This window comes from Kribbella antiqua, from assembly GCF_004345665.1.
GTDB lineage: Bacteria > Actinomycetota > Actinomycetes > Propionibacteriales > Kribbellaceae > Kribbella > Kribbella antiqua.
The window spans coordinates 1-220,700 of the sequence record NZ_SLWR01000004.1 but is presented as its reverse complement, the minus strand read 5'-3'; the positions used below and the strand labels follow the sequence as shown (position 1 = coordinate 220,700).

Annotated in this window: 241 protein-coding genes, 2 tRNA genes and 3 pseudogenes (1 of these 246 running past the window's edge); 123 read left to right on the top strand and 123 right to left on the bottom strand. The window is 67.9% G+C overall.

Annotated elements, in window-relative coordinates; genetic code table 11:
• Both rsmA and EV646_RS13575 read left to right on the top strand, forming a co-directional pair.
• On the top strand, window positions 1-449 hold the 3' portion of the coding sequence (gene rsmA / locus EV646_RS13580; protein WP_132148291.1) for a 16S rRNA (adenine(1518)-N(6)/adenine(1519)-N(6))-dimethyltransferase RsmA. Its footprint begins 430 nt before the window's first position; only the last 449 of its 879 coding nucleotides appear in the window; the start codon falls outside the window, past its left edge; its stop codon occupies window positions 447-449.
• 68 nt (window positions 450-517) lie between these two features.
• Window positions 518-1,456, top strand: coding sequence for a 4-(cytidine 5'-diphospho)-2-C-methyl-D-erythritol kinase (locus tag EV646_RS13575; RefSeq protein ID WP_132148290.1), 939 nt, complete (start codon window positions 518-520; stop codon window positions 1,454-1,456).
• Window positions 1,457-1,675: 219 nt separating this feature from the next.
• Here the strand turns inward: EV646_RS13575 and EV646_RS13570 are convergent, their stop codons facing one another.
• Together EV646_RS13570 and EV646_RS13565 are read right to left on the bottom strand one after the other, a co-directional pair.
• Window positions 1,676-2,041 carry an avidin-fold protein gene (locus EV646_RS13570; RefSeq protein WP_132148288.1) on the bottom strand — a complete coding sequence of 122 codons (366 nt, stop codon included), beginning with the start codon at window positions 2,039-2,041 and terminating at the stop codon, window positions 1,676-1,678.
• A 1-nt stretch (window position 2,042) separates the two neighbouring features.
• Window positions 2,043-3,389 (bottom strand): class I tRNA ligase family protein, encoded by a 1,347-nt coding sequence (locus EV646_RS13565; RefSeq protein WP_132148286.1) that lies wholly within the window; start codon window positions 3,387-3,389, stop codon window positions 2,043-2,045.
• Window positions 3,390-3,755: 366 nt separating this feature from the next.
• Here EV646_RS13565 and EV646_RS13560 point away from each other — a divergent pair, with 366 nt between their 5' ends.
• The gene (locus tag EV646_RS13560; RefSeq protein ID WP_132148284.1) at window positions 3,756-5,660 is read left to right on the top strand and encodes an elongation factor G; all 1,905 of its coding nucleotides are present in this window, start codon (window positions 3,756-3,758) and stop codon (window positions 5,658-5,660) included.
• 28 nt (window positions 5,661-5,688) lie between these two features.
• Here the strand turns inward: EV646_RS13560 and EV646_RS13555 are convergent, their stop codons facing one another.
• The gene (locus tag EV646_RS13555) at window positions 5,689-6,576 is read right to left on the bottom strand and encodes a fructosamine kinase family protein (protein WP_158290956.1); all 888 of its coding nucleotides are present in this window, start codon (window positions 6,574-6,576) and stop codon (window positions 5,689-5,691) included.
• A 49-nt stretch (window positions 6,577-6,625) separates the two neighbouring features.
• Here EV646_RS13555 and EV646_RS13550 point away from each other — a divergent pair, with 49 nt between their 5' ends.
• Window positions 6,626-8,464 (top strand): ABC-F family ATP-binding cassette domain-containing protein, encoded by a 1,839-nt coding sequence (locus EV646_RS13550; RefSeq protein ID WP_132148280.1) that lies wholly within the window; start codon window positions 6,626-6,628, stop codon window positions 8,462-8,464.
• A gap of 479 nt (window positions 8,465-8,943) precedes the next feature.
• Here EV646_RS13550 and EV646_RS13545 read toward each other — a convergent pair whose 3' ends face one another.
• Window positions 8,944-9,441, bottom strand: coding sequence for a MarR family winged helix-turn-helix transcriptional regulator (locus EV646_RS13545; protein WP_132148278.1), 498 nt, complete (start codon window positions 9,439-9,441; stop codon window positions 8,944-8,946).
• 92 nt (window positions 9,442-9,533) lie between these two features.
• On the opposite strand from EV646_RS13545, the gene EV646_RS13540 reads away from it, so the two are divergent.
• Window positions 9,534-10,322: a methyltransferase domain-containing protein gene (locus EV646_RS13540; RefSeq protein ID WP_132148276.1), complete on the top strand. Its 789-nt coding sequence runs from the start codon at window positions 9,534-9,536 to the stop codon at window positions 10,320-10,322.
• Window positions 10,322-10,669, top strand: a complete 348-nt coding sequence (locus EV646_RS13535; RefSeq protein ID WP_132148274.1) for a VOC family protein — start codon at window positions 10,322-10,324, stop codon at window positions 10,667-10,669. Before EV646_RS13540 ends, EV646_RS13535 begins: the two co-directional genes overlap by 1 nt.
• Before the next feature lies 1 nt (window position 10,670).
• Here the strand turns inward: EV646_RS13535 and EV646_RS13530 are convergent, their stop codons facing one another.
• The 6 genes from EV646_RS13530 to EV646_RS13505 all read right to left on the bottom strand — a co-directional run bounded on the left by EV646_RS13530 (window position 10,671) and on the right by EV646_RS13505 (window position 17,859).
• Complete coding sequence (locus EV646_RS13530) at window positions 10,671-13,133, bottom strand: ABC transporter permease (RefSeq protein WP_132148272.1); 2,463 nt, start codon at window positions 13,131-13,133, stop codon at window positions 10,671-10,673.
• Window position 13,134: 1 nt separating this feature from the next.
• Window positions 13,135-13,914: an ABC transporter ATP-binding protein gene (locus EV646_RS13525; RefSeq protein WP_132148270.1), complete on the bottom strand. Its 780-nt coding sequence runs from the start codon at window positions 13,912-13,914 to the stop codon at window positions 13,135-13,137.
• 205 nt (window positions 13,915-14,119) lie between these two features.
• Window positions 14,120-14,788, bottom strand: coding sequence for a response regulator transcription factor (locus tag EV646_RS13520; protein ID WP_132148268.1), 669 nt, complete (start codon window positions 14,786-14,788; stop codon window positions 14,120-14,122).
• Entirely contained in the window at window positions 14,785-15,966 is a 1,182-nt protein-coding gene (locus EV646_RS13515; protein ID WP_241995901.1) for a sensor histidine kinase, read from the bottom strand. Before EV646_RS13515 ends, EV646_RS13520 begins: the two co-directional genes overlap by 4 nt.
• Before the next feature lie 181 nt (window positions 15,967-16,147).
• The gene (locus EV646_RS13510; protein ID WP_241995899.1) at window positions 16,148-16,750 is read right to left on the bottom strand and encodes a TetR/AcrR family transcriptional regulator; all 603 of its coding nucleotides are present in this window, start codon (window positions 16,748-16,750) and stop codon (window positions 16,148-16,150) included.
• 101 nt (window positions 16,751-16,851) lie between these two features.
• Entirely contained in the window at window positions 16,852-17,859 is a 1,008-nt protein-coding gene (locus EV646_RS13505) for an acyl-CoA desaturase (RefSeq protein ID WP_132148262.1), read from the bottom strand.
• Window positions 17,860-17,982: 123 nt separating this feature from the next.
• On the opposite strand from EV646_RS13505, the gene EV646_RS38855 reads away from it, so the two are divergent.
• Window positions 17,983-18,054 (top strand) — tRNA-Gln (locus EV646_RS38855).
• Window positions 18,055-18,120: 66 nt separating this feature from the next.
• On the opposite strand, the gene EV646_RS13500 is transcribed toward EV646_RS38855, so the two are convergent.
• The gene (locus EV646_RS13500; protein ID WP_338419255.1) at window positions 18,121-18,297 is read right to left on the bottom strand and encodes a hypothetical protein; all 177 of its coding nucleotides are present in this window, start codon (window positions 18,295-18,297) and stop codon (window positions 18,121-18,123) included.
• A 66-nt stretch (window positions 18,298-18,363) separates the two neighbouring features.
• Here EV646_RS13500 and EV646_RS13495 point away from each other — a divergent pair, with 66 nt between their 5' ends.
• The 4 genes and pseudogenes from EV646_RS13495 (at window position 18,364) to EV646_RS13485 (ending at window position 20,605) form a co-directional block, all read left to right on the top strand.
• The gene (locus EV646_RS13495) at window positions 18,364-18,657 is read left to right on the top strand and encodes a hypothetical protein (protein ID WP_132148260.1); all 294 of its coding nucleotides are present in this window, start codon (window positions 18,364-18,366) and stop codon (window positions 18,655-18,657) included.
• A gap of 51 nt (window positions 18,658-18,708) precedes the next feature.
• Window positions 18,709-18,843 (top strand): annotated as a pseudogene (locus tag EV646_RS40945) (hypothetical protein); the annotation flags it as partial.
• 282 nt (window positions 18,844-19,125) lie between these two features.
• Window positions 19,126-19,737, top strand: coding sequence for a hypothetical protein (locus tag EV646_RS13490; protein ID WP_132148258.1), 612 nt, complete (start codon window positions 19,126-19,128; stop codon window positions 19,735-19,737).
• A gap of 400 nt (window positions 19,738-20,137) precedes the next feature.
• Window positions 20,138-20,605, top strand: a complete 468-nt coding sequence (locus tag EV646_RS13485; protein ID WP_132148256.1) for a hypothetical protein — start codon at window positions 20,138-20,140, stop codon at window positions 20,603-20,605.
• 243 nt (window positions 20,606-20,848) lie between these two features.
• Here EV646_RS13485 and EV646_RS13480 read toward each other — a convergent pair whose 3' ends face one another.
• The 3 genes from EV646_RS13480 to EV646_RS13470 form a co-directional block, all read right to left on the bottom strand.
• Entirely contained in the window at window positions 20,849-21,214 is a 366-nt protein-coding gene (locus EV646_RS13480) for a VOC family protein (protein ID WP_132148254.1), read from the bottom strand.
• Window positions 21,215-21,319: 105 nt separating this feature from the next.
• On the bottom strand, window positions 21,320-21,799 hold the full coding sequence (locus EV646_RS13475) for a DUF488 domain-containing protein (protein WP_132148252.1): 480 nt from the start codon (window positions 21,797-21,799) through the stop codon (window positions 21,320-21,322).
• 66 nt (window positions 21,800-21,865) lie between these two features.
• Window positions 21,866-22,261: a RidA family protein gene (locus EV646_RS13470; RefSeq protein WP_132148906.1), complete on the bottom strand. Its 396-nt coding sequence runs from the start codon at window positions 22,259-22,261 to the stop codon at window positions 21,866-21,868.
• Between the two features lie 91 nt (window positions 22,262-22,352).
• Between EV646_RS13470 and EV646_RS13465 the strand changes: the two genes are divergently transcribed.
• Window positions 22,353-23,324, top strand: a complete 972-nt coding sequence (locus EV646_RS13465) for a helix-turn-helix transcriptional regulator (RefSeq protein ID WP_132148250.1) — start codon at window positions 22,353-22,355, stop codon at window positions 23,322-23,324.
• Here the strand turns inward: EV646_RS13465 and EV646_RS13460 are convergent.
• Entirely contained in the window at window positions 23,316-23,891 is a 576-nt protein-coding gene (locus tag EV646_RS13460) for a DinB family protein (RefSeq protein ID WP_132148248.1), read from the bottom strand. The two genes, EV646_RS13465 and EV646_RS13460, sit on opposite strands and share 9 nt — an antisense overlap.
• A gap of 76 nt (window positions 23,892-23,967) precedes the next feature.
• Here EV646_RS13460 and EV646_RS13455 point away from each other — a divergent pair, with 76 nt between their 5' ends.
• The 3 genes from EV646_RS13455 (at window position 23,968) to EV646_RS13445 (ending at window position 25,556) form a co-directional block, all read left to right on the top strand.
• Window positions 23,968-24,504, top strand: coding sequence for a mycothiol transferase (locus EV646_RS13455; RefSeq protein ID WP_132148246.1), 537 nt, complete (start codon window positions 23,968-23,970; stop codon window positions 24,502-24,504).
• A 25-nt stretch (window positions 24,505-24,529) separates the two neighbouring features.
• Window positions 24,530-25,024 carry a hypothetical protein gene (locus EV646_RS13450; RefSeq protein ID WP_132148244.1) on the top strand — a complete coding sequence of 165 codons (495 nt, stop codon included), beginning with the start codon at window positions 24,530-24,532 and terminating at the stop codon, window positions 25,022-25,024.
• A gap of 109 nt (window positions 25,025-25,133) precedes the next feature.
• Window positions 25,134-25,556 (top strand): hypothetical protein, encoded by a 423-nt coding sequence (locus tag EV646_RS13445; protein ID WP_132148243.1) that lies wholly within the window; start codon window positions 25,134-25,136, stop codon window positions 25,554-25,556.
• Here EV646_RS13445 and EV646_RS13440 read toward each other — a convergent pair.
• A complete protein-coding gene (locus EV646_RS13440; protein ID WP_132148241.1) occupies window positions 25,546-25,875 on the bottom strand; it encodes a VOC family protein in 330 nt (109 codons plus the stop codon). The genes EV646_RS13445 and EV646_RS13440 overlap by 11 nt on opposite strands.
• A gap of 14 nt (window positions 25,876-25,889) precedes the next feature.
• Window positions 25,890-26,387 carry a DinB family protein gene (locus EV646_RS13435; protein ID WP_132148239.1) on the bottom strand — a complete coding sequence of 166 codons (498 nt, stop codon included), beginning with the start codon at window positions 26,385-26,387 and terminating at the stop codon, window positions 25,890-25,892.
• Between the two features lie 561 nt (window positions 26,388-26,948).
• Here EV646_RS13435 and glmU point away from each other — a divergent pair.
• Both glmU and EV646_RS13420 read left to right on the top strand, forming a co-directional pair.
• The gene (gene glmU, locus EV646_RS13425; RefSeq protein ID WP_132148235.1) at window positions 26,949-28,412 is read left to right on the top strand and encodes a bifunctional UDP-N-acetylglucosamine diphosphorylase/glucosamine-1-phosphate N-acetyltransferase GlmU; all 1,464 of its coding nucleotides are present in this window, start codon (window positions 26,949-26,951) and stop codon (window positions 28,410-28,412) included.
• A 13-nt stretch (window positions 28,413-28,425) separates the two neighbouring features.
• Window positions 28,426-29,406 carry a ribose-phosphate diphosphokinase gene (locus EV646_RS13420; RefSeq protein ID WP_132148233.1) on the top strand — a complete coding sequence of 327 codons (981 nt, stop codon included), beginning with the start codon at window positions 28,426-28,428 and terminating at the stop codon, window positions 29,404-29,406.
• 21 nt (window positions 29,407-29,427) lie between these two features.
• Here EV646_RS13420 and EV646_RS13415 read toward each other — a convergent pair whose 3' ends face one another.
• A complete protein-coding gene (locus EV646_RS13415) occupies window positions 29,428-29,907 on the bottom strand; it encodes a hypothetical protein (RefSeq protein WP_132148231.1) in 480 nt (159 codons plus the stop codon).
• A gap of 122 nt (window positions 29,908-30,029) precedes the next feature.
• Window positions 30,030-30,716: a hypothetical protein gene (locus tag EV646_RS13410; RefSeq protein WP_132148229.1), complete on the bottom strand. Its 687-nt coding sequence runs from the start codon at window positions 30,714-30,716 to the stop codon at window positions 30,030-30,032.
• A 137-nt stretch (window positions 30,717-30,853) separates the two neighbouring features.
• Here EV646_RS13410 and EV646_RS13405 point away from each other — a divergent pair, with 137 nt between their 5' ends.
• Genes EV646_RS13405 through EV646_RS13395 form a run of 3 tightly spaced genes read left to right on the top strand, consistent with a single transcriptional unit; the run spans window position 30,854 to window position 34,226 of the window.
• Window positions 30,854-32,812, top strand: coding sequence for a histidine kinase (locus EV646_RS13405; protein ID WP_132148227.1), 1,959 nt, complete (start codon window positions 30,854-30,856; stop codon window positions 32,810-32,812).
• Window positions 32,800-33,441: a response regulator transcription factor gene (locus EV646_RS13400; protein ID WP_132148225.1), complete on the top strand. Its 642-nt coding sequence runs from the start codon at window positions 32,800-32,802 to the stop codon at window positions 33,439-33,441. Before EV646_RS13405 ends, EV646_RS13400 begins: the two co-directional genes overlap by 13 nt.
• Window positions 33,442-33,464: 23 nt before the next feature.
• Entirely contained in the window at window positions 33,465-34,226 is a 762-nt protein-coding gene (locus EV646_RS13395; protein WP_132148223.1) for an NAD(P)-dependent oxidoreductase, read from the top strand.
• On the opposite strand, the gene EV646_RS13390 is transcribed toward EV646_RS13395, so the two are convergent.
• Window positions 34,223-34,891: a hypothetical protein gene (locus tag EV646_RS13390; RefSeq protein WP_132148221.1), complete on the bottom strand. Its 669-nt coding sequence runs from the start codon at window positions 34,889-34,891 to the stop codon at window positions 34,223-34,225. The two genes, EV646_RS13395 and EV646_RS13390, sit on opposite strands and share 4 nt — an antisense overlap.
• Before the next feature lie 332 nt (window positions 34,892-35,223).
• Between EV646_RS13390 and EV646_RS13385 the strand changes: the two genes are divergently transcribed.
• The 5 genes from EV646_RS13385 to EV646_RS13365 are packed head-to-tail and all read left to right on the top strand — an operon-like array spanning window position 35,224 to window position 41,742.
• Window positions 35,224-35,868, top strand: coding sequence for a 50S ribosomal protein L25/general stress protein Ctc (locus EV646_RS13385; protein WP_132148219.1), 645 nt, complete (start codon window positions 35,224-35,226; stop codon window positions 35,866-35,868).
• A gap of 37 nt (window positions 35,869-35,905) precedes the next feature.
• Window positions 35,906-36,481, top strand: coding sequence for an aminoacyl-tRNA hydrolase (gene pth, locus EV646_RS13380; RefSeq protein WP_132148217.1), 576 nt, complete (start codon window positions 35,906-35,908; stop codon window positions 36,479-36,481).
• Window positions 36,478-40,104, top strand: a complete 3,627-nt coding sequence (gene mfd / locus EV646_RS13375) for a transcription-repair coupling factor (RefSeq protein ID WP_132148215.1) — start codon at window positions 36,478-36,480, stop codon at window positions 40,102-40,104. The genes pth and mfd overlap by 4 nt, the downstream gene beginning before the upstream one ends.
• 23 nt (window positions 40,105-40,127) lie before the next feature.
• Window positions 40,128-40,748 carry a SurA N-terminal domain-containing protein gene (locus EV646_RS13370; protein ID WP_241995897.1) on the top strand — a complete coding sequence of 207 codons (621 nt, stop codon included), beginning with the start codon at window positions 40,128-40,130 and terminating at the stop codon, window positions 40,746-40,748.
• A gap of 10 nt (window positions 40,749-40,758) precedes the next feature.
• Entirely contained in the window at window positions 40,759-41,742 is a 984-nt protein-coding gene (locus EV646_RS13365; RefSeq protein ID WP_132148211.1) for a MazG family protein, read from the top strand.
• Between the two features lie 177 nt (window positions 41,743-41,919).
• On the opposite strand, the gene EV646_RS13360 is transcribed toward EV646_RS13365, so the two are convergent.
• The gene (locus EV646_RS13360) at window positions 41,920-42,108 is read right to left on the bottom strand and encodes a hypothetical protein (protein ID WP_132148209.1); all 189 of its coding nucleotides are present in this window, start codon (window positions 42,106-42,108) and stop codon (window positions 41,920-41,922) included.
• Window positions 42,109-42,401: 293 nt separating this feature from the next.
• On the opposite strand from EV646_RS13360, the gene EV646_RS13355 reads away from it, so the two are divergent.
• From EV646_RS13355 to EV646_RS13330, 6 genes are all read left to right on the top strand, one after another.
• Entirely contained in the window at window positions 42,402-43,439 is a 1,038-nt protein-coding gene (locus EV646_RS13355) for a phosphotransferase enzyme family protein (RefSeq protein ID WP_132148207.1), read from the top strand.
• Between the two features lie 133 nt (window positions 43,440-43,572).
• On the top strand, window positions 43,573-44,112 hold the full coding sequence (locus EV646_RS13350; RefSeq protein WP_241995895.1) for an RNA 2'-phosphotransferase: 540 nt from the start codon (window positions 43,573-43,575) through the stop codon (window positions 44,110-44,112).
• A gap of 80 nt (window positions 44,113-44,192) precedes the next feature.
• Window positions 44,193-45,473: a phosphopyruvate hydratase gene (gene eno, locus EV646_RS13345; protein ID WP_132148205.1), complete on the top strand. Its 1,281-nt coding sequence runs from the start codon at window positions 44,193-44,195 to the stop codon at window positions 45,471-45,473.
• 4 nt (window positions 45,474-45,477) lie between these two features.
• Window positions 45,478-46,086, top strand: coding sequence for an FtsB family cell division protein (locus EV646_RS13340; protein WP_132148203.1), 609 nt, complete (start codon window positions 45,478-45,480; stop codon window positions 46,084-46,086).
• The gene (locus EV646_RS13335) at window positions 46,083-46,559 is read left to right on the top strand and encodes a DUF501 domain-containing protein (RefSeq protein WP_132148201.1); all 477 of its coding nucleotides are present in this window, start codon (window positions 46,083-46,085) and stop codon (window positions 46,557-46,559) included. Before EV646_RS13340 ends, EV646_RS13335 begins: the two co-directional genes overlap by 4 nt.
• Window positions 46,552-47,460, top strand: coding sequence for a Ppx/GppA phosphatase family protein (locus EV646_RS13330; protein ID WP_199236962.1), 909 nt, complete (start codon window positions 46,552-46,554; stop codon window positions 47,458-47,460). The genes EV646_RS13335 and EV646_RS13330 overlap by 8 nt, the downstream gene beginning before the upstream one ends.
• Here EV646_RS13330 and EV646_RS13325 read toward each other — a convergent pair.
• The gene (locus EV646_RS13325; RefSeq protein ID WP_132148199.1) at window positions 47,457-48,026 is read right to left on the bottom strand and encodes a TetR/AcrR family transcriptional regulator; all 570 of its coding nucleotides are present in this window, start codon (window positions 48,024-48,026) and stop codon (window positions 47,457-47,459) included. The two genes, EV646_RS13330 and EV646_RS13325, sit on opposite strands and share 4 nt — an antisense overlap.
• 129 nt (window positions 48,027-48,155) lie before the next feature.
• On the opposite strand from EV646_RS13325, the gene EV646_RS13320 reads away from it, so the two are divergent.
• The 3 genes from EV646_RS13320 (at window position 48,156) to EV646_RS13310 (ending at window position 52,071) form a co-directional block, all read left to right on the top strand.
• On the top strand, window positions 48,156-49,568 hold the full coding sequence (locus EV646_RS13320) for an MFS transporter (RefSeq protein WP_132148197.1): 1,413 nt from the start codon (window positions 48,156-48,158) through the stop codon (window positions 49,566-49,568).
• Between the two features lie 105 nt (window positions 49,569-49,673).
• Window positions 49,674-50,492 carry a uracil-DNA glycosylase gene (locus EV646_RS13315; protein WP_132148195.1) on the top strand — a complete coding sequence of 273 codons (819 nt, stop codon included), beginning with the start codon at window positions 49,674-49,676 and terminating at the stop codon, window positions 50,490-50,492.
• Window positions 50,493-50,763: 271 nt separating this feature from the next.
• Window positions 50,764-52,071, top strand: coding sequence for an NAD(P)/FAD-dependent oxidoreductase (locus EV646_RS13310; RefSeq protein ID WP_132148193.1), 1,308 nt, complete (start codon window positions 50,764-50,766; stop codon window positions 52,069-52,071).
• Here the strand turns inward: EV646_RS13310 and EV646_RS40615 are convergent.
• From EV646_RS40615 to EV646_RS13295, 4 genes are all read right to left on the bottom strand, one after another.
• Window positions 52,068-53,108 (bottom strand): glycoside hydrolase family 92 protein, encoded by a 1,041-nt coding sequence (locus EV646_RS40615; protein ID WP_277875107.1) that lies wholly within the window; start codon window positions 53,106-53,108, stop codon window positions 52,068-52,070. The two genes, EV646_RS13310 and EV646_RS40615, sit on opposite strands and share 4 nt — an antisense overlap.
• The gene (locus tag EV646_RS40610; protein WP_277875106.1) at window positions 53,108-54,433 is read right to left on the bottom strand and encodes a glycoside hydrolase domain-containing protein; all 1,326 of its coding nucleotides are present in this window, start codon (window positions 54,431-54,433) and stop codon (window positions 53,108-53,110) included. The genes EV646_RS40615 and EV646_RS40610 overlap by 1 nt, the downstream gene beginning before the upstream one ends.
• A 125-nt stretch (window positions 54,434-54,558) precedes the next feature.
• Window positions 54,559-55,215, bottom strand: a complete 657-nt coding sequence (locus tag EV646_RS13300) for a response regulator (protein ID WP_132148191.1) — start codon at window positions 55,213-55,215, stop codon at window positions 54,559-54,561.
• Window positions 55,212-56,318 carry a sensor histidine kinase gene (locus tag EV646_RS13295; protein WP_132148189.1) on the bottom strand — a complete coding sequence of 369 codons (1,107 nt, stop codon included), beginning with the start codon at window positions 56,316-56,318 and terminating at the stop codon, window positions 55,212-55,214. Before EV646_RS13295 ends, EV646_RS13300 begins: the two co-directional genes overlap by 4 nt.
• Before the next feature lie 104 nt (window positions 56,319-56,422).
• On the opposite strand from EV646_RS13295, the gene EV646_RS13290 reads away from it, so the two are divergent.
• The 3 genes from EV646_RS13290 (at window position 56,423) to EV646_RS13280 (ending at window position 57,568) form a co-directional block, all read left to right on the top strand.
• A complete protein-coding gene (locus EV646_RS13290) occupies window positions 56,423-56,929 on the top strand; it encodes a glycine cleavage system transcriptional repressor (RefSeq protein WP_132148187.1) in 507 nt (168 codons plus the stop codon).
• On the top strand, window positions 56,926-57,459 hold the full coding sequence (gene def, locus EV646_RS13285; RefSeq protein WP_132148185.1) for a peptide deformylase: 534 nt from the start codon (window positions 56,926-56,928) through the stop codon (window positions 57,457-57,459). The genes EV646_RS13290 and def overlap by 4 nt, the downstream gene beginning before the upstream one ends.
• Before the next feature lie 26 nt (window positions 57,460-57,485).
• Window positions 57,486-57,568 (top strand) — tRNA-Leu (locus tag EV646_RS13280).
• A gap of 164 nt (window positions 57,569-57,732) precedes the next feature.
• Here the strand turns inward: EV646_RS13280 and EV646_RS40825 are convergent.
• Together EV646_RS40825 and EV646_RS13270 are read right to left on the bottom strand one after the other, a co-directional pair.
• A pseudogene (locus EV646_RS40825) lies at window positions 57,733-57,885 on the bottom strand (tyrosine-type recombinase/integrase); the annotation flags it as partial.
• A 246-nt stretch (window positions 57,886-58,131) separates the two neighbouring features.
• The gene (locus EV646_RS13270; protein WP_199236961.1) at window positions 58,132-58,533 is read right to left on the bottom strand and encodes a hypothetical protein; all 402 of its coding nucleotides are present in this window, start codon (window positions 58,531-58,533) and stop codon (window positions 58,132-58,134) included.
• 447 nt (window positions 58,534-58,980) lie between these two features.
• Between EV646_RS13270 and EV646_RS13265 the strand changes: the two genes are divergently transcribed.
• Window positions 58,981-59,568 carry a GNAT family N-acetyltransferase gene (locus EV646_RS13265; protein WP_132148183.1) on the top strand — a complete coding sequence of 196 codons (588 nt, stop codon included), beginning with the start codon at window positions 58,981-58,983 and terminating at the stop codon, window positions 59,566-59,568.
• A 39-nt stretch (window positions 59,569-59,607) separates the two neighbouring features.
• Window positions 59,608-59,847 (top strand): hypothetical protein, encoded by a 240-nt coding sequence (locus EV646_RS13260; protein WP_132148181.1) that lies wholly within the window; start codon window positions 59,608-59,610, stop codon window positions 59,845-59,847.
• Window positions 59,848-59,865: 18 nt separating this feature from the next.
• Here the strand turns inward: EV646_RS13260 and EV646_RS13255 are convergent, their stop codons facing one another.
• Genes EV646_RS13255 through EV646_RS13245 form a run of 3 tightly spaced genes read right to left on the bottom strand, consistent with a single transcriptional unit; the run spans window position 59,866 to window position 61,600 of the window.
• Window positions 59,866-60,600 carry a class I SAM-dependent methyltransferase gene (locus EV646_RS13255; protein WP_132148179.1) on the bottom strand — a complete coding sequence of 245 codons (735 nt, stop codon included), beginning with the start codon at window positions 60,598-60,600 and terminating at the stop codon, window positions 59,866-59,868.
• 42 nt (window positions 60,601-60,642) lie between these two features.
• Window positions 60,643-61,092: a GNAT family N-acetyltransferase gene (locus tag EV646_RS13250; protein ID WP_132148177.1), complete on the bottom strand. Its 450-nt coding sequence runs from the start codon at window positions 61,090-61,092 to the stop codon at window positions 60,643-60,645.
• 7 nt (window positions 61,093-61,099) lie between these two features.
• Complete coding sequence (locus EV646_RS13245) at window positions 61,100-61,600, bottom strand: DinB family protein (protein ID WP_132148175.1); 501 nt, start codon at window positions 61,598-61,600, stop codon at window positions 61,100-61,102.
• Window positions 61,601-61,673: 73 nt separating this feature from the next.
• Between EV646_RS13245 and EV646_RS13240 the strand changes: the two genes are divergently transcribed.
• From EV646_RS13240 to EV646_RS13220, 5 genes are all read left to right on the top strand, one after another.
• A complete protein-coding gene (locus EV646_RS13240) occupies window positions 61,674-62,423 on the top strand; it encodes a DUF4118 domain-containing protein (RefSeq protein ID WP_132148173.1) in 750 nt (249 codons plus the stop codon).
• A 177-nt stretch (window positions 62,424-62,600) separates the two neighbouring features.
• Window positions 62,601-63,173 carry a hypothetical protein gene (locus tag EV646_RS13235; protein WP_132148171.1) on the top strand — a complete coding sequence of 191 codons (573 nt, stop codon included), beginning with the start codon at window positions 62,601-62,603 and terminating at the stop codon, window positions 63,171-63,173.
• 168 nt (window positions 63,174-63,341) lie between these two features.
• Window positions 63,342-64,220, top strand: a complete 879-nt coding sequence (locus EV646_RS13230) for a Bax inhibitor-1/YccA family protein (RefSeq protein WP_241995891.1) — start codon at window positions 63,342-63,344, stop codon at window positions 64,218-64,220.
• A 97-nt stretch (window positions 64,221-64,317) separates the two neighbouring features.
• On the top strand, window positions 64,318-64,644 hold the full coding sequence (locus EV646_RS13225; RefSeq protein ID WP_132148169.1) for a hypothetical protein: 327 nt from the start codon (window positions 64,318-64,320) through the stop codon (window positions 64,642-64,644).
• A 10-nt stretch (window positions 64,645-64,654) separates the two neighbouring features.
• On the top strand, window positions 64,655-65,917 hold the full coding sequence (locus EV646_RS13220) for a VOC family protein (protein WP_132148167.1): 1,263 nt from the start codon (window positions 64,655-64,657) through the stop codon (window positions 65,915-65,917).
• A gap of 66 nt (window positions 65,918-65,983) precedes the next feature.
• On the opposite strand, the gene EV646_RS13215 is transcribed toward EV646_RS13220, so the two are convergent.
• Together EV646_RS13215 and EV646_RS13210 are read right to left on the bottom strand one after the other, a co-directional pair.
• Entirely contained in the window at window positions 65,984-66,214 is a 231-nt protein-coding gene (locus tag EV646_RS13215; protein ID WP_132148165.1) for a DUF4287 domain-containing protein, read from the bottom strand.
• Between the two features lie 103 nt (window positions 66,215-66,317).
• Window positions 66,318-67,337 (bottom strand): SGNH/GDSL hydrolase family protein, encoded by a 1,020-nt coding sequence (locus EV646_RS13210; RefSeq protein ID WP_132148163.1) that lies wholly within the window; start codon window positions 67,335-67,337, stop codon window positions 66,318-66,320.
• Between the two features lie 76 nt (window positions 67,338-67,413).
• On the opposite strand from EV646_RS13210, the gene EV646_RS13205 reads away from it, so the two are divergent.
• Window positions 67,414-68,787 carry a cystathionine beta-synthase gene (locus tag EV646_RS13205; protein WP_132148161.1) on the top strand — a complete coding sequence of 458 codons (1,374 nt, stop codon included), beginning with the start codon at window positions 67,414-67,416 and terminating at the stop codon, window positions 68,785-68,787.
• 216 nt (window positions 68,788-69,003) lie between these two features.
• Here EV646_RS13205 and EV646_RS13200 read toward each other — a convergent pair whose 3' ends face one another.
• Together EV646_RS13200 and EV646_RS13195 are read right to left on the bottom strand one after the other, a co-directional pair.
• Window positions 69,004-70,620 (bottom strand): flavin-containing monooxygenase, encoded by a 1,617-nt coding sequence (locus tag EV646_RS13200; RefSeq protein WP_132148159.1) that lies wholly within the window; start codon window positions 70,618-70,620, stop codon window positions 69,004-69,006.
• Between the two features lie 35 nt (window positions 70,621-70,655).
• Window positions 70,656-71,903: a lactate racemase domain-containing protein gene (locus EV646_RS13195; RefSeq protein WP_199236960.1), complete on the bottom strand. Its 1,248-nt coding sequence runs from the start codon at window positions 71,901-71,903 to the stop codon at window positions 70,656-70,658.
• A 193-nt stretch (window positions 71,904-72,096) separates the two neighbouring features.
• On the opposite strand from EV646_RS13195, the gene EV646_RS13190 reads away from it, so the two are divergent.
• Window positions 72,097-73,491 carry an FAD-binding oxidoreductase gene (locus tag EV646_RS13190; protein ID WP_132148157.1) on the top strand — a complete coding sequence of 465 codons (1,395 nt, stop codon included), beginning with the start codon at window positions 72,097-72,099 and terminating at the stop codon, window positions 73,489-73,491.
• Here EV646_RS13190 and EV646_RS13185 read toward each other — a convergent pair.
• Window positions 73,480-74,244 carry a hypothetical protein gene (locus EV646_RS13185; RefSeq protein ID WP_132148155.1) on the bottom strand — a complete coding sequence of 255 codons (765 nt, stop codon included), beginning with the start codon at window positions 74,242-74,244 and terminating at the stop codon, window positions 73,480-73,482. The genes EV646_RS13190 and EV646_RS13185 overlap by 12 nt on opposite strands.
• 86 nt (window positions 74,245-74,330) lie before the next feature.
• Between EV646_RS13185 and EV646_RS13180 the strand changes: the two genes are divergently transcribed.
• On the top strand, window positions 74,331-74,819 hold the full coding sequence (locus EV646_RS13180) for an NUDIX domain-containing protein (protein ID WP_277875105.1): 489 nt from the start codon (window positions 74,331-74,333) through the stop codon (window positions 74,817-74,819).
• Here EV646_RS13180 and EV646_RS13175 read toward each other — a convergent pair.
• On the bottom strand, window positions 74,807-75,553 hold the full coding sequence (locus EV646_RS13175) for a GNAT family N-acetyltransferase (RefSeq protein ID WP_132148153.1): 747 nt from the start codon (window positions 75,551-75,553) through the stop codon (window positions 74,807-74,809). The two genes, EV646_RS13180 and EV646_RS13175, sit on opposite strands and share 13 nt — an antisense overlap.
• A 111-nt stretch (window positions 75,554-75,664) precedes the next feature.
• On the opposite strand from EV646_RS13175, the gene EV646_RS13170 reads away from it, so the two are divergent.
• Complete coding sequence (locus tag EV646_RS13170) at window positions 75,665-76,072, top strand: nuclear transport factor 2 family protein (protein WP_132148151.1); 408 nt, start codon at window positions 75,665-75,667, stop codon at window positions 76,070-76,072.
• A gap of 300 nt (window positions 76,073-76,372) precedes the next feature.
• Here the strand turns inward: EV646_RS13170 and EV646_RS13165 are convergent, their stop codons facing one another.
• The 3 genes from EV646_RS13165 to EV646_RS13155 all read right to left on the bottom strand — a co-directional run bounded on the left by EV646_RS13165 (window position 76,373) and on the right by EV646_RS13155 (window position 78,403).
• Complete coding sequence (locus EV646_RS13165) at window positions 76,373-77,266, bottom strand: SDR family oxidoreductase (protein ID WP_132148149.1); 894 nt, start codon at window positions 77,264-77,266, stop codon at window positions 76,373-76,375.
• A 283-nt stretch (window positions 77,267-77,549) separates the two neighbouring features.
• A complete protein-coding gene (locus EV646_RS13160) occupies window positions 77,550-77,729 on the bottom strand; it encodes a hypothetical protein (RefSeq protein WP_132148147.1) in 180 nt (59 codons plus the stop codon).
• A 155-nt stretch (window positions 77,730-77,884) separates the two neighbouring features.
• On the bottom strand, window positions 77,885-78,403 hold the full coding sequence (locus EV646_RS13155; RefSeq protein WP_132148145.1) for a DinB family protein: 519 nt from the start codon (window positions 78,401-78,403) through the stop codon (window positions 77,885-77,887).
• A gap of 212 nt (window positions 78,404-78,615) precedes the next feature.
• Between EV646_RS13155 and EV646_RS13150 the strand changes: the two genes are divergently transcribed.
• Window positions 78,616-79,440, top strand: a complete 825-nt coding sequence (locus tag EV646_RS13150; protein ID WP_132148143.1) for an alpha/beta fold hydrolase — start codon at window positions 78,616-78,618, stop codon at window positions 79,438-79,440.
• Window positions 79,441-79,521: 81 nt separating this feature from the next.
• On the opposite strand, the gene EV646_RS13145 is transcribed toward EV646_RS13150, so the two are convergent.
• From EV646_RS13145 to EV646_RS40940, 4 genes are all read right to left on the bottom strand, one after another.
• Entirely contained in the window at window positions 79,522-81,366 is a 1,845-nt protein-coding gene (locus EV646_RS13145) for a sialidase family protein (protein WP_132148141.1), read from the bottom strand.
• Between the two features lie 74 nt (window positions 81,367-81,440).
• Complete coding sequence (locus EV646_RS13140; protein WP_132148139.1) at window positions 81,441-82,616, bottom strand: hypothetical protein; 1,176 nt, start codon at window positions 82,614-82,616, stop codon at window positions 81,441-81,443.
• A gap of 66 nt (window positions 82,617-82,682) precedes the next feature.
• On the bottom strand, window positions 82,683-83,423 hold the full coding sequence (locus EV646_RS13135; RefSeq protein ID WP_132148137.1) for an ATP-binding protein: 741 nt from the start codon (window positions 83,421-83,423) through the stop codon (window positions 82,683-82,685).
• Window positions 83,424-83,580: 157 nt separating this feature from the next.
• Entirely contained in the window at window positions 83,581-83,856 is a 276-nt protein-coding gene (locus EV646_RS40940) for a response regulator transcription factor (protein WP_132148135.1), read from the bottom strand.
• On the opposite strand from EV646_RS40940, the gene EV646_RS13125 reads away from it, so the two are divergent.
• The 3 genes from EV646_RS13125 (at window position 83,783) to bfr (ending at window position 84,815) form a co-directional block, all read left to right on the top strand.
• The gene (locus EV646_RS13125; RefSeq protein ID WP_132148133.1) at window positions 83,783-84,007 is read left to right on the top strand and encodes a mycothiol transferase; all 225 of its coding nucleotides are present in this window, start codon (window positions 83,783-83,785) and stop codon (window positions 84,005-84,007) included. The genes EV646_RS40940 and EV646_RS13125 overlap by 74 nt on opposite strands.
• A 123-nt stretch (window positions 84,008-84,130) precedes the next feature.
• A complete protein-coding gene (locus tag EV646_RS13120) occupies window positions 84,131-84,340 on the top strand; it encodes a (2Fe-2S)-binding protein (protein WP_132148131.1) in 210 nt (69 codons plus the stop codon).
• Window positions 84,327-84,815, top strand: coding sequence for a bacterioferritin (gene bfr, locus EV646_RS13115; RefSeq protein ID WP_132148129.1), 489 nt, complete (start codon window positions 84,327-84,329; stop codon window positions 84,813-84,815). Before EV646_RS13120 ends, bfr begins: the two co-directional genes overlap by 14 nt.
• A gap of 233 nt (window positions 84,816-85,048) precedes the next feature.
• On the opposite strand, the gene EV646_RS13105 is transcribed toward bfr, so the two are convergent.
• The 3 genes from EV646_RS13105 to yczR all read right to left on the bottom strand — a co-directional run bounded on the left by EV646_RS13105 (window position 85,049) and on the right by yczR (window position 87,676).
• On the bottom strand, window positions 85,049-85,423 hold the full coding sequence (locus EV646_RS13105; protein WP_132148127.1) for a YciI family protein: 375 nt from the start codon (window positions 85,421-85,423) through the stop codon (window positions 85,049-85,051).
• A gap of 87 nt (window positions 85,424-85,510) precedes the next feature.
• Window positions 85,511-86,149 carry a peptide-methionine (S)-S-oxide reductase MsrA gene (gene msrA / locus EV646_RS13100; RefSeq protein WP_132148125.1) on the bottom strand — a complete coding sequence of 213 codons (639 nt, stop codon included), beginning with the start codon at window positions 86,147-86,149 and terminating at the stop codon, window positions 85,511-85,513.
• 87 nt (window positions 86,150-86,236) lie between these two features.
• Complete coding sequence (gene yczR, locus EV646_RS13095) at window positions 86,237-87,676, bottom strand: MocR-like transcription factor YczR (protein ID WP_132148123.1); 1,440 nt, start codon at window positions 87,674-87,676, stop codon at window positions 86,237-86,239.
• Window positions 87,677-87,738: 62 nt separating this feature from the next.
• On the opposite strand from yczR, the gene yczE reads away from it, so the two are divergent.
• The 3 genes from yczE (at window position 87,739) to EV646_RS39270 (ending at window position 89,208) form a co-directional block, all read left to right on the top strand.
• Window positions 87,739-88,416 (top strand): membrane protein YczE, encoded by a 678-nt coding sequence (gene yczE / locus EV646_RS13090; protein ID WP_132148121.1) that lies wholly within the window; start codon window positions 87,739-87,741, stop codon window positions 88,414-88,416.
• Window positions 88,416-88,889, top strand: coding sequence for a YbjN domain-containing protein (locus tag EV646_RS13085; protein WP_132148119.1), 474 nt, complete (start codon window positions 88,416-88,418; stop codon window positions 88,887-88,889). Before yczE ends, EV646_RS13085 begins: the two co-directional genes overlap by 1 nt.
• Before the next feature lie 172 nt (window positions 88,890-89,061).
• Entirely contained in the window at window positions 89,062-89,208 is a 147-nt protein-coding gene (locus EV646_RS39270; protein ID WP_199236958.1) for a hypothetical protein, read from the top strand.
• On the opposite strand, the gene EV646_RS13075 is transcribed toward EV646_RS39270, so the two are convergent.
• From EV646_RS13075 to EV646_RS13060, 4 genes are read right to left on the bottom strand one after another with little or no spacing between them, the layout of a single operon-like run.
• Window positions 89,198-90,274 (bottom strand): hypothetical protein, encoded by a 1,077-nt coding sequence (locus tag EV646_RS13075; protein ID WP_132148117.1) that lies wholly within the window; start codon window positions 90,272-90,274, stop codon window positions 89,198-89,200. The two genes, EV646_RS39270 and EV646_RS13075, sit on opposite strands and share 11 nt — an antisense overlap.
• Before the next feature lie 11 nt (window positions 90,275-90,285).
• On the bottom strand, window positions 90,286-90,867 hold the full coding sequence (locus EV646_RS13070; RefSeq protein ID WP_132148115.1) for a hypothetical protein: 582 nt from the start codon (window positions 90,865-90,867) through the stop codon (window positions 90,286-90,288).
• Between the two features lie 55 nt (window positions 90,868-90,922).
• Window positions 90,923-92,491 (bottom strand): hypothetical protein, encoded by a 1,569-nt coding sequence (locus EV646_RS13065; protein WP_132148113.1) that lies wholly within the window; start codon window positions 92,489-92,491, stop codon window positions 90,923-90,925.
• Window positions 92,492-92,501: 10 nt separating this feature from the next.
• A complete protein-coding gene (locus EV646_RS13060; protein ID WP_132148111.1) occupies window positions 92,502-93,083 on the bottom strand; it encodes a hypothetical protein in 582 nt (193 codons plus the stop codon).
• A gap of 249 nt (window positions 93,084-93,332) precedes the next feature.
• Between EV646_RS13060 and EV646_RS13055 the strand changes: the two genes are divergently transcribed.
• From EV646_RS13055 to EV646_RS13045, 3 genes are read left to right on the top strand one after another with little or no spacing between them, the layout of a single operon-like run.
• The gene (locus EV646_RS13055; RefSeq protein ID WP_132148109.1) at window positions 93,333-94,487 is read left to right on the top strand and encodes a cystathionine gamma-synthase; all 1,155 of its coding nucleotides are present in this window, start codon (window positions 93,333-93,335) and stop codon (window positions 94,485-94,487) included.
• A 41-nt stretch (window positions 94,488-94,528) separates the two neighbouring features.
• Entirely contained in the window at window positions 94,529-95,899 is a 1,371-nt protein-coding gene (locus EV646_RS13050; RefSeq protein WP_132148107.1) for a glutamate mutase L, read from the top strand.
• Window positions 95,900-95,931: 32 nt separating this feature from the next.
• On the top strand, window positions 95,932-97,194 hold the full coding sequence (locus EV646_RS13045) for an AI-2E family transporter (protein ID WP_132148105.1): 1,263 nt from the start codon (window positions 95,932-95,934) through the stop codon (window positions 97,192-97,194).
• A 52-nt stretch (window positions 97,195-97,246) separates the two neighbouring features.
• On the opposite strand, the gene EV646_RS13040 is transcribed toward EV646_RS13045, so the two are convergent.
• The 6 genes from EV646_RS13040 to EV646_RS13015 all read right to left on the bottom strand — a co-directional run bounded on the left by EV646_RS13040 (window position 97,247) and on the right by EV646_RS13015 (window position 102,373).
• A complete protein-coding gene (locus tag EV646_RS13040; protein ID WP_132148103.1) occupies window positions 97,247-98,401 on the bottom strand; it encodes a hypothetical protein in 1,155 nt (384 codons plus the stop codon).
• 8 nt (window positions 98,402-98,409) lie between these two features.
• Window positions 98,410-98,991 carry a hypothetical protein gene (locus EV646_RS13035; protein WP_132148101.1) on the bottom strand — a complete coding sequence of 194 codons (582 nt, stop codon included), beginning with the start codon at window positions 98,989-98,991 and terminating at the stop codon, window positions 98,410-98,412.
• A gap of 142 nt (window positions 98,992-99,133) precedes the next feature.
• Window positions 99,134-99,451 (bottom strand): hypothetical protein, encoded by a 318-nt coding sequence (locus tag EV646_RS13030; RefSeq protein WP_132148099.1) that lies wholly within the window; start codon window positions 99,449-99,451, stop codon window positions 99,134-99,136.
• Window positions 99,448-100,041, bottom strand: coding sequence for a hypothetical protein (locus EV646_RS13025; protein ID WP_132148097.1), 594 nt, complete (start codon window positions 100,039-100,041; stop codon window positions 99,448-99,450). The genes EV646_RS13030 and EV646_RS13025 overlap by 4 nt, the downstream gene beginning before the upstream one ends.
• A gap of 143 nt (window positions 100,042-100,184) precedes the next feature.
• Entirely contained in the window at window positions 100,185-101,792 is a 1,608-nt protein-coding gene (locus tag EV646_RS13020) for an MDR family MFS transporter (protein WP_132148095.1), read from the bottom strand.
• Entirely contained in the window at window positions 101,789-102,373 is a 585-nt protein-coding gene (locus EV646_RS13015) for a MarR family winged helix-turn-helix transcriptional regulator (protein ID WP_132148093.1), read from the bottom strand. The genes EV646_RS13020 and EV646_RS13015 overlap by 4 nt, the downstream gene beginning before the upstream one ends.
• 155 nt (window positions 102,374-102,528) lie before the next feature.
• On the opposite strand from EV646_RS13015, the gene EV646_RS13010 reads away from it, so the two are divergent.
• Window positions 102,529-103,257, top strand: a complete 729-nt coding sequence (locus EV646_RS13010) for an SDR family oxidoreductase (RefSeq protein WP_132148091.1) — start codon at window positions 102,529-102,531, stop codon at window positions 103,255-103,257.
• 10 nt (window positions 103,258-103,267) lie between these two features.
• Here EV646_RS13010 and EV646_RS13005 read toward each other — a convergent pair whose 3' ends face one another.
• Window positions 103,268-104,878, bottom strand: a complete 1,611-nt coding sequence (locus EV646_RS13005; RefSeq protein ID WP_132148089.1) for an amidohydrolase family protein — start codon at window positions 104,876-104,878, stop codon at window positions 103,268-103,270.
• A 54-nt stretch (window positions 104,879-104,932) separates the two neighbouring features.
• Here EV646_RS13005 and EV646_RS13000 point away from each other — a divergent pair, with 54 nt between their 5' ends.
• The 5 genes from EV646_RS13000 to EV646_RS12980 all read left to right on the top strand — a co-directional run bounded on the left by EV646_RS13000 (window position 104,933) and on the right by EV646_RS12980 (window position 109,095).
• Window positions 104,933-105,700: a MerR family transcriptional regulator gene (locus EV646_RS13000; RefSeq protein WP_132148087.1), complete on the top strand. Its 768-nt coding sequence runs from the start codon at window positions 104,933-104,935 to the stop codon at window positions 105,698-105,700.
• Window positions 105,701-105,791: 91 nt separating this feature from the next.
• Window positions 105,792-106,739: an ABC transporter ATP-binding protein gene (locus EV646_RS12995; protein WP_132148085.1), complete on the top strand. Its 948-nt coding sequence runs from the start codon at window positions 105,792-105,794 to the stop codon at window positions 106,737-106,739.
• Window positions 106,739-107,521, top strand: coding sequence for an ABC transporter permease (locus tag EV646_RS12990; protein ID WP_132148083.1), 783 nt, complete (start codon window positions 106,739-106,741; stop codon window positions 107,519-107,521). Before EV646_RS12995 ends, EV646_RS12990 begins: the two co-directional genes overlap by 1 nt.
• A complete protein-coding gene (locus EV646_RS12985; RefSeq protein WP_132148081.1) occupies window positions 107,521-108,324 on the top strand; it encodes an ABC transporter permease in 804 nt (267 codons plus the stop codon). The genes EV646_RS12990 and EV646_RS12985 overlap by 1 nt, the downstream gene beginning before the upstream one ends.
• A 39-nt stretch (window positions 108,325-108,363) precedes the next feature.
• Window positions 108,364-109,095 carry a hypothetical protein gene (locus tag EV646_RS12980; protein WP_132148079.1) on the top strand — a complete coding sequence of 244 codons (732 nt, stop codon included), beginning with the start codon at window positions 108,364-108,366 and terminating at the stop codon, window positions 109,093-109,095.
• Here the strand turns inward: EV646_RS12980 and EV646_RS12975 are convergent.
• Window positions 109,061-110,317 (bottom strand): aminoglycoside phosphotransferase family protein, encoded by a 1,257-nt coding sequence (locus EV646_RS12975; RefSeq protein ID WP_206752040.1) that lies wholly within the window; start codon window positions 110,315-110,317, stop codon window positions 109,061-109,063. The genes EV646_RS12980 and EV646_RS12975 overlap by 35 nt on opposite strands.
• Before the next feature lie 103 nt (window positions 110,318-110,420).
• Between EV646_RS12975 and ilvA the strand changes: the two genes are divergently transcribed.
• On the top strand, window positions 110,421-111,623 hold the full coding sequence (ilvA, locus tag EV646_RS12970) for a threonine ammonia-lyase (RefSeq protein WP_132148075.1): 1,203 nt from the start codon (window positions 110,421-110,423) through the stop codon (window positions 111,621-111,623).
• On the opposite strand, the gene EV646_RS12965 is transcribed toward ilvA, so the two are convergent.
• Complete coding sequence (locus tag EV646_RS12965; protein WP_241995888.1) at window positions 111,620-112,048, bottom strand: MarR family winged helix-turn-helix transcriptional regulator; 429 nt, start codon at window positions 112,046-112,048, stop codon at window positions 111,620-111,622. The two genes, ilvA and EV646_RS12965, sit on opposite strands and share 4 nt — an antisense overlap.
• A gap of 118 nt (window positions 112,049-112,166) precedes the next feature.
• Between EV646_RS12965 and EV646_RS12960 the strand changes: the two genes are divergently transcribed.
• Window positions 112,167-113,630, top strand: a complete 1,464-nt coding sequence (locus EV646_RS12960) for an MFS transporter (RefSeq protein ID WP_241995875.1) — start codon at window positions 112,167-112,169, stop codon at window positions 113,628-113,630.
• A gap of 79 nt (window positions 113,631-113,709) precedes the next feature.
• Here EV646_RS12960 and EV646_RS12955 read toward each other — a convergent pair whose 3' ends face one another.
• The 3 genes from EV646_RS12955 to EV646_RS12945 form a co-directional block, all read right to left on the bottom strand.
• Window positions 113,710-114,720, bottom strand: a complete 1,011-nt coding sequence (locus tag EV646_RS12955) for a copper resistance D family protein (RefSeq protein WP_132148069.1) — start codon at window positions 114,718-114,720, stop codon at window positions 113,710-113,712.
• A gap of 3 nt (window positions 114,721-114,723) precedes the next feature.
• Window positions 114,724-115,311 carry a copper resistance CopC family protein gene (locus EV646_RS12950; RefSeq protein ID WP_132148067.1) on the bottom strand — a complete coding sequence of 196 codons (588 nt, stop codon included), beginning with the start codon at window positions 115,309-115,311 and terminating at the stop codon, window positions 114,724-114,726.
• Window positions 115,312-115,637: 326 nt separating this feature from the next.
• Window positions 115,638-115,961, bottom strand: a complete 324-nt coding sequence (locus EV646_RS12945) for a hypothetical protein (RefSeq protein ID WP_132148065.1) — start codon at window positions 115,959-115,961, stop codon at window positions 115,638-115,640.
• 442 nt (window positions 115,962-116,403) lie between these two features.
• Here EV646_RS12945 and EV646_RS12940 point away from each other — a divergent pair, with 442 nt between their 5' ends.
• Window positions 116,404-117,564: a hypothetical protein gene (locus EV646_RS12940; protein WP_132148063.1), complete on the top strand. Its 1,161-nt coding sequence runs from the start codon at window positions 116,404-116,406 to the stop codon at window positions 117,562-117,564.
• Window positions 117,565-117,594: 30 nt separating this feature from the next.
• Here EV646_RS12940 and EV646_RS12935 read toward each other — a convergent pair whose 3' ends face one another.
• Window positions 117,595-118,824: an MFS transporter gene (locus tag EV646_RS12935; RefSeq protein ID WP_132148061.1), complete on the bottom strand. Its 1,230-nt coding sequence runs from the start codon at window positions 118,822-118,824 to the stop codon at window positions 117,595-117,597.
• A 160-nt stretch (window positions 118,825-118,984) separates the two neighbouring features.
• On the opposite strand from EV646_RS12935, the gene EV646_RS12930 reads away from it, so the two are divergent.
• The 4 genes from EV646_RS12930 to EV646_RS12915 all read left to right on the top strand — a co-directional run bounded on the left by EV646_RS12930 (window position 118,985) and on the right by EV646_RS12915 (window position 122,056).
• A complete protein-coding gene (locus EV646_RS12930; protein WP_132148059.1) occupies window positions 118,985-119,971 on the top strand; it encodes an ATP-binding cassette domain-containing protein in 987 nt (328 codons plus the stop codon).
• A gap of 76 nt (window positions 119,972-120,047) precedes the next feature.
• A complete protein-coding gene (locus EV646_RS12925; protein WP_132148057.1) occupies window positions 120,048-120,890 on the top strand; it encodes an ABC transporter permease in 843 nt (280 codons plus the stop codon).
• Between the two features lie 123 nt (window positions 120,891-121,013).
• On the top strand, window positions 121,014-121,610 hold the full coding sequence (locus EV646_RS12920; protein ID WP_132148055.1) for a TetR/AcrR family transcriptional regulator: 597 nt from the start codon (window positions 121,014-121,016) through the stop codon (window positions 121,608-121,610).
• 14 nt (window positions 121,611-121,624) lie between these two features.
• Entirely contained in the window at window positions 121,625-122,056 is a 432-nt protein-coding gene (locus tag EV646_RS12915) for a VOC family protein (RefSeq protein WP_132148053.1), read from the top strand.
• Window positions 122,057-122,320: 264 nt separating this feature from the next.
• Here EV646_RS12915 and greA read toward each other — a convergent pair whose 3' ends face one another.
• Both greA and EV646_RS12905 read right to left on the bottom strand, forming a co-directional pair.
• Entirely contained in the window at window positions 122,321-122,833 is a 513-nt protein-coding gene (gene greA / locus EV646_RS12910) for a transcription elongation factor GreA (RefSeq protein WP_132148051.1), read from the bottom strand.
• Between the two features lie 540 nt (window positions 122,834-123,373).
• The gene (locus EV646_RS12905) at window positions 123,374-123,724 is read right to left on the bottom strand and encodes a DUF4307 domain-containing protein (RefSeq protein ID WP_277875104.1); all 351 of its coding nucleotides are present in this window, start codon (window positions 123,722-123,724) and stop codon (window positions 123,374-123,376) included.
• A 368-nt stretch (window positions 123,725-124,092) separates the two neighbouring features.
• Here EV646_RS12905 and mca point away from each other — a divergent pair, with 368 nt between their 5' ends.
• From mca to EV646_RS40030, 8 genes and pseudogenes are all read left to right on the top strand, one after another.
• Complete coding sequence (gene mca, locus EV646_RS12900; RefSeq protein WP_132148049.1) at window positions 124,093-124,956, top strand: mycothiol conjugate amidase Mca; 864 nt, start codon at window positions 124,093-124,095, stop codon at window positions 124,954-124,956.
• Between the two features lie 74 nt (window positions 124,957-125,030).
• Entirely contained in the window at window positions 125,031-125,351 is a 321-nt protein-coding gene (locus EV646_RS12895) for a hypothetical protein (protein WP_132148047.1), read from the top strand.
• 204 nt (window positions 125,352-125,555) lie between these two features.
• Window positions 125,556-126,581, top strand: a complete 1,026-nt coding sequence (locus tag EV646_RS12890; RefSeq protein WP_132148045.1) for a copper resistance D family protein — start codon at window positions 125,556-125,558, stop codon at window positions 126,579-126,581.
• Window positions 126,582-126,629: 48 nt separating this feature from the next.
• Window positions 126,630-128,600 (top strand): thioredoxin domain-containing protein, encoded by a 1,971-nt coding sequence (locus EV646_RS12885; protein ID WP_132148043.1) that lies wholly within the window; start codon window positions 126,630-126,632, stop codon window positions 128,598-128,600.
• Between the two features lie 252 nt (window positions 128,601-128,852).
• On the top strand, window positions 128,853-130,898 hold the full coding sequence (locus EV646_RS12880; protein WP_132148041.1) for a M4 family metallopeptidase: 2,046 nt from the start codon (window positions 128,853-128,855) through the stop codon (window positions 130,896-130,898).
• A gap of 96 nt (window positions 130,899-130,994) precedes the next feature.
• Window positions 130,995-131,189, top strand: a complete 195-nt coding sequence (locus EV646_RS40040) for a M28 family peptidase (RefSeq protein WP_241995871.1) — start codon at window positions 130,995-130,997, stop codon at window positions 131,187-131,189.
• A gap of 8 nt (window positions 131,190-131,197) precedes the next feature.
• Window positions 131,198-131,470 (top strand): annotated as a pseudogene (locus EV646_RS40035) (hydrolase); the annotation flags it as partial.
• 94 nt (window positions 131,471-131,564) lie between these two features.
• On the top strand, window positions 131,565-131,828 hold the full coding sequence (locus tag EV646_RS40030; RefSeq protein WP_241995868.1) for a hypothetical protein: 264 nt from the start codon (window positions 131,565-131,567) through the stop codon (window positions 131,826-131,828).
• On the opposite strand, the gene EV646_RS12865 is transcribed toward EV646_RS40030, so the two are convergent.
• The 3 genes from EV646_RS12865 to trhA form a co-directional block, all read right to left on the bottom strand.
• Window positions 131,825-132,343 carry a hypothetical protein gene (locus tag EV646_RS12865; protein WP_241995867.1) on the bottom strand — a complete coding sequence of 173 codons (519 nt, stop codon included), beginning with the start codon at window positions 132,341-132,343 and terminating at the stop codon, window positions 131,825-131,827. The two genes, EV646_RS40030 and EV646_RS12865, sit on opposite strands and share 4 nt — an antisense overlap.
• A gap of 62 nt (window positions 132,344-132,405) precedes the next feature.
• Window positions 132,406-133,590 carry a phosphotransferase gene (locus tag EV646_RS12860; RefSeq protein WP_132148037.1) on the bottom strand — a complete coding sequence of 395 codons (1,185 nt, stop codon included), beginning with the start codon at window positions 133,588-133,590 and terminating at the stop codon, window positions 132,406-132,408.
• Window positions 133,591-133,690: 100 nt separating this feature from the next.
• Entirely contained in the window at window positions 133,691-134,386 is a 696-nt protein-coding gene (gene trhA / locus EV646_RS12855; protein ID WP_132148035.1) for a PAQR family membrane homeostasis protein TrhA, read from the bottom strand.
• A 274-nt stretch (window positions 134,387-134,660) separates the two neighbouring features.
• Here trhA and EV646_RS12850 point away from each other — a divergent pair, with 274 nt between their 5' ends.
• From EV646_RS12850 to EV646_RS12835, 3 genes are all read left to right on the top strand, one after another.
• Window positions 134,661-135,440: an isoprenyl transferase gene (locus EV646_RS12850; RefSeq protein WP_132148033.1), complete on the top strand. Its 780-nt coding sequence runs from the start codon at window positions 134,661-134,663 to the stop codon at window positions 135,438-135,440.
• 1,434 nt (window positions 135,441-136,874) lie between these two features.
• Window positions 136,875-138,209 carry a PhoH family protein gene (locus tag EV646_RS12840; protein WP_132148031.1) on the top strand — a complete coding sequence of 445 codons (1,335 nt, stop codon included), beginning with the start codon at window positions 136,875-136,877 and terminating at the stop codon, window positions 138,207-138,209.
• A 184-nt stretch (window positions 138,210-138,393) separates the two neighbouring features.
• Window positions 138,394-139,092, top strand: coding sequence for an aggregation-promoting factor C-terminal-like domain-containing protein (locus tag EV646_RS12835; RefSeq protein WP_132148029.1), 699 nt, complete (start codon window positions 138,394-138,396; stop codon window positions 139,090-139,092).
• Window positions 139,093-139,163: 71 nt separating this feature from the next.
• On the opposite strand, the gene EV646_RS12830 is transcribed toward EV646_RS12835, so the two are convergent.
• On the bottom strand, window positions 139,164-139,994 hold the full coding sequence (locus EV646_RS12830) for a hypothetical protein (protein ID WP_132148027.1): 831 nt from the start codon (window positions 139,992-139,994) through the stop codon (window positions 139,164-139,166).
• A gap of 285 nt (window positions 139,995-140,279) precedes the next feature.
• Between EV646_RS12830 and EV646_RS12825 the strand changes: the two genes are divergently transcribed.
• From EV646_RS12825 to EV646_RS38850, 5 genes are all read left to right on the top strand, one after another.
• On the top strand, window positions 140,280-140,936 hold the full coding sequence (locus tag EV646_RS12825) for a spermine/spermidine synthase domain-containing protein (RefSeq protein WP_132148025.1): 657 nt from the start codon (window positions 140,280-140,282) through the stop codon (window positions 140,934-140,936).
• Between the two features lie 45 nt (window positions 140,937-140,981).
• Window positions 140,982-142,385, top strand: a complete 1,404-nt coding sequence (locus EV646_RS12820; protein WP_132148023.1) for a class II fumarate hydratase — start codon at window positions 140,982-140,984, stop codon at window positions 142,383-142,385.
• 152 nt (window positions 142,386-142,537) lie between these two features.
• The gene (locus EV646_RS12815; protein WP_241995865.1) at window positions 142,538-143,116 is read left to right on the top strand and encodes a ribonuclease FAU-1 family protein; all 579 of its coding nucleotides are present in this window, start codon (window positions 142,538-142,540) and stop codon (window positions 143,114-143,116) included.
• Window positions 143,113-143,625, top strand: a complete 513-nt coding sequence (locus EV646_RS12810; RefSeq protein ID WP_132148019.1) for a hypothetical protein — start codon at window positions 143,113-143,115, stop codon at window positions 143,623-143,625. The genes EV646_RS12815 and EV646_RS12810 overlap by 4 nt, the downstream gene beginning before the upstream one ends.
• Window positions 143,626-143,682: 57 nt before the next feature.
• On the top strand, window positions 143,683-143,841 hold the full coding sequence (locus tag EV646_RS38850; protein ID WP_158290955.1) for a hypothetical protein: 159 nt from the start codon (window positions 143,683-143,685) through the stop codon (window positions 143,839-143,841).
• A 12-nt stretch (window positions 143,842-143,853) separates the two neighbouring features.
• Here EV646_RS38850 and EV646_RS12805 read toward each other — a convergent pair whose 3' ends face one another.
• The 3 genes from EV646_RS12805 to EV646_RS12795 form a co-directional block, all read right to left on the bottom strand.
• Window positions 143,854-144,282 (bottom strand): nitroreductase/quinone reductase family protein, encoded by a 429-nt coding sequence (locus EV646_RS12805; protein WP_132148017.1) that lies wholly within the window; start codon window positions 144,280-144,282, stop codon window positions 143,854-143,856.
• 115 nt (window positions 144,283-144,397) lie between these two features.
• On the bottom strand, window positions 144,398-146,062 hold the full coding sequence (locus tag EV646_RS12800; RefSeq protein WP_132148015.1) for a fumarate hydratase: 1,665 nt from the start codon (window positions 146,060-146,062) through the stop codon (window positions 144,398-144,400).
• A gap of 99 nt (window positions 146,063-146,161) precedes the next feature.
• The gene (locus EV646_RS12795) at window positions 146,162-146,449 is read right to left on the bottom strand and encodes a hypothetical protein (protein WP_132148013.1); all 288 of its coding nucleotides are present in this window, start codon (window positions 146,447-146,449) and stop codon (window positions 146,162-146,164) included.
• Window positions 146,450-146,576: 127 nt separating this feature from the next.
• Here EV646_RS12795 and EV646_RS12790 point away from each other — a divergent pair, with 127 nt between their 5' ends.
• On the top strand, window positions 146,577-147,194 hold the full coding sequence (locus EV646_RS12790; protein ID WP_241995864.1) for a DUF1707 SHOCT-like domain-containing protein: 618 nt from the start codon (window positions 146,577-146,579) through the stop codon (window positions 147,192-147,194).
• A gap of 578 nt (window positions 147,195-147,772) precedes the next feature.
• Here the strand turns inward: EV646_RS12790 and EV646_RS12785 are convergent.
• Together EV646_RS12785 and EV646_RS12780 are read right to left on the bottom strand one after the other, a co-directional pair.
• Window positions 147,773-148,615 (bottom strand): ABC transporter ATP-binding protein, encoded by an 843-nt coding sequence (locus tag EV646_RS12785; RefSeq protein WP_132148009.1) that lies wholly within the window; start codon window positions 148,613-148,615, stop codon window positions 147,773-147,775.
• Window positions 148,603-149,931: a 2-isopropylmalate synthase gene (locus EV646_RS12780; RefSeq protein ID WP_241995862.1), complete on the bottom strand. Its 1,329-nt coding sequence runs from the start codon at window positions 149,929-149,931 to the stop codon at window positions 148,603-148,605. The genes EV646_RS12785 and EV646_RS12780 overlap by 13 nt, the downstream gene beginning before the upstream one ends.
• A 187-nt stretch (window positions 149,932-150,118) precedes the next feature.
• On the opposite strand from EV646_RS12780, the gene EV646_RS12775 reads away from it, so the two are divergent.
• A complete protein-coding gene (locus tag EV646_RS12775) occupies window positions 150,119-150,787 on the top strand; it encodes a FadR/GntR family transcriptional regulator (RefSeq protein WP_199236957.1) in 669 nt (222 codons plus the stop codon).
• A 36-nt stretch (window positions 150,788-150,823) separates the two neighbouring features.
• On the opposite strand, the gene EV646_RS12770 is transcribed toward EV646_RS12775, so the two are convergent.
• Genes EV646_RS12770 through glpX form a run of 3 tightly spaced genes read right to left on the bottom strand, consistent with a single transcriptional unit; the run spans window position 150,824 to window position 153,266 of the window.
• Window positions 150,824-151,294: a hypothetical protein gene (locus EV646_RS12770; protein ID WP_132148007.1), complete on the bottom strand. Its 471-nt coding sequence runs from the start codon at window positions 151,292-151,294 to the stop codon at window positions 150,824-150,826.
• Window positions 151,294-152,235 carry a carbohydrate kinase family protein gene (locus EV646_RS12765; RefSeq protein WP_132148005.1) on the bottom strand — a complete coding sequence of 314 codons (942 nt, stop codon included), beginning with the start codon at window positions 152,233-152,235 and terminating at the stop codon, window positions 151,294-151,296. Before EV646_RS12765 ends, EV646_RS12770 begins: the two co-directional genes overlap by 1 nt.
• Window positions 152,232-153,266 (bottom strand): class II fructose-bisphosphatase, encoded by a 1,035-nt coding sequence (glpX, locus tag EV646_RS12760; protein ID WP_132148002.1) that lies wholly within the window; start codon window positions 153,264-153,266, stop codon window positions 152,232-152,234. The genes EV646_RS12765 and glpX overlap by 4 nt, the downstream gene beginning before the upstream one ends.
• A gap of 68 nt (window positions 153,267-153,334) precedes the next feature.
• Here glpX and EV646_RS12755 point away from each other — a divergent pair, with 68 nt between their 5' ends.
• Complete coding sequence (locus tag EV646_RS12755) at window positions 153,335-153,973, top strand: DUF4245 domain-containing protein (protein ID WP_132148000.1); 639 nt, start codon at window positions 153,335-153,337, stop codon at window positions 153,971-153,973.
• A gap of 182 nt (window positions 153,974-154,155) precedes the next feature.
• On the top strand, window positions 154,156-154,839 hold the full coding sequence (locus EV646_RS12750) for a nucleotidyltransferase family protein (RefSeq protein ID WP_132147998.1): 684 nt from the start codon (window positions 154,156-154,158) through the stop codon (window positions 154,837-154,839).
• 4 nt (window positions 154,840-154,843) lie between these two features.
• Here the strand turns inward: EV646_RS12750 and EV646_RS12745 are convergent, their stop codons facing one another.
• Both EV646_RS12745 and EV646_RS12740 read right to left on the bottom strand, forming a co-directional pair.
• Complete coding sequence (locus tag EV646_RS12745) at window positions 154,844-155,164, bottom strand: DMT family transporter (protein WP_132147996.1); 321 nt, start codon at window positions 155,162-155,164, stop codon at window positions 154,844-154,846.
• Window positions 155,164-155,763, bottom strand: coding sequence for a flavodoxin family protein (locus EV646_RS12740; RefSeq protein ID WP_132147994.1), 600 nt, complete (start codon window positions 155,761-155,763; stop codon window positions 155,164-155,166). The genes EV646_RS12745 and EV646_RS12740 overlap by 1 nt, the downstream gene beginning before the upstream one ends.
• A gap of 40 nt (window positions 155,764-155,803) precedes the next feature.
• Here EV646_RS12740 and EV646_RS12735 point away from each other — a divergent pair, with 40 nt between their 5' ends.
• Window positions 155,804-156,430, top strand: a complete 627-nt coding sequence (locus EV646_RS12735; protein ID WP_132147992.1) for a TetR/AcrR family transcriptional regulator — start codon at window positions 155,804-155,806, stop codon at window positions 156,428-156,430.
• 80 nt (window positions 156,431-156,510) lie between these two features.
• On the opposite strand, the gene EV646_RS12730 is transcribed toward EV646_RS12735, so the two are convergent.
• The 3 genes from EV646_RS12730 to EV646_RS38845 are packed head-to-tail and all read right to left on the bottom strand — an operon-like array spanning window position 156,511 to window position 158,114.
• Entirely contained in the window at window positions 156,511-156,726 is a 216-nt protein-coding gene (locus EV646_RS12730; RefSeq protein WP_132147990.1) for an exodeoxyribonuclease VII small subunit, read from the bottom strand.
• A complete protein-coding gene (gene xseA, locus EV646_RS12725; protein WP_132147988.1) occupies window positions 156,723-157,943 on the bottom strand; it encodes an exodeoxyribonuclease VII large subunit in 1,221 nt (406 codons plus the stop codon). Before xseA ends, EV646_RS12730 begins: the two co-directional genes overlap by 4 nt.
• Before the next feature lie 9 nt (window positions 157,944-157,952).
• A complete protein-coding gene (locus tag EV646_RS38845) occupies window positions 157,953-158,114 on the bottom strand; it encodes a hypothetical protein (RefSeq protein ID WP_158290954.1) in 162 nt (53 codons plus the stop codon).
• 26 nt (window positions 158,115-158,140) lie between these two features.
• Between EV646_RS38845 and EV646_RS12720 the strand changes: the two genes are divergently transcribed.
• Both EV646_RS12720 and EV646_RS12715 read left to right on the top strand, forming a co-directional pair.
• Entirely contained in the window at window positions 158,141-158,329 is a 189-nt protein-coding gene (locus tag EV646_RS12720; protein ID WP_132147987.1) for a hypothetical protein, read from the top strand.
• A gap of 141 nt (window positions 158,330-158,470) precedes the next feature.
• Window positions 158,471-159,502 (top strand): 4-hydroxy-3-methylbut-2-enyl diphosphate reductase, encoded by a 1,032-nt coding sequence (locus tag EV646_RS12715; protein WP_132147985.1) that lies wholly within the window; start codon window positions 158,471-158,473, stop codon window positions 159,500-159,502.
• Here the strand turns inward: EV646_RS12715 and EV646_RS12710 are convergent.
• From EV646_RS12710 to EV646_RS12700, 3 genes are all read right to left on the bottom strand, one after another.
• Window positions 159,495-160,127 (bottom strand): hypothetical protein, encoded by a 633-nt coding sequence (locus EV646_RS12710; protein WP_132147983.1) that lies wholly within the window; start codon window positions 160,125-160,127, stop codon window positions 159,495-159,497. The genes EV646_RS12715 and EV646_RS12710 overlap by 8 nt on opposite strands.
• Window positions 160,128-160,130: 3 nt before the next feature.
• The gene (locus EV646_RS12705; protein WP_132147981.1) at window positions 160,131-160,703 is read right to left on the bottom strand and encodes a SigE family RNA polymerase sigma factor; all 573 of its coding nucleotides are present in this window, start codon (window positions 160,701-160,703) and stop codon (window positions 160,131-160,133) included.
• Window positions 160,704-161,021: 318 nt separating this feature from the next.
• Window positions 161,022-161,402 carry a winged helix-turn-helix transcriptional regulator gene (locus EV646_RS12700; protein ID WP_241995860.1) on the bottom strand — a complete coding sequence of 127 codons (381 nt, stop codon included), beginning with the start codon at window positions 161,400-161,402 and terminating at the stop codon, window positions 161,022-161,024.
• A gap of 89 nt (window positions 161,403-161,491) precedes the next feature.
• Between EV646_RS12700 and EV646_RS12695 the strand changes: the two genes are divergently transcribed.
• Window positions 161,492-162,106, top strand: a complete 615-nt coding sequence (locus EV646_RS12695) for an NAD(P)-dependent oxidoreductase (RefSeq protein WP_132147977.1) — start codon at window positions 161,492-161,494, stop codon at window positions 162,104-162,106.
• Window positions 162,107-162,180: 74 nt separating this feature from the next.
• Here the strand turns inward: EV646_RS12695 and EV646_RS12690 are convergent, their stop codons facing one another.
• From EV646_RS12690 to EV646_RS12655, 8 genes are all read right to left on the bottom strand, one after another.
• Window positions 162,181-163,230 carry an aromatic ring-hydroxylating oxygenase subunit alpha gene (locus EV646_RS12690; RefSeq protein ID WP_199236956.1) on the bottom strand — a complete coding sequence of 350 codons (1,050 nt, stop codon included), beginning with the start codon at window positions 163,228-163,230 and terminating at the stop codon, window positions 162,181-162,183.
• Between the two features lie 108 nt (window positions 163,231-163,338).
• Entirely contained in the window at window positions 163,339-163,674 is a 336-nt protein-coding gene (locus tag EV646_RS12685; RefSeq protein ID WP_132147973.1) for an alpha/beta fold hydrolase, read from the bottom strand.
• A gap of 38 nt (window positions 163,675-163,712) precedes the next feature.
• Window positions 163,713-164,162 (bottom strand): SRPBCC domain-containing protein, encoded by a 450-nt coding sequence (locus EV646_RS12680; protein WP_132147972.1) that lies wholly within the window; start codon window positions 164,160-164,162, stop codon window positions 163,713-163,715.
• 104 nt (window positions 164,163-164,266) lie between these two features.
• A complete protein-coding gene (locus tag EV646_RS12675) occupies window positions 164,267-164,776 on the bottom strand; it encodes an ArsR/SmtB family transcription factor (RefSeq protein WP_241995849.1) in 510 nt (169 codons plus the stop codon).
• A gap of 379 nt (window positions 164,777-165,155) precedes the next feature.
• Window positions 165,156-166,358, bottom strand: a complete 1,203-nt coding sequence (locus tag EV646_RS12670) for a glycoside hydrolase family 64 protein (protein ID WP_132147970.1) — start codon at window positions 166,356-166,358, stop codon at window positions 165,156-165,158.
• A gap of 181 nt (window positions 166,359-166,539) precedes the next feature.
• Window positions 166,540-167,709 carry a DNA recombination protein RmuC gene (locus EV646_RS12665; RefSeq protein WP_132147968.1) on the bottom strand — a complete coding sequence of 390 codons (1,170 nt, stop codon included), beginning with the start codon at window positions 167,707-167,709 and terminating at the stop codon, window positions 166,540-166,542.
• Window positions 167,710-167,843: 134 nt separating this feature from the next.
• Window positions 167,844-168,611 (bottom strand): polysaccharide deacetylase family protein, encoded by a 768-nt coding sequence (locus EV646_RS12660; protein ID WP_132147966.1) that lies wholly within the window; start codon window positions 168,609-168,611, stop codon window positions 167,844-167,846.
• A gap of 136 nt (window positions 168,612-168,747) precedes the next feature.
• Window positions 168,748-169,605 (bottom strand): DUF817 domain-containing protein, encoded by an 858-nt coding sequence (locus tag EV646_RS12655; protein WP_132147964.1) that lies wholly within the window; start codon window positions 169,603-169,605, stop codon window positions 168,748-168,750.
• Window positions 169,606-169,723: 118 nt separating this feature from the next.
• Here EV646_RS12655 and EV646_RS12650 point away from each other — a divergent pair, with 118 nt between their 5' ends.
• On the top strand, window positions 169,724-170,254 hold the full coding sequence (locus EV646_RS12650; RefSeq protein WP_132147962.1) for a GNAT family N-acetyltransferase: 531 nt from the start codon (window positions 169,724-169,726) through the stop codon (window positions 170,252-170,254).
• Between the two features lie 104 nt (window positions 170,255-170,358).
• The gene (gene ychF, locus EV646_RS12645; RefSeq protein WP_132147960.1) at window positions 170,359-171,435 is read left to right on the top strand and encodes a redox-regulated ATPase YchF; all 1,077 of its coding nucleotides are present in this window, start codon (window positions 170,359-170,361) and stop codon (window positions 171,433-171,435) included.
• Between the two features lie 57 nt (window positions 171,436-171,492).
• On the opposite strand, the gene EV646_RS12640 is transcribed toward ychF, so the two are convergent.
• Window positions 171,493-172,437, bottom strand: coding sequence for an AraC family transcriptional regulator (locus EV646_RS12640; RefSeq protein ID WP_158290952.1), 945 nt, complete (start codon window positions 172,435-172,437; stop codon window positions 171,493-171,495).
• Window positions 172,438-172,529: 92 nt separating this feature from the next.
• Between EV646_RS12640 and EV646_RS12635 the strand changes: the two genes are divergently transcribed.
• Entirely contained in the window at window positions 172,530-172,844 is a 315-nt protein-coding gene (locus EV646_RS12635) for a YciI family protein (protein ID WP_132147956.1), read from the top strand.
• A 172-nt stretch (window positions 172,845-173,016) separates the two neighbouring features.
• Window positions 173,017-174,180: a phosphotransferase family protein gene (locus EV646_RS12630; protein ID WP_132147954.1), complete on the top strand. Its 1,164-nt coding sequence runs from the start codon at window positions 173,017-173,019 to the stop codon at window positions 174,178-174,180.
• Here the strand turns inward: EV646_RS12630 and EV646_RS12625 are convergent.
• Together EV646_RS12625 and EV646_RS12620 are read right to left on the bottom strand one after the other, a co-directional pair.
• On the bottom strand, window positions 174,177-175,475 hold the full coding sequence (locus EV646_RS12625; protein WP_132147952.1) for a type II toxin-antitoxin system HipA family toxin: 1,299 nt from the start codon (window positions 175,473-175,475) through the stop codon (window positions 174,177-174,179). The two genes, EV646_RS12630 and EV646_RS12625, sit on opposite strands and share 4 nt — an antisense overlap.
• Window positions 175,462-175,749 (bottom strand): helix-turn-helix domain-containing protein, encoded by a 288-nt coding sequence (locus EV646_RS12620; RefSeq protein ID WP_132147950.1) that lies wholly within the window; start codon window positions 175,747-175,749, stop codon window positions 175,462-175,464. Before EV646_RS12620 ends, EV646_RS12625 begins: the two co-directional genes overlap by 14 nt.
• Window positions 175,750-175,953: 204 nt before the next feature.
• Between EV646_RS12620 and EV646_RS12615 the strand changes: the two genes are divergently transcribed.
• Window positions 175,954-176,628 (top strand): class I SAM-dependent methyltransferase, encoded by a 675-nt coding sequence (locus tag EV646_RS12615; protein ID WP_241995847.1) that lies wholly within the window; start codon window positions 175,954-175,956, stop codon window positions 176,626-176,628.
• On the opposite strand, the gene EV646_RS12610 is transcribed toward EV646_RS12615, so the two are convergent.
• From EV646_RS12610 to EV646_RS12600, 3 genes are read right to left on the bottom strand one after another with little or no spacing between them, the layout of a single operon-like run.
• Window positions 176,615-177,502: an aminoglycoside phosphotransferase family protein gene (locus EV646_RS12610; RefSeq protein ID WP_132148885.1), complete on the bottom strand. Its 888-nt coding sequence runs from the start codon at window positions 177,500-177,502 to the stop codon at window positions 176,615-176,617. The genes EV646_RS12615 and EV646_RS12610 overlap by 14 nt on opposite strands.
• Window positions 177,503-177,546: 44 nt before the next feature.
• Complete coding sequence (locus EV646_RS12605; protein WP_132147946.1) at window positions 177,547-178,236, bottom strand: hypothetical protein; 690 nt, start codon at window positions 178,234-178,236, stop codon at window positions 177,547-177,549.
• Window positions 178,237-178,255: 19 nt separating this feature from the next.
• Complete coding sequence (locus tag EV646_RS12600; protein WP_199236954.1) at window positions 178,256-178,906, bottom strand: LysE family translocator; 651 nt, start codon at window positions 178,904-178,906, stop codon at window positions 178,256-178,258.
• 258 nt (window positions 178,907-179,164) lie between these two features.
• Here EV646_RS12600 and EV646_RS12595 point away from each other — a divergent pair, with 258 nt between their 5' ends.
• Both EV646_RS12595 and EV646_RS12590 read left to right on the top strand, forming a co-directional pair.
• Window positions 179,165-179,359, top strand: coding sequence for a P-loop NTPase family protein (locus tag EV646_RS12595; RefSeq protein ID WP_132147944.1), 195 nt, complete (start codon window positions 179,165-179,167; stop codon window positions 179,357-179,359).
• A 98-nt stretch (window positions 179,360-179,457) separates the two neighbouring features.
• Window positions 179,458-179,637, top strand: coding sequence for a DUF5302 domain-containing protein (locus EV646_RS12590; RefSeq protein ID WP_132147942.1), 180 nt, complete (start codon window positions 179,458-179,460; stop codon window positions 179,635-179,637).
• An 85-nt stretch (window positions 179,638-179,722) separates the two neighbouring features.
• Here EV646_RS12590 and EV646_RS12585 read toward each other — a convergent pair whose 3' ends face one another.
• Both EV646_RS12585 and EV646_RS12580 read right to left on the bottom strand, forming a co-directional pair.
• The gene (locus EV646_RS12585) at window positions 179,723-180,157 is read right to left on the bottom strand and encodes an SRPBCC family protein (RefSeq protein ID WP_132147940.1); all 435 of its coding nucleotides are present in this window, start codon (window positions 180,155-180,157) and stop codon (window positions 179,723-179,725) included.
• Window positions 180,135-180,464 (bottom strand): ArsR/SmtB family transcription factor, encoded by a 330-nt coding sequence (locus tag EV646_RS12580; protein WP_132147938.1) that lies wholly within the window; start codon window positions 180,462-180,464, stop codon window positions 180,135-180,137. Before EV646_RS12580 ends, EV646_RS12585 begins: the two co-directional genes overlap by 23 nt.
• A 116-nt stretch (window positions 180,465-180,580) precedes the next feature.
• Between EV646_RS12580 and EV646_RS12575 the strand changes: the two genes are divergently transcribed.
• Entirely contained in the window at window positions 180,581-181,210 is a 630-nt protein-coding gene (locus EV646_RS12575; protein ID WP_132147936.1) for a DedA family protein, read from the top strand.
• Window positions 181,211-181,539: 329 nt separating this feature from the next.
• Window positions 181,540-182,478, top strand: a complete 939-nt coding sequence (locus EV646_RS12570; RefSeq protein ID WP_132147934.1) for a polysaccharide deacetylase family protein — start codon at window positions 181,540-181,542, stop codon at window positions 182,476-182,478.
• Here EV646_RS12570 and EV646_RS12565 read toward each other — a convergent pair.
• From EV646_RS12565 to EV646_RS12520, 10 genes are all read right to left on the bottom strand, one after another.
• Window positions 182,447-183,127 carry an SDR family oxidoreductase gene (locus tag EV646_RS12565; protein WP_132147932.1) on the bottom strand — a complete coding sequence of 227 codons (681 nt, stop codon included), beginning with the start codon at window positions 183,125-183,127 and terminating at the stop codon, window positions 182,447-182,449. The two genes, EV646_RS12570 and EV646_RS12565, sit on opposite strands and share 32 nt — an antisense overlap.
• 34 nt (window positions 183,128-183,161) lie before the next feature.
• Window positions 183,162-183,986 (bottom strand): acyltransferase domain-containing protein, encoded by an 825-nt coding sequence (locus tag EV646_RS12560; RefSeq protein ID WP_132147930.1) that lies wholly within the window; start codon window positions 183,984-183,986, stop codon window positions 183,162-183,164.
• 36 nt (window positions 183,987-184,022) lie between these two features.
• Window positions 184,023-185,054: a WD40/YVTN/BNR-like repeat-containing protein gene (locus EV646_RS12555; protein WP_132147928.1), complete on the bottom strand. Its 1,032-nt coding sequence runs from the start codon at window positions 185,052-185,054 to the stop codon at window positions 184,023-184,025.
• 75 nt (window positions 185,055-185,129) lie between these two features.
• Entirely contained in the window at window positions 185,130-185,417 is a 288-nt protein-coding gene (locus EV646_RS12550) for a 4a-hydroxytetrahydrobiopterin dehydratase (RefSeq protein ID WP_132147926.1), read from the bottom strand.
• A 55-nt stretch (window positions 185,418-185,472) separates the two neighbouring features.
• Window positions 185,473-186,891, bottom strand: coding sequence for an MFS transporter (locus EV646_RS12545; protein ID WP_132147924.1), 1,419 nt, complete (start codon window positions 186,889-186,891; stop codon window positions 185,473-185,475).
• 269 nt (window positions 186,892-187,160) lie between these two features.
• Complete coding sequence (locus EV646_RS12540) at window positions 187,161-187,913, bottom strand: succinate dehydrogenase/fumarate reductase iron-sulfur subunit (RefSeq protein WP_132147922.1); 753 nt, start codon at window positions 187,911-187,913, stop codon at window positions 187,161-187,163.
• Window positions 187,910-189,790 (bottom strand): fumarate reductase/succinate dehydrogenase flavoprotein subunit, encoded by a 1,881-nt coding sequence (locus tag EV646_RS12535; protein WP_132147915.1) that lies wholly within the window; start codon window positions 189,788-189,790, stop codon window positions 187,910-187,912. The genes EV646_RS12540 and EV646_RS12535 overlap by 4 nt, the downstream gene beginning before the upstream one ends.
• Window positions 189,791-189,808: 18 nt before the next feature.
• Window positions 189,809-190,609 carry a hypothetical protein gene (locus EV646_RS12530; protein ID WP_132147913.1) on the bottom strand — a complete coding sequence of 267 codons (801 nt, stop codon included), beginning with the start codon at window positions 190,607-190,609 and terminating at the stop codon, window positions 189,809-189,811.
• The gene (locus EV646_RS12525) at window positions 190,609-190,902 is read right to left on the bottom strand and encodes a hypothetical protein (protein WP_132147911.1); all 294 of its coding nucleotides are present in this window, start codon (window positions 190,900-190,902) and stop codon (window positions 190,609-190,611) included. The genes EV646_RS12530 and EV646_RS12525 overlap by 1 nt, the downstream gene beginning before the upstream one ends.
• A 107-nt stretch (window positions 190,903-191,009) precedes the next feature.
• The gene (locus tag EV646_RS12520; protein WP_132147909.1) at window positions 191,010-191,636 is read right to left on the bottom strand and encodes a hypothetical protein; all 627 of its coding nucleotides are present in this window, start codon (window positions 191,634-191,636) and stop codon (window positions 191,010-191,012) included.
• Window positions 191,637-191,697: 61 nt separating this feature from the next.
• On the opposite strand from EV646_RS12520, the gene EV646_RS12515 reads away from it, so the two are divergent.
• The 5 genes from EV646_RS12515 (at window position 191,698) to EV646_RS12495 (ending at window position 195,939) form a co-directional block, all read left to right on the top strand.
• Complete coding sequence (locus EV646_RS12515) at window positions 191,698-192,066, top strand: (deoxy)nucleoside triphosphate pyrophosphohydrolase (RefSeq protein ID WP_132147907.1); 369 nt, start codon at window positions 191,698-191,700, stop codon at window positions 192,064-192,066.
• Between the two features lie 151 nt (window positions 192,067-192,217).
• Complete coding sequence (locus EV646_RS12510) at window positions 192,218-192,529, top strand: response regulator transcription factor (protein ID WP_132147905.1); 312 nt, start codon at window positions 192,218-192,220, stop codon at window positions 192,527-192,529.
• A 44-nt stretch (window positions 192,530-192,573) separates the two neighbouring features.
• Complete coding sequence (mshB, locus tag EV646_RS12505; RefSeq protein WP_132147903.1) at window positions 192,574-193,485, top strand: N-acetyl-1-D-myo-inositol-2-amino-2-deoxy-alpha-D-glucopyranoside deacetylase; 912 nt, start codon at window positions 192,574-192,576, stop codon at window positions 193,483-193,485.
• A 69-nt stretch (window positions 193,486-193,554) separates the two neighbouring features.
• A complete protein-coding gene (locus tag EV646_RS12500) occupies window positions 193,555-194,061 on the top strand; it encodes a flavin reductase family protein (RefSeq protein ID WP_132147901.1) in 507 nt (168 codons plus the stop codon).
• Between the two features lie 105 nt (window positions 194,062-194,166).
• The gene (locus EV646_RS12495; RefSeq protein ID WP_132147899.1) at window positions 194,167-195,939 is read left to right on the top strand and encodes a VanW family protein; all 1,773 of its coding nucleotides are present in this window, start codon (window positions 194,167-194,169) and stop codon (window positions 195,937-195,939) included.
• 36 nt (window positions 195,940-195,975) lie between these two features.
• On the opposite strand, the gene EV646_RS12490 is transcribed toward EV646_RS12495, so the two are convergent.
• Window positions 195,976-196,410 carry a type II toxin-antitoxin system PemK/MazF family toxin gene (locus EV646_RS12490; RefSeq protein WP_132147897.1) on the bottom strand — a complete coding sequence of 145 codons (435 nt, stop codon included), beginning with the start codon at window positions 196,408-196,410 and terminating at the stop codon, window positions 195,976-195,978.
• A gap of 20 nt (window positions 196,411-196,430) precedes the next feature.
• Window positions 196,431-197,369 carry a GNAT family N-acetyltransferase gene (locus EV646_RS12485; RefSeq protein WP_422386710.1) on the bottom strand — a complete coding sequence of 313 codons (939 nt, stop codon included), beginning with the start codon at window positions 197,367-197,369 and terminating at the stop codon, window positions 196,431-196,433.
• 115 nt (window positions 197,370-197,484) lie between these two features.
• Here EV646_RS12485 and fdxA point away from each other — a divergent pair, with 115 nt between their 5' ends.
• Window positions 197,485-197,811: a ferredoxin gene (gene fdxA / locus EV646_RS12480; RefSeq protein WP_012923087.1), complete on the top strand. Its 327-nt coding sequence runs from the start codon at window positions 197,485-197,487 to the stop codon at window positions 197,809-197,811.
• Window positions 197,812-197,847: 36 nt separating this feature from the next.
• Here fdxA and EV646_RS12475 read toward each other — a convergent pair whose 3' ends face one another.
• From EV646_RS12475 to dapD, 3 genes are all read right to left on the bottom strand, one after another.
• Window positions 197,848-198,345 carry a hypothetical protein gene (locus tag EV646_RS12475; protein WP_132147895.1) on the bottom strand — a complete coding sequence of 166 codons (498 nt, stop codon included), beginning with the start codon at window positions 198,343-198,345 and terminating at the stop codon, window positions 197,848-197,850.
• A gap of 48 nt (window positions 198,346-198,393) precedes the next feature.
• Entirely contained in the window at window positions 198,394-199,371 is a 978-nt protein-coding gene (locus tag EV646_RS12470; protein ID WP_132147893.1) for a VldE C-terminal domain-containing protein, read from the bottom strand.
• Between the two features lie 103 nt (window positions 199,372-199,474).
• Entirely contained in the window at window positions 199,475-200,404 is a 930-nt protein-coding gene (dapD, locus tag EV646_RS12465; RefSeq protein WP_132147891.1) for a 2,3,4,5-tetrahydropyridine-2,6-dicarboxylate N-succinyltransferase, read from the bottom strand.
• A gap of 78 nt (window positions 200,405-200,482) precedes the next feature.
• On the opposite strand from dapD, the gene EV646_RS12460 reads away from it, so the two are divergent.
• Both EV646_RS12460 and EV646_RS12455 read left to right on the top strand, forming a co-directional pair.
• Window positions 200,483-201,319 carry a phosphotransferase family protein gene (locus EV646_RS12460; protein ID WP_132147889.1) on the top strand — a complete coding sequence of 279 codons (837 nt, stop codon included), beginning with the start codon at window positions 200,483-200,485 and terminating at the stop codon, window positions 201,317-201,319.
• A complete protein-coding gene (locus EV646_RS12455; RefSeq protein WP_132147887.1) occupies window positions 201,316-202,197 on the top strand; it encodes a Rossmann-fold NAD(P)-binding domain-containing protein in 882 nt (293 codons plus the stop codon). The genes EV646_RS12460 and EV646_RS12455 overlap by 4 nt, the downstream gene beginning before the upstream one ends.
• A gap of 226 nt (window positions 202,198-202,423) precedes the next feature.
• Here the strand turns inward: EV646_RS12455 and EV646_RS12450 are convergent, their stop codons facing one another.
• Window positions 202,424-203,422 (bottom strand): LacI family DNA-binding transcriptional regulator, encoded by a 999-nt coding sequence (locus tag EV646_RS12450; protein ID WP_132147885.1) that lies wholly within the window; start codon window positions 203,420-203,422, stop codon window positions 202,424-202,426.
• Window positions 203,423-203,816: 394 nt separating this feature from the next.
• A complete protein-coding gene (locus EV646_RS12445) occupies window positions 203,817-204,491 on the bottom strand; it encodes a maleylpyruvate isomerase family mycothiol-dependent enzyme (RefSeq protein ID WP_132147883.1) in 675 nt (224 codons plus the stop codon).
• A 65-nt stretch (window positions 204,492-204,556) separates the two neighbouring features.
• Here EV646_RS12445 and EV646_RS12440 point away from each other — a divergent pair, with 65 nt between their 5' ends.
• From EV646_RS12440 to EV646_RS12405, 8 genes are all read left to right on the top strand, one after another.
• Window positions 204,557-205,132 carry a TetR/AcrR family transcriptional regulator gene (locus tag EV646_RS12440; RefSeq protein ID WP_132147881.1) on the top strand — a complete coding sequence of 192 codons (576 nt, stop codon included), beginning with the start codon at window positions 204,557-204,559 and terminating at the stop codon, window positions 205,130-205,132.
• A gap of 70 nt (window positions 205,133-205,202) precedes the next feature.
• Window positions 205,203-205,991: an SDR family oxidoreductase gene (locus EV646_RS12435; RefSeq protein ID WP_132147879.1), complete on the top strand. Its 789-nt coding sequence runs from the start codon at window positions 205,203-205,205 to the stop codon at window positions 205,989-205,991.
• Between the two features lie 38 nt (window positions 205,992-206,029).
• Window positions 206,030-206,719, top strand: a complete 690-nt coding sequence (locus EV646_RS12430) for a VOC family protein (RefSeq protein WP_132147877.1) — start codon at window positions 206,030-206,032, stop codon at window positions 206,717-206,719.
• Complete coding sequence (gene dapE / locus EV646_RS12425; protein ID WP_132148879.1) at window positions 206,719-207,798, top strand: succinyl-diaminopimelate desuccinylase; 1,080 nt, start codon at window positions 206,719-206,721, stop codon at window positions 207,796-207,798. Before EV646_RS12430 ends, dapE begins: the two co-directional genes overlap by 1 nt.
• Before the next feature lie 25 nt (window positions 207,799-207,823).
• On the top strand, window positions 207,824-208,693 hold the full coding sequence (locus EV646_RS12420; protein ID WP_132147874.1) for an LOG family protein: 870 nt from the start codon (window positions 207,824-207,826) through the stop codon (window positions 208,691-208,693).
• A 100-nt stretch (window positions 208,694-208,793) separates the two neighbouring features.
• Entirely contained in the window at window positions 208,794-211,208 is a 2,415-nt protein-coding gene (locus EV646_RS12415; RefSeq protein ID WP_277875113.1) for a DivIVA domain-containing protein, read from the top strand.
• A gap of 54 nt (window positions 211,209-211,262) precedes the next feature.
• Window positions 211,263-211,709, top strand: coding sequence for an SRPBCC family protein (locus EV646_RS12410; RefSeq protein WP_132147870.1), 447 nt, complete (start codon window positions 211,263-211,265; stop codon window positions 211,707-211,709).
• Window positions 211,706-212,266, top strand: a complete 561-nt coding sequence (locus EV646_RS12405; protein WP_132147868.1) for a DNA-3-methyladenine glycosylase I — start codon at window positions 211,706-211,708, stop codon at window positions 212,264-212,266. The genes EV646_RS12410 and EV646_RS12405 overlap by 4 nt, the downstream gene beginning before the upstream one ends.
• Window positions 212,267-212,493: 227 nt before the next feature.
• Here EV646_RS12405 and EV646_RS12400 read toward each other — a convergent pair whose 3' ends face one another.
• From EV646_RS12400 to EV646_RS12390, 3 genes are all read right to left on the bottom strand, one after another.
• Window positions 212,494-214,608, bottom strand: a complete 2,115-nt coding sequence (locus EV646_RS12400) for an alpha/beta hydrolase-fold protein (RefSeq protein WP_132147866.1) — start codon at window positions 214,606-214,608, stop codon at window positions 212,494-212,496.
• Between the two features lie 195 nt (window positions 214,609-214,803).
• Window positions 214,804-215,595 (bottom strand): enoyl-CoA hydratase/isomerase family protein, encoded by a 792-nt coding sequence (locus tag EV646_RS12395; protein WP_132147864.1) that lies wholly within the window; start codon window positions 215,593-215,595, stop codon window positions 214,804-214,806.
• 33 nt (window positions 215,596-215,628) lie between these two features.
• A complete protein-coding gene (locus EV646_RS12390) occupies window positions 215,629-216,423 on the bottom strand; it encodes a PaaX family transcriptional regulator (RefSeq protein ID WP_132147862.1) in 795 nt (264 codons plus the stop codon).
• A 166-nt stretch (window positions 216,424-216,589) separates the two neighbouring features.
• Between EV646_RS12390 and EV646_RS12385 the strand changes: the two genes are divergently transcribed.
• From EV646_RS12385 to EV646_RS12375, 3 genes are all read left to right on the top strand, one after another.
• Complete coding sequence (locus EV646_RS12385) at window positions 216,590-216,757, top strand: DUF3117 domain-containing protein (RefSeq protein WP_012923066.1); 168 nt, start codon at window positions 216,590-216,592, stop codon at window positions 216,755-216,757.
• Between the two features lie 130 nt (window positions 216,758-216,887).
• Window positions 216,888-218,405 carry a leucyl aminopeptidase family protein gene (locus tag EV646_RS12380; RefSeq protein ID WP_132147860.1) on the top strand — a complete coding sequence of 506 codons (1,518 nt, stop codon included), beginning with the start codon at window positions 216,888-216,890 and terminating at the stop codon, window positions 218,403-218,405.
• Window positions 218,406-218,614: 209 nt separating this feature from the next.
• Complete coding sequence (locus EV646_RS12375) at window positions 218,615-219,568, top strand: type IV toxin-antitoxin system AbiEi family antitoxin domain-containing protein (protein WP_158290950.1); 954 nt, start codon at window positions 218,615-218,617, stop codon at window positions 219,566-219,568.
• A gap of 81 nt (window positions 219,569-219,649) precedes the next feature.
• On the opposite strand, the gene EV646_RS12370 is transcribed toward EV646_RS12375, so the two are convergent.
• The gene (locus EV646_RS12370; protein WP_132147856.1) at window positions 219,650-220,504 is read right to left on the bottom strand and encodes an oxidoreductase; all 855 of its coding nucleotides are present in this window, start codon (window positions 220,502-220,504) and stop codon (window positions 219,650-219,652) included.
• Between the last annotated feature and the right edge of the window lie 196 nt (window positions 220,505-220,700).

Genomic DNA, 220,700 nt, shown 5'->3' with positions numbered 1-220,700 from the left:
TGCTGCATCTGCTCGAGGTGTGCGACTCGCTGCGGCACGGGCTGGTGATGGTCCAGTCCGAGGTCGCTGACCGGCTTGCGGCCCCGCCGGGTTCGCGGACGTACGGCGTACCGTCCGCGAAGGCTGCCTGGTACGCCGAGGTCCGCCGGGCCGGACCGATCGGGCGGAACGTGTTCTGGCCCGCGCCCAACGTCGACTCGGGGCTGGTCGCCTTCGAACGGCGTGAACCACCGGCCACGCCGGCTTCGCGGGAAGAGGTGTTCGCGGTGATCGAGGCCGCCTTCTCGCAGCGGCGCAAGACCGTCCGCTCGGCGCTCGCCCGGTGGATGCCCGACCGCGACCGGCTGGACGAGGTCTTCCGGCTTACGGGCATCGACTCCGGCCTGCGCGGCGAGATGCTGGGCATCACCGAGTTCGCAGCCCTCGCAGGTGCAGCGAAGGCTCTCTGAGGCACCTGGGGTATCTCCGCCGAGCACCTGCTCGTGACTGCACGGGAGAGACGGACATGCCCTAGCCTGTGCGAGTGCCACCATCCTCTGAGGTCACGGTGCGGTCGCCGGCCAAGATCAATCTCGGTCTGTCGGTCGGTCCGCCGCGTCCGGACGGGTTCCACCCGCTCGCCACGATCTACCAGGCCGTCGCGCTGTACGACGACGTGACCGCGGTGGTTCGTGACGACGACTCCTCGGTCTCGGTTGAGGTGGTCGGGGACTTCGCCAACGACGTACCGACCGACGAGACGAATCTCGCCGTCCGCGCGGCGCAGTTGCTGCAGGCCGAGTACGACGTCGAGGAAGGCGTCGACCTGACGATCCGGAAGACGATTCCGGTCGCGGGTGGGATGGCGGGCGGTTCCACTGACGCGGCAGCGACTTTGGTGGCGTGCAACCGGTTGTGGGGACTGCAGCTGTCGCAATCCGAGTTGCAGCACATCGCGGCTGAGCTGGGCAGCGACGTACCGTTCTGCCTCGTCGGTCATACGGCGCTCGGCCGGGGGCGTGGCGAGCAGGTCACCGAGGTGATGTCGCGCGGCACCTTCCACTGGGTCTTCGCCATCGCCGACGGCGGGCTGTCCACGCCGTCCGTCTACCGCGAACTGGACCGCCTACGTCCTCTCCGCCGCGTCGAGACGCCCCAAGTGCGGCCCGAGTTGTTGTCCGCCTTGCTGTCCGGCCAGCCTGGCGCACTCGCGGTTGCCCTCAGCAACGACCTGCAGAAGGCCGCGCTGTCGTTGCGCCCCGAGCTGGGTGACACTCTCCAGTTCGGCCTGGACAAGGGCGCCCTCGCCGCCCAGGTCTCCGGCTCCGGCCCGACCTGCCTCTTCCTCGCCGCCGACAGCCGCAGCGCCGTCGACCTCGCCGTAGAACTCGCCGAATCCGGCCTCTGCCGCATGGTCCGCCAAGCCGAAGGCCCCGTCCCCGGCGCCCGAATCCTCCCCGCCCCCGTCAACCGCTGACTCGCGCCGGCCGGGACTTCGGACTCTCTGCGGACCTGCAGGCCATCGCAATTGCGGCTCGCTGGGTGTCTTGAGCGTCTGGTGTCCGGGTAACCGTCGATTGTGATGGCCTGGCGGTCCGCCCGCACTCATCAACCTCGGCGGGCGGGCAGGAGAGCGGTTGAGTTCAGCGTGGGCAGAGGGGAGCCGCGGCCGTTGGTGAGTGCGGGGCGCCCGCCGTCAGCCAGACAGTGACTCCGGGCAGGGTGGAGCCAGGGACGGGTCGACTTCTTCTATGACCGAGATGCCGGAGGTGCCGTCCAGGCGGTGGTAGTGCTCGGTGAGGGTTAGGGTGCCGTCGGCTGTGAGGCCGGGGGTGCTGGTGACGCGGCCGGCGGTGGTGGTGCCGTCGGTGGCTAGTTGGCAGTAGGTGGCGGTGATGGTGCCGTCGTCGTCGCAGGTGCCGACGAGGCGGCCGAAGTAGAGGCGGCCGCCGCCGAACTCGGCCCAGATCAGCTTCCCGTTCTGGTGGTAGCGCCCGGTCGGCGCGTCCGGCGGGTTGCCGACCGGGCGGAAGATCCGGCCGTCGTAGTTCGGGGCGTCCATCTCACCGCCCCGTCAGGATCGACAGCAGCAACTCGGCTCCCGGCGCACTCGCCGCCAGCCCGGTCAGCACCGACCGTACGGCGAGCGCCGGATCGAACCCGCGCGGCCGCAACGCCGCCGTACCCCGCTTCACATCAGCCTCAGCCAGTACGACGGGCAGCACGTCGCGACGGACGGCACCGTCGAGCAACGGCCGGACATACGCCTCGAACTCCCGGTACGACGACAACGTGAAGTCGCTGGCATACCGATCCGGCCGGTCCCACGCGAGGTACAGCCGGACGATGTCGACATCCTCGTCGTGCAGGAACTCGTTCGCCCAGATCGCATGGTTCCGGCTGGTCGAGAACTTCGCGCCGTCCAGCGTGTAGAACTCGTTGACCTGCGCGCCACCGATTGCCTCCGGCGGCACCCCGCAGGCCAGATAGACCGCGGGCCAGAACAGTGCGAAGTAGAAACCGTTGTCTATCCCGTTGAAATGCCACAACGAAGCGACCTCGGACCACGCCTTCGCGGTCTCCTCCAGCCCGATCGCACCCGGCCGGATTGACCGCGCAACGCCGTACACGGTGGAAAGGGCGACTTCGGCGTACACCTCGAGGCGCAGTCCCTCGTGCGGTCCTGCGCCTTTGAGGCCCCAGTTCGTCGGATAGGCGATCGGTACGTCGGGCAGCCGGCGCTCGAGGTAGTGGGTGACGATCTGCCGGGCGCGGTCCGGGAGTTCGGCGCGCAGCCAGATCTCGGTCAGCTCCTGGCGGTAGTCCTCCATCGACAGCACAGGAACCGTTATCTGGAACGGCCGCGGCTTGCCACCACACCGGTTGCACCTAGGATCCACGAGGTTCTCGGCCGAGGTATAGCCGCCACACCCTTCGCAACCACCGCCGGCCGCCTCGGAGCCACACCACGCGCACGTCCCGACGACGTACGACTGATGCAAGGTACGACGGCAGTCGGCGCAGGCCAGCAAGGTCAACCTGCGCAGGGGAAAGCGCCCGGCTTCGGTGAGGTCGGCGGCGAGGGTGGTGACGCCGCGCTGGTACTCCGTGCTCTGCGGGTCGAGGAAGACGTCGTACTGGATTCTGGCGGCATCCAGTGCGCCCACGATCTCGTCCCGGTAGGCAGCGGCCAGCTTCTCGACGTCGACGCCCTCGTTCTCGGCGCGGGTCAGCACCCAGTTCTGATGGACGTCGAAACCGGCGGTCGTCACCACCCTTTCACCCCGCGCCCGCGCCGCCCGGGCCGCGATGTCCGCGGCCAGGTACGGCCCGGACAGGTGCCCCACATGCAACGGTCCGTTGGCAGTCGCTGGAGGGACGACGACGACGGTCACATCAGACGTGGTCATGAAGGCTCCTACCGTGGGCGGCGGTCGGTGTGGCGCGGGACCCGGTGACTCTCGTCGCTGGGCCGGTCGCAGTCCGCGACCTTACCCTCCGATCCGTCGCCCCACCAGCCTGAAAACCCTTGAAAACAAGGCGACCCACGCATCCCGCAATCGAACGTTTGACAGCTCGGGGCGGCGGTCCGTATGATGCGCGCCCGGGCCGAGCCGGAAAATCGGTCGCGGCTGCCCGGGGGCAGCGTTAGCATCCGAAGCGTTTGCCATCGGTTTCATTGAGTGAGTAGGAGAACGGGATGCGCCGCAGCGTGATCGACCTCAGCAGGACTGATCACTTCGACGCATTCGCGAGGATCCTTGAACTCTTTGACGATGGGCATTGTGGCGCATGTCGACGCCGGTAAGACGAGCCTGACCGAGCGGCTGCTGCACGCGGCCGGCGTCATCGACCGGATCGGCCGGGTCGACGACGGGAACACGCAGACCGACTCGATGGACCTCGAGCGGCGGCGCGGGATCACCATCCGTTCGGCGGTGGTGTCGTTCGAGCTGGGCGACCTGACCGTCAACCTGATCGACACTCCCGGGCACGCCGACTTCATCGCCGAGGTCGAGCGCGCGCTGTCCGTCCTGGACGGCGCCGTACTGGTGATCTCCGCGGTCGAGGGCGTCCAGGTCCAGACCCGGCTGCTGATGCGTACGCTCAAGCGGCTGAACATCCCGACCTTGCTGTTCGTGAACAAGATCGACCGCCTGGGAGCCCGGTACGACGAACTCCTGGCCGACATCGCGCGGTTGCTGACCCCGGCGGCCGTGCCGATGGGTTCGGTCGCCTGTCTCGGCGAGCGGCCGGCGCGGTTCGAGCCGTTTGCCCTGAGCAACAAGGCGCTCGGCGAGTTGCTTGCCGAACACAACGATGGCTTCCTGGCCCGCTATCTGGACGAAACGTTATCGGTCGAAGACAACGTTTTCGAGCTGCGCCGGCAGGTCGGCGAATCGCTCGTCCATCCGGTCTACTTCGGCTCCGCGATGACCGGCGCCGGACTGCCCGAGCTGATCGCCGGAATCCGCTCGTGGTTGCCGCGAGCCACCGGATCGCCGTCCGATCCCTTGCAGGCCAGGGTTTTCAAGGTTGAGCGCGGTTCAGCCGGCCAAAAGATCGCCTCCGCCCGGCTGTTCGCGGGCTCGCTCCCAGCCCGTTCGTACGTCGACGTGCATCCGGCCGAAGGTCCGTCGTACGAGGTCCGGCCGAGTGCGGTCGAGGTCTTCGAGCGCGGATCCCGTCGTACGGTCGATCACGCCGTGGCCGGCCAGATCGTCGCCTTGCGCGGCCTGAAGGACGTTCGCATCGGCGACCAACTCGGCGTCCCGACGGTCAACGTTGGCCGGCTCTTCGCCCCGCCCACCCTGGAAACCGCCGTCAGCGCACGCGATCGCGTCAAGCTCTACCAAGCACTGACTCAGCTCGCCGAGCAAGATCCGCTGATCCGCGTCCGCAAGGCCGACGACATCACCGTCAGCCTCTACGGCGAAGTGCAGAAGGAGGTCATCGCCGCACTCCTGGAGAGCGAGTACGACCTTGACGTCGACTTCAGCGAGACCAGCCCGATCCACATCGAGCGGCCGAACGGCATCGGTACGGCGTTCCGGGAAATGGGTGCCCCCGACAACCATTGGGCCGCGGCCGTCGGCTTCCGCGTCGAACCCGCACCGGCGGGGAGTGGCGTCGACTACCGCATCGAGTCCGAGCTCGGCGCGCTCCCGCGGGCGTTTCACACCGCCATCGAGGAGAGCGCCCGCCTGACCTTGCAGCAAGGCTTGTACGGCTGGGAAATCCCGGACTGCCTACTCCTTGTGACGAACACCGGCTACAGTTCGCCCGTCACCGTGGCCTCCGACTTCCGTCGCCTGGTCCCGCTGGTCCTCATGCAGGCGCTGAAGGCAGCCGGCACCACGGTGCTCGAACCCGTCAACCACTTCGAACTCGACGTCCCACCCGAGTCCGTCTCGCGGGTTCTGTCCCTCCTCAGCGCGGCCCGCGCTGTCGTAGACCAGACCACGCTCCACCCCACCCACGCCCGTCTCGAAGGCACGATCCCAGCCGCGACCACTCACCTCTTCGAGACCCAACTCCCCGCCCAAACCCACGGCGAAGGCATCCTCACCCCCATCTCGACGACCTACACCCCGGTCCCCGGCCCACCGCCGTACCGCACCCGGACCGACGGCAACCCCCTCAACCAGAAGGAGTACCTCCTCCACCTCAACCAGGCATGAGCTCACCTGAAGGAAACCAGGTATGAGCTCAGCTGAAGGTGTCGAGGGTGGCGTGGAGCTTGGTGAGGGTTTCGGGGACCTCGCCGAAGTGGGCCAGGACGGCCAGGTGCTCGCGGAGGTGGAGGATCCGAAGGCGGGCTTGCCAGCCTGCTTCCAAGGGGTGGAGCTCTTCGTAGGCGGTGAAGAAGGTGTCGGGGATGTTGCCGCACCCGTCGAGCATGGAGAGTTCGGCCTCGGGCCAGCCGTAGTAGACGGCGGGGTCGATGGCGGCGGGCGTGGTTCCCTTCGCCGCCAGGAGATTGCCGTGCCAGAGGTCGCCGTGGACGAGGGCCGGGGACTGGGGTGGAATCAGGTCGGGGAGGCGGCTCGCTACGCGTTCCAGACGGCGGCGGTCCTCGGCCGGGAGGGCGTGGTAGCAAAGCGGGACTTCGAGGAAGCGGAGCAGGCGATATTCGGCGAAGAAAGCGTGGCCGTCGTCGGTCCAGGGGTTTCGTTGCCGGAGCAGGCCGAGGTAGTTGTCGTGGTGGTAGCCGAACTTGTCCGAAACCTGCTGGTGCTGGATCGCAAGCCGGTGGCCGGCGTCACGCCAGAACTCGGCCGGGCGATTCGCGATACTGGCGTCGTACGACGGAGGCTCGGCCAGGTCGGCGAGAACGAGGAAGTCGTCGGTCGCCCGCAGTACCTCCGGTACGACGAACGCGCCGGGGATCCGGAGCGCGTTGAGGCCGTCCGCTTCGCGCGCATACAAGTCGACCGGCGGGTTGTCGTGGGTCTTCACGATCACCGAGCGGCCGAGCGTCGTACGGACGCGGTAGGTCTTGTTGGCGACGCCGCCGGGCAACTCGTCGGACGCTACGGCGTCGCCGAGGTTCAAGTCGCCGAGGTTCAGGCCGTCGAGCCAGGAAGGAGTCAGCACGTGGACGATCGTGGCACGCGGACGGCGGTCGGCTACCCTGGGGCCCGTTATGGCTGGTTCCCCCGCACCTAATCTGGTCAATCTGGAAGCTGTTTCCAAAGGCTTCGGGACTCGGACACTGCTCGACTCGGTGAGCCTCGGCGTCGGCCGGGGCGAGCGCGTCGGCGTGGTCGGGCGCAACGGCGACGGCAAGTCGACACTCTTGCAACTCCTCGCCCGCCGGGAGGAACCGGACAGCGGGCGGATCACGCAGAACCGCGATCTCCGGTTCGGGTACCTCGGCCAGAGCGACGACCTCGATCCGGAGCACACCGTCCTGCACGCGGTGCTCGGTGATGTCGAGACCTACACGTGGGCGGCGGATCCCAGGACTCGCTCCGTGATGGAGCACTTGCTCGGCGGAGTGGATCACCAAGCCTTGGTCGGCACCCTGAGCGGTGGCGAACGCCGGCGGGCGTCGCTGGCCAGACTCCTGCTCACCGAGGTCGACCTGCTGATCCTCGACGAGCCCACGAACCACCTCGACATCGAAGCGGTCAGCTGGCTGGCCGAGCACGTGGTCGATCGCGCCTCGGCGCTGGTCGTCGTCACCCACGACCGCTGGTTCCTCGACGCGGTGTGCACCAATACCTGGGAGGTGCAGGGTGGCAGCGTCACGTCGTACGACGGTGGGTACGCCGCCTACGTGCTGGCCAAGGCAGAGCGGGCTCGTACGGCGCAGGTCACCGAGGCCAAGCGGCAGAACCTCCTGAAGAAGGAGCTGGCCTGGCTCCGACGAGGCGCACCCGCGCGGACATCCAAGCCGAAGTTCCGCATCGACGCCGCGAACGCGCTGATCGAGAACGAGCCGCCGCCGCGCGACAAGCTCGCCTTGTCGCAGCTCGCGACCGCGCGACTCGGCAAGGATGTGTTCGACGCGGAGGACGTGAGCCTCAGCTTCGGCGAGCGCCTGATGCTGAACCACGTCACGTTCCGGCTTGGCCCAGCCGACCGGATCGGGTTGCTCGGCCCGAACGGCGCCGGCAAGACCACGTTCCTCAAGGTCCTCACCGGTCAGCTCACTCCGGACCGCGGCCGCGTGAAACAAGGCAAAACCGTCCGCGTCGCCAACCTGTCGCAGAACCTCGAAGAGATCGACGATACGGCGACTGTGCTGCAGCACATCACCGAGATTCGCCGTACGGCGGCACTCGCCGGGCGCGGTGGTGAGTTGACCTCGTCGCAGTTGCTGGAGCGGTTCGGGTTCACCGGCGACAAGCTGACCACGCGGATCTCCGATCTGTCCGGCGGTGAGCGCCGGCGCCTTCAGTTGTTGCGGATTCTGCTCGACGAGCCGAACGTCTTGATCCTCGACGAGCCCACCAACGACCTCGACGTCGAGACGCTCACGGTGCTGGAGGACTTCCTCGACAGCTGGCCGGGTGTCGTCGTCACCGTCACTCACGACCGCTATTTCCTCGAGCGGGTGAGCGACATGGTCTACGCGATCATGGGCGACGGTCAGGTCCGGCACCTGCCCCGCGGCGTCGATCAATACCTCGACGAGCTCGAGAACCCGGTGGTACGTCGTACGACGTCGAATAGTTCGACATCAGAAGCTTCGACGTCGAACGGTTCGGCGTCTGATATTTCGGCGGCATCGGCTTCGGAGGCGGAGTCGCCGGTGGTGGACGCGGCCGCGGCTCGGGCGGCGAAGAAGGAGCTGAACCGGATCGAGCGTCAGCTGGCCAAGCTCGCCGAGACCGAGGCGAAACTGCACGACCAGCTGGCCGCGAGCGCCAGCGATTACGAACGCCTGGCGGAACTGGATGCCGAGCTGCGCAAACTCGCCGACGAACGCGGTGAACTGGAAACCGCGTGGTTCGACGCGGCTGAACGCGCCGAATGAAGACAGCGGCAGGAAGGTGAAGACCGCAGTCTGACGGCTGAATCGGCGCCGAATGAAGGCGGCAGCCTGAACGCTGAAACTGAGCCGCGGCGGCCCTCCGATCCCCTGTGATTCGGAGGGCTCGCCGCGCCTACCGGGTGAGCGGGCCCCGTGCCGGCCGGCGTTGTTCGGGCCCCGAGCCCCGGACACCGCGCGGCCGCTTTCGGCGGACCACCTCTTGCCGCCGAAGTCACCGTAGATCTGTACGTTTCGTGGTCGGTCAGCCACCGACAGTGAGGACCCTAGTGCGCCCTCTCACTCAGTGTCGATAGTCGTCCGCTACAGCAGTCTCTCGATCTCGTTGCAACTAGCAACGATCGGAACCGGGCTCAAGTGACGGGTCACCTTTTCGGATTATTCCGGCACAATTCAAGGGGGTTTCTTCACCACCAGCAGAAACCGCGGGGCATGTTGGCCGGCAATGAAGCGCTTGACGAAGGTCAGTGCTTTTCGAGGTCGAAGGGGCGGACGAGTTCGCGCAGTACGCGGGCGATCTTCGCCTGGTCGCGGTCGCTGATCGAGCCGAGGAGCTTGCGTTCGTGCGCAAGCAGGTCGGCCATCGCGGCATCGACGGCATCGCGGCCCGCGTCGGTGAGCTGGACGAGCACGCCGCGCCGGTCGGCCGGATCGGGCAGCCGCTCGACCAGACCGCGAGCCGTCAACCGGTCGACGCGGTTCGTCATTGTGCCGGAGGTGACCAGGGTTTCCTTGAGCAGCCTGCCGGGTGACAGCTGGTACGGCGCTCCGGCTCGGCGAAGAGCCGCGAGTACGTCGAACTCCCACGACTCCAGGCCGTGGGTTTCAAACGCCTGACTGCGGGCGCGATCCAGGTGCCGCGCGAGCCGGCTGACGCGGGACAGCACCTCCATCGGCGCGACGTCGAGGTCGGGTCGCTCCCTGCGCCAGGCCTCGAGCAGCCGGTCGACCTCGTCTTCCATGCTGTCGAGGTTACGTCATCAAGACTCTTGACATCAAGACAACTCGCGTGCCTACAGTTATCTCGACATCAAGATAAATCCTTGGGAGCGTCATGCGAACCTCACCAGTCTGGAACCCGGTGCAGTACGGCACCTACGCAGAGGAACGCGGCCGCCCGTTCGCGGACCTGGTCGGCCGGATCCGGGTGGACGACGTACGTACGGTGGCCGACCTCGGCTGCGGACCGGGCAGCCTGACCGCGACGCTGCGGGAGCTCTGGCCGGAGGCAACCATCCGCGGTATCGACAGTTCGCCGCAGATGATCGAGGCGGCGCAGGAGTACGCCGACGAGCGGTTGACCTTCGAGGTCGGCGATCTGCTGGAGTGGAGCGCCGAGCCAGGGTCGCTCGACGTGATCGTCACGAACGCGGTGCTGCAATGGATCCCGGAGCAGCTCGACCTGCTGCCCGGATTCGTCGAGGCGCTGCGACCGGGCGGGTGGTTGGCGATCCAGATCCCCGGCAACGGCAACGCGCCGTCGCACGCGATCCTGCGCGAGTTGTCTCGGACCGAGCCCTATGCGGAGTACGCGAAGGACGCGTCGCTTCGTGCTGAGGTCCCGGGGCCGGATACGTATGTCGATGCTCTCAGTGCTTTGGGTTGCCTGGTGGATGCGTGGGAGACGACGTACTTCCACTTGCTGCAAGGGGACAACGCCGTACTGGAGTGGGTGAAGGGTACGTGTGCTCGGCCGGTGCTGCAGTCGCTGCCGGAGGAGTTGCGGGTGCGGTTCGAGGCGGAGTACGGCGCCAGGTTGGCGGAGGCTTATCCGCAACGCGAGTACGGGACGCTGCTGCCGTTCCGGCGGATCTTCGCGGTGGCTCAGAAGAAGGTGAGCTGATGAGGCTGGACCACGTGCAGGTTTCGTGCCCGCCGGGTGGGGAGGAGGTCGCCCGCGCGTTCTACCGGGACGCGCTCGGCATGACGGAGCTCGAGAAGCCGCCGCTGCTGAAGGCTCGCGGTGGGTGCTGGTTCCGGGCTGGTACGGCGGAAGTCCACGTCGGCGTCGAGCAAGACTTCCAGCCGGCAAAGAAGGCTCATCCAGCACTCGCGGTCGACGACCTGGACGCCTTGGCCGAAAAGCTTGAGAAGCGCGGCTGCCCCGTCACCTGGGACAACGAAACCATCCCGGGCCGCCGGCGATTCCACACCACCGACGGCCACGGAAACAGAGTCGAGATCCTCTGAGTTACTCGTTTGCCAGGGCGCCGGCGGGGGAGACTTTGGCGGCTCGGCGGGCGGGGAGGACTGAGGCCAGGAGGCCGGCGATCGCGGCGACTGCGGCGATTGTCGCGAGCAGGCCGAGTGGTACGGCGTATTCGACGCCGCCGTCGGAGGTTTGCCCGGCCATCAGGGCGCTGGTACCGGTCCAGCCGTAGATGAGGCCGAGGGCGATTCCGAGGCCGGCGGCAACTAGTGCCATCAGCAACGATTCGACGGCGAGCATGCCACGGAGCTGACGGCGGGTCAGACCCATTGCCCTGAGCAACGCGTTCTCCCGGGTCCGCTCCAGCACCGACAGGCTGAGGGTGTTGCCGACGCCAACCAAAGCGATCAGCACCGACACCCCGAGCAGCCCGATCCCGACGATCAGCAGCACGTCGAAGATCTTCGTGTAGCTGCTTCGCTCCGCCAGTCCACCTTCGACCGACAGCTCCTTCACCGTAGGTATCGATTGCTGCACCGCGTCGATCACCTCCGCGCCGTCCGCCTTCGGATCGGACGCCAGCCAGAAACCGCTAACTGCAGTACCGGGAGCGAGCCGATGCAGATCGGCTGCGGTGATGGTGATCGCGTCGAGACCGGTCGCTCCCTGCGCCGTCAAGGTGAGCTTCCGCGCACCTGAAACGACCGTGAGCTTCCCGCCGTCCTCGACCCCGAGCATGTGCATCGTCGAGTGGTCCAGCAAGGCGGTGCCGGGTTTCAACTGCGCGACCAGCTCAGGATTGTGGATAACGCTCCCTGCCGAGGACTGGTCGATCCCGGTCACCGGCAGCTCCTGACCACCGGTCTTCACGTCCACCCTGCTGACCGGAACGACCTGCGTCACACCCTTGATGTCCCGCAGTTGTTGCTCAGCCCCGGCCGGCATCTTCTCGTTGTACGCGGCAACCATGATGTCGACCGGATACTGCCCGTCCATCGACACGTCGAACGTCTTCCGCACCGACGCGATCCCGACGCAGGTGAGACTGATCAGCGTCACCCCGATCAGCAGCGCCGAGGTGGTAGCCGCCGTGCGCTTCGGATTCCGTACGGCGTTCGCGACCGCGATCCGCGACGGAACCCCACCGGTCCGAGCCGGCAGCGCCCCGAGCAAACGAATCAACGCCGGCACGAGCAGCGAGCCGATCGCTAGGACGCCGAGGAACGAGACAACGCCGCCTGCGACACCGATCAGCACCTGATGCCCGCGAGCCCCACCGGCCAGCAACGACCCGCCACTCGTCAACAGCAGGAAGCCAACGATCAAACGTAGTACGCCGGCTTTGGACGCAGCCGCCGGAGCAGCCTCCGGCCGAAGCGCCGCCAGCGGAGCCACCTTGGTCGCACGACGAGCCGGAACGACGGCAGCCGCGATGGTGGCAAACGTTCCCAGCAGGAGTGGCAGGAACACCGACCACAGGTCGAGGTGCAGCGGAACCGGCGGGATACCCCAATCGAACTCGCGGGACAGTGCCAGTCCCAGTGCCGACAGCGCGATACCGAAGACGACACCGATTGTCGACGCGATCACCCCGACCACGGATGCTTCCGCGAGTACGGACGAGAACACCTGGCGACGGGATGCGCCTACGCACCGCAGCAGCGCCATCTCGCGCGTGCGCTGGGCGATCACGATAGTGAACGTGTTCCCGATGACGAGGCACGCGACGAACAACGCGATCACGGCGAACATGCCGAAGACCCCGCCGAGTACGTCGATGCCGTGCGTGTAGCTCTCGACTTCGTGCTGGATCCACTCCTCGCCGGTGTACACCTTGAGGTCACCGGAGAGAGCGCCTTGGACCGCGCTAGCCAACGTTTGCTGATCGACGCCCGGTTTGGCGGCGATCCCGACCGCGCTGATGAAGGCGTCTGGTTCGAATCTCTTCACCGCGGCCGGGGTGGCGACGGCTGACGACGAGCCGACGGACTTGGAGTCGTCGAGCAGGCCGACGATGGTGACGTTCCAGGACTTGCCGTCGTACGAGTTGAGCCGCAAAGTCTGGCCGATCGCGACCTTGTACTTCGCGGCCAGCTTGGCCGGCAGGGCGATCTCGTTCGTTGCGGTCGGCAACCGGCCGGACGACGTACCAGGACCGGCGATCCGGGTGGTGTCGTAGAGCGCGTCGACGCCGAGGCCTGCCGGGCGGACCAGGCCGGGGAACGCGGCGGTCAGGTAGGCGGTAGTGAGCGTTACCACCGAGTCTGCCTGCGGAAGCTTCTTGAGTTTGGCGACATCGGTTGCGGTGATGGATGCGTTTTCTGGGGAGACGACGGTGTCGACACCGCGGTACTTGGCGCCGATGGTCTCGTCGATGCCGTTCGACGCGGACGCGTGTGCGGTCATCGCGAGAGTGCCGAAGCCGACGCCGAGAACGATTGCCAGGCAAGCGGCGATCAGGCGGCCCAGGTGGGCGCGCAGCGAGGAGAGGATGGAACGTCGCACCTCAGGCCCCCAGCTGCCGCAGCGCGTCGAGCACCGTCTCCGGAGTCGGGTCGTAGAGCTCGCCGGCAAGTTTGCCATCGGCAAGCATCACGACGCGGTCGGCGTACGACGCGGCGAGCGGATCGTGCGTCACCATGACGACCGTTTGGCCGAACTCGCGGACCGAACGGCGGAGGAAGCCAAGCACCTCGGCACCGGCGCGGGAGTCCAGGTTTCCGGTCGGCTCATCGGCGAACACGACCTCCGGGCGTCCCACCAGCGCGCGGGCGACGGCGACGCGTTGCTGCTGACCACCGGACAATTCCGACGGCCGGTGGGTCAGGCGATCGCCCAGCCCGAGTACGTCGATCAGCGTAGAAAACCATTGCTGGTCGGGCTTGCGGTTGCCGAGCTCGAGCGGCAGCAGGATGTTGTCCTTGGCCGTCAGCATCGGGAGCAGGTTGAACGACTGGAAAACGAAACCTACCCGGTCCCGCCGGATCTTCGTCAGCTCGGCGTCCGGAAGGTGGGTCAGCTCGGTCTCGCCCAGCAGGACCTGACCGCTGGTCGGAGTGTCGAGACCGGCGAGGCAGTGCATCAGAGTGGACTTGCCCGAGCCCGACGGGCCCATGATCGCGGTGAAGTGGCCGACGGCGAAGTCGACCGAGATGCCGTCGAGCGCGGCGACGGCGGTGTCACCCTGTCCGTACACCTTGCGCAACTCGTGCGCCCGGATCGCCGCCCGCGGCATCCCGTCCTGCGCCAACCGCCCGACCGCAAGCTCCCCGGTCTGCAAACTCATCTCACTCCTCGGTTCCACCGACAGGCCGTCCCTGTCGCTGCCCAAGAAGTTAGTGATCAGGCGTGTGGATTCCGTCGGACCGCGGGCTGCACTCCTCGTACGACCTGAGTCGTACGGACGCCCAGGCCATCACAACCGCGGTCGAAAGGCGCCGCCAGGCGGCGGTGCCGGCCAATGCCGTGGATTGTGATGGCCTGGGCGTCCGCTACTTGTTCGGCTTGACCAGGCCGGTTTCGTAGCCGAGGACGACGAGGGCGACGCGGTCGCGGAGGCCGGTTTTGGCCAAGATGCGGCCGATGTGGGTCTTGACCGTTGCCTCGGACAACGTGAAGAGCTTGGCGATCTCGGTGTTGGACAGACCGCGGGCGACCTCGACCAGGACCTCACGTTCGCGGGCGGTGAGATCGGCGAGGTCCGGGCGCTCCACCTCGGCATCGGGTAGTGCGCCGGCGAAGTGCTCCAGCAGCCGTTTCGTCGTACTGGGAGAGACCACGGCATCACCGGAGTGCACCTGACGGATCGCGGACAGCAGGTCCGCCGGCGGCGTGTTCTTCAGCAGGAACCCGGCCGCGCCGGCCTTGATCGCGGCGAACGCGTACTCGTCCAGGTCGAAGGTCGTCAGCACGATCACCTTGGGTGCCTGCGGCAACGACTGCAGTCGCCGGGTCGCCTCGACGCCGTCCAGCCGCGGCATCCGCACATCCATCAGTACGACGTCGCTCGCGGTCACCTGGATCTTCTCCAGCGCCTCGCCGCCGTCGCCCGCCTGGCCGACCACCCGCATGTCCGCCTGCGAATCCACCAGCATCGTGAACCCGGCCCGGACCAGCTCCTGGTCATCCACCAGGAACACCCGGATCACGTCGTCCGTCACTGCTCTCCTCCAGTCAGGTGGTACGGGAGCCTGGCGATCACCTCGTAACCGCCGCCCGGCTTCGGTCCGGCGCTCACCGTACCGCCCGAGATCGAGGCGCGCTGCCGCATCCCCACCAGGCCGTGACCCGGATCCGAGCTCGGCGCGACCCCGGCACCCCGGCCGTCGTCGCTGACCACCACGGTCAGCATCTCGCGGCCGAAGTCCAGCCGGACTGAGGTACGCGCTCCCGGCCCGGCGTGTTTCAGCGTGTTGGTCAGACCTTCCTGCACGATCCGGTACGCCGTGAGCCCGAGGAGGGCAGGCAGATCGCGCGGCCGGCCGGTCACCTCGTAATCCACGGCCAGCCCGGCTTGGCGAACGTTTTCTACCAGCTCAGGCAGCGAGGAGACGCCGGGTTGCGGGCGGGGCTGGTCCGGGTCGAGCTCGAGCTGCTCGTCCTGCTTGAGCAGGCCGAGCATTTTGCGCATCTCGGTCAGCGAGGCCCGGCCGGTGTCGCCGATGGTGGCGAGCGCCTTCTTCGCCTGCTCGGGTGAGGCGTCGGCGGCGTACAGTCCGCCGTCGGCCTGGACGATCATGATGGACAGGCCGTGCGCGACCACGTCGTGGATCTCGCGGGCGATCCGGGTCCGCTCGTTGGACACGGCGAGCTTGGATTCGCGGTCGCGATCCCGTTCCAACTGGGCCGCCCGCTCCTCGAGTTGGGCGACGTACAGACCCCTGGTACGGCGTCGCTCGCCGATCGCCCAGACGCCGAACACGAGGGCGCCGAGGGCAACCATCATGGTCACCTGCTGGCGCCAGTCGCTGTTGCCGTAGTACCGCGCCGTCGCCATCAGGACGCCGAGGCCGCCGACGCCCAGGGCGATGCGGCTGTAGCGGACTTCGCCGTACACGGAGATCGCGTAGAGCGCGATGAGCAGGCCGACGTTGCCGGCCATCAGCTGGGTGTCGGACAGCCACTGCAGGACGGCGACCGACGAGACGGCGAAGAAGGTGAGCTCGGGGCGGGTCCGGCGCCAGATCAGCGGGACGAGCATGCCGAACGCGAGGACGCCGGCGAGCCGGACCTGCGCGAGCGACAGGAAGCCGGCGGTCATGCACAACGTGCCGGCGAGCAGCAGGTCGAACGCCTGGCTGCGGGCAGGCAGAGGTCGCGCGGCGAGGATCCCCGTCATGCGGGCCAGGGTACGGGGATCCGCAGGCGGCGGGGTCATGCCACAGGCGGATGTCGCGTACGACCGCGGTCGCGGATTGCGGATCTCCGCCACTCACCAACCACCGCGGACGTGCGCTACTCACGCTCAACTGCCGGGCGACGCTCGCCGTTGGTCGAGGTTGGCGAGTGCTGCAGGTCCGCTATTTGTGCGGACGCGTCGAGAGGGTGGGCTTGGCTTCGAGGCCGGAGAGGCCGTTCCAGGCGAGGTTGACCAGGTGAGCGGCGACGTCGGGCTTCTTCGGCTTGCGGGCGTCGAGCCACCACTGGCCGGTGAGCGCGACCATGCCGACCAGCATCTGCGCGTACATCGGCGCGTTCTTCGGGTCCAGCCCGCGGCGTTTGAACTCCTCGGCCAGGATGTGCTCGACGCGCGTACCGACGTCGCTGAGGATCGAGACGAACGAGCCGCTGGCCGACCCGACCGGTGAGTCGCGGACCAGGATGCGGAAGCCGTCGGAGTTGTTCTCGATGTAGTCGAGCAACGCGAGTGCCGCCTGCTCGACCAGCTCGTGCGCGCGTCCGGCTGTGAGTGACTGGGTGACGCCGTCGAGCAGCGCGCGTACCTCGCGGTCGACGACGACGGCGTACAGGCCCTCTTTGCCGCCGAAGTGCTCGTACACGACCGGCTTGGAGACCTCGGCCCGGGCCGCGATCTCCTCCACCGACGTCGCCTCGTACCCCTTGAGCGCGAACAGGCCGCGGGCAATGGTGATGAGTTGTTCGCGACGCTCGGCACTGGTCATCCGGACTCGGCCGGACCGCCGCGGTTTGGGTTCCGTCACGTCGAGATCACGTCAGCATCATGCCGTACTTCGGTGTTGCCGGTGGAAGTTTTACGGCTCCTTCAGGCAGCGGCTTTCAGGCGAGTCTTCGCATCGGCGTCGACCCGGCGTGCCTCCAGGCGCTCCCGGACCGGCCAGCGTACGTCGCTCACCCAGCCCATCTTCTCGAAGAACCAGATGGTGCGCGCGGACGTGTCGAGCTGGCCCTTCAGTACGCCGTGCCGCGCGCAGGTCGGGTCCGAGTGGTGCAGGTTGTGCCACGACTCGCCCTGGCTGAGGATCGCCAGCCACCACACGTTGCCGGATTTGTCACGGCTCTTGAACGGCCGGTCGCCGATGGTGTGGCAGATCGAGTTGATCGACCAGGTGACGTGGTGCAGCAGTGCGATCCGGACCAGGCTGGCCCAGAAGAACGCGGTCAGCGCGCCGCCGATGGACCAGGACCAGAGGCCGCCGATGACGGCCGGCATCAGCACGGAGATCGTCACCAGCAGCGGGAACATCCGGGACACCTTGATGATGTCCTTGTCCTTCAGCAGATCCGGCGCGTACTGGCGCTGCGGGGTCTGCTCGGTGTCGAACAGCCAGCCGACATGCGCGTGCACGAAACCCTTGGTCAGCGCGCCGAGGCTGGTGCCGTACTTCCACGGGCTGTGCGGGTCACCGTCGCGGTCGGAGAACTTGTGGTGCTTGCGGTGGTCGGCGACCCAGCGGATCACCGGACCCTCGATCGCCAGCGAGCCGGCGATGGCGAGGGCGTATTTCATCGGCCGGTTCGGCTTGAACGACTTGTGCGTGAACAGCCGGTGGAAGCCGATCGAGATGCCGTGCCCGGCGACCGTGTAGAACACGACCGCGAGGATCACGTCGCGCCAGCCGAGGAAACCGCCCCACGCGATCGGTACGGCGGCCAGCACGGCGAGGAACGGGATCCCGATGAACAACGCCAGCGCGAGCTGCTCCCAGGGCTTCTTCTGCTCACCACCGAGCGTCCCGGTGTCGACGTCGAACTCGTCGGCCTGCTGGGCGCGGACGGGCGCCTCCGGTGCGGCAGTGGCAGGTGGAGTCATTGGCGTTTCCCTCGGGCTGGAGTGCTGCTTACCTACGCTACCGTAACCTACGGAGCCGTAGGTAAGGAACCCCTCAGCGTGTCGAGTACCCCACTCCATGGCAAACTGTCCCGGCGACCACGATCCCCCGTGGGGTAATCGGCAGCCCGCGAGACTTTGAATCTCGAAGACCAGGATCGAAACCTGGCGGGGGAGCAGCGCAAAACCCCGGCTCGGAGCCCTCTGAGCCGGGGTTCTGCTAACGGATTTGCTAACAGGGTCCTACTCGGTTGCTCCACGGTGACTCTCCGAAATGTCGGTCTGGTCGTTCCCGTCGCCGGCAGCGGCGAAGGTGTTAGCAGCCTCGTCCGCGTGCTGGCGGATGACGTGCGCATAGACCCGGAGGGTGATGGCGGGGTCGGCATGGCCGAGGCGTTCCGCGACGACATGGACCGGCACCCCGGCGATCAGGAGCAGGATGACATGTACGTGTCGCAGATCGTGTAGCCGAGCAGGCGGCAGCGGATGGGCTGCCTGGCCGCCATCCTGCGCCGCAGCCCAGTCATCCTGCTCGACTTCGACGGACGGATCTCTTCCGTCTTCGCCGGGTACCCGGCGTCACAGATAACAGAGGAACTTCGGGGCCTTGTCGTCGACCAGGTCGGCGAGCTGCCGCCAGCTCTCGACGCGGTCACCAGCCCGCACGAGTTCCTGAGTGTCGCCGCCGATGTGTCGCCCGAGCTGGCACAGCAGGTGGAGACGGCACTTCAGACGGCCGAGATCAAGGCTGTCGAGAGCGCGATCCAACACCGGGCGTAGACGAGTTCCTGGCAGCCTGCCGGGAAGTCGGCCGAGCGCTCGCGATCGTCAGCAACAACACCGGCGCATCCGTCAGGGCCTACCGTGCACCTGATCGGTGACCAGACGACCGATGTTCGAGCCGCCCAGGCCATCGGAGCGGGGAGCATCGGTACGCGAATAAGCCAGGCAAGGCCGACGGCCTGACCGCAGCCGGAGCCGACGCCATCATCGAGTACATCAGTGAGTTGACTCAGGCGATTCGCCAGGACTAGCCGGTCGCGGTGAAGGTGTCGACCGCGCCTTCGTGCGGGTGGAGCATCTGGTGACGAGACAGTGCAGCGGTCCGCGTGCGATTGTCATTCCATGATTGAGCCTCTGTCCGGACCGATGTATGTGACGGTCGGGCACTCTGAAGGCCCACGTGGGTTCACGTGGCGCATCTGGTCACACAGAACCTCGTTCTACCTCGCGTCACGAGTTCCGAACATGAGTCACCTCAAGCTGAGCTTCCATGGCGATGACCCGAGGCATCCGGTGGGCGGTGGATTCAAGATCGCGATCGATGACGAGGGGTACCGGCGCGCGATCGCCGAGGGCGAGCTCCTGTCCACCCGCAGCGGAATATGGCCGATCTGGTTCCCCGGGCAAGAGGTCGCCGAAGACGCGGTGTTGGTCACCCGGATGCGATGGACTTGGGACGCCTGCACCCGGCTCGGTCCGGCGCTGTCGCCGGGCGAGCTTCGGAGAGATGCGACAGGAATGTACGCGCCAGTTCCGCCGAAGCCGGGTGATGCCGTCGACGTTGACCTCATCGTGTCAGCAGGCCGACCGTACTGGCCGCAGGAGACGAAGGCTCGCCGGGACAATGCGTGCCTCGGCCCCCTGAAGAACGAAGCCGACCAGTGGCTGACCGGGACCGTGGTGAAGCGGACAGCGAGTCACCGTCCTCCGCCAGACAACGCGATCGGGCCTCGCCCCACGAGCTCGACTGACGAAGTCCGCGCAGTGGGCGCGGCGGTGGACTCTGAGGGGTTCCTGTGGATGGTCGAACAGCGGATGTCGCGTTCAGCCTTGGAAGCCGCCTCCGCCCTAGAGTAGGTGGCTCTTTGCTGAATTTGGCTCCTATGGATCAAGGCGCGCCTTCGGCGCGCGCCCCGGCCGTCCGCATGCGGCCTCCGGCCGTTCACCGGCCGGGGCCGCCCTTGGGTTCTTTCCTGAGATAGAGCAATGCCCTCCGGCGAGGGCCTCACGACTCCGGGATGACGGGTCCGAATCGGCCGGTACTTTGGTCGGGGGCGGGGTGCGTCTTCCCGCCTGCCGTTCAGCCCAGTCAGGCTCCTATCTCGCTACGCGTGGGCTGAACGGCAGACGGGAAGACGCTGGACCTGTCACATGCGGGAGCGCGCCCTGCGCCCTGACGCGACGTAGGAGCGGTCTCTGTCGGATCTAGGATCCGGTCTGGGCGACGGAGATTCCTTCGACCGAGAGCAAGGCACGCATGCCGCATATCGACCAGACCACTGTCAACGTCATCATCGGGGCACTGATCCCCACCGTCGCGGCTCTATTCGCCACCCGGACTGCGCTCCGAGATGTCGGGCTACGACGTGATCTTGAAGTCACCAGACGCTTCGTCGAGCTGGTTGGCGTGGTCGATGGGAGGCCGATCGATCGAGACCGGAAAGACGTGGGTGTGGTCGACCAGGTCGCTTCGATCTTTCTGCTGGTGGGCCTTGCCAATCGATACAGGTGGCTCAAGCCCGCGACGCTCTCCGTGCTCGATCAGTTCGGGCATCGGCCACACCTGCGCGAGGCTGCGCAGGTCGCACGCGACAGGATCTCCTGGACGCCGCTTGACCGGCTCACTCTTGGCAAGCGGTCCGCAACCCTCGCTCTGATCCAGATTCAAGTCTCCGAAGAGCCCCCAGGCGAACCGGCGCTGCCCTCTACATCTTCCGATCACTGACTATGTCTCAGGCCCGGACTTGCTAACGGATTTGCTAACAAACGGTGTGGATCGGGGTGGACGACCAGGCGCGAGGTTGGCCGGGGGCAGGCTCAGGTCGGACGGGGGATGCCTCGTGTGGACCGGTGGGGACGGGCTTGCGGCAACTTTTGAATCTCGAAGACCAGGATCGAAACCTGGCGGGGGAGCAACACAAACCCCGGTTCGGCAGACCGAGCCGGGGTTTTGCCAACCTCAGACCGGCTACTCCTCTGGGGAACCTGAAAATACTCGGAGCACGTGTCCGTCTGGGTCGGCGACACGGAACTCGCCGTCGTCGCCCGCGTACGGCATCAGGATCTTGGCTTCGTTGGTGACGAGTCGCTGGTACAGCGCGGCCGGTTCGCTGACGAATAGCGCGAGCCACGTGCCGGGCTGTCCCTGGCCGTTCACGCTGAGATAGATCTCGTGCCGGTCCCACCGGAGGATGCCGTAGTCGGCTGGATCTCCGAAGGTGCCAAGGAGTTCGAAGTCGAGGACCTCTGTGTAGAACTTGATGCTGGACCGTAGATCGGAGACGTTCAGGATCGGGTTGATGTGGACAAGGACCCCGCCTGTCGAACCCGGCATGATCTGCTCCTCGAGGGTCGCACTTTGCCAACAGAAACTGTGGATCGATGTGCACGAGTATGGACTAGACCGGTCCGATGCGGCCTGGCATCCGCTCGTCGATCATCACGGGCGGAGGTGCTCGATCGTGACGCCGTACTGTTCGGCTAGTCGCTGGGTGATTAGTGAGCGGTGGCACGCCTCGGGGTCGCGTTCGACGCAGAGCAGCGCTGCGACTCCACTTGACAGTGCCGACACGATCGGTGCGAGGTCGGCGTTGTCGAGGATCTGGGTGGTGTAGCGGCGGGTGTACTCGGGGGCGAGCTCGTGGCGCGTGCGTTTGCCGACCCCTTGGCCGTCGTCTTCGGCGTACTGGAGCTGGCGTAGCTCAGTGGTTGGGGCGAGCTCGAGGTGATGCTCGGAGGCGATCCCGGCATCGGCGAGGGCGGGCTGCAGCCGGAGTGAGTTCGCCCAGGCGTATTCGGGTCCGCGGACACCGCGCCGCTGGCGAACGTCGAGCAATAGGCGGACGTCGGCGGACCGCAGTCGTTGCATGAAGGACTCGGCGCCGAAACCGTAGACGCCGATTGTCAACATTCGGAGCATCGGAAGGCCTCCATCTGCCCCGCTACTCGTGCCGGCGCCCCGACCGGCACGAATAGCGAGTTGCCATCACGCGACGGCGGTTCCCTCGAGTTCGACCAGCTGGCCGGGGATCGCCAGTCGTGTTACTCCAAGCATCGTGGTGGTCGGCGCCACCCCGGCGGTGCCCAGCCGCGACGCGAGTACGCCGTACTGCTGGAAAAGCAGATCGACGTCGGTCGTGTAGACGTTGAGCCGGACGAGGTTGGTCAGCGACATGCCGGCCTCGCCGAGTACGGCCTCCAGGTTGTCGAGGCTCAGCGCCAACTGTGCCGCCATGTCGCCGTCATGCTGGGGCTTGCCGTCGCTGCTCATCGCGGTTTGGCCGGAGCAGTACAGGGTCCGGGTGTGCCCGGAGACGAGCTCACCCTGGTTGAACCCCAGCTCCACAGACCACTTGACCGGGTTGACTGCCGTTCGTTCCAGTGCCACATCAGCTCCATTCGATTGGTTGGGAGTACGGAGCCTGCCGGGAAATCACGACACCATTGGTCGTGTATTCGGATAAAGTTCGCGGATGCGCGCCGACCGGTTGGTCTCGCTGGTGCTGCTGCTGCGTCAGCGCGGTCGGCTGACCGCGGACACGCTGGCCCGCGAGCTCGAGGTGTCCACTCGTACCGTGCTGCGAGATATCGAGGCGCTGTCCGCGGCCGGCGTACCGGTTTACGCCGAACGCGGCCGGCATGGTGGGTTCGCGTTGTTGGCTGGTTTCCGGACCGAGCTCACTGGCCTGAACCACGACGAGGCCCTGGCCGTGCTGACCGCCGGATCGAAGCGTGGCGAGCAGGTTTTCGGTCTGGGTGCGGCGCTCGCTTCGGCCATGCGCAAGGTGGTCGACGCGCTGCCCGAAAGCCACCGCGCTACCGCGAGCGACGCGGCCCAGCGATTTCTCGTCGACCCGGAAACCGACCTGCTCTCACGCCGGCTGGTCACTGAGGAGGTGCCTGGCAGCACCATGATCGAGGTACGGCGCGCGGTCCTCGCGGGACACAAGTTGCGCATCCACTACGCGGCCACAGGTCAGACACCACGGTGGCGCACGGTGGACCCAATCGGCCTGGTCACCGTACGCGGCCGGGGCTACTTGCTGGCCACAAGATCCGGCGCAGAGCGCGCGTACCGGCTGTCGCGGATGCTGGCCGCCGAGGAGCTCCCCGAACCGGCACAGCGACCACACCAGGTCGACCTGGACCGGATCTGGCGGGAACGCGCGGCGCAGTTTCTGTCCGATGGGCATATCACCGTCTTGGTACGGGTGAACCCGGCGCGGCGGGAGGACCTGCTGGATGCCGCGGTGGCCGTCCGCGCAGAAGAGCCTGACGCAGACGGCTGGCTGCGGCTGGACCTGACCTTCCAAGACTCACGCCACGCCGAATGGGCCCTGTGGCAACTCAGCACCGACGCCGAAGCCCTCACCCCACAGTCCCTACGCACCGCCCTACACAACCGAGCCACCGCGCTCGCCACCCGCTACGCAGACTCACCCTGAGACTTGCCGGTAGTGGTTGGCGGCCTCTTGGATTTCGGTACGGTGGTTGCGCCAGAAGGCTGCGTCGGCGGTCGCGTCGGCGGCGGTGACTTGGCCGTCGGTCAGTTCGCGGATGATGTCGGCGTGGCCGGCGTGCTGGGCGGTTTCGGCGACCATCCTGATCAGCAGGACTCCTAGCGTTGTCTCACGGTGGCCGTCGGGCCAATGGGCGACGTGGCCTGGGCTGTTCAGGTCGAGCTCGGCGACGGTGAGATCGGAATGAGCGCAGGCTTGGCGGTAGACGCCGGTGATGTAGTCGCTCGATTCGTCGGGCGTGGCCCACATGTCGATCTCGTCGTACGGGTCGTCCCGGAACCAGGACGGGCGCTCGATGGGCGGGCGGCCGAACGACTCGCCGAGATAGCCGTACTCCAGGCCGGCCAGATGCTTGACCAGGCCGAGCAGATTCGTGCCAGTCGGGGTTGCCGGACGACGGCGCTCGTACTCCGGCAACCCGTCCAGCTTCGCGAGCATCACCGCCCGACTGCCCTGCAGAACCTTCAACAGTTCACCCTTGAGATCAACCATCACCGGACCTTACCGGCCGGAGTTGGACGGCGCTACGGTGTTGCGTTGGGTTGCCCGGCGACTGGGGAGGGGCTCTATGGACTGGAGCGAGCTGCCGCTGCGTGAGTGCCTGCGGGGTGGCGAGGCGGAGATGTTGGGGTTTGCTCTGGACCGGGTACGGCGGCAGTTTGCCTGGAAGACCGGGGGATTGGATGCCGAGCAGTTGCGGCGGCTGCATTCGCCGTCGTCGATGACGTTGGCCGGGTTGATCAAGCACATGGCGTTTGTCGAGGAGGGGTTCACGGCTCGGGCTGCCGGTCGGGCGCTTGGCGCGCCATGGGATGTCCGGGGGTGGGTCGAGAACGACGAGTGGGGGTGGCAGTCGGCGGTTACCGATGAGCCGCAGGAGTTGTATGCGTTGTGGTACGGCGCCGCGGCGCGGTCGCGGGCCGAATGGGCGGAGCTGAGTGCGGACGGCGGTCTCGATGTGGCGGTCGATGAAGGGGACCCGGACTGGGTGGTCAATCGCCGACGGATCCTGATCGACCTGCTGGAGGAGTACCTGAAGCACACCGGCCATGCCGACGTACTTCGGGAAGCGGTCGACGGGCTGCGGGGGAACGACCCGGAATGACCAGCGGCTCACGGATACTGGCTTGGTGATTTCTCTGCCGCATGGTCCGTCGGGGCTGACCAAAGCGACCTGGACGGATGCCGACTTCGAGGACATGGGGTGGCACGACTGCCGCATCCATGCGGTCAGCATCGGCGAGTACGACGACGACACGTTGCCGCCGGCAAGGTTGTTGCTCGACCTCGACTACATCGTGCAGTGGGTGGATCCGGCACCTTTCCGGCAGCACTTCACCTTCTGGATCGCACCCGCGACGCTGGTGTTCGAACAGGCGTGGGACATCTCCGGCGAACTCGGACCGCTGCACGAATTGATGGAGATCGCCGACCTCCACCGGCTCGATCCGCCGGACGGCAAGCCTGATCCGTTGTGGCACCTCGAGGGCCAGAACTTCGAGATCCGCCTCCGGGCGCCGGGATACACGCAGTACCTGCGCCGACCCCCGCACCACGTGCCCCGCCAGATCCTCACCTCATCCGAACGCGACGGCCTCAGCTTCGCCGAACGCTCCTTCACCTGATCGGCGCGCCGGACGCCTCGTCGCCCTGGGCGGCGCGCCGGACGCTTCGTCGCCCTGATTGGCGCGCCGGATGCGGAACGCACGGTCGCCTGCTGGTTAGCTCGGTTGGATGAGTCAGGCTCGGGTGCCGTTTCCGTTGCTGGCGGTCGTACCGGCGGAGTTGCGCGGGATCATCCTCGACTTTCATTGGGATACAGAGCTGCTGCATGGGCTGGAGCTGCCCGTGAGTCGTGTCGATGTGGCTGAGCTGGAGTGGCACTTGGAGTTGCCGTTCTGGGCTCATGCGGAGCGGCCGTTTCAGGTGAGTCCGCTGCAGGTGACCGCGCGTCCGGAGGTCTATCCGGAGCAGTACGCGCGGACGATGGCGGCTGATCTGCGGTATCCGCTGGATGCCGTACGGCGGCCGGACGGGCGCGTGACGATCCTCGACGGCGTGCACCGGCTGCTGCGGGCGTGGATGAGTCGGCAGGCGGTGGTGCGAGTGCGGGTGCTCGAGTGGGATGAGCTGGATGCGATCGCGGTTACTCGATGACGCAGAAGACGGTGCCGTCCGGATCCGCGAGTACGACGAAATCGGCGTCTGGCGGGTAGGTCCACTCGACCCGGCGCGCGCCGAGGGCAATCAGCCGCTCGACCTCGGTCTCGAGGTCGGAGTCGGTGCGGTCGACCCAGAGGTCGAGATGCGTGCGGTCGGTCTCGTCGAGGTGGAGGCGCGTGCCGCTGCCGTCCTTCGAGCCGAGAAACGCCGGGTTGCCGGGCTGAGCGTCGTACCCGAGCGCCTTGCTCCAGAACGCCGCCGAGCGGCCGATGTCCGACACCTGCAACACAACCGCGCCGAGTGAGACTGCCATCGGTACTCCTTCCGTCATTCGCCGGTCTGGCCGTCGATGCTTTCGCGAATCAGGTCGGCGTGGCCGTTGTGGCGCGCGTACTCGCCGATGAGTTTCTGCAGGTTCCAGCGCACGCTCATGCCGCTGCCGCCGCCGATCGAGTCGAGTGTTGGGTGCTGGCTGATCAGGTCGTCCGTGGCTCGGCGCTCGCGCTCCCACGCCGCCATCGAGTCCTGCACCATCGAGGTGTCGACGTCGAAATCCCACTCCCGGCCGTTGTCGGCGTACTCGCCCCAGACGTATTCCAACTCGATCCTCGGGCCGAGCGCCCAGGCGCCGTACGCGCGTTCCATCTCGGTCAGGTGGCGGACGAGTCCCAGCAACGACAACCTCGACGGCGGCACCGCGCGCCGCACCAGCTGCTCCGCGTCGAGGCCGGCGCACTTGGCCGCCAGCGCATCCCGCTGAAACGCAAGCCACCCAAGCAGAATGCTCCGCTCATCCCCATCCGCCGGCTGCGTCACCCGTCCCATACCCCCATCCTCCCGCCCGCCGCCGACATTTCTCAGCCGGCCCTCCGCACCGCCCCCAACCCACCTTTCCGGAGCCTTTTCGTCACTGGGCGCAGATTAGTTTCCGGAAATCACACGTCCTGATCCGTCAATTGCTCCGCCCGTACGACGAACTCCGCCAGCCCGTCGACCTGGGTGGTGGGACGAGTTGGTGATCGTGCGGCCGATCGGCGTCCGGCGGGTGGCACGCGGCGAGGTGGTGTCAGCGGAGTTCCTGTGGTCGGGCGGCTTGCGGATCAGGCTGCGGGACGGCTCGCGCTTGCGAGCCAATCTGTCTCCGAAATGGTCGTCCACCGAGTTGAGTGGGGATCCGCCTCCGCCGGACAGTGCGGCGTACGTGATCACGCGGTGGGCGCAAGGGGCGGATGGGTAGGCGGGTAGGTGCGGAGAGTTACGGGGGCCGCTGGGTTGCCCGGGGGAGCGGGGGGTGTGGGGGAGCAAGTAGGCTTGCGCGGGCGCCGTTTCGGGTGCCTGTGCTGATACTTGTTGCAGAACTCGCAGGGAACTCGAGGAGAAGACCGCGTGACTTCCCATCGTCCCGCGGCGGTCGTGATCATGGCCGCCGGTCTGGGAACCCGGATGAAATCGGCGACCCCGAAGGTGTTGCACGAGATCGGCGGGCGCAGTCTCGTCGGGCACGCCGTGGTCACCGCCCGTGCGCTCGACCCCGAGCACCTGGTGGTCGTGGTCGGCAACGGCCGCGAGCTGGTCGAGGCTCACCTGAAACAGATCGACCCCGAGGCGAAAGCCGCCGTCCAGGAGCAGCAGCTCGGGACCGGCGATGCCGTTCGCGCCGGGCTGAGCGCCGTACCGGAGGACTTCGAAGGGTCGGTCGTCGTCACGTCGGGTGATGTTCCGCTGCTCGAGGCCGAGACACTGCAGGAACTGGTCGCGGAGCACGACAAGCAGGGCAACGCGGTGACCGTCCTGACCGCGCGGGTGGCCGACCCGACCGGGTACGGGCGGATCATCCCGGGCGAGGACGGGTCCGTCGCCGGGATCGTGGAGCACAAGGACGCGACGCCCGAGCAGCGGCAGATCGACGAGATCAACGCCGGGATCTACGTCTTCGACGCAGCCACGCTGCGCGACGGGCTGAGCCGGATCACCACCGACAACGCCCAGGGCGAGCTCTATCTGACCGACGTCCTGGCGATCGCGCGAGACGACGGCAAGCGCGTCGGCGCGTTCGTCACCGAGGACGCGATGCAGACCGAAGGCGTCAACGACCGGGTCCAGCTGGCGACGCTCCGGGCAGAGCTGAACCGCCGTACGCTCGACAAGCTCATGCGCGACGGCGTCACGATCGTCGACCCGAACACGACCTGGGTGGACCAGACGGTCCAGCTGGCGCGCGACGTCACGCTGCTGCCGAACACCCAGCTGCACGGCGCGACCACGGTGGAAACCGGAGCGACGATCGGGCCGGACACCACGCTGACCGACGTACAGGTCGGCGAAGGCGCCACGATCATCCGGGCGCACGCATCGCAGTCCGTGATCGGCCCCCGAGCGGATGTCGGCCCGTACGCCTACCTCCGGCCCGGCACGAGCGTCGGTGTGGCGGGCAAGATCGGGACTTTCGTCGAGACCAAGAACACCAGCATTGGCGACGGCGCGAAGGTGCCGCACCTCACGTACGCCGGGGATGCGACCATCGACGAGGGTGCGAACATCGGCGCGGGCACCATCTTCGCCAACTACGACGGCATCGCGAAGCACCGGACCCACATCGGCAAGCACTCCTTCATCGGCAGCAACTCGGTGCTGGTCGCGCCGCGGGACGTCGCGGACGGTGCGTACCTGGCCGCCGGTACGGCGCTGACCGAGGACGTCGGGCCGGGTGAGATCGCGGTGGCGCGGTCGCGGCAGCGCAACATCAAGGGCTGGGTGGCCCGTAAGCGTGCGGGTACGAAGACCGCGAAGGCAGCCGAAGAAGCGTGTGCGGACCAAGGCGCCGTGAGCGACACTGACGAGAAGGCGTAACGGGAGGCCGGCCATGAGCGGGATGAAGCGAACCACCGAGAAGAACCTGATGGTGTTCTCCGGCCGGGCTCACCCCGGTCTGGCCGAGGAGGTCGCCGAGCAGCTCGGCGCCGGCCTGGTCCCGACCTCGGCGTACGACTTCGCCAACGGCGAGATCTATGTCCGGTTCGAGGAGTCGGTCCGGGGCAGCGACGCGTTCGTGATCCAGAGCCACACCTCGCCGATCAACGAGTGGATCATGGAGCAGCTGATCATGGTCGATGCGCTGAAGCGGGCGTCGGCCAAGCGGATCACCGTCGTGCTCCCGTTCTACGGGTACGCGCGGCAGGACAAGAAGCACCGCGGTCGCGAACCGATCTCGGCGCGGCTGATGGCGGACCTGTTCAAGACCGCCGGCGCGAACCGGCTGATCTGCGTCGACCTGCACACGTCCCAGATCCAGGGCTTCTTCGACGGCCCGGTGGACCACCTGATGGCGCTGCCGATCCTGAGCGAGTACGTGCAGCAGAAGTACGGCGATCAGCAGCTCGCGGTGGTCTCGCCGGACGCCGGCCGGATCAAGGTCGCCGAGCAGTGGTCGGCCCGGCTGAACGGCGCACCGCTGGCCTTCATCCACAAGACGCGCGACATCGAGCGGCCGAACGAGACGGTCGCCAACCGCGTCGTCGGTGAGGTGAAGGGCCGGGTCTGCATCCTGGTCGACGACATGATCGACACCGCCGGCACCATCACCAAGGCGGCCGACGCGCTGTACGCCGACGGCGCGGCCGGCGTGGTGATCGCGGCCACGCACGCGATCCTGTCCGGCCCGGCGGTGGACCGGCTGAAGAACTGCCAGGCCAGCGAGGTGATCGTCACCAATACGCTGCCGATCGCCGAGGACCGCCGCTTCGACAAGCTGACCGAGCTGTCCATCGCACCACTGATCAGCCGGGCCATCCGCGAGGTCTTCGAGGACGGCTCGGTCACCAGCCTGTTCGACGGCCGCGCTTGAGCAGTCGAAAGGCGTTGGCTGTCAGGCGCTGATCCGGCGGCCGGTCACCGTCCCGGTGCCGGAGTCCACGACCTGGGTCTCGCTGCCCGGCGCGAACACGGTGAACCGGTAGGTGGCGGTGATCTTGCCGTCGGACAGCTTGCCCCGGAGCCGCACTCGGACCGTCGGCCCCACCGACTCCGGTCCCTGCTCGCCCGGGAACCCGGTCCAGAAGGTCGCCTGGAACCACTTGCCCTTCCGCGCCCAAGTACCGGTGAACGGCGGCCCGGCCGGACTGATGTCGTGCGAGACGATCACGCCACCTCCGGCAAAGCTCAGCACCAGCCGTACCTTGTCCGGCGAGCCGTCGTCCTGCCGCACGCACATCCAGCTGCCGAGCAACCCGTGGTCGCCGTCCGCCGCTGCCGGCGTAGCAGTCGCCAGCCCAGCGATCGCCACACCACCTGCCGCGATGCCTGCACCCCTCAGCGCCTGACGGCGCCCCAATGCGTTCTCACTCATGGAGTCCCTCCCCAGAGATCCGCTGTTTCCTCCAAGCTGCACCCGGTACGACGCCATGGCAACGGCTCGGTCCGTCCGACGACGAGGCGTAACGCCCTGCCTCCTCGCTGTACCGAGACGTCCTACTCGACGGCAGTCCCGGTACGACGCCACGCGTAGTACGCGAGGCCGACCGCGCCGGCCGTCATGGGTACTGCGGTGATCAGCCCGATCCACCCGCTGCCCGGGATCACGAAGGTGACCACGATGACCAGCAGGAGCACTGGGATCCAGCGTGGCACGGCGTGCGACCGCCACAAGCCGATCACCTGGATCACGGTGCCGACGGCAACCATCAGCGCGCCGGCCATCACCGTGCCGAGCAAGTGCGGCGTGTCGTCCGCGACGTGGTCCATCACCGCGCCGCCGGTCGCTGCGTCGACTCCCGTGGCGAAGTAATACGTCGCCGCCCATCCCGCCACGCCAACCGCGTACAGCGCCGTACCGATCCACATCACCAGTCCGCCGATCGTTGCCCAAGGCGCGCCCCGGTGGCAGACGAGGAAGACGGTCAGTAGCGCCTGAGCCGGGACGTTCAGCACCAGATTCGCGCTCAGGACGACGAGCAGCCCCCACCAGCGATCCCGGAGCGGCTGGATGTCGGCGTACGTGTAGGTCTCGCCACCGCCCGACGGCTCAGGCCAGAGCAGCCCGCCCGGCACGGCCGCGACGGACGTGATGACGAAGATCAGGCTGACGAGTCCGATGCGCTTGCGGGTGACGGGATCGGACGCCGGTACGGCGGACCGACGCGCGGTTTCGGTGGACATGAGTGGGACCTCCCCTGGTGACAACTGACACTTCAGGAAACGTCGCGGCCGGTGCCCGGCACATCGGAGCGGGTACGGAGGCCGATGCCCGTGCTGGCTCGGAGCCGTACGGCGGTGTGCGGCCTTACCCTGACGACATGCGGTGGCCGCGGTGGGTCGCGCTCGGTACCTTCCTGCTCGTCCTGGTGATGGTGGCAGGGAGCTCCTGGCTGCTGATCGCGTACCGCACCGGCCCGCACACGCTCAGGAACTTCATCGGCCTGGCAGCGATCGGGACCGTCATCACACTGCTCGGGCTCGCCGTCAGCCGGCGTGAATCGACCAACCCCGTCGGCGCGATCCTGGGCTGGATGGGCGCCATCGCGCTGTTCCTCACCGGACGCGATGTCTACTACAACGCCGTGGTCCACGATGGCCTGCCGTTGGACAGCCGAGTAGTGGCCTGGTTCGAGGAGTCAGGCTGGTGGTTGCTGGTTGCCGTCGCGTTCCTGCTGCTCTACTTCCCCGATGGCCGCTTGGTGAGCCGTCGCTGGAGAGCAGTCCCGCCGGCGTTGCTCCTGCTCGGTGTGGCGCAACAGGTCTTCGGTGCCTTCGCCTCGGAACCCTTCCTGCAGCCGCTGCAGGTCATGCCGAGGCCGTATGAGCCGCTGTCGGGAGCGCTGCGGGTCGTGAGCGACGTCGAGTTCTTCGGCTTCCTGGCGCTGTGCTTGACCGCGGTTGTTCCCGTCTTCATCCGGTACCGCAGCTCGACCGGCAAGGTCCGCGCCCAGGTCAAGTGGCTGACCCTCGCCGGCCTCGCAGCCGTCCTCTACCCCTTCGTCTGCGGGGCCGAGATCATCGTCACCGGCGACACCGGCATAGTGGCGACCGTCTTCGGCATCGTCGCTCTGGTGTCCCTCCCGGCGTCCGTTGGCGTGGCAATGCTCCGGCACGACCTGTACGACGTCGACCGCGTGCTGGCCGACACAGTCACCTACGGCATCGTCATGGTGGTCCTACTCGGCACCTACGCCGTAGCGGCCGTCTCACTCGGGCTGGTCCTCAGCGACTCCGCAGCCGTGGCCGCTGCTGCCACGGCCGTCTGTGCGCTGGTCCTGACCCCGCTGCGGTCCCGACTGCAGCGTTCAGTCGACCGTCGGCTCTACCCGCCACGCCGTGCCGCCCTGCTGGCGATCGAGGACCTGCAGCGGCGTATCCACACCGAGCAGGCGCAGCCGGAGGAGCTGGAGTCCGCTCTGCGTACCGCACTGCGCGATCCGGGCCTCCGCGTCGGTCTACTCGTCCCTGGCGCGTCTGGCTTCGTAGATGCCTCCGGTACGCCGGTGAGCGGGCCTCAGCTGGTTCCGGTGATGCTGGGTGGTGCGCAGATCGGCGTACTCGCGTCGCAGCAGACCAGTCCCGCCGTACTGAAGGCAGTGGCGGCTGGGGCGGCCAGTCTGGTTGAGGTTACGCGGCTACGGGCGGAGCTGGCTGGTGCGTTGCGTGAGGTCGAGGCGAGCCGGGCGCGGCTGGTGCAGGCGGGTGATGCGGAGCGGCGACGGCTGGAGCGGGATCTGCACGACGGGGCGCAGCAGCGGCTGGTCTCGCTGGGAATGGCGATGCGGTTGGCGCAGCGGCATCTGGGCGACGGGAGCGTCGACGTCGACGGGCTGCTCGACCAGGGCGTCGCGGAGCTGGCCACGGCGGTCGCCGAGCTGCGGCAGATCGCGCACGGGTTGCGGCCGACCAGTCTGGACGACGGGTTGCATGCGGCGCTGAGCGCGATCACGCAGTCGCTGCCGATCCCGGTCCGGCTGCAGATCCCGCCTGACCTGCCCGAGGAGCTGGCCACCACGGCGTACTTCGTAGCAGCCGAGGCGGTGACCAACGCGGCGAAGTACGCGAACGCGACGTCGATCGCGGTGCGCGTCGCGCGGTCGGCCGACGAGGTGACTGTGCTGATCGAGGACGACGGGTGCGGTGGCGCGGCACCGCGTCCAGGGTCGGGCCTGAGTGGACTACTGGACCGCGTGGCCGCCGTCGGCGGTTCTCTGCAGCTGCGCAGCCCAGCCGGGAGCGGTACGACGGTCGAGGCGGTGCTCCCGTGCGGATCGTGATCGGGGAGGACTCTGCGCTGTTCCGGGAAGGGCTAGCGCGGTTGCTGGCCGACGCCGGGCACGAGATCGTCGGCCTCGCGCCCGACGCCCCGACCCTGATCACTGTGGTCGCGCAGACTTCACCCGATCTGGCGGTGATCGACATCCGGATGCCGCCCGACCAGACCGACGACGGAGCCCGCGCGGCCCGACGGCTCCGGATGCTGCACCCTGACCTGGCCATCGTGCTGCTGTCCCAGCACATCGAGACCCGGCATTCGGTCGAGCTGGTGGCGACGGGAGCCTTCGGCTACCTGCTGAAGGATCGCGTACTCGCGGTCGACCAGTTCCTGGACGCACTGGACCGGGTCGCGGCGGGCGGATCGGCGCTCGATCCCGAGGTGGTCGCGCGGTTGCTCGGTCGCCAGCGCGACGATGATCGGCTGGCGCCACTGACGCCGCGGGAGCGTGAGGTACTCGCGTTGATGGCCGAGGGCTGCACCAACGTCGGGATCGGCCGCCGGCTGTTCCTGACCGAACGGACCGTGGAGACGCATGTCGGCAGCATCCTGGCGAAGCTCGGGCTGCTCACGAACGACGAACAGCACCGCCGGGTGCTCGCCGTACTGGCATATCTTGGGGAGCACTGACCGCTCTTCCTGAGGATGTTGCCATGCGGATCGCCGTGTTCCACCCCGGCGCGATGGGATCGAAGCTCGCCGCGCAACTGGTTGCCGCGGGCCACGAAGTGCACTGGGTGCCGGACGGGCGGAGTGAAGCTTCCGTTGCGCGTGCGGCGGAGGCCGGCCTGATCGGGACGCCGTTCGCCGAGGCGGTCGACGCGGCCGAGGTGGTGTTGTGTTCGTGTGCGCCGCAGGGTGCGGTCGACATCGCCGTACAGGTGGGGAAGGCCGGGTTCGGCGGGCTCTACATCGAGGCGAATCCGTTGTCGCCGGCATCGTTGCGCGAGGCACAGGCCGCGGTGCCGCAAGCAACCTTCGTGGACGCGGGCGTGGTCGGTCCACCGCCGACCGGCGGGTCTAGCCCCACTCACCTGATGCTGTCGGGCAGCGCCGCTCAGCAGGCCGCTTCGCTGTGGGCCGGCACGGCGGTGACGCCGATGGTGGTCGGTGACGAACCAGGTGCCGCGAGCGCGGCGAAGTCGTCGTACGCCCTCTACAACAAGGGGAAGGCGGCGCTCGCCGTACTCGCGTTCCAATTGGCGGAGAAGCACGGCGTCACGGAAGCGCTGACGGCACAGCAGGTCCGCGCGGACGCCGGCTCGCTGCAGGATCCGTCGCTGCCCGACCAGCTCCGCCGCGTCGCCTGGCGCTGGGGCCCAGAGTTCGACGAGCTCGCGGCGACCTTGGACGACGCAGGCCTGGAAGGCGACGCAGCCCGAGCGCTGCGCCAGGTCTGGACGAAGCTCACCTAGTACGTCGGCTGGCCGTAGTCGCGGAGCACGAACGGCGGGATGAGGTCGATCAGCCGGGCCATCGCCTCGAGGCGGGCGAGGACGTCGGGGATCTCGAAGATGCCGGTGCCCCAGGAGACCAGTGCGTTTCCGGCGATCTGCCACTCCAGGCCCGGGTTGTGGAGCTGCCACTCCATCATCCGGGGGTGGAGTACGGCGGACGCGTAGCGGTCGTCCGCGCAGGCGATCCGGAATGCGTCGTTGAACGCCTGGCTCTCCAGTTCGAGGTCGCGGCCCGCGAAGGTGCGCTTCAGGCCGGAGTCCTTGGTGAGGGTGATCGGCGGCAGGGCGACGGGCAGGTTGAGCGCGACCACGTGCACCGGATGCGACTGCTGTGTCTTGCCGTTGCTGGTGGTGTACGTGTAGTCGAGCGCACACATGCCCCGGCCGCGGAAGTCACCGGCGATCATCTCGCCCGGGCGGCCGGGCTGGAACAGGTTCGCGGTCACGTTCACCAGCCAGGGGTTCGGCGGGACCGGAAACCAGCCGAACTGAGCCGCGGCGATCGCCCGCTGCCGCAGACGCTTCTGCCGCTGTTTCACCAGTACGACGATCAGCACGACCAACGCCAGGATCGGGACAGCGACGATCAAGAGCGTCAGGAAGCTGAAACTGTAGGCGGCCACCGGAGGAACCCTACGGAGCCAGTGGTCCTTCGGTGGCCGGGGCCTTCTGGATCAGGCCGGAATTGGGTGGGAAAGTCGTCGCCGTGGGCGCCGGTCAGGCTGGGTGGAAACTGCCTTGAAGGACGGATTTCACACCGGTGCCGAGTGGTGGGTAGACTGTTTTGGTTGCCTCGGCGAGGGACGCCCCCCGAGAACTGTTGGGCGCGGCTCCGTGATCGACGCGGTGGTTCGTTGCCTGACGCCTTCTCCGGGGTCAAGAAGCGCCCGCTGAGGCCGCAGCCGAGCACCACCTAGACAACTGATCACCGCAACGCACTTGAGGAGTTCATCTCGTGGCCGAGGTCAAGATCCAAGCCGAATCGCGCACGGAGTTCGGCAAGGGTGCTGCCCGCCGAATCCGCCGGGACAACAAGGTTCCCGCAGTCCTGTACGGCCACGGCAGTGACCCGGTGCACATCACCCTGCCCGGTCACGACACCATGCTGGCCCTGAAGACCGCCAACGCCCTGCTGCTGATCGAGGTCGCCGGTGGCGAATCCCACCTGGCGCTGCCGAAGCAGGTGCAGCGTGACCCGCTGAAGGGCTTCATCGAGCACGTCGACCTGGTCATCGTGAAGCGCGGCGAGAAGGTCCAGGTGGACATCGCCGTCCACCTCGAGGGCGAGGCCGTCAGCGACACCCTGGTCGTGCTGGAGCACCCGAGCATCCTGGTCGAGGCCGAGGCGACCCACATTCCGGACGGCGTCACCGTCTCCGTCGAGGGTCTCGAGGTCGGCGCCCAGCTGCACGCGTCCGACATCAAGCTGCCGGCCGGTACGACGCTGGCGATCGAGCCGGACACCCTGATCGTGAACGTGACGGCCCAGCAGACCGCCGAGCAGCTCGAGGCCGAGCTGTCCGACGCCGAGGCCGAGGCGGGCATCGAGCGCGACGAGCCGGCCCCCGCCGAGGAGCCCGTCGCCGCCGCCGCGGAGTAGTCTCACCGCGACAGAACTTTCAGGAGGGCCGGGATCCGTGGCGGACGACGTGTGGTTGGTCGTCGGACTGGGGAATCCCGGCCCTTCCTATGCCCGCACCCGGCACAACGTCGGGCACCTGGTGGCCGACGAGCTCGCCGCCCGGACCGGCGGCAAGTGGAAGCAGCACAAGCAGGTCCGGGCCGAGGTGATCGAGACCCGGATCAGCGGGATCCGGACCGTGCTGGCCAAGCCCCGCTCGTACATGAACGAGTCCGGCGGGCCCGTGTCCGGGCTGCTGAAGTTCTTCAAGCTCGAGCCGGCCGCGCTGGTGGTGGTGCACGACGAGCTGGACATCGACTTCGGCGTACTGCGGGCGAAGTACGGCGGTGGCGACAACGGCCACAACGGACTGAAGTCGATCCGGAAATCGCTTGGCACCGGTGAGTATTATCGAGTCCGGTTCGGTGTGGGTCGTCCACCGGGCCGGCAGAACCCCGCCGACTTCGTCCTGAACGAGTTCTCCTCGACCGAACGCAAGGACCTTCCTTTCGCCGTCGACCGGACCGCGGACGCGGTCGAATCGCTGCTCACCGACGGCCTGGAATCAACCCAAGGGAAGTACAACTCGTGAAACTGGGCGGCCTGGTCGACACCCTGGTCACCGATCCGGTGGTGGCCGAGGCCGTTCGCGACGCCAAGTCCGACGGCGTCACCACACTCGACCTGAGCACGCCAGGCCCGGTGCGCCCGGTCCTGCTCGCCGCGCTCGCCTCCGAGCAGATCGGCGCGGACCGGCCCGTACTCGCGGTCACCGCGACCTTCCGCGAGGCCGAGGAGCTGACCGAGGCCCTGCAGTGCCTGGTCGAGCCGTCGACGGTCGCGTACTACCCGGCCTGGGAAACCCTGCCGCACGAGCGCCTCTCGCCCCGTTCCGACACCGTCGGCCGGCGTCTCGCCGTACTGCGCCGGCTGGTTCATCCGGATCCGTCGGACGAGACGACCGGGCCGATCAAGATCCTGGTCGCGCCGGTGCGGTCCGTGCTGCAGCCGCAGGTCGCCGGGCTCGCGGATCTGAAGCCGGTGCAGCTGCATGTCGGCGACACGGTCGAGCTCGAGGACGTCGTCGAGCAGCTGGCCGGGGCCGCGTATCACCGGGTCGACCTGGTCGAGCGGCGTGGCGAGTTCGCCGTACGCGGGGGCATCATCGACGTGTTCCCGCCGACCGAGGAGCACCCACTGCGGGTCGACTTCTTCGGCGACGACGTCGAGGAGATCCGGTACTTCGCGGTGGCCGACCAGCGATCGCTGGACATCGCCGAGCACGGGTTGTGGGCGCCGCCGTGTCGTGAGCTGCTGCTGACCGACGAGGTGCGGTCGCGAGCCGCCGTACTGGCGAAGGAGCATCCGGAGCTCTCGGAGCTGTTCGAGAAGCTGGCCGAAGGGCATGCCGTCGAGGGCATGGAGTCGCTGGCGCCGGTGCTGGTCGACGAGATGGAGCTGCTGGTCGACCTGATGCCGTCCGGTACGCACGTCGTCGTCAGCGATCCCGAGCGAGTACGGGCGCGGGCGCACGACCTGGTCGCGACGAGCCAGGAGTTCCTGGAAGCGTCGTGGGCGGCCGCTGCCGGTGGTGGCGAGGCGCCGATCGACTTGGGCGCGGCGGCGTACATGTCGCTGGCCGACGTACGGTCGCATGCGCTGAGCAAGGGTCTCGCCTGGTGGAGCATGTCGCCGTTCGCCGCGGCGCCGACCGATGCGCCTGAGCTGCGTGACTCGATGGGCGAGCGGGTCTCGTTCGACATCGACACCGACGCGGGCGCGGTCCGTTCGCGGTCGATCGCGGCGCGCGAAGTCGATCCGTATCGTGGTGAGACGGCGGCCGCGGTGGAGGACATCCGCCGGTGGCTGCGAGACGGCTGGCGTGTTGTCTGCGTGACCGAAGGCCATGGTCCCGCGCAGCGCCTCGCCGAGGTGTTCTCCGAGGCCGAGCTTCCGGCCCGCGCGGTCGACGGTATCGAGACCGTGCCCGAGCCAGGCGTCGTACTGATCTCACAAGGTCAGCTCGACCACGGATTCATTGCCGAGGGCATCAAGTTCGCGGTGCTCACCGAGAACGACCTGGCCGGTCAGCGGTCGATGGCCGAACGGCGTTCCCAGCAACGGATGCCGTCGCGCCGGAAGAAGACGATCGATCCGCTCGAGCTGCAGCCGGGCGACTACGTCGTGCACGAGCAGCACGGCGTCGGCCGGTACGTCGAGATGATGCAGCGGACCGTCGGCACCGGCGCGCAGAGGGCCACCCGCGAGTACGTCGTCATCGAGTTCGCGCCGAGCAAGCGCGGCCAGCCCGGCGACCGGCTGTACGTGCCGACCGACCAGCTCGACCAGGTCACCCGGTACGTCGGCGGCGAGCAGCCGAGCCTGGACAAGATGGGCGGCGCCGACTGGGCCAAGCGCAAGGGCCGCGCCCGCAAGGCGGTCCGCCAGATCGCCGGCGAGCTGATCAAGCTGTACGCCGCCCGCCAGGCGACCAAGGGCCACGCGTTCGCCAAGGACACCCCGTGGCAGCGTGAGCTGGAGGACGCGTTCCCGTTCGTGGAGACGCCGGACCAGCTGGCCACCATCGACGACGTGAAGCGCGACATGGAGCGCGTCATGCCGATGGACCGGATCGTCTGCGGCGACGTCGGCTACGGCAAGACCGAGATCGCCGTACGGGCCGCGTTCAAGGCGGTGCAGGACGGGAAGCAGGTCGCCGTACTGGTGCCGACGACGCTGCTGGTGCAGCAGCACTACGCGACCTTCGCCGAGCGGTACGCCGCTTTCCCGGTGAATGTGGCGCCGCTGTCGCGGTTCCAGACCGACAAAGAGGCCAAGGCCGCCATGGACGGGCTGGCCGACGGGTCGGTGGACGTCGTGATCGGCACGCACCGGCTGCTGTCCGGTGAGGTGCAGTTCAAGGACCTCGGGCTCGTGATCGTCGACGAGGAGCAGCGGTTCGGCGTCGAGCACAAGGAGCAGCTCAAGCGGCTGCGGACCGCGGTCGACGTACTGACGATGTCGGCGACCCCGATCCCGCGGACGCTGGAGATGTCGATCACCGGCATCCGGGAGATGTCGACGATCGCGACACCGCCGGAGGAGCGGCACCCGGTGCTGACCTTCGTCGGCGCCTACGAGGAAGGCCAGATCACCGCCGCGATCCGGCGCGAGCTGCTCCGCGAGGGCCAGGTCTTCGTCGTCCACAACCGGGTGAACACGATCGAGAAGGCGGCCGCCCGGATCCGGCAACTCGTGCCCGAGGCGCGGGTGTCGGTCGCGCACGGCCAGATGCCGGAGCACCACCTCGAGCAGGTGATCCAGGGCTTCTGGGAGAAGCAGTCCGACGTCATCGTGTGTACGACGATCGTCGAGTCCGGGATCGACATCTCGAACGCGAACACGATGATCGTCGAGCGGTCGGACCTGCTCGGCCTGTCGCAGCTGCACCAGCTCCGCGGCCGGGTCGGGCGCGGCCGGGAGCGCGCGTACGCGTACTTCTTCTTCCCGCCCGAGAAGCCGCTGACCGAGACCGCACACGACCGGCTGGCCACGATCGCGCAGCACGCCGATCTGGGTGGCGGCATGGCCGTCGCGATGAAGGACCTGGAGATCCGCGGCGCCGGCAACCTGCTCGGCGGCGAGCAGTCCGGGCACATCGCGGACGTCGGCTTCGACCTGTACGTCCGGCTGGTCGGCGAGGCGGTCGCGGAGTACCGCGGCGACACCCAGGCCGAGGAGCCCGAGGTCAAGATCGAGCTGCCGATCGACGCGCACCTGCCGCACGACTACATCCCGTCGCAGCGGCTGCGACTCGAGATGTACCAGCGACTGGCCGCCGTACGGGACGCGGACGGCATCGCCGAACTGGTCGAGGAGTTGCACGACCGGTACGGCGACATCCCGCAGCCGGTGCTGAACCTGATCGAGGTGGCGAAGTTCCGCAACCACGCCCGCCGGGCCGGGCTGCACGACGTCACCTTGCAGGGCAATCTGATCCGGTTCGGGCCGGTCGAGCTGCCCGATTCGAAGGTGCTCAGACTCAACAGGCTGTACCCGAAGAGTCTGGTGAAGCCGCAACTGCGTACGATCCTGGTGCCGAGACCTGCCACCCGGCCGGTCGCCGGTCAGCCGCTCCGCGACCAGGAGCTGCTGCAGTGGTGCACCCGGCTGATCGACGACGTGATCGCCGAGCCGGTGGCGGTTGGTTCATGATTGACGATACGAGGAGATTTCGGGTGAGCACATCTCGACGGCTTCGGGCCCTCGGTGCGGCGGTGGCGTCGGTGCTGCTGGTCGGCGGTTGCGCGGCCGGGACGCACCCGGGGGCGGCGGCCGTGGTCGGCAAGACCGAGATCAGCGTCGGTGACGTCGACAAGACCTCCCGCGCGGTCACCGCGGCCCTCGGTCAGCCGTTCGAGACCAGCGTCGCGCTCAACGAGCTGGTGAACAACGCGCTGGTCGCGCAGGTCCGCGAAGAGAAGTCGGTGTCGGTCAGCGACGCGGAGACCGCCGAGGCGATGCGGCTGGTGGTCCGCGACCAGGCGGCGTACGCGAAGTTCGAGGCGGACCCGGTGGCTCGCGACTTCCTTCAGCAGGTCGCCGCGGCTGCGGTCGCCACGATCAAGCTCGGCGGCGGCACCGGCGTGAACGACCCGAAGCTGCAGCAGGCCCAGCAGGCCGGTACGGCGGTGGTCAAGGACGCGTCGAAGAACATCAAGATCTCCATCGCGCCCCGCTTCGGCCAGTGGACCGACGGCGCCATCGACAGCAAGATCTCCGGCTCGCTGTCCTCGGAATCCGCGCAGGCAAAGGCAGCCCGTGAAGCCGCCGAAGCCGCCCAGCAGGGCCAGGGCTGAGGTCCCCTGAATGCCTGGTGACGCCGTCAAGGTCGTCCTGACGAGCCCTCGGGTGGCACCAGGCCTTCTCACCCGTGCGGCCTGGCAAGCCTTCACCGACGCCGACGAGATCGGTGCCGCCGGCGGTCCGATGCGGCCGGACGTGCAGGCGCTGGTCGGGTCCGGGCTGGTCGTCACCCAGGTCGAGGGTGGGCCTGCCGAGCATTGGGCGTGGCTTTCCGCCGCGGCTGCTGACGGGCGTCGGGTTGCCTGGCTGGTGGGTGAGGACGGCGAGCCTGGGTTGTTGCGGATCGTCGCGGATCAGCTCAGCCGCGAGCCGCGACCGCCGTACGAGGTGGAGATTCTGCACGGCTCGTACGACGTACCGGGCGCGCGGCTGATCGATTTGGTGCGGGTGATGGACCGGCTTCGGCGGAACTGCCCGTGGGACCAGGAACAGACGCACGAGAGTCTCGCGAAGTACTTGCTCGAGGAGACCTACGAGACCCTCGAAGCCATCGACACCGGCGACCGCGCCCATCTCCGCGAGGAACTCGGCGATCTGCTGTTGCAGGTGGCCTTCCACTCCCGGATCGCCTCCGAGGATCTTGACGACGGCTTTTCGGTTGACGATGTGGCCGGCGACATCGTCGAGAAGCTGATCCGCCGCCACCCCCACGTCTTCGGCACCGTCGCCGCAGCCGACGCCGCCGCCGTCGAAGCCAACTGGGAAACCATCAAGGCAGCCGAAAAACAACGCACCTCGGTCCTCGAAGGCATCCCCCTGGCCCTCCCCGCCCTGGCCCTCGCCGACAAGGTCCTGGCCCGAGCCGCCAGACAACTCCCCGCAGACCACCAACTCCCACCCCCGGTCTCCGACACGGACCGCATCGGCGCCGAGCTCCTGGCCCTAGTCCGCGAGGCCCGCACCCTAGGCATCGACCCCGAACAAGCCCTCCGCACCACCACCCACCACCTAGCCGACGAAATCCGCACCAACGAATCCGCCGGCTGACTCACCGAGTCGTGGCTTTCTGTCGCCGCTCCCCGCGTGTCGCCAGCCAAAATCCACGACTCGCCGCACGGCCGGCGTGACCTGCACGCTCACCGGACGTACAAGCTATGGGTCAACGACTTCGGTACACCGGCGCCGATGGTCGGTGCCGTGACTGGGACCCCCGCGGCCGAGAGGCTAGCCGCCCGACTCGTCGACCGGAACGCCAGCGAGGTCCAACGCAGCACGGCCGGGGCGAGTGCGGTCAGGGCTGACCGGCCACTCCGCCCGGGCCCGGGCTAGCTCGTCCTCGGTCACCGATCCGTGGATCTCCGTCAGTTCAGCGACCAGCTCGCCGAGTCGCTCAAGATCCCCCCGTCCGCTCATGCGGGGAACCTACCGGGCTACGACCCGCCCGGCCCAGGAGATTTCCGCGGCCCCGCCCGCGCCCGCCCGCCCCGCCCGCGCCCGGCCCGCCCGCGCCCGCCCCGGCCCGCCCGCGCCCGGCCCCGCGCCCCGCCCGCGCCCGGCCCCGCGCCCCGCCTGGCCCCGCCCGGCTCGCGCCCGCCCGGCGCCGGCCCCGCCCGGACTGGGCGCGGACCTGTGCCACTCATGAACCTCGGCCGTTCGCGGTCGGCGGCGCGCGGCTGAGCGTGGCGGTGCAGGTGGTGGGTCGGTTGGTGAGTGCTGCAGGTCCGCTTTCGGCATCGGAGCTCGGCGCCGACCTCGGCATGGCGGACGGCCAGGCCATCACAATCGCCGACGGTCGGGCACCTGCCCGCGGGAGTGGCTCGTGGTCGCGTGGTTGTGATGGCCTGGCGGTCCGCGGAAATCGGGTGCTCGGGGCAACTGTGCGCTGGCAGGGTGGTGGGGTGGATGTGGCGGCGGTGGTGGAGGAGAAGTGGGGGCTGGGGGTTCAGGGGGTCGAAGAGTTGACGGGTGGGATGAATTCGGCTGCTTGGCTCGTGGTGGGGGACGGCGGTCCGGTGGTGGCGAAGGTGGTTGAAGCCGGGGACTTGGCGTTTGGGGCTGGGTTGGAGTTGGCGGGGCGGTTGGGGGATGCCGGGCTGGTCACTGGGCGGCCGGTGTTGAGCCGGGCCGGGCGGGTGGTTGAGCGGGTCGGCGGGCGGCAGGTTGGGGTGCTGGAGTTTGTCGAGGGCGTGCCGCTGGAGGGCGCCGCTGCGGATCAGGTGGCGATTGGTACGACGCTGGGCCGGGTGCATGAGGTGTCGTCGACCGCGCCGGGCGGGTTGGAGGACTGGCTCCAGTTGGTGACGCAGTTCGACGAGTGGCTGGATCTGGAGGAGTGGATTCGACCAGCCGTCGCCACCGCGCTGGACGGCGTACGAGAGCTCAACGGGCTGAGCTGGGCTTGGCTGCATGGGGATCCGGCGGCCGAAGCATTCCTCCGGCAGCGTGACGGCACGATCGCGCTGATCGACTGGGGCAGCGCCATGCGAGGTCCGATTTTGTACGACGTGGCGTCCGCGGTGATGTACGCCGGTACGGCGGAGCACGTGGTACGCGCATACGTCGAGAAGCAGCAGCAAGCGGCGGATGAGATCGAGTCCGGCCTCGAGGCCTTCCTCAACCTCAGGTACGCGGTCCAGGCCGGCTACTTCGCCTGGCGTTGCTCAACGGATGTCCGCACCGGCCTCACCGACCCGGCCGAGAACCGCAAAGGCCTCGCCGACGCCAGACCCGCCTTCGGCTTCTGACCCCGGCCTCGTCTCGCCCGAGCCTTGCCCGGCCGATCTGGGGAGTGCTGCTGGTCGGTTCAGGTGCGCGATGCTCCCCGGACCCGGCTGGGAGGATGATTGCCTCCGCTGTGTAGGGAGAGGGGATGTTGTTGTGAGTAGAGACAGCCGGATGATCTCCAGGTTGCTCCGGCACACGGTAGGTAAGCGTGGGCTCACGATGAGTGCGGACGGCTGGGCGGAAATCGCTGACGTGCTGAAGGTGCTCGACCTCGACCGTACGGCGCTCGACGTCGCGGTCGAGCACAACGACAAGCAGCGGCTGCAGGTGGACGGGGAGCGGATCCGGGCTTGCCAGGGGCATTCCCGCGACGGGATGCCGGTGACACGTGAAGCCTTGGAGAGCAGTTGGGAACGGGTGTATCCCGATCACCTGCTCTGGCATGGGACCAATCGGGAAGCTCTGAGCGCGATCCAGCGCGACGGTCTGCTGCCGGGACGGCGTACGCACGTTCATTTGGCCCCGGAGAAGGACAGCCGGGTGGGTCGGCGATCGGCCGTAGATGTCTTACTGGCAGTGGATCCAGCGAATCTCGCCGTCTATCGGGCGCCCAACGGAGTGTTACTGACGCGCGAGGTACCGGCTGATGCGATCGTTAGGGTCGACCCTGACCGGGGCGGTGGGGTGGGCTGAGCAGGGGTCCAGCCCACTAGGCGTGGTGGTCTGGAGGCTAGGCTCAGGACCGATTCGTCATCGAGAACTTGGGAGTCAATGTGGCCACCATCGAGGCCGTCGGCGCCCGCGAGATCCTCGACTCGCGCGGCAACCCCACTGTCGAGGTCGAGGTTCTCCTCGACGACGACACCGTCGCCCGGGCCGCAGTGCCGTCGGGCGCGTCCACCGGTCAGTTCGAGGCCGTCGAGCTGCGTGACGGCGACAAGGGCCGGTACGGCGGCAAGGGTGTCCAGAAGGCCGTCACGGCCATCCTGGAGGACATCGACAAGGAGATCGTCGGGTACGACGTTCACGAGCAGCGGCTGATCGACCACGCCCTGCTCGACCTGGACGGCACTCCGAACAAGGCCAAGCTGGGCGCGAACGCCATCCTCGGCGTCAGCCTCGCCGTCGCCAAGGCGGCCGCGGACTCCGCTGGCCTGCCGCTGTTCCGCTACGTCGGCGGCCCGAACGCGCACGTCCTGCCGGTGCCGATGATGAACATCCTGAACGGCGGCGCGCACGCGGACAGCAACGTCGACGTGCAGGAGTTCATGATCGCCCCGATCGGCGCGGCCACCTACGGCGAGGCGCTGATGCAGGGTGCGGGCGTCTACCACGCACTGAAGGCGGTGCTGAAGGAGCGCGGCCTGTCCACCGGCCTCGGCGACGAGGGCGGCTTCGCGCCGAACCTGGCCAGCAACCGCGAGGCGCTCGACCTGATCGCGGTCGCGGTCGAGAAGGCCGGCCTGCAGCTCGGCAAGGACATCGCGCTGGCCATGGACGTGGCCGCGAGCGAGTTCCACACCGACGGCGTCTACGCGTTCGAGGGCGGCAAGAAGTCGGCCGACGAGATGATCGCGTACTACGCCGACCTGGTGTCGTCGTACCCGATCGTCTCGATCGAGGACCCGCTGAACGAAGAGGACTGGGACGGCTGGATCAACCTGTCGACCCAGCTCGGCGACAAGATCCAGATCGTCGGCGACGACCTGTTCGTCACCAACGTCGAGCGGCTGCAGCGCGGCATCACCGAGAAGGCGGCGAACAGCCTGCTGGTGAAGGTTAACCAGATCGGCTCGCTGACCGAGACCCTGGACGCGGTCGACCTGGCCCACCGCAGCGGCTTCACCTGCATGATGAGCCACCGCTCCGGCGAGACCGAGGACACCACCATCGCCGACCTCGCGGTGGCGACGAACTGCGGCCAGATCAAGTCCGGCGCTCCGGCCCGGTCCGACCGTACGGCGAAGTACAACCAGCTGCTCCGGATCGAGGAGGAGCTCGACGACGCGGCGACGTACGCCGGCCGCTCGGCCTTCCCGCGGTTCAAGGGCTGATTGGATGGCATCGTCCCGTCGGGAATCCGGTGCACGCCCCGGCTCGCGTCCGTCGAGCCGGACCCAGTCGCGTCCACCGGCCCGGCGGGGCGACCAGCCCAAACGCCGTACGACGGGAACTCCGGCGGGCCCGGCCCGGACCCGGGGCTCGCGCAACCTCACCGGCCGGGCAGCCGTCGTGCTGCTGGTGCTCGGCGCGCTGATCGTCTCGTACGCGCAGAGCCTGCGGGTGTGGTTCGACCAGCATCAGCAGATCACCGCCCTGCAGCAAGAGATCCGCGATCGGGAGAAGCGCGTCGGCGAGCTGAATGACGAGATCACCCGCTGGGACGACGACGCGTACGTCAAGGCCCAGGCGCGGCAGCGGCTCGGCTGGGTGATGCCCGGCGAGGTCGGGTACCGCGTGATCGGCGCGGACGGCAAGCCGGTCGGCGCCCCACCGGAACCCAGTACGACGCCCGGCGCCGGCGCGAACGCGCAGAAACCGACCTGGTACACGAAGCTGTGGGGGAGTGTCGAAGGCGCGGGTCAGCCCGCGGTCGCGACGACACCGACTCCGGCCAAGCCGACCCCGAAGCCGATCCTGACTCCTTCGCCGAAGGCGACCCGGTGACCTCCGAAGACATCGAGGCTGTGAGCAAGCAGCTCGGGCGGACCGCGCGCGGGATCCGGTCCATCGCGCACCGGTGCAGCTGCGGCCTGCCCGACGTGGTCGAGACCGAGCCCCGGCTTCCGGACGGTACGCCGTTCCCCACCACGTACTACGTCACTTGCCCACGCCTGGCCTCCGCGATCGGCACCCTCGAAGCCGAGGGCATGATGAAGGAGATGACCGAGCGCCTCGGCGACGACCCAGAGCTTGCGAAGGCCTACCAAGCCGCACACGAGTCGTACCTGGCGCACCGCGAGTCGATCGAGCACGTCGAGGAGATCGCGGGGATCAGCGCCGGCGGCATGCCGACGCGGGTGAAGTGCCTGCACGTCCTGGTCGGTCACTCGCTGGCCGTCGGCCGCGGCGTCAATCCCCTTGGCGACGAGGCCCTGGACGCACTCGAAGACTGGGGCCGCCGGGGGCCGTGTGTCTGAGCGCGTCGCGGCGGTCGACTGTGGCACGAACTCCATCCGCCTGCTGATCGCCGAGCTCGTCGACGGTGGATTGCGCGAGATCGATCGGCGGATGACGATTGTGCGGCTCGGTCAAGGAGTGGACGCGACCGGAGCGTTTGCGCCGGAGGCTCTGGAGCGGGTGTTCGCGGCCTCGGATGACTTCGCCGGTCTGATTCGCGCGGCCGGCGCAACCCGGAGCAGATTCGTCGCGACCTCGGCGGCTCGGGACGTGCGTAACCGGGACGAGTTCTTCGCTGGGATCTCACAGCGCTTCGGCGTGGAGCCGGAGATCATCTCCGGTGCCGAGGAGGCCGAGCTCAGCTTCCGTGGTGCGACCGAAGCCCTCGACCTGCCCGAGCCCTACCTGGTGGCCGACATCGGCGGCGGATCCACCGAGCTCGTCCTAGGCGACCGTCGTGGGGTGATCGCGGCGGAGTCGCTCGACATCGGCTCGGTCCGGTTGACCGAGCGACACGTCACGTCGGACCCCACGACACAGGATGAGCTCGCCGCCATCACGAAGGACGTGGACGCGCTCCTGGACTCCACCAAGGTGCCGGTCGCTCAGGCCCGCGCGCTGGTTGGCGTCGCCGGAACTGTCACCACAGTCGCCGCGGTCGCGCTGGACCTCCCGGAGTACGACCGGGCGCAGGTTCATCAGTCACGCATCCAAGGCCCGCTTCTACGCAGTACGACGAACTGGCTGACGAACTCCAGTCGCGCCGAGCGTTCCGCCGTACCGACGATTCATCCCGGGCGGGTGGACGTGATCGGAGCCGGCGCGCTGATTCTGCAGCGGTTGTACGACCGGATGGCCGTCGACGAGGTGCTGGTGTCCGAGCACGACATCCTGGACGGCGTCGCGCTCTCGCTCGGCTAACGCGCGCGGATGCCGTCCAGCGCGATCGCCAGGACCCGGTCGCGCTGTGCGTCGTCGACGTACCCGGCCGCGGTCAGTCCGCTGACCATCCGCAGTACGTCGTCGAAGTCCACGTCCGACCTGGCGTCGCCGGACTTCTGCGCCTGCTCGAAGAGCGGACGGCCGGCGGCGAACATCGCCTCCCGGGCTGCCTGGAAGGCCGGCGCCTCCCGGTTCAGCGACTCGAAGATCGCTCGCTTGGTCGCGGCGTAGCGGACGAACTGCTGCAGCCAGGTGGTCAGCGCCTCCCATGGCGGCTGATCCGCGACCTTCTCCGCCGCGACGCAGAGCTCCTCGATCTCGCCGAGGTAGACCGCGTTCAGCAGGTCCTGCCGGGTCGGGAAGTTCCGGTAGAGCGTGCCGATGCCGACACCGGCCTGCCGGGCGATGTCCTCCAGCGACGCCTCGACTCCCTTGGCGGCGAACGCGTCCCGGGCGGCGGCGAGCAACGCATCGAAGTTCCGCCGGGCGTCCGCACGCTGCGGCCGCCGTACATCGACGTGCAGCACCGGCCTGCTCTGATCCACGCTTCACCCTAACGACTTGGAACCGGAGGCATACCTCCGTTATAGTGGAGGCATACCTCGACTTTACCAGGCCGGGGAATTCGGACGCCGCCGTCGCGGCGATCACACACCCTTTCGAAGGACTTTCGCATGCCTGGAAGCAGGACTTCTCCGCGGTTGACGCTGGCGGTACTCGCCACGGTCGTCGCCGCGTTCGCGATGCTGCAGTCGCTGGTCAGCCCGGCCCTGCCGGTGATCCAGCGTGAACTCGGTACGACGCCGGGCGCCGTCACCTGGGTGTTCACCGCATTGCTGCTCTCGGTCTCGGTATCGACCCCATTGCTCGGCCGGATCGGCGACATGGTCGGCAAGGAGCGCACGCTGCTGGTCGCGCTCGCAGCCCTGGCCGTTGGTTGCCTGATCGCCGCGCTTGCCCCGAATGTCGGCGTACTGATTGGAGCTCGCGTGCTTCAGGGGCTCGGCGGTGCGGTGTTCCCGCTTGCGTTCGGGATCATTCGCGACGAGTTCCCGGCTGACCGGGTGCCGTCGCTGGTCGGAGTGATGTCCGCTGTTATCGCGGCCGGTGGTGGGCTCGGGATCGTGCTGGCCGGGCCGATCGTGGAGTCGCTGGGCTGGCGCTGGCTGTTCTGGATCCCGCTCGCCGTGATCGTCGTGGCGGGGCTGATGGCTCGCCGGTACGTGCCCGAGTCGCCCAACCGCGTGCCCGGACGGATCGACTGGCTGGCCGCTGCGTTGCTGTCCGGTTGGCTCGTGGCGTTGTTGCTGCCGTTGAGTGCGGGCCGGTCGTGGGGCTGGGGTTCCGCGCGGACGATCGGGCTGTTCGCGGCTGCCGTCGTACTGCTTGCTTGCTGGATCGCGGTCGAGTTGCGGTCGCGCAACCCGTTGATCGACATGCGCATGATGCGGCTGCCGGCGGTGTGGACGACGAACCTGGTGGCGCTGCTGTTCGGTGCGGCGATGTTCGCGGTGTACGCGTTCGTGCCGCAGTTCATGCAGATCCCGACGGTTGCCGGATTCGGGTTCGGGTCGAGTGTCAGTCAGGCCGGGCTGCTGATGCTGCCGATGCTGGTGACGATGGCGGTGAGCGGTTCGCTGAGCGGGCCGATCGCGCCGTGGTTCAGCGTCAAGTCGCAGGTGGTGTGGGGCTCGGCTCTCAGCCTGGTCGCGTCCATCGCGTTCGCGGAGTTCCACGACGAGCCGTGGCAGGTGGCGATCTCGACCGCCGTGTTCGGCCTCGGACTCGGACTGGCCTACGCGTCGATGACGAGCCTGATCGTGCAGAGCGTGCCGCGGGAACAGACCGGTGTCGCGACCGGCATGAACGCCAACATCCGCACCATCGGCGGCTCCATCGGTACGGCGCTCGCCAGTTCCATCATCACCGGCCACCTCCAACCCACCGGCCTCCCCGCCGAAGCCGGCTTCACCGACACCTTCCTCCTCCTAGCCGCCTTCAGCGCAGCAGCCGTCCTCCTAGCCCTAGCCATCCCAACAGCCCGCCGCACAAGGGCCTTGCAACCCACGGAGGAACTGGTCGCCTGATCTCACCTCACGCCGGCACCTCGGACACCTTCTCGGGACCTCGGACATCTGATCAGGTGTCCGAGGTTCCCATGTGGTGTCCGAGGTGGTGTCTAGTCTGAGGGGATGAAGCTGCCGCATCCGTTGACGGGGGAGTTGTTTGAGAGTCCGGTGCCGGCGGGGAGTGGGTGGCCGGAGGATCCGGCGGTACGGCGTACTCCGGTGGCTCGGGACGCGGACGGCGTACTGCGGCTTGCGGGGACTGGGGAGTTGGGGGAGCTGGAGGCCCGGGTGTCGGTGTGCCGGGCTTGCCCGCGGTTGGTGGAGTGGCGGGAAGAAGTTGCTGTGGGCAAGCGAAAGTCGTTCGCCGATCAGCCGTACTGGGGCCGGCCGATCCCCGGATGGGGTGATCCGGAGCCTAGGATCCTGATCGCCGGCTTGGCGCCGGCGGCGCACGGCGGCAATCGGACCGGCCGCGTGTTCACCGGCGATCGGTCGGGCGACTGGTTGTTCGCCTCGCTCTATCGTGTTGGGCTCGCGAACCAGCCGACCAGTGAACATGCCGGCGACGGACTCCGCCTGACCGGCGCCCGGATGATCGCCGCCGTCCGCTGCGCCCCACCCGCGAACGCGCCGACCCCGGCCGAGCGCGACACCTGCGCTCCGTGGTTCCGGCGCGAGCTCGAACTCGTCCTCCCCACCACCCGCGCGATCGTCTGCCTCGGCAAGTTCGGGTACGACGTACTCCTCAACGCCCTCGCCGCCGTCGGAGCCGCCGTACCCAAACCCCGCCCCAAGTTCGGCCACGCAGTGGAGCACCGCATCGGCGATCTCACCGTCCTGGGCTGCTTCCACCCCAGCCAGCAAAACACCTTCACCGGCAGACTCACCGAACCCATGCTCGACGCCGTCCTGGCCCGGGCCAAGGCCCTCTCCGGCCTCTGACGACCGCAGCTTTCCGGAAGATTGCTGCCAACCCGTGCAGATTTCTTTCCGGAAAGCGCGGCCACTGGCCGGCTTGCGGTTGTGTGTCGGGTGGGGGTGGGGGCCGCAGAGGAGGGGGTGTGGGGGCAGCATGGGCTACATGAAAATTCCCGCTGCGGAGGGAGTATTCCGGTAGGTGAGATCACACCCGAAACGCTTTGTGAAAGTTTTCACGAGCGAGTAACCTGAAGTTGACATGAAGTCGGAGAACCACTCAGGGAGAGTGAACCGCATGACAGCCCAGGTGCCGCACATCCTCGTCGTCGGAGGCGGTTACGTCGGGATGTACACCGCGTACGGACTACGTCGCGCGGCCAGGAAAGGCAAGATCCGGGTCACCGTGGTGGACCCCCGCTCGGTGATGACCTACCAGCCGTTCCTGCCCGAGGCGGCGGCCGGCTCGGTGGAACCGCGGCACGTGGTCGTGCCGCTGCGCAAGACCCTCAAGGGCTGCCGCGTGGTGACCGGCCGAGTGACTGGGATCGACCACGCGAACAAGGTCGCCAAGGTGCTGCCCGAGGAAGGCCCGGAGTACGAGCTGGCCTACGACCAGGTCGTGGTCGCGCTCGGCTCGATCGCCCGGACGCTGCCGATCCCCGGCCTCGCCGAGGAGGCGACCGGGTTCAAGAACGTCGAGGAAGCCATCGCGCTGCGCAACAAGGTCCTCGACCGGCTCGACGTCGCGTCGTCCCAGCCGGACCCGGCGCTGCGCAAGTCCGCGCTGACCTTCGTCTTTGTCGGTGGTGGGTACGCCGGTGTCGAGGCGTTCGCGGAGCTGGAGGACATGGCCCGCTACGCCACCCGGTACTACGACAACATCAACCCCGAAGACATGCGCTGGGTGCTGGTCGAGGCCACCGGCCGGATCCTGCCGGAGGTCGGGGAGGAGCTCGGCAAGTACACCGTGGACCAGCTCCGCAAGCGCAACATGGACATCAAGCTGGAGACCCGGCTCGAGTCCTGCGAGAAGGGCCACGTGATCCTCAGCGACGACGACGAGTTCGACGCCGACACGATCGTCTGGACCGCCGGCGTGAAGGCGAACCCGGCGCTGGCGTCCACCGACTTCCCGCTGGACGAGCGTGGCCGGGTGAAGTGCCTGGCGAACCTGCGGATCGAGGGCGTGAACGATGCCTGGTCCGCCGGTGACAACGCCGCCGTACCGGACCTTACGTCGGACACCGGTGCGTACACCGCGCCGAACGCGCAGCACGCCGTACGCCAGGCGCGCCGACTGGCCGAGAACATCCTGCTGGTGGTCGACGGCAAGGCGCCGGAGGACTACAAGCACAAGTACGTCGGTTCGGTCGCAAGCCTCGGCCTGCACAAGGGCGTCGCTCAGCTGTACGGCGTGAAGGTCAAGGGCTGGCCGGCCTGGTTCCTTCACCGGACCTACCACGTGTCCCGCGTGCCCACCTTCAACCGCAAGGCCCGCGTCATCCTCGACTGGACCCTGGCGCTGTTCTTCCGCCGCGAGGTCACCTCGCTCGGCAGTCTCCAGATGCCTCGCGAGGAGTTCCGCCGCGCGACTGAGTCCTAGTAGTCGATGGGAGCGGTGCCCCAATTGGTGGGCGCCGCTCCCATCTGTACGACGATCCGCCCGCCACGCGTGATGAAGGACTCGGGCAGCCAAGACTCAGCCCGATCGCGACCGTCCAGCGACAGCGATTGCACGTACTGGTTGGCATCCGAGGTCGCCGGAGCCTCGACCGTCAGGTGTACGCCGTTGCTCCGCCGTACGTCGACCTTCGGGAACAGCGGGCTTCCGACCAGGAGCTCCGCCCGGCCCGGCGTCTGTGGGAAGAGTCCAATCGCGGCGAACACGTACCACGCGGACAGCGTGCCAAGGTCGTCGTTGCCTGGCAGGCCTGCCGGACCGACGCCGTACACGGTGTCGACGATCTCGCGGGTCGTCGCCTGGGTCTTCCAGGCGCTTCCTAGTCCGTTGTAGAGCCAAGGTGTGTGCAGGCCGGGCTCGTTGGTCGGGTCGTAGCGGAGGGCGCTGCCGCCCTTCACGGCCCAGTTACCGTTTTCATCGTGGAAGAACGCATCCAGCCGCTGCACCGCCGCGCCGTTCATCAGTGAAGCCAGCCTGGAGACGTCCTGCGGCACCATCCAGGTGTACGTCGCGCTTGAGCCTTGGGCGAACCCGACGTCGGTGGACGGGGTGAAGCCGGGCTGCCAGGTGCCGTCGGCCTTCCGCGCGCGTTGGTAACCGACGGCCGGGTCGAACGTGTTCTTCCACCAGCCGCCGCGGTCCTTCAAAGAGTTGACGTTTGCCCCGAGCCGTGTGCCCCATTGGGCGAGAGCGAAGTCGGCGAGCGAGTTCTCCAGCGTTTCAGCCGTACCGCCCCAGCAGTGGCAGGCGTCTTGTGGTGCGTAGTGCTTGGCCAGGTAGGTGTCCAGCGCAGGTCGTTGCCCAGTGCATTGCCCGGGGCAACCGCCGTCGTTCTCGGCGTCGGTGTTCTGCACTGTTGCCTGGTGCACCAATGACTCAAAGGATCCAAAGGCATCGAAGTTGCGGACGCCCATCGCCGCGAAGGTCGCGAGCGTCGGCGCGGCCGGGTCGCCGGTCATCACGTGCGTCGCCCCGTTGTTGTGCAGCCAGCGGTCCCAAATTCCCTTGTCTGCTGGGCGAACTGGTACATCGATTGCGCGAAGTCGCCGGCGATCTCCGGCTTCAACAGGGCGAGCAGTCGGATGTGAGCGCGGTACTGATCCCAGCCCGAGAATGTCCCGTACTGCGCTCGTTGGCCGGGCGCCAGCCGATGGATCTGCCAGTCGCTGCCGAGGTAGCGGCCGTCGACGTCGTTGAAGACGTTCGGTTGCAGCATCGCGTGATAGAGCGCTGTGTAGAACGTTGTCCGTTGGTTGTCGGTACCGCCGGTGATGCGAACGTTTTCCAGTTCGCTCCGCCAGTCGCGATAGCCGTCTGCCGCAACCCCGTCGACGGTCGTCTGCGGCCGGAGCTCGGCGCGGAGATTCTGCTCGGCGCCGGCGAGACTGACGTAGGAGATGCCGATCCGCATCCGGACTTCGGTGCCGGGGGCAAACGTCATATAGCCGCCGGAGCCGCGGCCGAGCCGGTCGCGGCCGGTCTTGTAGCCTTCGCCGCCGGTGGTCTGCGTGCTGCCCGGCGTGAGGGTGCTGTCCTTCCAGGTGCCGTTGGCAACGATCGGCTGGTCGAAGGAGGCGGTGAAGTACAGCCGGTAGTACGACTTGCGGTTGTTCACACCGCCGTTGGCGCGTCGGCCGCAGAACGCGCCGGTCAGCACGGATCCGGTCACCTTCCGGCCGGCCGGGTCGATGGTGATCTCGGCGTCTTCGCTGCCGTTCAGGGAGTTCGATGTACGGAAGAGAAGGTTCGCGGGCTGGTCGGTGGGGAAGGTGAACTCGCCGACGCCGGCGCGGGTCGTCACAGCCAGGTCGGTCTTCACACCGGAGTCGAGGGTGACGGTGTAGCGGCCGGGCTTGGCTGATTCGTTCGCGTGGCTGAAGTTGCTTGCGTACTTGGCGTCGGTTGTGTCGGCTGTGGGCGAGGAGTCGACGGTTCCGACGTACGGCATGATCGGGACGTCGCCTGCGGCGCCGGGGTTGCAGCCGGCGCCGTTCACGTGCGTGAGGCTGAATCCGCGGACCCGCGTGACGTCGTACTGGTAGCCGTTCGCCGCTCCGGTGCTGGTCTGGTCGCCGCGAGTGGTGGTCGGGCTCCACGAGATCATCCCGAACGGGCGGACCGCACCCGGCCAGGTGTTCCCGTCCCGTTGAGACCCGATCAGCGGATCGACGTACGACGCTGGGTCGAGTGAAGCCTCAGTTGGTACGGCGGGGAGCGCCGAAGCCTCAGCTGGTACGGCGGGGGCGAGCAAGGCGACAGCGAGACCGGCAGCGAGCCAGCGCATGAGGAAACCTCCCGGGGGCGGACGGACGGTTCAACGTTAGAACCCGAAGGTGACCGCCGGGTGATCCGCGCATGTCGCCCCGCCGACGGCTACCCGTGCAGCAGCGGCTGGTCCTGCACGAGCGGCTACTCGTGGAGGAGGCCGGCGTCGTGGACGAGGAGGGCGATCTGGACGCGGTTGTTCAGATCCAGCTTGGTCAGGATCCGCGACACATGCGTCTTCACCGTCGGCACGCTCAGGTAGAGCGTCGCGCTGATCTCCGCGTTCGACTTCCCTTCGCCGACTGCGACGGCTATCTCGCGCTCGCGGTCGTTCAGCCCAGCCAGCCTCGCGGCGGCCTTGGTCTTGCGCTGATCCTGACCAGAGGCCGCGACCCGCGTGATCAGCCTCTTCGTCACTGCTGGCGACAACACCGGCTGCCCACCGGCCACCCGCCGTACCGAATCGACGATCTCCGCCGGAGGGGTGTCCTTCAGCACGAACCCGGCCGCACCGGCCCGCAGCGCCCGCAGTACGTGCTCGTCGGCGTCGAACGTGGTCAGGATGACGACCTCAGGAGCGCCCGGACGCCGCCGTACCGCCTCCGTCGCCGTCAGACCGTCGGTGCCGGGCATGCGGATGTCCATCAGTACGACGTCCGGAGCCAGCCGGTCGATCAGTCCCTGCACGCCCCCACCGTCGTCCGCCTCGCCGACGACGCGGATGTCCGGCGCGCCGCCCAGCACCAGCTTCAGCCCGGCACGCAGCAGCGGATCGTCGTCGACGATGAGCACCCGAATCATGCCGGCCACGGTAACCAGGCGAAGAGGCGGAACTCGCCGTCGGGGGTGCGACCGTGTTCGAGCCGTCCCTCGACCAGCGCCGCGCGTTCGGTCAGTCCGAGCAGACCTTGTCCGTCTCCTGTTCTGCGCTGCGGTGCCGGGTTGCACAGTTCCACTTCGAGACCGTTGCCTGGGGCACCGGTCACGCTGATCCGGATCGGTTCGCCGGGCGCGTGCTTCAGCGCGTTCGTCAAACCTTCCTGCACGATCCGGTACGCCGTACGCCCGACATGGTCCGGCAACGCCCCGGGAGCGTCCAGGTGCAAGTCCACTGGGAGACCGGCTTCGCGGGACCCTTCGACGAGCGCGGGGAGGTCGGCGAAGGTCGGCTGTGGGAGCTCGCCGACGGGGGCACGCAGTACGCCGATCACCTCGCGGAGATCCTGGAGCGCTTGGTGTGCGCTGGCCCGGATGATCTCGGCGGCTCCGGCGACCTCCTCGGTGGACGCGTCGGGACGGTAGGCGAGCGCACCGGCATGCACACTCAGGAGCGACAGTCGGTGGCCGAGCACGTCGTGCATCTCGCGGGCGATCTCTTCGCGGGCACGCAGTTGACCCTGCTCCGCTTGCAGCTTGGCCACCGCTTCGGCGCGGTCGGCCCGGTCGCGGAGGGTCTGGACCAGCTGACGGCGGGACCGGATGTAGAGCCCCCAGCCGGCCACGGCCAGGTAGATTGCGACCGCCGCGATGAGTACGGCCGCGGGGTCGTCCGGCTTGTCCCGTACGGCGATGTAGATCAGCAGACTCGCCGCGTTGACCGCGAAGACCAGCAGCGTGGTCCGCAACCGGCAGTAGACGGCCACGGTCATGATGAGGATCAGGCCGGCGCCACCGGCCATGTCCGAGAAGATGCCGATGGCCGCCGAGATCAGGGCGAGCTGGACCGGCCAGCGGCGCCGGAACCACAGCGAGAGGCAGAGCGCCGAGCCGGCGTAGAAGTCCAGCGCGAGCAGGTCTGCGCTGATCGGGTCGTTCTTTCCGGCGTCGTACAGGAGAAAGCCGGAGAAAACGGCCGCGAGGAAGACGAGCGAGTCCACGACCCAATCGCGTGCACTCCGTCTCATGGCAACGAATGTAGCGGTGCGTGAGCGGTTTCCGCCCGGTTCGCGGCGGTCCGGATACCGAAGTCGGTTCAGTGCAGACTTTGGTCGGCGGTAGGTTGCCGGACATGACTCAGCTCGCCATCACCGTCATCGGCCCCGACCGCCCGGGCATCATCGCGGACGTCACCGAGGCGCTGGCCGGGACCGGGGTCAACCTCGAGGACTCGACCATGACGCTGCTGCGCGGGCACTTCGCCATGGTCATCGTGTGCTCCGGGCCGTTCGAGGAGGTCAAGGCCGCGCTCGAGCCGCTGCGCGGGGAGCTGGTCATCACCGTCCGGCAGGTCGGTCCCGAACATGAGCACGCACCGATCGGACCGTCGTACCTGCTGAGCGTGCACGGCGCCGACCGACCGGGGATCGTCGCCGCGGTGACCCGGATGGTCGCCAGCGCCGGTGGAACGATCACCGACCTGAGCACGCGGCTCAGCGGGGAGCTGTACGTCCTGACGGCGGAGGTCGAGCTGCCGCCGTCCGCCGAGCTCGAGATGCTCAACCGCGCCCTCGAGATCACCGCCGAGGAGCTCGGCGTCGGCGTCTCGCTGAGTCCGGCGGAGAGCGACGACCTGTGATTGCCAAGTGGACTCCGGATGTCACAGGCAATGTTCTGGAGGTTGTACGGGCGCCGCACCCAGTACTCGCGGTTGAGGGCGCGACCGTGGACCCGCTCGACTCGGCGATGATCCAGCTCGCTGCGGACTTGGTCGCCACGATGCGGGTGTCGCCTGGTTGCGTCGGACTGGCGGCGCCGCAGGTCGGCGTGGCGGCGCAGATGTTCGCGTTGGACGTCACGGATCACCCGAAGACGCGGACCTGCCACGGGGTCTTCGTGCTGTGCAACGCGGTTGTGGTCGAGGCATCGCGGCAGGAGAAGGGGCGCGAGGGCTGCATGTCGGTCCCCGACTTCACGGGCGACGTCAAACGCGCAACCCGACTGACGGTCTCAGGCATCCTTCCCGGTACGACGGACGTCGTCACCCTCACCACCGACGCCTTCGAGGCCCGCGCCGTACAACACGAAATCGACCACTGCAACGGCAAACTCTTCCTCGACCGAGTAGCCGGCGCCCATGCCGTCTATCCCCGCAAGGTCTACAAGTAAGTTGTAACCTCAGTCCGCGCGCTCTTGCCCGGGTGGCGGAACGGCAGACGCAGCGAGCTTAAACCTCGCGGCCTTCACAGGCATACGGGTTCGAATCCCGTCCCGGGCACTCTCCGCTCTGACCTGCGCAGATGCGGTACAAGAACTATTAGCCAGGCTGGAAGAAGAGCCGCCATGGTTGCAACGGCGGTTGCAATTGTCATCGCGGTCATGCCCACAGCGCCGTCCCATCTTGGCCGCCGCATCCTCGGCGAGCTTGCTCGTCACGTGGGTATAGCGCTTGGTCACCGCCAAGGACGAGTGTCCGAGAATCTCCTGCACAACCCGAATGTCCACGCCCTGTTCGAGCAACGGCGTGGCAGCCGTGTGCCGCGCATCGCGCGGTCGAGCCTCCCGGAGGCCGGCTACCCGAGGCCGGTGGTTCACGCGGTCTGCCGACCGACCCTGGACCTGGGGCTCCGCATCGCGCCGCCAGCAATCATGGGAGGCAGTGCGGTCCGCCCGGCAGCTCCAAGGGCAAGTCGCTTCGCGAGCGAGCACGCTCGCCCCTTGCCCCGCACCGACCCGAACGTCACGGCGGCGGCTCTCGGAGCGATCTGGAGGGACTGCCTGCGCCTTGACACGTAACCATCAATCGTGGCTGAGGCTGGTCGCGCTCGATCCGCGAACAGATCACCGCGTGGCGGCTCGAATGCCTGCGACGAGCGCGGCAACCAGTAGCCCGAGCACGAGCACAAGCAGCACAACAGGACCCAGCAATAGCGTCAGTATCAAGATCAACACCACAGCCAGTTTCAGCTCGGTGCTTGCCCCCGACCAAGCACCATTGATCGCAGCCCAGACAGGGTTCTTTCCCAGCAGCATGGCTTTCAGCCCCCCGGCGACCGCCTGCGTGGTGGGCCCTCCGCTTGCCACAAAATCGTTCAGATCGTCGACCCAGTCCTCCACCTTCCGCGACGCCTTCGCAGTGGCGTACAGCAGGGCCGCTTCTCCCAGGTCACTCAGCGCAGGTGCGAGGCTCGTCGCCACGGGGGCGCCCTTGGTCGCGGGGCTGGCGGTGTTCGATGTTGTCATGTCGTGGCCTCCTCAGCGAGAGTACCTCCGCGGTGGCACGGTGCTGACGCAGCCGGTCAGGACTACCCCACTACAAGCGGCACACGGAGACGTGGCTTGACATGTAACCGTCAGTCGCTCAGACCGCCAACGTTCGGGAGAGGCGGTTCAGGCGATCGACTCGGCCTGGTAGTGCGGCGAGGTCGTCGGCTGTGCTTGCGTCGAGGTCTTCGCCTTCCATCCAGCCAGGGGGTATGTCGCCCTCGGTCATCACACCGATTCGCTCGGCGAGGTGGCACAGCTTGAAGGAAACGCTGCGTAGGAAGAGATCCTCGCCGATTGGAGCGAGTTGACCGCCGCTGTCGACGTACGCCTGGAGGATGCGGCTGATCTGTTCGCCGCGTACGCCGCCCTGGCAGCGTGAGCTACCGGACGCAGAACGTCCGCAATCGGGGGTACGTTGCCGGTATGTCCGACTTCACGATCAAGGCGCTCACGCCGGAGACGTTCGACGACTTCGCCGCTCTCGTCGAGCGGAACAAGGGCATGTTCGCCAGCTGCTGGTGCACGCATTTCCATCCCGACTGCGCGGAGAAGGGCCAGAGCGCCGAGGGGAACCGGGCGCTCAAGCAACGTCTGGTGGCCGACGGGATCGCGCACGCGGCGCTGGTCTACGACGGCGACCGGGCCGTCGCCTGGGCGGAGTACGGATCACCCGAGGAGCTGCCCAACATCCAGCACCGCAAGGAGTACGTGGCCACCGCTGAGCGAATGCCCGACTACCGGGTCACCTGCATCCTGGTCGAGCGCGGCCTTCGCGGTCAGGGCCTGGCGGCGATCGCGCTGCGCGGAGCCGTCGAGCTGATCGCGCAGGCCGGCGGCGGCCTGGTCGAGGGCTACCCGCACGACACCGGCGGGGTGCGGAAGAAGAACTCATCGTTCCTCTACAACGGCACCCGCACGATGTACGAGCGCGAGGGCTTCACCTACGACCGGCCCAAGGGCCTGGGCAACTGCGTGATGGTGCGCGAGGTCGCGCCGAGCACGCGCAACTGAGCCGGTCGAGTGCACTTCGGTTCAAGGGGTTGAGCAACCATGGCTGACACCAGATACCGCGTCACCGCGGCATCCATCACCCTTCACCCGCGTCAGCTCCTGATGCCCGAGGCGGACGAACGGCACAACCGGCCGGCATGGTTCTTGAGCCCCGAGGCCGAGTGGCGCCTGATCGAGGTGACCCTCACCGAGGGGATGCTGCTGCCCGCCGCCGTAAACCCTCCCGACGTGGCACAACTCCTGCAGGCGGGCCTGATCGAACCTGTCCAACCGGACTAACAGGTCTGTGCCAGACGATTAGTCGGCCCGGCGGTAAACGGAGACGTGGGAGTAGGAGTCGGCGGTGAAGTCCGAGCCGTGCCAGTCGGCGTGGCGGGATTCGAGGGTGAAGCCGGATAGTTGGGCCATGAGGTCTAGTTCGGCGGGCCAGATGTAGCGGTGTGGGGTGCGGTAGAGCTGGGCTTGTCTGGTGTCGTCGAAGTGGAAGTGATGAGAGACGACGTGCTGGTTGAGTACGTCGTACGTGTCCAGGAGGATGTAGCCGGGTTCGGAAACGCCGACTGTGGCTGGGGTGCCGGGTGGGAGCCTGCGGAGCTCGGGGACCCAGAGCTCGATGACGAATCGGCCGCCTGGTTGGAGATGGCGGGCGGCGTTGCGGACGCAGGCGACCTGCTCGGCTTGGGTGAGCAGGTTGGAGATCGTGTTGAAGACCAGGTAGACGAGCGTGAACTCGCCCTGGACTTCAGCGGTTGCCATGTCGCCGATGACAACGGGGATTGTTGCTTCATCGACCTTGGTTCGCAGCTGTTCGACCATTGCCGTCGACAACTCCACGCCGGCGACCGGTACGCCGTACTCGGACAGCGGTACGGCGACGCGGCCAGTGCCGATGGCGAACTCGAGCGCACGGCCGCCATCAGCGAGTTCGGCCAGCCGCTCAACGGTCGGCGCCAGTACCTCTGGAGCGAACATCCCGATGCCCGGCGTGTCGTATCGGCCCGCCACATCCGCATCCCATAGCTCTTCCTGCATGCCAGCCACCCTGGCAGTGAACTGTCCCGCCGTGCCAACGATTTATGGCTGCCAGCGGAGCTTGTCCTCGCGCTCGTCCTCGCCGATCTTCGTGAATCCGAGGCGGTCATACAGCCTGCGAGCGTTCAGGTTGTCCTTCTCGACGCCAAGATCCAAAGGGATCCCGGCGCCCGCGGCCTCGGACTGCAATGCGGTGATGATCGCCGTGCCTATACCGCGATTCTGTACGCGCGAGAGGAGTTGGATGCCGCACAACTCGATCGACTCGACGGTGCGGCTGACTCGGAGGCGGCCCACGGGGCGGTCGTCGAGCTCGACGACGCTGGTTTCCTGGAGTACCTCGGTGCTCCACTCCGCGAAGCCAGCCCGCCACTCGACCTCGTCGAAGTCCGCGGGCAGCTGTCCCTGCGCCCGCGTCGCCTCGATCGACACCTCGGTGAGAAACCCGACGTCCTCCAGCTCAGCGGGCCGGATCGAATAAGACGCTGCCATGACTGAGCTACTCGCCTACCTCGCCGTCGGTTGCCTCGCGGAGGAGGTCCAGGTGGCCGAGGTGGCGGGCTGTTTCCTCGATCAGGTGGGCCAGGGCGTAGCGGAGTACGAACGTCATGCCGTCGGACTTGGCGCGGTCGTCGAGGGAGGCGGCGGCGGTTATGTCGCGGGAGCGTGCGCACTCGGCCCGGTACGACGCGAGCAGGCCCTCGACGGTGTCGTCGGGGGCGAGCGGGAAGGCGCCGTGCGGGCCTTCCTCGGTCCACGGCCACTCGACGTCGAGACCGGCGAAGTCGATCGCGAACCAGAATCGCTCGACCCCGGTGAGGTGCTTGACGATGCCGGCCGGGGTGAGCGCCGACGGATGGACCGGCTGGGCGAAGGCCTGCGCCTCGGTCAGGCCGGAGACTTTCAGTTCGACCGTGGCGCGGAGGAAGTCCAGCAGGCCGGTGAGCGTGCTGCGTTCGTCACCGTCCTCGGCGGGCCGGACGCGGGTGATTTCGGGCATGCGATCACGGTAGGCCCGATAGACCTTTGTGAGAAACGTTGAATGGCGGGCGTTCGCGAGGGTCAATAGGGTCGTGGAGACTTACCGCAATCCGGTGCTGGCCGCGTCGGTGGTCGTGCCGCTGGTGGTGTGTGCGTTGCTGATCCCGTTCCGGGACAACTTCGACAATGCGAACCTGGCGCTGCTGCTCGTGCTGGTGGTCGTGGCGATCGCGGCCTTCGGGGTACGGCTGGCCGGCGTTTTTGCGGCGGTGTCGAGTGCGGTGTGGTTCGACTTCTTCCTGACCATGCCGTACAACCGGTTCGAGATCCAGCACCGCGACGACATCGAAACCACCCTGCTGCTGGTGCTGATCGGGGTCGGGGTGACCGAGATCGCGATCTGGGGCCGTCGGCAACAAGCCCGGGCGTCGCGGCAGCGCGGCTACCTCGATGGCGTGATCACCACCTCGCAGGCGGTCGCCGCGGGCGGTTCCACCGACGAGCTGATCGATCAGGTGCGGGCCCAGCTGACCGCCGTACTGCGGATCGACGGGGTCAAGTTCGTTGCCGGGGACAAGCAAACGACGGCACCGCGGTTGAACCCGGACGGGACCGTGACGCGGGCCGGGCAGGTTGTGAAAGTCGAACGCGACGGCCTGCCGACCAACACCGAGATCGAGCTCCCGGTCCAGCACGCCGGCGCCGTCCGCGGCCGCTTCCTGCTCACCGCCGCGGCCCGCATCGCCCGCCCGGACCTCGAACAACGCAAGGTCGCCGTCGCCCTGGCCGACCAGGTAGGCGCAGCCCTGTCCTCCCAGGAAGCAGCCCACGCCCACCTCTGAGCCGGACTGCCTTGAGCTGGCCCGCGGGAGCATCACGTCCTGGGTGGCCACCGGTCCCGGCGCCGTACCCGCTTCCACGAGTACGGCGCCGCCAGATCGCGCCCGCCTACGACCTGTAAATCCGTAGGCGCGCCGCGCCCGCTCGCGAGAGCGGCCGGGCTGGGGCAAGATCCGCAGGTGGACCAGGAAAAGTTGCTCGTCACGGCCGGCACGCTCGCCAACCGCACCGGGTATCCCGTGCCGTCGATCATCAACGCCCAGGCGTCGACCGACGGCCGGTACGTCGTACTGGAGCCTGGCGCGACGGGTCCGGTCCTCTACGTGACGGAGGACGCGGGGGAGTTCTCCGACCCGCTGCTGCACCTGGTGATCGCGCAGGAGTTCGTGATGGTCGGGGCCGGGCTGAATCGGCATCGGCAGATGCTTCCGGTGATCATCGGGGCGCCGCTCTTCGTGCTCGGGATCGTGCTGTCACTCGTCATCGGCTGGGCCTGGGCGCTGGGCATCGTCCTGGTCGCGATCCCGGTCGTCTGGGCGTCGTACGAGGCGTTCTGGAATCGCCGCTTCATGCGTCAGGTGGACGCTCGCCTGGCGGAGGTGCTGGGAATCGAGCCGCTGGCCGAGGGCCTCCGCCAATTGGCCGAAGCGCGCCGGTGGAGAAAGACCTTCTCCTGGCTCTACCTCGGCGCATTCCCGCTGCCACCAGAACGCCTCACCTGGCTGAACAACGACCAATCGAAGACCACCTGAGATCCCCCGAGCGACTGGGCTGGCTGAAAGCCGCGGGAACCTCTTCGTGAGTGGGAATTGATCGGATACCAATTGGGTTCTACAACCGCTTTCCGTGTGTGGCTTTCGGTTGGGGAACGCTGGGTTGATCCTCAGGTGTTGTTAAGGGTGGGACCGTAGTATCGGGGCATGGCCCCGGATGTGGGTCGCCAGGAGGATGACATGCAGAGCAGTAACCCGGTCCTGAACCGGTCGAGTGCGTTTGCGCCTGGCCAAGGCCAGGCATACCCGGGGGCCGCTCCGTACGGCCAGCCTGGTCCGTATGGCTATGGTCAGCCCGGTCAGTACGGCGGACCCGGTGGGCCGGGCCAGCAGTACCAGGGGGCACCGGCCGACAGCCGCCCCATGACGTTGGACGACGTCATCGTCAAGACCAGCCTGACCCTTGGTGTAGTCGTTCTGACCGCCGCGCTCGCGTGGTGGTGGACGCCGGACAACCTGGTCACCCCGGTGTTCCTGGCCGGTGCGTTGCTCGGCTTCGCGATGGCGATGGTGCTGAGCTTCTCCCGCCGGGTCAACCCCGTGCTGGTGATGGTGTACGCCGCGGCCGAGGGTGCGTTCCTCGGAATCGGCAGCAAGTTCATCGCGGCGTGGGTCGGTGATTCCGGCATCATCGTTCAGGCCGTGCTGGCCACGATGGTGACGGCCGGGCTGACGCTGGCGACGTACAAGTACTTCAACATCAAGGTGACGCCGCGCTTCACCCGGATGGTCATCGTCGCGACGATGGGCTTCGCGGGCGTGCTGCTGATCAACCTGGTGCTGAGCCTGTTCGGTGTCGGCACCGGCATCTCCGGCATGGGCCCGATGGGGCTGCTGTTCGCCGCGATCGGCGCCGGCCTGGCGGTGTTCAACCTGATCCTCGACTTCGACATGATCGAGCAGGGGGTCCGGCACGGCGCCCCGCAGAACGAGGCCTGGCGGGCCGCCTTCGGCCTGACCGTCACCCTGGTCTGGCTGTACTGGAACCTGCTCCGCATCCTCGCCATCCTTCGCGGCGGCGACTGATCATCAACCAACCGAAGCGCCGGCCCAGGTGGGCCGGCCCTTCGGCTTTTCTGGCATCCGGAAGGGGATTGTCCGGATTGCGGTTTACCGTGAGGGAATGAGCACGGTTGTGGGAGGGCTGACGGTACGGGCGCTTGGGCCTGAGACCTGGGGTGCCTACGCGGAGCTGGCGGAGCGGCATAACGGGGTGTGGGGTGGGCGCTGGTGCACGTGGTTCCACACGGTGCATGGCGAGAAGACGTTCGAGGCTAACAGCAATCGCGAGCTCAAGCAGCGGCTGGTTGCGGAGGGGCGGGCGCATGCGGCGGTCGTCTTTGACGGGGTGGCCGTGGCCTGTCTGTTCGAGCAGGCCGAGTTCACGTATGTGCGGGCCAAAGGCAAGAACCATTGCGTGATGCGCACGAAGATTTCGCCGGCTGGTTGAGGAGACTGGCATGGATCGACTGACAGCGGTTGAGCTCCAGCAGGAGGACTGGCGGGTCGTCGACGGCGACGCGTGCGCATGGTTCGAGGCGCCGTCACACGCTGCCGGAGCGGCCCTGGTCGCCCGCATCGCCGAGCTGCCGGATGGCGGCGGCCAGGCGGGTGGCAGCCGCATCGCGGAGCGGGCTGACGGCAACGGCATGCCGGACGTGGATCTGCGGGCCAGCGGGGTACGCATCCGGATCCGCGCAGTCAGCTCTTCAGGGCTGAGCGCGGATGTGGCGCAGGCTCAAGCGATTTCGGCCGCCGCCCGGGAGCTGGGCCTGGTCCCGGATCCGGCGGTGCTGCAGAGCGTGCGGGTAGCGATCGATGCCGTTGACAAGGCTTCGGTGAGGTCGTTCTGGCGGACTGTCCTCGGCTACGAACCGCTTGGCACGGACGGCCTCGGGGATCCACAACGCCGAGATCCGGCGATCTCGTTCCACCCCCAGGATCCGCCGCGACCGCTGCGCAACCGCCTCCACGTCGACGTCGTCCGGCCTCCCGCCGCGGTAGAGGCGGCCAAGGCCGCGATCGGCCGCGAGGCGTACGGCGCCTACCAGCTCACCGTCGCCGACGACGAAGGAAACGAGGTCGACCTCGTCCCAGGCGGTCAGCTCTCCGAGGACAGCGACTGGCACACGCTGTTCGGCGCGATGACCTTCTATCCGACGACATCGCCCGTACAGGCGAGTCATCTGGCAACCGCAGTCGCGGAGCTGGCCGACGATCTCGGGGTACCCATGCTGGTGGATCTGCGGCCAGACGGCGTCACGATCGACGGCGGGAAGGACCAGTGGGAGGACAGCGAGGGCCAGCCCGAGCCCCGCTTCGTGGAGCTGGCCGGCCGCATCCAGGCCGCGGCGCGCGACCTAGCGCTCGTACCGGATCCGACCAACCTGCGGTTCGTCCAATTCGGCATCGACGCCCTCGATGTTCCGGCGGTACGCGCGTTCTGGACGACCCTGCTCGGCTACCAGCACGACCCGCGGACGGAACTCACCGACATCTACGATCCGCGCCGGCTCAACCCCGTGCTCTTCTTCCAGCAGCTGGACGGAGCCGACGAAGGCCGGCGCCGTCAGCGCAACCGCATCCACCTCGCCGTATGCGTCCCGAGCGACCAGGCTCAGGCCTGCGTCGACGCAGCTCTCGCGACCGGCGGCCGGGTGGTGAACGACACAACCCTCGCCGACCCAGAAGGCAACGAAGTCATCCTGAGCACCCAGCCGTAACGGCGAAGACCCGCCCTTCCACCTGAAAGGGCAGGTCTTCGGGTGTTCAGACTCCTGTTCGGCGTGTCAGCCCATTCGCCGGTGCGCTCTGACCAGGTCGTATTCGTGGACGATGGCGGTTGCGTGCCCGTGCGCGAGGGCGTACTCGCTGGAAAGCCATCTCACTCTGTCGTCGAAGCGCAGGAACGACGGTCCGTCGTTCATCAGCTGGAACCACTCGGTCATCTCGCGTCCGGTGCACCTGGGCACCTTCTCCACCAAACGCTGGTGCGTCTCCTCGGAGTGGTTCAAGCCCATGTTCGCCTCCCGTCATCGGGGTACCGCGTAGTTATCGACTGTGCACCACGTTGCCACCCGGAGGCAAGACTCCCGACATGAAAGTCCCCGCTCAGCGGACGCGCTATTGCCCAACCGGAACGGCGTCGGTGGAGGGCTCGTCGACGCGTTCCACGTCGGCCTTCGGGTGACGTCGGCGGTGGCGCAGGGCTGCCCAGCGGCCCCGCGGTCCGCGTTCGCGGCCGGCGACCTCGGTGGCCGCGACCTCCGTACCCGCCGTACGAGCGGCCTGTGCGGCGGCCTCGGCGATCGGCAGGATCGCCTCGCCACGGAAGGGCTCTGGGTGCACGAACGACTCCGGCCCGACACCCATTGCCGCCGCTACAGACGGCAGCAGCGCGGCCGACGCCGCGGCGTACCCGGTGGCCGACGGGTGGAAGTTGTCGCGCCCCCACATCGTCGGGTTGGTCCGGAACACCTCGCCGAGCAGCGACCCGAGAGACACAGTTCGGCCGCCTGCTTCGACCACTGCGATGGTCTGAGCGGCGGCCAGCCGGCGGCTCCAGGCCCGGGCGACCTGCCGCAGCGGCGGCATGATCGGCGGAACCACGCCGAGGTCCGGGCAGGTACCCACCACCACCTCACAGTTCGCAGCCCGCAACCTGCGGACCGCGGTCGACAGCAGCCTGACCGAGGTCGACGGTGGCATCTGCTCCTTCACGTCGTTGACGCCGATCAGGATGACGGCCACGTGCGGCCCCGCCTGCAGGGCGGCATCCACCTGCCCGGCCAGATCGGTCGACTTCGCTCCGGTCTTCGCTACGTCGACCAGGCGCACCGGGCGCTTGGCCAGCTCGGCGAGACCGGACGCCAGCAGGACGCCAGGTGTCTCCTCCGGTGACTCGGTGCCGTAGCCGGCAGCGCTGGAGTCGCCGAGGATGGCGAACGTGATCGGATGTCCTGGAAACCGGCCGAACAGGCCGTCGCCCGGAGTGGGGTAGTACCGCATCGGGCCGATCACGCGCTTCGCATACTCGGCCTCAGCGGTCAGTACGCCGTACAACGTGGCACCGATGAGTCCGAGTCCCCCGCCCCCCAAGGCTGCGGCCTGGGCCAGTCGCTTGGCGGCCCGGGCTCTACTCATGAGTCAAGGATTACACGCTGTGACACCCGCGCAAGTGAAAATAGGGGAAAGCCGTACGTATCACTACAGTAAAGATGTGCGTTACGCAGAATCTCTCCTGGACCTGGTCGGCAACACCCCGCTGGTGCGGCTGTCGAAGACGACCGACGGTGCCAAACCGCTGGTGCTCGCGAAGGTCGAGTACTTCAACCCGGGCGGCTCGGTGAAGGACCGCATCGCGGTCCGGATGATCGAGGCGGCCGAGGCGTCCGGCGAGCTCAAGCCGGGCGGCACGATCGTCGAGCCGACCTCCGGCAACACCGGGGTCGGGCTGGCGATGGTGGCCCAGCAGAAGGGCTACAAGTGCGTCTTCGTCTGCCCGGACAAGGTGAGTGAGGACAAGCGCAACGTCCTCAAGGCGTACGGCGCCGAGGTCGTCGTCTGCCCGACGGCGGTCGCCCCGGAGCACCCGGACTCGTACTACAACGTCTCCGACCGCCTGGTCCGGGAGATCGACGGTGCCTGGAAGCCGAACCAGTACGCCAACCAGAACAACCCGCGCTCGCACTACGAGACCACCGGCCCGGAGCTCTGGGAACAGACCGAGGGCCGGATCACGCACTTCGTCGCGGGCGTCGGCACCGGCGGCACGATCAGCGGCACCGGCAAGTACCTGAAGGAGATCTCGGGCGGCAAGGTGCAGATCATCGGCGCTGACCCGGAGGGTTCGGTCTACTCCGGCGGCACCGGCCGGCCGTATCTGGTCGAGGGCGTCGGCGAGGACTTCTGGCCGGACACGTACGACCGGAACATCTGCGACCGCATCATCGAGGTGTCGGACGCGGACTCGTTCGCGCTGACCCGGCGGCTGGCCCGCGAAGAGGCCATGCTCGTCGGCGGTTCCGCCGGGATGGCGGCCGCGGCGGCGATCCGCCTGGCGCACGAGCTCGACGACCCCGACGCGGTGATCGTCGTACTGTTGCCGGACGGCGGTCGCGGTTACCTGACGAAGGTCTTCAACGACGATTGGCTCGCGCAGTACGGCTTCCTGGCGCACGCGCGGCAGGGCGCGACGCTCGGCGACATCCTCGCCCGCAAGGACGGCAGCATGCCGCCGCTGGTGCACACGCACCCGCACGAGACCGTCGCCGAGGCAATCGCGATCCTGCGCGAGTACGGCGTATCGCAGATGCCCGTGGTCCGGGCCGAACCGCCGGTGATGGCGGCCGAGGTGGCCGGCGCGGTGTCGGAGCGGACGCTGATGGACGCTCTCTACACCAGCAAGGCGCGGCTGGCCGACATGGTCGAGCAGCACATGGACCCGGCGCTGCCGTCGCTCGGCGCCGGCGAACCGGTCGCGAAGGCGGTCGAGCTGCTCGAGGGTAGGGACGCCCTGATGGTGCTGGACGACGGCAAGCCGGTGGGCGTGCTGACCCGGCAGGACCTGCTGGTCCATCTCGCCGTCGACTGACTTTACCGGTCTACGACCGAGGGAATGATGGCGAGCAGGATCGTGACCACGATGCCGATCACGACGGCCGCTGCTCCGGCGATCTGAAGGATTTCCATACCTCAAGAATCCTTCACCACGGCCGTCCGGACATCGGCCTTCGGACCGGTCTTGCCCTCATGCCATGGTCGTACGGCGAACCCCGACGCCTCCTCCTGAAGGAGTCCGGGCAATCCCCTAATGGACCAGCACGAAGTCGCTCGGGTCGAGCCTGCGCGTGCGGCGCCAGTACGACACCGTGAACTCCGGCCAGATGACCGAGTTCCGCCCCTGCGCGTCCAGGTACCAACTGTTGCACCCCGACTGCCAGACCGTGTCGCCGAGCTCGTTCTGGATCCCGCCGACGAACCGCTCCTGCGCCTCCTCGCGCACCTCGACGTACGACGCCCCGCGCCGCCGGAGCAGGTCCAGCGCCTGCATCACGTAGCGCACCTGGGCCTCGATCATGAACACCATCGAGGAATGGCCGAGCACGGTGTTCGGACCGACCAGCAGGAACAGGTTCGGGTAGCCGGCGACGGTGATGCCGAGATGGGCGCCGATGCCGTCGCGCTTCCAGTGCTCGGCCAGGTCGATGTCGTCCTTGCCGAGGATCCGCATCCGGGTCAGGTTGCCGGACACCTCGAAGCCGGTGCCGAGCACGATCGTGTCGCACCGGTGCTCGACCCCGTCCGCGGTGACGACGCCGGTCGGGGTGATGCGCGCGATCGAGTCGGTGACGACGGCAACGTTGGGCCGCGCGAGGGCCGGGTAGTAGTCATTCGAAATGAGGATGCGCTTGCAGCCGATCTGGTAGTTCGGCGTCAGCTTGGCGCGTAGCGCCGGATCGGTCACCTGCTTGCGAAGATGACGTTTTGCTTGGATTTCCAAGGCTTTCATCAGCTTCGGGTTGCCGGCGAAGCCGAGACCGCGACCCTCCAGACCCCAGTAGATCGCGTTCCGGATCGCGCGTTGGCCGGCCGGGAAGCGGGCGTGCAGAGCGCGTTCGCGCGGGCCGATCGCCCGGTCCGGCTTGGGCGTGATCCACGGTGGCGTCCGCTGGAACAGGTCCAGGTGCGCGGCCTGTTCGGCGACCTTCGGGACGAACTGGATCGCCGAAGCGCCGGTGCCGATCACCGCGACGTTGCGGCCGCGCAGGTCGTGTTCGTGGTTCCACTGCGCCGAGTGGAACGTCGTACCGGCGAAGGAATCCAGGCCGGGGATGTCCGGCAGCTTGGGCTGGTGCAGGCTGCCGACGCCCGCGACCAGAGCCTGGGTCTCGATGGTCTCGTCGCCGTTCACCGTCACGGTCCAGCGCCCGGTCTCCTCGTCGAACGCCGCCTCGGTGACCTCGGCGCCGTACCGGATCTTGTCGCTGATCCCGTACTTGTCCGCGCAGTGCCTGAGGTAGGCGAGGATCTCGTCCCAGGGCGCGAACATGCGGGTCCAGTGCGGGTTCTGCTCGAACGAGAACGAGTAGAGGTACGACGGGATGTCGCAGGCGCAGCCGGGATAGGTGTTGTCCCGCCAGGTGCCGCCCAGGTCGCCGGCCTTCTCCAGGATGACGAAGTCCTCGCATCCGGCCTGCCGCAACTTGATCCCCATACACAACCCGGCGAACCCGGACCCGACGATGACCACCTGAGCCTCGATCCGTGGATCCTGGCGGGGCTGCGCGGCACTCGGCGGGCACAACGCGGCGTTGGAGGGCGAGGCACGGAGAACCCCACTCCGAGCCTCGCCCTCCGCCTTGCGCTGCACTCCGCCGAGCACCTGCTCGCTCCCGCCATCATCCACGGATTGAGGCTCTGCCATAGCAGCGAAGGTTACCGGCGAGTCACTCAGTGCGGCTAGTGCTTGAGGCGGTGCAGGATCTCGCCGGCGTTGGGGATGACGAGGGTGTCGGGGTCGTTCTCGTACGCCGCGAGGTCGAAGTCGGCCGGATCCAGGTAGGCGAGGTTCGCCCGCCGTACGACGTCCTCCGGGATGCCGGTGGCGAGGGTGACGTGGACGCGGAGGTGCTCGCCGGTCGCCGGGTCCCAGGTGCCGGCGCCGCGGAGGTGGGTCGAGTGCGCGAGTACGCCCCAATGCAGGTCGCGGAATCGCTCCCACTGGCCGAGGAAGTAGTCGCGGCAGTGGTAGCCGATCTCCTCGATCTCCGGGTGCATGGCGGCCAGTTGGGTCACGTGCGGCGCGTAGAGGATGACCTCACCGCCGTCGGCGACGATCGGCTCGACCTTGTAGAAGCCCTTGGCCGCGGTCCAGATGTCCTGGTACTTGGTCGGCATCAGCGATACGACCCGCCGGACCGGATGATCCAGGTAGCGGACGTGGGTCTGGGCGGAGATCTCGGCGGCGGCGCGCCAGGAGGAGCTGGTGTCGCCGAACGCGATCGCGTGCAGGGCTTCGGTGCCCGACTGCGCGACGACGGACAGGGCGAGCTTCTCCGCGGGGATCATCGCGGCGGCTTCGTCGATCAACGCGCGTACCGGCGTGATGCCCGGCATCCCGATGATGTTGCCGCTGGTGATCAGGGCGCCGAGCCAGTGCGAGAAGTCGATCACCTCCTGGCCGGCGACACCGGGGAAGAAGTACTTGTTGCCGCCGGAGAAGCCGACCACCTCGTGCGGGAACACCGGCCCGACCACCAGCGCGACGTCATGCTCGACGACGGCACGGTTGAGCCGGACCGGGACCTCGTCGCGGAGCATCTCGTCGGTGATCTCGCCGACCCGGTCCGCGTGGATGGTGCCGAGGTCGGCGAAGGTGTCAGGCTTCCACCACTCGTGGTTCAGCACGTTCGGATAGTCGCCTCCGAGGTGACCGCGCAACTGCTCTTCGGTCATCTCCGCGTGGGTGCCCAGGGCAACCAAAATGGTGAGCTTGGCGACCCTGCCGTCGAGGGCTTGATGAACCGCCTTCAGCAGCAGCGGAAGCGGGCAGCTCCGGGTCGCGTCGGGGACGATCACGCAAACACTGCGTCCCTCCAGCCCGGCGCCGGCCAGCGAATCGCCGACGAACGCCATCACCTCGTCCTCGGTCAGGACCTGATCCGGTCCACCGATCACCGCCGCCGGTCGCACCTCCGTAGTACTCACAATCCTCGACCCTACCCAGCTCCCGCCCGCCGGGGAATGGCTCCCGGCTGTGATCGATCCGGAACCTCTTGTGAGCAAAGGGAAATTCTCTTCATCGTCAGGTAAGGGAGCGAACCGTTGACCGGTTCGCGGGGCGGGCGCAGGATCGGCATGTCAGCAGGGGAGCGGGCGACAAGCAAGGGGGAGTTCGACCATGTCGGACACGATCGAACGGCCGGCCGGGGCGCGACCCGAGGGATTCGGGGGAGTGGTCCTGCAGGACGGAGATCCGGCGTACGACGAAGGCCGGGCGGTCTTCAACGCGATGATCGACAAACGGCCGTCGATGATCGCGCAATGCGAGTCGGCCGCCGATGTGGTTGCGGCGGTCAACTATGGCGTCGCGCAGGAGCTGGAGATCGCCGTACGAGGCGGGGGCCACGGGGTGGCGGGGACCGCGCTGACCGACGGCGGACTCGTTGTCGATCTGCGGCGGATGAACAGCGTCCAGGTCGACCCGGAGGCGCGAATCGCGCGGGTCGGCGGCGGTGCGACCTGGGGCGATTTCGACCGCGCGTGCCAGCCGTATGGGCTGGCGACGACCGGCGGCCGGGTGTCGACGACCGGGGTCGCGGGCCTCACCCTCGGCGGCGGGTCTGGCTGGCTGGAGCGGAAGTTCGGGCTGGCCTGCGACAACCTGGTGTCGGTCGAGGTCGTCACCGCGGACGGCCGGCTGCTGATCGCCGACGAGACCAAAAACACCGAGCTGTTCTGGGCGCTGCACGGAGGCGGCGGGAACTTCGGCGTCGCGACCTCACTGACCTTCCGGTTGGAGTCCGTGCCGACGACCACGCTCGCGATGCTGCTGTGGCCGGCCGAGGCCGGTCCTGCGGTGGTACGTGCATACCGGGACATGATCGAGCGCGGCGTGTCCGAGAACCTTGGGGGCGGCGTGCTGTTCCTGACTGGCCCGCCGGAGCCGTTCGTGCCGGAGCATCTCCAGGGGCAGCAGGTGGTCGCGGCCGGGGCGATCTACGCCGGGCCCGAGGCGGAGGCGCGCGAGGCGTTCGCGCCGATGTTCGCGCTCGGGCCGGTCGGCGAACTGGTCGCGGAGATGCCGTACGCCGATCTGAACTCGGCGCTCGACGATCCGCCGGGCTTCCGCAACTACTGGTCCGCCGAACACTTGGCCTCGTTCCCCGACCCCGCCGTGCAGGTGTTCTGCGACCGGGCGGAGGACATGGTGATGCCGTCACCGTCGCAGCAGATCTGTCTCCCGTGGGGTGGGGCAGTGTTGCGGGGCGCTGACAAGTGGCCGCTGCCGCACCGCCGGGCCGCGTGGGTCGTGCACCCGTTCGGGCTGTGGGCCGATGCGGCGGACGACGTCCGCGGGCGGCAGTGGGCGCGCGATCTCTGCTCGGACCTGCACGAGTGGTCGACGGGGTACGTGTACCTGAACTTCATCGGCAACGAAGGACAGGACCGCGTCATCGCGGGCTTCGGACAGGACAACTACGACCGGCTCGCCCGGGTCAAGTGCGAGTTCGATCCCGAGAACGTCTTCCACCTCAACCAGAACATCCTCCCCAGCTGGCCTTCAGCCAGCTAGTCGTTCGGCGGTCCGGTGGCCTTCCTTGTGGAGGGGTAGGCGGGACCACTGGACCGCCGCGACGACTGCGTAGGCGACGGCGCCGAGCGGTGCCGCCCAGAGCCGGAAGAATGGCAGCTGCCCGCTGACCGCGGTCGCGGCGAAGATCACGCCGAAGACGATCAGTCCGGCGACCGTGCCTCGCCGCCGGCTGTCGAGCGCCGTACCGGGAAGTGGGCCCAGGTGCCGATCCAGTACGACGCCCAGCGCGCTGAGCCCGGCGACTGCCGTGACTGCGAAGACCAGGCCGCCGGGGATGCCGCCGAGGACGATCGCGAATGCGTTGAGGCCTGTCAAGACCGCGACGGCGACGGCCATGTCCAATGCGCCGAAGGTCAGCTGGCCCATCCGGCGCTTGCCCAGGTCGACACCGTTGGCGGTTCGGGACGGCCCTGGGTCGCCTGTGAAGCGTCGTACGGTCTGGATGATGCCGGTCAGCAGGACGATCAGGATCAGGACGCCGAGGACGGACAGGACCAGGGAGCGTGTCGGGGACATGTACGCGCGGACGTCGCCACCGCCGTAATCACAGGTCGCCGAGGGTGGGAACCAGCTTGTGTGCACAGTCACGCCGGCGCTGTTGTCGCTGCCCAGCTGCCGTGCGCAGTCCTCGCTCGGCTCCCACCAGCCTGGCATCGACGTGGTCACCGCCACTGTCCACGCCATCGCCAGCAGCAGGCCAGCCGTCAGCAGAATCCCCGCCCATCGCTTCACCGCTCTACCCTCTCAGGTGCCCAGTGCGCGTAGCTCTGCCCGGTACTCCGCCCGCCGCCCCATGCGACCAACGGTAGCGTCCACGTGTGACGGCGTACGAAGGTTCTTATCTGTGGGAGCTTCGGCAACAGGTCGGGTCGCGACTGTTGCTGATGCCAGGAGCGCAGGTGCTGGTGGTGGATGCCGGCCGGATCTTGTTTCAGCGCAGCCGGGACACCGGGCTGTGGGAGTTGCCTGCGGGAGCGGCGGAGCCGGGTGGGAGTTTTCGCGCGACGGCCGCCCGGGAGCTGTTCGAGGAGACCGGGCTGGAGGTGGCTTTGGAGGATCTCGTTCCGTTCGCGAGCTTGTCGGAGGCGGAGCTCCACACGCTCACCTACCCCAACGGCGACGTACTCCACTGTTTCGCGTTGTGCTTCGAGGCGCGGCGGTTTCGTGGTTCGCTGAGGCCGGCGGCCGACGAGGTGTTGGAGCTGGGTTTCTTCGACGAGCCGCCGGGGGAGTTGCATCCGCCGACTCAGGTGGTGTTGAGGTTGTACGACGCTTATCGGGCGACTGGGGTGTTTCAGGCCTGGTAGCAGTGTTGGGTGCCGTAGGCGGTGAAGCCGGCCTGGCGGAGGATGGGGGCTGAGGTGGTGGTGCGGCCCTTGACGAGCGCGAGTGTGGCGCCTGCGGCGGCACCGGCTTGGCAGCGGGACGCGAGGAGCGCGCGGTAGGCGCCGCGGCCGCGGGCCTTCTCGAGCACACAACCTCCCCAGAGGCGCACGACGTCGCCCGCCAGCGTATAGCCGGCCGAGCCGGCGATCTCGCCGTCCACTTCCACGACGAACCTGAGGCTCGACCGGTCCCCATCGGCGATCTTCTGAGCCTCGGCGTCGAGGTGCTCCCGCGGTGGACCGGGCCAGCCGAAGACCTCGGAGTCGACCTCCGCGGCCCGATAGATGCTCTCGGCATCCAACGCCGGCCGCACCTCGACATCCTCCGGCACGCCGAGATCCATTCGGTCGATGTTTGCCAGATCACGTGCCAGGATCTCGACGACTTCGACCTCCTCGAAGCCGTGCTGCCGTAGTACCTCGGCGGTGTTCAATGGCGTCGTACGCCCGTCCACCCACCAGCGCACCACCGGCCGGACCGCGCCACGCGCCCGGACCTCGGCGATCACCTCCTCCAGGGGCCGCTCGGTCGCCGACCACTGGACCGAGGCCCGGTCCGCGTACAGCGTCAGCCGATAGTCCGGCCCGATGAAGTCCTCCGCGTCCGGCGGGACGAACACCCAGTCCGCCGCGGCCTCCAGCACTCGTCGCTCCACCCACCGATGTCTACCAGGGGACCGGCCCACCGCGGTTCCCTGGAGGGGGGAGTCCGATCCCTGGTGGTTCCCGGAGTGGAGAGCTTCAATCGGAGCAGGAGAGGGGACATCATGAGCGAGCGAGAGGACTTCCTGGAGTGGGTGGGGGCGCGGCTCCGGGAGGCGGAAGTGGCGCTTCACAACGGAGACGCCGGCCCACGGCGGGCGATCTGGTCCACGTCGGATCCGGTCACCGTCTTCGGGGCGTGGATGGATGCCAACGGCGCGGCGGAGGCGTTCCAGCTGTTCGGGCGACTCGAGGACAGCTTCAGCGACTGCACGTCGTACATGCATGAGGTGATCTCGGCCGACGTGAGCGGCGATCTCGCCTACACGGTCGGCTACGAACACACGGCCGCCAGCGTGCAGGGGGAGCCGCGCAAGTACACGCTGCGCGTCACCCAGATCTACCGTCGCGAAAACGGCGAATGGAAGGTCTTCCACCGCCACGCGGACACCGTCCAAACCACAGCCGACTAGCGGAACGCCAGACCACAACACGCTGCGCAGGGGCCGTGCACCGGACCGCCAGGCCAACACGCTGCGCAGGGTCCGCCCACCGGACCGCCAGGCCATCACAATGCTGCCGGCGCGGGGCACATCCCGCTTGAGGCCGAGCTGGTGCTGCGATTGTGATGGCCTGGGCGTCCGGACCTGAGCCACTCACCAACGGCGCGATGCGGCCCCGGACCACGCTCGAACCTCGGGCGGGCGGCGCGCGATGGCCGGGTTGGTGAGTGCGGCAGGTCCGCAGTTGCCGGGGCGGCCGGGCGGCAGTTGTCAGGGCAGGCGGGCGGCTTCGGTGCGGAGGTAGTCGGTGGTGGAGCGTGGGGTGATGCCGCGTTCGCGGAGTGGTTCGTCGGTCCAGTCGGCGGCGCTGAGGTCCTGGAGCAGACCGCCACCGAGGGCCGAGGCGAGCCCGTCGTTGGTCCGGTTGAGCAGGCGGATCGCGAGCCGGGCGGCGAACCGTGGCATCCGCTGGACCTTCATTTTGCGATGGGTGAGGTCCTCCGCGATGGCGATCGCCTCGTTCCGGCTGAGCGCCTCGGGGCCGCCGAACTCGACCACCGCGGGCGGATCGGGTTCGACCGTGACCGTCGCGACCAGGGCCGCGACGTCGTCGGTGCTCACCCACCGGTGCTTGGTGTCGCCCTTGCCGATCACCGACACCTTGCCCGCGCCGATGTCGAACCGCCCGAGCGGCCCGAGATGAATCTCCTGGAACGCATCCGGCCGCACGATCACACTCCGCAGGCCTGACATCCAGAGGCGCTTCTCGTTCGCCAGTTTCGCGTTCTCCAGCGTCGTACCGATCCCGGAGTCGACACCGGCGAAGGAGAGGTAGACAAACCGCCGTACGCCGGCTCCCTCGGCCGCCTCGATCAACGACGCCATACCGTCCCGATCGACCTCGCGAATCGACGGCCCGGGCTGACCGGCCAGCCGGCGACCGATGACCGTCGCGGTCGCGATCACGGTCTCCACTCCCTGACACGCGGCGACCAGGCTGTCCGGATCGACCAGATCGCCCCGGACAACCTTCGCCCCCAACCCACTCAGCCGATCCCCGTCCGTCCCCGGCCGAACCAGGCACCGCACGTCGTGCCCATCCGCCAGCAACAACCGGACAACCCGCCCGCCCAACTCCCCAGTCCCACCCACCGCAAGCAACATCACAACCCCCTAAAACAACCCCCACCCCGACCGTGACCCCACCACCCCACGTCTGGCAACCCTTTCCGGAACATTTTCGTCACCTGGTGCCAATTTGTTTCCGAAGATCAGCTGCCGGAGGTGGGCGAGGAGGTTGCTGGTGGCAACTAATCAGCTGGGGGTGCGGCCGGGCTTTTCGGTCGGGCCGGCGGGGTTGCCGCCGGCGACGCAGCCGACGTACAGCTCGATCTGGGTGCGGAAGCGCTCCACGGCGGCCCGGTCGTGGTGTACGACGCCAGCGGCTTCAACCCGCTGGGTGCGGCGATGTTCGAGGGTGCCGTTTCGGCCGCGGGTCGCCCGCGGCCGCCGGCGTCGCAAGGTACTTGCCGTCGGCAACACCTGCCGCGGATTCCGGTACGCCGCGCAGGAACGTCGGGTTCTGCGCGACCAGCTTCTCCAGCCAGCGGTCGAAGTCCTGTGCCATCTGCAGGATCGCGGCGTCGGCGACCAGATCGCGCCAGCCGAGCTGGTTGTCGATGCGCCCGTCGTGGTACTTGCTCAGGTCAACGATCAGCCGTCAACCGTCGTCTCCAGCACCGTCCACGGTCCGCAGGCTAGCTCTCCCGCATCCCCAGGTTTTCAGCCCATGCTTTTCTGGCCGTCGATCGTTTCGCGGATGATGTCCGCGTGGCCGGCGTGCTGGGCGGTTTCGGCGGCGATGTGGAGGAAGACGCGGCGGACCGACCAGAAGACGCCCGGTGGCTGCCACGGAGCGGCCGGGAGTTCGTAGCTGGTGTTGAGGTCTAGGGTGCGGACCAGGTCGTCGGTGGCGGCCGCGACCTTCTCGTACTCGGCCAGTACGTCGGCCAGCGTCTCACCTTCGACCAGGCGGAAGTTGCTCTCCCACTCGGCGATCATCTCCGGGGTGAACTCGGTCTCCTCAGGTGTGTCCTGACCGCCACCGTTCTGCGCGAACTCGGCCCACTGCCGCTCGACCGCGGTGACGTGCTTGATCAGACCGCCGACCGTCAACGCGCTGACGGTGCTCCGGGTGTTCGCCTGCTCGTCGGTGAGCCCCTGCGCGGTGTACCGGAGGAAGTACCGGTGCTTCCCCAGGAAGTCGAGGATGTCTGCCCGCTCACTCTGCTCGATCGTCATACGACGAGCCTAAGAGCCATAGCGGCCAGTTGGTGTCCTCTACTTTTCACCAATCACAACCTGGCACAGAGCTGCTGCGCGGGGCTAAGGTGCCTAGGGGGTGGTGTGGGGGCCGAACCCGTTGCGGACAAGGGATTTCGAAGACCTCGGGCAGTTCTGCCCGGGGCCCGTTGTTGTCATGCCTGGATCACATGCTCCGAGGGGGCGCCACAGTGGGAACGATCACGACCAGCGATGGCATCGAGATTTTCTACAAGGACTGGGGTGACGGTCAGCCGATCGTCTTCAGTCACGGGTGGCCGCTGTCAGCCGACGACTGGGACAACCAGCTGCTGTTCTTCCTGCAGCAGGGGTACCGCGTCATCGCGCACGACCGCCGCGGTCACGGCCGCTCCACCCAGACGGGTGAGGGCCACGACATGGACCACTACGCCGACGACCTTGCCGCGGTCGTCGAACACCTCGACCTGCACGACGCCATCCACGTCGGTCACTCGACCGGCGGCGGCGAAGTCGTGCACTACCTGGCTCGGCACGGTGAGAGCCGGGCCGCCAAGGCCGCGCTGCTCTGTGCGGTACCACCGCTGATGGTGAAGACCGACGCCAACCCCGAAGGCCTGCCCAAGGAGGTCTTCGACGACCTCCAGGCCCAGTTGGCCTCCAACCGCTCGGAGTTCTACCGGGCTCTGCCGACGGGGCCGTTCTACGGCTTCAACCGCCCCGGCGCCGAGTCCTCCGAGGCGATCATCGCGAACTGGTGGCGCCAGGGCATGATGGGCGGCGCCAAGGCCCACTACGACGGCATCGTCGCGTTCTCCCAGACCGACTTCACCCAGGACCTGCAGCAGATCACCATCCCGGTCCTAGTCGTCCACAGCGAAGACGACCAGATCGTCCCGTACGCCGCATCCGGCCCGAAGTCAGCCGATTTGCTCAAGAACGGCATCCTCAAGACCTATCAGGACCTCCCGCACGGCCTACCCACCACGCACGCCGACGTAGTCAACGCCGACCTCCTCGAGTTCTTCCGTTCCTAGCGACACCAACCTCCAGTCGACGCCGTACGGCGTACGAGTCAGCGGAGGGCGCCACGTGTGACGTGGCGCCCTCCGGATCGGTTACGGGGTCGGGTCGGCGTAGGTGCCGCCGAAGATGTCGGAGTTGCCGAAGGCGCCCGGGCACACCTGCTGCACGGGTGGGGCTACGGCGTCAGGCTCTTGCGTCTTGGACAACTGATGGACGATGTCCTCCTCACCGCGTGGCTCCTCGGGGTCGGCCACCGGTCCGCCGGCTGCCACTGCCTCGTTGTGCAGTGCGAGGCGGTAGGCGTCGATCGGCGGGCAGTCCGCGGCCCGTCGTACGTCGTTCCAGACGGCCGCGCCATAGGTGCGCGTGGCCGCCGCATAGACGTAGTCACCCAGGAACTCAGCTGCCAGGTTGTTCTGACTGCTGCCCCTCGGGTCGCCGCCGGGGCTTCGGTGCACCGCGGTGAAGGCGCCCACCGTGCCACCCGAAACGTCGGCGTGCTTGACCACGGCGAGCAGGTTGCGCGGCGACGACGTGTCGTTGCGGAACGGTGTGGTGAAGGCGTTGTAGACCACCCAGACGTCGGTCCCGTTCGGTGAGATCGCCGGGGCGGCGTAGTAGCCGCGATCGCCGCCTGTCTCGATGGTCCTCGTGCTCCAGGACGAGCCACCGTTGGTCGAGGTGGCGAACATCACGTGCTCGTTGTTGAGGCCGTCACGGCCGTCGGCCCACGCGTTGACGATCCGGTTCGTCGCGTCGGCGCCGGTCGGCGCGCCGTTGGCGATGTCCACGCTCGGAGCCGGGCCGAGGTCGTCGCGGGCTCCCGCGATACCGTCTTCGACACACCGCCCGATGGACGGCTCGAAGGCGTTGCACAGGTCGGTCGCGGGGATGATCGGCCGGGCTTTGGTCCAGTGAGCACCGCCGTCGAAGGACTTGGCCATGATCTGGAAACCGTTACCAGGCAGGCCGAACGCGCCTTGGTAGGCGAACACGTACGCCACACCGTGGCTGTCGGTCCGGACGCTGCACCCGGACCTGCCGAATCCCTGCCGGGTGTTGGGGTTCGCGGCCGCCGGTGTGACCTGGTGCGTGGTCCAGCTGTCACCACCGTTGGTGGATGTCGCCACCACCAGCGGCTCCGACCGGCCCGGCACACCGCGGTAGGCCGCGTAGCAGATGTAGGCGTGACCGAAGAACGGGCTCGACGAGGCGTTGTCGGCCCAGACCTGCTCCTTGTCGGAGAACAGCGCCGCGTTCTGCTTGCTGACGATCACCGGCCTCTTCCAGTTGGCCTTGTTCGTCACGATGCTCTCGGTCAGCCCCGTCGAGGCCGGTGCGTCGATCCGCGACACCGCGATCGCCTCGAAACCAGCGAACGTCCTGCGTCCTGGGAAGTTCGACGCCAGGTTCGCGTAGTACAGCCGGGAACCATTCGCCCAGGAGAAGCCGCCGTTGCGGTACACCGGACCGAACGCGACCGCGGGATCACCGTCGGACACCAAGCCTGATTCGTAGTACCAGGGCAGGGTGCCGATCGGGCCGAACTGCGGTGCGCACAGCGGATCGGTGTTGCCGGGAACGCCGAGGCAGTTCCGGGCAGTCCAGCCTGTGTACGTCGGCTGGATCCACGTCGTACCGCTGTTGAACGAGAAGTAGACCCCCGATCCGCCGACCCCGTCGGTGAACGGGCAGTCGTTGTCGGGCCCCGCGTTGCATGCCTCCATGTCGATGTTGTCGTTCGCGCCCGCCGCCAGCACGGCCGGGTGGTTGGCGTCGATCGCCACCGCCGGCTCGTTCTGCTTGTTCTGCGAGAACGGCCCGGTCGGGCTGCCCACGGTGATGAGAGTGTCCGGATTCAGCGCACTCGCAGTCCCCGCCGGCACCACCAGTAGTGCCGCCGCTCCGATGATCCCCACCCATAAACGCTTGCGCATGGGCCCCTCCTTTCGCCCAAGAGCGAGGAGCCGAGGTGTGGTCCCCGCTCACGAGGAAACCTCTCGGCCCGAAGCTACGCCGCAATCGAACCCTGCGCGAGACCTGAGAGCCGCTCCTCCCGTGCCGGGCACGGACGCGAAGTTCCGTACGGCGCACGGATGACCGGGGTCCGGATCGCTCGCAGCCTGGCGGCAGGTCTTTCCAAGGAGCTGATCGAGATGTTGATCCCGTCCGAAATGGCAGCCGCCGTGGCCGCCGAGCGCCGCCGTAAGCTACTCACCGCAGCCGAAACGCACCGCAGAGTACACGGATCCGATCCCGTACCACGCCCGAAGTTCAACGTCAGCCGAGGTCTGGCGACGGTCCTGGCCGGTTTGGTACGGCGCGGTGCAGTGCCTCTGTCGCAGACAGCCGCTGTCCCTCGTCGTCCCTGGGCGAACAGTACGGCGGCCAAGGCCTCGAGCGCCCGTACGAGGACGAACGACTGACCGGCCAGGACAACTGCCTCGACGCAGCTGGCCATGAGCCTCTCGGCCTGGGCGAGATCCCCTTGCTCATAAGCCCGTTCGCCCAGCACGTAGAGCGCTCGAGCGGCGCATCGTTGATCGCCGAGGCGGCGCAACGTCGGTAAAGTCCCGGCGACCAAAAGCGCAGCCTCGTCGTGGTCGCCGCGCAACCAGGCCAGTTGGCCGAACGCAAGGGTGGCGTGGACCTGGTCCTCCTCACTGCCGGCCGCTTCCGCCAAAGCCCTGCTCTCGGTGAGCCACTCGTGCACCTCGTCGTCGGCGATACCGGCGTACATCGCCCGTTGCGCCATCAGGACAGTCAGCGCGCGGTCCCATGGGTGATCATCGCCGAGCAACGCCAATGCCTCGTGCAGTTTGGGCAGCATCAGTTCGGGCTCGATCCACATCGCCGCCGTTCCGACCGCCAGGGCTGCCGTGGACTTGGTGACGTCGTCCAGACCGGTGGCAAGCCGAGCTGCCTCGGCGGCGAGGTCGTAGGCGTCGCGAGCGTCCGAGTTGTGCAGGATCGCGCTGGCGGCGGCGAGGCCGGCGGCGACGCCGGGCGTGGCGGGCGGATCGCCGAGGCCGCGCACCCTGCCGATCCAGTCGCGCGCCTCGAGATGCTGGCCGGTGACGTCCCAGAACCGTTGCAACGCAGCGATCCAGTGCCAGGCGGACTCGACCTCGCATCCGGCGATGCTCTCCGCCAGACCGGCCCGGAGGTTGGGCTGCTCGGCTGTCAATCGGTCGACCCAGCTCCGTTGATCCTTGCCGCGCAGCCCGTCCGCGCCCTCTTCGGCGAGTCCCAGCTAGTAGTCGGCATGCAGACGCCTGACGGCGGATTCGACTCCGGACTGGGTCGATCGCTCGGCGGCGTACGCGCGAATGGTCTCCAGTAGCCGGTAGCGGCGGCTGATCCGGCCAACGGTCGAGACGAGCGACTTGTCGACCAGCCTCGGCAGCAAGGTGATCACCGACGCGTCCGCCGGGCATACCGCCCGGGCGGCCTGGTAGTCGAAGTCGGCGGGGAACACACCGAGGCGATCGAGCAGCATCCGCTCGTCGTCGTCCAGCAGTTCGTAGCTCCAATCGATTGCCCCGCGCAACGTTTGCTGTCGCGCCGGCGCCGTACGCGCACCTGCTGACAGCAACTCGAAACGTTGGTCCAGGTGCTCGACCAGGCCGGCGGTCTCGGCGGAGGCGGGGGCGATCATCGGCGGCACCGGCAGCGGCCGTACCCCGTAGGTCACCTCGGCCGGTACGCCGAGCGGCTCACGGCTGGTGGCGAGGACGCGAATCCGGCCACCCGCGGTCAGCAGGTCGGCCACGATCTCAGCGGCTTCCGCAACCACATGCTCGCAGTTGTCGACAACCAGCAGGCACCGCAGTCCGCCGGCCACCTCGCGGAGAGTGTCACGCAGCGACCATCCCGCCTGCGGTACGACGCCCAGTGCCCGGGCCAACGTGTCGCCGACCAGATCAGCGTCGACAGGCGCCAGGTCCGCGAACCGAGCACCATCCGGCAACGAGCCCGCACCGACCGCCGCCATCCGGAGAGCGAGCCTCGTTTTGCCGACTCCTGCAGGGCCGACGAGCGTGACGAGACGGTGCGCATCGATCAGCGCAGCCAGCTCGGTTACGTCGTGTTCCCGGCCGATCAGGCTTGTCAGCGGTGTAGGAAGCGGCGATTCGGTGCTGCGGCGCAGTTCAGTGCCGAACTCGACCAGCGCCGCCCGGTCTGTGGCGCCGAGCTTGCGCAGCAGGGCCGCGATGTGACTCGACGGTCCGGACCGAGACGTGCAGCCGCTCGGCGATCTCGCGGTTGCGAAGCCGCTCCGCTATCGCCGACAAGACCTCGAGCTCCCGCTCGGTGACTCCGGCGCGAGCCAGCTGCCCGTACTGGCCTGTAATGACCCGTCGGATAGGCGATGCCGAACCCAACGCCGACGCGTGGGCGACCGAGGACGAGACACGCGCCGACATCGTCGGCTGCTACCAGCGTGTCTGGGACAACGCAGACGCGACGATCGACGCACTCGCCCTCGACGCACCCGGCCGAGTGCCCTGGTGGACAACCGGCGACGTCACCCTGCACCGGATCGCAATCAGTGCGCGCACCAGCCTGCCCAGATGAGGTCCTCACTTTCGTACCTGCGTGATCAACCAGTCGATTGAAGCAGGCAGTTCAAGCGGAGTGGATGTTCTTGTTGAGACGGCGGGTGTTATCCGGAGGTGTGGTTAGGGTAGCCTCACCTGCGTGATCGTTTGCCACTGCGAGGTCGTCAGCGACCGCGACGTCCGCGAGAGCATCGCCGACGGCGCTCGTACGCTCGCGCAGGTGTGCGGGGCGACCGGGGCGGGCCGGAACTGTGGCGGTTGCGTCTTCTCGTTGAAGCGGTTGTTGTGCCAGCATGGGAGGTCGGTCTCGGCAACCTCGTTCACGGAGGTGGCAAGTGCAACCGGTTGACCCACGCGTCGTCGTACTGCTCAACGAGGCGCTGACACTCGAGTTGACGGTCATCAACGGGTACTTCCTGGAAGCCCGGATGCTCGACAACTGGGGATTCGGCCGGCTCGGCAAGGTCTTCTACGACCTGTCCATCGACGAGATGAAGGACGCCGACGCGCTGATCAACCGCATCCTGCTGTTCGACGGTCACCCGAACCTGCAGAAGCTCGGCGCGGTGACGGTCGGTGAGAACGCCGAGGAAATGCTCCGGCTCGGGCTCGAGAGCGAGCACTCCGCGGTGGCGAAGTTCAACGCCTCCGCGCAGGAGTGCCACACCCTCGGCGACCACGGCACCGCCGCCGTCTTCGAGGAAATGGTCCGCGACGAGGAAACCCACGTCGACTGGTTCGAAACCCAACTCGACGCGATCGAACGCGTCGGCCTCCAGCAATACCTCGCCCAGCAAATTGAGCCTGGAAAGTCCCCTGGCTGAGCGAACGCCTCGGCTGAGCAGGACCTGCTGAACCGAAGAGGGCGCCACCGCAACGGGTGGCGCCCTCGGTTATCTGATCAGGCCGGGAAAGGAACCCCGGTGTTGCTGTGGCAGCGGTAGCCGTTGGGGTGCTTGTGTAGGTACTGCTGGTGGTAGCAATACCGCGTGGGTGACAGAAGCGGCCAGCGTCGACGACTACGTGGAAGTCGCTGGCCAACTGATGGCCAGGGACTTCAGAAGACGTGGATCGGGCGGAGTTCGATGGTTTCGCCGGGGCCTGCGAAGGTTTGGGCTACGGCGTCGGCGCGTTCCGGGGTGTCGACGTCGATGAGGAAGAAACCGGCCAGGTGTTCCTTCGACTCCGAGTACGGGCCGTCGGTGACGACCGGGCGGCCGGAGTAGCGGTAGAGGCGGGACGTGGCCGGGTCGCCCAGGGCCTCGCCGCCGAGCAGTTCGCCGTTGGCCTGGAGCTCGCTCAAGAGCTTCTCGAAGTCCGAGTTCAGCCGGTCGCGTTCGGCCTTGGGGAGGGCCTGGTGCTCGGCCACGGTGTCGCCGGTCGGGTGGCCCCACGGCTGCGGGCTGGAGTGGATCAGTACGACGTACTTCATCAGAGATCCCTAACGTCGGAGCAGCCGCTGGTCGGCCCTCTCGAAGCTACATCGGGGCCGACCCACGACTCTCGACATTTCAGCCGTTCACTCGGGGAATGGGACTCCGGTGTTGCTGTGGCAGCGGTAGCCGTTGGGGTTCTTGTGTAGGTACTGCTGGTGGTAGGGCTCGGCGTAGTAGAAGGTTGTGGCGGGGGCTATCTCGGTGGTGATGTCGCCGTAGCCGAGGGGCTTGATGACCGGGGCGTAGAGGTCACGGGTGCGTTCGGCTTCGGCTCGCTGGGCGTCGGTGGTGTAGTAGACGGCCGAGCGGTACTGGGAGCCGAGGTCGTTGCCCTGGCGCATGCCCTGGGTCGGGTCGTGGGTTTCCCAGAAGACCTTCAGCAGGTCGGTGAAGGTCGTCTTCGACGGGTCGTAGACGATACGGACGGCCTCGGTGTGACCCGTGCGGCCGGTGCAGACTTCCTCGTACGTCGGGTTGGGCGTATAGCCACCGGCGTAGCCGACGGCCGTGGTGTAGACCCCCGGCTGCTGCCAGAAGATCTCCTCGGTGCCCCAGAAGCACCCGGTGCCGAACCAGACCTCCTCGAACCCCTCGGGCGCGGCGGCGGTCTGCGGCGTACCGAGAACGATGTTCTCGTCCGGTACGGCGAAACCGGGTGACGGCCGGCCGGGCAGCGCGGCCTCGGGCTCGACCAGGGCTGTGTTGCGCTTGAAGAACGACATCTCACGCCTCTCGCAGAATGACTCTCATAGTCTCCCAACGCCGCCCCCGGGGCGAACCTTCCCGGCCGCGATTACGGCGGGCTAACGTCACGCGATCATCGCCGCGGTCCGTCGTACGGGCGGTCCGGTGGTCAGGGACGCGTAGGACATCGCCAGGCGTTCCACGCCGTCACGCAGTGCATCCGGCTCCAGCGTGAACGGCAGCCGGATGAACGACTCCAGGCCGCCGTCGGGGGAGAAGCGCGATCCAGCTACCAGCAGTACGCCGTTCCGCTGCGCCACGCCGACCAGCGAAGATCCGACTGGCTCCGGCAGTTCGCACCACAGCGACAACCCGCCCGCCGGAACCCGGAACCGCCACGACGGCAGATGCTCCCGCAGCGCCTCCGCCAGCGCATCGCGACGGAGAGCCAGCGAAGCCCGGCGCTCGGGCAGGATCGTCGACCGCCGGCGCAACAACCCGGCGACGACGAGCTGATCCAGCACCGGCGCACCCAGGTCCATCGAGGCACGCGCATCGAGCACGCGCGCCACCAACGTCTCCGGCACCCGCATCCACCCGATCCGCAGACCACCCCAGAACGACTTGCTCACAGAGCCGACTGTGATCACTCCGGCCGGATCGTACGACGCGAACGGCGGCGGCATCTCCTGCCCGTCCAGCGACAGCTCGAACAGCGTCTCGTCGACGATCGCCGTCGTCCGGCTCCGGGCGAACGCGATCGCCAGCCGCTGCCGGTCGGTTGCCGACATCAACCATCCGGTCGGGTTCTGGAAATCCACGACCAGCCAGGCGGCGCGCGGTGACGACTGCCTGATCGTTGCCTCCAGCAAGGGAAGGTCCCAGCCGTCGGGGCTGATCGGCGTGGCCACCACGCGGCAGCCGCTGCGCCGGATCGCGTCCACCGAGTTCGGGTGCGTCGGGCTCTCGGTCAGCACCCGGTCGCCGATCTGCGTGACCGCCCGGACCGCGGTCGCCGTCGCCGCCAGCGCGCCCGCGGTGACGATGATCTGCTCCGGCGACGTCGGCAGCCCGCGCTCTTCATAGGCGGCCGCGATCTCCTCCCGCAGCACGGGCAGGCCCATCGGGTGATAGCCGGGCGTCGCCAGGTGTGGTGGGAGATCCTCGGCCGCTTCGGCGACCGCCGTACTGATTCCCGGTACGGCGGTCGGCGCGGCGCAGGTGAAGTCGTACAGGCCGTCGGTGTCGATGCCCGGGGCGTGGTGCCGGCCGAGCTCGGGCTCGATCCGGGACGGGAGTGCCGTGACACTGCCGGATCCGCGCCGGCTGATCAGGTAGCCGCTGTCGCGGAGCTCCCGGTACGCCGAGGCGACCGTCGTACGGCTGACTCCGAGTGCGTCGGTCAGTTCGCGCTCGCTCGGGAGGCGCGAGCCGGGCATGATCCGCCCGTCCGCGATCAGCAGCCGGAGCCGCCCGGCCAGGATCCGGTACGCCGGACCGGTCCCGTCGGACCACGCACCGAGCAGGCCAGAGAGCGTACTGGCGGGAAGATATTGACTCTTCACGCAGTCCACTATCGCAGAATTGGCTATCGATCACCAGGCCACTTGCTCGCAGACTAGACAATGTGACCGCCACTTCCGAAGCCCCGCCACGCCAGCTCGCCGCCCTGAACCCGATCCAGCAGCTGAAGGCAGGCCACCTTCCGCGCCGCCTCGTCCAGTTGTACGTCGGCCTGACCCTGTACGGAGCCTCGATGGGCCTGATGATCCAGGGCAACCTCGGCCTGGACCCGTGGGACGTTTTCCACTCGGGCATCACCAAGCACATCCCGCTGAGCTTCGGCACGATCGTGATCGCGATGAGCTTCGTCGTACTGCTCGCCTGGATCCCGCTGCGGCAGTGGCCCGGCCTCGGCACGATCAGCAACGCCATCGTGATCGGGCTGGTGACGGACCTGACCCTGGCGACGGTCGACCGGCCGGACGAACTCTGGCTGCGGATCGTCTTCATGCTCGCCGGCGTCGTGGTGAACGCGCTCGCCGGTGCGCTCTACATCGGCGCGCAGTTCGGTCCCGGTCCGCGCGACGGCCTGATGACCGGGCTGGTACGTCGTACCGGCCTCAGCGTCCGGCTGGTGCGTACGACGATCGAGGTGACGGTACTCGCGGTCGGCTTCCTGCTCGGTGGAGTCATCGGCATAGGAACCGTCGTCTACGCGCTGTCCATAGGCCCGCTCGTGCACTTCCTGCTGCCGATCCTCACGGTCCGGCTGAAGAGCCGTTCGAGCCATACGATGGGCTGATGCCGGATGCGATTGTCCCCGACCAGGACCTGATCAAGCAGCTCCTCGAGCAGATGGAGCTCAAGTACGTCGTCGACGACGAGGGCGACCTCGCGGCTCCGTGGGAGGAGTTCCGCACGTACTTCATGTTCCGCGGCGAAGGGGATCAGGAGATCTTCTCGGTACGCACGTTCTACGACCGGCAGTACGGCATCGACGAGCGGGCGCAACTGCTCGAGTCGATCGACGACTGGAACCGCCGGACCCTGTGGCCGAAGGTCTACAGCTACACCCATGACGACGGCACGGTCCGCCTGATCGGCGAGAGCCAGATGATGATCGGCGGGGGTGTCTTCCTGGAGCACTTCGTATCGTCGGTGGTCAGCTGGACCCGCGCCGCCGTCGACTTCGACCCCTGGTTGATCGAGCGGCTCGGCCTGGAGGCCGACGTCGCCTCCGCCATCGAGGACGACGAGCCGGACGACTCCCAGTAGACGAACGGGCCCCAGACCACCACTTTCCGGAACATAGTTTGCGTTCGGCAGCGAGAACGTCACCCCGGCATGCCTGGTCGAAGAGCTGCCGTGGTCACCGGAATCCGAGCGTGAGCTGCTCGGCGCGTATGTCGACGTCGTCATCACCCACCGGGCGACCGGACCCACGTTGATGCGCGACATCGCCGGCGTACTGGCTGCTTTCGGCGACGACCTGGACAAGCTGATCGCCGACAGCCGCCGCTTCCAGACCTGGCTGGCGTCGTTCGCGCCGAGCGACTCGACCGTGAGCGTTCGGGGCGCGTTGTCTACTTGGTGAAGCCTTGGCCCTGTCCGGGGGCTTGTTGCTGGCCGCCGGTCTTCGGGGCCGCGCCTTGGGCGTTGGTCTGCTCGGGCCGCGGAGAGCCGGCCGGAGGCTGGACCCCCGTGGTCCAGGTGGCGAGGTTCTGGGCGTCGGGGCCGCGGCGGTGGCTGCCGTTGCCTGGCGGGGCAATCACGTTTGCTGCGGCGTCGTACAGGTGGTCGAGGGCTTCGGTCCGTGCCTCTGGAGTCTGAGCACTTTCCACCGCGATGACTCGGGCCCTCAAGCCGGCGGCCTCGCTGGGGCTCAGGTCGCCGCTACCGCGGTGGCGGCCGGCGCCTTCCTCGAGCGGCAGACTCTTTACGGTCTGGTACAGCCGCTCCAGAGCTTCCGAACGTTCCTCGGGGCTCTGCGCGTACTCCACATCGAAGGCCCGGCCGGCCAGGCTGTTGACGTCCTTGCCGTGCAGGTTGGTCTGCGCTACCCCGGGATCCTTCCGGAACAGCGCGAAGGCGGAGCGCGTGCTCTCGGCTCGGTGCGCGCCGGTGCTCCGCATTCCGCGGGCCCAGCGGGACACTCCGTCGTACATCTGCCGACCGGTCTGCAGAGCAGCCTGCCCCATGTTGGCCATGCCGTTGAGGACGGCGCGGCCGTTCTCGGCAGCTGTCCGCTTGGACGCCGTCACGGCTGCCGTCCGCGTAGCGGTCACAGCTCGCCGGGAGGCGTCCACGACGGTCTCGCGAGCCTGCTGGAGGACCGGGCGCAGCAGCTCCCTGGTCTCGGCGGCGAGCTCACGGGCCCGCCTCACCACGTCGAAGACCGGGCCAAGCGCCTCGAACACCTTGATGGCCCGCTCGGCAGCCACTAGTTCACTCTGTGTGAATTGGCCCTGTGAAGCCGCGCCCAGCCGCGAGAGCAGGTCAGGCGCCCCCTGCACCTGCTGCGGCACCGCCAGCCCCCACTGCGGATCCGGTGCCTGCTGCGGCATCGGTGGGATGGCCTGCGCATACGAGTTGTCCGGTACGGCGAACTGCGGCGGCGGCGGGCCAAACGTGCCGTACTGCTCGGGTGGGGGTGTGGTCATGTGCCGATCTCCTAGTCGAGGTAGACCGCGTAGTTGACACCCACCGCGGTGGTCAGCGGGTCGCTCGTCGGTTTGTCGCTGAACAGCTGGATCTGAGCGCCCGGGCGCCGCCAGACGGCAAGGTGCCGACGGTCAGCTCCGGCCCGCTGCGCCCACTCGTCGCGGAACGTCGGGCTGCTCTCGTCACCCACGTAGTCCGGCTCACCGAAATGCTTGCGAGCCAGGGCGAGGTGATCCGGCCAGTGCGCGTCCAGGCCGGCTTCGGCCTCGGCCATGTCGTCGGGCCCGAGCCCGTACGCCGACCAGCCGCTGTTCCGGGCGTCGGCGAACACCAGCCCATCGAACACCACCATCGTGATACCGCGCCGGGTGGTGAATCCCCACGACGCCGTCGTCGGCTCGATCTCCTCACCCGGCTCGAGCGGCCATGGCTGCCAGTCGGTGGCCGCAGTCACTCGCTCGACAATCGCCCGTACGACGGCCGGCCCGGCGGCGGCGCTGTCGGGACCGGCCAGCTGGGTCCAGTCCGCGACCTCGGCGAGATCGGCCATCGCCAGGTCATCCTCATCAAGCGGCCTGTCCTGCGTCTTCATCCGGCCTAGTTCCTTCCGTCCGTGGCCCAACGATCAGAGGTCGGCTTGCAAATGCTCAGACCTCTGCAGTCGGTCCCTTCCGCCCCGGCACGGCCCGGTGGCGTCCTCCTTGATCCCTCCGAGGTGCAGCAGCCGCGGGGCCGTTCTGCCCGGCGCCGGCCCCCGCCCCGGCCTTCCCAGCGTCTCCTCTGACCGCACGGGAGGCGTCGGGCATGCCCTCAAGCGCCGTGTGGTGGGTGAGGGACACGTCGGCTTTCAGTCTGGATGGGTCCGAGGCACGCCCTGCGGCAGCCTGGCCGTCTGGTGTCTGGTGTCCCGGCACGGCAGCCTGTGGCGATTCGTGCAGCGGCACAACCGGCACCGGGCCGGCATCTTGGTTCTGCGCGGTGGCGACCCAATTACCCGCCACTGCCGGGTCCTCACGACCTGGGACCGGTGCCGGAGCCGGCCCGCGGCCAGCGGGCTGCGCATGTGCCGCAGGTGCCTGTTGCGCGGGTCCCTGGGTGGGCTGTGCGTCTCCCGGCTGGGCGTACGGGTTGTTCGGCACGGGGACCTGAGGCTGCGGCTGGGTGTATGGGCCAGGTTGGGCCTGCCCCTGTGCCGCAGGTGCCTGCGGCACGGTTCCATAAGCGGGTTGGGCCTGTCCTGGTGCCACAGGTGTCTGCTGCGCGGTCCCCTGCGCCTGTGCCACGGGCACGGCGACAGGTACGACTACGGGTGCGGGCTGCGCGGGTCCTTGGCCGGCGGCTGGTGCCGGGGGTGCGGGCAGTGGGGCCTGGGGCACCCCGTTCTGAGCCGGTCCCGCCTGCTGCGCGGGCTGGGGCGCTGGGGCCGGCCCTGTCTGCTGCGCGCCCTGGCCGGTCGGAACCACCGCGGGGCCGAATTGCTGCGAGTTGGCAGCCATCGCCTGCAGGACCTGGGTTTGTGCCGCCGTTTGTTGCCGCAGGTCGCGCAACTCGGTCAGCAGCTTGTTCTGGACGAGCGCCATCTGACTGACGGCCTGCGTGAGCCGGTCCTGCGGGGTCATCGGCGCGCCCTGCGCCGGGGCCTGGGGTTGTGCTCCCTGCCCAGCCTGCTGCTGGGCCTGTGCCCCCTGAGCGGCCTGCGGTTGGGCTGGTGCGGCGATCCCGGCTCCGGAGCGGATGGACTCCTCCATCGCGACCTGAGCGAGGACCCCCAGCTCCTCGGGGGTCATCTTGGATTTGCCGACGGCTCTTCGCGTCTCGGGATCCAGCTTCTTCATGTCCCGGGCCTGCTGGGCAAAAGCGGCTTTGATCCGCTTTCTCCCCATCCTGCGGTTCAGCCAGCGGGAAAGCTTCTTCAGCGGGTTCTTGCTCCGCGCGGCCTCCCGCTGGCGGTCGGCGCCCTCCCGCAGCTTGTTGTTGATGTGCTGCAGGGCCTCCGGCGACGGCCGGCGACCGCCGTGCTCCGCGGCGAGCTTGTCCCGGGCCAGGAGCTGCAGCTCGGCCTTGGACAGCTTGGCGTAGCCGACGGCCTCGGCCAACTCCGGGTCGAACCGCTTCGCTTCGGCGCCGGCCTGGATGAAGCCGGCCTTGAGGTTCTTGGTGCCCAACCGCTTGTTCTTCCAGCGGGAAATCCGGCCTTCGGGTGCTTGCGTGGTCATCGGCTCTCTCCTAGTCGATGTAGACCGCGTAGTTGACCCCGACAGCCGTCGTCAGCGGGTCCTTCGTGGGCTTGTTGCTGTACAGGTGGATCTGAGCTCCCGGCCGCAGCCAAACCGCCAGATGCCGCCGGCCGGAGCCGGCGCCGGGCTCCCATTCATCGGCGAAGTCGGGGCTGCTGTCGTTGCCGACGTAGTCCGGCGGGCCCCAGTGCCGCTGGGCCATCGCGAGGTGCTCGGGCCAGTGCGCATCCAGCCCGGCCTCGGCGGCCGCGACGTCGTCAGGGCCGAGGTCGTACGCCGACCAGCCGCTCTCGGGGCAGTCGGAGAACGCGAGCCCGTCGAAGACGATCATCGTGGTGCCGCGCCGGGTGGTGAATCCCCAGGACACCATCTCGTCGGCGATCACCTCACCGGGCTCCAGCGGCCACGGCTGCCAGGACGTGTGCTTCATCACCCGTTGGACGAGCGCATGGACGACTTGCGGGCCGGAGTCGTCGTCATCCGGACCGGCGATAACGCTCCAGTCCTGGATCTCGGCGAGGTCCGCCATCGCCAGGTCGTCCTGATCGAGCGGCCTGTCCTGCGTCTTCATCGGCGCCCTCGTCCCTTCCGTCTCGTTCTGCCCCAGTCATTCCGGTCCGGTCCGGTACGTTGACCCCGGCAACCACTGGCGCGTCGGCAGTGGTTAACCACCGACCGCAACCGTAAGTCGCCGTACGGGTCAGTATCCAGTGGGTTCGACGTTGCTGTGGACAATCTGGATCCCAGTTCGGACACGGCGCTTCGTCTCATCGGGGGACGGCTGTCCCGGCTTCAGCAGACCAGGCCGTACGCTGGTCCGGTGAACTCCGAACACCACTACGGCTTCGAGACGCTCGCCATCCACGCCGGAAACGAGCCCGACCCCACCACCGGTTCGGTGGTGCCGCCGATCTACGCGACCAGCACCTACAAGCAGGACGGCGTCGGCGGGCTGCGCAACGGCTACGAGTACTCCCGGTCGGCGAACCCGACCCGGACGGCGCTGGAAGAGTGTCTGGCCGCCATCGAGGTCGGCAACCGCGGCTTCGCGTTCGCCAGCGGCCTGGCCGCCGAGGACACCCTGATCCGCTCGCTCTGCGTGCCGGGTGACCACGTGGTGTTCCCCGACGACGCGTACGGCGGCACGTTCCGACTGTTCGCGCGCGTACTGGGCAACTGGGGCGTCGAGATGACCCCGGCCGCGGTCACCCACCCCGACGCGATCCGGGCCGCGATCCGCCCGGGCAAGACCAAGGTGGTCTGGCTGGAGACGCCGACCAACCCGCTGCTGAACGTCGCCGACATCGCCATCGTCGCGCAGATCGCCCACGACGCCGGCGCCCTGCTGGTCGTCGACAACACCTTCGCGTCCCCGTACCTGCAGCAGCCGCTGGAGCTCGGCGCGGATGTGGTCGTCCACTCCACCACGAAGTACATGGGCGGTCACTCCGACGTGGTCGGCGGCGCGCTGATCGTCCGCGACGCCGGGCTGGCCGAGAAGATCGCCTTCCATCAGAACGCGATCGGCGCGGTCGCCGGGCCGTTCGACTCGTGGCTGGTGCTGCGCGGGATCAAGACCCTCGGCGTCCGGATGGACCGGCACAGCGACAACGCCGAGAAGGTGGTCGAGTTCCTGCAGCGGCACCAGTCCGTCACCCAGGTGCTCTACCCGGGGATCGACGGCCACCCCGGTAGCGAGACCGCCGCGAAGCAGATGAAGCGGTACGGCGGCATCGTCTCCTTCCGGGTCGCCGGGGGAGAGCAGCAGGCGATTGACATCTGCAACAAGGCCGAGGTCTTCACCCTGGGCGAGTCGCTCGGCGGGGTCGAGTCGCTGATCGAGCACCCGGGCAAGATGACCCACGCCTCGGTCGCCGGTACGCCGCTCGAGGTGCCGGCCGACCTGATCCGCCTCAGCGTAGGCATCGAAACCATCGACGACCTCCTCCTCGACCTCGATCGGGCCATGTCGTAAGTGGTTCCGCACGTACGACGTCCGTCGGCAGGCGGGAGCTGATGAGCCTCGTGGTGGCGGTTGACTTCGGGTCAACGTTTACCAAGGCGATCGCGGTGGATATCGGGTCGGGCGAGTTGGTTGCGCGGGCTGAGCATCGGACCACCATCGACACGGATGTGATGGACGGCTGGCTCGCCTGCCGGGCCGCGCTGATCGAGGCGGATCGTGGGGTTGCGAACGCCGAGGTGCTGGCGTGCTCGAGTGCTGGCGGTGGGCTGCGAATCGGTGTTGTGGGCAACGAAGAGTTGGTGACCGCCGAAGCCGGTCGTCGGGTCGCGTTGTCCAGTGGTGGCCGGGTGGTTGCCGTTGTCAACGGTGGGCTCACGGCAACGACTCTGAAGAGCCTGCGCAAGGACCGCCCCGATGTCGTCCTCCTGCTCGGCGGCACCGATGGCGGCAACGCAGCAGTCCTGCTGAAGGCAGCTGAAACCCTGGCGAAGTACAGCTGGCGTCGCCCGGTAGTTGTCGCAGGCAACATCGAGGCTCAGGACGAAGTCGCCGCCCTGCTCAAAACCGCTGACGTGCCGCACGTTCTGGCGAGCAACGTCGTACCGGAGATCGGAGTATTCGCGCCGGACGGTGCGCGGGCCGCGATCCGGGAGATGTTCCTCGCACACGTCATCGGCGGGAAGAACCTGTCCCGGGATCCCGGCTTCGCCGCCATGATCAAGGCCGCGACTCCAGACGTCGTACTGCGCGGAGTCGAAGTGCTGGCCGGGTTGCACGGCGACGTCGCGGTCGTGGACATCGGCGGCGCGACCACGGACGTCCACTCGGTCATCGAACTCGACCCCGAGGACGCGAACCTAGGCCGCGAGGTCGTCGCGACCCACCCCGTCACCCGCACGGTCGAGGGCGACCTCGGCATGCGCTGGAGCGCCGTACCCACGGTCGCCGCCGGCGTCGAGGCCGAGCTCATCCCCGACGACGAACCATTGCGTACGGCGGCGATCGCACGGCACCGGGACCCGTCGTACCTGCCGGACTCCGCGATCGAGACGTCGTATGACGAAATGCTCGCCAGGGTGGCGGCGACGGTCGCACTCAGGAGGCACGCGGGACGTCAACGGGTGGTGTTCGGACCGGGTGGGCGCGTGATCGAGCGGTCCGGGAAGGATCTGCGCGAGGTGGATCTGCTGGTCGGGTCCGGGGGAGTGCTGCGGCACAACGCTCCTGGGACAGCGGAGCGGATCCTAGGATCCGTCGCGGCCAACGCGCAGGAGGAAGGCTGGCTGGTTCCGGAGCGAGCTGAGGTCTGCGTGGACAAGGACTATGTACTCGCGGGCGTAGGCCTGCTGGCCGACCGCGAACCCCAAGCCGCCAGAGGCCTGGCCGCCCACATTCATAGAACGGCCCGAGCCGGGCACTAGTCTCAGCAGCAAGCGAGTGCTGCGGAGGTGTGATGAGCGAGGCGGGGCGGGAAGAGGACGACGCGGCTGGCGAGGGGCGGGAGAAGCCGAGTCCGGTCGCGGACAACGAGGTGCTGGATGAGTCCGCCGAGACTGTGACGCGGGGCGATCACCTGATTGCGGCTTCGAGTCAGGGGCGCGTCGACACCGGGGTGACGCCGGGGATGCAGATCGCGAGTGCCTGGGCCTGGCGGTTCCTCGTCATCGTCGCGGCCGTGGTGGTGATTGGCTACGGGATGCGTTACCTGTCCGAGGTCGTCGTGCCGGTCACGGTCGGCGTGCTGCTCACCGCGCTGCTGGTGCCGGTGACGAACGGCCTGCAACGGCTGCGGCTGCCGCGTGGACCGGCGGCTGGTATCACCGTGCTCGCCACGATTGTGCTGGTGGCAGGGTTGCTGACGCTGGTCGGGACGCAGATCGCGAGCCAGTTCGAGAGCCTGTCGACCCAGGTTGGCGAGGGCGTCCAGAAGCTGCGTGACCTGGCCCGGATCAACTTCGGCCTGACCGACGCCGATATCACCAATGCCTTCAACTCGCTACGGGACGAGATCACTTCCGGTGGCGCGCTCGGCCAGCGGGCAGCGGAGGTCGGCAGCACGGCCACGCATGTGCTGGCCGGTCTGGCCATCTCGCTGTTCTGCCTGTTCTTCTTCCTGTACCAGGGCGACAAGATCTGGGCCTGGCTGGTGCGGCTGTTCCCGCGGCAGGCCCGGGAGAAGGCCGATTCGTCCGGGCGGAAGGCGTGGGTCTCACTGACCGCGTTCGTCCGGGCCACCATCATCGTCGCCGGGGTGGACGCGATCGGCATCTCGCTGGGTGCGGCCATCCTCGGCCTGCCGCTGGTGAGCGCGATCGGAATCCTGGTCTTCGTCGGTTCGTTCGTGCCGGTGGTCGGTGCGCTGATCAGTGGAGCGGTCGCCGTCCTGGTCGCGCTCGTTGCCAAGGGCCCGCTTGTCGCGATCATCATGCTGGGCGTGGTGATCGGCGTACAGCAGCTCGAGGCGCACGTACTGCAGCCGTTCCTGCTCGGCCGCGCGGTCTCTGTGCACCCGCTCGCGATCATCCTCGCGATCGCGACCGGCGTCGTCGTCGCCGGGATCGTCGGCGCGCTGGTCGCCGTACCGACGGCCGCCGTACTCAACACCATCGTCAATCATCTGGCCGGCAACGACGTCGACCCCGAACCCCCGAGACCGTTGCCTCGACGCCCTTTGCCGCGCCGCAAGCAACCCTCACCAGAGGTCGCGGACGGATAAGCGAAAGGCGCCGCCGGGAAGCTCCCGGCGGCGCCTTTCCACAACTCGTCGGTCAGCCCCCGATGCTCGGGCCATCCTTGGTGTTCTTGGTGAGGTTGATATTGGCCTGCGCGCCTTGGTCGTTGCCCTGCTGCGGACCAGTGGCCTGGGCTGGGACCGCACCACCGGCCTGTGCCATGCCACCAAGCGCGTGTGCCATGGTGGCGTCCTGCCCCGCGGCCGCACCCTGGGTGCCCTGCGCGGCGGCGAACTTGGCCTCGATCGTCTCTCGGATCGAGGCCCACGCGCGGTCCCTACCCTCGACGGTCGACTCCGCAGCGATCTCGTTCAGTCGCTGGGTCAAGTCCACGGTGTCACGCGTTGTGATGGCCGGCTGTGACGCGTCGTACCGGAACATGGCTACGGCGGCGCGAGCGGACTCGGACCGTCTCTGCGCGAAGTTCTGGCCGCCCTCGATCCAGCGGGACACCCGGGCGGCTGCCCGCTGTCCGGCCCCAACGACTGCCTCGCCGGCGGCTACGGCGCCTCCCGCAACGGCCTGGGCGCCTCCTGCGACAGCTCTGCCTGCGGCAACCGCGCCAGTCTGGGCACCTCCTGCGACAGCTCTGCCTGCGGCAACCGCGCCTCCCGCGACGGCCTGGGCGCCTTCTGCGACGCCACGGCCCACGGCCTGGGCACGTTGCCCGACCGCGCGGCCGGCCTCCACGGTGCCGTCAACGACCGCCTGGCCGGCGGCGGTGATGCCCTCGCCCACTCGATGCGCGGTGCGGTTTGCGGCGATCGCACCACGGTCGACCAGGTCCGCTACCTGCTCGCTGGCCCGGTTGTAGGTGGCAACGACGGGATCCCGGACATCCCTGTAGGCTTGCGCGGCGCCGGCGGCTGCCAGAGTCGCCCCTCCGACCACGGCCTGCCGCATATCGCGGGCCTGACTGGCAAGCTGCTGGGCGGCCTCGCTCAGCCGTGTGGTCTGCTGGTCGTAAACCTCATTGACCCGGCTGACCACGCCGGCGATCGTGGCGGTGATCTTGGCCCGTAGCGGCTGCTTGTTCAGCACCTTGTCGAGCTTCGCCTCCTGGTCGGGCGTCATGCTCATCCATTTGTTGAAGAGCCGCTGCTGGCTTTCGTCCATGTCCGCAAATACGCCCATGGCCTGGCCGAAGTTGCCCTGCTCCCAGCGTCCGGGACCTGCGTTCGGTGTGGACATTCGATCTCCTAGTCGATGTAGACCGCGTAGGTGACACCAACTGCTGGGGTCAGTGGGTCCTTGGTCGGCTTGTTGCTGAAGAGGTGGAACTGCGCGCCGGGGCGGACCCAGACGGCCAAGTGACGCCGGTCGGCTCCCGCGGCCGGCCTCCACTCGTCGAGGAAGGTGGGGCTGCTGTCGTTACCCACGTAGTCGGGTTCGCCCAGGTGCTTCCGGGCGAGCTCGAGGTGCTCCGGCCAGTGCGCGTCGAGCCCGGCTTCGGCCAGGGCGATGTCGTCCGGCCCGATCTCGTACGCCGACCATCCGCTGTTGCGGACGTCCGCGAAGGCGAGCCCGTCGAACATGACGATCGTGCTGCCGCGCTTGGTGGTGAATCCCCATGAGGCCAGCACCGGGTCGATCTGCTCACCCGGCTTGAGTGGCCACGGCTCCCAGTCGGTCGCACTGGTGACCCGCTGGACCAATGCACGGACCACGGCGGGTCCGGAGTCGTCGCTGTTGGGGCCTGCCAGCGGCGTCCAGTCCGTGACCTCGGCGAGGTCGGCGATCGCCAGGTCGTCCTCGTCGAGCGGCCTGTCCTGCGTCTTCATCCGGGCTTGTTCCTTCCGTCCGTGACTCAAGCCATCCTCGGCAACGGTAAGCGTGATCAGGGTCACCCGACCGCGCCGGACGCCGAGCCGGCAGATCTCTGCACCCGGGGACGTGTGCCACCGGGTTGGTCTAGATCGGAGCTTAGAGGTCGCGGCCCTGCCGGCCGTTCTCGCGGCCCGTAGTGGTCTGTCCGCGTTCGCCGGTGCCGGCGGCGTTGTGCTGCTGACCCGGCGCCACTTGCGGCACCGCCGCGGCGTTGACGCTGGCCGCCAGGTCACCGGACAGACCGGACTGTTGCCCTAGGCCCCCAGAGGCTCCCCTCGTCGCGTACGCGCTCTCGGTCATCCCTCGCAGCGAGACGCCGTCGTTTCTGGCCGGCGGCTCATCCAGGTTGCCCCTCGCGTCCCGGAGAACTTGCCTGGCCCGTTGGGTGTCGCTGATGACGACTGGTGGCGTCATGTCCCCTCCTCGGTGAGGTAGACCGCGTAGTGGATTCCGACCGAGACCGACAACGGGTACTTGGTCGGCTTGTTGCTGTACAGGTGGAGCTCAGCACCCGGCGGTGCCCAGACCGCGAGATGACGACGGTCCCGGCCGGCGCCGGGCGACCATTCGTCGACGAACTCGGGACTGCTGTCGGATCCGACGTACGCCGGTTCGCCCCAGTGCCGGAGGGCCAGGTCGAACTTGGCCGGCCAGTGCTCGTCCAGGCCCGCCTCGGCGGCGCGGATGTCGTATCTCTCGATCGCGAACGCGACCCACCCGCTGAACGGGCTGTGCGGCAGGATCTGGTCGTCGTACACGGCCATCTCGGTACCGCGTTTGGTCAGGAAGCCCCAGCCGTCGAGTTGGTCGTCGATCACCGTCTTGCGGTCGAGCGGCCACGGGCGCCAGCCGGTGGCGGACTTGACCCGCTTGATGAGTTTGCGCACCGGAACCGGGCCCGTCTCGCCCGTATGCGGGCCGCCGACCCGGCGCCAGTCGCCGACCTCGGCGAGATCGGCCATCGCGCGGTCGTCGTCGTCCAACGGCCGACCCAGTGTCTTCATCCCCAGGCTGTTCCTGTCACTCCGGTGATCTTGCCAGTGCAACCTAAAGCCCGCCGGGGTCAGCGCGCCAGCTTTGCTCACCCAGCAGAACGGCCGCCCCGGAGAGCTCCGGGACGGCCGTTCCAGTCTGTTCCAGTACGCCGTCAGTGCATCGCGGCGGCCGCGGAGGACTCGATCTCGCCCTCCTGCTTCGGCGCGCCGTCGGAACGGCCGGCCAGCCGCTGCTCCGGCGTGATCACGGCGATGATCAACGCGATCGCCAGGAACGGCAGCGAGACGAGGAAGACGTCGTCCATCGCGTCGACCAGACCGTGCAGCGCCCAGCCCTTCATCGGCTCCTGCAGCCCGTGCAGCGCCTGGACGCTGTTCGCCGCCTTGGCGATTCCGTCGACCATGGTCTGCGTCGCGTTCGGGATGATGTCGGTCAGGTGGTCCTTCAGCCGGCTGGTCAGCACCGCGCCGTAGACCGCCGTACCGATCGCGCCACCCATCGAGCGGAAGAAGGTCATCGTCGAGGTCGCGCTGCCCATGTGCTGCCGGGGCACGCTGTTCTGCGCGGCAGTGACAGTGATCTGCATCGACAGGCCCAGGCCGGCGCCCATCACGAACATGTAGATCGCGAGCTGCCAGTACGGCGTGGTCAGGCTCAGCGTGGACAGCAGCACCATCGCACCGCCGACCAGGACCGCGGAGATGATCGGGTAGATCTTGTAGCGCCCCGTCTTGCTCATCAGCTGACCGCTTGGGATCGAGGCGGAGAAGATACCGACGATCATCGGCAGCAGCGCCAGGCCGGACCGGGTCGGCGACAGGTCCTTCACCGCCTGCAGGTACAGAGGCAGGAAGATCAGCGCACCGAACATCGCGAACCCGAGCAGGAAGGCGTATCCGGCGTACCCGGAGAAGATCCGGCCCTTGAACAGGTCCATCGGGATGATCGGCTCGGACACCTTCAGCTCGACGAAGACGAAGCCGACGGCGAGTACGGCGGCGGCGGCCAGCAGGGCGATCGTCGTACCGGTGCCCCAGCCGTTGGTCGGACCGCTCCAGGAGATGGCCAGCAGCAGTGAGGTGACGGCTCCGGTGATCACGGCGGCGCCGAGGTAGTCGATCTTGTGCGACCGCTTCACGTGCGGCAGCTTCAGTACGGCGGCGACGATGCCCAGGGCAACCAAACCGATCGGCAGGTTGATCCAGAAGATCCAGCGCCAGCCCGGACCGTCGGTGAGCAGACCGCCAAGCAGCGGGCCGGCCACCGAGGACAGGCCGAAGACGGCACCGAAGTACCCCATGTACTTACCGCGCTCGCGCGGCGGGATCACGTCGCCGATGGTGGCGAAGGCCAGCGACATCAGACCGCCGGCGCCGAGGCCCTGGACGGCCCGGAAGCCGATCAGTTCCTCGATGTTCTGCGCCAGCGCGGACAGCACCGAGCCGGCCAGGAAGGTGAGGATCGCCGCGATGAACAGCGGGCGGCGGCCGTAGAGGTCGGAGATCTTGCCCCACAGCGGCGTGGAGGCGGTCGAGGTCAGCAGGTACGCCGTGACCACCCAGGACAGCTTGTCCAGGCTGTTGAACTCGCTGACGATCCGCGGCAGCGCCGTACCGACGATGCTCTGGTCGAGCGCGGCCAGGAACATGCCGGCCATCAGGCCGCCGAGGACGACCAGGATCTGCTTGTGGGACAGGTAGTTCGGGGCGTTCCCGTCGGATGCGGCGCCGCCGGTGGTGGCGGGCTCGGTGGTGCTCATCTGGTGCTCTCCAGGTTCTTGTCGGTGTTCTCGCGGGCGGCGGGGTCCCCACCGGGCGCGAAGTCGGTGTTGTCGGCGCGCAGTCTCGGCGCGACGGCCGCCCAGCCCCGGTCCGCCCAGCCCCGGTCGGTGATGGGGTCGGTCAGGGTGGCGACGCCGTCGGCGAACCGCGACATCAATCGCTCGAAGGTGTGGATGTCGTCCTCGGACCAGCCGTCCATCGCCGCGCTGAGCAGCTCCATCCGGCGGCGGGCGCTGGACTCCCACTCCTCGATGCCCTGCTCGGTCAGCTCGACGCGGAAGGCGCGGCCGTCGTCGGGGTCGGGGGAGCGGCGGACCAGGCCCAGCTGCTCCAGCGACCGGACATGCCGGCTGGCGGTCGAGGCGTCGAGCTCCATCCGGCCGGCGAGGTCGGACAGCCGCAGTGCGCCGCTGCACCGCAGCACGAACAGCACCAGGTGGGCGCTGTGGTCGATCGTGTCGCCGGGCTGCTTGGTCTTCAGCCGGCGGCCGATCCGGGTAAACGCGTGCAGAACGCCCTCGATCGGGGTCTGCGGAGAGTACGCGTCGTTTACTTGCATGCTGCAAGCATATACATGCTTGCGTGATACACGCAAATGAGTTTCCGAGATCTCTGACTGAGTCGCCACTCATTTGCTCTCCGTCGCCGGTTGGTCACACTGCGCAGTAGAGGAGAATCTGTGCACATGTACTCGACGGCGGAAGGGTGCCTTTTGTGACGCAGGTAGCGGTGGTGACCGGCGGCGGTTCGGGGCTGGGGCGGGAGATGGCGCTGGCTCTGGCGGCGGCCGGGTTCCGGGTGATCGTGACCGGGCGGACCGAGGCGAAGCTCCGGGAGACGGCTGAAGCCTCCCTCGATCAGATCGACTTCGCCGTACTGGATGTCGCGGACGGGTCCGCCGTACGGGCGTTCTTCGGGGAGCTGGAGCGGGTCGACGTACTGGTGAACAACGCCGGGACCGGGGCGCCGGCGTCGCCGGTGCAAGACGTCGCCGAGGAGGACTGGCGGCGGGTGGTGGACATCAACCTGACCGGGTCGTTCCTGTGTGCGCAGGCGGCGTTCGCGCTGATGCTCAAGCAGAACCCGAAGGGCGGCCGGATCATCAACAATGGCTCGATCTCGGCGCACGTACCGCGGCCGCAAGGTATCGCCTACACCGCCAGCAAGCACGCGATCACCGGGCTGACCAAAGGCCTGGAGTTGGAGGGCCGACCCCACGGGATCACGGCGTGCCAGATCGACATCGGGAACGCCGCGACGCAGATGACCGAGCGGATGGCCCAGGGTGTGCTGCAGCCGGACGGCTCGGTCGCGGTGGAGCCGACGTTCGATCCTTCGATCGTGGCCGATTTCGTGGTGAAGATCGCCCAGTTGCCGACGACTGTCGCCGTACCCACGCTGACCGTGATGGCGGCCGGGATGCCGTACGTCGGGCGAGGTTGACCGCTCCCGGTCAGAGCGGCCGGGTCCGAGACAGGTCCACGTCGATCACGTCGTACCACTGGCCGGCCGGTGGTTGCGCGACCAGTGGGTCCTTCCAGCGCAGCCGGATCCGATCCGGCTGCGCCTCGACCAGCACCGCCTCCTGCCAGTCCGGTCCGTCGGCTCGCGCCCACCACGTCTCACCAAGACTCGCCAGGCCTTCGGATTCGACAGTCGAGACTGCCGTATCCCGATCGGTCACCGGACCGAGCGCAGCGCCGAAGACGGTGACCGGCATCCACCCGCCGGTCAACGGCACGACGCGGCCGAGCAGTTCCCCGTCCTCCCGGCGTACGTCCTCCGGTGCCGGGAACCCAGGCCACTTCTCCCGCAGTGCCGCGACGATCCGGGCCGTCGTCTCTCCGAGATACCGCACCCCGGCGAGCTCCGCCGTACTCCCGGCATATGCCGCAGGTTCGACGGCTCTCCCCGCGACCCAGGTACGACGGATCCGCTGGGTGGCCGCGATGTCGGAGAGCGGATCCCCGTCCACCAGCACCAGGTCGGCCCGCGCCCCGATCATGAGCCGCCCTCGATCGGTCAGGCCGAACACCTCGGCGGGGGCATTGGTCGCGGCCACGAGTGCCTCGGCCGGTGTGAGTCCGGCCCGCACCAGATAGGCCAGTTCGCGATGCAGCGAGGCCCCGAAGACCAAACCCGGATTCGGCGCGTCCGTCCCAGCCAGGATGCGTACGCCGGCCCGCAGCAGAGCCACCGTGTTCGCGCGAGCCGCCGCACAGTCGGGCGGCTGAGGCGGCATCCACCGACGCGACTGCCGGTCGAGCACCCGCCGCCACCGCCCCGGCATCCGCGCGATCAGCTCGGGCTCGTCCAGCAAGGGCAGACCTCCGGCCGGCCCGTTGAATCCGTCGACGATGTCCAGCGTCGCGATCACGGCCACCCCGGCCGCCGCCACGGCCTCGATGTCGCTGGGCGACATCGGGTCGGACGGCGCATGCGCGAGTACGTCGACGCCACACGAGACGACCTTGACCGCACCAGCCGTGGTCGAGACATGTGCGACCACGGTGAGGTTGCGAGCATGCGCCTCCTGAGTGAGAGCCCGCAGAGTGGGATCGTCCAGGGTAGGGATGTTCATCATCGCTCCCGACCCGTCGTCGTAGATGACCTTCAGATGGTCGGCGCCTTCGGCGATCCGGTCCGCGACGAACTGCTTCGCGTCTTCAGGGCCGGTGACGTAGGGAATCGGTGCGTAGGCCATCGTCGGGTGCCCGCCTGGTGCGGTCGCGCCGACGCCGGAGCTGCGGAAGTCCGCGCACACCGGTCCTTCGACGGAGCGCTCGTGGGCGATCACCTCGGGCTTGCTGAACAGGTCGATCAGGGTCGTGACGCCAAAGGTCGCCGCGAGCTGCGCACAGCCCGGTGCCAGGTGGACGTGCGCGTCGATCAGACCGGGGAACGCGGTCAGCCCGCGCCCGTCCACGAGCTCGTCGCCCGGCTGCGCGATCTCGGATCCGCCGATGGCGGCGATCCGGCCGTCGACCACTCGAAGGCAGTCGCCGGGCAGGACCTCACTCCGGTCGACGAGCCGTGCGTGCAGGAGGGTGAATGGTGTCGCCATGCCGCGGACGCTAAAGGGTGACGTAACGTCATACTCCAACTCGGAAGGGGTCTCGTGGAGCGCACGGTCAGTGAGGTGGCCCGGCTGGCCGGCGTCTCGGTGCGGACCCTACGGCACTACGACGCTATCGGCCTGCTGCCGCCGGGCCGGGTCGCGCCGAACGGCTACCGCTACTACGGCCGCCCCGAACTGCTCCGGCTCCAGCGCATCCTGCTGCTGCGTGAGCTCGACGTATCGCTGCCGGAGATCGGCAGGATTCTGGATCAGGGGCACGATGAAGTGGCCGCCCTGCGGGACCATCGTGCCCAGTTGCTGCGGGAGCGAAAGCGGCTGGAGGATGTGATCAGCGCGGTCGATCGGACTATCGCGGGGCTGTCCGGCGACGAGACGGTCACCGACGACCAGTTCTTCGCCGGGCTGTCGGCCGGGCGGGCCCGCTTGCGCCGCGACCTGACCGAGCGCTTCGGAGCGGCCGTCGGCGAGCACTTCGAGACCGCGGTCAGGGCGACCGACGGGTGGTCCCGGGAGGAGTACGAGGACCTTGCCGACGAGGGCCGGCGGCTGTTGCTACGGATGGCGGCCGCTCGCGACCGCGGCGTTCCTGCGGACTCGGCCGAGGCATTGGAACTGATGGAGCAGCATTACCAGGGCGTACTGGCACTGTGGCCGGCCGATGCGTCGTCGTACCACGCGCTTGGCGATCTGATCCTCGACAACGCGGACCAGCGAGCCATCATCGAGACAGTGGACCTGGACCTGCCGCCCTGGCTGTCACGGGCGATCAAAGCGTACGCCGTCCGCCGGCTTGGCTACCGAGGTTGACCTCCAGTCGTCTTGAGGTTCTACCGTCGCGGATGTGGAGCCGCTCAAAACGACAAGAAAAGTGTCGGCAGGCCCGTCTAGGGTCGGGGCCGTGAGTGAGCAGCGGGAGTCTCTGGTCCAGTTGCGCGGGCTGAAGAAGGCGTACGGCGCCTTCGAGGCGGTGCGCGGGATCGACCTGGATGTGTGGCGGGGTGAGGCGTTCGGGTTCCTCGGGCCGAACGGCGCGGGCAAGTCGTCGACGATGCGGATGATCGGTGCGGTCTCGCCGGCCAGCGGCGGCACGCTGCGGATCCTCGGCATGGACCCGGCGACCGACGGGCCGGCGATCCGGGCCCGGCTGGGTGTCTGTCCACAGGACGACACCCTCGACACCGAGCTGTCCGTCCACGAGAACCTGACGGTGTACGGGCGGTACTTCGGGCTGAGCCGGGCCGAGTGCCGCAGCCGCGCGGACGAGTTGCTCGAGTTCGTCTCGCTGACCGACAAGGCGAAGGTCAAGGTCGACGAGCTGTCCGGCGGGATGAAGCGGCGGCTGACGATCGCCCGGTCGCTGGTCAGCAAGCCGGATCTGCTGCTGCTCGACGAGCCGACGACCGGCCTCGACCCGCAGGCGCGGCACCTGTTGTGGGACAAGCTGTTCCGGCTGAAGCAGGCCGGCGTGACGCTGATCATCACGACGCACTACATGGATGAGGCCGAGCAGCTGTGCGACCGGCTGGTCGTGATGGACGGCGGCCTGATCGCGGCCGAGGGTTCGCCGGCCGAGCTGATCCGGGACTACTCGACCCGTGAAGTGACCGAGCTGCGCTTCGGGCCTGACGTGATGCTGGCCGACCACGACGCCCTGGCCGGGAAGGTGTCCGACCTGGCCCAGCGGATCGAGGTGCTGCCGGACCGGTTGCTCCTCTACACCGACGACGGTGAGCGCGCGGTCGCCGCCGTACATGAGCGTGGTCTGGAGCCCGCAGCGGTCCTGGTACGACGCTCGACTCTGGAGGACGTGTTCCTGCGACTGACCGGCCGGACGCTGGTGGACTGATGACGCTCGCATTGGAGAACGGACGTCGCCAGTTCGACTACTGGCTGACGGTCTACAAGCGGACCTGGAAGGGCACGTTGATCAGCAGCTTCCTGCTGCCGCTGCTCTACCTGGCCGCGATGGGGATCGGGCTCGGGTCGTTCGTGGACGGCAATGGGACTGACGCGCTGGGCGGCGTGAGCTACCTGCAGTTCATCGCGCCGGGGCTGCTGGCGGCGACCGGGTTGCAGATCGCTGTGGGTGAGGCGACGTACCCGGTGATGAGTGGGCTGAAGTGGCAGAAGTTCTACTTCTCGATGATCGCGACGCCGTTGCGTCCGGCGGATGTCGTCTTCGGCCAGTTCGGGTTCATAGCTTTCCGGGTGGCAAGCACGTGCGCGGTGTTCCTGGTGGTGATCGCCGCTTTCGGTGGGCTTGATTCGCCACTTGGCCTGCTCGGGCTGCCGGTCGCCCTGCTGGTCGGGATGGCCGCGGCGGCGCCGGTCGCGGCGTACGCGACGAAGCTGGACAACGACGCGGGCTTCGCGATGGTCTTCCGGTTCGGGGTGGTGCCGGCGTTCCTGTTCTCCGGGGCCTTCTTCCCGGTCTCGCAGCTGCCCAACTGGATCGAGTGGCTCGCCTACGTCAGCCCGCTGTGGCACGGCGTCGAGCTCTGCCGCGACCTGAGTCTAGGCACAGTCGAGCCGTGGCTCGCGCTCGTCAACGTCCTGTATCTGCTGGCCTGGTTCCTGGTCGGCACCTGGCTTGCCATTCGTGGCTTCAACCGGAGGTTGATCCGCTGATGGCAACTCTCACCGCACGCGTCGTACCGGTTCCTGTCCGCGCCGGGAACGGCAGGCAGATCGTGGAGCGCAACTTCCTGGTCTATCGCCGGTCCTGGGTGGTGTTCGTGTCCGGCTTCTTCGAGCCGGTGTTCTACCTGCTGTCGATCGGCATCGGCGTGGCTCAGCTGGTCGGCGACTTCACGCTGGCCGACGGGACCGTGATCGGGTACGCCGCCTTTGTCGCGCCGGCGATGCTGGCCAGCTCGGCGATGAACGGTGCGATCTTCGACTCGACGTACAACATCTTCTTCCGGATGAAGTACGCGAAGCTCTACGACTCGATGCTGGCGACGCCGTTGCGGCCGTGGGACGTCGCGACCGGCGAGGTGACGTGGGCGCTGCTCCGCGGCGCCTGCTACTCGGCGATGTTCCTGCTGGTGATGCTGGCCATGGGGCTGGTCGAGTCGTGGTGGGCGATCGTCGCGCTGCCGGCGTCGGTGCTGATCGGGATGGCGTTCGCCGGTGCGGGGATGGCTCTGACGACGTTCATGCGCAGCTGGCAGGACTTCGAGTTCGTGCAGCTCGCGATCATGCCGATGTTCCTGTTCTCGGCCACCTTCTACCCGGTCGAGACCTACCCGGCCGCGATCCGCTGGCTGGTCGAGATCACCCCGCTCTACCAGGGCGTCGTCCTCGAACGCGCCTTCACCACCGGCACCGTCTCCTGGTCCCTCCTCGCCAACGCCCTCTACCTCGCCGCCATGGGCACCCTCGGCATGTACATAGCCTCCCGCCGCCTCGGCAAGCTCCTGCTCAAGTAGACACGTTTAGGGAGCCGCCGGGCAGGGATGATTCGGCGGGTGAGGAATCCGATCGGGGCGATGCGGCGGCGGGCGGAGTTGAAGGCGCCTCGGGAGCGGTTGGCGGGTGGGAGCCGGCGCTGGATCCGGGCGTCGATGAACTGGCTGGTCAACGAATTCGGGCGTGAGGTCCTGCTCCGGCCGATCGTGGTGCCTGGCGAGTTCGTGCCGGCTGGGTACGACGGCAGTCTCGCAGCGGCTGAGGAGTTGTGTGCACGGGTCGCGGGGCGGATGGATTTGCCGCCCGGGCAGTGCGCGCTCAGCTTCGGGCTTGTTGCCGAAGGCATCCGGCCTTATCGCGGGATCCTGAAGGAGCAGAGCGGCCGGTGGATCCGCGGTGCCGACGGCAACGAGATCCAGCTCGCGCCCGCACTGGCCGCCGACCCGGTCGCCTTGGTCGCGATCTACGCGCATGAGCTCGGGCACGAGTTGCTGCTCGGCGATGCCCGGATCTTCGCGCACCGGCCCGACCACGAGTCGCTGACCGATCTGCTCACCGTGTTCTACGGACTCGGGATCTTCACCGCCAATGCGGCGTACGAGCGTCGTCCGCGACCGAACGGCCGGGGTAAGCAGTCGGTGGCCCGCGGGTACCTGCGGGAGGCGGCGCTGTCCGAGGCGCTCGCGTACTACGCCCTGCTCCGCGGCGAGCGCCGCCCGGACTGGGACCGCCACCTGGATCCGCCGGTCCGTCGCGTCATGCGGAATCAGTTGGCGATCCTGCACAAGTGATGACTTGACGCAGCCACCAGACAGCGCCGCGGAACATGCTTTCGTTGCTCGGCCCGGAGACGTGGTCCAGCAGATGCATCGACGTCATCGTCTGATGCAGCGCGCCCAGCTCCTCCGCCAGCTCGAGCGCCCGGCGCAACTCCGTGGAGGACGCATACTCCTCCCACTCGGCCAGATAGGCGTCCTTCAGCCGAGGATCCATCGAGATCGGTGAGCGGTCGTCGAAGAATGTCACCAGGTCCAGGAACGGGTGCGACACCGCCGCGTCGGTCCAGTCGAACACCAGTACCCGCCCATCCCGTACGGCGAGATTCCGCGGATGCAGGTCCCCGTGCAGCAGCGTCTCCGGTACGCCGATCGCCGCCAGCTCGTTGATTGCCTCTCGCAACTGCGCGGCCCGTCGCGGCAGCAGCTCGCGTTCGTCCGCGTCGAGCCGGTCGGTCACCGGGTTCGGGCCGAGCAGCCGGTCGAGCTCGGCATCCAGTACGGCGAGCCGCCGGTCGACACAGCTGAACTCCAGCAGTCGATCCGTCTGATCCACATAGCTGCGCTGCAATCTCGCATGCCCTCGCAGCGCTTCGATCCACACCGAGACGTCGGACGAGTCAGCCAACGGATGGCCGACGTCCGGCAACAGCATCCAGACCCGCTTCTCGTCCACGGCCAGGGGCGCCGGCACGGCACCAGGTCGCTCGTCCGAGAGGTGCTTCAGCAACCTCGGCTCATGCGCGAACAACAACGGCAGCGCATCCATCCGGGCCGGACGGATGGTGCTGGAGTGAGCGAGCGCCTTGAAGTACACGTCCCCCTTGGCTGTCGGACAGCGCAGTACGTTCGACAATCCCCACGACCGAACCTGAGCCACTGGGCCGGTCAGCTGGAGCTGCTCCCCGATCCACGAAAGCGCCTCGGCGTACCAGCCTGGCATCGTCCAAGCCGGCGTCACGGGGGAGCCTGCCGGCAGGGCGAGGTGTTTCCGCGCGGCGACGACCGCCGGATCGTCGAGATCCGGCACCCACTCGGAGTTCGGTGGCGTCGCGCCGGCCGAGACCATCAGGTACGTCGTCGAATCCGGTTCGTCGTCGAGGCACGCGAGTACATAGGCCTCGATCTCCAGTTGCTGCAGCACCGCCTCGACGTCCGGGAACCAGAGCTTCCCGGTGACCTCGAGCTGCGGAAGACCCGACGGCAGCAGCAGAACAGCCTCGTCAGATGCGCGCACGACTACAGCCGTGACGATCACGTAGCCCCCTCGGTCAAGTTCCTTGAGCGTATTCGGTCGGCGTTGCCGTCGCACCGGGTTTGTGCGGCCGTAGGGTGAGAGCGTGATCGATGCCAGGGAGGTTGCCCGGGCCGCGGATCTGCTGCATGACGTGGTGGCGCCGACGCCGTTGGAGTACTCGCGGTGGCTGAGTGAGCTGGTCGGCGGCGACGTGTTCCTCAAGTGCGAGAACCTGCAGCGGACCGGGTCGTTCAAGCTGCGCGGCGCGTATGTGCGGATGGCGCGGCTGTCGAAGAAGGAGCGAGCGCGCGGCGTGGTAGCGGCGAGCGCCGGAAACCATGCGCAGGGCGTCGCGCTCGCAGCGCAGCTGCTCGGCATCAAGGCGACCGTGTTCATGCCGCACGGCGCGCCGATCCCTAAGGAGAAGGCGACCCGCGCGTACGGCGCCGAGATCCGCTTCGCCGGTACGTCGATCGACGACTGCCTGCGGGAGGCTCGTGCGTTCGAAGCCGAGACCGGCGCGGTGCTGATCCACCCGTTCGACCACCCGGACATCGTGGCCGGTCAGGCGACCACCGGTCTGGAGATCGTCGAGCAATGCCCGCAGGTGCGGACGGTCGTCGTACCGACGGGTGGTGGCGGGCTGATCGCCGGGATCGCGGCGGCGATGCAGCGTGACGGGCTGCCGATCGAGGTGGTTGGTGTGCAGGCCGCGGGCGCCGCGGCGTACCCCGCCTCGCTCGCGGCCGGCGAACCGATCCAGCTGACCGGCATGTCCACGATGGCGGACGGGATCGCGGTCGGGCTGCCGGGCAAGGTCCCGTTCGAGACGATCCGGCAGTACGTCGGTGAGATGCGCACGGTCAGCGAGAACTCGTTGTCCAAGGCCCTCTTACTGGTGCTCGAACGCGCGAAGCTCGTGGTCGAACCGGCCGGTGCCGCCGCGGTGGCCGCCGTACTGGACGAACCCAAGCGGTTCAAGCCGCCGGTCGTGGTGGTTCTGTCCGGTGGGAACATCGACCCGATCCTGCTGATGCGGGTCATCCAGCACGGTATGGCCGCGGCCAGCCGGTACCTGTCGTTGCGGGTGCGGATCCCGGACACGCCGGGCGGCCTGGCGACGTTGCTGACCCAGCTCGCGGCCCTGGACGCGAACATCATCGAGGTCCTGCACGAGCGCATCTCGGAAACGTTGAACCTGGACGAGGTCGAGGTCGCGCTACAGCTCGAACTGCGGGGTGAGGAACACCGCGAGCGGGTCTTGGCAGGCCTGATCGGCAACGGCTACACGTACACGCTGAACTAGAGCGGGTCGCAGGACTTGATCAAGGGAGCGTGCAGGCGCTCGGCGAGGACTCGGCGCTGGGTGGGCTGAGCCTCGGTCTGGAGCGCCAGGCCTGTCTCGGTGAGCCGGACGTTGACCGCGCGGCGGTCCTCCGGGCACATGTGCCGCTCGACCAGGCCGGCGGTCTCCAGCCGGCCGATCACGCGGGACAGCGCGCTCTGGCTCAGGTGCACCGACTTGGCGATCTGCTGCACCTTCGCGGACTGCTCGGGCAGCTCGGCGAGGCGCTCGAGCACCTCGTACTCACTCATGCCGAGCGAGTGACCAGCCTGCAAGGCCCGGTCGAGGGCGCAGGTCAGGTCGGCGTGGCGGGCCAGCAGCTCGCGCCATTCCCGTACGTCGGCGCTGGTCTCACCAGTCCCAACGCTGACCTCTGTGGCGGTCATGGAGGCGACGTTATCATGCAGACGCATTCTATGCAACCGCATTTAATGCCTTGACATTAGATGCACGTGCATGGAATTGTCTCTCCTCGTGACTACGCAAACCACATCACCGGCTCGCATGACCTGGGACGCGCGCCTCTGGGGCGCCCTTCTGGTGGTCTGCGGCGTGATCTTCCTCGACGGCCTGGACGTGTCGATGGTCGGCATGTCCCTGCCCTCCATCGGCGCCGACCTGGGCGTCTCCCTTTCTTCTCTGCAGTGGGTCGTGACCGGCTACGTGCTCGGGTACGGCGGCCTGCTGCTGCTCGGCGGCCGGACCGCCGACCTGCTCGGCCGCCGCCGCGTGTTCCTGGTCGCGCTGGCCGTGTTCGCCGTGGTCTCGATGCTGAGCTCATTGGCCACCAACCCCGAACTGCTCATCGCCGCGCGGTTCGTCAAGGGCGTCGCCGCCGCGTTCACCGCGCCGGCCGCGCTCTCCATCATCACCACGACCTTCCACGAGGGCCCGGACCGTAACCGTGCCCTCAGCATCTTCACCACCTGCGCCGCCAGCGGCTTCTCGATGGGCCTGATCCTGGGCGGCGCGCTGACCGAGGTCGGCTGGCGCTGGACCTTCCTGATGCCCGGCCCGGTCGCCCTGATCGTGCTGCTGTTCGCGCTCAAGCTGATCCCGGACAGCCCGCGGGACGACGTCGCGGGCGGGTACGACGTACCCGGCGCGATCACCGTCACGGGCGGCATGCTGTCTCTGGTGTACGCCGTCGTCGGCGCCGAACACGCCGGCTGGGTGTCGGTCCAGACGTTCGGGATGTTCGCGCTCGCGATCGTCCTGCTGGGCGCCTTCATCGCGATCGAGCTGCGGTCGAAGCACCCGCTGGTCCGGCTCTCCATCCTGCGCAACGCGAACCTGCGCCGGGCGAACCTGGCCATCCTGACGGTCTTCGGTTCGTACGTCGCCTTCCAGCTGATCGGCACGCTGTACCTGCAGAACCTGCTCGGCTGGTCATCGTTCGAGACCGCGCTCGCCTTCCTGCCCGCCGGCCTGCTGGTCGCCACGCTGTCGCCGAACGCCGGCAAGCTGGCCGACCGGATCGGCACCGAGGCGATGATCATCAGCGCGATGGTGCTGTTCGTGGTCGGGTACGCCCTGTCGCTGCGGATCGGCCCGGAGTCTGCGTACTTCTCGACCGTCTTCCCGACCATCATGCTGATCGGCCTCGGGTTCGCGATCGGGTTCCCGGCGCTGAACATCCAGGCGGTGTCCGGTGTCCCGGACAACGAGCAGGGCCTGGCGTCCGGGCTGTTCAACACGGCCAGCCAGGTCGGTGGCGCGGTGGTCCTCGCGATCGTCACCGCGGTGATCAGCAGCCAGTCGGTGGGGGTGACCACTCCGGCCGGGATGCTGTCGGCGTTCAAGCCGGGGCTTGCTGTGGTGACCGGCATCTCCACTCTGGGTCTGCTGGTGGCGCTGACCGCGCTGCGCGGGCTGCGAAGCCGGCGTGCCGCTGAAGAGGCCGAGGCTGCCGAACTGGCCGCCGTACAGAAGGAACTGGCCGAGGAGGAGATGTCCCCGGCCGCGTGACAACTACCAGCTCTGCCGAGGGCTGTGAAGTCATAGAGAAGCAGTGCGGGTCACGAGCGTGACCCGCACTGCTGTTGTTTTACAGGGGTCTGGCCAGGGCTGTGGCGATGGCGATGGTCACTGCCATCACGGTGAGCTCGACCGTGGCCAGTGTGGCGAGTGCGACGGTCTCCTGTCGGCGGACGGCCGGTAGGAGGAACTGTCTGATGAAGCCGCCCGTCGCTGCCAGGATGCCGAGCCCTACGAGCTTGCCGATGACCAGCCAGCCCGCAGGCGTCTCGAGCAGGGCGTGAAGCAGCACCGACGGGTGGGGTGTGATGTCCTTCGTCAGTCGTGGTCCAGCGAGCAGCACGCCGGTGACCGCGACAGTGGCGATCGCACCGCCTGCCACGGTTGAGAAGCGCGGCAGGACGAGTGAGAGTGCGGAACGGTTGCGAGCGACCAGCACTGTGACCAGTGCGAGGCCGCCTACCCACAGGCTGACCGCACACATGTGCAGACAGATGGCGGGTGTCGTAAGCCAGGCTGCGTTGGTCTGCGACGCGTGACCAGTCGCTGGTACGGCGACCAGGCCGACGAGCGCGCAGGCCATCGGCCAGTAGCTGGAGGTGCGTCTGAGCACCAGCACCGTGTAGGCGGTTGCGGCGACAACCGTCAGAGCCAGTGCGGTGCCTGAGGTGACCTCCACGGCGTACGACGCCATCCCCGCGAACGGCATCTTCGGCCCGGACCCGGAGATTGCCGCGGCCTGGAGCCACCACGTCGTCGTGGTGGCTGTGACCCAGGCGATACCGACCGCGATAGCGATCACCCGGGCCCTTGCGGCGACCGCGTCGTACTTCTGCCGCCCTGCCGCTCCTAGGAGGAGCAAGAAGAGTACGGCGCCGGTCGCGGTGATCGCGGCGCCGTTGGTGACGAACCGGGCGAACGGAGTGGTGTAGAGGATGCCGGGGCTGGTGGTGTTGATGGCCGGCTCGGGCGCTGGGCGGGTGATGACGATGGCCCACACCAGGGCAGCCACGCTGAGCCCGGCTATGACCGACAGCACGACTGGGCGTCGTACTTTCAGAGCTGGGGCGGTGAGGTCCATCTGCTAGTCCCTCGTCGCGGAGTCGAGCAGGACCGGCGCCGGCTGGCTTTGCTCAGAGCGCCAGCGCAGGAACCCGTGCAGCAGGAACAGAGCGGTGGCGAGCTCGAGGATCCAGATCCAGGCCGGTACGCCGCCGGCGGGCAGACTGATGGCGGTCATCACCGAGGAGCCGACGTCTGCCTTGTCGAGGGTGACGGTGATGTGGCCGGCGATCGGGTGGCCGTCGCCAGAGATGACCCGGTAGCTCACCGTGTAGGTGCCGGACTGGCCGAGCCGGTCGCAGCTGGCGTGGACGGTGTTGCCGTCGACCCGCACGGACTTGGCAGGGTGGCGGAACCCGTCCGGACCGGTGACCAGGACGGCGTCCCAGCCCTGCACCGGCTGGAGGGTCTGGTCGAAGGTGAAGCTGAGGGCGGAGGGGCTGGCGGACAGCCGGGCACCGTTGGCCGGAGTGCTGGTGGTCAGTTTGGAGTGCGCGCTCGCCGGGACGGCCGGCGCGAAGATCAGGGCGGCGGTGATGGTGAGAACCGCCAGGATCGGTGGGCAGCTCCGCCGCAGCGAGCGGAACCATGACGTCGTGGGCTTCGACATCCGGATCCTCCTGTCAGGAAATATCGGCCGATAATGGAATTCGCCGCGGCGCGAGCGCGTTGTCCGGTATGAAGTCGGAATTGAATGTCATTCGGACATTTGCTCGTAACACATTTCCCGGCCGCGGAAATATTCCGGAAACCTCTCAGAGGTAATCTGCTGTTGTGAGGATTAACGCGGTGGGTGCCGTCGTCACCTGGTCCGGCAATTTCGCCGGACCAGGTGTTACGCCCCAGATGCGGATCACCCGTGGCCGCGGATCGGTCTCCGCGGCCACGGGTGATCGAGGTGACCTGGCGCTGTTCAGCGCGTGGGTCGGTGGAACCTCAGTGGTCGTGCCCGTGACCGGTGCCGTCGTCGACCGCCTTGTGACCAGACAGCGTCAGCGTCACGATGTTGACGCCGACCGGAACGACGTGGCTGGTGGTGTAGCCGAACGGGTTCTCGATGGCCGGGTAGAGACCCAGTGCCTCGTCGTCGACGTGCAGTTGGACCTGTTCGGTGCCGTACTGCACCGCGTCGCCGACGTTGGCGATCGGGGTCGGGTGGTCGTGGGCCGAGGCCGTAGTGGCCGCCAGGGCGACGCCGCCGACGCCCAGGGCGAGGCTGGCCAGTGGGACGGTGATCAGGCGGGTCCTGAGGTTGGGCATGTCGATCTCCTTTGAGGAGTACGTCGTGCGCCCCGGGAGGGTGGGGCGCACGAAAAGGGGAGGGATGAAAGGGTGGGGCAATAGATGGCCCGCGAATGGGCATGCCAGACAGGTCGACCAGCCTGACCCCAAAAGCCGGCCGCCGGTCGCCGTTGACCGGCCGCAAATGTGGTGCCGCGATCGCTTGATGGCCACTCAATACGTCGCTTGAAGTGAATGTATTCAGTTCGTCCGCAGGACCGCAAGCAATTGTAGTTATTTGACCACGGAATGGTACGAATCCTGCCGCGTCAACCTCACACTTGTGGTCGCATTTCTGCAATTGGTGAGAGAATTCCGGGTGGTGGAATGCGGCCGCTGCGGTGGCGAGTCAGGGTGGGCCGGGCGAGGTTGGGGGCGATCCCGGATTGGTTTCGACCTCTGCGGGTGCTGGACTGGGGGCATGAGCAACCAGAGCGACTACGACCGGCGGGTCAAGGACATCCTGGACCGGGTCGCCAACGGCCACCTGTCCACCGAGGAGGGTGCCACCCTCATCGCCGCCATCCAGCCGGCCGCTGCCCCCGCAGACTCGGCAGGTCCGGCTGAAGCGGCGGAGAAGCAGGCGCCGGTTGCCGATGTGCCTTCCCCATCGGTGTGGGCCGAGGTGGTGGACGCCGTACCGGGGCCTTCGGGTGCTGTGTCGGAACCCCCTGCTGCCGACGGCGACGCCGTACCGTCCACCAACGGGCTCCAGGACAGCGTGGTCGACGATGCTCCCGCCGGCGCGGCTCCTGGTGGGCCCGCGACCGGTGGGCCCGGGACCGGTGGGCCCGCGACCGGTGGGCCCGCGACCGGTGGGCCCGCGACCGCGGCTCCGACCGACGCGACGCTGTCGGGCGACGAGCCCGAGGAGCCGGTCGAGCCCGGGGAGCCGGTCGAGCCCGTGGAGGCTGAGGAAGAGGTCGAGGAGGAGCACAGTCATGTGCCGATCCCGGCCGGGGTGCAGCGGGTGACGGTACGGGCGATCGGCCGGCGGGTGCGGCTGATCGGTGAGCCCGCGATCAACGGCGTCGCGGTGGACGGGCCGCACGTGATCAAGCGCGACGGCGAGACGCTCGCGATCAGCAGCGAGGGCGACATGGGCGTCTCCATCGACGGCTTCAGCATGCTGCGCAACCCGACCAACCTGAAGTCGCACGTGAACGGCCTGGCCAAGGAGCTCTCCATCCGGGTCAACCCGACGCTCCAGGTCGAGGTGGAGGTGACCGGCGGCAGTGTTGCAGCCGAACGCCTGCCCGGCCTGACCCGCGTCCGTGTCACCGCCGGTACGGCGAAGGTGTCCGACGTCGACGGTCCGATCGACCTGCTCGTCCAGGCGGGCACTGCCACCCTCGACGCCCAGATCACCAAGGGCCGCTCCCGGGTTCGCGTCGAGTCCGGCGCCGCCAACGTGACGCTGCGCCGTGGCTCCGACGTCCGCGTCCACACCGAGTCCCAGCTCGGCCGCGTCAGCTGGACGGGCGCCGTCACCGGCCAGTCCAAGGACGTGGAGATCGGCCGTGGCCGAGCCAGCCTCGACGTCGAGGTCCTCGTCGGAACCGCCCAGATCACCTCCGACTAGCTCTTTCACTCCCCACTCGGCACGGTGGCTCTAGTGGGATGCGGTGGCGGGGACGGTGTGGAGAGTGCGGAAGGGGGAGAAGTAGAGGAAGGCCGTGCCGGCCAGGCTGGCGAGGCCGGCGATCCAGAGGGTGGCGTGGAGGCCGAAGACCGTGCCGAGGGTGCCGCCGAGGAGGCTGCCTAGTGGGGTGACGCCCCAGCTGACGAAGCTCATGGTGGCGCTGACGCGGCCCTGTAGCTCGGGTGGGCAGACGCGCTGGCGGGTGCTCACCAGCACGATGTAGCTGACGATGATGCAGAAGCCGGCGAGCAGAGTGCTGACGACGTACCAGCTCAACCGCCAGCCCGGTGCCGTCAGTGCTTGCAGGGTGAACGCCACGCCGATGCCGGTCGACGACACCAGCAGCGTGCGAGCGTCGCCGTACCGGTTGCTGATGCGCTCGGTGACGGCGGAGGCGACGATGGCGCCGCCCAGGCCGATCATGCTCAGGACGCCGATGGTGCTCGGCTGCAGGTGGACCTTACGCACCAGGAACACGATCACCACCGCACCGTTGGCCGACTGGAACAGCATCGTCGTCGCCGTGTTCAACGCGATCGGCCGCAGCAGTGGGTGCTGGAACACGTACCGCATGCCCTCTGCGATCTCCCGCTTCAAGTCAGGCCGCTCCGCCTTGGCAGGCCGTGGCTCCGGCGTACGGATGGAGCGGAGCCACAGTGCTGACCAGAGGAAGCTGAGAGCGTCCACGCCGATGGTGACTGCGGCGCCGAGTCCTTGAACCAGTACGCCGCCCGCGCCCGCTCCGACGACTGCTCCGACAGAGTGGTTGGCAGCCAGCCTGGCGTTGCTCGGCAGGAGCTGGTCCGGCTGCAGCAGCCGCGGCGGGTACGAGCTATGCGCCACGTCGAACAGCACCGTGAGTACCCCAGCCAGCACAAGTACGACGTACAGCTGCGTCAGAGTCAGTACGCCGAACCACGCGGTCACCGGGATCGTTGCGAAGAGCATTGCGCGACCCAGATCGGCGTACACCAGGACAGGGAGGCAACGGACCCTGTCTACCCACGCACCGGCGAACAGGCCGAGGCCCAGCCAGGCAGCTGTCTCGCAGGTCCGGAGAAGCGAGACCTGGAATGTGGAGGCGTCCAGCGTGAGTACGGCGAGCAGCGGGACGGCCATCATGCTCAGGCGGCTGCCGAGCTGGCTGAGTAGGTCCGCGATCCAGAGGCGGCGGAAGTCGGGGTGCTTGAGGATGCCCATACCCGGACGCTAAACGCCTACCTGAGCGCTGTCGACTCAACTATCAACAAAGTTGAGTCAGTCAGACTCAAGTTTCGCCTCTGAGTTAAAGGTGTCGAAACTGTCGGCGGCCTCGGCAAGGATGATGGCCCGCGTCACATCCAGAAGGGGGACGAGCGGCATGGCTGCAATCGAGGCGACAGGCCTCGTGAAGACGTTCAGGACCAGGAAGAACACCGTGAAGGCGCTCGACGGGATCGATCTCGACGTGCCGGAGGGGAGTGTGCTCGGCCTGCTCGGGCCCAACGGCGCGGGCAAGACGACCACAGTCCGGGTGCTCACCACCCTGATGGCGCCGGACGCCGGCTCGGCTCGCGTGCTCGGGCACGACGTGGTGAAGGAAGCGGACACGGTCCGTTCGCTGGTCGGCCTGTCGGGTCAGTACGCCGCCGTCGACGAACTGCTCACCGGCCGGGAGAACCTGTGGATGTTCGGCCGGCTCTACCGCCTGAGCAGCCAGCAGGCGAAGCAGCGGGCGGAGGAGTTGCTCGAGGTCTTCGACCTGACCGACGCCGCGGACCGGATCCTGAAGACGTACTCGGGCGGCATGCGCCGCCGGCTGGACCTGGCCGGCTCGCTGATCGCGCACCCGAAGGTGCTGTTCCTGGACGAGCCGACCACCGGGCTGGACCCACGCAGCCGACTCGACCTGTGGCAGATCATCCGCGACCGGGTCAGCGAAGGTGTGACCATCCTGCTGACGACGCAGTACCTGGAAGAGGCCGACGAGCTCGCGGACAGCATCGCGGTGGTCGACCACGGCTCGGTGATCGCCCGCGGTACGGCGGACGAGCTCAAGGCGAAGGTCGGCGGCGAGCGGATCGAGGTCGTCGTACACGAACCGGACGACACGGACCGGGCGCTCGAGTTGCTCGTCGGTGCGCTCGGCATCACCGACCTGGATGCGACGACGACTGATCACCACAGCCGCCGGATCACGCTGCCGGCGCCAGGCGGATCGAGTGCGCTGGTCGACGTGATCCGCACCCTCGACGGCGGCGGGATCCGGATCGCCGACATCGGCCTGCGGCGGCCGACGCTGGACGACGTGTTCCTCACGCTGACCGGCCACGAAGCCGTCGTCGACGAGACCAAGGAGAAAGCATGAACGAGCGGAGCGAGTTCATCGTCGAACACAGCGTGCCTTGCGCCTCATCGGCGCCCGGAGCGAAGCGAGGACGTCGATGAGTGCGACGGTTGAGCGGCCGGGCCGGGTGAATCCGCTGAGCCGGGCGCTGTCCGATGCCGGGGTGCTGGCGTGGCGGAGCCTGAAGCGGATCCCGCGGACGCCGGACATGCTGATCTACGCGACCATCCAGCCGATCATGTTCGTGCTGCTGTTCGCGTACGTGTTCGGCAACGCGATCCCGATCCCCGGGTTCCCCGGTGCCCGCGCGTACCGGGAGTTCCTGATGTCCGGGATCTTCGCTCAGACGATGGCGTTCGCGGTCGCGTCGGCGAGCGTCGGGCTGGCCGACGACATGTCGAAGGGCCTGATCGACCGGTTCCGTTCGTTGCCGATGGCAAGGTCCGGGGTGATCGCCGGGCGGGTGGTCGGCGACCTGGTGTTCAACGCGTTCGTGATGCTGGTGATGGTGATCTGCGGGTTCATCGTCGGCTGGCGGTGGCACAACGGATTCGGGCAGGCGCTGGCGGCGTTCGCGATCCTGCTGCTGTTCGCCTTCGCGATGCTCTGGGTCGGAGCGCTGATCGGTTTGTCCGTCGGCGGCCCCGAGGTGGCGTCGTCGGCGGGGCTGATCTGGCTGTTCCCACTCACGTTCCTGTCCAACGCGTTCGTCCCGACGCCGAACCTGCCGAGCGGCCTGCAGCCGGTGGCGGAGTGGAACCCGATCTCCTCCATCGTCGCCGCCTGCCGCCACCTCTTCGGCAACCCATCGCCGTTCGCGAGTCCAGACGGCTTCCCAGCCCAGCACCCGGTGTGGCTCTCCCTCATCTGGTGCGCCCTGATCATCGCCGTCTTCGCCCCGCTGGCCGTCCGCAAGTACCGCAGCGCCACCAGTCACTGAGTCGAACAGCCGTCGGCCGGACCTCCCTGCGGGGGTCCGGCCGCCCCTTCACCACCCGGCGAGCGAAGCGGGCGGTTGCTGGGCCATTGACAACATTTATACGGTGTGCAAATACTTCGAACTATGTTAAAGAAACCGGCGGCGAACTGGCGCGAGGCGCGGCGGGAGAACGCGCGGGCAGCGGTGCTGACCGCCGCCTGGGAGCTGGCGCGAGCCGACGGGCTGGCCGCGTTGTCATTGCGCGAGCTGGCTCGGCGGGCCGGTATCACCACGCCGACGGTGTACGCGTACTTCGAGTCCAAGAACGCCATCCTGGACGCGATGTTCGCGCAGGCGGCACAGGAGTTCGTCGAGCTGAAGGCCTCGCTGCCCCAGACCGACGATCCGGAACAAGACCTGCTGAGGGAGGCCCGGGCGTTCGTCACGTTCTGCGTGTCCGACGTACCGCGGTATCAACTGCTGTTCCAGCACGCGGTGCCCGGCTTCACGCCGTCGGCGGAGTCCTATGAGTTGGCGGTGAAGGCGCTCGACGTCACCCGCGAACTCCTCGCACGCAACGGCGTGCACGATCCGCGGCACCTCGACATCTTGACGGCCGTCACCACCGGCCTCGTCGACCAGCAGATCTCCAACGACCCTGGCGGCGACCGGTGGACCCGGCTCGTCGAGGACGTCGTCCGGATGCTCCTCGCTCAGTTCGCGAGCGAGAAAGCCCAGTAATACAAGGGGGAATCATGACCGTTACCCAGCCCAAGCTCCACCACCTCGCCCTGACCGTGACGGACCTGGAGGCCAGCGTCCAGTGGTACGGCGAAGTGTTCGGCGTGCAGCCGGTGCTCGACGTACCGCACCCGGGCGGCGTCGGGCGCATCCTCGCCGACGCCGACCATCAGCTGATGATCGCGCTGCACCACCACGACACCAACGACGGTGCCTTGTGCAAGGAAACCGTCACCGGCCTCGACCACGCCGGCTTCGCGGTCGGCTCCCGCGCCGACCTCGAACAATGGCAGGACCACCTGGAGGCCCACGGCGTCGTCCGCGCCGACACCGCCGACAAGCCCCTCACCCAGTCACCCATCGCCGACGAGCCCTACGCCTCAGTCCTGGTCTTCCGCGACCAGGACAACATCCAACTAGAACTCTTCGCCCCAGCCAGCCACTGACCACCACCACAGCCCAGCCGCACCCCCGGCCGCACCCAAGGCGCCCGCCTAACCCAGCCGCCGGCCTCAACGCAGCCGCCCGGCGCGGGGACGGGCGGGCCTGTAGGCGCCGCCGGGCAGCACCGGAGCGGCCGCTCGGCGCCCGGGGGACGGGCAGGTGGGTAGGCGTCGCCGTACGACGGGCCGGCTGTCGGCGCACCACGTCGTACGGCAGAAATGACAAGCGCCCCGGTGGAGGTCCACCAGGGCGCTGAGCTGGTGGGGTCAGCCGGTGAAGGGTTCGGCGGCGACGATCTCGACCGTCACGTCCTTGCCGTTCGGCGCCTCGTAAGTCGCCTTGTCGCCCTTCTTCTTGCCGAGGATCGCGGATCCCAGCGGGGACTGCGGCGAGTACACGTCGATGTCGACCGACGCGTCCAGGGCGAGGAGCTCGCGGGAGCCGAGCAGGAACGTCTCGACATCGTTGTCACCGGCGAACTTGATCGACACCTTCATCCCCGGCCCGATCTTCGCGCCGGCCTTCGGGGTCTCGCCGACCCGGGCGCGCCGCAGCATGTCCTCCAGCTGCCGGATCCGCGCCTCGATCTTGCCCTGCTCGTCCTTGGCGGCGTGGTACCCGCCGTTCTCCTTGAGGTCGCCCTCGTCCCTGGCCTCGCTGATGCGCTGGGTGATCTCGGCACGGGCAGGGCCCTTGAGGTGCTCGAGCTCGGACTTCAGCTGGTCGTAACCGTCCTGCGTCAGCCAGACAACGCTGTCCTCTTCGATCCTCTGCGTCACGGGCTGCTCCTTGTGTCGGTGGGATGGGCAGAAAATGCTTCTGGCCGCCGTCGTCGACGGCGACCAATCCAACGAGCGTACCAAGATCCAGTCCGGAACCCCACAGTTCTTTGACCCCTCAACCGCTGGGAAACCGCTTGCCCGGTGCTTTTTCCCACATCCTGAGCACCTTCCGGCAATCGGTTGCCCCCACCCTGGCCGACCACGCTCGCACCGGCTCCTCCCGCCCGTACGGGCGCCTCACAACACCGACCCGCGACGGTCGATGTCACCGCGCCTCGGCGCATCCGCCCGCTGTACGCCAACCCCTTCCCGTACGACGCCTCGCCCGGCACCGGCGGTCGATACCACCCACCCCGACGGCTGGTGCATGTGCCCGGCGGTCGACCAACCGCGGCTTTCCGGAACATCGCTGCCAGCAGGCGCAAATTATGTTCCGAAAAGTGGCCTTCGGATCCTATGCGTGGGTTGTCTTGGCAAGCCTGTACGACGCCCTGCCCGGCTCGGTGCATAGCAATCGATGGCACGCGGCCGGCTGGGTCAGCGGGGGTGGGGGTCCGAGGGGGTGGTGCAGCCGATGAGGACCACGGCCGTGGCCGCTCGTTGGGTGGTGAGGGTGGCGGGGAGGGTTTGGTGGCGGGGGGAGTCGGCGGGGACGGTCACGGTGATCTCGCCGACGATGGAGAAGTCGGCGGCCTTGGCCTGCAGGCGACAGTTCGCCACGGTGGACTTGGTGCGGTCGACCTGGATCGTCGCCTTGGCGGTGGTCGGCGAGGTGATCTCATAGCCGAGCAGGCGGGATGTCACCGGTGGGTTCGACTGGATGAACGCGACCCACACCAGCCAGGTCAGCCCCGTCAGCACCACCACTCCCAGCACCCCAATCACCACAGGCCGCCGCCCCCGCCGCCTCCCATACCTGGCATCCAGGTCTGCCTGGTCGCTCAGCTGATCTCCGGCTGGCGTGGGTGCCGGTGCGGCCGACTCTGTTTGTGCCTGGTTGTTCGCCGCTGCAGCCGGGGAGGAGGTCAAGTCGGGCGCCTTCCCTCGGGCGGGGCTGGGGGTCGCGTGGGGCGTGCTGCCTGGGGTCGGCGGTGGCGCCGCGCCGGGCACGGGTCCGGGGGTTGGGGGTGATGCTTGGGGTGAGTCCGGCCTGGGGGCCGGGGTGGGGGTGGTGGGGTCGGTCACGGGGGTCCAGGTGGGTGTGGGGACGGGGCCGGTTCTTGGGATGGGCCGGGGTTGGAGGACCATTGTGTCTTGTGAGTGGAGATCTTCGGTTGTTGCATGTGCATGCCCACCCTGATGACGAGTCCAGTAAGGGGGCCGCGTCGACGGCCCGGTACGTGGACGAAGGTGTTCAGGTGCTGGTGGCGACGTGTACGGGTGGAGAGCGCGGGTCGATCCTGAATCCCAAGATGGACCGGCCGGAGGTGCTGGAGAACATCACCGAGATCCGCCGCAAGGAGATGGACGCGGCCCGGGAGATCCTCGGCATCCGGCAGGAGTGGCTGGGCTGGATCGACTCCGGGTTCCCGGAGGGTGACCCGCTGCCGCCGCTGCCGGAGGGCTGCTTCGCCGCGCAAAAGGTGGAGGACGCGGCCGCCCCGCTGGTGAAGCTGATCCGCGAGTTCCGTCCGCAGGTCGTCACGACGTACGACGAGAACGGCGGCTACCCGCACCCGGACCACGTGATGTGCCACACCATCACCGTGGCCGCGTTCGAGGCGGCCGGGGACAAGGACGCGTACCCGGAGCTCGGCGAGCCGTGGCAGCCGCTCAAGCTCTACTACCACCACACGTTCCACTACGAGCGGATGAAGGCGCTGCACGACGGAATGGTCGCGCGCGGGCTGGAGTCGCCGTACGCCGAACGGCTGCAGGACTGGAAGCCGGATCCGGAGAACGAGCGCCGGATCACCACCCGGGTCGAGTGCGCGCAGTACTTCGCCGTCCGGGACAAGGCGCTGCTCGCGCATGCCACTCAGATCGACCCGGACGGGGCGTGGTTCGCCGTACCGCTGGAAGTGCACCAGGAGGCGTGGCCGACCGAGGACTATGAGCTGGCCCGGAGTCTGGTCGAGTCGGAATTGCCCGAGGACGATCTGTTTGCGGGGCTGCGCTGACCGCGGGCAGCCAGACCGGGGCGGTGGGGTGGGGAAGGAATCCAGCACAGTGAGAGACTGGTGGGGTGACAGCGATGACGTTCCTTCCGGCGGCCGAGATCGACCCGAACTCGGTGCGCCCCGGCTGGGTCGCGCTGCTGATCGTGCTCGCTCTCGGTGCCGCCACGGTGCTGCTGTGGCGCAACATGGGCAAGCAGTTGAAGAAGATCGACTTCGACGTCGAGAACGGCAGTGCGGACGACCCAGCACAGTCCGCCGTCCCGCCGACGGCGGACAGCTCACCGGCCCCGGCTGGCGATGCCGCGCCGCCGGAAACCCCGAAGACGACTGACGCAGCCCCGAAGCCGACTGACTCCAAGACCAACGGCGACACCCCGGCACACTCGCCGAGCTGAGCCGGCACCCCGGCGCACTCCGAGCCGGGTAAGGTCCGAAGCCGGTCGATGCCAATGGCAACGGCTCCGGAAGTTGCCGTACGTCACAATCGCACGACCGTTCGCGACGGCGTGATCACGAGATGGTGTCGGACTGGGCAGCCCACTGCCGGCTGACCCTATAGTGAGCCGCGTGTTGAATCGTGCCGAGGGCGGGGACGCTCTGTGACCGGAACCCGCGCCGCCCGGCATCGCATGCCCGGGCGTCTGGTCGCGGGTGGCGCAAGTGCGGTGCTGATCGCCCTGGTGGCGCTGGTGGTGGCACTGTTCGCGGCCAACAGCGAACCGCATGACACCGGCGGGATCGGCGGGCCGAGCCTCTTCATCGCCTGGCTGCTGCCCTTCTTCCGGCTGATCTCGAACTTCGCGACCGTCGGCTGTGCGGGTGCCCTGCTCGCCGCGGTCGTCCTGCTGCGGATCGAAGGCGGCCCGCTGGGCGTCCAGGGCCGCCGGGCGGTCCGCGACGCGAGCAACTCCGCGATCGTCTGGGCGGTGGCCGCCTTCGCCGGCGCGATCGTCACCGCTGCGGTCCTGCTCGACACCCCGGTCAACCTGCTGTACCTCCGGCTGGACGACGCTCTCGGCGTACCGGAGGTCAAGGCGCTGCTGATCACCGGCATCCTGGTCGTCGCGCTGGCGATTGGCATCCGCCGCGTCCAGACGTCGTCGGCGGCCGGGCTCGGCGTACTGGTCGCGATCGCGGCGCTCATCCCGCCCGCGGTCACGGCGTACCCGCGGAATGAGTCGTACGTCGTCCTCGCCGGTGCCTTCCTGGTCATTCACGTCATCGCGGCGACCACCTGGATCGGCGGACTCGCGGGCCTGGTCCGGTACGGACGGGCCAGCCGCGGCGGCCTGGCGATCGTGCTCGAGCGGTTCAACCAGGTCGCCGTCATCTCGTCGATCGCCCTCCTCGTCAGCGGCCTGATCAGCGCCGCCGGCCGGCTCGCCGCCAAGGGTGGTGGCTGGGGTTCGATCTTCGACGTACTCACGTCCGACGCGTACGGCGTGCTCCTCCTGGCCAAGACAGCCGCGTTCCTGCTCTTGATCATCGGCGGCTGGTTGCACCGCCGCCACGCGATCGGCGACTTGGTTGAAGGTGGCAACCGATTCTGGCAGCTCGTCGGCACCGAACTCTTCATCATGGCCCTCACCCTGGGCCTGTCGGTCGCCCTCTCACAGACCGTCTGACCACGGGGGCGGAGCGTAGTTCGGCGGGACTCCGCTTACGGTGGAGTCATGGCGAACGAGCTTGGCCGGAGCACCAGCCCCTACCTGCGGCAGCATGCGGACAACCCGGTGGCGTGGCGCGAGTGGTCGGAGGCCGCGTTCGCGGAGGCGCGGGAGCGGGACGTGCCGGTGTTCCTGTCGGTCGGGTACTCGGCGTGTCACTGGTGTCACGTGATGGCGCACGAGTCGTTCGAGGACGAGCGTACGGCGGCCTACCTCAACGAGCACTTCGTCAGTATCAAGGTGGATCGCGAGGAGCGCCCGGACGTGGACGCGATCTACATGTCCGCGACGGTCGCGATGACCGGTCAGGGCGGCTGGCCGATGTCGGTGTTCCTGACCCCGGACGCCGAGCCGTTCTTCTGCGGCACGTACTTCCCGGCCGAGCCGCGCGCCGGGATGGCGTCGTTTCAGCAGGTACTCGCGTCCTTGGTCGACACGTGGCGGACCAAGCGCGACCAGATCGACGGCATCGGCCGGCGCGTGGTCGAGCAACTCGGAGCACAGCAACCGCCCCAAAGCGCCACCGTCGACCTGGAGAAAGCAGCCGCCTTGCTCAAGGTGGACTTCGACCCGGTGGACGCCGGCTTCGGGTCCGCCCCCAAGTTCCCGCCGTCGATGGTGCTCGACTTCCTCCTGCGCCACCATCGCCGCACCGGTTCCGAAGATGCCCTCGACATGGTCGCGAAGACGTGCGAGCGGATGGCCCGCGGCGGCATGTACGACCAGTTGGCCGGCGGCTTCGCGCGCTACTCGGTCGACGGCCAGTGGATCGTCCCGCACTTCGAGAAGATGCTGTACGACAACGCCCTCCTGCTCGACGTCTACACCCACTGGTGGACCGTCAGCGGGGACCCGCTCGCCCGAAGGATCGCCGAGGAGACCGCCGACTTCCTCCTCACCGAGCTCTGCACCGACGAAGGCGGCTTCGCCTCGGCCCTCGACGCGGACACCGAGGGCGAGGAGGGCAAGTACTACGTCTGGACGCCGGAGCAACTCCACGAAGCGCTCAACCCCGACGACGCCAAGTGGGTCATCGACCTGTGTGACGTCACCGGCACCTTCGAGCACGGCTCAAGCGTCCTGCAGCTTCGCCAAGACCCGGACGATCCCGAGCGGTGGCAGCAGATCCGGGCGACGCTGAAGCAAGTCAGGAGCCGGCGCACCTACCCCGGCCGCGACGACAAAGTGGTCGCAGCCTGGAACGGACTCGCCATCACCGCCCTGACCAGAGCCGGCGTCATTCTGGACCGGCCCGAGTACGTCGAAGCCGCCGAAGCCGCGGCCAGGTTGGTCCGGGACGTCCACATCGACACCAGCAACAAGCTCCACCGGACCTCACGGGACGGCGCGGTCGGTACTGCCCACGGTGTGCTCGAGGACTACGCGTCGTACGCCCAAGCTTGCCTCACGCTGTTAGGTGCTACCGGCAACATCGAGTGGTTCAAGACCGCAGAAGGCCTTCTGGACCGGGTGATTGAGCAGTTTGTTGCCGACGGCTCATATTTCGACACGGCCGCCGATGCCGAGGAGCTGGTCTGGCGACCGCAGGATCCCACCGACAACGCCAGCCCGTCCGGCGTGAGCCTGGCCGCCGAGGCCTTCACGACCTTGGCCAGCCTGACCGGATCAGTCCGGTACGAGACCGCCGCCAAGCAGGCCCTCAAGGCCTCGGCCGCCATCGCAGCCCGTGCACCCCGCTTCGCCGGCCGGGCCCTCGCGGTGGCCGAGACGATCGCCTCCGGCCCGCTCGAGATCGCGATCGTCGGAGAATCCGCAGAGCTGCGACGGACGGCGTTCAGCTCCGCTCCTTGGGGTACGGCGATCGTCCACGGCGCCCCCGGCCTCGACGTACCGCTGATGGCCGGCCGGGACCTGGTCAACGACCGCCCGGCGGCGTACGTGTGTCAGAAGTTCACCTGCCAGCTGCCTGTCGTGTTGCCGGAAGACCTTCGACGGACGCTGAAACCCGCGGACTGACAACGGCGGGCAGTGCGGGTTTTCCCTGTCGTTTCGCGAGAATCCCTTGACGCGGCGCCCGGTGAGGGCAAGAGTCCTCCCACACAGTCGGATGTAACAGATCTCGCATGTCTCGACACAGAGTGTCACAACTGAGTAATGGCACTTTTGCGTCAGCATCCGGCGTCCCCAACTGAATTCGGTCGCTGAGCCCAAACAGCGACCACACCGTGAGGAGATGTTGTCTTGAAACGACTGACATCAGCAGGGGCGGTGGCAATTGTCGCGGCAGCAGGTCTCGCCGGGGCGTTCACCAGCTCGCCCGCGGGAGCCGCGGATCGTACGGCTCCGCTCCCAGCGTCCGGCTTCAACTGGCAGGCCGCTGTCCAGGCCGAACAAGCGCTGACCGCGCAAACGGCCGCCGCCCTCGGGCTCGCAGGTGGCGAGGTGCTCAAGGTCCGTGACGTGGTCAAGGATGCCGACGGCACCGAGTTCGTCCGCTACGACCGCACCTACAACGGTCTCAAGGTCGTCGGTGGTGACATGATCGTGAAGCGCAACGGCCAATCGATCAGCCACGTGACCTACAACCGCGGCGCCAAGGCCGTTGGGGTCTCGACCAAGCCGACGCTGTCCGAGGCTGCCGCCCTGGCCACGGGCGCGAAGACGGCGAAGTTCAAGGCCACCAGTAACAAGGGGACGCTGGTCGTCTTCGTCACTCCGACCAAGCCGGTGCTCGCGTACGAGGTCGTCACCACCGGCGTCAAGCCCGACCAGACCCCGTCGGTACTGCACTCCTACATCGATGCGAAGTCCGGCGCCTTGCTCGACCAGAACGACGAGATCGAGACCGGTACCGGTAACTCGATGTACTCCGGCACCGTGTCGATCGGCACCTCGGGCAGCTACTCCCTGAGCGACCCGAGTCGCGGTGGCAACAACACTACCGACCTCAACGGTGCGACGTCCGGCAACGGCACACTCTTCACCGACTCGGACGACACCTGGGGCGACGGCACAGCGTCGAACCGGCAGACAGCCGGCGTTGACGCGCACTACGGCTCGCAGCTCACCTGGGACTACTACAAGAACGCCCACGGCCGGAACGGCATCTTCAACAACGGCCAGGGCGCCCGCTCCCGGGTGCACTACGGCAACGCGTACGTGAACGCGTTCTGGGACGGCACCCAGATGACGTACGGCGACGGATCGGGCAACACGCACCCACTGACGTCCATCGACGTGGCCGGCCACGAGATGAGCCACGGCGTCAACCAGGCCACTGCCAACCTGAACTACTCGGGTGACGCAGGCGGCCTGAACGAGGCGAACTCCGACATCTTCGGCACCATGGTCGAGTTCTCGGCGAACAACTCGTCCGACCCGGGTGACTACCTGATCGGCGAGAAGATCAACATCAACGGGAACGGCACCCCGCTGCGCTACATGGACAAGCCGTCGAAGGACGGCCGCAGCGTGGACTGCTGGTCGACCAGCACCGGCGGCCTAGACCCGCACTACTCGTCCGGCGCGCTGAACCACTGGTTCTACCTGGCCTCCGAGGGCACCGGCAGCAAGGTCATCGGCGGCGTGACGCACAGCAGCACCGCCTGCAACGGCGCCACCATCGCCGGTGTCGGCCGCGATGTAGCCGCCAAGGTCTGGTACCGCACGCTGAGCACCAAGCTCAGCTCGGGCAGCACCTACCGCGACGCCCGTGAAGGCGCGATCAACTCGGCCAAGGAGCTGTACGGCGCCGACTCCGCCCAGTGCAAGGGCATCGAGGCCGCGTTCAGCGGCATCTCCGTCCCGGCCGGAGCGGCGGCCTGCGGTGGTGGCACCGAGCCGCCGCCCACCGGTAGCAACCTGCTGCTGAACCCGGGCTTCGAGTCCGGCGCGGTGAACTGGACCGGCACCTCCGGCCCGATCACCAACAACACCGGCCGTCCGGCCCGCACCGGCAGCTGGAAGATGTGGCTCGGCGGCAACGGCACCACGTCGACCGAGAACGAGGCCCAGTCCGTCGCCATCCCGGCGTCGGCGACCAGCGCGACTCTGTCGTTCTGGATCCGGATCGACACCGCCGAGACGACCACCTCGACCGTGTACGACACCGCCAAGATCCAGATCGTCGACGGTTCCACCACGACGACGCTGGCGACGTACTCGAACCTGAACAAGAACACCACCTACACGCAGAAGACCTTCAACGTGACCGCCTACAAGGGCAAGACGATCTCGGTGAAGTTCCTGATGAACGAGGACTCGTCACTGCAGACCAGCTTCGTGGTCGATGACACCTCGCTGACCGCGGGCTGACCCACCCGCGGTAACCCACCGTCCGGGGCGCGTGGCCTCCGCCCAGGCCCGCGCCCCGGATTTTCCTTTGATTGAGGCCAAAGGAGTCCCCGCCCCATGCGTAAATTCCTGTACCCCGGACGCAGCGCCGGCGTACTCGAAACCGCCCTCGCCTACGCCGCCAGTGGCCAAACCCCCAGGAATCGTTTGCGATTCGGCTTCTGGGGTGCCGAGGAGCTCGGCCTGCTCGGCTCGAAGTACTACGTCAACAACCTGCCCACCGCCAGCGCGAGAAGGTCGAGCTCTACCTGAACTTCGACATGATCGCGTCGCCGAACCCGGGCTACTTCGTGTACGACGACAATCCGGCGGGCAACGGCGCCCGTGACGATCTGGTCGCGTACTTCACCAGCAAAAGCATCCAGACCGAGTTCATCGACGTCCAGGGTCGCTCTGACCACGCCGCCTTCAGGTCGCTCGGCATCCCCACCGCGGGAACGTTTTCCGGTGCCGAGGGGACAAAGACGTCCGCTCAAGCCGCGAAGTGGGGCGGAACTGCAGGAAGCGCTTTCGACTCCTGCTACCACCGGTCCTGCGACAACATCAACAACCTGAACCTGACGTCGCTGGACCGCCAGATCGACGCCATCGGCCACATGATCTGGAACGACAGCGACAGCCGCTGCGTTGTCGCTGTGGATCCGGATCGACACGGCCGAGACGACTTCGTCGACGGTCTACGACACGGTCAAGGTGCAGATCGTCGACGGTGCCACGACCACCACACTGGCGACGTACTCGAACCTCGACCGCAACTCGTCGTACGTGCAGAAGACGTTCAACGTCCTTGCCTACAAGGGGAAAACCGTCACCGTGCGGTTCCTCGGCCAGGAAGACTCGTCCCTGCAGACCAGCTTCGTCATCGACGACGTTGCCCTGACGGCTGGCTAAACCGGCTTGCAGAGTTTGCCTGGCGGGATGGCGGCTTCGGTGAGCAGCTTGCTCACCGGGGCCGTCATCGGCTTGAGCTTCGGGTCCTCCAGCCGGGCGGTCTTTCCGCTCACCGTGACCGCGACGATCATGTCGTCGGGGTGCTTGGTGGTCGGCTTCGTCGACTGCAGGGCGGCCCAGTCGACCTGCTGAGCGGCCGTGGTGACGCTCGCGAGCAGGCTCGGGTCGAGCTTGCAGCGGACCGGGTCCTTGCCCCGTGAGCTCACTGTGGCGATGCCGTCCGCATCGATCACCACCTGGTCGTCGAAGCCGGCGAAGCCGCCGGTCCTGGTGACCGTCAGTGGCAGGCCCGCGCTCACCGGCGTCGACTGCGTCACCGTCGGTGTCGTCGGCGTAGGAGTCGTGGTAGGGGTGGTGCTGGACGGCGTACTGCCGGCACCACCGGACTCGTCACCGCAGCCGGTCAGGACGAGTCCCGCGACTGCTGCCAGCACTACGAAGCGTTGGTTCCTCACGCCCCATGGATACACGCAGGGACCCGATTCGTTGCAGCTGTGACACGGCTGAAATGTTGTTGTTAGACCACAGTCGAGACCAGATCCACCAGAGTGCGCGTGAGTACGACGCGGTCCTCGAACATCGCCAGCGTCGCCGCGTCGCCGGGCTGGCTGATCTGCTCGAGCGGGAGCGCGGTGAAGGTGGCTCGAGCCGCCAGCGAACCCAGGTAGCCGTACAGCACCTGCTCCTCGGTCACATGCATCCCGTCCTCGGCCAGCCCCTTCATGAAGGCCTTGAGGATCAGCTTGTGGATCATCGGCAATGCCTCGGGCGCCAGTTCCCCGGCATGTGCGAGCCCGATCAGCAACTGACCGAGGTCGAAGCCGACCGCCTGCAGACAGTCGAAGCCCCAGTCGATCACCACGAACTCGTCCGGATTCTCCTTCGGGACAAGGAGATTCTGCGGACTCGCGTCCCCGTGCTGATAACACTGCGGCAGCGCGTCCAGCCCATCCAGTACGGCGGGCAGCCGCGCCCCCAACTCGAGCAGATCGTCACGCAGTCTGTGGTCGCCGACATTGCAGATCGCGGTCGCCAGCAGCGGGTTCCGCCAGGTCTCCGGGTCGGCGATGGCCGGCAGCGCGGCCCGCATGACCCGGCCGTTCGTGTAGTACCGCAGAGCCACACCAGGAGCCGCCATGCCGTCGCGGGGGAGCAGCGGCTCGACCATGTGCGGCTGGCGACGGGCGGACAGCCGGCCGAGCAGGTAGGCCGCGCGCTCGAAGCGCTCGATCGGCCACGGACCCGGCTCCTGGTCAACGTTTTCCATCCACAGCGTGCCACGATCGTCGTCGTACAGGTCGATCCGGTAAGCCCTGGGCAAACGCATCCCATCGGGAAGCAGGCCGGCGATGCCGCTGCGGTGTACGGCGATCTCGAGCTGCCAGGGCACGTTCTGGATGAAGGACTCGCGGAGCGGCTCGGGCACCATTTCGAGGAACGCCCAGTGCCGGACGGACTGGAACTTCTTCACGAAGCACGACCAGGCGATGGTGTCCGTTTCCGGTGCTCCAGTGGGCAGCGTCGCCGTACCGAAGAGACGGAGCAGGGCCTCGGTGCTCGGCGTGCCGATCGGGTAGTCGACCGGCTCGACCCGGACCTCGCCCGGATCGGCCTCCGGATGACCGGTGATGGTCCGGACCAGTGCGGCGAAGTCGTCCTCGGACAGCGCGTCGCGGCCGAGTGGTTCCAGAGCGGTGATCATGGCTGTGTTCCCCCCAAACGATGTCTACTGCCCATCGTGCGGGAAGATCTTCAGCCAGTCTTCAGTATTGGCACGGAGGTGCCGGAAAGTCAGCCCGCCCTCAACCGGCGCGGTACGTCGCGATGCTCACCGCGATGTAGTGGCAGATGAAGGCGGCCACCGTGAACGCGTGGAAGATCTCGTGGAAGCCGAACCAGAGCGGTGACGGGTTCGGCCGCTTGGTGCCGTAGACGACGGCGCCGATCGAGTAGAGCCCGCCGCCGACCGCGATCAGGGTGACGACCGCGGCGCCGCCCTGGTGGTAGAAGTCGCCCATCCAGAAGATCGCCACCCAGCCCAGCGCCAGATAGATCGGGGTGTAGAGCCAGCGCGGCGCGTGCACCCAGAAGATCCGGAACAGGATGCCCAGCAGGGCGCCACCCCAGACCATGCTGAGCAGCAGGATCCGGTCCTTGCCGTGCAGCAGGACCATGCCGAGCGGCGTGTAGGTGCCGGCGATCAGCAGGAAGATGTTGCTGTGGTCGAGCCGGCGCAGGATCGCCTCACCAGCCGGTCCCCAGTAGAACCGGTGGTACAGCGCGGAGATGCCGAACAGCAGCATCGCGCCCAGCGTGTAGACCGCGGCCGCCCAGCGCGCGCTCGCACCGGGGGCCAGGCAGATCAGCACGATGCCGGCGGCGGTGGCGAACGGAAAGGTGCCGGCATGCAGCCAGCCGCGCAGCTTGGGCTTGAGCGGCCCGAGCCGGCCGGACAGCCGGTGACCGAGTTCCTGTGGCTGGCGGCTGGTAGCGGTCATCGCCGTCCTTTCGAGGGGTGCCGGAGCGGTGGTGCCTCTGCCGTGCGTACCTACGAAACCGTAACCTACGGACGCGTAGGTTCAATGGTCCATAAGAATGAAATGTAGGCGAGATCACCCGTTGGCACACCTCCCCTCGCGTGTCCGACGAACGAACTCTGGCAAAAGTTCGATGTCCTGGTGAGTTCGCTGTGAGCTCGCTGAAGGCCTCACGTGAGGCGCCGATTCTGGGCTAGCCTCGGGACCGAGAGTCTTTGAGGAGAGCACCCTGCCCATGCGGACACCAGGCAAGCAGAAGCTGCGCGATGCCTTGTACACGCTGTACGAGCGTCGAGTGCGCCGGTCCCTGTCACCGGACCGGATCCCGCGGCACATCGGCGTCATCATCGACGGCAACCGGCGCTGGGCCCGCGCGGCCGGCGACCCGGTGTCGCGCGGCCACGAGGCCGGGGCGAACAAGATCACCGAGTTCCTCGACTGGTGCGACGACGTCGGGGTCAAGGTCGTCACGGTCTGGATGCTCTCCACCGACAACCTGAGCCGCCCGGCCGACGAACTCGAGCCGCTGCTGCGGATCATCGAGCAGACGGTCGAGGAGCTGACCGCGATCGGCCGCTGGCGGATCCACCCGGTCGGCGCGCTCGACCTGCTCCCCGGCGCCACTGCCGAGACGCTCAAGGCGGCCGAGACGGCGACCCAGGGCGTCGAGGGAATGCTCGTGAACGTGGCTGTCGGGTACGGCGGCCGCCGCGAGCTGGCCGATGCTGTCCGGTCGTTGCTCCTCGAGGAGGCGGCGAAGGGCATCTCGATCGAGGAGCTCGCCGAGCACGTCGACGTCGAGCACATCGCCCGCCACCTGTACACCAAGGGCCAGCCGGACCCGGATCTCGTCATTCGTACCTCGGGTGAGCAGCGGCTGGGCGGCTTCCTGCTGTGGCAGAGCGCGCTGAGCGAGTTCTACTTCTGCGAGGCGCTCTGGCCGGACTTCCGGCACGTCGACTTCCTCCGCGCGATCCGGAGCTACGCGCAACGAGAGCGCCGCTTCGGGACGTGACACCCCGCCCGCACCGGGAGCACGTCGTACGGCGCCTCAGATAGTAGGCGTACGTCGCCGTACCGAGTGCGGCTCCCCAGACGATCCAGAGGATGCCTGGTCCGTTCACGGCCCAGTTGTCGCCGTCGAGGGGGAGCTGGGCGTTCATCAGACCGGCCGGAATCAGTACGACGGCCACCAGCGACGCCGGCACGATCGCCAGCCGGGGTGGCACCCGCTTGCCCGCCTTGAACCAGATCCACCGCGGGTAGACCTCGCCCCACCGGTGGACCAGGCCGTGGGTGAGGATCCCGCCGCCGACCCCCATCACGGCCAGCGCCAAGCCCATCTCGAGCATGCCCGGGGTCTCGGCCATCATCCGGTGGAAGTCGTCACTGATGCCCAGCGGCCAGCCGAAGTACCAGGCCACTCGGGTGAACTCGTAGGGAAGGTTGGCCACCACCGCGACGGCGACGGCCCAGCGCCCCCAGCGGAGTGCTTCTGTTGGTGTCGTCCAGACTGGCGCGGACCGATCGCTGCGCCCGCAGGAGACGCAGGCGTCGCGGCTGCGGCGGTGGTATGCGATCGCGGTCGCCGCCCAGAGCAGGCCGCCGACGAAAACGATCACCAGGTTGACGCGGTGCCAGTACAGGATGTCGCCGACACTGCCCTGATCACCTGGTACGCCGGTGAACGCGAAGACGATCAGCGCGGGGGACAGGGCAACGATCGCGATCAGCGTGTAGTCGGGAATCACCAGCGCCAGACCGATGGCGAGGACCCCGGCGATCGCCTGCAGCGCCCAGCCGCGTGGCCGGCGCGTCCTCGTCATCACGATCGCGAGCACCGCGCCGCCGACCCCGAGCGCGGCCATGATCGGCGCCACGACGTCCACGGGCGTGCCCTCCAGGATCGAGCCGGACGCACGATCATCGGTCACTTCGGCGAACGGATAGCCGGCTCCACCAAGTGACCAGTAGAGGCCGAGTACGCCGTACGTCAGCGACCAGAGCGCGGTCGCGTAGCCGGTCAGCTGTGGCCAGTTTCTTCGCATGGCAGCAGCCTGTCGCGGCGTACGTCGTACCGGATCACTCCGGAGAGTGATTGGGCTCCCTCGGAGGTGTGGACAAGGTGTAACGAGCCGTTAACCCCGCGGACGGGCGTGTCGGGCTGCGCCAGTTGTGCGGCCGACCTACCCTCGTCAGTGACGGTCGGAGGGGAAGCCGGCTGTCCGGGAGGCCCGATCAGCTTGAGAATCGTTCGCCAGCCGGTTGCCCCATGAGGGGCAGAACGGAGTGCCCGAGACGTACCGTCTCGATCTCACTGGTTCCCGTTGTCGCTCGTGCGGCGCAACGGACGGGGTCTGCACCAGACCCCGGGGCCAGCTCCCGGTCCATCACTTAACCACTGGTGGGCCGGGCGTGGTGCACGTCGCGGCCCGAGAGGACGTGCGACATGGCTGCCACCCACGCCAAGGCGTCAAGTACCTCATCCACACCGGCCCAGCGCACTTTCGTGCTGGACACCTCCGTGCTCCTGAGCGACCCGCACGCGATGCTGCGGTTCGACGAGCACGAGGTGGTCGTCCCGGTGGTCGTCGTCACCGAATTGGAGGGCAAACGGCATCACCCGGAACTCGGCTACTTCGCCCGCACCGCGCTGCGACTGCTCGACGAGCTCCGGATATTGCACGGACGTCTGGACGCACCCCTGCCAGTGGGGGAGAAGGGTGGAACCCTCCGGGTCGAACTGAACCATACCGACCCGGAGACCTTGCCGGCCGGCTTCCGGCTCGGCGACAACGACAGCCGCATCCTGGCCGTGGCCTGCAACTTCAAGGCCGAGGGCAAGGACGTCACGCTGGTCTCGAAGGACCTGCCGATGCGGGTCAAGGCGTCGGCCTGCGGCCTGATGGCCGAGGAGTACCGCGCGGAGCTCACCCTGGAGTCCGGCTGGACCGGGATGAGCGAGCTCGAGGTCAGTACGGCGGACGTCGACGACCTGTACGAGAACGGCGTACTGGAGCTCCCACAGGCGGGAGAGTTCCCGACTCACACCGGGCTGGTGATGCTGTCGGACCGCGGCAGCGCGCTCGGCCGGGTGATGCCGGACAAGCGGATCCGGCTGGTCCGCGGCGATCGTGAGGCGTTCGGGATCCGCGGCCGGTCGGCCGAGCAGCGGGTCGCGCTCGACCTGCTGCTGGACCCTGACGTCGGGATCATCTCGCTCGGCGGCCGGGCCGGAACCGGCAAGTCGGCGCTCGCGCTGTGCGCCGGGCTCGAGGCGGTGATGGAGCGGCGGCAGCACAAGAAGGTGGTCGTGTTCCGGCCGCTGTTCGCGGTCGGCGGCCAGGAGCTCGGGTACCTGCCCGGCTCGGAGTCGGAGAAGATGCAGCCGTGGGCGCAGGCCGTCTTCGACACGCTGGGCGCGCTGACCAGCGGTGACGTGATCGACGAGGTGATGGACCGCGGCATGCTCGAGGTGCTGCCGCTGACCCACATCCGCGGCCGGTCGCTGCACGACGCCTTCGTGATCGTGGACGAGGCCCAGTCGCTGGAGCGCAACGTGCTGCTCACCGTGCTGTCCCGGGTCGGCGCGAACTCGCGGGTGGTGCTCACCCACGACGTCGCCCAGCGGGACAACCTGCGGGTCGGCCGGCACGACGGCGTGGTCGCGGTGGTCGAGCAACTGAAGGGCCACCCGCTGTTCGCGCACGTGACCCTGACTCGCTCGGAGCGGTCCCCGATCGCCGCGCTGGTCACCGAGATGCTGGACGACGTCCAGCTGTAAGGAGCGTACTTACTGAACGGTATTTGCAGTCTGTAAAGCTCAGGTAAGACTTCTGCACTACCCGGTGCGGCCGCCACGCAGGCGGCCGCACCGTTCATTGTGACCTGCTTGTGATCACGGTCCGTTTAGGCCAGAGTATGTTCTCGTTGCAGCCGACGGGGGTCGGGTTTTCTCGGAAGGACAGATGAAAGCGAAGCGCTCCGTCGCGGCTCTCTCGGTTACTGGGATCGCCGTCGTCTCCGTTGTCGCCGGTATCGACCTCTTCAGCTCCCCCGGGAGCAGCGTGGCCTCCGACCAGGTGTCAGGGCGGGCCGAGATGGCCGTGCTGAACAGCGAGAAGGCCCGCGCCGCCAAGACCCCGTCGCCGAAGCCGCTGACCGTCGAGCAGCAGGCCCAGGAGGTCATCCGGCTGCGGAACCAGATCGAGGCCGTCGAGGCGGCCCGGAAGACGATGCAGGACCAGGCCGCGGTGAAGCGGGCCGCCAAGAACGCGGCGCTCAGGCGGTACAAGGCACTGCAGAAGGCCGACGAGAACTCCCGCGAGGAGCGCGCCAGCCGGGACGCGGAGCGGAAGAAGCTCGAGGGCACGCCCAAGGAGGTCGCGATGAACCTCCTGCCCGACCACGGCTGGGGCGAGAGCCAGTTCAGCTGCCTGGACAAGCTGTGGACCAAGGAGTCCCGTTGGCGCGTCAACGCCGACAACCCGACCTCCTCGGCGTACGGCATCCCGCAGGCGCTCCCCGGCGTCCGGATGGCGGCGTACGGCTCGGACTGGCGCACCAACCCGGTCACCCAGATCAAGTGGGGCCTGGACTACATCGAGGACGCCTACGGCTCGCCCTGCGACGCCTGGGCCCACAGCCAGGCCAAGGGCTGGTACTGACGCCCTACCACCCCTTGCTTACGTCCGAAGATCTGTGGCCTATAGCCCTCGGATCTTCGGACGTTATGTCGTCAGCCGTGCCATCCTCCGGCGCGGAGGAGGCGGGCAACCTGGGCCATGTAGTGGTCGGGGGAGATGCGGAGTCCGAGGACTGGAATCCGCAGGACCCGGTCGTTGTCCAGAGTCAGCTCGTTCTGCCGACTGGCGTCGGCGAGAGCTTGTGCCGCTTCCAGGTGGTGGAGACCTTCGATTTCCACGACGGCGCCATACGGCGACCAGGATGAATCCAGGTGGATCACCCCATCGGACCCGCGCCGCCGGGTCTGCCGGTCGGGCTCCGGAAGGCCGTACATCCGGCAGAGGCGTGCGAACTCCAGCTCGCCGATCGACTGTGCGCCGTTCGCCAGATCATCCAGGATCTGGCGGATGAACGTCCGGCGACGATGCCGTCGTACGGCGGAGAACGCCTCGGCCAGGGCGACGGGGGTCGTGATGCGCTGCTGTACCGACATCGCAAGGACGAGTGCGGCCTGTCGATCCGAGCGTGCCCACAGCGCGGCCCTGACGGCAGCAATCGCGGGGCGGACCCGCGGCAGACCCACCTCGATCACATCGCCGGGCTGCCGGCGGCGGGTCTCGTGGACGACGACGTCTCGTGGTCGTCTAGGACGCGAGGACTTGGGCGTCGACACGTGCAACACATCCTCGAATCCTCGGAGACCTGCCGCGCTGAGGGCCGTCGACCCGTCGAGTGCGGCACCTGGACCGACCTCGAAGATCGCTGACCACCATGTCCCCGCGGCGGTCAATTCACCGGTATGCGTCGCCACGGTCTGCTTCTGGTGTGCAGCCCAACGCCCGGCCCTCAGTTCGGCGACGATCTGCCATCGGGTGATTCCCAACCTGACGAGTTGAGAGCGCGAGACGACACCGCCCTGCCGAGCGGCAAGATCGCCGACCAGCTCCCGCCGTCGCGCACGCTCCGTCCGCGCGACGCAGTTCGCGCATCGCCCACATCGCTCCTGTCCGATACATCTGCTGTCTGCCACGCCGACAACGTGCCGTGAGTCTCGCCCTACTCGCCCGACAACTTCGCCGCCTGTGGAGAACCTTGTCGCTTACGTCCGAAGATGTGTGGGCTATAGCCCTCGAATCTTCGGACGTAAGCGCTGGGGGAGGATGTGCCGGTGGCAGAAGTGGCGCGGGCGGTTGGTGAGCGGGGTGAGCTCGTACTGCGGCGGCGGGAGGACGACGGGGCGCTTGAGCTCCGGGTGAACGGCGTGTTCGTGATGGACGACCGGGAGACCTCGAGCGAGGAGCTGCTGGCGTCGGCGGCGCTGGAGTCGGTACGGCGGCCTGATCGTGTGCTGGTGGGCGGACTCGGGCTCGGCTACACCGTGCGGGCGCTACTGGACGACTCACGGGTGGGTCAGGTGGTGGTCGCCGAGATCGAGCCTGAGTTGGTGTCGTGGATGCGGACCGGCCTGGTGCCGTCCGTGCTGGACTCACCGCGCGTGAGTGTTGTTGTTGGCGACGTACAGGCGGTGGTGGCTGCGGAGCCGGATGTTTCGTTGGACGCGGTATTGCTGGACGTCGACAACGGCCCGGACTTCCTTGTCTACAACGAGAACTCGGCCATCTACACCTCCTCGTTCCTGGAAGTCTGCTCCTCGAAGCTTCGACCCGGCGGCGTACTGACCGTCTGGTCGTCGTCTTCCTCTGCCGCTTTGGAAGCCGCCGTCTTGGGTGTGTTCGGCGCCTGCCAGGTGAAGCCCGTCCCGGTCGACCTGCAGGGACGCGCCGAGACCTACTACGTCTATCAGGGCTCGATTTCCACAGACTGAGGATCGGGATCCGGTCGAGGGCACCGGGAGACGTATTTTGTAGGTATGGGTGACAACGTGGAGTACAGGATCGAGCACGACACGATGGGCGAGGTGAAGGTGCCTCGGGACGCGTTGTGGCGGGCGCAGACCCAGCGTGCGGTGGAGAACTTCCCGATCTCCGGCCGGCCGCTGGCGCCGGCGCTCGTGCACGCGCTGGCGCAGATCAAGGCGTCGGCGGCCGTGGTGAACGCCGAGCTGGGCGTGCTGGACGGTCAGCAGGCCGCGGCGATCGTGGCCGCCGCGGACAAGGTGGCCGCAGGGGAGTACGACGCCGAGTTCCCGATCGACGTGTTCCAGACCGGCTCGGGCACGTCGACGAACATGAACGCCAACGAGGTGCTCGCCACCCTCGCCACCCGTGAGCTGGGTGCCGAGGTGCATCCGAACGACCACGTGAACGCCTCCCAGTCCAGCAACGACACCTTCCCGTCGGCGATCCACGTCGCGGCCACCGCGGGCGTCGTACGGGATCTGCTGCCGGCGCTCGAGCAGTTGGCGCAATCCCTGTCCGACAAGGGATCCGAGTTCGCCGAGGTGGTGAAGTCAGGGCGCACGCACCTGATGGACGCGACGCCGGTGACGCTCGGGCAGGAGTTCGACGGGTATGCGATGCAGATCCGTCGCGGTGCGGATCGGGTCCGCGCGACGCTGCCCCGGGTGGCGGAGCTGCCACTGGGTGGTACGGCGGTCGGCACGGGGATCAACACGCCACCAGGGTTCGCGGCCAAGGTGATCGAGGAGCTGAACCGTCGTACCGGCTTGGAGCTGACCGAGGCGGCGGATCACTTCGAGGCGCAGGGGGCGCGGGACGGCCTGGTCGAGCTGTCCGGGCAGCTGAAGACGATCGCGGTCAGCCTGACCAAGATCTGCAACGACCTGCGCTGGATGGGGTCGGGGCCACGGGCCGGGCTGGGCGAGATCGCGCTGCCGGACCTGCAGCCAGGGTCGAGCATCATGCCGGGCAAGGTGAACCCGGTGATCTGCGAGGCGACGCTGATGGTCGCCGCGCAGGTGATCGGCAACGACACGACCATCACCGTGGCCGGTGCCGGAGGCAACTTCGAGCTGAACGTGATGCTGCCGGTGATCGCGCGCAACCTGCTGGAGTCGATCACGCTGCTGACCAACTCCTCCCGGCTGCTGGCCGAGCGCTGCGTCGACGGGATCACTGCGAACGTCGAGCACGCGCGCGCTCTGGCCGAGTCGTCGCCCTCGATCGTGACGCCGCTGAACCGCTACATCGGGTACGAGAACGCGGCCGCGGTGGCGAAGAGCGCGCTCAAGCAGGGCAAGACGATCCGCGAGGTCGTGATCGAGAACGGCCATGTCGAGAAGGGCGATCTGACCGAGGAGCAGCTGGACGCGGCGCTCGACGTGTTGTCCATGACCAGGCCGGCTTCCTCGTGACGGCGGCGGCGCGGCCTGAGCCGGGGTCGCCTGAGCCGGGGTCGCCTGAGGCGGGGGCGCCTGGGCCGGAGCGGTTCTGGGAGCCTGGGACGACGATCGAATGGGTCTATCAGGGGACCGGGCGGCATGCGGACAAGCCGAACGTGCGGCCGATGACGGTGGTGCGTGACGACGAGGACGGACTGGTCGCTTGGCTCGCGCCCGGTACGCCGCTGATCAAACCAGTGCTGACCGACGGCCGGGAGACCCGGTACGCCGGTCCGGTCGCGATGTTCACCGAGGAGCGGGTGCTGAAACTCGACATCTGGCGCGGCACCGGCATCCTGAAAGTTCTGCCACCGGGGAAGCCTTGGTCGGTGTGGCATTTCTGGGCGGAGGACGGTACGTTCCGCGGCTGGTACGTGAACCTGGAGGCTCCACATGAGCGTGACGTGGCAGGCCGCCGTACCAGCACGGTCGATCACGTCCTCGACCTGTGGATCCGCCCGGACCGCACGATCGAGTGGAAGGACGAGGACGAGCTGGAAGGCGCGGTGACCGCGGGTCGCTTCACGTCTGCCGAGGCTGCGGGGATCATTGCGGACGCACACGCGGCGGTTCGCGAGATCGAGGCCTGGAGCTCACCGTTCTCCGACGGCTGGCAGTCTTGGAAGCCGCCGGCCGACTGGCGCCTTCCGGCCGCACCGACGACTCATCAGCCGACTCTGATCGCCGAGGAGCTCCACAGTTGACGGTGCCTCAAGCTCTCCTGCTCAGCGGCGGTGGTGGGGTCGGGAAGACCACCATCGCGCAGGCCATCGGCCGCTTGCTCACCTCACGGCGCCAGCTGACCGGCGTACTCGATCTGGATGCCGTCGCACAGTTCGGGCCACCGCAACCTGCTGATGGGTTCCGCTTTCACGACCGGCTCAAGATCCGCAACCTTGCTGCTGTGTGGACGACGTACCGAGAGGCCGGCGCCCAGTTTATGGTGGTGAGCGGACATGTGGAGTCGCCCGAGCTCCGGGCGGCGTACACCTCGGCTTTGACGGACTGCGACGTACAGATGGTCCGGCTGCTCACGCCGGCGGACCTGATCGCCGAGCGGACCCGCACGACCCGCGGTCCGGACTGGTCCCTCGAAGCCGCCCTCGCCGAGGCCGCCAACCACCAGCCGATTCAGGACTTCACTGTCACCAACGATCGCGTGCCTGCGGAGGTGGCCGGCGACATCGTCCGTACGGCGGGCTGGAGCGACTGACACAACGTGTGGGTCACGAGGGGTTCCAACCGCGGGGTTCGGTCTTACCGTGGAGATATGTACACGATCGAGCTGCAAGCTGAGGAGCTGCGACTACTGCGATCCGCCCTCGGGTCGTACCTCCAGGCCTTCGGCCACAACGAAGCCGAACTCCTCCAAGCCGCCAAATCCCTGCTCCACAAACTCCCCGACCCAGTCCCAGCCCAGTCCAGCTGAGGTGCTGACGGGTCAGCCTTCGACGGGTTCGAGCATGGCTACTGGGATGGGGCGGCCGGCTTTGGTGGCGTAGCGGCCGATGCGGGGGTCCTCGGCGAGGATCACCTCGGTCCACGCCTTCTGGCGTTCGTCGCCGGTCAGCTCGCGTGGGTGCATCTGGTAGTGCCTGGCGCCGATCTGCACCTCCGTGCTCGGCGTGGCCCGCAGGTTGCGGAACCAGTCCGGATCGTCCGGCGACCCCGACCCGGTACCCCACACCAGCAACCCGTCGACCGTCTCCAGGTAGCGCACACAGGTAGACCGCGGTAAGCCGGTCGAGCGCCCAGGCGTGGTCAGCATCAGCACGTGCACGTCCTTGCTGCCACTGGCGAACCGCCCGTCGAGCGCGCGGTACATCCACACACCGATCTTGTTCCCGATCCGCGTCATCGTCCGGTTCATCCAGACCACCCCCGCTTCAGAGCGTGCTGCGATCCCCCAACCCCGTCAAGCACCAACCCCACAACGGAGTGTCGCCACCCCAAAACCCACCGTGCTCTCCGAGTCGCGAGGTGGTTCAGCTGCGGGGGCGGACGGTGAGGGGGACTGGTTTCTTGGTGTCGGTGAAGAAGTCGTTGCCTTTGTCGTCTACCACGACGAAGGCGGGGAAGTCTTCGACCTCGATCTTCCAGACGGCTTCCATGCCGAGTTCGGCGTACTCGAGGACATCGACGGACTTGATGCAGTCCTGCGCCAGCCGTGCGGCGGGCCCGCCGATCGAGCCGAGGTAGAAGCCGCCGTGCTCCTTGCACGCCGCCGTCACCTTCGCCGAGCGATTGCCCTTGGCAAGCATCACGAACGATCCGCCGGCCGCCTGGAACTGGTCGACGTACGCGTCCATCCGGCCCGCCGTCGTCGGCCCGAAGGAGCCGGACGCGTACCCCTCGGGCGTCTTCGCCGGACCGGCGTAGTACACGGCGTGATCGCGGAGGTAGGACGGCATCGGCTCGCCCGCGTCCAGCCGCTCCTTGATCTTCGCGTGCGCGATGTCGCGGGCCACGACCAGCGGGCCGTTCAGCGACAGGCGCGTCTTCACCGGCAGCTTGGACAGCTCGGCGCGGATCTCGCTCATCGGCCGGTTCAGATCGATCCGTACGACGTCCGCGTCGTCGGCGAGGTGCTCGTCGGTGGTGTCCGGCAGGAAGCGCGCCGGGTCGCGCTCGAGTTGCTCCAGGAACACGCCCTCCGGCGTGATCTTGGCCAGCGCCTGCCGGTCCGCCGAGCAGGACACCGCGATCGCGACCGGGCAGGACGCGCCGTGCCGCGGCAGGCGGATCACCCGCACGTCGTGGCAGAAGTACTTGCCGCCGAACTGCGCGCCGATCCCGAAGTCCTGCGTCAGCTTGAAGACTTCCTCTTCCAGCTCGAGATCGCGGAACCCATGCCCGACCGGCGATCCCGAGGTCGGCAGCGAGTCGAGGTAGTGAGCGGAGGCGTACTTCGCGGTCTTCAGCGCGTACTCCGCGGAGGTGCCGCCGACGACGACGGCCAGGTGGTACGGCGGGCAGGCGGCGGTCCCGAGCGAGCGGATCTTCTCGTCCAGGAACTTCATCATCCCGTCCGGGTTGAGCACCGCCTTGGTCTCCTGGAACAGGAAGGACTTGTTCGCCGAGCCGCCGCCCTTGGCCATGAAGAGGAACTTGTACGACGGGTCGCCGTGCACCGGCGTCGAGTACAGCTCGATCTGGGCCGGCAGGTTGGAGCCGGTGTTCTTCTCGTCCCACATGTTCAGCGGCGCCATCTGGGAGTAGCGCAGGTTCAGCTTGGTGTAGGCGTCGTACACGCCGCGGCTGATCCACTCCTCGTCGACCGCACCTGTGAGTACACCCTCGGATTTCTTGCCCATCACGATCGCCGTACCGGTGTCCTGGCACATCGGGAGGACGCCGCCGGCCGAGATGTTCGCGTTCTTCAGCAGGTCCAGCGCGACGAACCGGTCGTTGCCGGAGGCCTCCGGGTCGTCGATGATCCGCCGCAGCTGGGCGAGGTGCGCCGTACGGAGGTAGTGCGAGATGTCGTGCATCGCCTCGGCCGTCAGCGCCTGCAGCACGTCGGGCTCGATCTGCAGGAACGTCCGGTCGCCGGCGGTGAATGTACTGACGCCCTCGGTCGTCAGCAGCCGGTACTCCGTCTCGTCGGCTCCGAGCGGCAACAAGTCGGAGTAGCTGAAGTCGGCGGACACCGTCGTACCTCCAAAGCAAGTGGTCTGAGCCCCCAAGCCTAGATCGCCCCGCCGACCCCCCGAACGCGAGCTCCGTCTCACCCCGAACTCAGGTAATCCTTAGTTCCTCAACGCCCGCCACGCCCCCACCAGCTCGCGGCCCAGGACCAGCCGATTCCAAAGCCTCCCGGCGTCTCTCCGACCGCCCGGTTGCATGAGCCCGCGCACCAGCCCGTAGATCACCAGTTGGCCACCGACGAACAGGACGCCTCCCACCACCTCTTGCGACCCACCTCCGCCGGTCAGCTGGTTCACCAGTGTCCACACCAGGCCGATCAGGCTGGCGGTGAAGCCGGCGAGGTAAACACCGGCCAGCACCCGTCCATTGCGTCCCGCACTCCAGTCCATGGTGGACAGTATTAGGTCTGAGTCAGGGTTTGGATCAGGGGGAAACCTGTCTGCGGGCGGCCTGGGGCGCGCGTATGGTTTTGGGGTGGCTCAGGATGAGGTTCCTCAGGACAGGGTGCCGGCGCCGGTGAGTGGTGACGAGCTGGCGATGCGGCGGCGGGTGTCGGACCTGGAGCGGGAGGAGGTCGCCGACGTACTGCGGGAGGCCGCGGGCGAGGGGCGGCTGACGTACACCGAGCTCGAGGACCGGCTGGACACGCTCTACGCCTCCAAGACGTACGGCGAACTCGTCGAACTCACCGCCGACCTGCCGAACGGCCCACGTCCGCCGGCCGTGCAGCCGCAGTACAGCGGCGCCATGGTCGAGACGGGGCCGGTGATCAGCGCGTTCATGTCGGAGACCAAGCGCACCGGGGCCTGGCTCGCGCCGCAGCGGCAAGAGGTCAACGCCGTACTGGGTGACGTCACGCTCGACTACACCGAGGCTCAGCTCCCGTACGACGACGTGTACGTCGACGTGAAGAGCATCCTCGCCGACGTGAAGATCCGCGTCCCGCAGAACGCGGTCGTCCACCTCGACAGCAACCCCATCCTCGGCTCCGTCTCCGAACAGTCCGCCCCGCTCGCCGCCGCCCCCGACCCCAACACCCGCCCCAAAACGTTCCATATCCGCGGCACCGCCATCCTCGGCGAAATCAAAGTCAAACGAGGCCCCCGCCTAACCAAACGCCTCGGCCTCAGCTGACCTCCACGCGCCGATAACCTCAGCACGTGAGCACACACCTCCTGGGCCGCCCTGCGGCACACCCGCCTGCAGGAACCCGGAGCGGCTGACGCGTACGACGCCACCCGTCCAACCTTCGCCACCGACGCGCCACCGCCTTCGCCGCAGGTGCAGGGAGCAGAGGTCCCGCCGTCAGGCCAGGACGAGGACGCTCACCCGACGAGCCGTCGTACCTGCTGAACCCGGCTGGTGACTGCGGTTTCCGGAACATAGTCGGCGCATCGCGGCAGTAATCATCCGGAAAGGGACCTGTCGCGCGGGCTAGCCCGCGTCGGAGGTGCCGTCCGCCCCGCGCGTGGCGCCCCGGCGCGCCGTCCCCCGGAGCCGTCGAGCCGTACGACGCCGCCCGTGAAACCTTCGACACCGACGCGTTCACCGCACCCGCAGGGAGCAGAGGCCTCGCGTCCCCAATGACCACCCTCACCCGACAAGCCGTCGTACCTGCTGAACCCAGCTGGTGACTGCGGTTTCCGGAACATAAGTTGCGCCTGGTGGCAGTGATCATCCGGAAAGCTCCTGTGCGTTGTGGTCCGCCACGCCTAGCTCGCGTCCGAGGCTCCGTGGACCGCCCGATGTGTCGCCGGCGGAATGGGTTGTCTGGTTGGTCGGCGGTTCAGGGCTCGGGCGGTCCAGCGGCCCTCCTCCTGAGTGATCGCGATGGGGTGGGCGAAGGTCTGCGATACCCAAGCACTGACCAAGACATCCTGAGCCTCGCCCAAGGCGACTACGCGGCCGGCGCGGAGGAGCAGAGCGTGGGTGGTCGACGTGGGGAGTTCTTCGAGGTGGTGGGTCACCAGGACGGACGCCAGCTCGGGATGGGTGCTGTGGACGACGTCCAGGGTTTCGAGGAGTTGTTCGCGGGCGGCGACGTCCAGGCCGGTGGATGGCTCGTCCAGCAACAGCAGAGCAGGATCGCTGATCAACGCGCGGGCGATGAGGGCTCGGCCGCGTTCGCCTTGGGAGAGGGTGGTCCACGCGTCACCCGCGCGTGGACCGATTCTCAGGAGGTCGATCAGTTCGAGAGCTCGCGTCCGCTGCGCTGGAGTCGGCTGCCAGCGCAGCATCAGCTCGGTGGTCCCAGTGAGGCCGGTCAACACCACCTGCAACAGAGTCAGTGGTGAGCGCAGCGGATGCCGCGGATTCACATGACCGATGGATTCGCGCAACACCCGGATGTCGACGCTGCCGAGGCGGCGGCCGAGGATTTCCACGGTGCCGCGGGTGGGATGCGTGATCGCGCCGCACAGACCGAGCAGCGTGCTCTTGCCAGCGCCGTTCGGCCCGAGCAATGCCCAGCGCTCAGCCGCACCGACCGTCCACGACACCCCATCGAGGAGCAGCTTGCCGTCCCGGACGAAGTCGACGTCCTTCACTGAGAGCACGCGTCGTACAACTCCTTCAGCTCCGCCGGAGTCGCCTCGCGACCCGTCTCATCCGTGTGCCGTTGCACCCGCCGCGCGAACGCTACCTCCTCCTCGGCCGTCAGCCGCACGCCGTACGTCGACTCGAGCACATGCGCGATCCCGCCCTTCCCCGATTGACTGTTCACCCGTACGACGGCCTCGTACCCACGCCCCACATCGGCCGGATCGATCGGCAGATAAGGCACCTCCCACAACTCAGCCTCCCCACGAGAAGCGAACCCCTTCCGGATCGCATCCTGATGAGTGCCCGAAAACGCCGTGTACACAAGCTCCCCGACGTATGGATGCCGCGGGTGGATCGGCATCCGCGTGCAGTGCTCGACCACTTCGCGGATCCGGTCGATGTCGGAGAAGTCGATCATCGGGTCGACGCCTTGCGCGTGCAGGTTCAGCGCCAATGTCGCCAGGTCGACGTTCCCTGTCCGTTCGCCGTTGCCGAAGATGCAACCCTCGACCCGCTCGGCACCGGCGAGTACGGCGAGCTCCGCGCAAGCGACCCCGGTCCCGCGATCGTTGTGCGGGTGCACGGACAGGATCACGCTGTCGCGCCGCGGCAGGTTCTTGTGCATGTACTCGATCTGGTCGGCGTACACGTTCGGCGTCGCCGCCTCGATGGTCGCCGGCAGGTTGAGGATCACCGGCCGCGCCGGCGTCGCGTCCCACAGCTTCGTCAGCCCGTCACTCAACTCGAGCACGAAGTCCGGCTCGGTCAGGTTGAACACCTCAGGCGAGAACTGGAACCGCACATTCGCCGGAGCCAACCGCAAGATCTCCTCGGCTCCGGCGTACACCAACGACGCCAGTTCTTCCCGGGTACGACGCAGTACGACGTCCCGCCACACCGGCGCGGTCGCCGTGTACATGTGGATGACGACGTCACCCTGCATCCCGGCGATCGACTCGATCGTACGCGCGATCAGCTCGGGCCGGGCCGGCGTGAAGACCACGATCGTGACATCCGGCGGCACCAGCTCGGAGGTCGCCAGCAGCCGGACGAAGTCGAAGTCGGTCTGCGAGGCGGACGGGTAGCCGACCTCGATCTCTTTGTAGCCCATGGCAACCATCAGCTCGAAGAACTGGCGTTTGCGCAACGGATCCATCGGGTCGGCCAGCGCCTGATTGCCGTCGCGCAGGTCGACCGGCACCCAGAGCGGCGCGGTCGTGATCCGGCGGTCCGGCCACACGCGGTCGATCGGCTCGACCGGCACCTTCGCGAAGATGTCGCGGTAGCGGTGGCTGGGCATGGGGGAGTGCTGCTGGCGGTTCCAGTCCATCTGGGGTCTCCAAGGAAAGGCGAGAGCGAGACCGGCGTACGACGGCACTCCACGGTCGGGGCGCCGGTCGAATCAGCTCCCGCCGTGGCGGCCAAGAAGGGAGAAGGCGCCAGGACATGCCGCCACGCTAACCCGAATCAGCTCCTCAGACAAGCTGAGGACCTGAGAACTCGATTAGACTGAGTCCGTGATTCGCCGTCATCCACTCGCCGAGCAGGCCGCCGAGGAGTTGCTGCGCCGGATCGGCAGCGGCGAGTGGCCGATCGGCCAGAAGCTGCCGGGGGAGACGACCCTGGCCGCGCAGCTGGGCGTCGGCCGGTCGACCATCCGTGAGGCTGTTCGTGAACTCGCCGGCCGCCGGGTGCTCGAGAGCCGCCAGGGTGCCGGGGTGTTCGTCATCGCGCAGCAGGCGTCGGAGGACTGGGATCAGGTGCTCCGCCGGGCCGACATCACCGACGTACTGGAAGGGCGGCTGGCGATCGAGACGGAGGCGGCCCGGCTGGCCGCGTCTCGTCGTACGCCGGCGGATCTGAAGACCTTCCGGTACACGCTCGCGGACCGGGAGAAGGCGGCCGGGAAGCTACCGGACGACTGGTATGTCGAGGCCGATCTGGCCTTTCATCGGGCAGTGATCACGGCGGCGCACAACGCCGTACTGACGGAGCTGTTCGACACCTTCGTGCCGCGGATCCGGCGGGCGATGCTCGACATGCTGAAGCTCGACCAGGACCATCGGCACCGGCACGATCAGGCTGCGCACCAGGCGATCGCCGACGCGATCCGCGACCGCGACCCAGAGCTGGCGACGGCCCGCACCCGTGAACATCTCAGCGCCGTCCGGGCAACGGTGTCCTAGGATGCGCGACCGGATCCTAGGATGCGCAGCTGTGTCTTAGGCGCGGTGCGAGTTGTGGAGTGAGCGCAGCCAGGGCGTGAAAGCGTCGAGATCCTCGACGTTGTCCTGACCGATGGTCAGCGGTCGCGTCCGTCGATCCACCGGACGGATCTGCACAGTGCGGATGCCAGGCAGACCGGCCGGGTCGTCGATGGCAGTGATCCCGGACCAGCGCAGGCTGCGGCCGCGCGTGATGCCCTCGGCGTCGACGGTGACCGCCGGCTTGCGTGCGATGAGCTGCCACAGCGTGAGACCCGTGCCGTAGACGAAGGCGGCGAGCGCGGTCAGCCGCAGTACGCCGAGTGCGCCGGAGATGTCGTCGTTGCGCAAATGATCGAGGTTTGTCCAGGCGGACAGCACCATCAGCAGTCCGAAGCCGGTCAACCTGATCACGAGTCGCCCGCGTCGCGGCGGGAAGACGACACTGCCCTTGCTCTCCAGTTCGGCCGTCCAGGTGTCGGCCGACATCACGCGCCCCAGGTCGCCGTGTGCTCGGCAGCCGTGGGCGGGTCCGCGCCGTGCCGCGTGCAGGTGATCGCCGCAGCCTTCACCGCGTAGTCGACGACGTCATGCAGGTCTCCCGAGGTCAACCCTTCCAGCCGTTGAGCGCCTAGCAGCTCGCGGGAGTGCAGCCCGGCGATCAGCGCCGACATGAACGAATCACCCGCGCCCACGGTGTCGACCACCTGGATGGAAGGCGCGGAAACCTCGACCCGCGCATCCCGGCTGACCCCGATCGCGCCCTCGCCGCCCCGCGTGATCACCACACACTGCGTCCGATCGACGGTCAGCAACTCCGCCGCGATGTGGTCCGGCGACAATCCAGGCCGCAGGAACTCGCAGTCCTCGTCACTCAGCTTCACCAGGTCGGACAGCCCCGCCAGCTCCCGTACGGCGGACCACGTCGACACCGGATCCGGCGTGATCGTCGGCCGCGCGTTCGGGTCGAGCGTCACCGTCACCGGCTGGTCCGCCACCGACTTCAGGAAGGCGTGGATCGCCTCCGCGCCCGGCTCCAGAACTGTCGCGATCGACCCGGTGTGGACCGCCGGACAGCCGCGCGTCAGTGACAGCGTCGGCGGTTCCCAGGTGATGTCGAACTGGTACGACGCGACGCCCTCCGCGTCCAGCGTCGCGGTCGCCGTACTGGTCCTGAATCCCGGATCGACCGAGCCCGGCGCCAGCTGGACGCCGTTGCCGAACAGGTGAGCGCCGAGCTGATCGCCGTACGCATCGGTCCCGAAGCGCGTCACCAGCTCAGTCGGTACGCCGAGACGCGCCAAGCCGACGGCCACGTTCGCGGGGGAGCCGCCCGGAGTCGCCTTGGGCTTGCCGTTGCCGTTCCTGCGTGCCGCGGCGCCGACGATGTCCACGAGAGCCTCGCCGACGACGAGGACGGGTGCGCTCATCTCGCGTGCTCGAAGTCGATGGCGGAGTACGCGCGCAGCTTGGCCAGCTGGTGGACGCTCTCGATACTGCGGATCGTGCCGGAGCGTGAGCGCATCACGAGCGAGTGCGTGCGAGCCGTGGACCGCCCGTACCGTACGCCGCGCAGCAGCTCGCCGTCGGTGATCCCGGTGGCGACGAAGAAGCAGTCGTCGCCGCTGACCAGGTCGTCGGTGCTGAGCACCCGGTCGAGGTCGTGGCCGGCATCGATCGCCTTCTGCCGCTCGTCGTCGTCCCGCGGCCAGAGCCGGCCCTGGATCAGCCCGCCGAGGCACTTCATCGCGCAGGCGGCGATGATGCCCTCCGGCGTACCGCCGATGCCGAGCAGCATGTCCAGACCGGTGTCCGGCCGGGCCGCCTCGACCGCACCGGCGACGTCGCCGTCGCTGATGAACTTGATCCGCGCACCGGTGGCCCGGATCTGGGTCGCGAGCTCCTCGTGCCGCGGCCGGTCCAGCAGTACGACGGTCACGTCGTCGACCGTCGAGCCCTTCGCCTTCGCCACCCGGCGGATGTTCTCCGCGACCGGGAGCCGGATGTCGACCACCTCGGCCGCCTCCGGGCCGACCACGAGCTTCTCCATGTAGAACACCGCGGACGGGTCGTACATCGCGTTCCGCGCCGACACCGCCATCACCGCGATGCCGTTGTTCATGCCCTTCGCGACCAGCGTCGTACCGTCGACCGGGTCGACCGCGACGTCACAGTCCGGGCCGTCGCCGGAGCCGACCTGCTCGCCGTTGTAGAGCATCGGGGCGTTGTCCTTCTCGCCCTCGCCGATCACCACCACGCCGTTCATCCCGACCGTGCCGATCAGGGTGCGCATCGCGTTCACCGCCGCGCCGTCGGCTCCGTTCTTGTCGCCGCGGCCGACCCAGCGGCCCGCCGCCATCGCCGCGGCCTCGGTGACCCGGACCAGTTCCAGGGCCAGGTTCCGGTCGGGCGCGTCCGCCTCGACCTCGAGATGGGCAGGTGGGGTGGTCGGGTCGCTCATGCCAGGGATCGTAGCCAACCGCCGACCTGGGTGATCCGGCGCATTCGGCATCGCGAGACACTGTGTGCATGAGTTCCACAGGTCAGGGTCCGCAGACCGATTCCGCGGCGCAGGATCCCCGCGCCGCGGCGGAAGCGCGGGAGAAGGCCCGGGCGCGCGCAGAGGCAATCGCTTACCGGGAGCAGAACCGCAAGGACCGGGCCAAGGCGCGCACGCTGAAGAATATGGTCTGGGCGCTGCTGGCCTGTTTCGTGGTGGTCGCGTTCCTGATGATCGTCACCTGGCGGCCGAAGCAGGAGACGATCAAAGCGGTCGAGTACACCGCGCAACTCGAGGACGCGAAGAAGGTGGCGCCCTGGGTTCGTGGGCCGGACCCGCTGCCGGCCGGCTGGACCGCCACCAGCGTGGAATTCCGTACGCCCGAACAGAGTCCGAACACCTGGCATCTGGGCGTTGTCACGAACGAGAAGAAATACGTCGGCCTGGAACAGTCCAACGTGACCGGCGCCAAATTCCAGTCCGAAGAACTCGGCCGCACGTCCGACGACGGTACGGCGACCGTCGAAGGCGTCACCTGGCAGCGCAAGGTGCTGCTCGACCGCAAGGGCGAGAACGCCTTGGTCCTGGTGGGTTCCGGCGCCACCACGATCGTGGTCGGAGACGCCGGTTATCCGGCCCTTGAAGCGTTTGCTTCGGTGCTCCGCTGATCAATTCCTGACCACGTTCCGGACGGTCGTTGACACCTGAGGTAGCTGCGCGGTTCCATCGATTCTTCGGCTTGATTGATGCGCTCGGGGAAATCAGCAGAGGGAGCTTGCGTTGCTGTATTTCCTTCGTACCCCGCCCCGCCGCCACTTGGCGACGGCCCAGGTCAGGGGTTGATGCGAGCATGTTCGTCACGGGGCTGCTGCTGGCCGCGGAAAGTTCTCCGCATCTCGGCGTACCACGGCAATTGCTGTCCTATCACGGTGACACCCTGCTCGGAGCGTCGCTGGACACCGCCCGGGAGTGCGGTTTCGACCAGCTGATCGTGACGCTGGGCAGCGCGTCCGAGCAGATCCACGACCGGGTGAACCTCGACGGCGTGCGGGTGGTCGAGTCGCCGCACGCCGACACCGGCAGCTCGTCGATCGTGCCCGCCATGGACGCGATCGACCGCCGTACGGACGGAATCGTGGTGCTGCTCGGCGACCAGCCGGGCGTGACGTCCGCCACGGTGTGGTCGCTGGTCGCCGAGGTCGCCGGACCGGCCACCCCGATCGGAGTCAGCCGGTACGACGACGGCCACGGGAACCCGTGCTGGTTCGGCCGGGAGCTGTTCGGCGAACTGCGGCAGCTCCGCAGCGACGCCGACCTCTGGGAACTGATCGAGCTGAGCCGCTACCCGGTCACCCAGGTCGATGCCATAGGCAACGTTCCGCTGCGGGTCGAGACCTGGGACGACTACCGCAGCCTCGTCTCCGGCTACAGCCCGGCCCGCGGCGCCATCACTCCAGGCGCCTTCGATGACTCGCCGCACCCCACCCCACTGGCAACCCGCGGCGCACACCGGCGCCACCGCGCAGCCCCCTGAGTCGCTACTCCGCGCCCACCAGCCGCAGCCCAACGACGCCGGTGACGATGAGCGCGATGCAGGCCAGGCGGGCGGGTGTGAGCGGCTCGTCGAAGAGCACGATGCCGAGGCTGACGACGCCGATCGACCCAAGCCCGGTCCACACCGCGTACGCCGTACCGACGGGAAGGCGGTCGAGCGTCTTCGCCAGCAAGACAACGGAAATCCCGCCGAAGACCAGTACGCCGACCGTCGGCCAGAGCCGGCTGAAACCCTCACTCGGCTTGAGGCTCAGGGCGAACGCGATCTCGAACGCCGCCGCCGCGAGCAGCACCAACCACGCCATCAGGCCGCCAGCGCTCCTCTCAGATGCCGCAGCGTGACAGTCGCGACCCGGGCGCCGAGCGCGGCCGCGGTCCGCAGGTCGGTCGCCGGCGGCGCCTTCTCCGCGGACAGGTCGGCGTCGGACTGCGCCATCGCACCCAGCCAACTGCCGAGCCGGTTGAGGTCCTCGATGCTCGCGGTGCTCTCGGCCCAGCCGGGGTAGAGGTCCAGGCCGACCCAGATCATCCCGTGCTGCGTGGCGAACACGGCGAGGTCGACCAGACTGTTCAGCTTGTCGCCGGACATCGCCTTCGAGTTGGTGAACCCGGCGGCGATCTTGTCCCGCCAGCCGAGGTCGGCGGCCCAGACCTTCACACTCGCCTCCGCGAACGCCTTGAACACCGCGCTCGGGCTGCCCATGTACGTCGGTGCGCCGAAGATGATCGCGTCCGCGGCGGCCAGCCGGTCCCAGACCTCGTCGGTGAGTTCGTCGAGCGGGACCAGGTCCGCGACGGCTCCTGAAACCGACGATGCGCCTGCGGCGACTGCCTCAGCCTGGCGAGCGGTGTGGCCGTAGCCGGAATGGTAGGCGACCGCGATCCGGGCGGGAGTGTTGCTCATGTGCTTCCTCCAGAGTCTTTACCGGACTACAGTCCGTCTTATGAGCGACAGTACCGGACCGCAGTCCGCTTCGCAACAACTGCCCATTCTGGGTGAACCACGCCCCGAGCGTGCGGACGCCCGGCGGAACAGACTGCGGGTGCTGGAGGCTGCCGATCGCCTGTTCACCGAGCATGGCGTCAAGAACGTCTCCCTCGACGCGATCGCAGCCGCGGCTGGAGTGGGTAAAGGCACGGTCTTCCGCCGCTTCGGCGACCGGGCCGGCCTGGCGGTCGCTTTATTGGATGAGCGTGAGCAGGAGTTGCAGGCCAAGATCCTGACTGGGCCGCCCCCGCTCGGTCCCGGTGCTCCCGCGGCCGACCGGGTGACGGCGTTCCTGGATGCCTACCTCGAGCTGCTCGACCGTCACGTCGAGCTGTTCATGGACAGCGAGAACGCATCCGGCGGCGCGCGCTACCGCATCGGCTCCTACCACCTCTGGCACCGCCACCTGGCGCACCTGATCGAAGAGGCCCGCCCGGATCTCGATGCGGACTACACGGCTCACGTCGTACTGGCGCCGCTCGCCGCGGACCTGCACAACGCACTCCGCGAGCAAGGGTTCGACCTGGACCGCATGAAGACCGGCCTCCGCGCGGTCGTGACCGGCCTGCTCAGCGGCGCTTGAACTCGCCCTTGATCGTCACGACGTCGGTGGCGATCAGCTTCTGGACGACGATGAGGGCGGGCCGGGGCGGATCGTGTGGGTCAGTTGGGTTTTTCTTCGTGGGCGGCTTGGGCTTTGGCGAGGCGTTCGCGGGCGCCGTCGAGCCAGCGCTGGCAGGTGGCGGCGAGTTCTTCGCCGCGTTCCCACAGAGCCAGGGACTCCTCGAGGGTGGTGCCGCCGGCCTCGAGTTTGCGGACCACCTCGACGAGTTCCTCCCGGGCCTGTTCGTAGGAAATCTCGGGTCGGTCGCCGCTCACGTGTTCTCCTCGGACTTGACTTCGACTGCGAATCGGCCGTCGCTGACCCGCGCCTGCAGCAGATCGCCCGGCGCCACTTGCGCCACTTCCCGTACGGCGGTCCCGTCGGCCAACTGGAGCACGGAGTACCCACGCTCCAGCGTTGCCTTCGGCGACAACGCGCGTACGCTCGCCAATCGGTGCGTGATGTCGTCACTCGCGCGATCCAGCCGATGCGTCAGCGTCCGTCGGCTCCGCTCGACCAGCGCAGCGACCTCGTCGGACCGGCGCTGCAGATCCGTCACCGGCGCCGCGAGCGACGGCCGGCTCCGAATCGCCGCCAGCGCATGCATTTCGCGCTCCAGCCAGCTCCTGATCGCCCGCAACCCGCGCTCCCGCAGCAGGCGTACGCCGTCCAGCTCCTCGCGCACGTCGGGCACGATCCGCTTGGCCGCATCGGTCGGAGTCGACGCCCGTAGATCCGCGACTAGATCCAGCAGCGGCGAGTCCGGCTCATGCCCGATCGCGCTCACCACCGGCGTCCGCGCCTGCGACACCGCCCGGATCAGCCCTTCGTCCGAGAACGGCAGCAGGTCCTCCAGCGAACCACCGCCGCGCGCGATCACGATCACCTCGACCGACTCGTCCGCATCCAGCTTCCGCAGCGCGGTCATCACCTCACCGGCCGCCGCCGGCCCCTGCACCGACGCGTACTCGATCCGGAAGGCGACCGCAGGCCAGCGACGCTTCGCGTTCTCGGATACGTCGCGCTCGGCCGCCGAGTCGCGCCCGCAGATCAGCCCGATCGTGTGCGGCAGGAACGGCAGCGGCTTCTTCCGGTACGACGCGAACAGTCCCTCGGCCGCGAGCAGCTGCTTGAGCCGCTCGATCCGGGCGAGCAGTTCGCCGATGCCGACGTGCCGGATCTCGCTGACCGCGAGCGCGAGGGTGCCGCGGCGGGCGAAGAAGTTGGGCTTCGCGTTCACCACCACGCGGGACCCGTCGGTGACCGGTGGATCGACCGCCTCGAACACCCGCCGGTTGCAGGTGAACCGCAACGAGATGTCCGCGTCTGTATCGCGCAGAGTGCCGAACACCGTCGTCGTACCGCGCCCGATCGACACATCCGTCAACTGGCCCTCGACCCACACCGCGCCGAGCTGGTTGATCCAGCTCGCGATGCCGTTCGCGATCGTGCGAACGGCTGCAGGCGCATCCGGCGAGGTCTCTAGAGCCACCCCCAGACCCTACGACCCCGCGCCGACAATCCGTGGGATGACCTTCTCCAGCAAGCCGTCAGGCAGTACGCCGGGCAGCGTGAACTGCTCGAGCATGAACCCGCCCACCGTCAGATACAGCAGCAACGGTGATCGTGTGGCCGTCGCGGTCGCCGGTGGGGTCAGGCTCATGGAAGACGCCGTACGTCGCTGAATGGGTGGGCGACCGCCCGTTCGTCTGGGTGGACGACGAGGTGTGCCGGGACGATCAGGCGTACTTCGGCGACCATCAGCTGGTTTATCGCGTGGACGCGGGTACTGGGCTGACGGCGGCCGACTTCGCGGCGGTCCGGGAGTGGGCGGCCGGAAAATCCTTTGCGGACAAGGCGTTTCGGCCGCATCCTTGAAGCACTGGAAACACCTCCCGAAGGAGCCGTCCGGACAGGGCGGGCGGCTCCTACGCTCCACAGCGTGATGCTCCTCACAGAAATCTGCTGCGAGGACTCCGCGGCTCCGGCGGGCCTGGATGCGGCCCGTACGATGGGGGCGTGACTGCCCAGCCTGAAAGCACTGGTACGACGACCGCGGTGAGGACCAAGCGGGTGCTGCTCGCTGCGCCACGCGGGTACTGCGCCGGCGTGGACCGGGCGGTGGTCGCGGTGGAGAAGGCGCTCGACCTGTACGGGCCGCCGGTCTACGTGCGTAAGGAGATCGTGCACAACAAGCACGTCGTGCAGACGCTGCAGGCGCGCGGCGCGATCTTCGTCGACGAGACCGACGAGGTGCCCGAGGGAGAGACCGTCATCTTCTCCGCGCACGGCGTGTCCCCGGTGGTGCACCAGGAGGCGGCCGCGCGACAGTTGAAGACGATCGACGCGACCTGCCCGCTGGTCACCAAGGTGCACCACGAGGCCAAGCGGTTCGCCGCCACCGACTACGACATCCTGCTGATCGGCCACGAGGGTCACGAGGAGGTCATCGGGACCAGCGGCGAGGCGCCGGAGCACATCCACCTCGTCGACGGCCCAGGCGACGTACCGAACGTGACCGTTCGCGACCCCGAGAAGGTCGTCTGGCTGTCCCAGACCACGCTGTCCGTCGACGAGACGATGGAAACCGTACGGCGGCTGCGCGAGCGCTTCCCGAACCTGCAGGACCCGCCGAGCGACGACATCTGCTACGCGACGCAGAACCGCCAGGCCGCGGTCAAGAAGCTCGCCCCCGAGGCCGACCTGATGATCGTCGTCGGTTCCCGCAACTCGTCGAACTCGGTTCGTTTGGTCGAGGTCGCCGTCGAGCACGGCGCCAAGGCCGGCTACCTGGTCGACTACGCCGCCGAGATCGACGAGGCCTGGCTGGAAGGCGTGGACTCGGTCGGCGTGACGAGCGGTGCGAGCGTGCCGGAGATCCTGGTCCGCGACGTCCTGCGCTGGCTGGCCGAGCGCGGGTACAGCGAGGTCCAGGAGGTCACCACGGCCGAGGAGAGCCTGACGTTCGCCCTGCCCCGCGAGCTCCGCACCGACCTGAAGGCCGCCGGCCTCCCGACCACCGGCACCTCCGACCACGCCTGGACTATCTGATCACCAACTTGGTGGTCTTGCTGGTGGGGAACCAGCCCTTCGCGCCGCAATACTGCACGCTGTAGGTAAACGTGTACGTCCCCGGCTTCGCATATGTGTGCGTCTCCAGCTGGTAGGTCTCCCGTCCCGTAGTGCGCTTCTTCGACTTGCTGCACATGACTCCACCGCCGTCCGATCCGCTGGTGTAGCCGTCGCCAAAGTTGTACGTCGTACCTGCGGACAGGTTGAGGAACGTCGTATCGGCCGGCAGGTTCGCGCCGTCCGCAGTCGGCACCAGCACTGTCCCTGAGACCGTCACACTCATCCTGACGGTCCGGCCGCTGACGACCGGCTTGAGCGCCACGGCCGCCGCGATCGCTGCTGTGGTTGGCTTGACAGTCGGCGGTCCGGTGATCACGGGCACCGGGGTGGTGCCTGTCACCGGTGGCCGGCTGTCGACGTCGGTGAGGTTGCCTGCAGCAACGACAATGGCTACCACCGCGGTCGCCGCGACCGTCACCACAGCCGCCGTACGACGACGTCGTACCGTCCGGACCCTGGCGAACACAGCCTCACTCGGCACGGCGCTCGGCGGTGGCGGGTCCGCGACCAACAGCTCGAACTTGTCCTTGAGATCGTCGGTCATGGCTCAGCCCTCCTTCGGGGCAGGGGAGTCGGCCTTCGTGACAGGGGAGGCGGCTCTCGGGGTAGCGGTGGCTCTCGGGGTAGCGGCGGCGCTGACCAGCTCGTGCTCGCGGAGCTTGGCGAGCCCGCGGGAGACGTTGCTCTTCACGGTGCCGAGCGAACAGCCCATGATCTGGGCGATCTCGGCCTCCGGGAGATCTTCGAAGTACCGCAGTACGAGCGTCGCGCGAGTACGACGGGGGAGTGTGGCGAGTGCGCGCAGCAGCTGGTCGCGGTCGTCGACAGCGCCGTACTCCTCCCGGCTCTGCGCTTCCGGCAGATGCTCGGTCGGCGTCTCACCTTTCCACTTCCGCCGCCACCACTGCGTGCTGGTGTTCACCATCACGGTGCGCGTGTAGCTCTCCAGCGCGTTCCCGCTCCGCAGCGAGTGCCGGTGGAACCACACCTTCGTCAGCGAGGTCTGAACGAGATCCTCAGCCAGGTGCCACTCACCGGTCAGCAAATACCCGAACCGCTGCAACGCCCTGAACCGCCCATCCACGAACTCCGCGAACTCCCTGTCGCGCCCTGGATCCATCCCCAGCCCCCATCCGTCATCCCAGTCAGGAGTGTGATGACGCCCCAGCCCAGAAAGGTTGAGTCGCAACCCAACCGCGCGCAGCCTGTGATATTCCCGTCGGCTACGCCCCACCAGTCGGGCCCTGTGGATAACTTCCGCCCACCAGCACCCCATCGCTGTACGCTCAAGTCAAAGGAAGAACACGCGCCGCCGCCGCGCCGCGCCCCTCCGCTACAAACTCAGCCCGGCCGCGCCGGCCCTGGCGACGCGATGCCAAAGGCGCCGCGGCTGGCGGAGGGCGCCGCCTTACGCGACGCACAGGCGAGGGTGCGGGGCTCAGGTGGTGGCGTCGTACTGCTGCTGGGCGTTGGTGATGGCCGGCATGTGCTCCTCGGCCCACTCGGTGATGGCGTTGATCGGTTTGATCAGCGACTCGCCCATCGGGGTCAGGCTGTAGACGACCCGCGGCGGGACCTCGGCGAACACCTCACGCGTGACCAGCCCGTCACGCTCCAGGCGCCGCAGGGTCTGCGTCAGCACCTTCGGCGCGACGCTGCCGATTCCACTGCGGAGCTCGGTGAACCGGCGCGGGCCGTTCCTCAGCAGCAGTACGGCGAGAACGGTCCACTTGTCGCCGATGCGGTCCAGGATGACGCGCGTCGGGCAGTTCGGGTCGAACACGTCGCCCCGGCCGTGGACCTCTCCAATAGTTCCCACAAGGTACTTATAGCACGTTGAAGTAGCCGATAACCAATGGATACTATTGCCAAGAAGTTGAGAGTTCATCTATTGGAAGGATGTCAGGGATGAAGATCGCGATCTACGGCGCGAGTGGCATGATCGGCAGCCGAATCGCCGCCGAGGCGGTCAGCCGGGGACACGAGGTGATCGGCGTTACGCGATCGGGCGTCGAACTGCCGGCCGGCGTACGAGCGGTACGGGGCAACGCGAATGACGTTGCCTCGGCCAAGGAGCTCGCCGCCGACGCGGACGTGCTCGTCTCGGCGATCGGCCCCAGCCGCACCGGCGGCGACCACCAGGACTTCCTGGACGCGATCGACAACCTCGCCACCGCCGTGCGCGGCACCGAGACCCGCCTGCTGGTGGTCGGCGGCGCCGGCAGCTTGGTTGTCAACGGCAACCGTGTGGTCGACGGCCCGGACTTCCCCGCCGCGTACAAGGCTGAGGCGCTGACCCTGTCCCAGGCCCTCGACAACCTCCGCGCCACGGACGAGTCGGTCAACTGGACCCTGCTGTCGCCTGCCTTCGTCATCGCCCCCGGCGAGCGCACCGGCACCTTCCGCCTCAGCCTCGACGAGCCCGTCGGCGACCACATCTCCGCCGAGGACTACGCCGTAGCCCTCCTCAACGAAATCGACACCCCCGCCCACCCCCGCCGCCGCTTCACCCTCGGCTACTGACCACCATCGAGTCGTGGATTTCAGTCGCCGTACGGCGCAGAAATCCACGACTCGGCGCCGGATCCACGATGCGGTCAGGTACTGAGCGGCTTGCCCAGGTAGCCGCGGGCGATCATCGTCACCCACTGGTAGACGGCGTCCTCCGCGGGCGCCAGTGGCCCGGGCCGGAAGTGCGGCGACTCCGCCCCGCGCTGCACCGACTCACAAGCCGCCCAGTCCTCGCGATTGGTGACGTCCCAGAAATCCACGGCGTACGACGGATCCCGCACCTCCGCCGGGAAGTACCACGAGCACTCGATCGCCGTCAGCCCCGGCGCACGCGGCTCCAGCCGATGCGTCATCACGTAGTCCGGGTGCAGCGAGATCAGCAGGTTGGGGAACAGACCGAGGTAGTTGACCCGCCGCGGATCCACGCCAGGCAACGGCACCCCACCTGACCGCCCATCGAGCGACATCGTCTCGACACCCGGCCGCAGGTCCATCAGCCCGCCGACCCATGCGCCGGGAAGGTTCCAGTTGTCGCCCGAGTTCGGCGGCGACACCTTGCACAGCTCGGGATGGATCAGCGGGCAGTGGTAGCACTCGTGGTAGTTCTCGACGATCGTCTTCCAGTTGGACGCGACGTCGTACTGATGCCGCGCCTTCAGGACGAGCTCCTCCGGCCGGTACGGCGCGACGAGCTCGGTGATCCCGCCAAGGTGCTCGCTGAATGGCGTCGCCGTACCGGTCGCATTCACGAACAGCCAGCCGTGCCACACCTCCGCAGGCAGCTCGACCAGCTTGTATGGCGCCGGGTCGAACGCCTCACCCATCCGCGGCGCGGCCTTCACCACGCCATCAAGCTCGTACGACCACCCGTGATACGGGCAAACCACAGAACGCCGATCGCTGCTCTCCCCGCGCTGCAGCAACTCATGCCCGCGATGCCTGCAGGTGTTCGCGAACGCCCGAGGCCGATCCCCGAACGTCAGCATCACCGCAATATCCCCGACAGTGCTCGCGCAATGCGTCGTACCGTCGGACAATTCGTCGACCCGCCCGACGCAGGTCCAACTCGCCGCGAAGAAATGCCGCCGTTCCCACGCGAGTACGGCGAGATCGGTATAAGCCTCGCGCGGCAACATGACCGACTCCCCATGCGGCCGCAACGAAGCTTCCAGCCCCCGAACATCAACCGGCGCGTTCACCATCCGCCCACTATCAGCCGCCACCCCATCCAAAGTCGAGCGCCATCAGGCGTTCTTGGATGCGACAAGGGTGAGGAAGTCAACGATGTCCGGGACGACTCGGTCCGGCTCTGCCAGGTGCGGGCCGTGGCCCCCACCCACGTAGACAACCTGCCGAGCGTCAGGGATGCCGTCGAGAAGAACCTTCTGATCGTCTGTCACGAAGGCGTCCTGGTCGCCCCAGATCAGCAGCGTTGAAGCCGTGATTCGATCCAGTGCAACCGGCAGCTCAGCATCGAGCAAGCCGCGCAGCGTCCCTCGCCAGACGCGAGCCTCGGCCTTCATGCTCTCGCCGACCAGGACCTGGACAAACTCCTCGGGCACGGACGCGGGAGACGTCACGCGTCGGGATGGAACTGTCGGCCTGCGCGAGTGCTGACCTAGCGTGCGCCGGCTGTGTAGAAGCCGAGGACGTAGTCCCAACCGGTGTCGTAGCTCGCTCTCGCGCGTACGCCGTCGGGACGCCGCTCCCAGCCGGTGTGGACGAGCTCGACCTCGGTGCCGCCGTCGACCGCCGTGAAGCTCACCGTCACCTGCCCCGCCTCGTCCGGATCGGTATCGGGATGCCAACTGAAACTCACCAGCCGTGGCGGATCCCACTCAGAAACCGTCCCCCAGGAACCGACCACCCCGTCATCGCCGTACTCGAGAATCTGACCGCCCACCCCACTCTCGAACCGCACATCCCGCGCAGCCTCCCCCAGAATCGAATGCGTCACCAGCGGCCACCACGCGGACATCTCACCCGTGAACACCTCAAACGCCCGCTCAACCCCCACCGGCACCACCACTCTCTTGATCAGCGGCGCCAGCTCTTGATCGATGTCCATCCCCGTCCTCCTCAGTAGCTCGTTATCCACGCCTAGGCTCCGGTACGTCGCCTACCCGGCCCTGCCTGTACGCCGTTCACCACGCGCCGGACCTCGGAGGCCGTTCACCGCTTGCCCGGCCGCAAGACGTCGTCTGCGTGCCCGGCCTCGCCGCGCCGCTCATCCATGCGCCGGTGCTCGCCGGCGGGCTCGTCCGCCTGCCCGGCCTCGCTCCCTCGCTCGTCCGTGCGCTCGGCGTGTCGTACATCCGCGTGCTCGGCCTCGGCACGTCGTACGTCTGCGTGCTCGACCTCCGTGCGGCGAATGTGGTCGGCGTACGCGTCCAACGCGTCAGACCAGAACTGGTCCAGCCAGTCCCGCAGTTCGTCGAGGCCGGTGCGGTCGACGCGGTAGATGTTCCGCGTGCCGCGCGACTCGTGATCCACCAGCCCCACCGCCCCGAGCACCTTGAGGTGTTGCGAGATCGCCGGCCGGCTGACGGGAATCCGCTCAGCCAACGCACTGACCGAACTAGGCCCGCCCCGCCGCAACGTCTCCAGAATCGCCCGCCGCGTCGGATCCCCCAGCGCATCCAGCACCGGCCCCGCCGCCTCAACCAATCCGTAAGTCCCCACGAACGGTAAGCTGCCACTAACCAACCAATCCGTCAAGAGCTCATGCAGCCCCGACTGGTCGCAGCTCGGAGGCCGCCCAGCCTCAGCCTCCGCCTCCGCCTCCGCCGTCGGCCGTCTAGCTCGGCAGGAGGCGAAGTTGGGGCAGCCCGCCACATGTTTCAAGGGGCTGTCCAGCCCCGGGACCTCCAGGCGCGACCGACTAGAGCCCTGCAAGCGACTGCCGAGCCTCGATCCTCGGCCCCAGTTCTCCAGGTGTGGGCGTCCCTGGCGCCAGCCCTTCCGGCGGGCGGCCCCGCCCGCAGCCTTCAAATGGAGCTGACCGATCGGCGCCATTCGGTGTGTTGTTGCCCGGACGGCCGTCTACGTGACCGATCCATCTTCAACTGAGTGGGTCGAGGGAGAGGTTGGCTTGTTGAGGGTTGCTGTCGTGGACTAGGGATTCGTGGTTGCCTACGTCATCGAAGGCGAAGGCGTATGCCTTGCCGTCGGCCATTTGTGCGTGGACTGCGCGGGCGTAGTGGTTGGTGACGGAGTCGAGATAGAAGCCGGCGGAGTTGGGGTCTGGCTGGTTTGGGTTCGCCAGCAGCGTCGAGCGGTTGTAGCCGGCGCAGAGGGTGCGGGAGATCGGGCCGCGGACCAGGTCGTTCGGTGCGTCGAGCAACTTGAAGCAGCCGAAGATGCTGGCCGAATCCGGTTTCTGGAACGACGTGACAGTCGCGCCCGAGCTGTCGGTGAAGTTCATGACGTTGCCGGCGATGCGACCGAAGTACCTGGTGTTCGGCTGATCGGCGAAAGGTGTGACGGTCAACGTTTGTGAGCTGTACTTCGACCAGACCCGGTTCACGTAGTCGTCCATCGCACTCGCCGGGAGCGCGCCGGTCTCGACGCCGTACAGGGGTGCGAGTGCGCGCAGTACGGATCCGTCCGGCGCGGTCTGGATCAGGCCCGCCCAGTCCGGCTGGCCGCGAAGCGCGGTGTAGAAGCCGTTGTATCCGCCTGGCTTGAGGTGACCTGTCGTCCTTGTCGTGCCGTCGGGAAGTTGCACACCGACGGCGTATGGAGCGGAGAACATGTCGACTTGGGTGCTGTTGATCCACAGACCGGAGTCGTTGAGCGTGTACTCGGACCAGTTGAACAGGATGTTGCGATTCGGATCGCTCGGATTCTGTACTGCGGGCTGGACCAAGCCGCCGGTGGTGAGTTTGAAGACGAGCTTCTGACCGTAGGAGAAGTACACGCGGCCGGAGAACTTCGGCATCCTGAGTGTCACGGACTGCCCGTTGGCCGGCCCGGGGATCGACGCGTCCGGCGCGGGTGTCGGCGGATTGCCGCCAGCGGGCCAGGCGTGAAAGTTGCCCGCGGCATCGGCCCAGCCCTGCTGCCCGGTGGCCAGGTTGGTCCCGAGGTTGTAGACGTACACGGGATCCGCGCGACCCGAGTTGTTCGTGACCTTCAACGGAATAGTCGCGGGCACAGCCTCGCCCGGTGCAGCTTCCACCGGCCTGCCGACGCTGCTAATCAGTACGCCGGCAACGGTCGCCACAGCCGCGACGATCACCTGCAGATGATGCTTGATGCGCACAGCTCCTCCTCAGGCTGTCCCGTACGAGAAGGTGACCCAGTCGGCGAGGGACGGTTGATCACCGACGGTGAGAGCGCTCTCACGCTGCTATAGCCCGCCACTGATGTCAATGCCGAGCCTCTGTCGGCTTTCCGACAGCCGACCTACCGGTTGCCTGGGGCAAGCGATGGGCGGTCGGCGATTAGCCGGCCTGCGGCGGTGGCCAGCGGCGGGTTGATTCGCGGTCCTCGAGGGCGAGGAACTCTGGTGCGGTGAGTGGGCGGACGGAGGACTCGATGGACTCCATCGCGGTCAACTCGGCCTCGGTCACGTGGAGGTCCCTCAGCTTGCGGGCCGTGATGAACACCCGCCGCTCGAACGATCCGACCGTACCGTTGTACGCCTCGACAGCGGAGGTCAGCGACCGGCCGACTCGGCCGAGGTGCTCGCCCATGGTGCTGAGGCGCTCGTACAGTTCGCGTCCCAACTCGAAGACCTGCTGCGCCGATTCGGTCAGGGCCGACTGGTTCCAGGCGTACGCCGCCGCGCGCAAGGTGGCGATGAGCGTCGTTGGCGTCGCCAGGATCACCCGGCGTTCGGCGGCGTACTCGAGCAAGGACGGCTCGACATCGAGAGCGGCGGACAGGAACGACTCGCCGGGCACGAAGAGAATGACGAACTCCGGTGATGGCGACAGACGTGTCCAGTACGCCTTCGACGCCAGCTGATCGACGTGCGTTCGCAGGTGCCGAGCGTGCGCCAGCAACCGCTCCTCGCGGAACCCTGCGTCGTCGGATTCGGCGGCCTCCAGGAATGCGGCGAGCGGCACCTTCGAATCGACGACCAGATTCTTGCCCTCGGCAAGTCTCACCACGAGGTCAGGACGCAGCAGCCCGTCTTCGCCGACGGTTGTCGTCTGCTCGGTGAAATCGCAGTGCGCGACCATGCCGGCCAGCTCGACAGTCCGGCGGAGATGAAGCTCGCCCCACCGCCCGCGCACCTGCGGTTTGCGCAATGCGGTCGACAACGATGCCGTCTCGCGTCGCAGCGCCTCGCCGCTCATACGCACTTCGTTGACCTGTTGATGAAGCTGGCTCTGCCATGCGGCCCGACCCTGCTCGAGCTGATTCAGCTGCGCGTGCAGGCGATCCAGCGCATCCTTCACCACCGCCTGCCCGGACATCTGTTGCCCAACCGTGGTCCGCTCCTGCGTCAGCTCTACGACGCGGTCCTCGGCGGCGTCCCGCTCAGCTGTCACCCGCGCAAGGGCAGCGCCGTCTCGTCCGCGCACCCAAAGCACGCCGAACACAGCCCCGAGCAGCAACCCCACCGCGAGGAACAGCAGCAGCAACAACGTCGTCGTACCGGTCATGTCACCGATAGTGCCGAACGCCGCCGACAGTTTTCGAACGGATCGCCCAGATTGCCGGGAGAGTTCCGGAAAGATGCCGGATCAGTGCCGGATCAGTTCATGGTGAGCGCAGCCCTGGCCGGAGAAGGTGGAGGTCAGCAGTCCATCGCGGGGAACGAGTAGCCCTGCGCCTTCAGAAGGGGGAGAACCTTGTCCAGAGCGGCAATGGTCTGCGAACGGTTCCCGCCGCCGTCATGCAGCAGGATGATATTGCGCCGGTGCGCGTGCGTGAGGATGTTCTGCACGATCGCGTTCGTCCCGGGCCGGGCCCAGTCGCGCGGGTCGACGTCCCAGAGCACCTGGACCATGCCGGCCGCCTTGATGTCGGCGCGGACCTTCGCGTTCGTGGCGCCGTACGGCGGCCGGAAGCAGGTCGACCGAGGGCCGTCGAAGATCTCGTGGTGCCGTCTGGCGGGGGAGATGGCGGTCAGCTGCGGGTGCGTGATCGAGTGGCTGCCGATGGTGTTGCCAGCGGCAAGCACCTGTTCGCGCAGTCCGGGGTGCGCGGCCTGCATGCTGCCGAGCTCGAAGAAGGTCGCATGGGCGTCGTACTTCGCCAGCACGGCCAGCACCTCGGGCGTCCAGACCGGGTCCGGCCCGTCGTCGAAGGTGAGGAACAGTACCTTTTTGTTGCCTGCAGCAAGAGCTGCGGTCGGGTTCGGAGTCGGCTGGTGCGCTGTGGACGGCGCGTTCACGCTGGGAGTGGACGTCGGCGTCGCGCTAGGCGTGACACTCGGCGTGGTCGACGCTGCGGCAGGCGTCGGTGGCCGGACGTTGCCCAGCGCGATGGCGATCAGCGAACCGATGACGAGAAAGGCCAAAGCCGACCCGCTCGCGACGATCGCAGCAAACTTACGGGACATGATGCTCCCTTGCAGATCAGGCGGATGTAACCCGGTTGCTCCCCCGAAGGAGCCTCACAAGCGCACAGCCCACACGCACCTTGCCGTCAGGCGCCCTACCCACGTGTGTGCTGTACCGGACACCATGAGAGACGCGTCAATCGCTGATCTGGTTGGCATCCTGATGTTGCGGAGAGATCTCATCCGCGTTGACGTCGGTCGCCTTCGGCGTCGCGACGGTGGCCGCCGTGCCGCGGTGGTAGAGCCGCCCTTCCAGCGACTTGACACTCGCGACCAGGACGAAGCTCATGCTGACCAGCAACGCCCAAGCGCCGAACTTCGCCGGATGCACCAGTCGCCACACGTCGACCTGGTCGGGGTAGTTCCACGCGTCCAGGAACGTGCCGAAATTCTCCGCCACCCACAGGAAGAAGCCGATCAGCCCGAACGACACCGCGAGCGGCATCCGATACCGCCGTACGCCGACTGTGTAGAAGACCCAGGTACGACGCAGTACGACGAGCAGCCCCAGCGCGATCGGGATTCGCAGGTCCACGATCCAGTGGTGGGTGAAGAAGTTGGCGTAGATCAGCAGCGCGAGGATCGTGGTCAGCACGGGGCGGTAGCCGCTCACGCGCAGGTCGAACCGGCGCCACGCCTGGCAGAGGTAGCTGCCGACCGCGGCGTACATGAAGCCGGCGAACAGCGGCACCCCGCCGATCTTGGTGTAGGCGTCACCCGGGTACTGCCACGAGCCGACGCGCACCTTGAACAGTTCCAGCCCGAGCCCGACCAGGTGGAACCCGAAGATCACCGCGACCTCGCGCCAGGTCTCCAGCCGGACGAGCCAGAACAGGAGGGTCAGACCTACGCAGTACACGAGCAGAGCGTCGTAGCGGGGGATCGGGAGGTCGACGTACCTGGAGACGGCGAGGCCGGCGAACAGGCAGATCGGGAACAGGCACGAGACCGCCTCGAGCCAGCCGAACCTCAGGAATTGGAGGCAACTGGTCACGAAGCGTGGTCGATCACCGCTGCGAACTCTCCAACTGGTCACAGACTGGAGACGTCGCTTGCCCTTGGCTGGTTCGGATGGGTATTTGAACGGCAAGGGATGGGGAGGTGTGCCGCCGATGAATCCGAAGGTGGTCTACGAGACCGACCGGCTCGTGGTGCGCGACTGGGCGGACGCCGATGGGGACCGGGTGTTCGACATCTACCGGCGCTGGGAGGTGTCGCGCTGGCTCGGTGCCGAGCCACGGGTGATGACAGACCGCGGCGCCGCGACCCGGCTGATCGAACGCTGGAACGAGCGGAACACGGACCCGCTGTACGGCGTCTGGGCGGTCGAGGAGCGGTCGACGGGGAGCATCGCGGGGACTGTGTTGCTCGTTCCCCTGCCCGATCCGTCCGACGGGACCCAGAGCAAGGGGGAAATCGAGGTCGGCTGGCATCTCCATCCCGATTCCTGGGGCCGGGGCCTCGCGACGGAGGCTGCCCGGGCGGCGATCGCGCACGGGTTCCGGGCCGGGCTGGACGAGATCTACGCGGTGGTGCGCCCCGACAACCACGCCTCCCTAGCCGTCTGCCGCCGCCTGGGCATGCGTCCGCTCGGCCGGACCCGACGCTGGTATGGCGCCGAACTCGAATCCTTCGTGACCTGACCCCCAGCAGACAGCACGATCGCTGGCTGTATCGCGGACCGGTGCAGGTCGGCTGGCCTTGCGGATTGGGGTGGGGTGGGGGTTGACGCGTACTCTTGACGCCCGTGGCACTCACCATTGGAATCGTCGGGCTCCCCAACGCGGGCAAGTCCACCCTGTTCAACGCGCTGACCAAGAACAACGTGCTCGCGGCGAACTACCCGTTCGCGACGATCGAGCCGAATGTCGGTGTGGTCGGCGTACCGGACCCGCGGCTGGCGAAGCTGGCCGAGGTGTTCAGTTCTGCCAAGGTGATCCCCGCCACCGTGCAGTTCGTCGACATCGCCGGCATCGTCCGCGGTGCGTCCGAGGGTGAGGGGCTGGGCAACAAGTTCCTCAGCCACATTCGCGAGTCGGACGCGATCTGTCAGGTCACCCGGGTGTTCCGCGACGACGATGTCACGCACGTCGACGGCAAGGTCTCGCCGGCCGACGACATCTCCACGATCCAGACCGAGCTGATCCTGGCTGACCTGCAGACCGTCGAGAAGGCGATCCCGCGGTTGGAGAAGGAAGCCCGGCTGAAGAAGGAGAGCGGGGCCGTGCTGGAGGCGGTCCGGGTCGCGCAGAAGCACCTCGAGGCGGGTACGCCGATCATCGCCACCGACGTGGACCGGGACGCGATCCGCGAGCTGATGCTGATGACGGCCAAGCCGTACCTGTACGTCTTCAACTGCGACGCCGACGAGCTCGCCGACGAAGCGCTGAAGCAGCAGATGCGTGATCTGGTCGCGCCGGCCGAGGCGATCTTCCTGGACGCGAAGTTCGAGGCCGAGCTGGTCGAGCTCGGCGACGAGGACGAGGCACGCGAGATGCTCGCCGAGATGGGTATCGACGAGCCGGGCCTGGACGTCCTCGCCCGGGTCGGGTTCGAGACGCTCGGCCTGCAGACGTACCTCACCGCTGGACCCAAGGAAGCCCGCGCCTGGACGATCAAGCGCGGCGCGACCGCCCCGGAGGCAGCCGGCGTCATCCACACCGACTTCCAGCGCGGCTTCATCAAGGCCGAGATCGTCTCGTACGACGACCTCGTCGACGCCGGCTCGATGGTCGCCGCCCGCTCCGCCGGCAAGGTCCGCATGGAAGGCAAGGACTACATCATGCAAGACGGCGACGTCGTCGAATTCCGCTTCAACGTCTGACTCTCGCGGGGTAGCGGGTTAAGTGGGCGACGCTTCTGCCGCGACGCTTGAAGCGGGTTACCCGGACCATTCGGTGCGGAAGGTGCTGGGGGAGCGGCCGTAGAGGCGCTTGAAGGCTTTGGAGAACGACGATTCGTTGTCGTAGCCGACGTCCCTCGCGATCGCGGCGATGGTGCGTGAGGTGGTGGCCAGATAGCCGGCGCCCTGGCTGAGGCGGACGCGCGTCAGATGGCTGAGAGGTGGCTCGCCGACGGAATCGCGGAAGTGCGCGGCGAACGCCGTACGGGACATTCCGACCTGCCTCGCGAGGCCCTCGACCGTCCATCGCGCCCGTGGATCGCGTCGCATGAGTCGCAGGGCGGCAGCGATCGGCGCGCCGTCGCCGTCTTCGGTTGGCTGATGTACCAGGGCAGCCTCCTGCTGTGTGAGGTACTGCCGGAGGAACTCAGTGAGGAATACGTCGGCCACCTTGGCCAGAACCGCGGCCTCGCCCGGGGCAGCGCCGTCCGAGGCCAACAGATCGGCGAACGGCTGGAGCCAGCGGGTGACTCTGCCGCTTCCATCCTGGTCCAGCACCAGAGCCCGTGGCAGGAGGTCGGTCATGTCGTCGGGCAGGAGGGCGGCGTCGAACGCACCGCACAGCACGGTGCTGCTCGGGCCGTCACCGCCGTACAGCAGGCGTCCAGCAGAGTCGAGCGGATGATCGGCGAGGATGGCCTCGAGGTAGCGCACGGGGGTGCCCGGCTCATCGCGTACGACGTGCCCGGTGCCGCGCGGAAGTACGACGATGGCGCCGGCTTCGAGCCGATGAGACTCCGCCGGACTGTCGAGCTCCAGCCATGCCGCGCCGTCGAGCACGATGTGGAACTTGGCGAGATCCGAGCCGTCGACGCGGAAGGCCCAGGGGGCGGTGAAGTGCGAGCGACACAGGATCGTGCTCCGGACGTTGATTGCCTTGAGCACCTCGGCGAGGTCGTCCGACGGAGGACTGATGCGACTCACGCGGTCAGGGTAAATCGGCGGTGGACGATTGGACATGTCTCGTGTCCTGTAGGACATTCAGACCGCCCAGGCGTGCCCGTAGCGTCGTGGTCATGGCGAAGTTTCTTGTGACCTACCACGGTGCCTCTCCCCCTCGGAACGAGGAGGAGAAGCAGCAGGCGATGGCCGCGTTCATGGCCTGGGTCAGCCAGGTCGGCTCCGCCTTGGTTGATCCTGGTGCTCCGTTGGGCAGCTCCGCGGTGGTGTCGAGCGACGGTCTCGTCGACGGCGTCGCCGAGGGACCGGCCGGGGGCTACTCGATCCTTGAAGCCGACGATCTGGCTGCCGTGGCCGAGTTACTGCGCGACGATCCGTTCGTCGGGCGAGGTGGGGCACTCCAGGTGAGCCAGGCCGTTTCGCCTGGTTGAGTCCTGGCTGGGTGGGCAGTCCGTTGCCGGGGATGACTGGGCTCGGGTAGGGTTTTGGGGGCGTGGTTGGGGCTGCGTCGAGACTCGCCGGAAGGCTGGAAGCCACCCCGCTCAGTCAGTGGCGCTCAACGCTCCTGGTGCCCGTGCGAGTCCGGGTGCGAGAGGACGCGCTGTGCGAATTCTGCCTGACAAGCCGAGTCTTGGTTTTCTGCGCAAGGAGGCCAAGGACCTCCTCGCCGCTCTCCGGGAATCCAGCCCTGACGCATCTCTTGCCGATGCTCAACGTGCGCTGGCGTCCGACTACGGCATGCGCGACTGGACCGAATTGAAGTCCGAGGCCGAGCGCCGTGCCGCGGCACCGGTCGTCGTACCGGATGGGCTCGCTGAGGCATTGGCTGCCGCGTTCGATCTGGGGAGCGTCACCGGGGCGGTATCAGCCGTGTCGTTCACGCCGATGGGGCGGAGTTGGTCGATCCCCACCGATCGGGGTCGCTGGCTTGCCGTCACTGTGTATCCGTGGATGACCACGGAACAGGCTGAGCTCGGTTCTCGGCTGCGCGACGCGGCGGTTGCGGCTGGGGTCGCGGCGCCGGTTCCGGTACGCAGTCCCGAGGGTCGGCTGATCGAAACGGTGCAGGACGAGAACTGGCGGGTCCATGAGTGGATGGAGGTCGGACCTTCGCCGGTGATGCCGACACCGGCGGCCGTCGCGGGCCGGATTGGCGCTATCTACGGGACGCTTCACTCGCTGGCCATTCCCACTGATACGGCGATGCACTGGTACCTGACGGCGCGGAAGCCCGACGACGCCTGGGGCAAGCTCCTCGACCGGGCCCGCGCCGCCGGCAAGCCGTGGGCCGACCTGCTCGAGGAAGTACTCCCAGCCCTGCTCGACCTGCAGACGATCGAGGCCGGCATCGACGACGACAAGCTCATACTGTGCAATCGCAACCTGATCCCGGAGAACGTCCACCTCGGCCACAAGGACGAGCTCGTCGTGACCGAGTGGGACTTCGCCGGCCCGCTCACCCCTGAGCTCGAACTCGGATCCGCCCTCACCCACTGGACCCTGCGGCCGACGATCAGCCGCCCCGCGATCACCGCCTTCCGCGACGGCTACATCCAGGCAGCGGGCCAATGGCCCGAACTCGACCTGACCTGCTTCGCTACAGCAGTCACGGCGTACCTCAACTGGACGCACAACACCATCTGCGAAGCCATCGACCCCACGGACCCAGACCACGCCACCTTCGCCGACCGCGAAACCCTTGACCTCCTCAGCAACCCCATGACCGGCACCTCCCTCCAAAAACTCCTGACAGCCCTCGACGCCTAGCCACTTCCTGTGTTGAGGTATCGCGCGCATCGTGCGGCGCGTTGTGCAACCAGGTCGGTCAGTCGCTCGGGGAGTGCGGACTCGAGCCTCCGTACGGCGGGATCCGCAGCGGCGGTCGAGAAAGCATCCGGCGCAGTGGCCACGAGTCGGGCGGCTCGATCGCGAACCTCGTCCACTGGCAAGTGCAGATCGCTCGCTATCCGGGCCCACGGGCTACTGGCCGGGTTGACCTGGTAGCCGCTCCCGAACTTCATTGCCAGCCGCATCTTCTGCTCGGGGTACGAGTCGTAGGGGAGCGCTGACGCGACGTCATAGAACGGAGCAAGCCGAACCTGCTGCCCCTGCAGGAGAAGTGAGTAGTTCTTGGCGTGAGCGTCAGTACCGGCGATGACCCAGTTCCACACCAACGCATCCAGGAAGGACAGCGTGGCTTTGCGTGCATCGCTGCGGGGGATGGCGCGACTGAGCAGTGAGGCGATGTCCCGAGGGCCTGGTCCCCCTTCATTCTGATACTTCCGCACGGGATGCACACCGAGTGCCTGACACAGGTCTTCCTGATGGACTCGGATCTGCCGTCCGTCGCGGAGTCGCCGGTCGTAGCGGGCGACGACAATCGCGCTCTGGTCTTCGAAACGCTCGATCCTGCTCCCGACCGCGAAGAGGCCGGCAGCTTGCATCGCCGAGAGACAGAGGTGCTCGTTCAGATCGTGGTTGTCCAGACCTTCGATCGCGGGCTTCAGGATGTGCGAGGTGGCTACGGATCCGTGGGGATCGCCCCATCGATCTCCGTCGCGCAGGAGTGCGGTCTTCGCCTGTGCACCGGCAAGGCTAAAGCGTCCAGCGTGATTCGCACCTAGCCACGCGGTGTTGTCCCGCTTGAGATCACGTAGTCGCTGGGCGATCTGCGCCTCGCCAAGCCAGTCGACGTCGGTGAGACCCGGCTCTGCCACCGCAGGCAAGCGGTCCGGTGGGATCAGCCGAACGGCGCCGGGGCAGTCCTCGCCAACAGGTGTGGCGAGCAAGGCGAAGGCCGAGCCAGCCGACACCTGGAACTCCCGTGCCCATCGATTCAGTACGGCGTCGTCGTCCGGCAGCAGCCCCCACAGCCAGGGGGTGATCTGACTGTCGGTGTGCGGGGTCACATGGGTCGGCATCGACACGGAGATCGGTGTGGCTGTCGCACCTTTGCTGACGTAAGTGTCGTCGTACCGGAAATTCAGCTTGCCGTTCGAGAGTCGTGTCACGGTCCCGGCGAGCTCGTCTCCGAGCAGCAGGCACAGCTCAGTCACGCTCATGCTGCTCCCGGTTGTAGTCCTCCATCAGAGCATCCAGATCGAGCTCGGCCTCGGGAAGTGTGGCGTTGCCGGTTCGCACGTCCAGGTGCAGCTCGAGCGTTGCCAGTACGGCGAGGACGCGTCCCAGCTCAACCGTCGGCTTCCCGCTCTCGAACTGGGCAAGCCACGGCCGCGAGACTCCAGCAGCCTCGGCGACCTTGGCCTGGGAAAGGCCAAGTGCGCGCCGGCGGCCACGTGTCACTGCGCCCAGGTCCAACGGTGTGTGGATTTCCACCGGGCCTCACTTTGGTCGTCGTACGTTGACATCTGTCAAATGTAAACGTACGCCAACAAGGTGGAAATGTAAACGTACGGCGACAGTTTTCGGATGTAAACGTACGACGACAAATCGGTGGCGGGGATGGTTGGGGCTGCCTAGGGTCGGGGGATGGTGGATGCGTTGTTTGGGCATGCTCGGTTGGCGGGGATTTATGACGCGATGGAGGCTGATCGGGGGGATCTGGAGCATTACGTCGCGATGGTGCGGGAGTTCGGGGCGCGGCGGGTGCTGGATGTGGGGTGTGGGACGGGGGAGTTGGTCTGTCTGCTGGTGAAGGACGGGGTCGAGGTGGTCGGGGTGGATCCGGCGGAGGCGTCGCTGGAGGTTGCCAAGGGCAAGGAGTTTGCGGAGCGGGTTCGGTGGGTGCATGGGGATGCGACGACGTTGCCGCCGCTGGAGGTTGATCTGGCGGTGATGACCGGGAACGTGGCGCAGGTGTTCCTGACGGATGAGGACTGGGCTGCGACGCTGAACGGCGTACGGGATGCGCTGAGGGCCGAGGGGCGGTTCGTGTTCGAGACTCGGGATCCGGCGCGGCGGGCGTGGGAGGAGTGGACCCGGGAGCACACATATGCGGTGACGGACATTCCGGGTGTGGGTGAGGTCGAGCGGTGGAGTGACCTGACAGCGGTCGAGCTGCCGTTTGTGTCGTTCCGGGGCACCTACGTGTTCGCGTCGGATGGTGCGGTGCTGACGTCGGATTCGACGTTGCGGTTCCGGGAGCGGGCCGAGGTGGAGGAGTCGTTGGCGGCTGCTGGGTTCCGGGTGGACGAGGTGCGAGATGCGCCGGATCGGCCTGGGCGCGAGTTCGTGTTTGTCGCTACGCGGCTGTGAGCAGGGCTGTCAGGGTGTGGTGGGCGGTGCGGGACATGACCGGGTTGGTCTCGCGGTAGTACCAGAGGCAGCCGATCGCTTGGGCGAACGACCAGCCCATGCCCCGGCGCCACTCGTTGTCGCCGCTGCCGAGCGCCGTACGGAAGGCGGCGCGGGCTCCGGCGTCCAGGAGGTTCCAGGCCGGGGCCAGGTCCATGGCGGGGTCGGCTACGGCCAATGTGCCCACGTCGATGACACCGACGAGCCGGCCGTTGTCCGCGAGCAGGTTGCCCGGCATGAGGTCGCGGTGGGTCCATACGTCGGGCTCGGTGCGTGGCGTGGTGCGCAGGTCTTCCCAGAGAGCGGCCAGGGCGTCGACGTCGATCATCGAGCGGCTCTGCTCCAGACCGTCGGCGACGTACTGGTCGTGTGTCGTGAGCTTGCCGCCGCGCCAGGGGCCGGTGAACACGCGGCCCTCGGTCGGCAGAGTGCGCACTGCGTGGACGAACGTCGCCAGGTCCTCGGCGAAGGCCGCCGAACTCGCGACGTCGGCGTCGTACGCGATGGTCCCGTCGAGCCAGGTGTAGACGGCCCAGGGCAGCGGGTACGCCTCCCCAGGCTCGCCGATGCCGACCGGCTCCGGAGTCGGGTACGGCGAGACAGTCCGGAGGCGGCGGGCGGCGTCGGCCTCCTCCTCGAGCGACTTCCGCGTCTCGACCGGGTCGCCGGGCAGGATCGGGAACCGGGCCACCAGCTTGTCCCCGATGCGAAACAGCGCGTTGACTGTGCCATGCGACCGTACGGCGCTCACCGGCAGCGCACTCCACTCCGGGAACTGCGCACGTACGAGTCGGGTCACCAAATCGGTCGTCACGTCGAGCTGTCCAGGATGCATCGGCACGCCCAGCAGTATCCACGCGCGGCGTCGTCCGCCGCACGTCAATAGATGAGCAGCGCCGGTGCTACGCGGGCGGAGCCGATGCCGCGGTCGGGCTTGCCGAGGCGGAAGCGGACCTTGCCCTTCAACACTGTGCCCGATTCGGCCTGCCCGTCGACCAGGGCTTCACCGGGGAACAGTGTGAAGGTCCAGCGCTCGTTGTGCTCGCAGTCTGGCGGTACGGCGCCGCCCTGCAGCACCCGGGCACCCCACAGCTGCCGCGTCATCCACTGCCGAGTGTCAGACCCCAGTACGGCGAAACGCTCGGCTGGAGCGGTCACGACTGCGTTGTAGCTACCTAGGGACGGGCCGTAGACGCCTGTGACTGTTGCGACCAGGCTCCAGGGGCCAGCGGTTGGTAGCTCGACACCCGGTTGCAGACGTTCGTCGAAGACGTCTCCATCGACGTGAGCCGGTCGTACCTCGGCCGAGAGCGAGCGTCGGGTGTCGAGCGACTTCACGTGCGGGACGAGGAGTACGCCGTACTGGACCTCGTCGGCGAAGCGTGCGTCGCGGAAGTGGTCGGTGAGGGCGGTCGTTGCTTCCTCTGCCTGTTTCCAGTCGAACTCGTTGAGCAGGTACTCGCGGGTGATCGCCGGGAGGCCGCGGTCGCGGAGCAGCGCGGCGATCGGTTCGGAGGTACACCATCCGCTGGTGAGGAGTCGGCTGATCTCGGTGTCCTGGAAGTTCATCGAGAACTGACGCTACCGGCTAGTGCGTGGCTAGCGGCCGGGCGCGGTCGGTGAAGAGGCGGATGGCGAAGGCGGCGAGGGCGGTGCCGGTGAGGTAGCGGTGGATGCGCATCCAGGTGGGGCGGCGGGCGAGGAAAACGGCGATCGAGCCGGCGGTGATGACGAAGACGGCGTTGACGAGGACGCCGACGATGAGCTGGACCAAGCCGAGAGTCAGGCTCTGCAGGCCGAGGTGGCCGCGCGCCGGGTCCAGGAACTGCGGCAGCAGGGAGATGTAGAGGATCGCGATCTTCGGGTTCAGCAGGCAGGTGAGCAGGCCCATGCCGAACAGCTTCCGCGGCCGGTCCGGCTCGAGTTCGGTGGGCGCGAAGACGGAGTGGGCGCCTGGACGTACGGCGTTCCAGGCGAGCCAGAGCAGGTACGCCGCGCCGACGATCTTGAGCGCTACGTAGATCTCGGGGACGAGCGCGAACAGGGTCGCCAGACCGGCACTCGCTGCCAGCAGGTACACCAGGAAGCCGATGCCGACCCCGGCCAGCGACATGAGCCCCGCCCGGCGGCCCTGCGCGACGGACCGCGACACCAGGTAGATCATGTTGGGGCCTGGCGTCAGCACCAACCCCAGTTCAACCAGCGCAATCCCCAGCACTGCCTCACTACTGACCAGCACTCGCGTCTCCTCTTCGCTCGATTCCTCCTGAACCTAACAACTCTCTGAGCAACCTCACTGTGGTTTTCCTAGACCTGAGACGCGTTACGTTGCCGGAGTGAGGGTGCGGCGGGTTGCGGTGGTGGGGAACTCGGGGGCGGGGAAGACGCGGCTGAGTTTGGAGGTGGGGGAGCGGCTGGGGTTGCCGGTGGTGCATCTGGACCCGGTGTTCTGGCGGCCGGGGTGGGTGCAGCCTGGGCGGGAGGGAACAAGCCGAGGGTGGACCGGGCCGAGGGCTGCACCGAGGCGATCGATTGGGAGTTCCTGCGGTACATCTGGCGCTACCGTCGCGGGCCTGCGAAGCGCCTCCAGCAGGCGCTGACGCAGTACGCACCACGTACGCCGGTCGTGCGCCTGGCCTCACGACGGGCGGCGCGACGCTGGCTCGCTGACCTCCAATCCAACCTGCAGTAGTCCAGACTGGGGTGGGGGCGGTGATATTGGCTGGCGGGTGGGCGGTGACACTTGGTTAGCTTGGTTGTGTACGCCTGACGGTTTGTGAAGGAGACGGTATGAGCGACAAGTCCAGCAAGCCGGCGCAGGACGATCTGCAGAAGAAGTTCCGTGAAGCGCTCGAGAAGAAGAACGCCAACCGCCACGCGCACCCGGGAACGGGGACGCGGGGAGAGGGCGTCGGCGACGCGCACAACGACAAGCAGAAGCGCCAGTTCCGGCGCAAGTCCGGCAGCTGATCCGCCAACTGTCCATCCACCCGCCTGAGCCCTGGGTCACCGCCCAGGGCTCGACCATTTCTCGCGCGAGCAGAGGTGCAGGCGGTTAGTTGCGGCCGGTTGCCGGGGTCGGGGTTTGGAGCAGGTCGGCGAGGCGAGTGAGCTGAGGCTCCCAGCCTTGGCGGTGGTTTTCGGCGTCTTCGGCGGTGGCGAACTCGGTGTGAGTCAGCAGCATGCGGGTGCCGTCGGCGACCTCGGAGAGGTCGACCTGGACTCGGGTCGGTTCGTCGTCGGTGCCGTCCCACTTCCAGCTGAAGGCCAGCCGGTGCGGTGGCTCGACCTCCAGATAGGTGCCGCGGACCACATGGGGCCCCATCTCGACCACGTAATCCCCACCCACCCGGACGTCCGCCTGCACCTTCAGCTCCCACGCCGGGTTGGGGCAGTACCAGAGCGTCATCACCTCCGCCCGGGTCCAGGCGTCGTACACGCGCCCGATTCCGGCCGGCAGAACTCGTTCAATCCTGACCTCGGTGACCATCCCCGCCTCCTCGCAGCAGCTCTTCCAGTCGATCGACGGTGCTGTTCCAGTACGACGTGAGGTCGCCGAGCCACTCCTCGACCTCGGAGAACGCCTCCGGCCGGATCGTGCATACCACCATCCGGCCGACCTTCCGCCGGGTCACCAGCCCGGCATCCACCAGCACACCGACGTGCTTGGTCATCGCCGGCAGGGTGATCCGGTGTGGCTCGGCGAGCTCGCCCATCGTCGCCTCGCCGCGGCTCAGCCGGCTCACGATCGCCAGCCGGGTCGGATCCGCCAGCGCGCCGAAGGTCGTCGTCAGCACGCCAACACTTCACCAACTGGTGAAGTGTCTGTCAAGACTGAACATCCGGTGAACCGCCGCTGAACCACATCGACGGGATAACGGCGTCCTTGACAGTGGATGGCATCCTTAGCCGGGTGACAGAGTTGATGGAGGCCGCGCGACACCTGCTCGGCGTAGCGATGGCCTCGCATTGGCTGCTGCTCATCTTGTTCCTGGCCGCGGCGATCGACGCGGTCTTCCCGGTGGTCCCGAGCGAAGGCTTGGTCGTCACCGCGGGCATGGCCGCCGCCGCAGGTCACCAGAATCTGCTGCTCGTCATCGTCCTGGCGATGCTCGGCTCGGTCATCGGCGAGTCCGCCTGCTACTTCATGGGCCGCGGCTCCGGCCCGATGCTGCACCGCTGGATGAAGCGGCAGGAGCGCAGACAAGCGCTCTACGAGAAGGTGTCGGCCGCGCTGCACTCACGCGGCGGGCTGATCCTGATGACGGTCCGCTACATCCCCGGCGCGCGGATGGTCGCGACGCTGACGGCCGGCGCGACCCGCTACTCGTTCCGCAAGTTCATCGTCTTCACCTTCGCCGGCGTCACCATCGCCTACACGTACGTCGCTCTGCTCGGCTACCTCGGCGGCGACGCCTTCGCGCACGACTCGCTCAAGGCGCTCGCCTTCAGCCTGAGCCTGGCCTTCACGATCGGCTTGGTCATCGAGACCTCCCGCCGGATCGCCGGCAGGCGCCGGGCCGCCAAAGTCACAGCGGGTTAACGATCCGTCGCTCGCTTCCCCGCGAGCGCGTGTCCCGGCCCAACCAACCGTGGCCGGCGTGCGTCAGTTGAGTGATGGTGAGGCCTGGGGCAAACCTCTTGGGCGCCGCGCTCGTGCTGGCGGCGCTGCTGGCCGGATGTGCCGACGTACCCCTGGAGGGCTCTCCCAGCCCGAGTACGGCGACCAAGCCGAAGCCCAGCCCCAGCACACCGGCCATGCCCAGCAAACCCACCACCCCCACACCCACGCCTAGCCCGACGGCGCCAGCAGCCACGACGCCAAGCCCCACGGTGCCAACCCACACGGGGCAGCCCGGGAACGCCGCTCCGGTGACGCGAACGTTCCCTGCCGGGCTGAAAGACGGCAAGCCGCCGCTCTTCGTCGTCGTCTCCTTCGACGGCGCCGGCGACCTCGCACTCTGGTCGCGCTGGCGGGCCGTCGCCAAACAGGTCGACGCCCGGATGACGTTCTTCCTGTCCGGACCGTACCTGTATCCGTGGTCCCGCCGTGACGACTACAAGCCGCCGTACCAGAAGCCCGGCTCGTCCGATATCGGCTGGAGCGACACCGCCAGCATTCAGGGCCGCAGCGCCGTACTGCGGCAGGCGATCGCGGAGGGCCACGAGATCGGCACCCACGCCAACGGTCACTTCTGCGGCAAGAACGGCGTCGGCCGCTGGACGGCAGCGCAATGGACCGCGGAGCTTCAGTCGTTCGACCAGATGGTCCGTACCGGCCCCAGCCAGGCTCCCTTCGACCCGGCGACGGTGCAGGGCATGCGGACGCCGTGCCTCGAAGGTGACAGGTCGGCCTACCGGCAGGCGATGGTCCAGCGCGGCATGCTGTACGACGCTACGGAGCCCGGCTACATCGCCTGGCCGAAGAAGTCCGACGGTCTGTGGGACTTCCCGCTGCAGTCGGTCGAGCTCGCGGGCACAGGCAGAAACACGCTGACGATGGACTACAACCTCTGGTTCACCCAGACCGGGGCCCGCACGGTCCCGGTCGCACAGGCGCCCGCGCTCAAGGCGCAGGTGCTTGCCACGTACCGGCAGGCGCTCGCGCGGTCGCGGGCCAACGGGAACCCGCCGCTGTTCCTCGGCAACCACTTCAACCGCTGGAACAACAGCGTCTACTCCGACGCCCTAACCACGTTCGTCGAGGAGACCTGCACCCAGCCGGACGTCCGCTGCGTCAGCAACATCGAGCTGGTCAGTTGGCTCAACACGTACGGCGTCAACGGACAGAGCCGACCGGGCGGACAATGAGCGTGCTGAGGTCGACCTCAGGCGGCTGATTGAGGGCGAAGACGATCGTGGCGGCGAGCTGGTCGGCGCTGATGCGGGGAAGGCCGGGCTCCAGGCCGCCGACTGGGTCTGAGAAGGCAGTCTCGACCGCGCCGGGGGAGACGAGGGTGACGCCGATGCCGTCGGGCGCGACGAGCTGCCGGACGTTCTCGGCGAGGCCGGTGACGGCGAACTTCGTGGCGCCGTACATGTTGCCCGGCGTGTGCACGTGCCCAGCGAGGCTGCCGACCAGCACGATTCGCCCGCGCGATTCCCGCAGGGCCGGCAAGCTGTAGTGGATCAGCGCGGCCGGCCCGAGGACGTTGGTCAGGACCATGTGCCGCCAACCCACGACTCGATCGCCGTCGCCGATCGAGTCGTGGGTCGCGTAGCCGGCGTTGGCGACGATGTTGTCCAGACGACCGAAAGCCTCGACGGTCCGGTTCACGGCATCTGACGCAGCGGACGGCTCGGCGGCATCTCCGACCACAGTCAGGGCATCTGAGCCGAAGGCATCGAGGCGGGACTTGTCCCGGCCGGTGATCGTGACTTGGTGGCCCAGTGCGAGCAGTTGCCGGGCCACCGCGGCACCGATGCCGCTGGACCCTCCGGTGATCAGCGTGACAGTCATGCGACCGACGCTAGGTCCTAGACCACGCTATAGGTCAAAGGCGCAGATACCCGTAAGCGCTCTGCCACGTGCCGCCGTTCTTGATGCGCCCGACCACCAGCCGCTGCAGCGTGGTGTCCTGCGGCAATTCGTCCAGCCGATCCAGACCGTGCGTACGGAAGGTGAAGAAGATCGCGCCGTCCTGGCTGTCAGTCGGTTCGCCGTACGGCGTGAAGCGGCGGCCGAAGCGGACCATGTTCGACTCCGGCGGCAGGTTGTCGAGCAGGTACGGGTCGATCAGCCACGACCACAGCGTCGCCGTCTTCACCGGATACTCCGGGAAGTAGCGCGGGAAGAACTCCCGCGCCTGCGCCAAGCTGTCGTCGACAAGCGATGGAGTGAGCGGGCCGGTCTCCGGGATGTGTACGCCGATCACCCACTCGCCGGGCTCGGTCCCCGGCACGGGCTTGTCCGCCGGGACCTGGTGGAGCAGGTACTGCAGCCGGCCGAGCGCGTAGATCTGGCCGGTCCAGTGAATCGTCATCCACCAGTGCGTCTCCAGGCCGTAGTCGCCGTTGGTACGGCGATGCACCTTCAGCTGCTGGCCCAAGTCGGCGAGAGTCGCCCAGCTGATGTCGTCGGGGATGCCGCGCTCGGCATGGAAGCGCCGTATATCGGGCACGGTGTCCAGGAACGCCTGGACCGAGTTGCGCGGATCCTCGGGCATCCGCAGCCGCGGCTCGCGGCCGAGCTTGCCCAGCTCCGCGCGGAGCTGGTCGGCCAGATCCTTGACGACGATCGGGTCCGCCTCGAAAGCCTCGGCAGCCTCACGATCCTCGTCGCTGAACCCCAGCAGGCGATATTCCTCAGCAGTCGTCACTGGCCAACGGTAACTGATCCTTGCCGGGGCAGAGACTTACCTCTCTTCGGCCAACCCCAGGTAGAGGATGCCGGGATCCGCTGGGCTGAAGGCCAGCGAGGGGATGCCGTCGTGCTTGTTGTGCTGCTTGGTCAGCTCGCCCGTCGACGGCCGGAACCGGTAGAGGTCGGCGCCGTAGCCGGCGAACGAGGTGCCGAAGCTGAAGTAGAGCAGGTCCGGATCGACCGGGCTGGCCCACATCTTGTTGCCGTTGATCAGGTCGGCCCGGCTCTGATCCAGCACCGGCTCGAACTTCAGCCCGCCGTCCGCCGACTCCCAGATGAACCGCGTCGACCGGTCCCGGTCGTATCCCTCCAGCCAGACCTTCGACGGGTCCGCCGGCGAGATCGCCAGGCTGAACGCGTTCACCCGGCTCACCGGCTTCGACCGGATCCAGGTGTGACCGCCGTCGTACGTGACGAAGACGCCGTCCGACATCACCCCGATGACGATGTGGTCGTGGTTGCGAGGGTCGACGACAGCGTCGTACAGGTAGAGATCGCGAGCTGCCGGTACGCCGATTCGCCGCCAGCTCAGGCCGTCGTCGTACGAGTCGTAGACCTGACCATCCCCGGCAACCGCTCGGAGCTTGCCAGGGGCCGCGACGAGTGCGGCCAAGCCGCCGCCGTTGTTCGGTCCCTGCACGGTGGTGACGGCGCTGCCCTTCACCCGGTGGATCGGCTGGTCGTTCACGCTGTAGATGTACGCCGTGTCGCCCGGGCCCGGCTCGACGTCGTACGTGCTGAGGTCGTCGGCGGTCTTGTCGAGCAGTTGCCAACTGCAGCCGGCGTCGCTGGAGCGCTGGATCGACTGGCGGCCGATGGTGATGAGCGTGTTGGGTTCCTCGAGCACGGCGACCTTCGCGTACGTGACGGGCTGCAGTCTGCCTGTCGTCGGGGCGAGGGTCTGGCCGTCGGACTCGGTGATGGTCACCGACCCGTCGCCGTACACGGTGTCGCAGTGCGGCCGGTTCCAGAACCAGCCGGGTTGCGGAAGGACGAGCCATGCGGCGAGGGCGGTGGCGAGCATGCTCCAGATGTACGCGCGGAATGCCGTACTGGGCCAGGTATCGAACTGGCAGGCCTACGACATGACGTGAAGAGGTCAGCCCGCCGCGGTGTCGATGTGCCGCGCGAGGACCAGGTCGTCCTCGGTGATGCCGCCCGCGTCGTGGCTGCTGACCCGGAACGTGATGGTGGTCCAGCGGATGTCGATGTCCGGGTGGTGGTTCATCGACTCTGCCAGCTGAGCGACCGTGGCGACCAGGCGGATACCGTCCAGGAACGTTTCCTTCTTGACGCTGCGGACCAGCGCGTTGTCGACAACCTTCCACTGCGGCAGGTGGTCACGGATCGCCATGTCGATCTGGTCATCGGTCAGCAGCTCAGCCATGACGACACTCTAGACCTACTGCCGAGTTCACACCGCCCGAGGCGCCGGCTGGGGTTCAGCTGTTGCTGGCGGCAACCATGCTGGCGGCGGAAAGGCGGACGCGGCCGGCGGTGAGGAGGCCCAGCAGGGCGGTGGCGGAGCCGGCGGTGATGATGGCGCCGAAGACCCATGGCTGCGGGTTCGAGGAGTTCAGGGCGAGGAGGGTGCCGCTGACGGCCAGGGCGGTGGCGATGCTCATCGTGCCGGCCATCTGGGCGGCGCTGCTGTTGCGGCCGGTGTTCGTCTGGTCGGACAGGTCCAGCGTGAGCACCGACAAGCTCGACGAGCTCAGGCCCATCCCGATGCCGGCGAACGACCAGCCGATCAATCCGATCCAAGGAGTCGCATCAGTCCACGCCAGCAACGACGTGACTGCGATGCCGACAGTCATCAACGCGAGACCGGACCGCAGTACGTTGACCCTCGCGATGCCGTGCTCACGACCCTGCAACCAGGACCCGAACGCCCAGCTCACGCCGGTGATCGACAACGTCACCCCGGCGCGTGCCGGGTTGAAGTTGTGCTGCAACGTGAGCAGCAGCGGCAGATAACCACCGACCCCTGCGAACGCCGCACCACCGAGACCGCGAACCGCAACCACCGCAGGGAATCCACGCCGCGCCACGAACGTCCCCTTCGGCATCACCCGTACGGCGGCCAGCCCGAGGAACACCAGCGCCACCGGAATCACCACCCCGCCGATCACCGGATGCGACTCCAGATGACCACCAGCGAGCGTCATCGAGAACAGCGCGACCGACGCCGCAAGCGCCCACGGCAACATCGCCCGCCTAGACTCGAGCTCCGCCACCTCCTCGGGGCTGTGCTCCGGATCCGGAGCGTCGGCCGCTTGGCGCATCGCCGGGCCGAGCAGCATCCAGCTCGGCACGATCAGAGCCACCGCGCCCAGGAACACCCACCGCCAGCCGAACTCCTCGGTGACCAGGCCGGTCAGCACCGGACCGAGCACCGACGGCAGGATCCACATCGCCGCGAACAGCGAGAACATCTTCGGCCGCAGTACGGCGGGCAGCGCGCGGGCGACCAGCACCATCAGCGACACGTCGAGCAGCCCTTCGGCCAAGCCGCTGAGCAAGCGGCCCGCGACGACCATCGGCATCGCTGTCGCGGTGCCGACCAGCAGCTGCGCGAGGGTGAATGCGATCGCGCCGGTCCGCAGCGTCGGGATCGGCCCGCGCCGGTCGGACCACAGCCCGGCGATCGCGAGCGAGATGAGATAGCTCGCGTTCGGGGCCGCGTTCGCCAGCCCGAAGCTGCCGAGTGCGTCGAACTCGCGCACCATCGTCGGCAACGCCGTACCGACGGCACGGTTCTCGAACGCGCCGAGCGTGACGAGGCCGACTACGCCGAGCACGAGCGGCAGGTGACGGCCACTGAACAGCCGTTGCGGGGCGGAGGCGTCGATCGTGGTCATGGCCGACATCTTCGAAGCTCAAGTGAGCTTGAAGTCAAGCCAGATGGAGGACCGGCAGTGCCCTCGCCGATGCTGCCCCAAGGCCCGCCCCACGCCGAGCCGTTTGGTGGGTTCACCCACCACCTTGTGGGTTCACCGTCCGGATGCGCGCGGGGAACCCTGCATTTGATGGGTGAACCCAGCAAATGTGGCGGGGAGGGGCGCGATGGGGGCGGGGCCCAGTGAGCCCCCTGGCTCCGGGTGGCGCCAGGGGGCTCGGGGTGTTGGGGTCAGGCGGGGCGGCGGCGGATTTTGTTGCCGAGCCAGACCAGCGGGTCGTACTTGCGGTCGACGACGCGTTCCTTCATCGGGATCAGCGCGTTGTCGGTGATCTTGATGTGCTCGGGGCAGACCTCGGTGCAGCACTTGGTGATGTTGCAGAAGCCGAGGCCGTGCTGTTCCTGGGCCTCGTTCTGCCGGTCGGCCGCGTCCAGCGGGTGCATGTCCAGCTCGGCGATCCGCATCAGGAAGCGAGGACCGGAGAAGCTCTCCTTGTTCTCCTCGTGGTCACGGATCACGTGGCAGGTGTTCTGGCACAGGAAGCACTCGATGCACTTGCGGAACTCCTGCGAGCGCTCGACGTCCACCTGCTGCATCCGGTACTCGCCCGGCTTCACGTCCGCCGGCGGCTTGAAGGCCGGGATCTCACGCGCCTTGGTGTAGTTGTACGAGACGTCGGTGACCAGGTCCCGCATCACCGGAAAGGTGCGCATCGGGGTGACCGTGACGACCTCGTCCTCGGCGAACGTGTTCATCCGGCACATGCACATCAGCTTCGGCATGCCGTTGACCTCGGCACTGCAGGAGCCGCACTTGCCGGCCTTGCAGTTCCACCGGACCGCGAGGTCCGGCGCCTGCGTCGCCTGCAGCCGGTGGATCACGTCGAGGACGACCTCGCCCTCGTTCACCTCGACCTCGTAGTCCTTGAGCTCACCGCCCTCGGAATCTCCCCGCCAGACACGGAATTTGCCTTTGTAGCTCATGAAACCGGCAGCTCCTCATCCGTCAGGTACTTCTTGAGCTCATCGAGTTCGAACAGTTCGAGCAGGTCGTCACGCATCGGGATCTGGTCCTTCTTGACCACATTGACCCCGCCGTCGGCGTCGAGCGAGCAGACCAGCAGCAGCTTGCGCCAGTCGGCGTTCATACCCGGGTAGTCGTCGCGGGTGTGACCGCCGCGGGACTCCTGCCGCTGCAGCGCCGCCTTCGCCACGCACTCCGACACGGTCAGCATGTTGCGCAGGTCGAGCGCGAGGTGCCAGCCGGGGTTGAACTGCCGGTGGCCCTCCACCGTCATCTTCGCGATCCGGCCGCGGAACTCGGCCAGCCGGCCGAGCGCCTGCTCCATCTCCTCTTCCTTGCGGATGATGCCGACCAGGTCGTTCATCGACTGCTGCAGTTCCTGGTGGATCGAGTACGGGTTCTCGCCGCCCTCGAGCTCGAACGGCGCCAGCGCCTCGGCTGCCGCCGCGTCGATGTCCGCCTCGGCGATCTTCGGCCGCTCGCTGCCGAGCTGGTCGACGTACATCGCCGCACCCATCCCGGCGCGACGCCCGAACACCAGCAGGTCGGACAGCGAGTTGCCGCCCAGCCGGTTCGATCCGTGCATGCCGCCCGCGACCTCACCGGCCGCGAAGAGCCCTGGTACGACGGACTGTGCCGTGTCCGGGTCGACCTCGACGCCACCCATCACGTAGTGACAGGTCGGTCCGACCTCCATCGGCTCCGCGGTGATGTCGACGTCCGCCAGCTCCTTGAACTGGTGGTGCATCGACGGCAGCCGGCGGGTGATCTCCTCGGCCGGCAGTCGCGACGACACGTCCAGGAAGACACCGCCGTGCGGCGTACCGCGACCGGCCTTCACCTCGGAGTTGATCGCCCGGGCGACCTCGTCACGCGGCAGCAGCTCCGGTGGACGCCGGTTGTTGTCCGGGTCCTTGTACCAGCGGTCCGCCTCGTCCTCGGTCTCGGCGTACTGCGCCCGGAACACGTCCGGCACGTAGTCGAACATGAACCGCTTGCCTTCGGAGTTCTTCAGTACGCCGCCGTCGCCGCGAACCGACTCGGTGACCAGGATGCCCTTCACCGAAGGCGGCCAGACCATACCGGTCGGGTGGAACTGGATGAACTCCATGTTGATCAGCGTCGCGCCGGCCCGCATCGCCAGCGCGTGCCCGTCACCGGTGTACTCCCAGGAGTTCGAGGTGACCTTGAAGGACTTGCCGACTCCACCGGTCGCCAGTACGACGGCCGGTGCGTCGAACAGGATGAAGCGGCCGGACTCGCGCCAGTACCCGAAGGCGCCGGAGATCGCGTCGCCGTCCTTCAACAGCTCGGTCACGGTGCACTCGGCGTACACTTTGAGGTTGGCCTCGTAGTCGCCGGTCGCCTCGAAGTCCTCCTGCTGCAGCGAGACGATCTTCTGCTGCAGGGTGCGGATCAGCTCCAGGCCGGTGCGGTCGCCGACGTGCGCGAGCCGCGGGTACGTGTGGCCGCCGAAGTTGCGCTGGCTGATCCGGCCGTCCGGCGTACGGTCGAACAGAGCGCCGTACGTCTCGAGTTCCCAGACCCGGTCGGGGGCCTCCTGCGCATGCAGCTCGGCCATCCGCCAGTTGTTCAGGAACTTGCCGCCGCGCATCGTGTCGCGGAAGTGGACCTGCCAGTTGTCGTTCGAGTTCGCGTTGCCCATCGCGGCCGCGCAACCGCCCTCGGCCATCACGGTGTGCGCCTTGCCGAACAGCGACTTGCACACGATCGCGGTGCGCTTGCCCTGCTCGCGGGCCTCGATCGCCGCACGCAGGCCGGCGCCGCCGGCCCCGATCACGACGACGTCGTAGGAGTGTCGTTCCAGCTCAGTCATGGTGAAGAGAAGTCCGTATCAGTTGAGGATGCGCAGGTCGGAGAACCAGCCGGCCGACAACGCCATGATGTAGAAGTCGGTCAGGATCACGGTGAACAGCGAAATCATCGCGTACGTGCCGTGCTTCGGGTTCAGCTTGGACACGAAGGTCCAGTACCGGTAGCGCAGCGGGTGCTTGGAGAAGTTCTTCAGCCGGCCGCCGACGATGTGCCGGCAGGCGTGGCAGGACAGCGTGTACAGCCAGAGCATCACCAGGTTGACCCAGATGATCACCGTGCCCAGACCGATGCCGAAGCCGCCGTCCTTGCCGTGGAAGGCCTGGATGCCGTCGTACACGTTGAGCAGGCCGAAGACCAGCGCGCCGTAAAAGAAGTAGCGGTGCAGGTTCAGCGCGATCAGCGGGAACTTGCGCTCACCGGTGTACTTCTTGTGCGGCTCCGGGACCGCGCAGGCCGACGGCGCGAAGAACAGCGACCGGTAGCCCGCCTTGCGGTAGTAGTAGCAGGTGCCACGGAAGCCGGCCAGCACCGCGAAGGTGATGATGCTGTACGGGATGAACACCGGGAACTTCGGGAACCAGGTGCCGAGGTGACTGGAACCCGGGACGCACGACTCTGTCACACACGGCGAGAACAGCGGTGTGAGGTAGTGGTAGGCGTCGACCCAGTACCACTTGTTCATGAAGATCCGGACCGTCGCGTAGACGACGAAGAAGGCCAGGATCACGCCGATCCGCAGCGGCGCCAGCCACCAGCGATCAGTTCTTAGAGTTTTCTGCCCGATCTGTGCGCGACCGGGTGCGCTTACGCCCGTAGCCATCAGGGAGCGTGCCTGTCAGGCGCGCCGAAGCCTTCTTGCTCCGCGTCGGTCCACATGGACGCGTCATACTCCACGTCGGGAATCTCCTCGAGTTCCTCCGGAACAGGTCCGGGTCTGTGACGGGGGTCGGGAGGGCCGAGCTCGGCCAGATCGTCGTTCAGCCTGGCCACATCGGACACCAACCGGCGGATGCCGAGTGTGTCACCGTACTCCTGGCTGAGTTTCCCGACGGCTGCGTGCAGTGTCTCGAGCGCGCGGACGACTGCGGCAACGCCGCTGTTGCCTTCACCCATGCCGACTCCAGTGATGGTTTTGTCGCTGTCAGTATGGGCACACTTTGCCCCTGCCGGGCGCACAACGGAAGACCCCTCGGTACGGCGTGTTTCCAGTTAGGCTTACCTCAGTTGCCGACCGCCGTCGGGTGGAGTAGTGGAGTGAATCCGCCCTTCAGCACAACGAGATTCGCCGGTGGTGTGAGTACGGCGACCTCGCGCAGCCCGGGTGGACGGACCGGATCGCCGTACCCGTCCCAGGACCAGGGCAGCACGTGGTGATCGAGCACGAGGGCGGGGCGGCCGTCGTACCGGATCATCGCGCCGTCAGGGAGTTCGTCGAGGTCCTGGATGGTCGTGCGTTGCTGTCTGGTGCGTGGATCGACGCGTTCCAGGTGGAGTTGGGCGTCCATCGCCGCGGCGCGTGGGCGTTCGTCGAGCTCGCGTGCGGTGGCCCAGGCTCCGGCGTACAGGAGGAAATCCCTGCGGCGGCAGTACGCACAGGGGCGATGGCCGGCGGCGAGGGCGACGGCTTCGTCGAAGAAGAACAGCGCTGTCCACCGCCCGGGCGGCATCGGATCGCGCTGTTTCCCTTTCCAGTCAAGGACGCAGCAGATCCACGCCTTCGTGCGCCAGCGGGTGATGCCGAGCTGGCGGTCGGGGCCGTGCAGCGTGCCGCGGTTGCCCATCAGCAGACCGCGGCCCGGCTCGGCCACGATCTCCTGAGTGGGTAAAACCCTGTTCTGCAACGGCATATCGGCCATCCTGCCGGAGGCCGCCGACAGTTTTTCCTTGTATGTCTGGCAGAGTCGCGTCGTGCGGATTGTCGTGGGTGTGGCCGTCGTGCGAGACGGCAAGGTGCTGGCTGCTTACCGGGCCGGGCCGGACGGTGGATGGGAGTTCCCCGGCGGCAAGGTGGAGCCGGGCGAGACCGAGGAGCAGGCGGCGGTACGGGAGATCCGCGAGGAACTCGACCTGGAGATCAAGGTCGGGGCGTCGCTGGGCCCGGCGGTAGGGATCGACGAGCGCCATCGATTGCACGTGTACCTGGCGTCGATCGTTGCCGGCGAGCCCGTACTGCGGGAGCACGCGGAACTGCGCTGGTTCGCCCGGGACGAGCTGGACGAGACGACGTGGCTGGTACCCGATCGGCCGTTCGTCCGGGAACTGCTCCACCAACTCTGAGTGGCGGAAGTCACACTCTGATGCGACGGATTGCCGCCGGGAGCTCACTCAGCGGAATTGTATGGGTCAACTGTATGGGTTGTACCTGGTAAGTGGTCTAAACCACCCAGGAGAATCTTCCTCGCTGCATCAACGTGGGGAGGAGTGAGGAATGGCCGTCTATCAGGCCGTTGCCGCGGTGCGGAGAGAGGCCATATCGAGGGATTCTGGCGCGCCGGAGGTGGCTTGTGAGGTCTACGAGCTGGGGTCGCGGCGGCGTACCCCGGCCCCGGTGAAGGACCTGACCAGCCGGCAGATCGCGATCGGCCGGCTGATGTCGACCGGTGCCAAGGACGCGGCGATCGCGCGCGAGCTGGGCCTGTCGCTGCGGACCGTCCGGGCCGAGATCAGCGCACTGGTCGCCGGCCTCGGCGCCAAGTCCCGCTTCCAGGCCGGCTGCCTGCTCGTCCGCCGCTTCGGCTGATCGGGCGCGGATTTTTGTCCGAACGGCGACGTAGGCTTCTTGGCATGAGTGAGCTTCCTGATCGCCGGCTGTTGCTGGTGCACGCCCACCCGGACGACGAGACGATCAACAACGGTGTGACCATGGCGCGGTATGTGGCCGAGGGCGCCGGCGTCACGCTGATCACCTGCACGCTCGGCGAAGAGGGGGAGGTGCTCGTCCCAGAGCTGTCCCACCTGGCCTCGAGCGAGACCGACCAGCTTGGTGAGCACCGGATCGGCGAGCTGGCCGCGGCGATGGCCGAGCTGGGTGTCACCGACCACCGTTTCCTCGGCGCGGCGGGCAAGTATCGCGACACCGGGATGATCTACAACGACGAAGGCAACGCCGATGTCCCACCGGAGACCCGCAAGGACAGCTTCTGGCAGGCCGACCTGCTGGCCGCGGCCGACGACCTGATCCCGATCATCCGCGAGCTGCGCCCACACGTGCTGGTGACGTATGACCAGTACGGGAACTACGGCCACCCAGACCACATCCAGGCGCACCGCGTGGCGACCTACGCCGCCGCGCTGGCCGGCATTCCGTCGTACAGGGAGGATCTGGGCGAGGCCTGGGACATCCCGAAGATCTACTGGAACGCGATGGTCGAGTCGCGGTGGCGCGAGGGCCTGCGGAAGTTGCGCGAGTCGGGCGACACGACCACGTTCGAGGGTATGGATCCGGAGGGCCCACTCGGGCCGTTCGTCACGCCGGACCGTTTCATCGACTGCGTGATCGAGGGCGCGCAGTACATCGACCAAAAGATGAACGCGCTCAAGGCGCACGCCACCCAGATCACGCTGGACGGGCCGTTCTTCGCGCTGTCCAACAACCTGGGCAACGAGGTCTGGGCGTCGGAGGCCTATCGCCTGGTCAAGGGCACCGCCGCGCCAGGGCCGGACGGACTGGAGCACGACCTGTTCGCCGGCCTCTGAGCCTGCGGCGTGACCGGATCCACACCCTGGGTTGAGGCATCAACCTTCGTGCGGGCATAGGCTGCTGGGGTGTCGTCGGAGCCCAGTGGGAGTGTCACGCCTGCGGAGTTCCGTGCGGCGCTGGGGCGGTTCGCGTCCGGGATCACCATCATGAGCACGCTCCAGGACGGGGTGGCGCACGCGATGACGGCGAACGCGTTCACCTCCGTCTCGCTGGATCCGCCGCTGGTGCTGGTCTGCGTCGACAAGGGCGTCCGGATGCACGACGCCGTACTGGACTGTGGCTACTGGGCGGTGTCCGTGCTGGCCGGCGATCAGCAGTGGATCGCGGACCGGTTCGCGCGATCGGGACGAGACCTCTACACCCAGTTCGACGGGCTCGGTACGACGGCCGGTCCGAAGACCGGCTGCACGCTGGTCGAGGGAGCGCTCTCATGGCTGGAGTGCCGGACCTGGGCGACGTACGACGGGGGCGATCACACCATCGTGGTCGGCGAGGTATTGAGCCTGGGAGTCGGCGAGCCGGGGGACCCGAGTGCCCTCATCTACTACGAGAGCCGCTACCGCGGTCTGTAGGGCAGCCCGTGGCCTGAGATGGTCTCCTGCTTCCCGTAGGATGTGCCCTTGTGTCCGGTGAGGGCGCAGCCTGTCATACGGCTTCGAGCAGGAGGACTCTGTCCGGTGGGGAGAAAGCAGCTCGCGGGGATCATCGCCGCGGCAGGGCTTGGTGTGCTCGTGGTGGGATACGGGGCGGCCTTCGCCTTCGCCGGTGACAAGATCCCCGGTGACACCACCGTGCTCGGCATCCCGGTGGGTGGGCTGTCGGAGAGCGACGCCAAGGCCAAACTTGAGGCCGGCCTCAAGGACCGCCTGGCCGAGCCGATCAAGCTCAAGGCAGGCGAGTCGAACTTCCAGGTGAAGCCGGCCGACGCCGGGCTCAGCCTGGACGTGGACGCCACCATCGAGGCCGCCGGCGCGGGCCGCAGCCTGGCCCCCGGGCGGATCTTGCAGGCGCTGACCGGCGGCGACGCGATCCAGCCGGTGGTCAAGACGGACGACGCCAAGCTGCAGGCCGCGGTCACCAAGCTCGCGACCCAGGTGAACCGCCCCGCCACCGAGGGCACCATCACCTTCGCGGACGCCAAGGCCGTCCAGCACGCGCCCGCCGACGGGCTCCAGTTGGACAACGCGAAGGCGACCGACACGTTGCTCGCGGCCTACCCGGCCGACGGCACTCCGGCCGAGCTGCCCGTCAGCGTGACCCAGCCGCAGGCAGGCACCGATGCGATCGACAAGGCGATGAAGGATTACGCCGAACCGGCCATGTCCGGGCCGATCCGGCTGACCGTCGGGGAGAAGTCCGTCGACCTGACCCCGGCCGAGATCGCGCCCGCGCTGACGCTGACCGCGAAGGACGGGACGTTCACGCCGACGCTGAACGCCAAGCTGCTCGAGCCGTTGTTCCAGAAGCGGTTCAAGTCGCTGGAGACGCAGCCGAAGGACGCGACGATCCAGATCGTCGGTGGCACGCCGAAGGTGGTCCCGGCGGTCGACGGCATGGTGGTCGACCGGACGAAGGTGGTGCCGGCGATCCTCTCGATCCTGCCGAAGCCGACCGGTGAGCGACGGGCCGCGGTCGGGCTCGCGCACAGCAAGGCGAAGGTCACCACCGAGGCGGTCACCGCGCTCGGGATCAAGGAAGTGATGGGCGAGTTCACCACCCACTTCCCGCACGCGCCGTACCGCAACATCAACATCGGCACCGCGGCCCGCAAGATCAACGGCACGCTGCTGAAGCCGGGCGAGACGTTCAGCCTGAACAAGATCGTCGGTGAGCGGACCAAGGAGAACGGGTTCACCGAGGGCAACATCATCAGCGGCGGGAAGTTCGTGCTCGACCTCGGCGGCGGTGTCTCGCAGTCTGCCACGACCACCTTCAACGCGGCGTTCTTCGCCGGGTTGAAGGACGTCGAGCACAAGGCGCACAGCGTTTACATCAGCCGCTATCCGGTCGGCCGGGAGGCCACCGTGGCGTGGCCGTCGGTCGACATGAAGTTCCTGAACGACTCCGGCCACGGGATCTACGTGCAGACGATCTTCAAGGCGTCCACGCCGGGCAACCAGGGCGCCATCACGGTGAAGATCTGGGGCACCAAGGTCTGGGACATCACCGCCGGTCAGTCGGCGCGGTCGAACCCCCGCCAGCCCAGCGTCGTCTACAACACCGAGTCGAACTGCCGGACCCAGGCCCCGAGCGCCGGGTTCGACATCACCATCTACCGGTACTTCTCGAAGAACGGCGTCCGGGTGAAGACCGAGTCCTTCACCACCAAGTACAACGCCGCCGACGACATCCGCTGCGGCCCCAAGCCCGGTACGACGCCCACGCCGCCGACGTCCAGCACACCGCCTGGAATGGGCAAGCCGACCACGACCACCCGCCCGCCGAGCTGACGCCAGCCCTTCAGGCGTCGCGCCGGCGGGCTGAGGTCAGCCTTTCAGCGTGTGCAGTTCGGCGGCGACCTGGTTGAACAGGTTCTCGCCGATCACCGCGCCCTCCCGGCGGACCTGAGCAGGATCGATCCGCAGGACGCGATCCAGCCGGACCTCGCTGGACCGGCCCTCCTTGTCCCAGGGGCCGCTGCCGATGTCCAGCCAGACGCGTCCCCAGCGGGCCTCGTCGGCGGCGTCGCGGTCGTGGTCCTTGCTGGTCAGGATGAGCGCCAGTAGCCACGGCCCGTCCGACCCGACCACCAGCACCGGCCGGTCCTTACCCCGGTGGTGGTCCTCCTCGAACGGCACCCAGGTCCACACGATCTCGCCCGGATCGGCCACCCCGTCGTCCGGATGCGGCGTGTACTCCACCCGCACCGTCCCCTCGAAGTCCCCGGCGTACTCAGGTCGCTCCACCACGTGATCCGCCATGGGACCCGAGGTTAACCGGCTCAGGCTTTGGTGAGGTAGCGGTAGCGATACGCCTCTGTGTAGCCGAGCTTGCGGTAGGCGGTGACGGCTGGGGCGTTCTCCTCCACGACCTCCAGATACGTACGGCGGCCTCCGTGCGGGCCGGACCAGCGCGCCAGCGCCTGGAGGAGTGCGGTCCCCAGGCCACGGCGGCGGTACGACGGGTCGACGCGGATGGCGTCGATGCCGAGCCAATGGCCCGTCATGGAGCCGCGGCCGACGGCGACAAGCTTGCCGTCCAACGCGATCGAGGCGAACACAGCCTTTGGAGCGCCCTCCATCACCTTCGGCGCCGGCTCGGGCACCGGCCCGTCGAAAGCGGCCGCGTACCACGCATCATCGGGCCGCTCGGCGATCAGTACGTCGTACGCCGGGGAAGCGTTCACGTGGTCCAGCGTGGTGTGCAGGACGAGTGTGTCCGACTGCCCGGGGCGGGCGTCGATCCAGCCGTGGGCAAGGAGTTCCTCGGCCTCTGGGCTGCCCAGGCGGGTGAGCGCCAGCGGGGGCAGGCCGCGTTCGGCGTAGAAAGCTTCAGCGCGCTTGAGGGCTTCCTCGATGGGGATCCCGGGGTCACCCGCGGGCAGCAGCGAGTTCGCCCGGCCGGTCCAGCCGGACGATGCCCGCAGCAACCAGTGGCCGACGTACGACGTCTCGACCGCGGGCCGGCCGAGGGCGGTGGTGAGGAACAACTGCTCCAGGTCCACCGGGCGCAGCGGCATCTCGGGGATGGTTTTCGCGGCCGTCACATCGGCGTCATGTATCTGGTGCAGACTGCTGTCAGCGTGGCGAACGACAAGGCCCGAGGGGTCATAGGATTGCAGCACGCCGATCACGTCGGTGAGACCGCCGGGGATCCGGTGCCGGACGACGACACGGTGGCCGATATCACGGGCTCTGAGGCCTGATTGGGGGCCTGACACGATGCGGACTCCTGGCAGAGTGGGCGAAGGACTACCGTGATACTAAATACCGAGCATCACCGCATCGCAGCACCCCAGATCCCCGCTGCGCTTGCCTGCCATAGGAGGAGTAGCAGTGACCTACGTCATCGCGCAGCCGTGTGTTGACCTGAAGGACCTCGCGTGTGTCGAGGAATGCCCCGTCGACTGCATCTACGAGGGCAACCGGATGCTGTACATCCACCCCGACGAGTGCGTCGACTGCGGAGCCTGCGAGCCGGTCTGCCCGGTGGAGGCGATCTACTACGAGGACGACACCCCGGAGCAGTGGAAGGACTACTACACCGCGAACGTCGACTTCTTCAACGACCTGGGTTCCCCGGGCGGCGCGTCCAAGCTGGGCAAGATCGACAAGGACCACCCGTTCATCGCGGCCCTGCCCCCGCAGGAACACGACGAGTAATTTGTTGAGTACGGCCGGCGTGCATCCCACGCCGGCCTAGAAACCTGCGTCGACTCCCGCTTGGGCCAGGGCCTTCTCGTTGGCGAGTTTGAAGCCGATGGCCGCGAGTACGGCTCCGGGGATGCCCCAGACGCAGAAGATGATCACGGACCGGACGACGACCGACTGGGCTTCATCGTTCGAGGCCGTCCACAGGCCCACCGCGGTGTGCATGCAGCCGTCGAGCCCGGCTCCGACCAGCACGTACCCGGTGATGATCAGCAGCCGGCCGAAGCGGTCCCGGGCGCCCCGCCTCCGGGCCCCGCGCCAGAAGTAGCGGCCGATGGTGAAGACGATGACTCCCCAGAACGCGAGCGTCATCCCATCCGCCACCTCCACCGGCGGACCGTCACCACGGAACGGGTCGTGCCCCTGCATCACCCGGTACGCATCGGCGAGGCCGTAGACCACCACGCTGAGACCACCCACGATCAGCACCAGGCCGATCAGGTTGAACAACAGATTCGGCCGGTGCAGGCCCCCAGGATTCGCCATGCGTTCAGCATGAGCGCCTACCTTCAGAAATCCTTCAGACGCGAAGAGTCACGATTCGACGACGTCCACGTGGACATGGTCGAGGTGGCGGACGATGGCTGGATCGCCTGAGCGCGCGGGTGGGGTGTAGTCGCGCCAGCCGCTGTCCGACCGCCCGCCGGACGTCCAGATCTTGTCGCTGAAGATGACCGTGCGGATGTTCAGCAGCTCAGCCCGCGCGACCAGGTACTGCGCCATCGCCCACCCCTTGGTGGTGTTGGCCGTCGAGATCGGCCGTACGAACACATCCACGGCCCGCCCCTCGTAATGCGCCGACCCCTCCATGTGCCCGGACCGCACCCCGCCGGGCGCATATCCACCCGTCGACAACTTCCCGAAGGTCTCGAGCAGATCCCGCCGTACGGCGTCCGCGCGCGGCGTCAGGCCGTTCGGCCCGATCGCTTCCTGCGCCACCGAGTCCGTGTTCACCGTGCAGCTGAACGCACTCTTCGAATGCCCGGTCAGCGCCGAAGCCAGGATCCGCGCGTCCTCCTCGTGGTCGGCGTACGCGTTCGGGAACGCGCTCCGCTGGACCCGGTCAGCCGCGACCGTGACCGCGAGCGTCTGGTAGTTCTTGATCTTCACCAGCGCGTCGTAGAACTTCCCGGCCGCGTAGTGCGGGTCGCGCACCTGCACCGCGGTGCCCCAGCCCTGCGACGGCCGCTGCTGGAACAGCCCGAGCGAGTCCCGGTCCCCGTGGGCCAGATTCCGCAGCCCCGACTCCTGGTACGCCGTCGCGAGGGCGATCGTGGCCGCCCGAGCCGGCAATCCCCGTCGTACGGCGACTCCCGCGATGATCGCGGCCGACTCGGCCTGCTCGAGGTCCAGCTCCACGGTCGTCCCGTTGACCGTCGCCGTGCACTGCTCCGGCGGCGGCAGCAGCTGGGGGAGTCCGGACTTTCCGACCCAGTTGACCGCGGCCCCGATCGCCAACGCGAGCACGCCGATAGCACCCAAGGTGACGACAGTGCCCCGCTTCATCGCCATACCGCTCTCAACGTCCGGGGGCGGGGGCCGGGTTCCACTCGCAGGGTCACGAAGTGGTTGACGTGCTGGGCTGCGAGTTGGTTGGCGCCTTGGTTGAGCTCTGTCACGCGTTGGCGTGCAGGGCTTCGTTCAGCGCGATGCCCTCGCCCTTCCGCTGCCGCACCTCGACGACGCCGGTGGTGGAGTTGCGGATGAACAGCAGCCCAGGCTGGCCGGAAAGGTCGCGCGCCTTGACCACGGTGCCGTCCGGGAGCGTGACCTTGGTGCCTGCGGTCACGTAGAGGCCGGCCTCGACCACGCTGTCGTCGCCGAGCGAGATACCGGTGCCGCCGTTCGCGCCGACCAGGCAGCGCTTGCCGATCGACACAACCTGCTTCCCGCCACCGGACAGCGTGCCCATGATCGAGGCGCCCGCACCGATGTCGCTGCCGTCGTCGACCACGACTCCGGCCACGATCCGTCCTTCGACCATCGACGTACCGAGCGTGCCGGCGTTGAAGTTCACGAACCCCTCGTGCATCACGGTGGTGCCCTCGGCCAGGTGCGCGCCGAGCCGGACCCGGTCGGCGTCGGCGATCCGCACCCCGGTCGGTACGACGTAGTCCGTCATCCGTGGGAATTTGTCGACACTCGTGACGGTCAGGTACTGCCCGGCCGCCCGGGCCCGCAGCCGGACCTGCTCGATCTCGTCGACCGGGACCGGGCCGAGCGACGTCCACGCGTTGTTCGGCAGGGCGCCGAAGATGCCGTCGAGGTTGAGACCGTGCGGGCGGACCAGGCGGTGCGACAGCAGGTGCAGCCGCAGGTACGCATCCGCCGTACCGGCCGGGGCCTCTTCCAGGGTGATCTCGGCCGACACGACCTCACGCCGTACCTGCCGCAGCTCGTCGTTGCCCTCGGCGGCGATCAGCTCGGCCGGCGCCTTCGCGTCGTCCGGCTTGGTGCCGAGCTCGGGGGCGGGGTACCAGACGTCGAGGACGGTACCGGTGGCGGTCACGGTGGCGAGGCCGAAGCCCCAGGCGTGCGTGGTCATGCCCCAAAGCCTGCCAGACGTGCTCAACCGGCCATAAATAGACCACCATGCGGGCGGCGGGCGTGATGTACTTCTCGGATGCTTCCCGACTGGCTCGAGACTGTCGCCGATCCGGTACTACAGGAAGCCAAGTCACCGTCGCTGGAAGAGCTACACGGCGAGCTGCTCAGGCAGTGGGGTTCGTCGGAGGTATGGCGGCTGTCGTACGGCCTCCGCAGCGTGATCGCGAAGCGGGGAAGCGACGGTCAGTACGGCGAGGGGACCGTGTACGAGCGGATCGTGATCCCGCTGGAGCTGCCGGCACCGCGACTGATCCACGCATCCTCGGGCGTTCTGGTGCTGGAGGATGCCGGACGAGTCACGCTGGAACAGGAGCCGACGGCTGAGGGTTTTCTCGCTGCTGCTGAGCTGTCGGCGGCGATTCGGTCCAAGCCGGTTGGGCAGCCGAGTGAGTTCCCACCTGAGCGGGTGAAGGAGCTGGCCGGCCGGATTGGACGGATCGACTTCGATCTCGGGCCACTTGTCGAGGCTCTGGCTGCGCTGCACCGGGAAGCGCCGACGGCCGTCGTCCACGGTGACTTCGTGCCGAAGAATCTGGTCACCGACGGTTCTCGTTGGACCGCGATCGACTGGCCGGGCGCTTACGTGGCGCCGCATCTGAGCGACCTCTACACGTTGATCCGGGATGCCGTTGCTCTCGGCCACGACCGTGAGGCGATCGTTGCCCGGTACATCGATGCCAGCGGCACCGATTCGGAGCTGGTCGAACGGCAACTGCTGGCCGGCGGCGGTTGCTTTTTCCTGATCGCGTTGACGTTCATCGTCGAAGAAGGCCTGCGCACGATCCCGGAGTCGAAGAACTGGATCGACGGACTGCTCACCGAACTCGCCGACGTGGTGGAGAAGCTCGCGTGAAACTGCTCGTCCTCGGCGGCACCAAGAACCTCGGACGCCACGTCGTCGAAGCAGCCTTGAAAGCCGGCCACGACATCACTCTCTTCAACCGCGGCCTCACCAACCCTGGACTGTTTCCCTCGGTTGAACACCTGGTCGGCGAGCGTGCGGCGCCCGATGCGTTGAAGTCAGGCGAGTGGGACGGCGTGATCGACATGTCCGGCTTCCTCGTCCACGACGTACGACGAAGCGCCGAACTGCTGCGGGACCGCGTCGGCCACTACACCTACATGTCCTCGATTGCGGTCTATGCCGACAAGGCAACCCCTGGTATGACCGAGGACGGTCGGCTGCTCGCCTGGCCGCACGGTGCACCCGAAGACCACTTCACCATGGACCTCTACGGCCCCTCGAAGGTCCGCTGCGAATCGTTGCTCGAGGCCCACTTCGGCGACCGCACAGCTGCCGTCCGCTCCGGCTTCGTCGTCGGCCCCTACAACCCCGACTTCGGCAACTGGGGCGAAGCACTTGCCCACGGCAAACCCATGGAATGTGCCGCCCGCCCCGACCAGCCCATCCAGTACATCGACGCCCGCGACCTGGCCGCCTTTCTCCTACGCCTCACCGTCGACCGCCACCCAGGCCCGTACAACGCCGTCAGCCACAGCACCACGATCTCAGCCCTGGCCGAGACCTGGCGCTCCGTCGTACCAAACTCCCCACCCATCAACTGGTCCCCAGCCGAGGACCGTTTCCACCTAGCCGACGAAGGCCTCTTCCAACTCGACAACACCCGAGCCCTCACAGCCGGCCTAACCCTCAGACCACCTGAGCACACCGCCCGCGACTACATCAACTGGATCCGCGCCGGCAACACCCCACCCCCACCACCTCACTGAGCACGCCCGACCAGGGGCATCTGCGCGCCTTGAGCACCGACCAACCACGTGAGTGGATGAAATCTGGTTGGTGGATGCTCAAGGTGAGGACCTGCGGATCCTTTCGAGCCCGACCGGGGAGCGTTACCCTCCCGAATCGGTCGGTAGAACTCCCCAAACTGTTGATGGCACTTTCCGACTGAGCCTGCGAGCGAAGGCCTCGTGGACTTACGTTCAGCAGTTCGAGCTAGGTGCGGGGGGCGGAGGTGGCTCGGATGTGGAGTTCGGTGCGGAGGGTGACGGTGGACGGTGGGCGGCCGGGGGAGGCGATGCGGTCTTTCAGAAGCAACCCTGCGGTGCGGCCTAGTTCGTAAGTCGGCTGGGCGACGGTGGTGAGGCTGGGGACGACGAGGTCGGCCCACGGGATGTCGTCGAAGCCGACGACGGCGATGTCGTCGGGGGCGCGGAGGGCTTTCTTGGCCAGGCATTCCAGCGCGCCGACGGTCATCAGGTTGTTGGCGGCGAACAGCGCCTCGGGTGGTTCGCCCAGTTCGAGCAGGCTTTCCATCGCGGCATACCCGCCGGCCTCACGGAAGTCGGCGTGCCGGACCAGGTCCTTGTTGTAGCGGATGCCGCCGGTGCGCAGCGCGGCACGGTAACCAGCCAACCGATCCATCGCCGTAGAAACCCGCCGTGGGCCGGTGATGCATGCGATCCGCTGGTAGCCGCCGTCGATCAGGTGCTTCACACCCTCGGTCGCGCCGTGCTCGTTGTCGACCAGCACCGTGTCGGCCTCGACACCGTCGACCCGGCGGTCGATCAGCACCATCGGGATCTTGGCATCCGCCAGCTGCTGCACGCCCTCCGCCGTACTGGTCGGGGAGATCACCACTCCGGCCATCTGCTCGGTCAGCACCGCGGATGCGTACGCCGCTTCCTTCGCCGCGTCCTCGTCGGAGTTGCACAGTACGACGTGATAGCCCTCGGTCTGGGCGACGTCCTCCAGGCCACGCACGAGCGAGGTGAAGAACGGGTTCTCGATGTCGGAGATGACAACGGCCCACAGATTCGTGCTGGCCTTACGGAGGTTTCTGGCCACGCCGTTGGGGCGGTAGCCGAGCTCGGCGACCGCGGCGCGGACCTTTTCGGACAGCTCCGCATCCACGTTGCGCCGGCCGCTCAGCACCCGCGACACGGTGGCCGGTGAGACGCCGGATCTACGCGCTACGTCGTAGATCGTCGTCATGTTCGCTCCCCGCTGGCGTGGTCGTCTGGATCGCACTTTAACCCCGATCCGGGAAAGGATCTCACGACGTCCGCGGAGTCATGGTCACGGCAAGCAGCGCCAGCGCAGCGGCGCGATCCGGCGCGATGGAGGCGGCACCGTTCACCGTTGTCGACGTCACGGTCGGCTGACCCGGGCTGCCCAGTCGGGGCCAGCTCAGCGGTTGTCCCGCTCGTGCTTGATGGGTGGGTGGATGTATGGGGAACGTCGTCCCGGTCGGTGCTGTCGAGAGGTAGCGACTGGGTGGTGGGGTGAGTGGTGTGCGGGTGGACTGTGGAGGGTTTTGCTGTCGACAGTGGAGGGTTTTCGCGAAATAGCGCAAGAAGCCCTCCACTGTCTGCCGCGGGGTGGATCGCTAGGGCCAGGGGAGGAGATCGGGAGTTGGGCCCTGGATCGGGCCGGGGGTGGTGCGGCCTGCGTACCAGGCGGTGAGGTCGGTGAGTTTCCCGGCGAGGACGTGGTCTTGCCCGGTGCCGTTCTCCCAGGTGGTGCCGTTGTCGGCTTGGAGGATCAGGTGGATGTTTTCGGGGGTGCGGGGGCGGAGGAAGTCCAGGAGGTGGAGGCAGAACTCGGTTGGCCAGTCGTTGGGGGTTGGGGCCAGGGCGAGGTCGGTGGTGTGGACGGCGAGCTCGCGCCAGGTGGCGTAGATGCCGGCGGCCAGGTTGCTGTCGCGGTGCTTGATCGGGCGCTGCCAGTCGTCCGCGCCGACCTTGTCCCAGGCGGCGGTCAGCGCAGAAGTCGCCTCTAGGAGGTGCACACGAAGCTCGTCTGCCGGCCGTCCGGCGCCGGCTTCGATTGCGGCGTCGCGCGCTGGCCGGCCGCCGTCGTACACCTCGATCAGGCGGCCCTGCAGTGCCTCCTCGACCTGCCGCGTCATCGCCTCGCTGAAGTTGGCGACGTGCGTGATGACGTGGCCGCGGGACCACCCGGGCAACCCGGACGGCGCACGTACGGCGTCCTCGTCCACGCCGGCCACGGCGTCGTTGATCGTCTGAACAGCCGCCTTCACCTCAGGTCGCACATCACGCATGACGATCACCTTAGGAGATGGGCGGGTATTTGACCTTGGGGTCAAAAACAGGTTAGGTTGGCCACGTGGGCAGGCCGAAGAAGTTCGAACCGGACGTGGCGATCGCGCAGGCGATGGAGACGTTCTGGACGAAGGGCTACGGTGCGACCTCTCCTGCCGACCTCGCCGAAGCCACCGGTGTCGCCAAAGGCAGTCTGTACAACGCGTTCGGCTCCAAGCGTGAGCTGTTCGGCAAGGCGCTCGACCTGTACGACCGTGCCGGTCGTGAGCTGACCGGCGAGTTCATGGCCCGGGCTGAGACCGCCAAAGAAGGCATCCGCGCGTACTTGAGGTTCATAGTGGACGTCGATCTGGACGGTCCGGTACGGCGCGGTTGCCTCGCCGCCAACACGGCACTGGAGCTCGGCGGGCGCGACGAAGAGGCCACCCGCGTGGTCCGTCGTGCCGAGGAGCACACGATCGAGTTGCTCGCCGAACGGATCGAGCGAGGCCAGCGGGATGGTGACGTCGCCGCCGGGGTCGACGCCCGCGCTCAGGCGCGGTTCCTGATGAACACCATCATGGGCCTGCGGGTGATGGCCAAGACCTTCGACCGGCCGGTCCTCTACGGAGTCATCGACACCGCACTCGCCGGCCTCTAAACCCTACGGCGCTCTCCGTGGCTCTCTTCTGCCCAAATTTTTGACCTCAAGTTCAAGAAAGGGAAATCTCATGGAACTCGGAATCACTGGAAAGACCGCTGTCGTCACCGGAGCGAGCCGTGGCATCGGACTCGCCGTCGCCGAAGCGCTGGCCGCCGAAGGCGTCCGGGTGGTCGGCGCGTCACGAACCATCACCCCCGAGTTGGAGAAGGTTGCCGCATCCACCGTCGCGGTCGACCTGAGTACGCGCGCCGGCGCCGAGCAGCTGGTCGAGCACGCCATCGCAGAGCTGGGCGGAGTCGACTTTCTGGTCAACAACGTCGGAGCCGGCGACCCGGACACGCTGTCGCTCGGTGGCTTTCTCGACGTACCCGACGAACAGTGGGAAGCCATTTTCGGGCTGAACCTCTTCAGCGCGGTGTGGACCACCAGGGCGGCGCTGCCGAGCATCCTGGAGCGCGGCGGCGCCATCGTGAACGTGTCGTCGATCAGCGCACGGGTGTCTACCGGTTCGCCGGTTGGGTACGCCGAGGCGAAGGCGGCACTGACGCAACTCGGCAAGCGACTCAGCGAGGAACTGGCGCCGCGCGGCGTCCGGGTCAACACGGTGTCGCCTGGTGTCGTCGCGAGCCCGTTGTGGACAGACCCGAATGGGTTCGCCCGCAAGGCCGCCGATGCCCTCGGAGTAACTCACGCCGACCTGCTCGCCGGCGTGCCCGAGCAGTTCGGAATCGCCTCGGGTCGGATCTCCACGACGGCGGAGGTCGCCGATCTGGTCACGTTCCTGCTGTCCGAGCGGGCCGCGAACATCCATGGCGCCGACTACGTCATCGACGGCGGCACTCTGAAGGCCGCGTAAGCAGTCGTTTGTCTGTCGCGCCGACTAGGGTTTGGGGCATGAGTATCGCCCGTTTCAAGGACCTGTGTATCGACGCGACCAACCCCAGTTCGATGGTCGCGTTCTGGGGGCAGGTGCTTGGGCTGACGTCGCCGGCCGACAACCCGAATGTGCTGGTCGGCGACACCCCCGAGAAGACCCTCTGGATCAACACGGTTCCGGAGCCGCACACCGTGAAGAACCGGGTCCACCTGGACGTGCAGACCGGCTCCATCGCGGACTTGGAGCGAGAGGGCGCGACCGTACTGACGCCGGAGTCCGATGAGCAGGGGTGGACGGTGATGGCGGACCCGGAGGGTGGTGAGTTCTGCGGCTTCGTCCGGGAGACCGTTCCGTCGTACCGGCTGATGGAGCTGGTGGTGGACGCGGCGGATCCGGAGGCGCAGGCGCGATGGTGGGCGGGCGCGATCGGCGGTGAGTTCTGTAGTCGGCCAGGCAGGCCGTATTACTGGCTGGAGAACGTGCCGGGCCTGCCGTTCGCGTACTGGGTGTTCGTGCCGGTGCCGGAGCCGAAGACGGTGAAGAACAGGGTTCACTGGGACGTCACCACGCCCGCGCTGCAACCGGTGCTCGACGCGGGTGCGAAACTGCTGCGGCCCAAGGACGACGAGATCGGGTGGAATATCTGCGCCGATCCGGAGGGCAACGAGTTCTGCGTGTTCCTACCACCAGCGGCAGAGGATTCCTGATCGTGAAGCTTGACCTGAGTCAGTCCGGCCCCGAATTGTGCGCCGCGCTGGTCGACATCCAGTCGGTCAGCGGGACCGAGGAGAAGCTGGCGAACAAGGTCGAGGCGGCGCTCTCGTCGTACGCGCATCTGAAGGTGTTCCGGCACGGGAACACGGTGGTCGCGCGGACGGACCTCGGGCGGGACGAGCGGATCGTCATCGCCGGGCACCTGGACACCGTGCCGCTGAACGCCAACCTGCCGGCGCGGCGCGCGGACGGGCTGATCCATGGCCTCGGTGCCTGCGACATGAAAGGCGGGGTCGCGGTCGGGCTCCGGCTGGCGGCGACGCTGGCCGAGCCGAACCGGGACGTGACGTACGTGTTCTACGACTGCGAGGAGGTCGAGTCCGAGCGGAACGGGCTGTTCAAGCTGACCCGGTCGAACCCCGAGCTCCTCGAAGGCGTGTTCGCGATCGTGATGGAGCCGTCCAACGCGGTGGTCGAGGCCGGGTGCCAGGGGACCATGCGGATCGAGGTCACCACGCGCGGCGAGCGGGCGCATTCGGCGCGGTCCTGGATGGGGTCGAACGCGATCCACGCGGCGGGCGAGATCCTGGCGCGGCTGGCGGCGTACGAGCCCCGGCGGGTGCCGATCGACGGGCTGGAGTACCGCGAGGGGCTGAACGCAGTCGGGATCCACGGCGGTGTCGCCGGGAACGTCGTACCGGATGTGTGCACGGTGGAGATCAACTACCGGTTCGCGCCGAGCCGGTCGGAGGCGGAGGCCGAGGCGCATCTGCGTGAGGTGTTCGACGGGTTCGAGTTGGTCGTGACGGACTCGGCGCCCGGCGGACTGCCTGGGCTGGAGCGGCCGGCCGCAGCGGCGTTCCTGCAGGCGGTCGGGGGTGAGCCGAAGCCGAAGTTCGGGTGGACCGACGTGGCCCGGTTCACGCTGCTCGGCGTACCGGCGGTGAACTACGGACCGGGGGATCCGCTGTACGCGCACAAGCAGGATGAATTCGTGCCCGAGGCGGAGATCGAGCTGTGTGAACAGCGGCTGACCTCTTGGTTGACCACCCCTGCGTCGGCGGGCTCGTAACTGGACCAGGTCCTAACCTGGGGGCATGGCAGAACCCATTCATCCTGACCGTCCTCCCGTCGGAGCCCAGCAGCGCGGGCCCGTGGTGATGCGGCGCAGTCAGGTGCAGCAGTCGACCTCGGAGCAGCGGCTGCTGGACAGCCGCGGACCCTCGGACTGGGTGCACACCGATCCGTGGCGGGTACTGCGGATCCAGTCAGAGTTCATCGAGGGGTTCGGCATGCTCGCCGAGCTGGGGGCCGCGATCAGCGTGTTCGGCTCGGCCCGGACCAAGCCCGACGACCCGATGTACGCCGCCGCGGAGGAGTTCGGCCGGAAGCTGGTCGGTGCCGGCTACGCGGTGATCACCGGCGGTGGGCCGGGCGTGATGGAGGCGGCGAACAAGGGCGCCTCCGAGGCCGGCGGCGTGTCGGTCGGCCTCGGCATCGAACTGCCCTTCGAGAACGGCCTGAACGAGTGGGTCGACATCGGCATGAACTTCCGCTACTTCTTCACCCGCAAGACGATGTTCGTGAAGTACGCGCAGGGGTTCGTGGTGATGCCCGGCGGCTTCGGCACGCTGGACGAGCTGTTCGAGGCGCTGACGCTGGCGCAGACCCGCAAGGTGACGTCGTTCCCGGTGGTCCTGTTCGGTACGTCGTACTGGGGTGGGCTGGTCGATTGGCTGCGCGAGACGATGCTCACGGACGGCAAGATCTCGGAGGCGGACCTGGACATGTTCATCGTCACCGATGACGTGGCCGAGGCGATCAGCTACATCGTCAAGGCCGGCGAGCAGGCTGACGCCGCGGCGGAGGAAGCAGCAGCGGCTGCGGCGCGGGATGTCGCCGAAGCCGACAACCCCGAAGCGCGGGAACGCCGGGAAGCGCGGCGGTTGGGGTCCGATGGGAGCTGACGTTCGGGCCTTCGCTGTCGGTCGTGGTGTCTTCGCCGAGAGCCGAAAGCGGCTCCGGTTTCGTGGTTGACTCGGGGGACATGGCACGATCGGTCCCGTGATGTGGTTCTTCGGGCTGATCGTGGTGCTGTTGATCGGGGCTGTCGCGGTAGTGGCCTCGGGTCGTTGGGGTGCCCTGAGTACGGCGTACGACGACCGGCCCGACGTGAGCGTCCCGGCCCGGCAGACGCTCACCGCGACCGACATCGAGTCGACCCGGTTCGCGGTCGGGCTGCGCGGCTACCGGATGGACGAGGTCGACTCGCTGCTCGAGCGCGTCGCCCGCGAGGTCGCTGAGCGGGACCGGCGGATCGCCGACCTCGAGCGCGCGGTCTCCCCGATCGTGGACGGCCCTGGCGGTGCCGGGTTCACCTCCAACGCGGACTACGACCCCGCCGACTTCGACGACACCGGCATCCAGCAGCCGATCCTCGTCGGCGGCGACTTCCCCGAACCAGACACCACCGAACAAGCCCGCGTCGAACCCGACCCAGGTCAAGCGGAGCCCGAGTCAGACCAGGCGGGCGATGCGCCAGGCCAAGCCACTGTCGTGCCGAGGCTGGCTGGTGTGGAACGACAGCCGGCTGGAGTTGAGGCGGAACAGTTCGGGCGTCGGCCGGAGCAGACCGACTTCGAATCGGAGCAGGCCGGGGTCGAGTTCGACCAGCCGAGCACCGCGACGCGGCGGCCCGACCGCCCGGACGCGGTCGCCGACCAGTCGGCTCCTGCGGCGGCTGCGGCTGCGGCTTCGGGTGCTGCTTCGGCTTCGGCCGAGGGTGATGAGGCGACCGAGGCATCGGTTGCAGCAGACGAGTACGAGCGCCTGCAAGCAGAAGCCCGAGCCCTCCTGGAAGCCCAATCCCAGCCCGGCGCTCCCCGCCGGACCCCCGCCTCCGGCCCTGCACAGACAGAGTCCACCCAGCCGGAAGCCTCGCAGCAGTCATTCGAGGAGCAAGAGCCCCCGCAACCCTCGGCCGAGCAGCAGAACCCCCAGGCGTCGTACGAGCAGCAGGACCCCCAAGCGTCGTACGAGCAGCAGGACCCCCAAGCGTCGTACGAGCAGGCAGCGCAGCCGCCCTTCGAGCAGGAGTCCTCGCAGGCGTCGTACGAGCAGCAGGCGGCGCAGCCGTCGTTCGAGCCGCAGGAGTCTTCGCAGCCGTCGTTCGAGCAGCCGAGGCCTCAGCAGCCGTCCCAACCGGACAACCAGCACCAGTCGCAGGAGCCGGACTACCAGCAGCCGCAGTCGCCCGAGTCCGCGCGTCAGCAGCCCCAGCCGTCCGAGGAGCAGTACGAGCAGCCGCAGGCGCCTGAGTCGACGCGTCAGCAGCCGGGGTCGCCGGAGGCGGAGTACGAGCAGGCAGGCTCGTCGCAGTCGGTTCCGCAGCAGGGTGGTCCCGCACTGTGGTTCCAGCCGGAGGAGCAGCAGTCGCCCGGTGGCACGCCGCCGCAGGCCGCGCCGCCCGAGGACACCAAGCAGCAGCCGCAGCCGCGCGAGGCGGAGTATCAGCAGCAGTCACCCGCAACGAGCTACCAGCAGCAGGCGCCGGAGGCGGAGTACGAGCAGCAGGCGCCGGAGGCGGAGTACGAGCAGCGGCAATCCCCGCGGGCGGGCTATCAGCAGGCGGAGGCTTCGCAGCAGGTTCCGGAGCAGGGTGGGCCTGCGTTGTGGTTCCAGCACGACGAGTCCGATCAGTCGACTGCCGAGAACCAGCCTCAGGCAGCACAGGGCGAGCAGCAGCAGTCGCGCCAGCAGCAGTCACCCGAGGCGGGGTACCAGCCGGCGGAGTCGTCGCATGTGGAGTACCAGCGGGCGGAGGCGTCGCGGGAGGTACCGGAGCAGGGTGGGCCGGCGTTGTGGTTCCAGCCTGAGGAGTCAACTGCTCCTGCGGCGGAAGGGCAGTGGACTATGCCTGAGCCTGCTCCGCAGTGGCAGCAGTCTGCACAGCAACCTCAAGCACAGCCTGCCCAGTACCAGCAGGAGCAGCCGGGCCAGTACGAGCAGGCGCAGCCCGGTCAGCAGGAGCAGCCCGCGCCGTACAACCAGCCCCAGTCAGCGGCGTACAACCAGCAGCCCTCGTCGTATGAGCAGCAGGCTGCGCAGTACAACCAGGCGCAGGCCGCTCAGTACGACCCGCAGCAGGCCAGCCAGCATGAGCAGGCTTACGACCAGAACCAGCAGGCGTACTACGACCAGCAGGCCGCGCCGGAGAGTCAGGAGTTCGGGCAGGGGGCGGCGTATGAGCAGGCCCGGCCGGCGCCGGAGCTTGGGCAGGCTCAGCAGGAGGGGTGGCAGTTCTGGCCGCCCGCGGACCAGCAGCCGAGTGCGCCTGTGTGGCCCGCGCATGGTCAGCCGGAGGCCGGAGCCCAGCAGAACGGGCAGCAGGCCCAGGCCGATCAGCATGGCGAAGGAGACGGTGCAGAGAATGGCCGCCAGACCGGTGCACCCGACCAAGGTGCCTACCACCGCCCGAAGTAACCACCCAACCCCAAGAATGCACCTTCCTCACCGGGCTGATTGGTGGGGTGACTGATGGCTGCCCGCAGCTGTCATGTGGAGGCTTCTGTCGGGTTGCCGTTAGGGGTGGATGAGGCGTGGGACGCCGTGATGGATTGGGAGCGGCAGTCGCGGTGGATGTTGTTGACGCGGGTGTGGGCGACCGGGCAGGACGGCGTCGGTGTGGGTGGCGGGGTCGCGGCTCGGACTTCTGTCGGTGGCTTCGGGTTCACTGACCACATGGTCATCACACACTGGGATCCACCGCGCGAATGCACGGTCGAGCACCTCGGCACCGTGGTCCGCGGCACCGGGACGTTCGCGATCGCGCCGGCCGAGTTCGGGAGTACCTTCACCTGGGCGGAGGACGTCGTACCGCCGCTGGGAAGAGTTGGGGCTGCCGGGTGGCCGGTGGTGCGGCCGGTGTTCGAGTGGTTGATGCGGGTTTCGTTGCGGCGGCTGGTGCGGGAGGTCTGGCGGTGAGTGTGATCGGGCCGGACGGGCAGCCGCGGTGCGGGTGGGCGACCTCCGCGCCGGAGTACGTCGAGTATCACGACAACGAGTGGGGCAAGGAGATCCGCGACGACCGCGGGTTGTTCGAGCGGATGACGCTGGAGGGGTTCCAGTCCGGGCTGTCGTGGATCACCATCCTGCGGAAGCGGGAGAACTTCCGGGCCGCGTTCGCGCACTTCGATCCGGCGGTGATCGCGAAGTACGGCGCCGACGACTTCGAGCGCTTGATGGCGGATGCTGGGATAGTCCGGAATCGGCTGAAGATCAACGCGACCATCACCAACGCGCGGGCGTTGCTGGAGCTGGCGGAGGGCGAGTTCACCGAGTTCCTGTGGTCCTTCAGCCCAGCGAAGCAGAAGGCACCGAAGACGCTGGCTGATGTGCCGGCCACGACGCCCGAGTCTGTTGCGATGTCAAAAGCCCTGAAGAAGAAGGGTTTTGTGTTCGTGGGACCGACCACTGCCTATGCCTTGATGCAGGCCACGGGGATGGTCAACGATCACCTGGTGACGTGCGTGGCGCGCTGACCCGCCGGGGAGAAAGAGCGCTTCCAAAGGGCCCTGTCGCGTGCACGTGCAGGATGCTTGTGCATCTGCAAGAGGTAGTTTGGAAATACGGGAACACAAACGGCTGAACGAGTTGTGTTCCGGGTGCTGAGCATGATGAGGTATTCAGCGGGCTCCCCGTCTGTCAGGTGGTTGTCCGGCCGTGACTCGCCCGGCCGGAACGCGGCCGGGGAGCCCACCAAACTCTTTCAGGGCGAGGTGTTCTCGCCTTCCGCACTGAACGCCGTACGGAACACATCGTTGTTCGTCAGCCCCGACACCTGCGTCCCGCCCGGCACGTTCGTCAGGTACACATTGGCTTCAGCGAACGCGTCGGCCGCGTCGTCCTCAGTGGTTCCGAACTGCCGTGTCCACGTCCGCGTGTGGTCAGCCGCGTACTTCACCAGCACCCCGTCGAACTTGCCGATGCTCGTCTCCAGCGCACCATCGGTGAAGCCCGCGACGTAGAGGTTCCCCGACCCGTCCACCGACACCGCCGCACCCTTGTCGTTGCCCGTGGTACCGAACTGATCCCGCCACGTCAGTACGCCGTTCTGGTCGACGCGCGCGACGATGAAGTCCTTGTCACCCGCCAGCGCACCCGAGAAGTCACCAGCGCTGTAACCCGTCAGATACACACCACCGGAAGGATCCGCCGCCAACCCCCACGCCTCGTCAGCCGCCGTGGTGCCGAACTGCTGAAGCCACACAGCATCCCCAGCAGCCGAGTATCGCGTCACAAAGCCGTCCACCCCGCCGTACGACGTACCGAGGCTGCCGGCCGTCATCCCCGCCAGATACACCGAACCGCCGGACGCAGCGACAGCCATGCCCTTCTCCTCGCCCGCACTGCCGGCCTGCCGCAGCCACACCTGCTGACCGTCGCTGTTCAGCCGCGCGAGGAACACGTCCTTGTCGCCCTGATTCGCCGCTCCCAAAGCGCCCTTCGTGTAACCGCCGAGATAGATCGCGTCCCCATCGACCGCCACCGAATAGCTGCGATCAGCCGCACCGGGTACGCCGAATTGCTTTACCCACAGGCGATTCCCGGCCCCGTCGTACTGCACCGCGAACGCATCGTCCGTCGTGTTGCCCGCATGCCCGCCGTCGAGATCGCCGTTCGTGTAACCCGTGACCACGACCCGCCCCTGCGCGTCGACCGCCACGCCGTACGCGCGTTCCGTCCCACTTGTCCCGATCGACCGCGTCCACTGCCGCGTCCCGTCCGGGGCGTACTTGATCAGTCCGACGTCCTTCCCGCCGGCGTACGGCGATCCGTCCAGCGACCCCTCGGCAGCGGCCGCCTGATAAACGTTGCCGGAGGCATCGGTCGCGATTCCGCCGGCCCGGTCCTCGCCGGCCGTCCCGATCACCGATGCCTTCATCGGTACGGCGGGCGGCTTCCCGACGTACTGGAAGATGTACTTCGCGCCCTCCACGAACGTCGGTCCCCAGACGTCCCAGTCGTGGCCGCCGTCGACGACGCGGAACTCGCTGGTCAGGTTCGGCACGCGGACCGCCTGGTTGAACACCACGTGCGCCTCGAAGTCGAGGTCGTGGGTGTAGTCGGCCGGCTTCGGGTTCTTCCACTCGTCGTCGCCGACCGCGATGTACAGATGCGACGGCAAGCCCTTCGCGGCGAACGACTTGAAAGCGGCCGGATAGTTCAGCCGAAGGTAGACCGACTCGTTGAACGGGTCCTTGCCCTTGCCGAAGGCACCGAATTCGCGAGCGCTCGAGTCCGCCGGCGGCAGCGGGAAGTACACCGCGGGGCTGAGCACGATCGACGCACCGAACACCTCCGGATGCGCCATCGCGTACCGCAATGCGCCGGCCGCGCCCATCGAGTAGCCGGCGACCGCGCGTCCGTTGCGGTCCGCGATCGTCCGGTACGACGCGTCGATCGCCGGCACCAGGTCGCGGAAGAACGCGGTCTCGACCGGCCGCCCGGGATCACTGCCCGTGTACGCCGAGTCGACGTAGTAGCTGGCTCGGCTGCTCCACGGCGCATCCGGCATCACCGCGATCGTCGGCGGGATCTCACCGGAGCTGATCAGCTCGTCGAGCCGGCTCTTCAGCTGCGTCCACGCCGACATCGAGTCGCCGCGCCCGTGCAGCAGGTAGAGCACGGGGTAGCGCTTGGTGGACTCGGCGTACCCGGCCGGCAGGTAGACGTTGTAGTTGATGTCCTCGCCCAGCGTGGCCGATCGCACGCTCGAGGTGTTGATCACCCCAGGCTGTGCAGGTTGCGAAGCCGATCCAGGAACGACAAAGCTCCCGGCCAAGATCAATGCGGTCAACGCAGGCAGCAGCAGTTTCCTCACGAGCCTGTTTGTAATCGCTTACGTAAACGATTACAAGAAGCTCGACGTCGTACCGAAGAACGGGTAGTAGTTCCAGCGCCGGTGGTCGGCGCAGCGTGGCGGTCCTCCGGATCGCTCGGCGGAGGCCACTACTACCCGTTCTTCGGTACGCGCAGGTCGGCGGCGGGCGACGGGCGGCGCGGGAGCTGCCAGGGGTCAGCGGCCGGTGAAGGTGGGCTTTTGTTTGGCGACGAAGGAGGCGACCGCGTTGCGGTGGTCTTCGGTGTCGCCGGTGAGTTGCATCTTGCCCGCCTCGAACTCCAGCGACTCCGCCAGCGTGTGGGTGGCCGAATAGCCCAGCGACTGCCGCACCGCGCCGTACGCCACGGTGGGCCCGGCGGCGAGCTTGCCGGCCAGGTCAGCGACGGCCGACGGCAGGTCGGCGGCGGGCACGACGGACGTGGCGAGGCCGAGGTCAAGCGCCTCAGCGGCTGGGATCGTGCGCGGGAAATACAGCAACTCGACCGCCTTCGCGTGCCCGATCAGCCGGGGGAGCGTCCACGAGATCCCGGTGTCACAGGACAGTGCGATCCCGGTGAAGGCGAGGTTGAAGCCGGCCGTGTCCGCCACCACGCGGAAGTCGCACGCGAACGCCATCGACGCGCCCGCTCCCGCCGCGACACCGTTGACCGCCGCAACCACCGGCTTCGGCATCTCGGCCAGCGCGAGTGCGATCGGCGCGTAGTGGTCCGGGACCGTGCTCCACAGCGCGGCCGTGTCGTTCGCCTCTAGCAGCCCGATGTGCTCCTTCAGGTCCTGCCCCACGCAGAACGCCCGCCCGGTCCCGGTCAGCACCACGACCCGTACGGCGTCGTCCTCGGCGGCGGCCTGGACGGTGTCGCGGAGCAGGACCTTGGTTGGCGTGTCGAGCGAGTTCATCGCGTCCGGCCGGTTCAGCGTGATGGTGGCCACGCCCTCGGCGACGGCGTAGGTGACGGAGTCACTCATCGTGGTCAGCTCCTTGACAATCGGTAAGCAAATTCAGTGATGGATCAGGCAGTCGTCGACGAAACGCCCGGCCGCGGGGCTCAATCGTTCGGCATGGAAATCGAAGAACGCCGCGGCCCGGGTCCCGGCCCAGTCCGCCGGCAGCAGCTCGTCCGGCAACCCCGGATCCCGGAACAGGAACTTGCGCCACTCATGGACCAATTCCGACCGTACGGCGAACGCCTGCTCGTCGGAGGTGTCGTCGCCGGCGCTCTCGACCAGCGCCTTCGCCTCGATCAGCCAGGCGTCGTACGAGGCGCCCAGTTCGTCGAGTTTCCACACTCGCCGGGCGAACTCGACCGCGCCGGCGTCGACCGGTGCGCGGAAGCGATCCGCGGCGATGCCTTCCATACCGAGGATCTGGTCCACTTCGGCGTCGTTGCGCAGCCCGACCCAGGCGCCGTCGGACAGCGGAGCCCAACCCAGAAAGGCGAGTTGGCTCGCGAGTTGTTCGCGGCGGCGGGCGTTCGGCACCTCGCGGAGGATGCCCAGATGCCAGTGCCGGTCCCAGTCTTCCGGGCCGTCGTCGGCTCCGGTGCGGTAGATCCTGGCAGCCGCGTCGTCGAGGCGGCGACGCGCCCGGGCGGTCAGTGCATATCCAGGCTGGCCGTCGATCCGGACCGGCTCCAGCCAGCCCTGCCGGACCATCCGGGAAACGGCGGTGCGGACGGCCGGTGGATGGACGCCGAGCGGCGCGAGCAGCCGGACCAGAGCGGCGACCGGGGCGCGTGCACCACGTGCGCGCAGATGGTCGCCGTACAGGTCGAAGAGGGCTGAACGGGCGTGCACAAGACTTGAGTCTGCCGCATGGCGCGCGGCTCTGGCCCAGGAATCGGGGATAATGGGTCCTGATACACACTGCGATACGCGCCGACGGCGCATCACCGCACGGCGCCGGCGACGGTACCCAGTGCGGTGTCGTCGCTCAACACCGACACTGGGAAGGGGTGCGCGCATGGCGGCGATGAAGCCGCGGACGGGCGATGGTCCGCTCGAGGTCACCAAGGAGGGTCGGGGGATCGTGATGCGGGTCCCGCTCGAGGGCGGCGGCCGGCTCGTCGTCGAGCTGAACGCGGACGAAGCGACCGAGCTCGGCAACGCGCTCAAGGCTGTCGTCGGCTGACCGAGTCCTCCCGGGGTGCACACACCCGCACCTCTTCAGCGATCGACCCCGGTGGGTGCCCCTTTGCGGCACCGGCCGGGGTCGTTACGGTTGGCCGACAGTTGACAGATCAAACAGTGAGGTCCTCCTAGTGGCGCGCCGCAGCAGCAAGTTCGAGTTCCCGACCCTCCCGGCCGTGGCCTGGCAGCCTGGTCTGCCGGTGCACGGCGCCGCGACCTGGGTGATCGTGGTCGGCGAGGGTGGCCTGCCCGCCGCGGCGAAGGACGCGGGGGAGCGGCTCGGAGTGGACCTCGGCCGGCTGCTGGAGGTGCAGCAGGCGACCGGTTTCAGCCCGACGGCCGGGGCGACGGCGGCGTACCCGCTGCTGACCGGCGAGGTGACCGAGATCCTGCTGGTCGGCGCCGGCGACGGCAGCGGCAAGGACCTGCGACACGCCGGAGCGGCGATCGCGCGGATCGGCCGCGGCAAGGACGAGCTCACCACGGTAGTTGCCGAGGGCATCGATGATGCCCGGCTGCAGGCGCTGGCCGAGGGCGTCGTACTGGGATCCTTCACCTACACGCTCAAGACGGTCGACCCGGGCAAGCCGGTGGTCGGCCGGGTGACGCTGACCGACGGGTCCGAGGCGGAGCGGCAGGCCGTGCTCGACCGCGGTGTCGTGATCGGCCGGACCGGTTGGCTGGCCCGGCAGTTCGCCACCACACCGTCGAACGAGAAGGACCCGGCCTGGCTGGCCGTCCGGGCTACCGAGCTGGCCGCATCGACCGGCCTCGAGGTGAGGGTCTGGGACGAGAAGCAGCTGGCGGCCGACGGGTTCGGCGGCATCCTTGCGGTCGGCAAGGGCTCGGCCAGGCCGCCGCGGTTCATCCGGCTGGACTATGTGCCCGACGGTGCGACGAAGGACACGCCGTACGTCGTCCTGGTCGGCAAGGGCATCACCTACGACACCGGCGGCCTGTCGCTGAAGCCGCGCGAGGGCATGGTGTCGATGAAGCGGGACATGACCGGCGGCGGCTCGGTGATCGCGACCCTGGCGGCGCTGCGTGAGCTCGGTGCGCCGGTGAAGGTGACCGGGCTGATCTGCTCGGCCGAGAACATGCCGTCCGGGACGGCGTACCGCCCGGACGACGTGATCCGGCACTACGGCGGCCGCACCACCGAGGTGAAGAACACCGACGCCGAGGGCCGCCTGGTGCTCGCCGACGGCCTCGCCTACGCGGTCAAGGAGCTCAAGCCGGACGTCATCGTCGACATCGCCACGCTGACCGGCGCGATCAAGGTCTCCCTCGGCTCGATGCTGTACGGCGGCCTGTTCGCCACCGACGACGCCCTCGCGGACAACCTCGCCGACGCGGGCCGGGTAGCCGGCGAGCAGCTGTGGCGGATGCCGCTGCCTGCTGAGTACGAGGAGCTGATCGCAACCCCGATCGCCGACTCCGTCAACAGCTCCAAGGGCCCCGGCTCGATCACCGCCGCTCTCTTTCTGAAGGCTTTCGCCGGCGACATCCCCTGGGCCCACCTCGACTTGTCGAGCATCGCCGAGTCCCCCGCCGACCGCCTCGAGTACTCCCTAGGCGCCACCGGCGCCGGCGCCCGCCTCCTCACCACCTGGCTGACCACCCCCACCCCCACCTCAGGCGTCGGCTGACCCACCCGCCACCCAACCTCAGGCGTCGGCTGACCGCCCGCCCACCCCGCGGCGCGGCGTTTGGTGGGTTCACCCATCAAATGGTGGGTTACCCGCTCGAATCCCGGCGGGGAACCCACCATTTGCCAGGTGGACCAACCAAATGTGGTTTTCCACAGGTTGGGGAATGGGGGGCGCGCGAGGGTGGTGCGAGGGCGGAAGCTTGGTGGGTGAACCCGGAACTGAAACTGGTCGCCGCCCGGCAAGGCGGCGTCTTCAGCCGCGCCCAGGCGATGGCTGTCGGCTACACGCCGGAGCAGATTCGTGAGCGCCTTACCGGCGGTCGGTGGGAGCGAATCCGGCACGGACAGTACGCCGAGCGAGCCGATCTCAGCGCTTTGGACGCCTGGGAGCAACACATAGTCCGCCACCGGCGAGCAGTTCACGCCGCCATGAACTCGATGCGACCAGGATCCGCAGTGGTCAGCCATCACTCGGCTTTGGTCCTGCAGGGCATACCGGTGTGGCAGGTCGACCTTGCCGAGGTCCAGTTGACGCGAACGAGCGGCCGCGGCGAGGTCAAGGCGGGCGTCAGGCACCATCAGGGCCGGCTGTCTCCAGCGGACACCACACGAGTCGACGGGCTGACCACCACCACGATCGCGCGTGCTGTGGTGGAAAGCGCCGCCAGGACGTCGTTCGAGGCTGCCGTGGTCAGCGCTGACGCGGCATTGCGGCGGCCAGAGGTCAGCGCGGAGGACTTTCGCCGGCTGCTCGCCGTGACCGAGTGCTGGCCAGGGAGCCCGGCGATCCGCTCGGTACTTGCGTTCGCCGTTCCGCTGGCCGAATCCGCCGGCGAGTCGCGTCTTCGAGTGCTGATGCGCAACGAAGGATTGCCGCCTCCGGTGCTGCAGGCCGCCTTCAACGATGCCGCGGGGTTCGTCGGCCGGGTCGACTTCTACTTCCCCGATCACAACACGGTCGTCGAGTTCGACGGCCTGAAGAAGTACGCCGATGGATCGCGAGAGGCGCTGATCCGGGAGAAGCTCCGCGAGGACCGCCTCCGTGCACTAGGACTGGAGGTCGTCCGCGTCACGTGGGCAGACCTGCTCCAGCCGGCCCGTACGGCGACCCATATCCGCCAGGCGTTCGACCGAGCCCGCCGTACACGGCTCGCTGGTTGACCCAGCAAATTGTGGGTTCCCCGCCCGAATGCCGGGGGCGAACCCACAATTTCGTGGGTGAACCCATCAAACGAGAGAGGGTCAGGCGCCGATTGCGTTCAGCTCGGTGAGGGCGTCGGGCGGGAGGACGAGGTCGGCTGCGGCCACGTTTTCGCGGAGGTGGGCGAGCGTGGAGGTGCCGGGGATGACGATGCTGGTGGTGGAGCGCTGCAACAGCCACGCGAGGGCGACCTGCTGGGGTGACGCGTTCAGGCGGGTGGCGACCTTGGCCAGGGTCTCGGACTGGAGCGGGGTGAAGCCGCCGAGGGGGAAGAAGGAGGCGAAGGCGATGTTTTCGGCAGCGCAGAAGTCGACGACGTCGTCGTCGTGGCGCTGGACCAGGTTGTAGAGGTTCTGGACGGTGACGACCGGGGCGATGGCCTGCGCCTCGCGGATCTGGGTGATGGTGACGCCGCTCAGCCCGAGATGGCGGATCAGGCCCTCCTGCTGCAGCTCGGCCAGCGCGGTGAACGGCTCGGCGATCGACTCCTCGCCGCCGCCGTCGTGAGTCATCGAGCGCAAGTTCACAACGTCGAGCACGTCCAGGTCGAGGTGCTCGAGGTTCTCGTGGACCGCCGCCTTCAGATCGTCCGGCTCCAGCGCCGGATTCCAGCTGGCGTCGGAGCCGCGGCGGGCGCCGACCTTGGTGACGATGTGCAGGTCCGCAGGGTACGGGTGGAGGGCCTCCTTGATCAGCTCGTTCACGACGGTCGGGCCGTAGAAGTCGCTGGTGTCGATGTGGGTGACGCCGAGTTCGACGGCCTCCCGCAGTACGGCGATCGCCTGGTCGCGGTCCTTCGGCGGCCCGAACACGCCCGGTCCGGCGAGCTGCATAGCGCCGTACCCCATCCGGGTGATGGTGAGGTCGTCGGCGAGGGTGATGGTCTTCTGAGTCATGCCTCCACTGTTCCTGGCGGAGGCAAGGACAGGGAGTGCCCCGCTGTTCCTGGTAGTGACAGGACCCAGGCTGTGCGTGTACGGCGCGGCTACCGTGGAACTCAGTGTGAGGGTGGTGCTGCCGCTTCGTGCGGTGGTTGGATCCCGATCACCTGATGCCTGGCTCTTACCGTGGCTGCCGTCCTTGGATTGGCGA

What these genes read in the sequence shown, in the direction of transcription:
- EV646_RS12940 (WP_132148063.1), top strand. Translation starts at nt 116,404, where the DNA reads ATGAGCAACCAGAGCGACTACGACCGGCGGGTCAAGGACATCCTGGAC.
- EV646_RS13415 (WP_132148231.1), bottom strand. Translation starts at nt 29,907, where the DNA reads ATGAGTGAGAACGCATTGGGGCGCCGTCAGGCGCTGAGGGGTGCAGGC.
- EV646_RS13360 (WP_132148209.1), bottom strand. Translation starts at nt 42,108, where the DNA reads ATGAGCGGACGGGGGGATCTTGAGCGACTCGGCGAGCTGGTCGCTGAA.
- EV646_RS12475 (WP_132147895.1), bottom strand. Translation starts at nt 198,345, where the DNA reads ATGGCGAATCCTGGGGGCCTGCACCGGCCGAATCTGTTGTTCAACCTG.
- EV646_RS12735 (WP_132147992.1), top strand. Translation starts at nt 155,804, where the DNA reads ATGAGCGACAGTACCGGACCGCAGTCCGCTTCGCAACAACTGCCCATT.
- EV646_RS13040 (WP_132148103.1), bottom strand. Translation starts at nt 98,401, where the DNA reads ATGTCCACACCGAACGCAGGTCCCGGACGCTGGGAGCAGGGCAACTTC.
- EV646_RS13540 (WP_132148276.1), top strand. Translation starts at nt 9,534, where the DNA reads ATGCGAACCTCACCAGTCTGGAACCCGGTGCAGTACGGCACCTACGCA.
- EV646_RS13475 (WP_132148252.1), bottom strand. Translation starts at nt 21,799, where the DNA reads ATGCTCCGAATGTTGACAATCGGCGTCTACGGTTTCGGCGCCGAGTCC.
- EV646_RS13075 (WP_132148117.1), bottom strand. Translation starts at nt 90,274, where the DNA reads ATGACCACACCCCCACCCGAGCAGTACGGCACGTTTGGCCCGCCGCCG.
- EV646_RS38850 (WP_158290955.1), top strand. Translation starts at nt 143,683, where the DNA reads ATGTACACGATCGAGCTGCAAGCTGAGGAGCTGCGACTACTGCGATCC.
- EV646_RS12750 (WP_132147998.1), top strand. Translation starts at nt 154,156, where the DNA reads ATGTTCGTCACGGGGCTGCTGCTGGCCGCGGAAAGTTCTCCGCATCTC.
- EV646_RS13145 (WP_132148141.1), bottom strand. Translation starts at nt 81,366, where the DNA reads ATGCGCAAGCGTTTATGGGTGGGGATCATCGGAGCGGCGGCACTACTG.
- EV646_RS12765 (WP_132148005.1), bottom strand. Translation starts at nt 152,235, where the DNA reads ATGAGCGCACCCGTCCTCGTCGTCGGCGAGGCTCTCGTGGACATCGTC.
- EV646_RS13170 (WP_132148151.1), top strand. Translation starts at nt 75,665, where the DNA reads ATGAGCGAGCGAGAGGACTTCCTGGAGTGGGTGGGGGCGCGGCTCCGG.
- EV646_RS13300 (WP_132148191.1), bottom strand. Translation starts at nt 55,215, where the DNA reads ATGATTCGGGTGCTCATCGTCGACGACGATCCGCTGCTGCGTGCCGGG.
- EV646_RS13570 (WP_132148288.1), bottom strand. Translation starts at nt 2,041, where the DNA reads ATGGACGCCCCGAACTACGACGGCCGGATCTTCCGCCCGGTCGGCAAC.
- EV646_RS13165 (WP_132148149.1), bottom strand. Translation starts at nt 77,266, where the DNA reads ATGTTGCTTGCGGTGGGTGGGACTGGGGAGTTGGGCGGGCGGGTTGTC.
- EV646_RS13050 (WP_132148107.1), top strand. Translation starts at nt 94,529, where the DNA reads ATGAGCCTCGTGGTGGCGGTTGACTTCGGGTCAACGTTTACCAAGGCG.
- EV646_RS13200 (WP_132148159.1), bottom strand. Translation starts at nt 70,620, where the DNA reads ATGGCAGAGCCTCAATCCGTGGATGATGGCGGGAGCGAGCAGGTGCTC.
- EV646_RS13515 (WP_241995901.1), bottom strand. Translation starts at nt 15,966, where the DNA reads ATGACGGGGATCCTCGCCGCGCGACCTCTGCCTGCCCGCAGCCAGGCG.
- EV646_RS13395 (WP_132148223.1), top strand. Translation starts at nt 33,465, where the DNA reads ATGCGGATCGCCGTGTTCCACCCCGGCGCGATGGGATCGAAGCTCGCC.
- EV646_RS12615 (WP_241995847.1), top strand. Translation starts at nt 175,954, where the DNA reads ATGGAGGCTGATCGGGGGGATCTGGAGCATTACGTCGCGATGGTGCGG.
- EV646_RS13085 (WP_132148119.1), top strand. Translation starts at nt 88,416, where the DNA reads ATGCCGGATGCGATTGTCCCCGACCAGGACCTGATCAAGCAGCTCCTC.
- mshB (WP_132147903.1), top strand. Translation starts at nt 192,574, where the DNA reads ATGAGTGAGCTTCCTGATCGCCGGCTGTTGCTGGTGCACGCCCACCCG.
- EV646_RS13455 (WP_132148246.1), top strand. Translation starts at nt 23,968, where the DNA reads ATGGACTGGAGCGAGCTGCCGCTGCGTGAGTGCCTGCGGGGTGGCGAG.
- glpX (WP_132148002.1), bottom strand. Translation starts at nt 153,266, where the DNA reads ATGAGCGACCCGACCACCCCACCTGCCCATCTCGAGGTCGAGGCGGAC.
- EV646_RS12565 (WP_132147932.1), bottom strand. Translation starts at nt 183,127, where the DNA reads ATGACTGTCACGCTGATCACCGGAGGGTCCAGCGGCATCGGTGCCGCG.
- EV646_RS40615 (WP_277875107.1), bottom strand. Translation starts at nt 53,108, where the DNA reads ATGACCGGCGACCCGGCCGCGCCGACGCTCGCGACCTTCGCGGCGATG.
- EV646_RS12935 (WP_132148061.1), bottom strand. Translation starts at nt 118,824, where the DNA reads ATGGGCATCCTCAAGCACCCCGACTTCCGCCGCCTCTGGATCGCGGAC.
- EV646_RS13015 (WP_132148093.1), bottom strand. Translation starts at nt 102,373, where the DNA reads ATGCAAGTAAACGACGCGTACTCTCCGCAGACCCCGATCGAGGGCGTT.
- EV646_RS13440 (WP_132148241.1), bottom strand. Translation starts at nt 25,875, where the DNA reads ATGGCAGTCTCACTCGGCGCGGTTGTGTTGCAGGTGTCGGACATCGGC.
- msrA (WP_132148125.1), bottom strand. Translation starts at nt 86,149, where the DNA reads ATGTCGTTCTTCAAGCGCAACACAGCCCTGGTCGAGCCCGAGGCCGCG.
- EV646_RS13125 (WP_132148133.1), top strand. Translation starts at nt 83,783, where the DNA reads ATGACCCGTCGGATAGGCGATGCCGAACCCAACGCCGACGCGTGGGCG.
- EV646_RS12815 (WP_241995865.1), top strand. Translation starts at nt 142,538, where the DNA reads ATGACGGTGGTGCGTGACGACGAGGACGGACTGGTCGCTTGGCTCGCG.
- EV646_RS12695 (WP_132147977.1), top strand. Translation starts at nt 161,492, where the DNA reads ATGAAGATCGCGATCTACGGCGCGAGTGGCATGATCGGCAGCCGAATC.
- EV646_RS13160 (WP_132148147.1), bottom strand. Translation starts at nt 77,729, where the DNA reads ATGGCACAGGACTTCGACCGCTGGCTGGAGAAGCTGGTCGCGCAGAAC.
- trhA (WP_132148035.1), bottom strand. Translation starts at nt 134,386, where the DNA reads ATGACCGCTACCAGCCGCCAGCCACAGGAACTCGGTCACCGGCTGTCC.
- EV646_RS12430 (WP_132147877.1), top strand. Translation starts at nt 206,030, where the DNA reads ATGAGTATCGCCCGTTTCAAGGACCTGTGTATCGACGCGACCAACCCC.
- EV646_RS12925 (WP_132148057.1), top strand. Translation starts at nt 120,048, where the DNA reads ATGAGTGCGACGGTTGAGCGGCCGGGCCGGGTGAATCCGCTGAGCCGG.
- EV646_RS13105 (WP_132148127.1), bottom strand. Translation starts at nt 85,423, where the DNA reads ATGAAGTACGTCGTACTGATCCACTCCAGCCCGCAGCCGTGGGGCCAC.
- EV646_RS13410 (WP_132148229.1), bottom strand. Translation starts at nt 30,716, where the DNA reads ATGTCCACCGAAACCGCGCGTCGGTCCGCCGTACCGGCGTCCGATCCC.
- EV646_RS12490 (WP_132147897.1), bottom strand. Translation starts at nt 196,410, where the DNA reads ATGGCGGATCACGTGGTGGAGCGACCTGAGTACGCCGGGGACTTCGAG.
- EV646_RS12960 (WP_241995875.1), top strand. Translation starts at nt 112,167, where the DNA reads ATGACCTGGGACGCGCGCCTCTGGGGCGCCCTTCTGGTGGTCTGCGGC.
- EV646_RS13295 (WP_132148189.1), bottom strand. Translation starts at nt 56,318, where the DNA reads ATGAGACGGAGTGCACGCGATTGGGTCGTGGACTCGCTCGTCTTCCTC.
- EV646_RS13435 (WP_132148239.1), bottom strand. Translation starts at nt 26,387, where the DNA reads ATGGGACGGGTGACGCAGCCGGCGGATGGGGATGAGCGGAGCATTCTG.
- EV646_RS13210 (WP_132148163.1), bottom strand. Translation starts at nt 67,337, where the DNA reads ATGAGTAGAGCCCGGGCCGCCAAGCGACTGGCCCAGGCCGCAGCCTTG.
- EV646_RS12555 (WP_132147928.1), bottom strand. Translation starts at nt 185,054, where the DNA reads ATGCTCGCCACCGCCCTCGCCGCATGGCTCGTCCTTCCGCAACCCGGC.
- EV646_RS12585 (WP_132147940.1), bottom strand. Translation starts at nt 180,157, where the DNA reads ATGGTCACCGAGGTCAGGATTGAACGAGTTCTGCCGGCCGGAATCGGG.
- EV646_RS13525 (WP_132148270.1), bottom strand. Translation starts at nt 13,914, where the DNA reads ATGAGTTTGCAGACCGGGGAGCTTGCGGTCGGGCGGTTGGCGCAGGAC.
- EV646_RS12445 (WP_132147883.1), bottom strand. Translation starts at nt 204,491, where the DNA reads ATGCGTGATGTGCGACCTGAGGTGAAGGCGGCTGTTCAGACGATCAAC.
- dapD (WP_132147891.1), bottom strand. Translation starts at nt 200,404, where the DNA reads ATGACCACGCACGCCTGGGGCTTCGGCCTCGCCACCGTGACCGCCACC.
- EV646_RS13065 (WP_132148113.1), bottom strand. Translation starts at nt 92,491, where the DNA reads ATGACCACGCAAGCACCCGAAGGCCGGATTTCCCGCTGGAAGAACAAG.
- EV646_RS13290 (WP_132148187.1), top strand. Translation starts at nt 56,423, where the DNA reads ATGACTCAGCTCGCCATCACCGTCATCGGCCCCGACCGCCCGGGCATC.
- EV646_RS12435 (WP_132147879.1), top strand. Translation starts at nt 205,203, where the DNA reads ATGGAACTCGGAATCACTGGAAAGACCGCTGTCGTCACCGGAGCGAGC.
- EV646_RS13070 (WP_132148115.1), bottom strand. Translation starts at nt 90,867, where the DNA reads ATGAAGACGCAGGACAGGCCGCTTGATGAGGATGACCTGGCGATGGCC.
- EV646_RS12450 (WP_132147885.1), bottom strand. Translation starts at nt 203,422, where the DNA reads ATGACGACGATCTACGACGTAGCGCGTAGATCCGGCGTCTCACCGGCC.
- EV646_RS13560 (WP_132148284.1), top strand. Translation starts at nt 3,756, where the DNA reads ATGGGCATTGTGGCGCATGTCGACGCCGGTAAGACGAGCCTGACCGAG.
- EV646_RS13480 (WP_132148254.1), bottom strand. Translation starts at nt 21,214, where the DNA reads ATGCCGGGTTCGACAGGCGGGGTCCTTGTCCACATCAACCCGATCCTG.
- EV646_RS13550 (WP_132148280.1), top strand. Translation starts at nt 6,626, where the DNA reads ATGGCTGGTTCCCCCGCACCTAATCTGGTCAATCTGGAAGCTGTTTCC.
- EV646_RS12410 (WP_132147870.1), top strand. Translation starts at nt 211,263, where the DNA reads ATGGCTGCCCGCAGCTGTCATGTGGAGGCTTCTGTCGGGTTGCCGTTA.
- EV646_RS13535 (WP_132148274.1), top strand. Translation starts at nt 10,322, where the DNA reads ATGAGGCTGGACCACGTGCAGGTTTCGTGCCCGCCGGGTGGGGAGGAG.
- EV646_RS13315 (WP_132148195.1), top strand. Translation starts at nt 49,674, where the DNA reads ATGAAGCTGCCGCATCCGTTGACGGGGGAGTTGTTTGAGAGTCCGGTG.
- EV646_RS12820 (WP_132148023.1), top strand. Translation starts at nt 140,982, where the DNA reads ATGGGTGACAACGTGGAGTACAGGATCGAGCACGACACGATGGGCGAG.
- EV646_RS13420 (WP_132148233.1), top strand. Translation starts at nt 28,426, where the DNA reads ATGAGCGGGATGAAGCGAACCACCGAGAAGAACCTGATGGTGTTCTCC.
- EV646_RS12840 (WP_132148031.1), top strand. Translation starts at nt 136,875, where the DNA reads ATGGCTGCCACCCACGCCAAGGCGTCAAGTACCTCATCCACACCGGCC.
- EV646_RS13445 (WP_132148243.1), top strand. Translation starts at nt 25,134, where the DNA reads ATGAGTCAGGCTCGGGTGCCGTTTCCGTTGCTGGCGGTCGTACCGGCG.
- EV646_RS13565 (WP_132148286.1), bottom strand. Translation starts at nt 3,389, where the DNA reads ATGACCACGTCTGATGTGACCGTCGTCGTCGTCCCTCCAGCGACTGCC.
- EV646_RS12895 (WP_132148047.1), top strand. Translation starts at nt 125,031, where the DNA reads ATGACGTTCCTTCCGGCGGCCGAGATCGACCCGAACTCGGTGCGCCCC.
- EV646_RS12665 (WP_132147968.1), bottom strand. Translation starts at nt 167,709, where the DNA reads ATGACCGGTACGACGACGTTGTTGCTGCTGCTGTTCCTCGCGGTGGGG.
- EV646_RS12860 (WP_132148037.1), bottom strand. Translation starts at nt 133,590, where the DNA reads ATGATCACCGCTCTGGAACCACTCGGCCGCGACGCGCTGTCCGAGGAC.
- EV646_RS12930 (WP_132148059.1), top strand. Translation starts at nt 118,985, where the DNA reads ATGGCTGCAATCGAGGCGACAGGCCTCGTGAAGACGTTCAGGACCAGG.
- EV646_RS13155 (WP_132148145.1), bottom strand. Translation starts at nt 78,403, where the DNA reads ATGACGATCGAGCAGAGTGAGCGGGCAGACATCCTCGACTTCCTGGGG.
- EV646_RS12550 (WP_132147926.1), bottom strand. Translation starts at nt 185,417, where the DNA reads ATGGCTGAGCTGCTGACCGATGACCAGATCGACATGGCGATCCGTGAC.
- EV646_RS13545 (WP_132148278.1), bottom strand. Translation starts at nt 9,441, where the DNA reads ATGGAAGACGAGGTCGACCGGCTGCTCGAGGCCTGGCGCAGGGAGCGA.
- EV646_RS12420 (WP_132147874.1), top strand. Translation starts at nt 207,824, where the DNA reads ATGGCAGAACCCATTCATCCTGACCGTCCTCCCGTCGGAGCCCAGCAG.
- EV646_RS12755 (WP_132148000.1), top strand. Translation starts at nt 153,335, where the DNA reads ATGAGTTCCACAGGTCAGGGTCCGCAGACCGATTCCGCGGCGCAGGAT.
- EV646_RS12635 (WP_132147956.1), top strand. Translation starts at nt 172,530, where the DNA reads ATGGCGAAGTTTCTTGTGACCTACCACGGTGCCTCTCCCCCTCGGAAC.
- EV646_RS12535 (WP_132147915.1), bottom strand. Translation starts at nt 189,790, where the DNA reads ATGACTGAGCTGGAACGACACTCCTACGACGTCGTCGTGATCGGGGCC.
- EV646_RS12990 (WP_132148083.1), top strand. Translation starts at nt 106,739, where the DNA reads ATGACGCTCGCATTGGAGAACGGACGTCGCCAGTTCGACTACTGGCTG.
- EV646_RS13215 (WP_132148165.1), bottom strand. Translation starts at nt 66,214, where the DNA reads ATGGGCTTGAACCACTCCGAGGAGACGCACCAGCGTTTGGTGGAGAAG.
- EV646_RS12510 (WP_132147905.1), top strand. Translation starts at nt 192,218, where the DNA reads ATGGCCGTCTATCAGGCCGTTGCCGCGGTGCGGAGAGAGGCCATATCG.
- EV646_RS12885 (WP_132148043.1), top strand. Translation starts at nt 126,630, where the DNA reads ATGGCGAACGAGCTTGGCCGGAGCACCAGCCCCTACCTGCGGCAGCAT.
- EV646_RS13220 (WP_132148167.1), top strand. Translation starts at nt 64,655, where the DNA reads ATGGATCGACTGACAGCGGTTGAGCTCCAGCAGGAGGACTGGCGGGTC.
- EV646_RS13035 (WP_132148101.1), bottom strand. Translation starts at nt 98,991, where the DNA reads ATGAAGACGCAGGACAGGCCGCTCGACGAGGACGACCTGGCGATCGCC.
- EV646_RS12460 (WP_132147889.1), top strand. Translation starts at nt 200,483, where the DNA reads ATGCTTCCCGACTGGCTCGAGACTGTCGCCGATCCGGTACTACAGGAA.
- EV646_RS13505 (WP_132148262.1), bottom strand. Translation starts at nt 17,859, where the DNA reads ATGACTCCACCTGCCACTGCCGCACCGGAGGCGCCCGTCCGCGCCCAG.
- EV646_RS12395 (WP_132147864.1), bottom strand. Translation starts at nt 215,595, where the DNA reads ATGAGTGACTCCGTCACCTACGCCGTCGCCGAGGGCGTGGCCACCATC.
- EV646_RS13190 (WP_132148157.1), top strand. Translation starts at nt 72,097, where the DNA reads ATGTCGGACACGATCGAACGGCCGGCCGGGGCGCGACCCGAGGGATTC.
- EV646_RS13310 (WP_132148193.1), top strand. Translation starts at nt 50,764, where the DNA reads ATGACAGCCCAGGTGCCGCACATCCTCGTCGTCGGAGGCGGTTACGTC.
- EV646_RS13020 (WP_132148095.1), bottom strand. Translation starts at nt 101,792, where the DNA reads ATGAGCACCACCGAGCCCGCCACCACCGGCGGCGCCGCATCCGACGGG.
- EV646_RS12385 (WP_012923066.1), top strand. Translation starts at nt 216,590, where the DNA reads ATGGCGGCGATGAAGCCGCGGACGGGCGATGGTCCGCTCGAGGTCACC.
- EV646_RS12370 (WP_132147856.1), bottom strand. Translation starts at nt 220,504, where the DNA reads ATGACTCAGAAGACCATCACCCTCGCCGACGACCTCACCATCACCCGG.
- EV646_RS12985 (WP_132148081.1), top strand. Translation starts at nt 107,521, where the DNA reads ATGGCAACTCTCACCGCACGCGTCGTACCGGTTCCTGTCCGCGCCGGG.
- EV646_RS13255 (WP_132148179.1), bottom strand. Translation starts at nt 60,600, where the DNA reads ATGCAGGAAGAGCTATGGGATGCGGATGTGGCGGGCCGATACGACACG.
- EV646_RS13340 (WP_132148203.1), top strand. Translation starts at nt 45,478, where the DNA reads ATGGCATCGTCCCGTCGGGAATCCGGTGCACGCCCCGGCTCGCGTCCG.
- EV646_RS13230 (WP_241995891.1), top strand. Translation starts at nt 63,342, where the DNA reads ATGGCCCCGGATGTGGGTCGCCAGGAGGATGACATGCAGAGCAGTAAC.
- EV646_RS13265 (WP_132148183.1), top strand. Translation starts at nt 58,981, where the DNA reads ATGTCCGACTTCACGATCAAGGCGCTCACGCCGGAGACGTTCGACGAC.
- EV646_RS13490 (WP_132148258.1), top strand. Translation starts at nt 19,126, where the DNA reads ATGAGTCACCTCAAGCTGAGCTTCCATGGCGATGACCCGAGGCATCCG.
- EV646_RS12850 (WP_132148033.1), top strand. Translation starts at nt 134,661, where the DNA reads ATGCGGACACCAGGCAAGCAGAAGCTGCGCGATGCCTTGTACACGCTG.
- EV646_RS12795 (WP_132148013.1), bottom strand. Translation starts at nt 146,449, where the DNA reads ATGGACTGGAGTGCGGGACGCAATGGACGGGTGCTGGCCGGTGTTTAC.
- EV646_RS12770 (WP_132148007.1), bottom strand. Translation starts at nt 151,294, where the DNA reads ATGTCGGCCGACACCTGGACGGCCGAACTGGAGAGCAAGGGCAGTGTC.
- EV646_RS12955 (WP_132148069.1), bottom strand. Translation starts at nt 114,720, where the DNA reads ATGGACCTCACCGCCCCAGCTCTGAAAGTACGACGCCCAGTCGTGCTG.
- EV646_RS13460 (WP_132148248.1), bottom strand. Translation starts at nt 23,891, where the DNA reads ATGGTTGATCTCAAGGGTGAACTGTTGAAGGTTCTGCAGGGCAGTCGG.
- EV646_RS12835 (WP_132148029.1), top strand. Translation starts at nt 138,394, where the DNA reads ATGAAAGCGAAGCGCTCCGTCGCGGCTCTCTCGGTTACTGGGATCGCC.
- EV646_RS12415 (WP_277875113.1), top strand. Translation starts at nt 208,794, where the DNA reads ATGTGGTTCTTCGGGCTGATCGTGGTGCTGTTGATCGGGGCTGTCGCG.
- EV646_RS38845 (WP_158290954.1), bottom strand. Translation starts at nt 158,114, where the DNA reads ATGAGCCTGACCCCACCGGCGACCGCGACGGCCACACGATCACCGTTG.
- EV646_RS12545 (WP_132147924.1), bottom strand. Translation starts at nt 186,891, where the DNA reads ATGACCACGATCGACGCCTCCGCCCCGCAACGGCTGTTCAGTGGCCGT.
- EV646_RS13250 (WP_132148177.1), bottom strand. Translation starts at nt 61,092, where the DNA reads ATGGCAGCGTCTTATTCGATCCGGCCCGCTGAGCTGGAGGACGTCGGG.
- EV646_RS40610 (WP_277875106.1), bottom strand. Translation starts at nt 54,433, where the DNA reads ATGCGCTGGCTCGCTGCCGGTCTCGCTGTCGCCTTGCTCGCCCCCGCC.
- EV646_RS12610 (WP_132148885.1), bottom strand. Translation starts at nt 177,502, where the DNA reads ATGCATCCTGGACAGCTCGACGTGACGACCGATTTGGTGACCCGACTC.
- EV646_RS12590 (WP_132147942.1), top strand. Translation starts at nt 179,458, where the DNA reads ATGAGCGACAAGTCCAGCAAGCCGGCGCAGGACGATCTGCAGAAGAAG.
- EV646_RS12945 (WP_132148065.1), bottom strand. Translation starts at nt 115,961, where the DNA reads ATGCCCAACCTCAGGACCCGCCTGATCACCGTCCCACTGGCCAGCCTC.
- EV646_RS13405 (WP_132148227.1), top strand. Translation starts at nt 30,854, where the DNA reads ATGCGGTGGCCGCGGTGGGTCGCGCTCGGTACCTTCCTGCTCGTCCTG.
- EV646_RS12915 (WP_132148053.1), top strand. Translation starts at nt 121,625, where the DNA reads ATGACCGTTACCCAGCCCAAGCTCCACCACCTCGCCCTGACCGTGACG.
- EV646_RS12540 (WP_132147922.1), bottom strand. Translation starts at nt 187,913, where the DNA reads ATGAGCTACAAAGGCAAATTCCGTGTCTGGCGGGGAGATTCCGAGGGC.
- EV646_RS12965 (WP_241995888.1), bottom strand. Translation starts at nt 112,048, where the DNA reads ATGACCGCCACAGAGGTCAGCGTTGGGACTGGTGAGACCAGCGCCGAC.
- EV646_RS39270 (WP_199236958.1), top strand. Translation starts at nt 89,062, where the DNA reads ATGCGCGACATCGCCGGCGTACTGGCTGCTTTCGGCGACGACCTGGAC.
- EV646_RS13260 (WP_132148181.1), top strand. Translation starts at nt 59,608, where the DNA reads ATGGCTGACACCAGATACCGCGTCACCGCGGCATCCATCACCCTTCAC.
- EV646_RS12745 (WP_132147996.1), bottom strand. Translation starts at nt 155,164, where the DNA reads ATGGCGTGGTTGGTGCTGCTCGCGGCGGCGGCGTTCGAGATCGCGTTC.
- EV646_RS12950 (WP_132148067.1), bottom strand. Translation starts at nt 115,311, where the DNA reads ATGTCGAAGCCCACGACGTCATGGTTCCGCTCGCTGCGGCGGAGCTGC.
- EV646_RS12740 (WP_132147994.1), bottom strand. Translation starts at nt 155,763, where the DNA reads ATGAGCAACACTCCCGCCCGGATCGCGGTCGCCTACCATTCCGGCTAC.
- EV646_RS12520 (WP_132147909.1), bottom strand. Translation starts at nt 191,636, where the DNA reads ATGCCGTTGCAGAACAGGGTTTTACCCACTCAGGAGATCGTGGCCGAG.
- EV646_RS12525 (WP_132147911.1), bottom strand. Translation starts at nt 190,902, where the DNA reads ATGGGTGAAGGCAACAGCGGCGTTGCCGCAGTCGTCCGCGCGCTCGAG.
- EV646_RS13270 (WP_199236961.1), bottom strand. Translation starts at nt 58,533, where the DNA reads ATGACAACATCGAACACCGCCAGCCCCGCGACCAAGGGCGCCCCCGTG.
- EV646_RS13025 (WP_132148097.1), bottom strand. Translation starts at nt 100,041, where the DNA reads ATGAAGACACTGGGTCGGCCGTTGGACGACGACGACCGCGCGATGGCC.
- EV646_RS12470 (WP_132147893.1), bottom strand. Translation starts at nt 199,371, where the DNA reads ATGGCGATGAAGCGGGGCACTGTCGTCACCTTGGGTGCTATCGGCGTG.
- EV646_RS12605 (WP_132147946.1), bottom strand. Translation starts at nt 178,236, where the DNA reads ATGAACTTCCAGGACACCGAGATCAGCCGACTCCTCACCAGCGGATGG.
- EV646_RS12530 (WP_132147913.1), bottom strand. Translation starts at nt 190,609, where the DNA reads ATGGCTACGGGCGTAAGCGCACCCGGTCGCGCACAGATCGGGCAGAAA.
- EV646_RS13320 (WP_132148197.1), top strand. Translation starts at nt 48,156, where the DNA reads ATGCCTGGAAGCAGGACTTCTCCGCGGTTGACGCTGGCGGTACTCGCC.
- EV646_RS13485 (WP_132148256.1), top strand. Translation starts at nt 20,138, where the DNA reads ATGCCGCATATCGACCAGACCACTGTCAACGTCATCATCGGGGCACTG.
- EV646_RS13030 (WP_132148099.1), bottom strand. Translation starts at nt 99,451, where the DNA reads ATGACGCCACCAGTCGTCATCAGCGACACCCAACGGGCCAGGCAAGTT.
- EV646_RS13060 (WP_132148111.1), bottom strand. Translation starts at nt 93,083, where the DNA reads ATGAAGACGCAGGACAGGCCGCTCGATCAGGACGACCTGGCGATGGCG.
- EV646_RS13005 (WP_132148089.1), bottom strand. Translation starts at nt 104,878, where the DNA reads ATGGCGACACCATTCACCCTCCTGCACGCACGGCTCGTCGACCGGAGT.
- EV646_RS13135 (WP_132148137.1), bottom strand. Translation starts at nt 83,423, where the DNA reads ATGGCGGCGGTCGGTGCGGGCTCGTTGCCGGATGGTGCTCGGTTCGCG.
- EV646_RS13510 (WP_241995899.1), bottom strand. Translation starts at nt 16,750, where the DNA reads ATGACCAGTGCCGAGCGTCGCGAACAACTCATCACCATTGCCCGCGGC.
- EV646_RS12805 (WP_132148017.1), bottom strand. Translation starts at nt 144,282, where the DNA reads ATGAACCGGACGATGACGCGGATCGGGAACAAGATCGGTGTGTGGATG.
- EV646_RS12625 (WP_132147952.1), bottom strand. Translation starts at nt 175,475, where the DNA reads ATGAGCGTGACTGAGCTGTGCCTGCTGCTCGGAGACGAGCTCGCCGGG.
- EV646_RS12920 (WP_132148055.1), top strand. Translation starts at nt 121,014, where the DNA reads ATGTTAAAGAAACCGGCGGCGAACTGGCGCGAGGCGCGGCGGGAGAAC.
- EV646_RS12710 (WP_132147983.1), bottom strand. Translation starts at nt 160,127, where the DNA reads ATGACCGACGATCTCAAGGACAAGTTCGAGCTGTTGGTCGCGGACCCG.
- EV646_RS12660 (WP_132147966.1), bottom strand. Translation starts at nt 168,611, where the DNA reads ATGTCCCGTAAGTTTGCTGCGATCGTCGCGAGCGGGTCGGCTTTGGCC.
- EV646_RS13365 (WP_132148211.1), top strand. Translation starts at nt 40,759, where the DNA reads ATGCCTGGTGACGCCGTCAAGGTCGTCCTGACGAGCCCTCGGGTGGCA.
- EV646_RS13225 (WP_132148169.1), top strand. Translation starts at nt 64,318, where the DNA reads ATGAGCACGGTTGTGGGAGGGCTGACGGTACGGGCGCTTGGGCCTGAG.
- EV646_RS12680 (WP_132147972.1), bottom strand. Translation starts at nt 164,162, where the DNA reads ATGGACATCGATCAAGAGCTGGCGCCGCTGATCAAGAGAGTGGTGGTG.
- EV646_RS13045 (WP_132148105.1), top strand. Translation starts at nt 95,932, where the DNA reads ATGAGCGAGGCGGGGCGGGAAGAGGACGACGCGGCTGGCGAGGGGCGG.
- EV646_RS12705 (WP_132147981.1), bottom strand. Translation starts at nt 160,703, where the DNA reads ATGGATCCAGGGCGCGACAGGGAGTTCGCGGAGTTCGTGGATGGGCGG.
- EV646_RS12650 (WP_132147962.1), top strand. Translation starts at nt 169,724, where the DNA reads ATGAATCCGAAGGTGGTCTACGAGACCGACCGGCTCGTGGTGCGCGAC.
- EV646_RS40040 (WP_241995871.1), top strand. Translation starts at nt 130,995, where the DNA reads ATGCGTAAATTCCTGTACCCCGGACGCAGCGCCGGCGTACTCGAAACC.
- EV646_RS13495 (WP_132148260.1), top strand. Translation starts at nt 18,364, where the DNA reads ATGGGCTGCCTGGCCGCCATCCTGCGCCGCAGCCCAGTCATCCTGCTC.
- EV646_RS13245 (WP_132148175.1), bottom strand. Translation starts at nt 61,600, where the DNA reads ATGCCCGAAATCACCCGCGTCCGGCCCGCCGAGGACGGTGACGAACGC.
- EV646_RS13465 (WP_132148250.1), top strand. Translation starts at nt 22,353, where the DNA reads ATGCGCGCCGACCGGTTGGTCTCGCTGGTGCTGCTGCTGCGTCAGCGC.
- EV646_RS40940 (WP_132148135.1), bottom strand. Translation starts at nt 83,856, where the DNA reads ATGTCGGCGCGTGTCTCGTCCTCGGTCGCCCACGCGTCGGCGTTGGGT.
- EV646_RS12780 (WP_241995862.1), bottom strand. Translation starts at nt 149,931, where the DNA reads ATGGACTGGAACCGCCAGCAGCACTCCCCCATGCCCAGCCACCGCTAC.
- EV646_RS12690 (WP_199236956.1), bottom strand. Translation starts at nt 163,230, where the DNA reads ATGTTGCCGCGCGAGGCTTATACCGATCTCGCCGTACTCGCGTGGGAA.